Source organism: Isoptericola sp. AK164 (assembly GCF_029643425.1).
In the GTDB taxonomy this organism is placed as follows: Bacteria; Actinomycetota; Actinomycetes; order Actinomycetales; family Cellulomonadaceae; genus Isoptericola; species Isoptericola haloaureus.
This window is the reverse complement of the sequence record NZ_CP119106.1, coordinates 1,711,101-1,935,084: the sequence shown is the minus strand read 5'-3', so window position 1 is coordinate 1,935,084 and position 223,984 is coordinate 1,711,101. Positions and strand designations below refer to the sequence as shown.

231 protein-coding genes, 7 tRNA genes, 1 pseudogene and 2 riboswitches (1 of these 241 running past the window's edge) are annotated in these 223,984 nt (G+C 74.1%); of the genes and pseudogenes, 132 read left to right on the top strand and 107 right to left on the bottom strand.

Annotated features, from left to right (window positions below; translation table 11 throughout):
* Positions 1–67 precede the first annotated feature (67 nt).
* Positions 68–301, top strand: coding sequence for a hypothetical protein (locus tag PO879_RS09005; RefSeq protein ID WP_278234571.1), 234 nt, complete (start codon positions 68–70; stop codon positions 299–301).
* A 24-nt stretch (positions 302–325) separates the two neighbouring features.
* On the opposite strand, the gene PO879_RS09000 is transcribed toward PO879_RS09005, so the two are convergent.
* The 9 genes from PO879_RS09000 to PO879_RS08960 all read right to left on the bottom strand — a co-directional run bounded on the left by PO879_RS09000 (position 326) and on the right by PO879_RS08960 (position 4,108).
* The gene (locus tag PO879_RS09000; RefSeq protein WP_278234570.1) at positions 326–616 is read right to left on the bottom strand and encodes a hypothetical protein; all 291 of its coding nucleotides are present in this window, start codon (positions 614–616) and stop codon (positions 326–328) included.
* Between the two features lie 199 nt (positions 617–815).
* Positions 816–890, bottom strand: a tRNA-Val gene (locus tag PO879_RS08995).
* Between the two features lies 1 nt (position 891).
* Positions 892–967 (bottom strand) — tRNA-Gly (locus PO879_RS08990).
* A 125-nt stretch (positions 968–1,092) separates the two neighbouring features.
* Positions 1,093–1,815: a flavodoxin family protein gene (locus PO879_RS08985; protein WP_278234569.1), complete on the bottom strand. Its 723-nt coding sequence runs from the start codon at positions 1,813–1,815 to the stop codon at positions 1,093–1,095.
* A 31-nt stretch (positions 1,816–1,846) separates the two neighbouring features.
* A complete protein-coding gene (locus PO879_RS08980; protein ID WP_278234568.1) occupies positions 1,847–2,137 on the bottom strand; it encodes a DUF2277 family protein in 291 nt (96 codons plus the stop codon).
* A gap of 44 nt (positions 2,138–2,181) precedes the next feature.
* Positions 2,182–3,681: an MFS transporter gene (locus tag PO879_RS08975; protein WP_278234567.1), complete on the bottom strand. Its 1,500-nt coding sequence runs from the start codon at positions 3,679–3,681 to the stop codon at positions 2,182–2,184.
* Between the two features lie 150 nt (positions 3,682–3,831).
* A tRNA-Val gene (locus PO879_RS08970) sits at positions 3,832–3,906 on the bottom strand.
* A gap of 1 nt (position 3,907) precedes the next feature.
* Positions 3,908–3,978: transfer RNA gene (locus PO879_RS08965), tRNA-Cys, on the bottom strand.
* Between the two features lie 57 nt (positions 3,979–4,035).
* Positions 4,036–4,108 (bottom strand) — tRNA-Gly (locus tag PO879_RS08960).
* Positions 4,109–4,223: 115 nt separating this feature from the next.
* On the opposite strand from PO879_RS08960, the gene PO879_RS08955 reads away from it, so the two are divergent.
* The 7 genes from PO879_RS08955 to PO879_RS08925 all read left to right on the top strand — a co-directional run bounded on the left by PO879_RS08955 (position 4,224) and on the right by PO879_RS08925 (position 8,991).
* The gene (locus tag PO879_RS08955) at positions 4,224–5,354 is read left to right on the top strand and encodes a chorismate-binding protein (RefSeq protein ID WP_278234566.1); all 1,131 of its coding nucleotides are present in this window, start codon (positions 4,224–4,226) and stop codon (positions 5,352–5,354) included.
* A 30-nt stretch (positions 5,355–5,384) separates the two neighbouring features.
* The gene (locus tag PO879_RS08950) at positions 5,385–5,996 is read left to right on the top strand and encodes a dihydrofolate reductase family protein (RefSeq protein ID WP_278234565.1); all 612 of its coding nucleotides are present in this window, start codon (positions 5,385–5,387) and stop codon (positions 5,994–5,996) included.
* A gap of 5 nt (positions 5,997–6,001) precedes the next feature.
* On the top strand, positions 6,002–6,868 hold the full coding sequence (locus tag PO879_RS08945) for an aminotransferase class IV (RefSeq protein WP_278234564.1): 867 nt from the start codon (positions 6,002–6,004) through the stop codon (positions 6,866–6,868).
* A 90-nt stretch (positions 6,869–6,958) separates the two neighbouring features.
* A tRNA-Val gene (locus tag PO879_RS08940) sits at positions 6,959–7,030 on the top strand.
* 498 nt (positions 7,031–7,528) lie between these two features.
* The gene (locus PO879_RS08935; protein WP_278234563.1) at positions 7,529–8,050 is read left to right on the top strand and encodes an Imm26 family immunity protein; all 522 of its coding nucleotides are present in this window, start codon (positions 7,529–7,531) and stop codon (positions 8,048–8,050) included.
* Between the two features lie 288 nt (positions 8,051–8,338).
* Positions 8,339–8,680, top strand: coding sequence for a type II toxin-antitoxin system RelE/ParE family toxin (locus PO879_RS08930; RefSeq protein WP_347568625.1), 342 nt, complete (start codon positions 8,339–8,341; stop codon positions 8,678–8,680).
* Positions 8,680–8,991 carry a helix-turn-helix transcriptional regulator gene (locus PO879_RS08925; RefSeq protein ID WP_278234562.1) on the top strand — a complete coding sequence of 104 codons (312 nt, stop codon included), beginning with the start codon at positions 8,680–8,682 and terminating at the stop codon, positions 8,989–8,991. Before PO879_RS08930 ends, PO879_RS08925 begins: the two co-directional genes overlap by 1 nt.
* Before the next feature lie 394 nt (positions 8,992–9,385).
* On the opposite strand, the gene PO879_RS08920 is transcribed toward PO879_RS08925, so the two are convergent.
* The 8 genes from PO879_RS08920 to PO879_RS08885 form a co-directional block, all read right to left on the bottom strand.
* Entirely contained in the window at positions 9,386–9,781 is a 396-nt protein-coding gene (locus PO879_RS08920) for a VOC family protein (protein ID WP_278234561.1), read from the bottom strand.
* A 389-nt stretch (positions 9,782–10,170) separates the two neighbouring features.
* Complete coding sequence (locus PO879_RS08915; RefSeq protein WP_278234560.1) at positions 10,171–11,814, bottom strand: FAD-binding protein; 1,644 nt, start codon at positions 11,812–11,814, stop codon at positions 10,171–10,173.
* A 145-nt stretch (positions 11,815–11,959) separates the two neighbouring features.
* A complete protein-coding gene (locus tag PO879_RS08910) occupies positions 11,960–13,000 on the bottom strand; it encodes an NAD(P)-dependent alcohol dehydrogenase (protein WP_278234559.1) in 1,041 nt (346 codons plus the stop codon).
* A 143-nt stretch (positions 13,001–13,143) separates the two neighbouring features.
* Complete coding sequence (locus tag PO879_RS08905) at positions 13,144–13,908, bottom strand: anti-sigma factor (protein ID WP_278234558.1); 765 nt, start codon at positions 13,906–13,908, stop codon at positions 13,144–13,146.
* Positions 13,892–14,479 (bottom strand): sigma-70 family RNA polymerase sigma factor, encoded by a 588-nt coding sequence (locus tag PO879_RS08900; protein WP_278234557.1) that lies wholly within the window; start codon positions 14,477–14,479, stop codon positions 13,892–13,894. Before PO879_RS08900 ends, PO879_RS08905 begins: the two co-directional genes overlap by 17 nt.
* 73 nt (positions 14,480–14,552) lie before the next feature.
* Complete coding sequence (locus PO879_RS08895; protein WP_278234556.1) at positions 14,553–15,317, bottom strand: class F sortase; 765 nt, start codon at positions 15,315–15,317, stop codon at positions 14,553–14,555.
* On the bottom strand, positions 15,314–16,159 hold the full coding sequence (locus PO879_RS08890; protein WP_278234555.1) for a DUF4397 domain-containing protein: 846 nt from the start codon (positions 16,157–16,159) through the stop codon (positions 15,314–15,316). The genes PO879_RS08895 and PO879_RS08890 overlap by 4 nt, the downstream gene beginning before the upstream one ends.
* Before the next feature lie 127 nt (positions 16,160–16,286).
* Positions 16,287–16,499 carry a hypothetical protein gene (locus tag PO879_RS08885; RefSeq protein WP_278234554.1) on the bottom strand — a complete coding sequence of 71 codons (213 nt, stop codon included), beginning with the start codon at positions 16,497–16,499 and terminating at the stop codon, positions 16,287–16,289.
* Between the two features lie 238 nt (positions 16,500–16,737).
* On the opposite strand from PO879_RS08885, the gene PO879_RS08880 reads away from it, so the two are divergent.
* Genes PO879_RS08880 through PO879_RS08870 form a run of 3 tightly spaced genes read left to right on the top strand, consistent with a single transcriptional unit; the run spans position 16,738 to position 18,860 of the window.
* A complete protein-coding gene (locus PO879_RS08880) occupies positions 16,738–17,157 on the top strand; it encodes a DUF6325 family protein (protein WP_278234553.1) in 420 nt (139 codons plus the stop codon).
* 1 nt (position 17,158) lies between these two features.
* Positions 17,159–17,518, top strand: a complete 360-nt coding sequence (locus tag PO879_RS08875; RefSeq protein WP_278234552.1) for an SHOCT domain-containing protein — start codon at positions 17,159–17,161, stop codon at positions 17,516–17,518.
* Between the two features lie 7 nt (positions 17,519–17,525).
* Positions 17,526–18,860 (top strand): chloride channel protein, encoded by a 1,335-nt coding sequence (locus tag PO879_RS08870; RefSeq protein WP_278234551.1) that lies wholly within the window; start codon positions 17,526–17,528, stop codon positions 18,858–18,860.
* Positions 18,861–18,863: 3 nt separating this feature from the next.
* Here PO879_RS08870 and PO879_RS08865 read toward each other — a convergent pair whose 3' ends face one another.
* Positions 18,864–19,400: a DinB family protein gene (locus PO879_RS08865; RefSeq protein ID WP_278234550.1), complete on the bottom strand. Its 537-nt coding sequence runs from the start codon at positions 19,398–19,400 to the stop codon at positions 18,864–18,866.
* Between the two features lie 143 nt (positions 19,401–19,543).
* Between PO879_RS08865 and PO879_RS08860 the strand changes: the two genes are divergently transcribed.
* On the top strand, positions 19,544–20,035 hold the full coding sequence (locus tag PO879_RS08860; protein WP_278234549.1) for an OsmC family protein: 492 nt from the start codon (positions 19,544–19,546) through the stop codon (positions 20,033–20,035).
* Here the strand turns inward: PO879_RS08860 and PO879_RS08855 are convergent.
* Positions 19,968–20,774 carry a uracil-DNA glycosylase gene (locus PO879_RS08855; RefSeq protein ID WP_278234548.1) on the bottom strand — a complete coding sequence of 269 codons (807 nt, stop codon included), beginning with the start codon at positions 20,772–20,774 and terminating at the stop codon, positions 19,968–19,970. The two genes, PO879_RS08860 and PO879_RS08855, sit on opposite strands and share 68 nt — an antisense overlap.
* Before the next feature lie 91 nt (positions 20,775–20,865).
* Complete coding sequence (locus PO879_RS08850; protein WP_278234547.1) at positions 20,866–21,339, bottom strand: aromatic ring-opening dioxygenase LigA; 474 nt, start codon at positions 21,337–21,339, stop codon at positions 20,866–20,868.
* A 303-nt stretch (positions 21,340–21,642) separates the two neighbouring features.
* Between PO879_RS08850 and thrS the strand changes: the two genes are divergently transcribed.
* The 21 genes from thrS to PO879_RS08745 all read left to right on the top strand — a co-directional run bounded on the left by thrS (position 21,643) and on the right by PO879_RS08745 (position 44,352).
* Complete coding sequence (gene thrS / locus PO879_RS08845) at positions 21,643–23,658, top strand: threonine--tRNA ligase (protein WP_278234546.1); 2,016 nt, start codon at positions 21,643–21,645, stop codon at positions 23,656–23,658.
* Positions 23,659–23,725: 67 nt separating this feature from the next.
* Complete coding sequence (locus PO879_RS08840) at positions 23,726–24,223, top strand: HIT domain-containing protein (protein ID WP_278237495.1); 498 nt, start codon at positions 23,726–23,728, stop codon at positions 24,221–24,223.
* A gap of 66 nt (positions 24,224–24,289) precedes the next feature.
* Positions 24,290–24,928 (top strand): phosphatidylinositol phosphate synthase, encoded by a 639-nt coding sequence (gene pgsA / locus PO879_RS08835; RefSeq protein ID WP_278234545.1) that lies wholly within the window; start codon positions 24,290–24,292, stop codon positions 24,926–24,928.
* Complete coding sequence (locus PO879_RS08830) at positions 24,928–25,878, top strand: phosphatidylinositol mannoside acyltransferase (RefSeq protein WP_278234544.1); 951 nt, start codon at positions 24,928–24,930, stop codon at positions 25,876–25,878. The genes pgsA and PO879_RS08830 overlap by 1 nt, the downstream gene beginning before the upstream one ends.
* Before the next feature lie 8 nt (positions 25,879–25,886).
* The gene (locus PO879_RS08825; RefSeq protein WP_278237494.1) at positions 25,887–27,098 is read left to right on the top strand and encodes a glycosyltransferase family 4 protein; all 1,212 of its coding nucleotides are present in this window, start codon (positions 25,887–25,889) and stop codon (positions 27,096–27,098) included.
* The gene (locus PO879_RS08820) at positions 27,095–27,694 is read left to right on the top strand and encodes a hypothetical protein (protein WP_278234543.1); all 600 of its coding nucleotides are present in this window, start codon (positions 27,095–27,097) and stop codon (positions 27,692–27,694) included. The genes PO879_RS08825 and PO879_RS08820 overlap by 4 nt, the downstream gene beginning before the upstream one ends.
* A gap of 94 nt (positions 27,695–27,788) precedes the next feature.
* Complete coding sequence (gene pdxS / locus PO879_RS08815; RefSeq protein WP_278234542.1) at positions 27,789–28,712, top strand: pyridoxal 5'-phosphate synthase lyase subunit PdxS; 924 nt, start codon at positions 27,789–27,791, stop codon at positions 28,710–28,712.
* Positions 28,713–28,749: 37 nt separating this feature from the next.
* Entirely contained in the window at positions 28,750–31,296 is a 2,547-nt protein-coding gene (gene hrpB, locus PO879_RS08810) for an ATP-dependent helicase HrpB (protein ID WP_278234541.1), read from the top strand.
* A 26-nt stretch (positions 31,297–31,322) separates the two neighbouring features.
* The gene (locus PO879_RS08805; RefSeq protein WP_278234540.1) at positions 31,323–31,922 is read left to right on the top strand and encodes an NUDIX domain-containing protein; all 600 of its coding nucleotides are present in this window, start codon (positions 31,323–31,325) and stop codon (positions 31,920–31,922) included.
* Between the two features lie 78 nt (positions 31,923–32,000).
* On the top strand, positions 32,001–32,633 hold the full coding sequence (pdxT, locus tag PO879_RS08800) for a pyridoxal 5'-phosphate synthase glutaminase subunit PdxT (RefSeq protein WP_278234539.1): 633 nt from the start codon (positions 32,001–32,003) through the stop codon (positions 32,631–32,633).
* Between the two features lie 7 nt (positions 32,634–32,640).
* The gene (locus PO879_RS08795) at positions 32,641–33,402 is read left to right on the top strand and encodes a YebC/PmpR family DNA-binding transcriptional regulator (RefSeq protein WP_278234538.1); all 762 of its coding nucleotides are present in this window, start codon (positions 32,641–32,643) and stop codon (positions 33,400–33,402) included.
* A gap of 190 nt (positions 33,403–33,592) precedes the next feature.
* Positions 33,593–34,189, top strand: a complete 597-nt coding sequence (ruvC, locus tag PO879_RS08790) for a crossover junction endodeoxyribonuclease RuvC (protein WP_278234537.1) — start codon at positions 33,593–33,595, stop codon at positions 34,187–34,189.
* Positions 34,186–34,809, top strand: a complete 624-nt coding sequence (ruvA, locus tag PO879_RS08785; RefSeq protein ID WP_278234536.1) for a Holliday junction branch migration protein RuvA — start codon at positions 34,186–34,188, stop codon at positions 34,807–34,809. Before ruvC ends, ruvA begins: the two co-directional genes overlap by 4 nt.
* A complete protein-coding gene (gene ruvB / locus PO879_RS08780; protein WP_278234535.1) occupies positions 34,802–35,905 on the top strand; it encodes a Holliday junction branch migration DNA helicase RuvB in 1,104 nt (367 codons plus the stop codon). Before ruvA ends, ruvB begins: the two co-directional genes overlap by 8 nt.
* Before the next feature lie 65 nt (positions 35,906–35,970).
* Positions 35,971–36,402: a preprotein translocase subunit YajC gene (gene yajC / locus PO879_RS08775; protein WP_278234534.1), complete on the top strand. Its 432-nt coding sequence runs from the start codon at positions 35,971–35,973 to the stop codon at positions 36,400–36,402.
* A gap of 80 nt (positions 36,403–36,482) precedes the next feature.
* Entirely contained in the window at positions 36,483–38,426 is a 1,944-nt protein-coding gene (secD, locus tag PO879_RS08770; protein ID WP_347568594.1) for a protein translocase subunit SecD, read from the top strand.
* Complete coding sequence (gene secF, locus PO879_RS08765) at positions 38,426–39,526, top strand: protein translocase subunit SecF (RefSeq protein WP_278234533.1); 1,101 nt, start codon at positions 38,426–38,428, stop codon at positions 39,524–39,526. Before secD ends, secF begins: the two co-directional genes overlap by 1 nt.
* A gap of 8 nt (positions 39,527–39,534) precedes the next feature.
* Positions 39,535–40,110 carry an adenine phosphoribosyltransferase gene (locus tag PO879_RS08760; RefSeq protein WP_278234532.1) on the top strand — a complete coding sequence of 192 codons (576 nt, stop codon included), beginning with the start codon at positions 39,535–39,537 and terminating at the stop codon, positions 40,108–40,110.
* Positions 40,111–40,160: 50 nt separating this feature from the next.
* Complete coding sequence (locus tag PO879_RS08755; protein ID WP_278234531.1) at positions 40,161–42,512, top strand: bifunctional (p)ppGpp synthetase/guanosine-3',5'-bis(diphosphate) 3'-pyrophosphohydrolase; 2,352 nt, start codon at positions 40,161–40,163, stop codon at positions 42,510–42,512.
* Positions 42,513–42,594: 82 nt separating this feature from the next.
* The gene (locus PO879_RS08750; protein ID WP_278234530.1) at positions 42,595–43,764 is read left to right on the top strand and encodes an ATP-dependent DNA ligase; all 1,170 of its coding nucleotides are present in this window, start codon (positions 42,595–42,597) and stop codon (positions 43,762–43,764) included.
* A gap of 30 nt (positions 43,765–43,794) precedes the next feature.
* Complete coding sequence (locus PO879_RS08745; RefSeq protein ID WP_278234529.1) at positions 43,795–44,352, top strand: dihydrofolate reductase family protein; 558 nt, start codon at positions 43,795–43,797, stop codon at positions 44,350–44,352.
* Positions 44,353–44,379: 27 nt separating this feature from the next.
* Here the strand turns inward: PO879_RS08745 and PO879_RS08740 are convergent, their stop codons facing one another.
* The 4 genes from PO879_RS08740 to PO879_RS08725 all read right to left on the bottom strand — a co-directional run bounded on the left by PO879_RS08740 (position 44,380) and on the right by PO879_RS08725 (position 48,557).
* Entirely contained in the window at positions 44,380–45,462 is a 1,083-nt protein-coding gene (locus PO879_RS08740) for a DNA polymerase domain-containing protein (protein WP_278234528.1), read from the bottom strand.
* Positions 45,463–45,471: 9 nt separating this feature from the next.
* Positions 45,472–46,110, bottom strand: coding sequence for a hypothetical protein (locus PO879_RS08735; protein WP_278234527.1), 639 nt, complete (start codon positions 46,108–46,110; stop codon positions 45,472–45,474).
* A 120-nt stretch (positions 46,111–46,230) separates the two neighbouring features.
* Entirely contained in the window at positions 46,231–47,763 is a 1,533-nt protein-coding gene (locus PO879_RS08730) for a DUF349 domain-containing protein (protein ID WP_278234526.1), read from the bottom strand.
* Positions 47,760–48,557 carry a peptidylprolyl isomerase gene (locus PO879_RS08725; RefSeq protein WP_278234525.1) on the bottom strand — a complete coding sequence of 266 codons (798 nt, stop codon included), beginning with the start codon at positions 48,555–48,557 and terminating at the stop codon, positions 47,760–47,762. The genes PO879_RS08730 and PO879_RS08725 overlap by 4 nt, the downstream gene beginning before the upstream one ends.
* Positions 48,558–48,705: 148 nt before the next feature.
* Between PO879_RS08725 and PO879_RS08720 the strand changes: the two genes are divergently transcribed.
* From PO879_RS08720 to PO879_RS08710, 3 genes are all read left to right on the top strand, one after another.
* Positions 48,706–49,434, top strand: a complete 729-nt coding sequence (locus PO879_RS08720; RefSeq protein WP_278234524.1) for an MBL fold metallo-hydrolase — start codon at positions 48,706–48,708, stop codon at positions 49,432–49,434.
* 54 nt (positions 49,435–49,488) lie between these two features.
* Positions 49,489–50,859: a histidine--tRNA ligase gene (gene hisS / locus PO879_RS08715; RefSeq protein ID WP_278234523.1), complete on the top strand. Its 1,371-nt coding sequence runs from the start codon at positions 49,489–49,491 to the stop codon at positions 50,857–50,859.
* 107 nt (positions 50,860–50,966) lie between these two features.
* Positions 50,967–53,066, top strand: a complete 2,100-nt coding sequence (locus PO879_RS08710) for an intein-containing Rv2578c family radical SAM protein (protein ID WP_278237492.1) — start codon at positions 50,967–50,969, stop codon at positions 53,064–53,066.
* Positions 53,067–53,083: 17 nt separating this feature from the next.
* Here PO879_RS08710 and PO879_RS08705 read toward each other — a convergent pair whose 3' ends face one another.
* A complete protein-coding gene (locus PO879_RS08705) occupies positions 53,084–53,557 on the bottom strand; it encodes a PPOX class F420-dependent oxidoreductase (protein WP_278234522.1) in 474 nt (157 codons plus the stop codon).
* A gap of 119 nt (positions 53,558–53,676) precedes the next feature.
* On the opposite strand from PO879_RS08705, the gene aspS reads away from it, so the two are divergent.
* Positions 53,677–55,449, top strand: coding sequence for an aspartate--tRNA ligase (gene aspS / locus PO879_RS08700; RefSeq protein ID WP_278234521.1), 1,773 nt, complete (start codon positions 53,677–53,679; stop codon positions 55,447–55,449).
* Positions 55,450–55,470: 21 nt separating this feature from the next.
* Here the strand turns inward: aspS and PO879_RS08695 are convergent, their stop codons facing one another.
* Entirely contained in the window at positions 55,471–57,252 is a 1,782-nt protein-coding gene (locus tag PO879_RS08695; protein WP_278234520.1) for an SLC13 family permease, read from the bottom strand.
* A 206-nt stretch (positions 57,253–57,458) separates the two neighbouring features.
* Between PO879_RS08695 and PO879_RS08690 the strand changes: the two genes are divergently transcribed.
* The 12 genes from PO879_RS08690 to aroB all read left to right on the top strand — a co-directional run bounded on the left by PO879_RS08690 (position 57,459) and on the right by aroB (position 70,193).
* Positions 57,459–58,850 carry a replication-associated recombination protein A gene (locus tag PO879_RS08690; protein WP_278234519.1) on the top strand — a complete coding sequence of 464 codons (1,392 nt, stop codon included), beginning with the start codon at positions 57,459–57,461 and terminating at the stop codon, positions 58,848–58,850.
* A 244-nt stretch (positions 58,851–59,094) separates the two neighbouring features.
* Positions 59,095–60,108 (top strand): hypothetical protein, encoded by a 1,014-nt coding sequence (locus tag PO879_RS08685; protein ID WP_278234518.1) that lies wholly within the window; start codon positions 59,095–59,097, stop codon positions 60,106–60,108.
* Between the two features lie 310 nt (positions 60,109–60,418).
* The gene (rpsD, locus tag PO879_RS08680) at positions 60,419–61,045 is read left to right on the top strand and encodes a 30S ribosomal protein S4 (protein ID WP_278234517.1); all 627 of its coding nucleotides are present in this window, start codon (positions 60,419–60,421) and stop codon (positions 61,043–61,045) included.
* A gap of 103 nt (positions 61,046–61,148) precedes the next feature.
* Positions 61,149–61,532 (top strand): DUF948 domain-containing protein, encoded by a 384-nt coding sequence (locus PO879_RS08675; RefSeq protein ID WP_278234516.1) that lies wholly within the window; start codon positions 61,149–61,151, stop codon positions 61,530–61,532.
* Positions 61,529–61,873 carry a hypothetical protein gene (locus PO879_RS08670; RefSeq protein WP_278234515.1) on the top strand — a complete coding sequence of 115 codons (345 nt, stop codon included), beginning with the start codon at positions 61,529–61,531 and terminating at the stop codon, positions 61,871–61,873. The genes PO879_RS08675 and PO879_RS08670 overlap by 4 nt, the downstream gene beginning before the upstream one ends.
* A gap of 75 nt (positions 61,874–61,948) precedes the next feature.
* A complete protein-coding gene (gene alaS / locus PO879_RS08665; protein ID WP_278234514.1) occupies positions 61,949–64,645 on the top strand; it encodes an alanine--tRNA ligase in 2,697 nt (898 codons plus the stop codon).
* Positions 64,638–65,159 (top strand): Holliday junction resolvase RuvX, encoded by a 522-nt coding sequence (gene ruvX, locus PO879_RS08660; protein ID WP_278234513.1) that lies wholly within the window; start codon positions 64,638–64,640, stop codon positions 65,157–65,159. Before alaS ends, ruvX begins: the two co-directional genes overlap by 8 nt.
* Positions 65,160–65,186: 27 nt before the next feature.
* On the top strand, positions 65,187–66,344 hold the full coding sequence (mltG, locus tag PO879_RS08655) for an endolytic transglycosylase MltG (protein ID WP_278234512.1): 1,158 nt from the start codon (positions 65,187–65,189) through the stop codon (positions 66,342–66,344).
* Complete coding sequence (locus tag PO879_RS08650; protein ID WP_278234511.1) at positions 66,344–67,225, top strand: shikimate dehydrogenase; 882 nt, start codon at positions 66,344–66,346, stop codon at positions 67,223–67,225. Before mltG ends, PO879_RS08650 begins: the two co-directional genes overlap by 1 nt.
* Positions 67,226–67,312: 87 nt before the next feature.
* Entirely contained in the window at positions 67,313–68,530 is a 1,218-nt protein-coding gene (gene aroC / locus PO879_RS08645; protein WP_278234510.1) for a chorismate synthase, read from the top strand.
* Positions 68,527–69,054: a shikimate kinase gene (locus PO879_RS08640; protein WP_278234509.1), complete on the top strand. Its 528-nt coding sequence runs from the start codon at positions 68,527–68,529 to the stop codon at positions 69,052–69,054. Before aroC ends, PO879_RS08640 begins: the two co-directional genes overlap by 4 nt.
* A complete protein-coding gene (gene aroB / locus PO879_RS08635; protein WP_278234508.1) occupies positions 69,051–70,193 on the top strand; it encodes a 3-dehydroquinate synthase in 1,143 nt (380 codons plus the stop codon). Before PO879_RS08640 ends, aroB begins: the two co-directional genes overlap by 4 nt.
* Positions 70,194–70,284: 91 nt before the next feature.
* On the opposite strand, the gene PO879_RS08630 is transcribed toward aroB, so the two are convergent.
* Positions 70,285–71,091: a glycerophosphodiester phosphodiesterase family protein gene (locus PO879_RS08630; protein ID WP_278234507.1), complete on the bottom strand. Its 807-nt coding sequence runs from the start codon at positions 71,089–71,091 to the stop codon at positions 70,285–70,287.
* Entirely contained in the window at positions 71,088–72,047 is a 960-nt protein-coding gene (locus PO879_RS08625) for an alpha/beta hydrolase (RefSeq protein ID WP_278234506.1), read from the bottom strand. Before PO879_RS08625 ends, PO879_RS08630 begins: the two co-directional genes overlap by 4 nt.
* 47 nt (positions 72,048–72,094) lie before the next feature.
* Here PO879_RS08625 and PO879_RS08620 point away from each other — a divergent pair, with 47 nt between their 5' ends.
* The 23 genes from PO879_RS08620 (at position 72,095) to PO879_RS08510 (ending at position 94,104) form a co-directional block, all read left to right on the top strand.
* Complete coding sequence (locus PO879_RS08620) at positions 72,095–72,970, top strand: oxygenase MpaB family protein (RefSeq protein WP_278234505.1); 876 nt, start codon at positions 72,095–72,097, stop codon at positions 72,968–72,970.
* Between the two features lie 76 nt (positions 72,971–73,046).
* Positions 73,047–74,420: an MFS transporter gene (locus tag PO879_RS08615; protein WP_278234504.1), complete on the top strand. Its 1,374-nt coding sequence runs from the start codon at positions 73,047–73,049 to the stop codon at positions 74,418–74,420.
* Positions 74,421–74,472: 52 nt separating this feature from the next.
* Positions 74,473–74,847: a DUF1801 domain-containing protein gene (locus PO879_RS08610; RefSeq protein ID WP_278234503.1), complete on the top strand. Its 375-nt coding sequence runs from the start codon at positions 74,473–74,475 to the stop codon at positions 74,845–74,847.
* A gap of 2 nt (positions 74,848–74,849) precedes the next feature.
* A complete protein-coding gene (locus tag PO879_RS08605; RefSeq protein WP_278234502.1) occupies positions 74,850–75,284 on the top strand; it encodes a TIGR03668 family PPOX class F420-dependent oxidoreductase in 435 nt (144 codons plus the stop codon).
* A 37-nt stretch (positions 75,285–75,321) separates the two neighbouring features.
* A complete protein-coding gene (locus PO879_RS08600) occupies positions 75,322–75,777 on the top strand; it encodes a type II 3-dehydroquinate dehydratase (protein WP_278234501.1) in 456 nt (151 codons plus the stop codon).
* 60 nt (positions 75,778–75,837) lie between these two features.
* Positions 75,838–76,518: a hypothetical protein gene (locus tag PO879_RS08595; protein ID WP_278234500.1), complete on the top strand. Its 681-nt coding sequence runs from the start codon at positions 75,838–75,840 to the stop codon at positions 76,516–76,518.
* A gap of 4 nt (positions 76,519–76,522) precedes the next feature.
* Positions 76,523–76,897 (top strand): hypothetical protein, encoded by a 375-nt coding sequence (locus tag PO879_RS08590; RefSeq protein ID WP_278234499.1) that lies wholly within the window; start codon positions 76,523–76,525, stop codon positions 76,895–76,897.
* Positions 76,898–76,994: 97 nt separating this feature from the next.
* On the top strand, positions 76,995–77,558 hold the full coding sequence (gene efp / locus PO879_RS08585) for an elongation factor P (RefSeq protein WP_278234498.1): 564 nt from the start codon (positions 76,995–76,997) through the stop codon (positions 77,556–77,558).
* A 1-nt stretch (position 77,559) separates the two neighbouring features.
* Positions 77,560–77,976 carry a transcription antitermination factor NusB gene (nusB, locus tag PO879_RS08580; protein ID WP_278234497.1) on the top strand — a complete coding sequence of 139 codons (417 nt, stop codon included), beginning with the start codon at positions 77,560–77,562 and terminating at the stop codon, positions 77,974–77,976.
* Between the two features lie 130 nt (positions 77,977–78,106).
* Positions 78,107–78,712, top strand: coding sequence for a bifunctional pyr operon transcriptional regulator/uracil phosphoribosyltransferase PyrR (gene pyrR / locus PO879_RS08575; RefSeq protein WP_278234496.1), 606 nt, complete (start codon positions 78,107–78,109; stop codon positions 78,710–78,712).
* The gene (locus tag PO879_RS08570; RefSeq protein WP_278234495.1) at positions 78,709–79,698 is read left to right on the top strand and encodes an aspartate carbamoyltransferase catalytic subunit; all 990 of its coding nucleotides are present in this window, start codon (positions 78,709–78,711) and stop codon (positions 79,696–79,698) included. Before pyrR ends, PO879_RS08570 begins: the two co-directional genes overlap by 4 nt.
* Positions 79,695–81,032: a dihydroorotase gene (locus PO879_RS08565; RefSeq protein ID WP_278234494.1), complete on the top strand. Its 1,338-nt coding sequence runs from the start codon at positions 79,695–79,697 to the stop codon at positions 81,030–81,032. The genes PO879_RS08570 and PO879_RS08565 overlap by 4 nt, the downstream gene beginning before the upstream one ends.
* The gene (locus PO879_RS08560) at positions 81,029–81,583 is read left to right on the top strand and encodes a hypothetical protein (protein ID WP_278234493.1); all 555 of its coding nucleotides are present in this window, start codon (positions 81,029–81,031) and stop codon (positions 81,581–81,583) included. The genes PO879_RS08565 and PO879_RS08560 overlap by 4 nt, the downstream gene beginning before the upstream one ends.
* Positions 81,580–82,854 carry a glutamine-hydrolyzing carbamoyl-phosphate synthase small subunit gene (carA, locus tag PO879_RS08555; protein WP_278234492.1) on the top strand — a complete coding sequence of 425 codons (1,275 nt, stop codon included), beginning with the start codon at positions 81,580–81,582 and terminating at the stop codon, positions 82,852–82,854. The genes PO879_RS08560 and carA overlap by 4 nt, the downstream gene beginning before the upstream one ends.
* The gene (gene carB, locus PO879_RS08550; RefSeq protein WP_278234491.1) at positions 82,854–86,234 is read left to right on the top strand and encodes a carbamoyl-phosphate synthase large subunit; all 3,381 of its coding nucleotides are present in this window, start codon (positions 82,854–82,856) and stop codon (positions 86,232–86,234) included. The genes carA and carB overlap by 1 nt, the downstream gene beginning before the upstream one ends.
* Entirely contained in the window at positions 86,231–87,091 is an 861-nt protein-coding gene (pyrF, locus tag PO879_RS08545) for an orotidine-5'-phosphate decarboxylase (RefSeq protein ID WP_278234490.1), read from the top strand. Before carB ends, pyrF begins: the two co-directional genes overlap by 4 nt.
* Positions 87,092–87,263: 172 nt before the next feature.
* Entirely contained in the window at positions 87,264–87,575 is a 312-nt protein-coding gene (gene mihF / locus PO879_RS08540; protein ID WP_278234489.1) for an integration host factor, actinobacterial type, read from the top strand.
* 22 nt (positions 87,576–87,597) lie between these two features.
* Complete coding sequence (gene gmk, locus PO879_RS08535) at positions 87,598–88,254, top strand: guanylate kinase (protein WP_278234488.1); 657 nt, start codon at positions 87,598–87,600, stop codon at positions 88,252–88,254.
* Positions 88,255–88,329: 75 nt separating this feature from the next.
* Positions 88,330–88,668: a DNA-directed RNA polymerase subunit omega gene (gene rpoZ, locus PO879_RS08530; RefSeq protein ID WP_278234487.1), complete on the top strand. Its 339-nt coding sequence runs from the start codon at positions 88,330–88,332 to the stop codon at positions 88,666–88,668.
* Positions 88,669–88,690: 22 nt separating this feature from the next.
* A complete protein-coding gene (gene coaBC, locus PO879_RS08525; RefSeq protein ID WP_278234486.1) occupies positions 88,691–89,926 on the top strand; it encodes a bifunctional phosphopantothenoylcysteine decarboxylase/phosphopantothenate--cysteine ligase CoaBC in 1,236 nt (411 codons plus the stop codon).
* A 75-nt stretch (positions 89,927–90,001) separates the two neighbouring features.
* Complete coding sequence (gene metK / locus PO879_RS08520; RefSeq protein WP_278234485.1) at positions 90,002–91,207, top strand: methionine adenosyltransferase; 1,206 nt, start codon at positions 90,002–90,004, stop codon at positions 91,205–91,207.
* A 39-nt stretch (positions 91,208–91,246) separates the two neighbouring features.
* On the top strand, positions 91,247–93,475 hold the full coding sequence (locus PO879_RS08515; protein ID WP_278234484.1) for a primosomal protein N': 2,229 nt from the start codon (positions 91,247–91,249) through the stop codon (positions 93,473–93,475).
* Positions 93,475–94,104 (top strand): HAD family phosphatase, encoded by a 630-nt coding sequence (locus PO879_RS08510; protein WP_278234483.1) that lies wholly within the window; start codon positions 93,475–93,477, stop codon positions 94,102–94,104. Before PO879_RS08515 ends, PO879_RS08510 begins: the two co-directional genes overlap by 1 nt.
* 15 nt (positions 94,105–94,119) lie before the next feature.
* On the opposite strand, the gene PO879_RS08505 is transcribed toward PO879_RS08510, so the two are convergent.
* Positions 94,120–94,842 (bottom strand): hypothetical protein, encoded by a 723-nt coding sequence (locus PO879_RS08505; RefSeq protein WP_278234482.1) that lies wholly within the window; start codon positions 94,840–94,842, stop codon positions 94,120–94,122.
* A gap of 37 nt (positions 94,843–94,879) precedes the next feature.
* Here PO879_RS08505 and fmt point away from each other — a divergent pair, with 37 nt between their 5' ends.
* The 4 genes from fmt to PO879_RS08485 all read left to right on the top strand — a co-directional run bounded on the left by fmt (position 94,880) and on the right by PO879_RS08485 (position 98,996).
* Positions 94,880–95,842: a methionyl-tRNA formyltransferase gene (fmt, locus tag PO879_RS08500; protein WP_278234481.1), complete on the top strand. Its 963-nt coding sequence runs from the start codon at positions 94,880–94,882 to the stop codon at positions 95,840–95,842.
* Complete coding sequence (locus tag PO879_RS08495) at positions 95,839–97,386, top strand: transcription antitermination factor NusB (protein ID WP_278234480.1); 1,548 nt, start codon at positions 95,839–95,841, stop codon at positions 97,384–97,386. Before fmt ends, PO879_RS08495 begins: the two co-directional genes overlap by 4 nt.
* A 94-nt stretch (positions 97,387–97,480) precedes the next feature.
* On the top strand, positions 97,481–97,729 hold the full coding sequence (locus tag PO879_RS08490) for a helix-turn-helix transcriptional regulator (protein ID WP_278234479.1): 249 nt from the start codon (positions 97,481–97,483) through the stop codon (positions 97,727–97,729).
* Positions 97,716–98,996 carry a HipA domain-containing protein gene (locus tag PO879_RS08485; RefSeq protein WP_278234478.1) on the top strand — a complete coding sequence of 427 codons (1,281 nt, stop codon included), beginning with the start codon at positions 97,716–97,718 and terminating at the stop codon, positions 98,994–98,996. Before PO879_RS08490 ends, PO879_RS08485 begins: the two co-directional genes overlap by 14 nt.
* Positions 98,997–99,018: 22 nt before the next feature.
* Here the strand turns inward: PO879_RS08485 and PO879_RS08480 are convergent, their stop codons facing one another.
* Positions 99,019–99,564: a GNAT family N-acetyltransferase gene (locus PO879_RS08480; RefSeq protein ID WP_278234477.1), complete on the bottom strand. Its 546-nt coding sequence runs from the start codon at positions 99,562–99,564 to the stop codon at positions 99,019–99,021.
* A 38-nt stretch (positions 99,565–99,602) separates the two neighbouring features.
* On the opposite strand from PO879_RS08480, the gene rpe reads away from it, so the two are divergent.
* From rpe to PO879_RS08460, 4 genes are all read left to right on the top strand, one after another.
* Positions 99,603–100,265, top strand: coding sequence for a ribulose-phosphate 3-epimerase (gene rpe / locus PO879_RS08475; RefSeq protein ID WP_278234476.1), 663 nt, complete (start codon positions 99,603–99,605; stop codon positions 100,263–100,265).
* Between the two features lie 142 nt (positions 100,266–100,407).
* Complete coding sequence (locus PO879_RS08470; RefSeq protein WP_171245821.1) at positions 100,408–100,671, top strand: phosphoribosyl-ATP diphosphatase; 264 nt, start codon at positions 100,408–100,410, stop codon at positions 100,669–100,671.
* Between the two features lie 80 nt (positions 100,672–100,751).
* Positions 100,752–101,600: an ATP phosphoribosyltransferase gene (gene hisG, locus PO879_RS08465; protein WP_278234475.1), complete on the top strand. Its 849-nt coding sequence runs from the start codon at positions 100,752–100,754 to the stop codon at positions 101,598–101,600.
* A gap of 4 nt (positions 101,601–101,604) precedes the next feature.
* Positions 101,605–102,063: a PH domain-containing protein gene (locus PO879_RS08460; RefSeq protein WP_278234474.1), complete on the top strand. Its 459-nt coding sequence runs from the start codon at positions 101,605–101,607 to the stop codon at positions 102,061–102,063.
* Between the two features lie 17 nt (positions 102,064–102,080).
* Here the strand turns inward: PO879_RS08460 and PO879_RS08455 are convergent, their stop codons facing one another.
* Positions 102,081–103,892, bottom strand: coding sequence for a DEAD/DEAH box helicase (locus PO879_RS08455; RefSeq protein WP_278234473.1), 1,812 nt, complete (start codon positions 103,890–103,892; stop codon positions 102,081–102,083).
* 273 nt (positions 103,893–104,165) lie between these two features.
* On the opposite strand from PO879_RS08455, the gene PO879_RS08450 reads away from it, so the two are divergent.
* The 8 genes from PO879_RS08450 (at position 104,166) to PO879_RS08415 (ending at position 109,798) form a co-directional block, all read left to right on the top strand.
* Positions 104,166–104,768, top strand: a complete 603-nt coding sequence (locus tag PO879_RS08450) for a CDP-alcohol phosphatidyltransferase family protein (protein WP_278237491.1) — start codon at positions 104,166–104,168, stop codon at positions 104,766–104,768.
* Positions 104,765–105,619, top strand: coding sequence for a DUF881 domain-containing protein (locus PO879_RS08445; protein ID WP_278234472.1), 855 nt, complete (start codon positions 104,765–104,767; stop codon positions 105,617–105,619). Before PO879_RS08450 ends, PO879_RS08445 begins: the two co-directional genes overlap by 4 nt.
* Positions 105,616–105,948, top strand: a complete 333-nt coding sequence (locus tag PO879_RS08440) for a small basic family protein (RefSeq protein WP_278234471.1) — start codon at positions 105,616–105,618, stop codon at positions 105,946–105,948. Before PO879_RS08445 ends, PO879_RS08440 begins: the two co-directional genes overlap by 4 nt.
* A gap of 2 nt (positions 105,949–105,950) precedes the next feature.
* Positions 105,951–107,114: a DUF881 domain-containing protein gene (locus PO879_RS08435; protein WP_278234470.1), complete on the top strand. Its 1,164-nt coding sequence runs from the start codon at positions 105,951–105,953 to the stop codon at positions 107,112–107,114.
* Between the two features lie 105 nt (positions 107,115–107,219).
* The gene (locus PO879_RS08430; protein ID WP_278234469.1) at positions 107,220–107,696 is read left to right on the top strand and encodes an FHA domain-containing protein; all 477 of its coding nucleotides are present in this window, start codon (positions 107,220–107,222) and stop codon (positions 107,694–107,696) included.
* A gap of 80 nt (positions 107,697–107,776) precedes the next feature.
* On the top strand, positions 107,777–108,436 hold the full coding sequence (locus PO879_RS08425) for a MerR family transcriptional regulator (protein WP_278234468.1): 660 nt from the start codon (positions 107,777–107,779) through the stop codon (positions 108,434–108,436).
* Between the two features lie 91 nt (positions 108,437–108,527).
* Positions 108,528–109,028 (top strand): bifunctional nuclease family protein, encoded by a 501-nt coding sequence (locus PO879_RS08420; RefSeq protein ID WP_278237490.1) that lies wholly within the window; start codon positions 108,528–108,530, stop codon positions 109,026–109,028.
* 182 nt (positions 109,029–109,210) lie between these two features.
* The gene (locus PO879_RS08415) at positions 109,211–109,798 is read left to right on the top strand and encodes a MerR family transcriptional regulator (RefSeq protein ID WP_278234467.1); all 588 of its coding nucleotides are present in this window, start codon (positions 109,211–109,213) and stop codon (positions 109,796–109,798) included.
* A 70-nt stretch (positions 109,799–109,868) separates the two neighbouring features.
* Here the strand turns inward: PO879_RS08415 and PO879_RS08410 are convergent, their stop codons facing one another.
* Positions 109,869–111,149 (bottom strand): phospholipase D-like domain-containing protein, encoded by a 1,281-nt coding sequence (locus PO879_RS08410; RefSeq protein WP_278234466.1) that lies wholly within the window; start codon positions 111,147–111,149, stop codon positions 109,869–109,871.
* Positions 111,150–111,153: 4 nt separating this feature from the next.
* A complete protein-coding gene (locus PO879_RS08405; RefSeq protein WP_278234465.1) occupies positions 111,154–112,260 on the bottom strand; it encodes a tyrosine-type recombinase/integrase in 1,107 nt (368 codons plus the stop codon).
* 99 nt (positions 112,261–112,359) lie between these two features.
* Between PO879_RS08405 and PO879_RS08400 the strand changes: the two genes are divergently transcribed.
* The gene (locus PO879_RS08400) at positions 112,360–113,070 is read left to right on the top strand and encodes a hypothetical protein (RefSeq protein WP_278234464.1); all 711 of its coding nucleotides are present in this window, start codon (positions 112,360–112,362) and stop codon (positions 113,068–113,070) included.
* A gap of 176 nt (positions 113,071–113,246) precedes the next feature.
* Positions 113,247–113,313, top strand: a riboswitch (guanidine-III (ykkC-III) riboswitch).
* 12 nt (positions 113,314–113,325) lie between these two features.
* Positions 113,326–113,640, top strand: coding sequence for a multidrug efflux SMR transporter (locus tag PO879_RS08395; protein WP_278234463.1), 315 nt, complete (start codon positions 113,326–113,328; stop codon positions 113,638–113,640).
* A 4-nt stretch (positions 113,641–113,644) separates the two neighbouring features.
* On the opposite strand, the gene PO879_RS08390 is transcribed toward PO879_RS08395, so the two are convergent.
* Complete coding sequence (locus tag PO879_RS08390) at positions 113,645–114,250, bottom strand: GNAT family N-acetyltransferase (protein WP_278234462.1); 606 nt, start codon at positions 114,248–114,250, stop codon at positions 113,645–113,647.
* 595 nt (positions 114,251–114,845) lie between these two features.
* Between PO879_RS08390 and PO879_RS08385 the strand changes: the two genes are divergently transcribed.
* Entirely contained in the window at positions 114,846–116,264 is a 1,419-nt protein-coding gene (locus PO879_RS08385) for a choice-of-anchor B family protein (RefSeq protein WP_278234461.1), read from the top strand.
* 70 nt (positions 116,265–116,334) lie between these two features.
* On the opposite strand, the gene PO879_RS08380 is transcribed toward PO879_RS08385, so the two are convergent.
* The 3 genes from PO879_RS08380 to PO879_RS08370 all read right to left on the bottom strand — a co-directional run bounded on the left by PO879_RS08380 (position 116,335) and on the right by PO879_RS08370 (position 117,547).
* Positions 116,335–116,778 carry a hypothetical protein gene (locus PO879_RS08380; protein WP_278234460.1) on the bottom strand — a complete coding sequence of 148 codons (444 nt, stop codon included), beginning with the start codon at positions 116,776–116,778 and terminating at the stop codon, positions 116,335–116,337.
* 89 nt (positions 116,779–116,867) lie between these two features.
* A complete protein-coding gene (locus tag PO879_RS08375) occupies positions 116,868–117,257 on the bottom strand; it encodes a VOC family protein (protein ID WP_278234459.1) in 390 nt (129 codons plus the stop codon).
* Complete coding sequence (locus PO879_RS08370) at positions 117,254–117,547, bottom strand: metalloregulator ArsR/SmtB family transcription factor (RefSeq protein WP_278234458.1); 294 nt, start codon at positions 117,545–117,547, stop codon at positions 117,254–117,256. Before PO879_RS08370 ends, PO879_RS08375 begins: the two co-directional genes overlap by 4 nt.
* 143 nt (positions 117,548–117,690) lie before the next feature.
* Here PO879_RS08370 and PO879_RS08365 point away from each other — a divergent pair, with 143 nt between their 5' ends.
* Positions 117,691–118,062: a VOC family protein gene (locus PO879_RS08365; RefSeq protein WP_278234457.1), complete on the top strand. Its 372-nt coding sequence runs from the start codon at positions 117,691–117,693 to the stop codon at positions 118,060–118,062.
* A 9-nt stretch (positions 118,063–118,071) separates the two neighbouring features.
* Here the strand turns inward: PO879_RS08365 and PO879_RS08360 are convergent, their stop codons facing one another.
* The 7 genes from PO879_RS08360 to adhP all read right to left on the bottom strand — a co-directional run bounded on the left by PO879_RS08360 (position 118,072) and on the right by adhP (position 124,691).
* Positions 118,072–118,932 (bottom strand): phosphotransferase, encoded by an 861-nt coding sequence (locus tag PO879_RS08360; protein ID WP_278234456.1) that lies wholly within the window; start codon positions 118,930–118,932, stop codon positions 118,072–118,074.
* A gap of 4 nt (positions 118,933–118,936) precedes the next feature.
* Positions 118,937–119,437, bottom strand: coding sequence for a GNAT family N-acetyltransferase (locus tag PO879_RS08355; protein ID WP_278234455.1), 501 nt, complete (start codon positions 119,435–119,437; stop codon positions 118,937–118,939).
* 51 nt (positions 119,438–119,488) lie between these two features.
* Complete coding sequence (locus PO879_RS08350) at positions 119,489–121,885, bottom strand: excinuclease ABC subunit UvrA (protein ID WP_278234454.1); 2,397 nt, start codon at positions 121,883–121,885, stop codon at positions 119,489–119,491.
* Positions 121,886–121,889: 4 nt separating this feature from the next.
* On the bottom strand, positions 121,890–122,300 hold the full coding sequence (locus PO879_RS08345; protein ID WP_278234453.1) for a VOC family protein: 411 nt from the start codon (positions 122,298–122,300) through the stop codon (positions 121,890–121,892).
* A 10-nt stretch (positions 122,301–122,310) separates the two neighbouring features.
* On the bottom strand, positions 122,311–122,754 hold the full coding sequence (locus PO879_RS08340; protein ID WP_278234452.1) for a helix-turn-helix transcriptional regulator: 444 nt from the start codon (positions 122,752–122,754) through the stop codon (positions 122,311–122,313).
* 73 nt (positions 122,755–122,827) lie between these two features.
* Positions 122,828–123,466, bottom strand: coding sequence for a YitT family protein (locus PO879_RS08335; protein WP_278234451.1), 639 nt, complete (start codon positions 123,464–123,466; stop codon positions 122,828–122,830).
* Positions 123,467–123,662: 196 nt separating this feature from the next.
* A complete protein-coding gene (adhP, locus tag PO879_RS08330) occupies positions 123,663–124,691 on the bottom strand; it encodes an alcohol dehydrogenase AdhP (RefSeq protein WP_278234450.1) in 1,029 nt (342 codons plus the stop codon).
* Positions 124,692–124,859: 168 nt separating this feature from the next.
* Between adhP and PO879_RS08325 the strand changes: the two genes are divergently transcribed.
* Entirely contained in the window at positions 124,860–125,198 is a 339-nt protein-coding gene (locus PO879_RS08325) for a metalloregulator ArsR/SmtB family transcription factor (RefSeq protein WP_278234449.1), read from the top strand.
* Positions 125,195–125,620: an SRPBCC domain-containing protein gene (locus PO879_RS08320; RefSeq protein ID WP_278234448.1), complete on the top strand. Its 426-nt coding sequence runs from the start codon at positions 125,195–125,197 to the stop codon at positions 125,618–125,620. The genes PO879_RS08325 and PO879_RS08320 overlap by 4 nt, the downstream gene beginning before the upstream one ends.
* Here the strand turns inward: PO879_RS08320 and PO879_RS08315 are convergent.
* The gene (locus PO879_RS08315) at positions 125,569–126,537 is read right to left on the bottom strand and encodes a methylenetetrahydrofolate reductase (RefSeq protein WP_278234447.1); all 969 of its coding nucleotides are present in this window, start codon (positions 126,535–126,537) and stop codon (positions 125,569–125,571) included. The genes PO879_RS08320 and PO879_RS08315 overlap by 52 nt on opposite strands.
* 171 nt (positions 126,538–126,708) lie before the next feature.
* On the opposite strand from PO879_RS08315, the gene PO879_RS08310 reads away from it, so the two are divergent.
* On the top strand, positions 126,709–127,860 hold the full coding sequence (locus PO879_RS08310) for a ThuA domain-containing protein (protein WP_278234446.1): 1,152 nt from the start codon (positions 126,709–126,711) through the stop codon (positions 127,858–127,860).
* Positions 127,861–127,914: 54 nt separating this feature from the next.
* On the opposite strand, the gene PO879_RS08305 is transcribed toward PO879_RS08310, so the two are convergent.
* Positions 127,915–129,300, bottom strand: a complete 1,386-nt coding sequence (locus PO879_RS08305) for an NAD-dependent malic enzyme (RefSeq protein ID WP_278234445.1) — start codon at positions 129,298–129,300, stop codon at positions 127,915–127,917.
* 120 nt (positions 129,301–129,420) lie between these two features.
* Between PO879_RS08305 and PO879_RS08300 the strand changes: the two genes are divergently transcribed.
* Positions 129,421–130,323 carry an aminoglycoside phosphotransferase family protein gene (locus tag PO879_RS08300; protein WP_278234444.1) on the top strand — a complete coding sequence of 301 codons (903 nt, stop codon included), beginning with the start codon at positions 129,421–129,423 and terminating at the stop codon, positions 130,321–130,323.
* Here the strand turns inward: PO879_RS08300 and PO879_RS08295 are convergent.
* Positions 130,266–131,624: an MFS transporter gene (locus PO879_RS08295; RefSeq protein WP_278234443.1), complete on the bottom strand. Its 1,359-nt coding sequence runs from the start codon at positions 131,622–131,624 to the stop codon at positions 130,266–130,268. The two genes, PO879_RS08300 and PO879_RS08295, sit on opposite strands and share 58 nt — an antisense overlap.
* 71 nt (positions 131,625–131,695) lie before the next feature.
* Between PO879_RS08295 and PO879_RS08290 the strand changes: the two genes are divergently transcribed.
* Positions 131,696–132,724, top strand: coding sequence for a helix-turn-helix domain-containing protein (locus tag PO879_RS08290; protein ID WP_278234442.1), 1,029 nt, complete (start codon positions 131,696–131,698; stop codon positions 132,722–132,724).
* 3 nt (positions 132,725–132,727) lie between these two features.
* On the opposite strand, the gene PO879_RS08285 is transcribed toward PO879_RS08290, so the two are convergent.
* Positions 132,728–133,747 carry an LLM class flavin-dependent oxidoreductase gene (locus PO879_RS08285; protein ID WP_278237489.1) on the bottom strand — a complete coding sequence of 340 codons (1,020 nt, stop codon included), beginning with the start codon at positions 133,745–133,747 and terminating at the stop codon, positions 132,728–132,730.
* A gap of 77 nt (positions 133,748–133,824) precedes the next feature.
* On the opposite strand from PO879_RS08285, the gene PO879_RS08280 reads away from it, so the two are divergent.
* The 5 genes from PO879_RS08280 (at position 133,825) to PO879_RS08260 (ending at position 138,754) form a co-directional block, all read left to right on the top strand.
* Complete coding sequence (locus PO879_RS08280) at positions 133,825–134,616, top strand: alpha/beta hydrolase (RefSeq protein WP_278234441.1); 792 nt, start codon at positions 133,825–133,827, stop codon at positions 134,614–134,616.
* A 72-nt stretch (positions 134,617–134,688) separates the two neighbouring features.
* A complete protein-coding gene (locus tag PO879_RS08275) occupies positions 134,689–135,186 on the top strand; it encodes a GNAT family N-acetyltransferase (RefSeq protein ID WP_278234440.1) in 498 nt (165 codons plus the stop codon).
* A gap of 121 nt (positions 135,187–135,307) precedes the next feature.
* Positions 135,308–136,765, top strand: coding sequence for a tyrosine-type recombinase/integrase (locus PO879_RS08270; protein WP_278234439.1), 1,458 nt, complete (start codon positions 135,308–135,310; stop codon positions 136,763–136,765).
* A gap of 106 nt (positions 136,766–136,871) precedes the next feature.
* Entirely contained in the window at positions 136,872–137,897 is a 1,026-nt protein-coding gene (locus tag PO879_RS08265) for a DNA-binding protein (protein WP_278234438.1), read from the top strand.
* Positions 137,897–138,754 (top strand): alpha/beta hydrolase, encoded by an 858-nt coding sequence (locus PO879_RS08260; RefSeq protein ID WP_278234437.1) that lies wholly within the window; start codon positions 137,897–137,899, stop codon positions 138,752–138,754. The genes PO879_RS08265 and PO879_RS08260 overlap by 1 nt, the downstream gene beginning before the upstream one ends.
* 45 nt (positions 138,755–138,799) lie before the next feature.
* Here PO879_RS08260 and PO879_RS08255 read toward each other — a convergent pair whose 3' ends face one another.
* On the bottom strand, positions 138,800–139,357 hold the full coding sequence (locus PO879_RS08255; protein WP_278234436.1) for an Lrp/AsnC family transcriptional regulator: 558 nt from the start codon (positions 139,355–139,357) through the stop codon (positions 138,800–138,802).
* A gap of 131 nt (positions 139,358–139,488) precedes the next feature.
* On the opposite strand from PO879_RS08255, the gene ald reads away from it, so the two are divergent.
* Entirely contained in the window at positions 139,489–140,601 is a 1,113-nt protein-coding gene (ald, locus tag PO879_RS08250; protein ID WP_278234435.1) for an alanine dehydrogenase, read from the top strand.
* A gap of 28 nt (positions 140,602–140,629) precedes the next feature.
* Positions 140,630–141,070: a hypothetical protein gene (locus PO879_RS08245; RefSeq protein ID WP_278234434.1), complete on the top strand. Its 441-nt coding sequence runs from the start codon at positions 140,630–140,632 to the stop codon at positions 141,068–141,070.
* Between the two features lie 64 nt (positions 141,071–141,134).
* On the opposite strand, the gene galE is transcribed toward PO879_RS08245, so the two are convergent.
* Genes galE through PO879_RS08230 form a run of 3 tightly spaced genes read right to left on the bottom strand, consistent with a single transcriptional unit; the run spans position 141,135 to position 143,992 of the window.
* A complete protein-coding gene (gene galE, locus PO879_RS08240; protein ID WP_278234433.1) occupies positions 141,135–142,157 on the bottom strand; it encodes a UDP-glucose 4-epimerase GalE in 1,023 nt (340 codons plus the stop codon).
* Between the two features lie 60 nt (positions 142,158–142,217).
* Entirely contained in the window at positions 142,218–142,835 is a 618-nt protein-coding gene (locus PO879_RS08235; protein ID WP_278234432.1) for an FMN reductase, read from the bottom strand.
* Positions 142,832–143,992 carry an LLM class flavin-dependent oxidoreductase gene (locus PO879_RS08230; RefSeq protein WP_278234431.1) on the bottom strand — a complete coding sequence of 387 codons (1,161 nt, stop codon included), beginning with the start codon at positions 143,990–143,992 and terminating at the stop codon, positions 142,832–142,834. Before PO879_RS08230 ends, PO879_RS08235 begins: the two co-directional genes overlap by 4 nt.
* A 306-nt stretch (positions 143,993–144,298) precedes the next feature.
* Between PO879_RS08230 and PO879_RS08225 the strand changes: the two genes are divergently transcribed.
* A complete protein-coding gene (locus tag PO879_RS08225; RefSeq protein ID WP_278234430.1) occupies positions 144,299–144,643 on the top strand; it encodes an RNA polymerase-binding protein RbpA in 345 nt (114 codons plus the stop codon).
* Positions 144,644–144,792: 149 nt separating this feature from the next.
* Here the strand turns inward: PO879_RS08225 and PO879_RS08220 are convergent, their stop codons facing one another.
* From PO879_RS08220 to PO879_RS08175, 10 genes are all read right to left on the bottom strand, one after another.
* The gene (locus PO879_RS08220; protein WP_278234429.1) at positions 144,793–145,545 is read right to left on the bottom strand and encodes a polyprenol monophosphomannose synthase; all 753 of its coding nucleotides are present in this window, start codon (positions 145,543–145,545) and stop codon (positions 144,793–144,795) included.
* Positions 145,542–147,305 carry an apolipoprotein N-acyltransferase gene (lnt, locus tag PO879_RS08215; RefSeq protein ID WP_278237418.1) on the bottom strand — a complete coding sequence of 588 codons (1,764 nt, stop codon included), beginning with the start codon at positions 147,303–147,305 and terminating at the stop codon, positions 145,542–145,544. Before lnt ends, PO879_RS08220 begins: the two co-directional genes overlap by 4 nt.
* 4 nt (positions 147,306–147,309) lie before the next feature.
* Entirely contained in the window at positions 147,310–148,968 is a 1,659-nt protein-coding gene (locus tag PO879_RS08210) for an amidohydrolase family protein (protein ID WP_278237417.1), read from the bottom strand.
* A 52-nt stretch (positions 148,969–149,020) separates the two neighbouring features.
* Complete coding sequence (locus PO879_RS08205; RefSeq protein ID WP_278237416.1) at positions 149,021–151,870, bottom strand: DEAD/DEAH box helicase; 2,850 nt, start codon at positions 151,868–151,870, stop codon at positions 149,021–149,023.
* 16 nt (positions 151,871–151,886) lie between these two features.
* Entirely contained in the window at positions 151,887–152,879 is a 993-nt protein-coding gene (locus tag PO879_RS08200; protein WP_278237415.1) for a diacylglycerol kinase family protein, read from the bottom strand.
* Positions 152,876–153,649 (bottom strand): twin-arginine translocase subunit TatC, encoded by a 774-nt coding sequence (gene tatC / locus PO879_RS08195; protein ID WP_278237414.1) that lies wholly within the window; start codon positions 153,647–153,649, stop codon positions 152,876–152,878. Before tatC ends, PO879_RS08200 begins: the two co-directional genes overlap by 4 nt.
* A gap of 10 nt (positions 153,650–153,659) precedes the next feature.
* Positions 153,660–153,986 carry a Sec-independent protein translocase subunit TatA gene (gene tatA, locus PO879_RS08190; protein ID WP_278237413.1) on the bottom strand — a complete coding sequence of 109 codons (327 nt, stop codon included), beginning with the start codon at positions 153,984–153,986 and terminating at the stop codon, positions 153,660–153,662.
* Between the two features lie 102 nt (positions 153,987–154,088).
* Entirely contained in the window at positions 154,089–154,445 is a 357-nt protein-coding gene (locus tag PO879_RS08185; RefSeq protein WP_278237412.1) for a hypothetical protein, read from the bottom strand.
* Between the two features lie 10 nt (positions 154,446–154,455).
* Positions 154,456–155,430 carry a WYL domain-containing protein gene (locus PO879_RS08180; RefSeq protein ID WP_278237411.1) on the bottom strand — a complete coding sequence of 325 codons (975 nt, stop codon included), beginning with the start codon at positions 155,428–155,430 and terminating at the stop codon, positions 154,456–154,458.
* Positions 155,423–156,490 (bottom strand): WYL domain-containing protein, encoded by a 1,068-nt coding sequence (locus PO879_RS08175; protein WP_278237410.1) that lies wholly within the window; start codon positions 156,488–156,490, stop codon positions 155,423–155,425. The genes PO879_RS08180 and PO879_RS08175 overlap by 8 nt, the downstream gene beginning before the upstream one ends.
* A gap of 35 nt (positions 156,491–156,525) precedes the next feature.
* On the opposite strand from PO879_RS08175, the gene PO879_RS08170 reads away from it, so the two are divergent.
* Genes PO879_RS08170 through PO879_RS08140 form a run of 7 tightly spaced genes read left to right on the top strand, consistent with a single transcriptional unit; the run spans position 156,526 to position 162,531 of the window.
* Complete coding sequence (locus PO879_RS08170) at positions 156,526–157,722, top strand: DUF3866 family protein (RefSeq protein WP_278237409.1); 1,197 nt, start codon at positions 156,526–156,528, stop codon at positions 157,720–157,722.
* Positions 157,719–158,435, top strand: coding sequence for a DUF4129 domain-containing protein (locus tag PO879_RS08165; protein WP_278237408.1), 717 nt, complete (start codon positions 157,719–157,721; stop codon positions 158,433–158,435). Before PO879_RS08170 ends, PO879_RS08165 begins: the two co-directional genes overlap by 4 nt.
* Complete coding sequence (locus PO879_RS08160) at positions 158,432–158,914, top strand: hypothetical protein (RefSeq protein ID WP_278237407.1); 483 nt, start codon at positions 158,432–158,434, stop codon at positions 158,912–158,914. The genes PO879_RS08165 and PO879_RS08160 overlap by 4 nt, the downstream gene beginning before the upstream one ends.
* Positions 158,911–159,897 carry a MoxR family ATPase gene (locus tag PO879_RS08155; protein ID WP_278237406.1) on the top strand — a complete coding sequence of 329 codons (987 nt, stop codon included), beginning with the start codon at positions 158,911–158,913 and terminating at the stop codon, positions 159,895–159,897. The genes PO879_RS08160 and PO879_RS08155 overlap by 4 nt, the downstream gene beginning before the upstream one ends.
* Complete coding sequence (locus tag PO879_RS08150; protein ID WP_278237405.1) at positions 159,894–161,291, top strand: DUF58 domain-containing protein; 1,398 nt, start codon at positions 159,894–159,896, stop codon at positions 161,289–161,291. Before PO879_RS08155 ends, PO879_RS08150 begins: the two co-directional genes overlap by 4 nt.
* Complete coding sequence (locus PO879_RS08145; RefSeq protein ID WP_278237404.1) at positions 161,288–161,854, top strand: hypothetical protein; 567 nt, start codon at positions 161,288–161,290, stop codon at positions 161,852–161,854. The genes PO879_RS08150 and PO879_RS08145 overlap by 4 nt, the downstream gene beginning before the upstream one ends.
* Complete coding sequence (locus PO879_RS08140) at positions 161,851–162,531, top strand: GNAT family N-acetyltransferase (RefSeq protein ID WP_278237403.1); 681 nt, start codon at positions 161,851–161,853, stop codon at positions 162,529–162,531. Before PO879_RS08145 ends, PO879_RS08140 begins: the two co-directional genes overlap by 4 nt.
* Before the next feature lie 67 nt (positions 162,532–162,598).
* On the opposite strand, the gene PO879_RS08135 is transcribed toward PO879_RS08140, so the two are convergent.
* From PO879_RS08135 to PO879_RS08125, 3 genes are read right to left on the bottom strand one after another with little or no spacing between them, the layout of a single operon-like run.
* The gene (locus PO879_RS08135; RefSeq protein ID WP_278237402.1) at positions 162,599–163,249 is read right to left on the bottom strand and encodes a hypothetical protein; all 651 of its coding nucleotides are present in this window, start codon (positions 163,247–163,249) and stop codon (positions 162,599–162,601) included.
* A gap of 4 nt (positions 163,250–163,253) precedes the next feature.
* Entirely contained in the window at positions 163,254–164,525 is a 1,272-nt protein-coding gene (locus PO879_RS08130; RefSeq protein ID WP_278237401.1) for an MFS transporter, read from the bottom strand.
* Entirely contained in the window at positions 164,522–165,157 is a 636-nt protein-coding gene (locus PO879_RS08125) for a helix-turn-helix domain-containing protein (protein ID WP_278237400.1), read from the bottom strand. The genes PO879_RS08130 and PO879_RS08125 overlap by 4 nt, the downstream gene beginning before the upstream one ends.
* A gap of 50 nt (positions 165,158–165,207) precedes the next feature.
* On the opposite strand from PO879_RS08125, the gene PO879_RS08120 reads away from it, so the two are divergent.
* Complete coding sequence (locus PO879_RS08120) at positions 165,208–165,873, top strand: YigZ family protein (RefSeq protein WP_278237399.1); 666 nt, start codon at positions 165,208–165,210, stop codon at positions 165,871–165,873.
* A 22-nt stretch (positions 165,874–165,895) separates the two neighbouring features.
* On the opposite strand, the gene PO879_RS08115 is transcribed toward PO879_RS08120, so the two are convergent.
* Genes PO879_RS08115 through PO879_RS08105 form a run of 3 tightly spaced genes read right to left on the bottom strand, consistent with a single transcriptional unit; the run spans position 165,896 to position 168,985 of the window.
* Positions 165,896–167,305, bottom strand: coding sequence for a UTP--glucose-1-phosphate uridylyltransferase (locus PO879_RS08115; protein ID WP_278237398.1), 1,410 nt, complete (start codon positions 167,303–167,305; stop codon positions 165,896–165,898).
* A 54-nt stretch (positions 167,306–167,359) separates the two neighbouring features.
* The gene (locus PO879_RS08110) at positions 167,360–167,980 is read right to left on the bottom strand and encodes an L-threonylcarbamoyladenylate synthase (protein WP_278237397.1); all 621 of its coding nucleotides are present in this window, start codon (positions 167,978–167,980) and stop codon (positions 167,360–167,362) included.
* 9 nt (positions 167,981–167,989) lie between these two features.
* Positions 167,990–168,985 (bottom strand): pyridoxal-phosphate dependent enzyme, encoded by a 996-nt coding sequence (locus PO879_RS08105; RefSeq protein WP_278237396.1) that lies wholly within the window; start codon positions 168,983–168,985, stop codon positions 167,990–167,992.
* Between the two features lie 94 nt (positions 168,986–169,079).
* Between PO879_RS08105 and PO879_RS08100 the strand changes: the two genes are divergently transcribed.
* Positions 169,080–170,093, top strand: coding sequence for a LysR family transcriptional regulator (locus tag PO879_RS08100; RefSeq protein ID WP_278237395.1), 1,014 nt, complete (start codon positions 169,080–169,082; stop codon positions 170,091–170,093).
* 13 nt (positions 170,094–170,106) lie between these two features.
* Here the strand turns inward: PO879_RS08100 and PO879_RS08095 are convergent, their stop codons facing one another.
* Complete coding sequence (locus tag PO879_RS08095) at positions 170,107–171,933, bottom strand: ABC transporter ATP-binding protein (RefSeq protein ID WP_278237394.1); 1,827 nt, start codon at positions 171,931–171,933, stop codon at positions 170,107–170,109.
* Positions 171,930–173,792, bottom strand: coding sequence for an ABC transporter ATP-binding protein (locus PO879_RS08090; protein ID WP_278237393.1), 1,863 nt, complete (start codon positions 173,790–173,792; stop codon positions 171,930–171,932). Before PO879_RS08090 ends, PO879_RS08095 begins: the two co-directional genes overlap by 4 nt.
* A 71-nt stretch (positions 173,793–173,863) precedes the next feature.
* Here PO879_RS08090 and PO879_RS08085 point away from each other — a divergent pair, with 71 nt between their 5' ends.
* Complete coding sequence (locus tag PO879_RS08085; protein ID WP_278237392.1) at positions 173,864–174,496, top strand: class I SAM-dependent methyltransferase; 633 nt, start codon at positions 173,864–173,866, stop codon at positions 174,494–174,496.
* A gap of 2 nt (positions 174,497–174,498) precedes the next feature.
* Here PO879_RS08085 and thiD read toward each other — a convergent pair whose 3' ends face one another.
* From thiD to PO879_RS08055, 6 genes are all read right to left on the bottom strand, one after another.
* Positions 174,499–175,431 (bottom strand): bifunctional hydroxymethylpyrimidine kinase/phosphomethylpyrimidine kinase, encoded by a 933-nt coding sequence (gene thiD / locus PO879_RS08080; protein WP_278237391.1) that lies wholly within the window; start codon positions 175,429–175,431, stop codon positions 174,499–174,501.
* Positions 175,423–175,518: riboswitch (TPP riboswitch) on the bottom strand. It overlaps the preceding gene by 9 nt.
* A gap of 55 nt (positions 175,519–175,573) precedes the next feature.
* The gene (locus tag PO879_RS08075) at positions 175,574–176,578 is read right to left on the bottom strand and encodes a hemolysin family protein (RefSeq protein WP_278237390.1); all 1,005 of its coding nucleotides are present in this window, start codon (positions 176,576–176,578) and stop codon (positions 175,574–175,576) included.
* Positions 176,575–178,017, bottom strand: coding sequence for a hemolysin family protein (locus PO879_RS08070; protein ID WP_278237389.1), 1,443 nt, complete (start codon positions 178,015–178,017; stop codon positions 176,575–176,577). Before PO879_RS08070 ends, PO879_RS08075 begins: the two co-directional genes overlap by 4 nt.
* Positions 178,018–178,170: 153 nt before the next feature.
* Entirely contained in the window at positions 178,171–180,606 is a 2,436-nt protein-coding gene (locus tag PO879_RS08065; RefSeq protein WP_278237388.1) for a glycoside hydrolase family 3 N-terminal domain-containing protein, read from the bottom strand.
* Between the two features lie 124 nt (positions 180,607–180,730).
* Positions 180,731–181,159: an organic hydroperoxide resistance protein gene (locus PO879_RS08060; protein WP_278237387.1), complete on the bottom strand. Its 429-nt coding sequence runs from the start codon at positions 181,157–181,159 to the stop codon at positions 180,731–180,733.
* 37 nt (positions 181,160–181,196) lie between these two features.
* Positions 181,197–181,652, bottom strand: coding sequence for a MarR family transcriptional regulator (locus tag PO879_RS08055; protein WP_278237386.1), 456 nt, complete (start codon positions 181,650–181,652; stop codon positions 181,197–181,199).
* Positions 181,653–181,788: 136 nt separating this feature from the next.
* On the opposite strand from PO879_RS08055, the gene PO879_RS08050 reads away from it, so the two are divergent.
* Complete coding sequence (locus PO879_RS08050) at positions 181,789–182,058, top strand: acylphosphatase (RefSeq protein WP_278237385.1); 270 nt, start codon at positions 181,789–181,791, stop codon at positions 182,056–182,058.
* 19 nt (positions 182,059–182,077) lie between these two features.
* Here the strand turns inward: PO879_RS08050 and PO879_RS08045 are convergent, their stop codons facing one another.
* On the bottom strand, positions 182,078–183,415 hold the full coding sequence (locus PO879_RS08045; protein WP_278237384.1) for a M20 family metallopeptidase: 1,338 nt from the start codon (positions 183,413–183,415) through the stop codon (positions 182,078–182,080).
* 38 nt (positions 183,416–183,453) lie between these two features.
* Positions 183,454–185,241, bottom strand: coding sequence for an ABC transporter ATP-binding protein (locus PO879_RS08040; protein WP_278237383.1), 1,788 nt, complete (start codon positions 185,239–185,241; stop codon positions 183,454–183,456).
* A 94-nt stretch (positions 185,242–185,335) separates the two neighbouring features.
* Here PO879_RS08040 and PO879_RS08035 point away from each other — a divergent pair, with 94 nt between their 5' ends.
* A complete protein-coding gene (locus PO879_RS08035; RefSeq protein WP_278237382.1) occupies positions 185,336–186,184 on the top strand; it encodes an LLM class F420-dependent oxidoreductase in 849 nt (282 codons plus the stop codon).
* Positions 186,185–186,215: 31 nt separating this feature from the next.
* Here the strand turns inward: PO879_RS08035 and PO879_RS08030 are convergent, their stop codons facing one another.
* The 10 genes from PO879_RS08030 to PO879_RS07985 all read right to left on the bottom strand — a co-directional run bounded on the left by PO879_RS08030 (position 186,216) and on the right by PO879_RS07985 (position 196,342).
* Positions 186,216–187,718 (bottom strand): CopD family protein, encoded by a 1,503-nt coding sequence (locus tag PO879_RS08030; protein ID WP_278237381.1) that lies wholly within the window; start codon positions 187,716–187,718, stop codon positions 186,216–186,218.
* Between the two features lie 89 nt (positions 187,719–187,807).
* Complete coding sequence (locus PO879_RS08025) at positions 187,808–188,257, bottom strand: DUF2946 family protein (RefSeq protein WP_278237380.1); 450 nt, start codon at positions 188,255–188,257, stop codon at positions 187,808–187,810.
* 9 nt (positions 188,258–188,266) lie between these two features.
* Positions 188,267–189,667 carry a proton-conducting transporter membrane subunit gene (locus PO879_RS08020; protein ID WP_278237379.1) on the bottom strand — a complete coding sequence of 467 codons (1,401 nt, stop codon included), beginning with the start codon at positions 189,665–189,667 and terminating at the stop codon, positions 188,267–188,269.
* A gap of 7 nt (positions 189,668–189,674) precedes the next feature.
* On the bottom strand, positions 189,675–191,192 hold the full coding sequence (locus PO879_RS08015) for an NADH-quinone oxidoreductase subunit M (RefSeq protein WP_278237378.1): 1,518 nt from the start codon (positions 191,190–191,192) through the stop codon (positions 189,675–189,677).
* A 4-nt stretch (positions 191,193–191,196) separates the two neighbouring features.
* Entirely contained in the window at positions 191,197–193,146 is a 1,950-nt protein-coding gene (locus tag PO879_RS08010) for a proton-conducting transporter membrane subunit (protein WP_278237377.1), read from the bottom strand.
* Positions 193,143–193,457 (bottom strand): NADH-quinone oxidoreductase subunit K, encoded by a 315-nt coding sequence (locus PO879_RS08005; protein WP_278237376.1) that lies wholly within the window; start codon positions 193,455–193,457, stop codon positions 193,143–193,145. The genes PO879_RS08010 and PO879_RS08005 overlap by 4 nt, the downstream gene beginning before the upstream one ends.
* The gene (locus PO879_RS08000) at positions 193,454–194,017 is read right to left on the bottom strand and encodes an NADH-quinone oxidoreductase subunit J (protein ID WP_278237375.1); all 564 of its coding nucleotides are present in this window, start codon (positions 194,015–194,017) and stop codon (positions 193,454–193,456) included. Before PO879_RS08000 ends, PO879_RS08005 begins: the two co-directional genes overlap by 4 nt.
* Positions 194,014–194,961 (bottom strand): NADH-quinone oxidoreductase subunit H, encoded by a 948-nt coding sequence (locus PO879_RS07995; RefSeq protein WP_278237374.1) that lies wholly within the window; start codon positions 194,959–194,961, stop codon positions 194,014–194,016. The genes PO879_RS08000 and PO879_RS07995 overlap by 4 nt, the downstream gene beginning before the upstream one ends.
* On the bottom strand, positions 194,958–196,013 hold the full coding sequence (locus PO879_RS07990; protein WP_278237373.1) for a hypothetical protein: 1,056 nt from the start codon (positions 196,011–196,013) through the stop codon (positions 194,958–194,960). Before PO879_RS07990 ends, PO879_RS07995 begins: the two co-directional genes overlap by 4 nt.
* Positions 196,004–196,342, bottom strand: coding sequence for an NADH-quinone oxidoreductase subunit A (locus tag PO879_RS07985; RefSeq protein WP_278237372.1), 339 nt, complete (start codon positions 196,340–196,342; stop codon positions 196,004–196,006). The genes PO879_RS07990 and PO879_RS07985 overlap by 10 nt, the downstream gene beginning before the upstream one ends.
* Before the next feature lie 117 nt (positions 196,343–196,459).
* Here PO879_RS07985 and PO879_RS07980 point away from each other — a divergent pair, with 117 nt between their 5' ends.
* On the top strand, positions 196,460–197,191 hold the full coding sequence (locus tag PO879_RS07980) for an alpha/beta hydrolase (RefSeq protein WP_278237371.1): 732 nt from the start codon (positions 196,460–196,462) through the stop codon (positions 197,189–197,191).
* A gap of 7 nt (positions 197,192–197,198) precedes the next feature.
* Here PO879_RS07980 and PO879_RS07975 read toward each other — a convergent pair whose 3' ends face one another.
* Positions 197,199–198,146 carry an aldo/keto reductase gene (locus tag PO879_RS07975; RefSeq protein WP_278237370.1) on the bottom strand — a complete coding sequence of 316 codons (948 nt, stop codon included), beginning with the start codon at positions 198,144–198,146 and terminating at the stop codon, positions 197,199–197,201.
* A gap of 70 nt (positions 198,147–198,216) precedes the next feature.
* Between PO879_RS07975 and PO879_RS07970 the strand changes: the two genes are divergently transcribed.
* The gene (locus PO879_RS07970; RefSeq protein WP_278237369.1) at positions 198,217–199,566 is read left to right on the top strand and encodes a carboxylesterase family protein; all 1,350 of its coding nucleotides are present in this window, start codon (positions 198,217–198,219) and stop codon (positions 199,564–199,566) included.
* Between the two features lie 259 nt (positions 199,567–199,825).
* On the top strand, positions 199,826–200,890 hold the full coding sequence (locus PO879_RS07965; RefSeq protein WP_278237368.1) for an IS110 family transposase: 1,065 nt from the start codon (positions 199,826–199,828) through the stop codon (positions 200,888–200,890).
* Positions 200,891–200,909: 19 nt separating this feature from the next.
* On the opposite strand, the gene PO879_RS07960 is transcribed toward PO879_RS07965, so the two are convergent.
* The 3 genes from PO879_RS07960 to PO879_RS07950 are packed head-to-tail and all read right to left on the bottom strand — an operon-like array spanning position 200,910 to position 203,960.
* The gene (locus PO879_RS07960) at positions 200,910–201,728 is read right to left on the bottom strand and encodes a carbohydrate ABC transporter permease (protein ID WP_278237367.1); all 819 of its coding nucleotides are present in this window, start codon (positions 201,726–201,728) and stop codon (positions 200,910–200,912) included.
* Between the two features lie 8 nt (positions 201,729–201,736).
* Complete coding sequence (locus PO879_RS07955) at positions 201,737–202,696, bottom strand: sugar ABC transporter permease (RefSeq protein ID WP_278237366.1); 960 nt, start codon at positions 202,694–202,696, stop codon at positions 201,737–201,739.
* 52 nt (positions 202,697–202,748) lie between these two features.
* Positions 202,749–203,960, bottom strand: a complete 1,212-nt coding sequence (locus tag PO879_RS07950) for an extracellular solute-binding protein (RefSeq protein WP_278237365.1) — start codon at positions 203,958–203,960, stop codon at positions 202,749–202,751.
* Positions 203,961–204,139: 179 nt separating this feature from the next.
* On the opposite strand from PO879_RS07950, the gene PO879_RS07945 reads away from it, so the two are divergent.
* Genes PO879_RS07945 through PO879_RS07930 form a run of 4 tightly spaced genes read left to right on the top strand, consistent with a single transcriptional unit; the run spans position 204,140 to position 208,964 of the window.
* The gene (locus PO879_RS07945) at positions 204,140–205,141 is read left to right on the top strand and encodes a LacI family DNA-binding transcriptional regulator (protein ID WP_278237488.1); all 1,002 of its coding nucleotides are present in this window, start codon (positions 204,140–204,142) and stop codon (positions 205,139–205,141) included.
* A 43-nt stretch (positions 205,142–205,184) separates the two neighbouring features.
* On the top strand, positions 205,185–207,503 hold the full coding sequence (gene yicI / locus PO879_RS07940) for an alpha-xylosidase (protein WP_278237364.1): 2,319 nt from the start codon (positions 205,185–205,187) through the stop codon (positions 207,501–207,503).
* Positions 207,500–208,432: an NAD(P)-dependent oxidoreductase gene (locus PO879_RS07935; RefSeq protein ID WP_278237363.1), complete on the top strand. Its 933-nt coding sequence runs from the start codon at positions 207,500–207,502 to the stop codon at positions 208,430–208,432. The genes yicI and PO879_RS07935 overlap by 4 nt, the downstream gene beginning before the upstream one ends.
* A gap of 1 nt (position 208,433) precedes the next feature.
* Complete coding sequence (locus PO879_RS07930) at positions 208,434–208,964, top strand: gluconokinase (RefSeq protein ID WP_278237362.1); 531 nt, start codon at positions 208,434–208,436, stop codon at positions 208,962–208,964.
* Between the two features lie 16 nt (positions 208,965–208,980).
* Here the strand turns inward: PO879_RS07930 and PO879_RS07925 are convergent, their stop codons facing one another.
* The gene (locus PO879_RS07925) at positions 208,981–209,586 is read right to left on the bottom strand and encodes a DUF998 domain-containing protein (protein WP_278237361.1); all 606 of its coding nucleotides are present in this window, start codon (positions 209,584–209,586) and stop codon (positions 208,981–208,983) included.
* A gap of 185 nt (positions 209,587–209,771) precedes the next feature.
* Here PO879_RS07925 and PO879_RS07920 point away from each other — a divergent pair, with 185 nt between their 5' ends.
* The 3 genes from PO879_RS07920 to PO879_RS07910 all read left to right on the top strand — a co-directional run bounded on the left by PO879_RS07920 (position 209,772) and on the right by PO879_RS07910 (position 211,890).
* Positions 209,772–210,071: a hypothetical protein gene (locus tag PO879_RS07920; RefSeq protein ID WP_278237360.1), complete on the top strand. Its 300-nt coding sequence runs from the start codon at positions 209,772–209,774 to the stop codon at positions 210,069–210,071.
* Positions 210,072–210,168: 97 nt separating this feature from the next.
* Positions 210,169–210,597, top strand: a complete 429-nt coding sequence (locus tag PO879_RS07915) for a hypothetical protein (RefSeq protein WP_278237359.1) — start codon at positions 210,169–210,171, stop codon at positions 210,595–210,597.
* 141 nt (positions 210,598–210,738) lie between these two features.
* Positions 210,739–211,890 carry a hypothetical protein gene (locus PO879_RS07910; RefSeq protein WP_278237358.1) on the top strand — a complete coding sequence of 384 codons (1,152 nt, stop codon included), beginning with the start codon at positions 210,739–210,741 and terminating at the stop codon, positions 211,888–211,890.
* A gap of 10 nt (positions 211,891–211,900) precedes the next feature.
* Here the strand turns inward: PO879_RS07910 and PO879_RS07905 are convergent, their stop codons facing one another.
* From PO879_RS07905 to PO879_RS07890, 4 genes and pseudogenes are all read right to left on the bottom strand, one after another.
* Positions 211,901–212,416, bottom strand: a complete 516-nt coding sequence (locus PO879_RS07905) for an alpha/beta hydrolase (protein WP_278237357.1) — start codon at positions 212,414–212,416, stop codon at positions 211,901–211,903.
* Positions 212,417–212,859: 443 nt separating this feature from the next.
* Positions 212,860–212,991: pseudogene (locus PO879_RS07900) on the bottom strand (winged helix-turn-helix domain-containing protein); the annotation flags it as partial.
* 177 nt (positions 212,992–213,168) lie between these two features.
* Positions 213,169–213,537 (bottom strand): DUF2200 domain-containing protein, encoded by a 369-nt coding sequence (locus PO879_RS07895; RefSeq protein ID WP_278237356.1) that lies wholly within the window; start codon positions 213,535–213,537, stop codon positions 213,169–213,171.
* Positions 213,538–213,607: 70 nt separating this feature from the next.
* Positions 213,608–214,012 carry a hypothetical protein gene (locus PO879_RS07890; protein ID WP_278237355.1) on the bottom strand — a complete coding sequence of 135 codons (405 nt, stop codon included), beginning with the start codon at positions 214,010–214,012 and terminating at the stop codon, positions 213,608–213,610.
* A 302-nt stretch (positions 214,013–214,314) separates the two neighbouring features.
* Between PO879_RS07890 and PO879_RS07885 the strand changes: the two genes are divergently transcribed.
* Positions 214,315–215,157 (top strand): hypothetical protein, encoded by an 843-nt coding sequence (locus tag PO879_RS07885; RefSeq protein ID WP_278237354.1) that lies wholly within the window; start codon positions 214,315–214,317, stop codon positions 215,155–215,157.
* A gap of 18 nt (positions 215,158–215,175) precedes the next feature.
* Here PO879_RS07885 and PO879_RS07880 read toward each other — a convergent pair whose 3' ends face one another.
* The 4 genes from PO879_RS07880 to PO879_RS07865 all read right to left on the bottom strand — a co-directional run bounded on the left by PO879_RS07880 (position 215,176) and on the right by PO879_RS07865 (position 217,509).
* Positions 215,176–215,466, bottom strand: a complete 291-nt coding sequence (locus PO879_RS07880) for a DUF1905 domain-containing protein (RefSeq protein WP_278237353.1) — start codon at positions 215,464–215,466, stop codon at positions 215,176–215,178.
* A 78-nt stretch (positions 215,467–215,544) separates the two neighbouring features.
* Positions 215,545–216,219, bottom strand: coding sequence for an SDR family NAD(P)-dependent oxidoreductase (locus PO879_RS07875; RefSeq protein WP_278237352.1), 675 nt, complete (start codon positions 216,217–216,219; stop codon positions 215,545–215,547).
* Between the two features lie 91 nt (positions 216,220–216,310).
* A complete protein-coding gene (locus PO879_RS07870; protein ID WP_278237351.1) occupies positions 216,311–217,024 on the bottom strand; it encodes a BTAD domain-containing putative transcriptional regulator in 714 nt (237 codons plus the stop codon).
* A 137-nt stretch (positions 217,025–217,161) separates the two neighbouring features.
* Complete coding sequence (locus PO879_RS07865) at positions 217,162–217,509, bottom strand: YbaY family lipoprotein (RefSeq protein ID WP_278237350.1); 348 nt, start codon at positions 217,507–217,509, stop codon at positions 217,162–217,164.
* Positions 217,510–217,622: 113 nt separating this feature from the next.
* On the opposite strand from PO879_RS07865, the gene legP reads away from it, so the two are divergent.
* From legP to PO879_RS07845, 4 genes are all read left to right on the top strand, one after another.
* Positions 217,623–218,666, top strand: coding sequence for a Dot/Icm T4SS effector Zinc-dependent metalloprotease LegP (gene legP / locus PO879_RS07860; RefSeq protein ID WP_278237349.1), 1,044 nt, complete (start codon positions 217,623–217,625; stop codon positions 218,664–218,666).
* A gap of 37 nt (positions 218,667–218,703) precedes the next feature.
* Positions 218,704–218,916, top strand: a complete 213-nt coding sequence (locus PO879_RS07855; protein WP_278237348.1) for a hypothetical protein — start codon at positions 218,704–218,706, stop codon at positions 218,914–218,916.
* A gap of 13 nt (positions 218,917–218,929) precedes the next feature.
* Positions 218,930–219,229, top strand: coding sequence for a hypothetical protein (locus PO879_RS07850; RefSeq protein WP_278237347.1), 300 nt, complete (start codon positions 218,930–218,932; stop codon positions 219,227–219,229).
* Between the two features lie 207 nt (positions 219,230–219,436).
* Complete coding sequence (locus PO879_RS07845) at positions 219,437–219,838, top strand: hypothetical protein (RefSeq protein ID WP_278237346.1); 402 nt, start codon at positions 219,437–219,439, stop codon at positions 219,836–219,838.
* A gap of 254 nt (positions 219,839–220,092) precedes the next feature.
* Here PO879_RS07845 and PO879_RS07840 read toward each other — a convergent pair whose 3' ends face one another.
* From PO879_RS07840 to ribD, 6 genes are all read right to left on the bottom strand, one after another.
* Entirely contained in the window at positions 220,093–220,539 is a 447-nt protein-coding gene (locus PO879_RS07840) for a group I intron-associated PD-(D/E)XK endonuclease (RefSeq protein ID WP_278237345.1), read from the bottom strand.
* 367 nt (positions 220,540–220,906) lie between these two features.
* Positions 220,907–220,980 (bottom strand) — tRNA-Pro (locus PO879_RS07835).
* Between the two features lie 134 nt (positions 220,981–221,114).
* Positions 221,115–221,609: a 6,7-dimethyl-8-ribityllumazine synthase gene (gene ribH / locus PO879_RS07830; RefSeq protein ID WP_278237344.1), complete on the bottom strand. Its 495-nt coding sequence runs from the start codon at positions 221,607–221,609 to the stop codon at positions 221,115–221,117.
* Positions 221,606–222,940 (bottom strand): bifunctional 3,4-dihydroxy-2-butanone-4-phosphate synthase/GTP cyclohydrolase II, encoded by a 1,335-nt coding sequence (locus tag PO879_RS07825; protein WP_278237343.1) that lies wholly within the window; start codon positions 222,938–222,940, stop codon positions 221,606–221,608. Before PO879_RS07825 ends, ribH begins: the two co-directional genes overlap by 4 nt.
* A complete protein-coding gene (locus PO879_RS07820; protein ID WP_278237342.1) occupies positions 222,937–223,575 on the bottom strand; it encodes a riboflavin synthase in 639 nt (212 codons plus the stop codon). Before PO879_RS07820 ends, PO879_RS07825 begins: the two co-directional genes overlap by 4 nt.
* On the bottom strand, positions 223,575–223,984 hold the final stretch of the coding sequence (ribD, locus tag PO879_RS07815; RefSeq protein WP_278237341.1) for a bifunctional diaminohydroxyphosphoribosylaminopyrimidine deaminase/5-amino-6-(5-phosphoribosylamino)uracil reductase RibD. The gene runs 703 nt beyond the window's last position; only the last 410 of its 1,113 coding nucleotides appear in the window; the start codon falls outside the window, past its right edge; it ends in the stop codon at positions 223,575–223,577. Before ribD ends, PO879_RS07820 begins: the two co-directional genes overlap by 1 nt.

Below are 223,984 nucleotides of genomic sequence, written 5' to 3'. Positions count from 1 at the left end.
GGTTCCTGGTCAAAGAATAGTGTGCCAAGCGCGGGCGAAGACACCGTCCGGCTGGTACATCTGGACTATGAGCAAGGACACACGGGAGACCGACTCCGACCGAGTTCGGGTCCTCCTCGACGAGTCGATCGCCTCCCAGGCGCGGATCGCGCCCCGACAGCGGTCGGCCACGGACGAGCACGGAGATCCCCGCATCGGCGGTGACGCCACCAAGGCGCCGCTGTCGCTGTCGCAGAGCGAGCGACGCCCGATGGAGGGCGCCTCGAGCGGTCACAGCTGGGACGACCCCGACGAGCTCTGAGCCCCGCCGCCGGCCGCCGGCCGGTCAGCGGGGGAGACGGTCGGTGCCCACGGCGATGAGGCGGGGCATGCCGGCCGGCGCGACCTCGCTCAGCGCGAGGTACCGGGCCTCGGCCCGGTGCAGACGGATGTGCTCGTCGAGCGACCACTGCGGGCCGTTGCGCAGCACCATGCCGCACGAGCAGTCGATCTCGACGGTGCCGTCGTCCCCCAGCCGCGCGCGCCCCACGGTGACGTGAGACGCCCGTGCCCGGGTCTTGGCCCGGTGCATCGTCGCGGAGACGGCGGGCGGGCTGTCGGCGCTGGGGTCGTTCACGGCAGCGAGCCTACCGGGCGCCCCCCGCGTGCCGGGAGGTCGACCGGACGAAGGGCTTTTGCCGTGCGTCGTGGGTGAACGGGTACACGTTCCAGGCGACCGTGGTGGACAACCGCAAGAGCAACACGGAGCAGGTCGAGTCCTCGCGGGACGATGAACGGCCCCTGTGCTGCCGAGGCAGTACAGGGGCCGTTCGTGGTGGTGGGCGATACTGGGATCGAACCAGTGACCTCTTCCGTGTCAGGGAAGCGCGCTCCCGCTGCGCCAATCGCCCGTGGAGCGAACGACGAGACTCGAACTCGCGACATCCACCTTGGCAAGGTGGTGCTCTACCAACTGAGCTACGTTCGCACGGCCGGAGATCCAGGGGCGCTGCCCCCGTGTCCCGGTGCCTGAGGAACATTACTGGACCGCGGGTCCCAGGTCCAATTCGTCGGGTGTGACCTGGACCTCTGCCGGGGACGGCGGGTCCGGCCTCAGCGGTACTCCGGGTTCGGGTGGTCGAACCGGGCGCCGGCGTCCCAGGCGCTGCGCTGGTTGCCGTACGCGGGGAAGCCGCCGGCGGCCCGGAGCATCGCGGCCAGGTGCAGGAGGTTCCACGTCATGAACGTGGTGTTGCGCTGCGTGAACTCGTTCTGCGGGCCACCCGATCCCTCGTCCAGGTAGGACGGACCCGGCCCGGCCTCGCCGACCCACCCCGCGTCGGCCTGCGGCGGGATGGTGTAGCCGAGGTGCTGCAGGGAGTACAGGACGTTCATCGCCACGTGCTTGGCACCGTCCTCGTTCCCGGTGATCACGACGCCCGCGGTGCGGCCGTAGTACAGGTACTGTCCGGCGTCGTTCAGCCGCCCGGACAGCGAGTACAGCCGCTCGACGACGCGGGTGCAGACGCTGGACTTGTCGCCCAGCCAGATGGGCGTCCCCAGGACGAGGATGTCTGCGGCGAGGATCCGTTCGGCCAGTGCCGGCCAGTCGTCGTGGTCCCACCCGTGCTCGGTCATGTCCGGTTGCACCCCGGGGGCGAGGTCGTGGTCGACGGCGCGGATCTCGTCCACGGTCACGCCGTGCCGGCGCATGATCGCGGCGCTGACGTCCAGGAGGCCCTGGGTGTGGGAGACCTCCGGGGACGGTTTGAGGGTGCAGTTGACGAAGGCGGCGCGCAGCGGCGAGAAGTCGTGCTCCGGCTCGTTCACGTTCACTCCTGGATGTCGATCGCGCCGGACCCGGGCGTCATGCCGTGCGCGGCGCGCCGTCGCGGGCGGCGAGGCGCGCCTGCACCTCGGGTCGGCGCAACGGGGGAACCGTGGCCGGCGGCTGCCGGCGGGCCGGCAGCTCGTCCAGCAGCCGGGTGACGATCGCCGCGATCTCGGCCGAGGCGGCCTCGCACGGTTCCCGGGACGCGGGAGCGGCGTCGGCGGCGACGCCGGTCACCTTGCGGACGAACTGAGCGGCGGCGGCCTCGACCTCCTCCGCCGTGGCGGGCGGCTCGAGGCCACGCAGGATGGTGATGTTGCGGCACATACCGGCGACGCTACGCCGCGATGGCAGGGCACGCAGCGGCCTGTTCAGGAGTCCTCGGGCCGCGGGATGGTGTGCAGCGGCGCGGCGGCCGCGATCGCGACCTCCACCCCGTCCGGCGCGTGCCGCTCGCGGTAGCCGCGCACGAGGTACACGAGCAGGATCCCGGTCGCGGAGACGATCGCCAGGGCGACGGCGGCACCCTGGAAGCCCGCGATCTGCGCCTCGGCGGCCGATGCGCCCGCGGCTTGTCGGTTCTCGGGGATCCCGGCGTACAGCGCGGCGACGACCGCGGTCATGATCGCCGGCCCCACGTACCGGGCCATGTTCGACAGCCCCGAGGCCCCGCCGACCTCGGAGGGGTCGACCGACCCGGTGGCGACCGAGGAGCACGGGTTGTTGGACAGGCACAGGCCCAGGGCCACCACGACGATCGGGGTGAGGAACGCGAGATAGCCCCAGGAGATGCTCGCCAGCGCGAGTGCGGCGAACCCCCCGGTCATGATGATCAAACCGGCGCCGACGACGGCGAGCACCCCGAACCGGTGCGTGAGCCAGGGCACCGCCGGGGTGAGGGCCACCATCCCGACCGTCGCCGGAAGAGTCGCCAACCCCGCCTGGAGGGGGTCCATCCCGAGGAGGGCCGGATCCTGGAAGAACAGACTCAGCACGAACATCATGGAGTTGATCGCGGCGGCGCCGATGAGGATGCCGAGCGTCGCCCCGACCAGTCGTCGGTTGCGGAACAGGCGGAGGTCGAGCAGCGGGGCGGACACCCGGTTCTCGACGGCGACGAAGCCGACGGTGGAGGCGACCGACACCGCGAAGCAGAGCAGCGTGGGGAGCGCCAGCCATCCCCAGGTCGCGCCCTGGGTGACGCCGAGGATGAGCGGGGCGAGCGCGAGCGCGATGAGCGCGGTCCCGGCCCAGTCGATCGACCGGCTGCGCGTCGGGTCGAAGGACTCGGCCACGGAGCGCACGGTGACGGGCACCAGCAGGACGGCGATGGCCGCGTCCAGCCAGAACAGCCCCTGCCAGCCCACCGTGTTCACCAGCGCCCCGCCGAGCAGCGGACCCGCCGCGGCGCCGACCGCCGAGGCGGAGCCCCAGTAGGACACGGCACGCAGCTGGGCGGTGCCGGGAGGCGAGGCGATGGACAGGATGCTGAGCCCGCCGGCGACCAGCGTGGCACCGGCCGCGCCCTGGATGCAGCGCCCGACGATGACGGCCCACCCGCCGGGTGCGAGGGCGATGAGGACGCACGAGGCGATGAACAGCAGCAGACCGCCGACGAACACCTTGCGCCGGCCGAAGACGTCCCCGAGGCTGCCCGACGTGACGATGGTGGCTGCGCCGACCAGGAGATAGCCCGTCACGGCCCACTGCAGGGTCTCGGTGGACATGCCCACGTCGTCGCTGATCGCCGGAAGCAGGATCGCCACGGCCGAGGTGTTCGCGTTGACGATGAGCGTGGAGACGGTGGCGGCCGCCATGACGCCGCCCGGCGTCCGGGCGTCGCGCCGAGCGGGACGATCGGTCTCAGCCATGGGCCCTCCAGGTCGGTGCGCTGGCAACGTAGCACCGGGGCCGGGCACTCGCGTGGCGTCGCTGCACCCGGGTTCGGGGGGCGGCGTGCGGACCGGGGAGTGACGACGAACGGCCCCGGTCCTGTGTGTCAGGACCGGGGCCGTTCGTGGTGGTGGGCGATACTGGGATCGAACCAGTGACCTCTTCCGTGTCAGGGAAGCGCGCTACCGCTGCGCCAATCGCCCGAGGTGGGTACGGGATTCGAACCCGTGTATACGGCTTTGCAGGCCGCTGCCTCGCCTCTCGGCCAACCCACCTTGAGACTGTGCTCACCGGCTCGCTCGTCGCCGAGGTCGCAGGGGAGTGGGCCTCCGAGCGGATGACGAGACTCGAACTCGCGACATCCACCTTGGCAAGGTGGTGCTCTACCAACTGAGCTACATCCGCGCGACCGGACAGGTGCAGGGGCTGGCCCCCGCGTTCCGGCGCGAGGAAAACACTAGTGGACAGTGCACGAATGGTCCAATCGCCCCGCAGCGTGTCCCTGGCATACCGTGCAGCCGTGCGCGCACCCACCTCCTGGGCCTCCTTCGCAGGCCGCCTGGCGACCGACGTCGTCGAGTGCGTCGACCTCACCGAGGCGCCCGAGCGGCTCGCCGAGCCCGGGCCGTGGTTCGTCGTCGTCGACTTCGAGGCCTTCGGCCGCTCCGGGCGGGCGCGCGCCTGGCGGTTCGCCCACGTGACCGACGGCGCGCCCCCGGCGTACGACGACGGTGCGACGGACGGCTGGCGGGGCCCGGCGGCCCAGGACTGGAAGACGTCGATGTCCCAGGAGCGGTACGAGGCCGCGGTGAGTACGGTCCGGCACCACATCCGCGACGGCAGCGTCTACCAGGTCAACGTGTGCCGGGTGCTGAGCGCACCGCTGCCCGCGGACGACCCGCGCACGCCCGCCGGCGAGCCGGACGCGGCAGCGCTGTCCGCACGGCTGGCCGCCGGCAACCCCGCGCCGTACGCGGCCGCCGTCCATGTCCCCGGCGGTCTCGGCGTCGACCCCGTGTGGGTGGTGTCGGCCTCGCCCGAGCTCTACCTCTCCCTGCAGGACGACGGGCTCGCCTCCGGACCGATCAAGGGCACCGCGCCCACCGCCGCGGGCCTGACCGGTAAGGACCGCGCCGAGAACGTCATGATCACCGACCTCGTGCGCAACGACCTGCAGCGGGTGTGCCGACCCGGCACGGTCGCGGTCACGGAGCTGCTCGGCGTCGAGGAGCACCCCGGCCTCGTGCACCTGGTCTCCCGCGTCGAGGGTGTCCTGGCCCCGGGCGTCGCGTCCGCCGCGGACCGGTGGGCCCGGGTGCTGCGCGCCACCTTCCCGCCCGGCTCGGTCTCCGGGGCGCCCAAGTCGTCGGCCCTGTCGGTCATCGACGACCTCGAGCCCACGCCGCGCGGGCCCTACTGCGGCGCCGTCGGCTGGGTCGACGGGGACCGGGCCGAGCTCGCCGTGGGGATCCGCACCTTCTGGTGGGAGCGCCACGGGGCCGACGACGGCGTGCTGCGGTTCGGCACCGGCGCCGGCATCACGTGGGGTTCGGACCCCCGCGCGGAGTGGCGCGAGACCGAGCTGAAGGCCTCCCGGCTGGTCGGCCTCGCCTCGCACGGGGGAGGGGACGAACCCGTCGCCGACCGATGAGTCCGCGGCGCCGCCGTCGTCGGCACCGGCATGACGACCGTGACCTGCGACCTGTCCGTGTCCCTGGACGGCTTCGCCGCCGGCCCGCACCCGACCCGTGAGCGTCCCTTCGGCGACGTGATCGGCGCCGGAGAGGTGCTGCACACGTGGCTGCTCGAACACGCCGAGGACCACCCGCGGGAGGTCACCGGCATCCTGGAGGCCGACGCCTACGTCATGGGCCGCGGCATGTTCTCCCCGGACACCGGGCCCTGGGACCTCGCGTGGCGCGGCTGGTGGGGTGACGGGCCGCCGTACCACGCACCCGTGTTCGTGCTCACCCACCATCCGCGCGAGCCGCTGGAGATGGCCGGCGGCACGACCTTCCACTTCGTCGCGGACGGTGCCGACGAGGCGCTGCGCCGGGCCGTCGATGCGGCCGGCGACGGCGACGTCTCGATCGCCGGGGGAGTCTCGACGGTCAACACCTACCTCGCCGCCCGGGCGATCGACGAGCTGCGCCTGCACGTCGCGCCCGTCGTGCTGGACATCGCCGGTGCGACACGGCTGTTCGACGGTGTCGGCCGGCTGGACCTCGACGCTGTCTCGGCCCGGCACGCAGGGGAGGTGACGCATCTGGTGTACCGGCGTCGGGCAGACTGAGCACCATGAGTCTCGTGATCTGGGCCGAAGGTCGGTTGGTCGGAGCCGGGGAGGCCGCGCTGAGCGCGGTCGACCACGGCATCACGGTGGGTGACGGCGTCTTCGAGACGTGCACCGTGTTCGACGGGCAGGTGTTCGCGCTGACGCGGCACCTGGAGCGGCTGCGCCGCTCGGCGACCGGTCTCGGGCTGGAGGCGCCCGACGAGCAGAAGGTGCGCGAGGGCGTGGCCGCGGTGCTCGACGAGGCGGTGCGCCTCGACGGTCCGTTCGACGGCCGGCTGCGCATCACCGTCACCGCAGGCATCGGCCCGCTCGGCTCCATGCGGGTCCCCGGCGCGCAGAGCGTCGTCGTCGCCGTCCAGGACTCGGTGATGATGCCGGAGTCGCGCTCCGCACGCTCGCCATGGCCTCGCAACGAGCGGTCGCCCATCGCCGGGCTCAAGACGACGTCGTACGCCGAGAACGTGGTGGCGCTCGCGGATGCCAAGGCCAAGGGTGGCGACGAGTCGATCCTGCCCAACACGGTGGGCGAGCTCTGCGAGGGCACGGGATCGAACATCTTCGTCGAGCGCGGCGGAGAGCTCCTCACCCCGGCGCTGTCCACGGGGTGCCTGGCCGGGATCACCCGGGCGCTCGTGCTCGAGTGGGGCGCCGAGGCGGGGCTGCCCGTGCGCGAGGCCCGGGAGGGTGAGCTGCCGTTCTCCGTGCTCGACGAGGTCACCACGGGCGGCGTGCACCTGGCGCTGACGTCCTCAGGACGCAACGTTCAGCCCATCACCTGGCTCGACGGCGTCGACGTCGTCCCGGGGGAGATCACGCTGGCCGTGCGGGAGGTCTTCGAGAAGAACTGCCGGGAGCGCCTCGACCCGTGACCTGGGGCGTCGTCGCGTGGGTGTGGGCCACGCCGCACCGATCCGGTTTGGAGCAACCCCGGATCTGTGGCTAGTATCGACCACGCACTCGGGCGATTGGCGCAGTGGTAGCGCGCTTCGTTCACACCGAAGAGGTCACTGGTTCGAACCCAGTATCGCCCACCGAGAAAGGCCCCCTGACCGGCGGAAACGCTCGGTCGGAGGGCCTTTCGCCTTGCTGGTTGGAGCACTGCTGGTCTATCTGCTGGTCTACGACACTCGATCCGGGCAGGTGGGGGAGCGGGCCGTCGGGCTCGGCGCGGCCGCACGGTGTGAGGCCGCAGGCGCGGCTGTCACCGTTGCCGGGTCGCCGTGAGCTGGTTCTGACCTCGGTGAACGCCGCACGGCCGATGCGCATCGGCCGTCATATGCGGCTCCGGGCCGCTCGACCCGTGCGCGCGACGAGCTCCGGGAATCTGCACCGACCTCTTCGGTGTCTCCGCTCGGACTTGCTCCTGGTGGGAGCCCCCTTCACGGAGTTTCTTGTTCGGTTTCCGGACGTGATGGTCGCGGGGACGGGGTGGGTGCGCAGGTAGAGCACACGTCGAGGGTGGTGACGTCCTTCGGGTCCGTCGCGGCGATGAGCGATACGCGTTACCGTTCTAGTGGAGGAGCGCCACTGTGAAGAAACTCGAAATAGGCGACGTATTCGCGATCCCGATTGACGAACAAAGCTCGGGTGTGGGGCAGATTGTAGCCAAGTATGAAAAGAGTTCGTACTATCTGGCGATCTTCGATATTCGGGTCGAGAACGAAAGTTTGCCAGAGCAGGTCGGAAGGGCCCTGGAATCCCCAGTTCTATTGCTTGCGTTATCCCTCGATGCCAAGTTCTACGCAGGCCATTGGGCGATCCTATCAAACGAGCGTGTGGTGCAATCCGTTCAGCTTCCCGCTTACAAAGAAATCGTCATGGCGGGATCCGGTGCGCGAGTAGATGTAGTGGATCGTTCTGGAGAGCTTCGCAGGCCAGCGAGCCCTTTGGAATCTGAGACTTTGCCCAATAGGTCAACTTTCGCCCCGGTGCGTCTCGAGAAAGCTCTTCGCGCACACTATGGCATTGGCGAATGGAACCCGGATTGGAACAGGCTGGTTGCCGATTACATGCCGAAGGAGGTTGACCTATTTCCTGACCTTGCACAATAGTCCACCTCGAATTTAGCGTCTACTCTGATTCGCTCGGGACTTCTGTACGGATAGGTGGCAGCGGCTGTCAGGCGGCGAGTGGCCTCCCCTTCTCACCAGTGCTGCATGAGGGGCCGCTTCTCGTGCCCCTTGAGTGTCTCGGGCTCGAAGGTCTTGGTCGTCCTGGCGGTCGTCCTGCCATGTCCTCGCTGGGCACGCCAGTCCGAGATCGACCCCCCGCTTCTCGGGCGGATCCGCATTGCTTGCAGACCCTGCATGGTCTACGCTGCCACTGTGTAGCAAGTCGACATCGAGCTGATCGAGGGGTGGCTGCTGGCGCTCGACGAGGACTCCTACGCCCAGGTGGTTGCTGCGATCGAACTTTTGCAGCAGAGCGGCCCGAGCCTGGGCCGGCCCTTGGTCGACACGGTGAAGGCGTCGAGGCACAAGAACATGAAGGAGTTGCGGCCTGGCTCATCGGGTCGAAGTGAGTTGCGAGTGCTGTTCGCCTTCGATCCCGGCCGTCGGGCGATCATGCTGGTTGCCGGCGACAAGGCCGGGAACTGGAAGCGTTGGTACAAGAAGAGCATCCCCGAGGCAGACGACCTGCTCGACACCCACATCCGCCGGCTGAAGACTGAAGGAGAGTGATGGAGATGGCCCTGGATCTGGACGACGTCCTTGCGAAGCGACCCGTTGACCGGGAGCTCGTCGATGCTCACAAGGGGCGCATGCTCTCCGAGGTGCGTGCGTATCGGCTGCGCGAGTTGCGCGAGGCTCTCGGTCTGACCCAGCTCGAGCTGGCCCAGCGCATCGGGGTGGGGCAGCGTCAGGTCTCCAAGATCGAGCATGGCGACATCGACAACGCGAAGGTCGGGACCGTGCGCAAATACCTCGAAGCGGTAGGCGGAGACCTCGCTATCGAGTACGTCACGACGGACCGGCGAGTCCAGGTCGCCTGAGCCCAGCCGAGACCGCCCCAGCACCGTGCCGCGGGCGGTCGAGCGCGGACGTCCCCGAAGTGGTTTGACGGTCGGAACCCCTCGGCCGTACGGGTGTCTTGCGGGGAGCGCTGGACGGTTGCGACCTTCGTGCAGTGACTCGCGTTGCTGGCGCTACTGCTGGCTTAACTGCACGAACACTCCCGTACACAGGCGGACCCGAACGGGCGGAATCTCAACGATCTCAGCAGGCTTCCTTTGGTCAGAGTTTATTCACACCGAAGAGGTCACTGGTTCGAACCCAGTATCGCCCACCGACGAAAAACCCCGCCTGACCGGCAAAGTTCTAGGTCAGGCGGGGTTTTTGCATGTCAGGCTCCGTGTCACGGCAGGACACCGATCAGCCGGACCGAGCTCAGGTGAGCTCAGAGATCTCGACCAGATGGCCGTCAGGATCGCGGAAGAACGCGCGTGTCTCGCCGTCACGAACGTCGGGAGCGGCCACGAACTCTGCACCACGCTCCGACAGGAGCTCGTAGAGCCCAGCGCAGTCGTCGACGCGGAAGATGATCTGGGTGCTCGGGCGGTCGGGCTCGGCGGGCGGGGCCAGGGTCACGGTCGGCTTCCCTGCGTCAGGTCCTCCACCCGTCACGAGCAGGATCCAGCTCGCCAGCAGCTGGAGCACGACGGACGTCCCGCCGTACTCGCCGACCACCTGAGCATCGAGCACGCGGACGTACCAGTCGCGACTGCGTTCGACGTCTGTCACGACGAGCATGTGGGTCAGCGCCGACGCCTCGAACCGTTCCACGACCCCACGGTAGGTGAACGGGTGCGTCTGGCTCCGCACCGGCAGGGTGCCCAGGGGGCAGGGCGTCGCCGAGGAACTCGGCCACGTCGACCAAGGGCGGCGGCTCGTCCTGCCAGCGCGACCCGCTGCTGCTGACCGCTGGAAAGCCGGTCGGCGACCTCGGCGGGCAGGCCGACGAGGTCGAGCAACTCACGCACGCCGTGGTGCTGCCGACGCCGCGGCCACGGCAGCCCGAAGGCGTTGCTCCCGGCGACGTCGAGCCGCCCGTCGCCGGCTACGCCGCCGCGCTGAGCACGGTCGGCGAGCTGGACGGGCGACACGGGGACGGCGCGGAGGGGCTGGGGACGACCCGTGGGCGGGGATGGTGACCGGTCCCGCGTGCCGGGCTGCTACCGGGGGACGCGCCGCCCCATGTCGCGCGCGGCCCGCAGGCCGAAAACCGAGGCCGGGCCGATCGTGGAGCCGGGGCCCGGGTAGGTCCGGCCCATGACGGACGCCGAGGCGTTGCCCGCCGCGTAGAGACCTGCGATGACGGAGCCGTCCTCGCGCAGCGCGCGGCCCTCGGTGTCGGTGACGACGCCGCCCTTGGTCCCGAGGTCGCCGATCACGACCTCGTAGGCCACGTACGGGCCCTTCTCCAGCGGGCCGAGACAGGGGTTGGGCCGGACCGTCGGGTCGCCGTAGTACCGGTCGTAGGCCGAGTCCCCGCGACCGAAGTCCTGGTCCCGGCCGCTGCGGGCGAACCCGTTGAAGCGCTGCACGGTGGTGCGGAACACGTCGTGGTCGAAGCCCAGGGTGTCGGCCAGCTCGGCGAGGGTGTCCGCCTCGACGATGATGCCCTGCTCCTTCATGGCGCGCGTCGCGCGGGGGTCCATGGCGAAGGCCCGCAGGTAGCGGCGCACGAACCGCCGGTCGAGGACGAACCAGTAGGTGCCGTCGGTGTCGTGCTCGAGCATCCTGTGTCCGAGGTCGACGTAGGACTCCGCCTCGTTGGTGAACCGCCGGCCCTCGCTGTCGACGATGATCGAGTACGGCAGCGAGCGTTCGCCGACCAGGAAGGAGGCGGGGTGCCCCTCCGGCGGGCGGACCGACGCTCCCCACCAGGCGTCGTCCATGAGCTCGAACGCGGCGTCGACCTCCTCGGCCATCTCGTGCCCCTGCCCGAGGTTGCCGGGGTTGCCCGACGGGTGGCTCTCGACGCCGTGGTACTTGCGCCGCCACGGGGCGTTGTGGTCGAAGCCGCCGGTGGCGAGCACGACGCCTCGGCGGGCCCCGACCCGTACCGGGGAACCGTCGCGGAGCACTTCCACGCCCACGACGGCGCCGCCGTCGGTGAGCAGTCGCTGGGCGGGGGAGGACATCCACAGCGGGACGCCGTGATCGACGAAGACCGCGTGCCCGAGGGCGCCGGTCAGGGCTCCGCCGATGCCCATCTTCCGCTGCCCGGTCAGCAGGGCGCCGAGGGTGCGGAAGGTGAACCGCGCCCCGCGGAGGAACCCGTCGAACGTCGACCAGGCGCGCTGCAGCTGCCAGACGTCGTCGGTCATGGCCGGCAGGGGGAGCAGCGCGCGCTGGGTCCGGGCGAGGGTGCCGAGCCGGCGGGCGTTGAAGGGCTTGACCTCCACGGCGCGGCCGATCTTCCCGCCGGGGGTCTCGGGGTAGTAGTCCGGGTAGTTGCGTGCGCGGACGAACTCCACGCCGTACTTCTCCGCGGTCTCGACGTAGTCCTGGACCCCGTCGACGAACGCCTCCTTGCGGGCGCGCGACGTACTGGTGCCCTCGTCGCCCACGGTCCGCTCGAGGTAGTCCAGCGCCTCCGCCCGGGAGTCGCCGACCTCCTGGCGCCGCATCACCGGGTTGTCGGGCAGCCAGAGACCGCCGCCGGACATCGCCGTGCTGCCGCCCCACTTCTCGGTGCTCTCCACGACCAGCACGGTGAGCCCCTCGTCCACCGCGCCCAGCGCGGCCGTGAGTCCTGCGGCGCCCGACCCGACGACGACGACGTCGTAGGTGTCGTCGAAGCTGTTGTCCATCGACCTCTCCTCTCCACTCACCGGACATCCGTGTCCGGTTGTGATGAGGCCGACTCTACGCCCCGCACGCGGGGAACAGAAGACATCGACGACAAGTCACGGCGGTGACGGCGCAGGACGGACCGGCGCCGTCACCGCCGGCGGCTCAGAGCCGGACGACGGCGCGACCTCGCAGGGTCCCGTCCCAGAGCTTGTCGTAGGCGGCCGGTGCGTCGTCGATCGCGAACTCCTCGGTGTGGACGGTCAACCGTCCCTGCCGGGCCAGGCGCAGGACCTCGAACAGCTCGTCCCGGTAGCCCCAGTACGGCACCACGAACTCGGACTCGAACGGCACCTGGAAGAACCCGACCCGGGCGGCGGGACCGCCGCCGGCGATGCCGACCAGGCTGAACCGGCCGCCGACGCCGAGCATCTGCTGGCCGAGGTCGATGGTCGCCTGGGCGCCGGCGAAGTCCACGACGAGGTCGGCCCCGCGCCCTCCGGTGAGCTCCGAGACCTTCTGCGCGGCGTCCTCGTCGGACATGATCGCGTGGTCGGCGCCGACGTCGCGGGCGAGCTGCAGCTTGTCCTCGGTGACATCGAGAGCGACGACCTGGGCGCCGGAGAGCTCCTTGATCATCTGGATGCCGAGGTGGCCGAGACCGCCGACGCCGAGGACGACGGCCGTGGACCCCGGCACGAGTCGCGGCAGCGCGGGCTTGATGGCGTGGTACGGCGTGAGCCCGGCGTCGGTCAGTGCCGCGGCCTGCACCGGGTCGAGGTCGCCGATCGGCACCAGGTGCCGCGGGGAGTCGACGATCATGTACTCGGCCATCGAGCCGGGGGAACCGAGCCCGGGCGGGGCGATCCCCAGCTCGGTCGCGCGCTCGCAGTAGTTCTCCTCGCCCGCCGCGCAGCGGTAGCAGGTGCCGCAGCCCCACGGGCCGTAGACCGCGACGCCGGTCCCGACCAGGTCGGGGTCGACGCCCTCGCCCACCGCCTCGACCACGCCGGCGCCCTCGTGCCCCAGCGTGAGCGGCAGCCCGTAGGTGTAGGACTCCTCGGGCATCTCCATGACGAACACGTCCGAGTGGCACAGGCCGGACGCGGTGACCTTCAGCAGGACCTCGCCCGGACCAGGGTCCGGGCGGTCGATCTCGACGACCTCCGGTCGAGATCCGATGGCGCGGTACTGGACAGCCTTCATGACGAGCCTCCGTTCTCGACGGGAGGACCGTCGTCGTCCTCCCTGTCCTTCGAACGTAGCCCCGTGCTCGAGGGCGCAGCGCGCCGAGAAGTTGTGACGGTGCTCACGGTGCGGGCCACGATGTCGTGGCCCGCACCGGTGGCTCAGGCCTGCGTCAGGCCGCCGCGCACGATGGAGTCGCCCGAGTGCGTCGGGTCGCCGTCGAACGGCTCCTCCGAGACGTCCACCAGGGAGTAGCGCTCCAGGTCGAGGCCCTCGGGGACCGGGAACGTGCCGGAGTCGCCCTCGAGCACGCCGAGGCTGACCATGCCGCTCAGGTCGTCGGCGATGAGCCACACCTCGCGGTAGGCGTCCGCGGTGGACCCGTCGGCCCCCGCGACGGAGACGACGATCTCCCGCTCGCCGCCGGCGGCCTGTGCGACCGTGGCGCTGCCCGTGGAGCCGGGCCAGTCGGGCAACGCCTCGAGCTCGGCCTCCGCGACCGCGACGGGCGTGGGTGCCGGGGTCTCCTGCGGACCACGTGCGCGCTCCCAGGCGACACCGCCACCGACGCCCACCACCAGGGCCGCGCTCGCCGCGGCAGCGGCCCAGAGAGCCGCCGGGCGGCGGCGCGAGGCCAGGTCGACGACCTCGGCCTCGGCGGCCTCGACGTCGTGGGTCGTGGCGCCGGCGTCCGGAGCCTCAGGTTCCGCGATCTCGGCGCGGATCCGGTCCCACACGGCCGGCGGCGGCGCCACCAGCTCGTCGGGGCCGAGATCGCGCGCGGTCGTCGCCACCTGGGCGAGGCCGTCGTGGTCCGCCCGGCAGGTCGGGCACGCCTCGAGGTGGGCGCGCTCGTCGTCGGAGACCGCGTCCTGCTCCCCGAGCGCGAGGAGCGCGAGGAGCTCAGGGTCAACGTGCTGCACCATCCACCTCCAATCGTGTCCGCAGCCGGGTCAGACTTCGTCTGACATGGCTCTTGACGGTGCCGAGGGGCAGTGAGAGCTCCTCGGCGATCTGCGTGTGCGTCATGTCCCGGTAGAACGCGAGCCGCAGGATCGTACCGGCCGGGTCGCCGAGACGGTCCAGCTCGTCGGTGACGATCGCGCGGTCCACCACGGGAGAACCAACGGGATCGTTCTCTCCCACGGGGTTCGGCGTGAACGCCTCGGCGGCTTGGCGCTGCCGTCGGAGCTTCTCGCGCGAGGCGTGCACGTCGGCGATCTTGTGCCGCGCGATGCCGAGCAGCCACGTCGACAGCGTGGCCCGGCCGGGGTCGAACGAACCCCGGGCCTGCCAGGCGGCGACGAACACCTGCTGCGTGACGTCCTCGGCGTCCGACGCCTCGCCCAGTGACCGCAGCGCGACCGTGTGCACGAGGGCCGACCAGCGACGGTAGGCCGCCGCGAGGCCGTCCTCGGTCCCGGCCGCGAACGCGGCCTGGACGTCTGCGTCGGGGTCGGCGGCCGCCGGTGCGGCGCCTTCGGCCCCAGTGGTCACAGAACCTCCGTGTTCCCGCTCGTCCCGCTCGTCGGCGGCTGTGCATCGAACCTAGCGCCTCCGCCGTCGTGCGTCACGTCGCCACGGCCGTGACCACCAGGTTGTCCTCGTAGTGCCCGGCCTCGGCGTCCCAGCGGCCGCCGCAGGTGACCAGCACCAGTCGTCGCTCGCCCGAGCGGTCGAAGAACTGGTCCAGGGGCACCGCCTCCTTCGAGTAGCGCGTGATGTCCGTGACGGTGTACCGGTGCCGGGTCCCGTCGGCGTCGGTCACCGTGATGTCGTCGCCCGCCGAGGCCTCGGTGAGCCGGGCGAACTGCCCGACGCCGTCCTGGGTGTCGACGTGGGACGCGAGGACCGTCGCGCCCTCCGGGTCTCCCGGTGCAGGGCCGAAGCGGTACCAGCCCGCCACGTCGCCCGATTCCGGGAGCTCCATCGTGCCGTCGGGGTCCACGCCCACCGGGCGGACGGGTGTCTCCAGCAGTCCGTGGACCACCAGCCGGTCGGGTGGCGGCGCGGGAGCCGCCTCGGTCAGCGCGGCCGACGCGACGGGGACCTCCGGCAGGTCGAGCCCGCTGCGGTCCTGCGCCCTGTCCGCCCCGTCCTGCTGCGCGGGTTCGGGTGTCGCGGACGGCGCGGCCGGGGCCGCCGACGCCGGGGGAGTCGTGACCGTCGTCGCGTCGGCCCGCGGCACGTCGGCCCCGACCGTCGCCGTGTCGTCGCCGGTGACCAGCAGGACCCCGGCGAGCGTCGAGACGACGAGGGCGACCACCGATGCGACCGCGATGCGGCGGACCGGGCGCACGGCCCGGCCCGCCGCGGTGCGGTGCGTGCGTGTCACCGGCGTGCCCGGTGCGCCCGGACGCCCTCCCGGAGAGCGACCACGATGACGAAGCCGGCCAGCAGGCTCATGATCGCGCCGATGGTGAACGGCGTGAAGAACCCGTGGTGGTCGGTCGCGGCCGCGCCGGTGGTGCCGGCGTCCACGCCGTCCGGAGCGGAGTGCATGCCCTCGACCGTCTGCGTCGCGAGTGCCAGCGAGTCGTCCTCGAGCGAACCCCAGGCGTACACGATCGTGTTGACACCCTCGGCGACGTCGACGTCGGCCGGCCCGAGCACCGGGTCGGTGGTCCCGGCGGCGGCCACCGCGGCGGGCACCGTGCCGGCCGGCAGGTCCAGCACGGCCTCGTCCGGGTTCTCCAGGCCCTCGATGACCGGGTCCTCGCCGGCCAGGACGTCCACGGCCGGGGCCGCAGCCACGTGCCGGACGGTCAGGCGTCCCTCGCCGGCAGCGATCTCCGAGGTGTCGTTCGTGAACAGCGTCGCCGTCGGCGATCCCTCGGCGTCGAGGTGCGCGGCGGCCGTGTAGCTCATGCCGCCCTCGAGCGGGAGGTCGACCGGCCCGATGACCGGGTCGGAGTCGTCCTCGGCGTCCGCAGCGGTGATGGCCACCGTGTAGGTGTCCGGGTCGAGCTCGAGGGGGCCGGCCAGGTCGCCGGGCTCGAAGTCGTCCAGGGTGAGGTCACCGTTGACGTACACGTCCACGGTCGTGTCCGGCACGCCGTGCAGGACGGACAGCATCGCGGCATGTCCGTCGGCGGAGGCGGGCAGGGCGAAGGCGGTGCCGGCGACGGCGGCCAGCGCGGTGGCCCCGATCGCGGCCGTGGTTCGGGTCGTACGCATGTGTCCTCCTGGTGTCGGCCCCACCGCCATCGGCGGGGCGCTCGTCCTGTTGACACCCGGTGTTCGCGTCCCCGGACCGGTTTGGATGCACATGGATGAAAAAAGTTCGAACCCCGGCAGATCCCGCTCAGTCGCGGGCGTCGCTCGGGCGGTTCCGGCGCGACCGACGGGGCAGGCGGTCCGCGTCCTCGGTGGTGAACCGCACCTCGGTGGCCCGCGTCCGCGCCAGGGGGTCGCCGAGGGGATCACCGCCGAGCGCGCGCGCCACGTGCAGCAGCGGGCGCCCGGTCTCGAACTCGCGGGCGAGGGCGTCGTAGATGGGGGTGTCGTCGCGGGGCACCCCACCATGGTCCGTTGCCCGGGGCGGCGTGTCGGGACGACACGACGGCGTTCACAGCCGTCTCACCAAACGCGCCCGAACCGTCCCCGGGCGGTCGTCCTCACGCGGCCGGTGCTCGTGTTGCGCCGGGCCCACGGGCGCACCATGATCGTCGCGGGTGACCAGCGCGTTCGCCCACGGCGAGCGACTCTCGCCCGGGACGGCCGGTCGCCGCCCAGGACCGACGGAAAGGCAGGTCATGAAAGTCACCGCACCCGTGGAGCTCCTTCTGGTCGAGTTTCCGCACACCGAGTTCACCGGCGAGATCCTCGCCGAGCTGACCCGCCTGCAGGACGCCGGGACGATCAACGTCCTGGACGCCCTGGCGATCCGTCGGGACCTCGACGGCGACGTGGAGTGGCTCGAGGCCGTCGACGCCGGCTCCGAGCTCGGCGACCTCGTCGGCGAGCCCGCCGGCCTGCTCGCCGAGGACGACGTCGACGCCATCGCCGAGGACCTGGCACCGGGCAGCGCCGTCGGCATGCTGGTGTTCGAGCACACCTGGGCGACCGGGCTGGCCGGCGCCGTCCGCGACGCCGGCGGACGCCTGATCGACATGACGACCGTGCCCGCGGCCGCGATCGAGGAGCTCGCGGCCGCTCTGAGCGAGGAGGACTGAGATGGTCAGGAGAGTCGGCCGTCCGGGGCTGATCGGCACGATGGCGCGCACCGCCGTGATCGCCGGTACCGCGAACGCCGTGAGCCGGGGCATGAACAACCGTGCCGAAGCCCGGGGCGCCCAGCAGGCCTCGGCGGAGGCGTACAACGCCCAGCAGGCCCAGCTGGCCCAGCAGCAGCAGATGCAGCAGCTGCTCGCCCAGCAGGCCCAGCAGATGCAGCAGGCCCAGCCCGCGGCCCCGTCGCCGTCGGGCACCGGCAGCGACACGATGTCCCAGCTGCAGCAGCTCGGTGACATGCGCTCGGCCGGGTTGCTGACCGACGCCGAGTTCGCCGCCGCCAAGGCCAAGATCCTCGGCTGACGCGACGGTGACGACCGAGGACCAGGGAGCGCCGGCACCGCCGTCCGAGGAGACGCTGTCCGACGAGCAGCAGGCGGCCCGCACGCGCGGGTACGTCGGCGTGCTCCTGCTCGCCGCCGGGGTCGGCATCCCGGTGTCGCTCGTCGCCTTCGGCTTCCTGGCCCTCCTGCACGCCCTGGAGCACGCCGTCTGGGTCACCCTGCCCGAGGACCTGGGGTACGCCGACGTGCCCTGGTGGTGGGCCGTGCCGTGGCTCCTCCTCGGTGGCGTGCTGGTCGGCGTGGCGATCAAGTGGCTCCCGGGCAAGGGCGGCCACGTCCCCATCGACGGTCTGGGCATCGACCCGGTCGCCGCACGTGCCGTGCCGGGGATCCTCCTGGCCGCCCTCGGCGGCCTGCCGCTGGGTGTGGTCCTCGGCCCCGAGGCGCCGTTGCTCGCCCTCGGCTCCGCCTTCGCCCTCATCGTCGTGCGCCCGCTGGCCGCGCTCGAGGATCCGGCCGCCCGGGCGCTGATCACCCTCGCCGGTGCCGCGGCCGCGCTCGCCGCGATCTTCGGCAGCCCGCTGGTGGCCGCGATCTTCGTGCTGGAGGCCGCGGGGCTCGGCGGCCCCCGGCTGGCGCGGGTGGTGCTGCCCGCCCTGCTGTCCTCCGGCGTCGGCTTCCTCGTCTTCACCGGGATGGGGTCCTGGACGGGTCTGGAGATCGCCTCGCTGTCGCTCCCGCCGCTCGACGGCCCCGCCCGCCCGGACCTGGGCGACGTGCTGTGGACCGTGCCGTTCGCCGTCGCGACGGCCTTCGCCGTCCGGCAGGTGCACCACCTGGGGCGGTGGACCCGCACGCTCGCGTCGTCCCGTCCGATGGCGGCCGCGGTCGGCGCCGCGCTGGTCGTCGGCCTGAGCGCCGCCGCCTACTCGCTGCTCACCGGGCGCTCGCCCGAGGAGGTCACGCTCAGCGGCCAGGGCATGCTCGCCCCGCTGGCCTCCGACCCGGCCGCCTGGTCCGTCCCGGTGCTGATCGCGCTGATCGCGTTCAAGTCGCTCGGCTACGGGGTGTCGCTCGGGGCGCTGCGCGGCGGGGCGATCTTCCCCGCCGTGCTCCTCGGCGCGGCCGCGGGTGTGCTGGTGTCGGGCCTGCCCGGCTACGGGGCGATCCCCGCCATGGCGGCCGGCATGGCCGCCGCGACGGCCGCCGTGCTGCCGTACCCCGTGGCGTCCGCGGTGCTGGTGGTCATCCTGCTGGGCTCGAACGCCGCCGCGATGACGCCCGTGGTCCTCATCGCCGTCGTGGTGGCCTTCGTCTCCGAGCAGATCATCGCCACCCAGCGCGGCCGGCGCCCCGCCTGAGGCCTATTCCCCGGTCTGCCCGTCCAGCGCCTCGCGCAGCAGGTCGGCGTGACCGTTGTGCCCGGCGTACTCCTCGACGAGGTGCACCAGGATCCAGCGGAGGCTGAACGAGCCGCCGCCGTGCCGGTCCTCCCGCACGGAGAGCTGCTCGAGCCCGTCGGTGGCCAGGGCGGCGTCGAGCAGCCCGTCGACCGCGGCGACGGTGCGGTCGTACAGCGCGCGCAGCGCGTCGCCGGTGTCGTCGGCGGCGGAGTGCCAGTCCCAGTCGGGGTCGTCCGACCAGTCGACGGTGTCGAACGGGGGCAGGTGGTCCCCGCCGCGCAGTCGCACCGCGACCCAGACGCTCTCGACGTGGGCCAGGTGCTTGAGGAGTCCGCCGAGCGTCATCGTCGAGGGCGCCAGCGGGGTGCGCAGCTGGACGTCGGTGAGCCGGGACGTCTTCCGGCGCAGCGTGTCCCGGTGGTAGTCGAGGAACGCGCGCAGCGTCGTCGCCTCGTCGGCGCGGAGCGGTGGTTCGGCGCGATCGGGTGCGTGGGTCACGGCCCGACCCTAGCCGTGCGGCGTACGATCGGGGGCAGCGGAAGGAGCGTCGACGTGCGGACCACCATGCCCTGCTCCGGCGAGCGTCCGGGCCGGTGCTGCGCCGGCGCGACACGGGCGGCCGCGACCACGGGGTGCCCGTCGTGAGCACGCCGGCCGGCGGCTCGGGTGCCGCACCGCTCGTGTACCGGGTCTCGGCGCGATCCGTGGCCCGGGGCGACGCGGAGGTCGTCGCGGGCGGGACGGCCGTGCCGGTGGACGCGGCCTGGGCGTCGCCGTCGACCGGGGCGCCGGGTCCGGCGGACCTGCTCGGCGGGGCCTTCGCCGCCTGCCTGCTCAAGAACCTGGCGCGGTCCGGGGCGCTGCTGGACTTCGCCTACGACGCGGCCGCCGTCGACGTCGAGCTCCGGCGCCAGGACTCTCCGCCGCGGTTCGTGGCGATCCGCTACGACCTGCGGGTGGTCACCGAGGAGCCGGCCCGCCGGGTGGAGCTGGTGCACGCCAACCTGCGCAAGTTCGGCACGGTCTACAACACCCTGGCGGCGGTGTGCGAGGTCAGCGGCACCGTCACCGCGGTGGCTGCCGCACCGTCGGCGGGGCAGCCGGTGGAGCCGGGGGACGTCCCCGGCCGGTGAGCGCCGCCGCCCGGTCCAGCACGGCGTCGAGCATGGCGGGGGTCAGCCGACCCGTCGAGGTGTTGTGCGGGGACACGTGGTAGCTGCCGAGCACCGCGAGGCGTCCCGGTCCGCCGTCGTCCGGTGCGAGATCGATCGCGGCCCCGTGCCCGAACCGCGGTCGTGGCCGCGGCACCGCCCAGCCCTGGCCGGCCAGGGCGGCGAGCAGCGCGTTCCAGCCGAGGGCGCCGAGCGCGACCGCGACCTGCAGCGTCGGCGCGAGGAGCTCCAGCTCGCGGGCCAGGAAGGGTGCGCACCGGCGGCGTTCGTCAGGGGTGGGCCGGTTGTCGGGCGGGACGCACCGCACCGGCGCCACCAGGCGCACGCCGTCGAGGACCATGCCGTCGTCTCGCCCTGTCGCGTCGGGCCGGCTGGCGAACCCGGTGCGGTGCAGCGCGGCGAACAGGAAGTCGCCGCTGCGGTCGCCGGTGAACATGCGGCCCGTGCGGTTCGCGCCGTGGGCGGCGGGGGCGAGGCCCACGACGACGACGGCGGCGCGGGTGTCGCCGAAGCCCGGGACCGGGCGGGCCCAGTAGGTCTGGTCGCGGAACGCCGCGCGCTTCTCCCGGCCGACCTGCTCGCGCCAGGCGACGAGGCGAGGGCAGGCGCGGCACGAGACGACGAGCGCGTCGAGCTCGTCGAGGGTCGGTGCCGTCCGGGCCGCCGCGGGCGGGCCGCCGGATCCGTCGGAGGTCTCCACGGGGCCATCCTGCCGGGTCGGTCCGGGCACGGCGAGGGCCCGCCCCCCGTGGGGGAGCGGGCCCTGCGCGAGGCCGGTCAGGCCGTGGTGGTCAGGCGGTGGCGGCGGGCTTCGCGGCCGGCTCGGCGGCCAGCGAGCGCAGCGACCAGCCGAAGACCCCGACCACGACGCCGAGACCGATGACCAGCGCGCTCACGCCGTAGGCGACGACCGAGGTGAACAGCGACGCCCGCAGGAAGGAGGCGTTCATCGCGGTGTCGCGCAGCGGGTCCTCGCGGTCGAGCTCGGCGTAGGTGAGCCCGTCCGTCGCGGCCAGCGCGTGCTCGTCGATGATCTGCGCCTGGGCGTAGGCGGAGAACGGGCCGTCGACGACGTCCCCGCCGAGGAACGCGGCGTCCTCGGAGACGGTGATGTTCTGGGCGCTGAGCTGCGAGCTGACCGTGGCCCAGGTGACGGCGCCGGCGAGGATCATCACCAGCCCGGCGACGAGGCCGAGGATGCCGACGATGCGCACCGCGCGGTTGCCGGTGGTGCTGGTGGTCGTGGTGCGGTCGATGGTGGTCATGTTCCCCTCCGAGGTTCCGGGTCGCGTCCCTCGCGGCCGGTTTCTCGACGCCGATCCGGCGCCTGTCTCTATGGTAAGACCACAACTGCTGACCTGGGAAGACGGGAGCATGTGAATCCCTTCACAGGAATGCTCGGGGCGTCGGTCGCCCGACACGCCCCTCCGGGTGGACGCGCGCGGGACCGTGCACGTCGCTCCCGCGGGCGCCGGGTCGGTACGATCGAGGGGGCGTCGCCACCGGGCGGCGCCCCTCGGCGGTCCCCAGGGCCGCCACCCCCGACCACCAGCACAAGGAGCACCACCGTGTCCGACGTCGTCGCGAACCCCACCCGGCCCTCTGATGCGGTGACGGTGGAGACCACGACCACGGGCACCGAGCTCTTCGCCGACCGGCGCGAGGTGGTGGTGATGCGCGTCGACGGCGAGCTGCTGGACCTGTCCCGCGAGCTCGCGGCCGGCACCGTCGTCGAGCCCGTGACCGTCGACTCGCCGGACGGCCTGGCGGTGCTGCGCCACAGCGCGGCGCACGTGCTGGCCCAGGCGGTGCAGCAGGTGAACCCCGACGCGCGGCTCGGTATCGGCCCGCCGGTGACCGACGGCTTCTACTACGACTTCGACGTCGTCGAGCCGTTCACCCCCGAGGACCTCAAGAAGCTCGACAAGGCGATGGCCCGCATCGTCAAGGAGGGCCAGACCTTCCGCCGTCGCGTGGTGACCGAGGACGAGGCACGCGCCGAGCTGGCCGCCGAGCCGTACAAGCTCGAGCTCATCGGCCTCAAGGGAGGCTCCTCCGACGAGGACGGATCGTCGGTCGAGGTCGGCGGCGGCGAGCTGACCATCTACGACAACGTGCGCGGCGCCGGTCGCGACAGCGAGCAGGTCGTCTGGTCCGACCTGTGCCGGGGACCGCACCTGCCCTCGACGAAGCTCATCGGCAACGGCGTGCAGCTCATGCGCTCGGCGGCGGCCTACTGGCGCGGCAGCGAGAAGAACCCGCAGCTGCAGCGGGTCTACGGCACCGCCTGGCCGAGCAAGGACGAGCTCAAGGCCTACCTCGTGCGCCTCGCGGAGGCCGAGCGCCGCGACCACCGCCGCCTGGGCAGCGAGATGGACCTGTTCAGCTTCCCCGACGAGATCGGCTCCGGGCTGGCGGTGTTCCACCCCAAGGGCGGCATCGTGCGCACCGAGATGGAGGACTACTCCCGGCGCAAGCACGTCGAGGGCGGCTACTCGTTCGTGGCGAGCCCGCACATCACCAAGGGACGGCTGTTCGAGACCTCCGGGCACCTGGACTGGTACGCGGACGGGATGTACCCGCCGATGCACCTGGACGCCGAGCTCGACGACGACGGCACCGTGCGCAAGCCCGGCCAGGACTACTACCTCAAGCCGATGAACTGCCCGATGCACAACCTGATCTTCGACTCGCGCGGTCGCTCCTACCGCGAGCTGCCGCTGCGCCTGTTCGAGTTCGGGACCGTCTACCGGTACGAGAAGTCCGGCGTCGTGCACGGGCTGACCCGCGCCCGCGGCTTCACCCAGGACGACGCGCACATCTACTGCACCCGCGACCAGATGCGCGACGAGCTCGCCACCACGCTGACCTTCGTCCTGGACCTGCTCAAGGACTACGGCCTGGACGACTTCTACCTCGAGCTGTCCACCCGCGACCCGGAGAAGTCGGTCGGCCACGACGAGGCCTGGGAGGAGGCGACCCGCACCCTGGAGGAGGTCGCCACCGCCTCCGGCCTGGACCTCGTGCCGGACCCGGGCGGGGCCGCCTTCTACGGCCCGAAGATCTCGGTGCAGGCCAAGGACGCCATCGGCCGCACCTGGCAGATGTCGACGATCCAGCTCGACTTCAACCTGCCGGAGAAGTTCGACCTGGAGTACACCGCCGCGGACGGCACCCGGCAGCGCCCGGTGATGATCCACCGCGCGCTCTTCGGCTCCATCGAACGGTTCTTCGCCGTCCTGCTCGAGCACTACGCCGGGGCCTTCCCGGCCTGGCTCGCCCCCGTGCAGGTACTGGCCGTGCCCGTGGCCGAGGCCTTCGACGACTACCTGGGCGACGTGGTGGCCCGGCTGCGGGCCCAGGGCATCCGGGCCGAGCTCGACGTCTCCGACGACCGGTTCGGCAAGAAGATCCGCAACGCGGCCAAGCAGAAGGTGCCGTTCGTCCTCATCGCCGGGGGAGAGGACGCCGAGGCCGGCGCGGTCTCGTTCCGGTTCCGCGACGGGACCCAGGAGAACGGCGTGCCGGTGGACCAGGCCGTCGAGCGCATCGTCACCGCCGTCCGCGAGCGCGAGCAGGTCTGACGTGACGGACCCGGAGACCGGACCCGAGCTGGTGCCGGCGGACCGGTTCGGCCCGCCGGAGGACGACATGGCGCGGCTGTGGACGCCGCACCGCATGGTCTACATCGGTGGGCAGGACAAGCCGGCCGACTCCTCGGTGGCGCAGTGCCCGTTCTGCCGCATCCCGGCGGGCGACGACGTCGACGGCCTCCTCGTCGCCCGGGGGACGACGTGCTACGTGGTGCTGAACCTGTACCCGTACAACAGCGCACACCTGATGGTGCTGCCGTACCGGCACGTCTCGGACTACCCGGACCTGACGCCGGAGGAGACGCTCGAGCTGGCCGAGCTGACGCAGACGGCGATGCAGGTCGTGCGGCAGCTCTACGCCCCGGCCGGGTTCAACCTCGGGATGAACCAGGGCGAGGTCGCCGGGGCCGGCATCGCCGCGCACCTGCACCAGCACGTGGTGCCCCGCTGGCTCGGCGACGCGAACTTCCTGCCCGTGGTCGGGCGGACGAAGTCGCTGCCGGAGCTCCTCGCGGACACCCGCGAGCGCCTCGCCGCGGCGTGGCCCGCCGCCTGAGCCGACCGGACCGCTACCCTGGCGGCGCCGGTCGGCGCCGGCGTCACGAGAGACCGAGGAGCACCCATGTTCGGCCGCCTGCGGGCCACCATGCAGCGACTGTTCACCCCGCTGGCGCACCTGCTGCTCCGCCGGGGCGTGTCCCCGGACGCGGTGACCGTCGCCGGGACCGTCGTCGTGACCGTGCTCGCCCTGACCCTGCTGCCGACCGGTCACCTGCTGCTCGGCGGGATCCTCGTCGGGCTGTTCGCCCTGACCGACTCGCTCGACGGCGTGATGGCGCGCCTCAGCGGGCGGACCGGCCCGTGGGGTGCGTTCCTGGACTCGACGCTGGACCGGATCTCCGACGGCGCCGTCTTCGCGGGCATCACCCTGTGGTTCGTGCTGCACCCCGAGGTGCCGTACGCCACCTGGGGCACGACGGCCGCCCTGGCCTGCCTCGTGCTGGGCTCGGTGGTGCCGTACGCGCGGGCGCGCGCCGAGTCGGTGGGGGCGACGGCGGACGTCGGCATCGCCGCGCGCACCGACCGCCTGGTGATCGCCCTGGCGCCCACCGCGTTCGTGCAGGTCGGGCTGCCCGTCCTGGTGACCGTCGTGGTGCTGACCCTGCTGGCGGCGGCGAGCCTGGTCACCGTGGTGCAGCGCATCGCGACGGTCCGCCGCCAGATCCACCTGGGCGGTCGCCCGGACCTCGAGGAGGCCTGATGGACGTCGCCGCGCTGTACACGTTCGCCTGGCGGCACGCCCACCGGGTGCCCGAACCGGTGCTGCGGGCGGCCGCCACCCTGGCCGCGGACCTGACCTGGCTGCGCCACGGCGCCGGGGTGCGCCGGCTGGAGGCGAACTACGCCCGTATCCGGCCCGACCTGGACGCCCGGGCCGTACGCCGGCTGTCCCGCGAGGGCATGCGCCGCTACCTGCGCTACTTCCGCGAGGCGTTCACCCTCCAGGGCGCCGACGCCGACCAGCTCGCCGCCCGCGTGCGCGCCGAGGGCGAGGAGAACGTCCGGCCGGTGCTCGACGACGGCGGCTCGGTGGTGCTGGCACTGACGCACGCGGGCAACTGGGACCTCGCCGGCGCGTGGGCGACCCCGCACCTGGCGCCCGTGCTGACGGTGGCCGAACGGCTCGAGCCCGCCGCGCTGTTCACCGAGTTCGTCGCGTTCCGCCGCTCGATCGGCATCGACGTGCTGGCCCTGGGCGACGACGGGGTCTTCCGCGACCTCGTGCGCGGCGCCGAGGACGGCCCCCGGCTCGTCCCGCTGCTGGCCGACCGGGACCTGACGGCCCGGGGCGTCGAGGTCGACCTGCGCGGTCACCGCGCGCGCGTCGCGGCGGGCCCCGCCGCTCTCGCCCTGGCCGCCGGTGCACCGCTGGTCCCCGTGGGCGTCTTCCACGAGCGCCTGCACGGCGAGCGTCGTCGGCGGGCCGGGTCGGCCTGGGGGATCGTCGTCCGGTTCCTGCCGCCGGTCCCGGTGCCCGACGCCGGCGACCGCCGCACCCAGATCGCCCGGCTCACCCAGGGCTGGGTGGACGCCGTGGGGGAGTTCCTCGTCGAGCGCACGGCCGACTGGCACATGCTGCAGAAGGTCTTCGTCGACGACCTCGACCCCGAGCGCTACGCCCGGACCAGGGCGCGGGCGGGGGAGATCTGATGCGGCCCCTGCGCGTGGGCATCGTGTGCCCCTACTCCTTCGACGCCCCCGGCGGCGTGCAGTTCCACGTGCGCGACCTCGCCGAGGCGCTGCGCGACGGCGGCCACGAGGTCTCCGTCCTGGCCCCGGCCGACGAGGACACCGAGGTGCCCGACGTCGTCACCCCGGCCGGCCGCGCGGTCCCGGTGCGCTACAACGGCTCGGTCGCGCGCCTGGCCTTCGGGCCCCGCGCCGCCGCTCGCGTGCGGCGCTGGATCGACGCGGGGCGGTTCGACGTGCTGCACCTGCACGAACCCATGACCCCGTCGCTGTCCATGCTGGCCCTGTGGGTCGCCGACGGCCCCGTGGTGGCGACCTTCCACACCTCCCAGGTGCGGTCGCGCGCCCTGCAGATCGCGCACCCGCTGCTGCGCCAGTCGCTGGAGAAGATCTCGGCGCGCATCGCGGTGTCCGAGGACGCGCGCCGCACGCTGGTCGAGCACCTCGGCGGGGACGCCGTCGTGGTGCCCAACGGGGTGTACGTCGACGACTTCGACGTGCCGCCCGCGCCCCGCTGGCAGGGCACGCCGGAGGCGCCCACCGTGGCGTTCCTCGGCCGGCTCGACGAGCCGCGCAAGGGGCTGCAGGTCCTGGCCGCCGCCGCACCCCGCATCCTGGCCGAGGTGCCGGGCGCCCGCTTCCTCGTCGCCGGGCGCGGCGACGAGGGTCGTGCCGACGCCGAGGCCGCCCTGGGCGAGCACGCCGGCGCGTTCGAGTGGCTCGGCGGCGTCAGCGACGCCGACAAGGCCACGCTGCTGGCGTCCGCGGACCTCTACATCGCCCCGCAGACGGGCGGCGAGAGCTTCGGCATCGTCCTGGTCGAGGCGATGAGCGCCGGCGCCGGCGTCGTCGCCAGCGACCTGGGCGCGTTCCGCCGCGTGCTCGACGACGGTGCCGCCGGACGCCTGTTCCGCACCGGCGACCCGCAGGACCTGGCCGCCACGGTCCTGGCGGCGCTCGCGGACCCGGACGGGACCGAGGAGCGCCGACGGCGGGCCCACCGGTTCGTGCGCGGCTTCGACTGGTCGCAGGTCACCGCCCGGGTGCTGGCCGTGTACGAGATGGCCGTGGCCGCGTCCGAGGCGCTCGGCGACGGTGCGGTGCGCCAGGACCTGCTCGCCGGGCGGGCCACGTGGCTCCTGGGCCGCGGTCCGCGCCTGCGCGGAGGGGAGGACCGATGACCTGGAGCTGGTCCGAGACGGCGCTGCTCGTCGTCGTCCTCCTCGGGCTCGTGCTGTGGCTGGTCTGGCTCACGGCCTCGCGCCTGGACCGGCTGCACCGCAAGGTCGTCGCGTCCCGGCACGCGCTGCAGGCACAGCTCGACCGCCGCGGGCGGGTGTGCGTGGACCTGGCCTCCTCGGGGCTGCTGGACCCGGCCAGCGCGGTGCTGCTCGCCGACGCCGCCCTGGCCGCGCTCGACTCCCCGGACCGTCCCGCCGAGCCGCGACCGAGCGAGGCGTTCGCCCTGACGGGCCTCCCGGCGGAGCGCGAGCGCGCCGAGTCGGCCCTGTCGATGACGCTGCGCTCCGTGCTCGAGGACCCCGACGACGTCGCCGAGCTGCGGAGCACGGCCACCGGTGACGACCTGGTCGGCGACCTGTACTCGTCCTGGTACCGGGCCCAGCTCGCCCGGCGGTTCCACAACGAGGCGGTGGCCCAGGCACGGCGGGCCCGCCGTCCGCGCGCCGTGCGCTGGCTGCGCCTCGCGGGCAGGGCGCCGCTGCCGCGCACGGTGGAGCTCGACGACCAGATGCCGGCCGGGCTCGAGGGGGCCTGAACCCCCGTAGGATGGGACCTACGGCGTGGGACCACGCCGGCACGGGCGCGGCCGAGGTCGCCGCGCCGTGCTCGAAGAACTCTGTGAGGTTGCGTTGAGCGAGACCACCGGGACACCTGCCCCCTCCACGGGCGTCGGCGAGGTGGGCACGGCCCGCGTCAAGCGCGGGATGGCCGAGATGCTCACCGGGGGCGTCATCATGGACGTCGTCACCCCCGAGCAGGCGAAGATCGCCGAGGACGCCGGCGCCGTCGCGGTCATGGCGCTCGAGCGGGTCCCCGCGGACATCCGCGCCCAGGGCGGTCTGGCGCGGATGAGCGACCCGGACATGATCGAGGGCATCATCGACGCGGTGTCGGTGCCGGTCATGGCGAAGGCCCGCATCGGCCACTTCGTCGAGGCGCAGGTGCTGCAGTCGCTCGGCGTCGACTACGTCGACGAGTCCGAGGTGCTGTCGCCGGCCGACTACACCAACCACATCGACAAGTGGCAGTTCACCGTGCCGTTCGTGTGCGGGGCGACCAACCTGGGCGAGGCGCTGCGCCGCATCACCGAGGGTGCGGCGATGATCCGCTCCAAGGGCGAGGCCGGCACCGGAGACGTGTCCAACGCCACGACCCACATGCGGCAGATCCGTCAGGAGATCCGGCGGCTGACGTCGCTGCCCACCGACGAGCTGTTCGTCGCCGCCAAGGAGCTGCAGGCGCCCTACCAGCTGGTCGCCGAGGTGGCGCGGACGGGCAAGCTCCCCGTGGTGCTCTTCACCGCCGGCGGGATCGCCACCCCGGCCGACGCCGCGATGATGATGCAGCTCGGTGCCGAGGGTGTCTTCGTCGGGTCCGGGATCTTCAAGTCGGGCGACCCGGCCTCGCGTGCCAAGGCCATCGTGCAGGCCACCACCTTCCACGACGACCCGGACGTCATCGCCAAGGTCTCGCGAGGGCTGGGGGAGGCCATGGTCGGCATCAACGTCGAGGAGGACCCCGAGCCGGTGCGGCTCGCCGAGCGCGGCTGGTGATGCTCTCCTGACCCGGCGCAAGCCGGTCGGCGTCGCGGTGGTCGGCGACCGTCGGGGCGCGCTCCTGCCGGACGTGTCCGTGCCCGGTGCGGACCTGCCTGTCCGGGCGGTGCTTCCTGCCACGACCGAGGCGGTGCGCTCGCACGGCGCCGCCGTGCTGGTCGCACCCCCCGGATCGGGCAAGACCTCGCTGCTGCCGCTCGCGCTGGCCGACGCGCTCGAGGGGACGGTCGTCGTCGCCGAGCCGCGACGGATGGCGACCCGCGCGGCCGCGACGCGGTTGGCGGCACTGACGGGCGAACCTCTCGGGACGCGGGTCGGCTACGCGATGCGCGGTGAGCGCCGCGGCGGGAAGGACCTGCGCGTCGAGGTCGTGACCACCGGGCTCCTCGTGCGCCGTCTGCAGCAGGACCCGGAGCTGCCGGGCGTCGCGGCGATCGTGATCGACGAGTGCCACGAGAGACATCTCGACGCCGACCTGCTCCTCGCGTTCTGCGCCGACGTCCGGGAGAACCTGCGGGACGACCTGGTGATCGTCGCGACGTCGGCCACCGCGGACACGGTCCGGCTGAGCCGGGTCCTGGGCACGGACGCCCCGGCGCCCGTGATCACCGCGACCGCCACGGCGTTCGACGTCGAGGTCGAGTGGGCGCCCCCGCCGGTCGCGGCCCCGCTGCTCCCCGGCGGGCGGGTCGACCCGCGCCTGCTGGACCACGTGGCGGCCGTCGTCGAGCGTGCCCTGACCGATGACGACGGCGACGTCCTCGTGTTCGTCCCGGGGGAGGCGGAGATCGGTGGTGTGACCCGCCGGTTGGCGGGTCACGACGTCCTGCCCCTGTTCGGGCGCCAGTCACGGTCCGAGCAGGACCGCGCGCTGGCGCCGTCCGACGAGCGACGGGTCGTGGTCACGACGTCGGTCGCGGAGAGCTCGCTCACCGTGCCCGGCGTCAGGGTCGTCGTGGACTCCGGGCTCTCCCGGGAGCCGCGGACCGACCAGTCCCGTGGTCTCGGCGCGCTGGTCACCTGCCGGGTCTCGAGATCCTCGGCCGAGCAGCGGGCGGGTCGCGCGGGGCGGGAGGCGCCCGGCCGGGTCTACCGGTGCTGGTCGCGGACCGACCACGCGCGCCTCGAGGACCAGGCCGCGCCCGAGGTCGCGATCGCGGACCTGGCGGCCTTCGCCCTCGACCTGGCGGCCTGGGGCGCGCCCGGCGGTGACGGTCTGGCCCTGCTCGACGCGCCACCGACGCCGGCGATGTCCGCGGCCACCGCGCTGCTGCGCAGCTTCGGCGCGCTGGACGACGGCGGCCGGATCACCGAGCGGGGACGCCGGATGGCCCGGTTCGGGGTGCATCCACGCCTGGCGCGCGCGCTGCTCGACGGCACGCCGCGGGTCGGTGCCGCCCGGGCGCGCGAGGTCGTCGCCCTGCTGTCGGACGACGCCGGCGGCGGGGCCGGGGACGACCTGCCGGCGCGCTGGCGCGCCCTGCGCCGCGGCGAGGACCGCGGGGCCACCGACCGCTGGCGCCGCGAGGTCGAGCGCCTGGGCCGGGGAGCGCCCGACGACCTGGCGCGCGGCGGGCCGGCTCTCCACCGTGGGGACGGGGTGCCGGACGACCTCGCGGCGGGGATCGTCGTGGGGCTGGCGTACCCGGACCGGATCGCGCGGGCCCGGGGGACCGGGTCGGTGTCCTACCAGATGTCCGGGGGGACGGGCGCCGCGCTGGACGCGCGGTCGCCGTTGCGGCCGGCGACCTGGCTGGCCGTCGCCGTCGCCGACCGGGCGCCTGGTCGCGCGGACGCCAGGATCCGTTCCGCGGCACCGATCGACGAGGCGACCGCGCGCGAGGTCGCGGCCGACCTCGTGGAGACCTCGGACCGGATCCGCTGGGACGACGACCGGGTCGTGACCCGGCGGGTCGAGTCGCTCGGTGCGATCGTGCTGAACGACGTCCCGCTGGCACGGCCGGACCCGCTGCTCGTCCAGGCCGCCGCCCGCGACGGCCTGCGGCGCAGCGGCCTGTCCGTGCTGCGCTGGTCGCAGGGCGCGCTCGGTCTGCGGGAGCGCCTGGCGTTCTGCCACGCCCACCTCGGCGCCCCGTGGCCCGCGGTGGACGACGACGCGCTGCTGGCCGGGCTCGACGACTGGCTCGGTCCCGAGCTCGCCGGGGTGCGCGACGGGCGGGACCTGGCCCGCATCGACGTGCTGTCGGGGCTGCGGCGACTGCTGCCGTGGCCGGCGGCGACCCGGCTCGACGAGCTCGCGCCCGAGCGGCTCCGCGTCCCGTCGGGCTCTCAGGTGCGGCTGACCTACGACGGTGCCGAGCCGCCGGTCCTGGCGGTGAAGCTCCAGGAGGTGTTCGGCTGGACCGCCACGCCCGCCGTCGCGGACGGGAGGGTCCCCGTCGTGCTGCACCTGTTGTCGCCCGCGCGGCGCCCGGTCGCGATCACGAGCGACCTCACCTCCTTCTGGCAGCAGGGCTACTCCCAGGTCCGGGCCGACCTGCGGGGCCGCTACCCGCGCCATCCGTGGCCGGAGGACCCCCTCGCCGCCGCTCCGACCGCACGTCCGACGCGACGTCGGTGAGTCCCCGGAGGGATACGCTGACCGGCATGCACGAACGTGTCACGACGAGCGGTTCCGCGGTGCCCTCGGCGTCCGCGTCGCTGGGTCCCGACTGGGTCCCCGGCCCGGACGGCCTGCGACACCGGCGGGCGGCCCGCGTCATCCTCCTGGACGACGGGGGCCGGGTGCTGCTGGTGCGCGGGCACGACGCCGACGACCCGGACCGGTCCTGGTGGTTCACCGTCGGCGGCGGCATCGACGACGGTGAGACCGAGGTCGAGGCCGCGCTGCGGGAGCTGCACGAGGAGGCGGGGCTGACGCTGGCGGCCGAGGACCTGGTGGGCCCGGTGATGACCCGTGCCGGGATCTTCCGCTTCCTGGCCGAGACCTGCCGGCAGGACGAGGTGTTCTTCCTGGCGTGCGTGGACGGTGGCCACGAACCCAGCGACCACGGCTGGACCGACGGCGAACGCGACGTCCTCGACGAGATGCGTTGGCTCACCCCCGACGAGCTGCGCGGCGAGACGCGCGAGGTGTTCCCCCGCGTCCTGCCCGACCTCGTCGACCACCTGGTCCGGGGCTGGGACGGCGTGGTCCGGCACCTCGGCGAGGAGAACGACGACGAGCCGCTCGAGTCCGCCGACTGACGGTGGCCCGGCCGGTCCGGGCCGCACGGCCGACGAACGGTTCCGCGCCGGTCGCGCCCCGGTGCGTACACTGCCGCGGTGACCACGACGATCGGAGTACTCGCCCTGCAGGGTGACGTGCGCGAGCACACCCGGGCCCTCGAGGGCGCCGGTGCGCGCGTCGTCCGCGTCCGTCGCCGCTCCGAGCTGGAGGCGGTGGACGGGCTGGTCCTGCCCGGCGGGGAGTCGACCACGATGGACAAGCTGCTGCGGGTGTTCGAGCTGCGGGACCCGTTGCGGACCGCGATCGCCGAGGGGCTGCCCGTGTACGGCTCGTGCGCCGGCATGATCCTGCTCGCCGACCGGATCACCGGCGGCATCGAGGGCCAGCAGACCCTCGGCGGCATGGACGTCACCGTGCAGCGCAACGCATTCGGTCGTCAGGTCGACTCGTTCGAGGCGGACCTGGCGATGCGGGGGATCGAGGGCGGTCCGGTGCGCGCGGTGTTCATCCGCGCACCCTGGATCTCCACGGCGGGGCCCGACGTCGAGGTCCTCGCCCGCATCCCCGAGCGGTCGACCGACGGGACCGGCCTCGGCGAGGCCGCCGGTAAGATCGTGGCAGCCCGTTCGGGGCGACTGCTCGCGACCGCGTTCCATCCGGAGGTCACCGGGGACTGGCGGGTGCACGCGCAGTTCGTCCGTGAAGTCAACGCCACGCGAAGGAGTTAGTCAGGTCATGTCCGGTCACTCGAAGTGGGCCACGACCAAGCACAAGAAGGCGGCGATCGATGCCAAGCGCGGCAAGCTCTTCGCGAAGCTGATCAAGAACATCGAGGTCGCGGCACGCACCGGCGGCGGCGACCCGACGGGCAACCCGACGCTGTTCGACGCCATCCAGAAGGCCAAGAAGTCCTCGGTGCCGAACGACAACATCGACCGCGCGGTCAAGCGCGGCTCCGGTGAGGGCGCCGACGCCGTCGACTACCAGGTCATCATGTACGAGGGCTACGGCAACAACGGCATCGCAGTGCTCGTGGAGTGCCTCACCGACAACAAGAACCGTGCCGCGGCCGAGGTGCGCACCGCGTTCACCCGCAACGGCGGGTCGCTGGCCGACCCGGGCTCGGTGTCCTACCTGTTCTCCCGCAAGGGCCAGGTCGTGGTCCCCAAGGCCGAGGGCGTCACCGAGGACGACGTGATGCTGGCGGCACTGGACGCCGGGGCCGAGGAGGTCACCGACCAGGGCGACTACATCGAGGTGCTGTCCGAGGCGACCGACCTGGTCGACGTGCGCAGCGCGATCGTCGACGCCGGCATGGAGTACGACTCGGCGGACTCGATCTGGCACCCGTCGATGCAGGTGGAGGTCGACGTCGAGGGTGCGCGCAAGATCATGCGTCTCATCGACGCGCTCGAGGACAGCGACGACGTGCAGAACGTCTACGCGAACTTCGACGCGACCGACGAGGTCATGGCCGCCCTCGACTCCGACGACTGACGCGGAGGACCGACGCGGAGCGCACCGCAGGGTGCGGGTCGAGGGACGAGGCACGTGCCCGCAGGGGAGTGCAGCGACGGTCCGACCCGGTGGTGCGTGGGCCGACGCGGAGCGCACCGCAGGGTGCGGGCGTCGTCCCGTCCAGGCGCGCCTCGGCAGGCCTGTCACCGGTGCGTGAGACAGTGACGGCGTGCGAGTGCTGGGAGTGGATCCGGGGCTGACCCGGTGCGGTGTCGGGGTCGTGGACTCCCGGCGCGGGCGCCGGGCGGCCCTCGTGGGTGTGGGTGTGCTGACGTCGGCGCCGGCGACGAGCACGGACTTGCGCCTGCTCGAGATCGCCGACGGTCTCGAGGGCTGGATGGAGGAGCACACCCCGGACGTCGTGGCGGTCGAACGGGTCTTCGCCCAGAACAACCGCGGCACCGTCATGGGCACGGCCCAGGTCGCCGGGCTGGCGATGGTCGCGGCCGCCCGCCGCGGCGTGCCCGTGGCCATGCACACCCCGAGCGAGGTCAAGGCGGCCGTGACGGGGTCGGGCCGGGCGGAGAAGGCCCAGGTCCAGCGCATGGTGGCCTCCATCCTGCGGCTGGACACCGCGCCCAGCCCCGCCGACGCCGCCGACGCCCTCGCCCTGGCCATCACGCACCTGTGGCGCCCGGCGGGCGCCCTGCAGGGCGGCGACCGCCACGAGCTCACCCCGGCGCAGCGCGCCTGGGCCGCCGCCGAGCACCGTGCGCGGGGCGCCCAGCGCGGTCCGCGCACCCCACGGAAGGAGACCGTCCGATGATCGCCTCGCTGTCCGGCACCGTGGCCCAGGTCGCCCTGGACCGCGCCGTCGTCGACGTCGGTGGGGTGGGCTACCTGGTCCACGCGACCCCGGCGACCCTGGCCGGGCTGCGCGTCGGTGAGCAGGCGCTCCTGCACACCACCCTCGTGGTGCGGGAGGACTCGATGACGGTCTACGGCTTCGCGGACACCGAGGAGCGCGAGGTGTTCGAGACCGCGCAGTCCGTGTCCGGCGTCGGTCCGCGCATCGCGCTGGCGATGCTGGCCGTGCTCACCCCCTCCGCCCTGCGCCGCGCCGTCGACCAGGAGGACACCGCCGCGCTGCGGCGGGTCCCGGGCATCGGCGCCAAGAGCGCGCAGCGCATCGTGCTGGAGCTGTCCGGCCGTCTGGGAGCGCCCGGGCCCGACGACGGCGCCGCCTCCGGTGCGGCGACCTCCGCGGCCGGCGACGAGCGCGACCAGGTCGTCGAGGCGCTCGTCGGCCTGGGCTGGGCGGCCAAGGTGGCCGAGGGCGCGGTGGAGAAGGCGCTGGCGGAGGCGGGGACCGACCGCGTCGGCCCCACCGAGGTGCCGGCCACCCTGCGGGCCGCGCTGCGACAGCTGGGGCCGCGTCATGGCTGACGGCGCGATCGACCCCCAGGACCTCGGCGAGCGGCTCGTCGGCGCGGGCGCCGACGAGGTCGAGCGGGCCGCGGAGGCGGCGCTGCGGCCCAAGAAGCTCGACGACTTCGTCGGGCAGCGGGTCGTGCGCGACCAGCTCTCGCTGGTGCTGCAGGCCTCCATCGGCCGGGACACCGCCCCGGACCACGTGCTGCTGTCCGGTCCGCCGGGGCTGGGCAAGACCACGCTGGCGATGATCATCGCCGCCGAGCTCGGCACCTCGCTGCGGGTCACCAGCGGCCCCGCGATCCAGCACGCCGGCGACCTCGCCGCCGTGCTGTCCTCCCTGGAGGAGGGCGAGGTGCTGTTCATCGACGAGATCCACCGCCTCGCCCGCCCGGCCGAGGAGCTGCTCTACGTCGCCATGGAGGACTTCCGCGTCGACGTCGTCGTCGGCAAGGGGGCGGGCGCCAGCGCCATCCCCCTGACCCTGCCGCCGTTCACGGTCGTCGGCGCGACCACGCGGTCGGGGCTGCTGCCGGCACCGCTGCGCGACCGTTTCGGGTTCACCGGGCACCTCGACTTCTACGAGGCGGAGGAGCTGGAGCGCGTGATCCTGCGCTCGGCGGGGCTCCTCGGTGTGGACATCCGCCACGAGGCCGCGCACGAGATCGCCGGGCGCTCCCGCGGCACCCCCCGGATCGCCAACCGGCTGCTGCGCCGCGTGCGGGACTGGGCGCAGGTTCGGGGCGACGGCGTGCTCGACCTGCGCGCGGCCCGTGCCGCCCTGGAGGTCTACGAGGTCGACCCCATCGGCCTGGACCGGCTGGACCGCGCCGTCCTGACGGCGTTGTGCCGCCGGTTCGGCGGGGGACCGGTCGGCCTGACGACCCTGGCCATGACGGTCGGGGAGGAGTCGGACACCGTCGAGACGGTGGCCGAGCCCTACCTCGTCCGCGAGGGGCTCGTGGCGCGCACGCCGCGGGGCCGGGTCGCGACCGCGGCCGCCTGGGAGCATCTGGGCATCGAGCCGCCGGCCGGGACGTGGGCCGCGCCGGCCCCGACGACCGGTGGGGGAACCGGGACGACGTCGCGGACGTTGTTCGACGAGGCCTAGGGTGCCCGCGCGGCGCCCTAGACTGAGACGAACACTCGATCTTCCGATTGAAGGACTGAATCCCCGTGGATTTCTCGATCATCATCCTCTTCGCCGTGCTCGCGGCCCTCATGCTCTTCATGAGCTCGCGCACGCGCAAGCAGCAGAAGAAGCAGTCCGAGTTCCGGTCCTCGCTCGCCCCCGGCCAGGAGGTCATGACCGGATCCGGCCTCGTCGGCACCGTGATCGAGGTCGACGAGGAGTCGGACATCGTCACCCTCGAGTCCACCCCGGGCTCGCGCACCCGCTGGCTCCGCGCCGCCGTCGTGAAGCGGATGGACGAGCCGGTCGAGGAGGCCGAGGAGACCGAGGTGACCGAGGACACGTCGGAAACCGGTAGCATCGCCCCGGCAGACGGTCCCGTCGAGGTCCCGGACGACCTGTCGGAGCTGGACACCGCGGAGCGGAAGGTCCAGGAGGACAAGCGCCGGGAGCACGGCGAGACCGACGACAAGTGACCTCTGCGCCGGCCGGGTCCTGAACCCGGCCGGCGCCATCACGCTCCGCTCCGGCGGCGCGCACACGGGAAGAGAACCAAGTGGCCAACTCCAGCACGCGGCGTTCGCGTCCGGTACGCACGCTCGTGGTCTTCGCGCTCCTGTCGATGGTGGTGCCGTTCGTGGCACTCCTCGTCGGGACGTACCTGGACCCCAAGAGCGACGAGAACCCCGGCGGCGCCAGCCTGGCACCCGGACTCGCTCTCGACCTGCAGGGCGGGACCCAGATCATCCTGACGCCGACGTCCACGGATGGTTCGGAGCTGACCCCGGAGGCGATCGACGAGTCGATCAACGTCATCCGGCAGCGCATCGACTCCTCCGGCGTCGTCGAGGCCGAGATCGTCAACCAGGGCGGGGAGAACATCGTCGTCTCCATCCCCGGTGAGGTGGACCAGGCGACGATCGACCTCGTCTCCCAGCCCGCGCAGATGCGCTTCCGGCCGGTCCTGACCTACGAGCTCGGCCTTCCGGCCCAGGAGCCGACGGCCGAGGCCTCGGCCGACGCCGAAGGGTCCGCCGACGGCGACGCCGAGGGCGAGGCGACCGAGGACGAGGCTCCGCAGGGCGCCACGCAGGAGGAGCTCGCCGCGTTCGACGAGCAGATCGCCACCGAGGCCCAGGACGTCGACCCCACCGACGCCTCCGACCTCGCGCAGATCACGCCCGCCGTGGAGGAGAAGTTCGCCGCGCTCGACTGCACCGACCCGGCCAACCTGGTCGGCGGTGGCGGCGCGAACCCGGACCAGGTGCTCGTGACCTGCTCCAACGACGGCAGCCTGCTCAAGTACGTCCTCGGCCCGGTCGAGGTCGACGGCACGAGCCTGTCGAACGCCAGCTCCGGCCTGGTGCCGGGCCCGAACGGCTCGGTCACCAACGAGTGGGGCGTCTTCATCGAGTTCGACGACCAGGGCACCACGGAGTTCCGCACGGTCACCGAGCGCCTGCAGGGCCTGGAGTCGCCGCGCAACCAGTTCGCGATGGTGCTCGACGGTCTCGTGATCTCGGCACCCTCGCTGGACCCCGGCGTCATCATCACCGACGGCCAGGCGACGATCTCGGGCAACTTCACGCGTGACTCCGCGGCCACGCTGGCCAACCAGCTCAGCTTCGGCTCGCTGCCGATCGCCTACGAGGTGCAGAGCCAGGAGACGATCTCGGCGACGCTCGGCTCGGAGCAGCTGCGCAACGGTCTGATCGCCGGTCTGATCGGTATGGCCCTGGTCGTGGTGTACTCGCTGTTCCAGTACCGCACGCTGGGTCTGGTGACCGTGGGCTCGCTGCTCATCGCCGCCGCGATCACCTACGTGTCCATCGCGCTGCTGTCCTGGACGATCGACTACCGCCTGTCCCTGGCGGGTGTCGCCGGTCTGATCGTGGCCATCGGGTTCACGGCGGACTCGTTCATCGTGTACTTCGAACGTATCCGCGACGAGATGCGCGACGGGCGCTCGATGGCGATGGCGGTCGAGCGCGGGTGGCGCCGGGCCAAGCGCACGGTGCTGGCCGCGAAGTCGGTCACCCTCATCTCCGCGATCGTGCTGTACTTCCTCGCCGTCGGCGGGGTGCAGGGCTTCGCGTTCACCCTGGGTCTGACGACGATCATCGACATCGCCGTGGTGTTCTGGTTCACCCACCCGACGCTGCAGCTGCTGACCAAGGTGCCGTTCTTCCGCGACGGACACTCGCTGTCGGGGCTGTCGCCCGAGCGGCTGCGCAGCACCGGCGGCCCGCGGTACGTGGGCGCCGGCCGGGTGGCCCGCCCGACGCCCGAGCCCGAGACGGCCGAGGAGCCGGTCCCGGCCATGGCGGGCGCGGCGTCCTCCCCGGCACCGACGACGGACGACTCCGGTCGCCGGCTGACGATCGCCGAGCGTCGTGCGGCGCAGCGGCGTGCGGCCGCGGCCGACGGACCGCCGGACGACCCCGGGACCGACGACCGCAGCCACGACGCCGTCCCCGGCGAGAACGAGGAGAGCCGCTGATGGCCGGCAGCATGACCTTCGCCCAGTGGGGCAACGACCTGTACACGGGCCGTCGCTCCTACCCGATCGTCGCCAAGCGGCGCGTCTGGTTCTCGATCGTCGGCGTCCTCGGGATCGCCTCGATCATCATCCTGCTCACCAAGGGCCTGACCCTGGGCATCGACTTCCGCGGTGGCTCGGAGTTCACGGTCACCAGCACGACCACCACGGAGCAGTCCGTGGCCGTCGACGCCGTGCAGGAGGTCCTGCCCGAGGACGAGCCGCGCGTGGCGGTCGTGGGCGGCGAGGCCGTCCGCGTGCAGACCACGCAGGTCTCCGGCGCGGAGCAGACCGCCGTCATCGAGGCCCTCGCCGAGGGCTACGGGGTGGACCCCGCGGACGTCGACGCCTCGTTCGTGGGGCCGACCTGGGGCTCGGCGGTGTCCGAGCGCGCCCTGTGGGGCGTGGTCGTCTTCGTCCTGCTCGCCGCCGCCTTCATGGCCGTCTACTTCCGGGCATGGCGCATGTCGGTCGCCGGCATCCTCGCGATGCTCAGCGACCTGCTGATCTCCGCCGGCGTGTACGCGCTCATCGGCTGGGAGGTCACGCCCTCGACGATCATCGGCTTCCTGACGATCCTCGGCTTCTCGCTGTACGACAAGATGGTCGTGTTCGACAAGGTCCGGGAGAACACCACCGGTGTGCTGGACCAGTCCCGCAACACCTACGGCGAGCGGGCCAACCTGGCCGTCAACCAGACGCTGGTGCGGTCCATCAACACCTCCGTGGTGGCGCTGCTGCCGGTGGCGGGGATCCTCTTCCTCGGCGCGTTCGTGCTCGGTGCGGGCACGCTGCGGGACCTGTCCCTGTCGCTGTTCGTGGGGATCGCCGTCGGCGCGGCCTCGTCGATCTTCCTGGCCACCCCGCTGGACGTGTCCCTGCGCGAGCGGGAGCCGAAGATCCGTCAGCACACCGCCGAGGTCCTGGCCGAGCGCGAGCGTCTGGCCACGGAGGGCGGTCACGACGCCGAGCTCGCCGCGGTCGCGGCCGGCCGGTCCCAGCTCATCCCCGGTCACCACCAGGGTCACGGGTCCCAGCCCCGGCGCAAGCGCGGCCGGTGACGCGGCGCGTGACCGACGACATCTCGCTGGTCGCCCTGGCCGGGCTCGGCCCGGCCAGGGCGACCGAGATCCGGGACCTGATCCACGACGTCCCGGACTACCCGCACCCGCCGATCGTCTTCCGCGACATCACGCCGCTGCTGGCGGACGGTGCGGCGCTGGCCGACGTGACCGACGCCTTCGCGGCGCTGGTCGAGGCCGACGGCGGGGTCGACGTGGTCGCCGGGATGGAGGCGCGCGGGTTCCTGCTCGGTGCACCGCTGGCCACCCGGCTCGGCGTGGGCTTCGTGCCGCTGCGCAAGGCCGGCAAGCTGCCCCCGCCGGTCGAGCGCGAGGACTACGAGCTCGAGTACGGCCACGCGTCCATCGAGCTTCGCCGGGGAACACTGGCACCCGGTGCGCGTGTTCTGGTGGTCGACGACGTGCTGGCCACGGGCGGGACCGCACAGGCCGCGGCGCGGCTCGTCGAACGCAGCGGCGCCACCGTGGTGGCGCTGGCGTTCCTGCTCGAGCTGGCCGGTCTGGGTGGTCGTGAGCGGCTCGCCGACCACACGGTCGAGACCCTGCTGCGGGTGGAGACGTAGACTTGCCGTCCCGGAGGTCACCCCGGCGACGATGGGCGAAGGAGGTGCTCGTGAGCGACGACACGCAGGTCCGGTCCGCGGACGAGGCGCCACGGCCCGCGTCCAACGGCGCCGGCAGGGGCGTGCGCAACCGGCTCGTCCGCCTCGGCGTGCGCGGCGCGACGCCGTCGACTCCCGCCCTCGAACCGCTGCTGCAGGCGGTGCGCACCAACCACCCCAAGAGCGACCTGAGCGTCCTGGAGCGTGCCTACGGCATCGCGGAGAAGGCGCACCGCGGTCAGCAGCGCAAGTCGGGCGACCCCTACATCACCCACCCCGTCGCGGTCGCCACGATCCTGGCCGAGCTCGGGTTCGACGGCGCGACGCTGGCCGCCGCGCTGCTGCACGACACCGTCGAGGACACCGAGTACTCCCTCGACGACCTGACGCGCGACTTCGGCGGCGAGATCGCGATGCTCGTCGACGGCGTCACCAAGCTCGACAAGGTCACCTACGGCGACGCTGCCCAGGCCGAGACCGTGCGCAAGATGGTCGTGGCCATGGCCAAGGACATCCGCGTGCTGGTCATCAAGCTCGCCGACCGGCTGCACAACGCGCGCACCTGGAAGTACGTCTCGGGGTCGTCGGCGTCCCGCAAGGCGCGCGAGACGCTGGAGATCTACGCCCCGCTGGCGCACCGCCTGGGCATGAACACGATCAAGTGGGAGCTGGAGGACCTGTCCTTCCAGACCCTGTACCCCAAGGTGTACGACGAGATCGTGCACCTGGTCGCCGAGCGCGCGCCGGCCCGCGAGGAGTACCTCGGCGTGGTGCGCGAGCAGATCGCGGCGGACCTGCGCGGGGCGAAGATCCGGGCCACGGTGACCGGACGTCCGAAGCACTACTACTCGATCTACCAGAAGATGATCGTGCGCGGCCACGACTTCACGGAGATCTACGACCTGGTCGGTAGCCGCGTCCTGGTGGACTCGGTACGCGACTGCTACGCGGCGCTCGGTGCGCTGCACGCGCGGTGGAACCCGGTGCCCGGCCGGTTCAAGGACTACATCGCGATGCCGAAGTTCAACATGTACCAGTCGCTGCACACGACGGTCGTGGGCCCCGGCGGCAAGCCGGTCGAGATCCAGATCCGCACGCACGACATGCACCGCCGTGCCGAGTACGGCGTCGCCGCGCACTGGAAGTACAAGGAGACGGCCCGCGCCGGCAAGGGCGGGTCGGAGGACCCGCGGGCCAACGACATGACCTGGCTGCGCCAGCTCGTGGACTGGCAGCGCGAGACCGCCGACCCGGGGGAGTTCCTCGACTCGCTCCGCTACGAGATCGGCGCGGCCGAGGTCTACGTGTTCACGCCCAAGGGCGAGGTCATGGCGCTGCCGGCCGGGGCCACCCCCGTCGACTTCGCCTACTCGGTGCACACCGAGGTCGGACACCGCACCATGGGCGCGCGGGTCAACGGCCGGCTCGTCCCGCTCGACTCGCCGCTGCAGAACGGTGACGTCGTCGAGGTGCTCACCTCCAAGGCCGAGACCGCCGGCCCGTCGCACGACTGGCTGAACTTCGTGAAGTCCGGCCGGGCGCGCAACAAGATCCGGCAGTGGTTCACCAAGGAGCGCCGCGACGAGGCGATCGAGCGCGGCAAGGACGCGATCACGCGGGCGATGCGCAAGCAGAACCTGCCGATCCAGCGGCTGCTGAGCCACGAGGCGCTCGTGGGGCTGGCCAACGAGCTGCGCTACGACGACGTCTCCGCGCTGTACGCCGCGGTGGGGGAGAACAACGTCTCCGCCCAGCACGTCGTCGAGACGCTCGTGAAGTCCCTCGGTGGCGAGGACGGCACGGCCGAGGACACCGCCGAGGTCGCCCGGCCCGGCCAGGCCGTGCGGCGGTCGCGCTCCACCGGGGACCCCGGGGTGGCCGTCAAGGGCATGGACGACATCTGGGTCAAGCTCGCCAAGTGCTGCACGCCCGTGCCCGGCGACGACATCGTCGGGTTCGTCACCCGCGGGGCCGGTGTGAGCGTGCACCGGTCCGACTGCGCGAACCTCGCCCAGCTGCGCGAGCAGCCCGAGCGCATCGTGGACGTCTCCTGGACCACGGGGGCGAACACGATGTTCCTGGTCCAGATCCAGGTCGAGGCGCTGGACCGGTCGCGGCTGCTGTCGGACGTCACGCGGGTGCTGTCCGACCACCACGTCAACATCCTGTCGGCGACCGTGTCGACCTCGACCGACCGCATCGCCATCTCGCGGTTCGTCTTCGAGATGGCCGAGCCCGCGCACCTGCAGCAGGTGCTGGCCGCCGCCCGCAAGATCGACGGCGTCTTCGACGTCTACCGCATCACGGGCACGAAGGCCGACGAGGTCGGGTCCACCGCACCGGAGGCCCCGGTCGACGCCTGACCGGTCGCCGTCCGACCGGTCGACACGCGACCCGACCGGCCCGACCGGGCACGACGGCCCGTGTCGGCGTAGGTTCGCCAGCATGGATCTGCCGCTCAGCCCGCCGGTCCGGCCCATGCTGGCCCGGTCGGTCGCCTCGGTGCCCGACCAGCCCGACGACGGTGCCGGCTGGGTCTACGAACCCAAGTGGGACGGCTTCCGTGCGATCGTCTACCGCGACGGCGCCGAGGTCCGCATCGACTCGCGCAACGCCCGCCCGATGCAGCGCTACTTCCCCGAGCTCGTCGAGGCCGTGCTGGACGCCCTGCCGACCCGGTGCGTGGTCGACGCGGAGATCGTCGTGGCCCGTCCCCCGGACCGCGACCGCGACGCCGCCCACCTCGACTTCGACACGCTGAGCCAGCGCATCCACCCGGCGGCCTCGCGGGTCGAGATGCTCGCCGGCGAGGTGCCGGCCAGCCTCGTCGTCTTCGACCTGCTGGCGCTCGACGGCGAGGACCTGACCTCCCGACCGCTGACCGAGCGGCTGGCCCGGCTGGACGGGCTCGGCCTCTCCGGGCCCCAGGTGCACGCCACCCCGCGCACGGCCGACGCCGGGACCGCGCGCGAGTGGTTCGCCGCGTTCGAGGGCGCCGGCCTGGACGGTGTGGTGGCCAAGACCGCCGACGGGGTCTACGAGCCGAACAAGCGCGGCTGGCTCAAGATCAAGCACGCGCGCACGGCCGACATCGTCCTCGCCGGGCTGCGCGAGCACAAGACCTCGACCCCGGACCGCCCCCTGGTGGGGTCGCTGCTGCTCGGGCTGTACCGCGCGGCCGACGGTGACGACGTCGGCCCCTCGCTGCAGTTCGTCGGGGTCGCCGCCTCCTTCCCGGCGGCCCGGCGCGCCACGCTGTACGACGAGCTCGCCCCGCTGCAGGTCGTCCCCGGCAGCCCGGAGGCCGCGGCGCACCCCTGGGCCGACTGGCAGGACCCCGCGGTGGCGGACGGCAGCGCGGGGGAGCGGCGGCCCGGTGCGCAGTCGCGTTGGAGCGCGGGCAAGGACCTGTCGTTCACCCCGCTGCGCGTCGAGCGGGTCCTCGAGGTCGGCTACGACCACATGGAGGGCGCCCGGTTCCGCCACACGGCCCAGTTCAAGCGGTGGCGCCCCGACCGCGAGCCGGCGTCGTGCACCTACGACCAGCTCGTCGAACCGGTCGGCTACGACCTGGCGGAGATCCTGCCGGGCGCTCCCGGCGTCGAGGACCGATGAGTCCTGGCTCCCGGGAGGGTCCGTCCGTCCATGGGAACACTTCTGTACTCGACGACCTGCTCGATCGACGGGTTCGTGGCCGACGCCGACGGCAGCATCGACTGGACGGCCCCGAGCGACGAGCTGCACGCCTTCTTCAACGACCGGCTGCGTGACGTGGGCACCTACGTCATGGGCCGCCGCATGTTCGGCACGATGCGGGTGTGGGACACCTGGCCCGCCGGGCGGAGCGCGGTCGAGGACGACTACGCCGCGATCTGGGCCGCGGCGGACAAGATCGTCTGCTCCGACCGGCTGGCGGCCACGGGCGTCGACGCCCCCCGGACCACGGTGGAGCCCCGCCTGACGACCCGGCGGCTGGCCCAGATCGTCGCCGACGCCGACGGGACGGTCGAGGTCTCCGGGCCGACGACGGCCGCCGACGCGTTGCGGTCCGGCATGGTCGACGTGCTGCAGCTGTTCGTGGCGCCGCGCGCCCTGGGCGGCGGTCTGCGCGCCCTGCCCGCGGGCATGGACCTGGCCCTGGAGCTCGCCGAGACGCGCCGGTTCGACAACGGGACCGTGCTGCTGCGGTACGAGCGGGCCTGAGCGGCACCGGTCGCCCGGCGCGAGGGCTCAGCCGTCCGTCGCCCGGGGACGGTCGGTGTCCCGCGAGGGTTGGACCCGCTTGGGCTCACCGGGCTGCTTCGGGTACTCCGGCGGGTACGGCAGGTCGCCCAGCCCGTGCTCCTCCTCGTCGCGCCGGGCCAGGTCCAGCGCGGCCTGGAGCGAGCAGTCGAGATCCGGGTCGCGGTCGGCGCGCAGCGCCGCGTGCAGGTCGCCGCGCTCGGCGAACCGGTCCGGCACCGTGCGCAGCGTGAAGTCGTCCGGGTGCACCTCGGTCACCTCGTCCCAGTCCAGCGGCGTGGAGACCGTCGCGCGCGGGTTGGGTCGCAGGGAGTAGGCCGACGCCATCGTGCGGTCGCGTGCCATCTGGTTGTAGTCGACGAAGATCCGCTCGCCGCGCTCCTCCTTCCACCAGCGGGTGGTGACCGTCCCGGGCAGCCGACGCTCCAGCTCGCGGCCGATCGCGATGGTCGCCCGCCGCGCCTGGACGAAGCTCCACCGTGGTGCGACCGGGACGAACACGTGCAGGCCCCGTCCGCCGGAGGTCTTCGGGTAACCGACCAGGTCGAGCTCGCCGAGGACCTCGCGCAGCGTCAGCGACACCCGGGCCGCGTCGGCGTAGTCCGTGCCGGGCTGCGGGTCGAGGTCGATGCGCAGCTGGTCCACCTGCTCGACGTCGTCGCGGCGCACGGGCCAGGGGTGGAAGGTCAGCGTGCCCAGCTGGGCGGCCCAGGCGACCACGGCGAGCTCGCTCGGGGCGACCTCGTCCGCGCTGCGCCCCGACGGGAACGCGATCCGCGCCGTGCGCACGTAGTCGGGTGCTCCCTTCGGGACCCGCTTCTGGTAGAAGGCGTCGCCGTGGGAGTCCGTGCGGGTGGCCATCACGGCGTCGGGGGAGTAGCCCTTGGGCCAGCGTTCGAGCGTCGTGGGACGGTCCAGCAGGGCACCGAGGATGCCGTCGCCGACGGCGAGGAAGTACTCGACCACCTCCAGCTTCGTGACCCCCAGGTCGGCGAACACGACCCGGTCCGGGCTGGACACCCGCACGGAGCGCCCGGCGGCGTCGACCTCGACTGCTCGCGCGGAAGGCATGGGGTCAACCTACGCCGGGCAGTCCGCCGGTGCGCGGGCGCCGTCGGGGTCCAGGACCGCGGCGGCCGCGTCGAGCAGGTCGTGGGCGCGAGCGCGGGCGGCCACGCGGGTCCGGGCCGAGATGCTGCCGTGCGCCTCCTCGACCCGCGCGCCGGCCCGCAGCAGGGCGACGGCCAGGTCCACCGTCGCGGCGGGATCGGTGCCGTGCAGCACCAGCTCGACCAGCGTGCGCTGCGTCGTGGTCACGGGCACGCCGCCCACGTCGCGGACGTCCGGGCCCAGCAGGCGGGCCTGCCACAACCGGGCGCCGGGCGGCCGGTCGGGCCGGTGGCGGCCCGCCGGGTAGGTCAGGTCGAGGGGGTCCGGGCGGCCGCAGCCGGTGCGGACCCAGGTGGCCGTGCGGGCCGTGACCACGGCGCCGTGCGGGACGTCGGCGGCGAGCACCGCGCCGCGCAGCCCGGCGTCGACGACCCGGTCCGCGGGGCAGGCGGCCTCGCCGCGCAGCACCCGCAGCACGCCCTCGCGCACCAGGGTCTGCCAGGCGGCGGCGCCGCCCACGTCCGCCGGACGCACGACCGTGACGTCCCCGCCGGGACCGTGCAGCAGCTCGCGCAGCGGTCGCGCAGCCGTCGTGGCGGCAGCGGGCACCCGATCACCTCCGGCGTCGTGGGGACGTCCTCCGCCGGCGACCCTAGGAGCCGGCTGCCGCGCACGACGGTCCGGACGGCAGGGCCTGTGGACACCCGCGGGCGTCCACAGGCCGTGCCGTCAGCCGCGGGAGTCCTCCGCCGCCTTGACGACCTGCTCCAGCCACGCCCGGCGCGCCGCGATGGCGCCACGCAGCTCCTCGGCGGACCGCGTGTCGCCGGAGGACTCGGCGTCGGCGAGCTCGGACTCCATGGCCGTGATCGCCTCCTCGAGCTGGGCGGCCGCGCCCTCGGCACGCGCCTGCGTCTCGGGGTTCGTGCGGCGCCACTTGTCGTCCTCGGCGTCGCGGACCGCGCTCTCGACCGCACGCAGGCGCCCCTCGACGCGCGACAGGTCGCCCCGCGGCACCTTGCCGGCCTCCTCCCAACGGTCCTGGATCCCGCGCAGCGCCTCCTTGGCGGCGTCGATGTCCCGTACGGGCAGCAGCGCCTCCGCCTCGGCGAGGAGCGCCTCCTTGACCTGGAGGTTCTCGCCGTACTCCGCGTCGATCGCCGCGTTCGCCTCGTCCCGCGCGCCGAAGAACACGTCCTGCGCCGCCCGGAACCGCGCCCACAGGGCGTCGTCGTCCTTGCGGTGCGCCCGGCCCGCCGCCTTCCAGCGGTTCATCAGCTCGCGGTACTCCCGCGTCGTGGGCCCCCACTCCGTGGAGTGCTGCAGGGCCTCGGCCTCGGCGACGATCTTCTCCTTGGTGACCTTGGCCGCGGCGTTGCGCTGCTCCAGCTCGGCGAAGAAGTGCCGGCGCTCGCGGTCGAAGGCGGTGCGCGCCTGGCTGAACCGCTTCCAGAGGGCCTCCTCGGTCGGGCGGTCGACGCGCGGCCCGTTGCGCTGGGACTCCTTCCAGCGCTCGAGCAGGTGGCGCAGCTCCTCCCCGGCGGGACGCCACTGCATCTTGTCCGGGTCGGTGCCGGCGATCTTCTCCGCGGCCTCGACGATCTCGGTGCGGGCCTCGACCGCGCGCTCCTTGGCGGCGACGCGCTCGGCCTCGAGCGCGGCACGGCGCTCGGCCGCCCGGGTGCGCGCGTGCTCCACGCGGCGGCGCAGGGCGTCGAGGTCGCCGACGGCGGCCGGCTCGGTGGTCTCGTCGGCCAGCTTGCCCAGCGTCTGGTCGATCTCGCGGATCGACAGGTCCGCGCTGTCCAGGCGCGTCTCGAACAGGGCCACCTTCGCCACGAGGTCCAGGTAGCGCCGCACGTACAGGGTCAGCGCCTCCTCGGTGGACACGCCCGGGTACTGGCCCACGACGCGCTCGGTGTCGCCGTCGCGCACGTGCACGGTGCCGTCGTCGTCCACGCGGCCGAACTCGGCGGCCGCCGCGGACTCCGCCGCGTCGTGGACGGGCGGGACGGGCGCGGCCGGAGCCGTGGGCGTCGGCGCCGTGGCCGGCGTCGGCCGCTTGAGCGCCGAGGGCTTGGGCGCGCCCGGGCGCGGCGGGGCCGGCTTGGGGGCCGACGGCTTCGGCGCGGGCGCCGCCGGGGCGGGTGCGGGCGGCGGGGTCGCGGACTCCTCGGTCCCGGCGCCAGGAGTTTCGGCCTGTGCCTGCTCGGTGGCCTCGACGTCCTCGGGGCCGGTCGAGCCGGGGGTGCTCTCGCTCACTGGGTCTCCACTCCTTCGATGATGACGGGGCTCGCCGGGGAGCCGTCGCCGGCTCCGTCGGCCGTGCCCGCGTCAGCGACTGCCTGAATCGTGTCCAGGCCGGACGTCACGGTGCCGAACACCGTGTACCCGCCTGCTGCGTCGGACGGGATGGTCGAGTCCTCGTAGACGAGGAAGAACTGCGAGCCCATCGACGCGGCGTCGCCGCCCCGACGGGCCATGGCCAGCGTGCCGGCAGGGTAGACGTCGTCGGCGGGGGCGTTCTCCACCGGCCCGAACGAGTAGCCGGGGCCGCCGGTGCCGGTGGCGGTCGGGTCGCCGCACTGCAGGACGTGGATGCCCTGCGTGGTCAGCCGGTGGCACTGCGTGCCGTCGAAGTAGCCCTGCTGGGCCAGGGACACGAAGCTCGCCACCGCCTGCGGTGCCTCGGCGCCGACCAGCTCGAGCCCGACGGTCTCGGTGGCCCCGTCGACGCAGAGGTCGACCGACGCGGTCCAGGCGCGGTCCTCGGCCACCGCGGGGTCGGGCACCTCGCCGCCGTCGCGCGCCTCGGTCGCGCCGGGCGGGCACGCACCGGCGGCCGCCTGCTCGTCCTGCGCGCCGGACGCCGGCGCGGGGTCGTCGGAGGAGGTCAGGCCCGCGACGAGGGCGCCACCGGCGACGAGGCCGAAGATCGCCACGATCGCCACGATCACGCCGATCCGGCGGCGGCGCTCCTGCTTGGCGCGTCGCCGCTCGTCCCACTTGGCCTCGCGCTTGCGGGCGTACTCGCGCTCGCGCTTGCTGGGCGCCACCGTCGGTCGTCCTCCTCGGATCCTGGGCGCACGACACTCGTGCGCCTGCGACAGTCTAGGGCGCGAGACCGGTGTCATCCGCACGAACCCCGGCATCCGGGCACGTCGGGCCCGCCGCGGCCGGATCCGGACCACTACGGTGGGCGCCATGGACGTGCATGTGGTCGTCGCCCCGGTGTTCGGCACCAACTGCTGCGTGGTCGTGGCCGACACCGCGCACCCCGACGGCCGGCGCGACTGCGTCGTGGTCGACGCCGGGGCCGGGACCGCGGGCCCCGTCACGGAGCTGGTGGCCGAACGGTCCCTGCTGCCACGGGCCGTGCTGGCCACCCACGGGCACGTCGACCACACGTGGGACGCCGCCGAGCTGTGCCGCCGCTTCGACGTCCCGCTGCGCCTGCACGCCGCCGACGTCTACCGGATCGCCGACCCCTTCGGCACGATCGGCCGCGGCGGCGGCTCGGCCGCCGCGACCAGCGTCAGCGACGCGCTGGTGCAAGCGCTCGACGGTTTCGGGTGCACGCCGCGCGACTACGCCGCCCCCGAGCGGATCGAGCCGTTCGAGGGGCCCACGGCCGAGGTCGTCGCCGGTGACGTCACCCTGCACGCCCGGCACGCCCCGGGCCACACCGAGGGCTCGACCCTCTACCTCGTCGACGGGTCCGACGGCGGCGCCGGCGTCCTGCTCAGCGGGGACGTGCTCTTCGCCGGCGGGGTGGGGCGCACCGACCTGCCGGGCGCCGACGTCGAGGCGATGCTGACCACGTTGCGCCAGGTCGTGCGGCCGCTCGACCCGGCCCTCGGCGTCGTGCCGGGCCACGGCCCGACGACCACGGTCGGGCGCGAGCTCGCCACCAACCCGTTCCTGCCGGCCTGACCGGGGCCCGGACGGGTCCGCGCCCCGGTCCGGGGTCGTGGGAAGATCGTCCCCATGGCTCGCGTCACCCCTCTCTCCGGTTTCCCCGAATGGCTCCCCGACGGTCGCGTGGTGGAGCAGCACGTCCTGGACGTGCTGCGTCGCACCTTCGAGCTGCACGGGTTCGCCGGCATCGAGACGCGCGCGGTCGAGCCGCTCGACCAGCTGCTGCGCAAGGGCGAGACGTCCAAGGAGGTCTACGTCCTGCGGCGGCTGCAGGAGGAGGGTGACGACGCCGCGGCGGGCGACGGCGGCGCGCGCTCCGAGAAGCAGCTCGGGCTGCACTTCGACCTCACGGTGCCCTTCGCGCGGTACGTGCTGGAGAACGCCGGCCGTCTCGCGTTTCCGTTCAAGCGCTACCAGATCCAGAAGGTCTGGCGCGGCGAGCGGCCCCAGGAGGGCCGGTTCCGGGAGTTCGTCCAGGCCGACATCGACGTCGTCGGCGCCGGCGACCTGCCGTACCACTACGAGGTCGAGCTGCCGCTGGTCATGGCCGAGGCCCTGGGCGCGCTGCGCGAGGTGGGCCTGCCCGAGGTGCGCGTGCTGGTCAACAACCGCAAGGTCGCCGAGGGCTTCTACCGCGGGCTGGGCCTGACCGACGTCGAGGGCGTGCTGCGCCAGATCGACAAGCTCGACAAGATCGGCGTGGAGAAGGTCGCCGCGCTGCTCGTCGCCGAGCAGGGCGCCACGCCCGAGCAGGCCGCGGCCTGCCTCGACCTGGCCGCGATCCACGGCAGCGACACCACCGTGGTCGACGACGTGCGCAAGCTCGCCGCGCGCTACGACGCCGGCACGGACCTGCTCGAGACCGGCCTGGCGGAGCTCGGCGCGCTGATCGAGGCGGCGGGTGCCCGCGCACCCGGCGTCGTGGTCGCCGACCTCAAGATCGCCCGCGGGCTCGACTACTACACCGGCTCCGTCTACGAGACCGTCCTGGTCGGGCACGAGCAGCTCGGCTCGATCTGCTCCGGGGGCCGCTACGACACCCTCGCCTCGGACGGCAAGAACACCTATCCCGGCGTCGGGCTGTCCGTCGGCGTCTCGCGCCTGGTCTCGCGGGTGCTCTCAGCTGGCCTGATGACCGCGACCCGGGGTGTGCCGACCGCGGTGCTGGTCGCCGTCACCGACGAGGACTCGCGGGCCGCCTCGGACGCCGTCGCCGCCGCGCTGCGGTCCCGGGGCGTGCCGACGGACGTGGCACCCACCGCGGCGAAGTTCGGCAAGCAGATCAAGGTCGCCGACCGCCGCGGCATCCCGTTCGTGTGGTTCCCGGGCGAGGAGCACCAGGTCAAGGACATCCGCACCGGCGAGCAGTCGGCCGCGGACCCCGCGACCTGGTCGCCGTCCGCCGAGGACCTGCACCCCCGCGTCGTGCCGGGGGAGTGAGGTCCCGGCACGCCGCGTGACCCGACGCCCTTGACCCCTCATCGAACACGTGTTCGACTACGGGGGTGCGATGGGACGGGCAGGCGACGACCGCCGACGACGGCGCGCTGCCCGGTCTGGAGCGCCCGGGGCTGGCCCGGCTCGGCCTCGTGCGCAGCACGCGCACCCCGGAGTTCGCCGGCATCACCTTCCACGAGGTGATGGCCAAGAGCGCGTTGTCCAAGGTGCCGGCCGCCTCGCGCATGCCGTTCCGGTGGACGATCAACCCCTACCGTGGCTGCTCTCATGCCTGCGCCTACTGCGTCTCTCCGTCCACGCTGGTCCTGATGGCAGACGGCACGCAGAAACCGATCAGCCAGGTCTCGGTCGGTGACCGGATCGTCGGCACGCGCCGCCAGGGGACCTACCGACGGTTCGTCGGGACCACGGTCCTGGCTCGATGGACGTCGGTGAAGCCCGCCTACCGGGTGATCCTGCGCGACGGCACCGAGATCGTGGCGAGCGCCGAGCATCGGTTCCTGGCGCGTGGTCGCGGATGGAAGCACGTCGCGGCCGGGCCACCGGGCAAGCAGCGCCCGTACCTCACGACGAACGACTCGTTGATGGGGTTCGGTACCGGCCGCCCGGCGGCCGACACGGGGAGTACCGAGTCGCCCGACTACCGGCGCGGTTATCTCACCGGGATGATCCGGCGTGACGGGATGATCTTCGAGAAGACCTATCCGAGGACATCGCGGGGCGGTGCCCGCGTGTGCATGTTCCGCCTCGCCCTGGCCGACCGGGAAGGGCTCGACCGGACCGCTCGATACCTCGCCACCGAGGGGATCGTGACGAGGCGTCGTCCGTTCGTGGCCGCGTCGGAGACACGTCGCGCCATGAGTGCACTGCACACCGCACGGACGGCAGACGTCGATGCGATCAGAGGGCTGGTCGAGTGGCCGGCGGTGCCGAGTGCGGAGTGGACGAGGGGATTCCTGGCAGGGATCTTCGACGCCGAGGGCTCCTGCTCCCGGGGGATCTTGAGGATCTCCAACAAGGACGAGGAGATCCTGTCCCGGGTAGCCGATGCCCTCCGGCGGTTCGACCTGGACAACACGCTCGAGCCTCCACGACCGAACGGCGTGACGTGCGTGCGTGTGCGAGGCGGTCTCGCGGCGCGGGAGCGGTTCTTCCAACTCGTCCGTCCGGCGATCGTCCGTAAGCTCTCCGTGACAGGTATGGCGCTGAAGACCTCCGTCGACCTCGGTGTCGTGACGGTCGAAGCCTGTGGATTCGACGAGGAGATGGTCGACATCACGACGGGTACGGGCGACTTCGTCGCCAACGGTGTGGTCGCTCACAACTGCTTTGCGAGGCCGACGCACGAGTACCTCGACCTGGACGCGGGGGAGGACTTCGACTCCCAGGTCGTGGTCAAGACGAACGTCGACCAGGTGCTGCGCGCCGAGCTCGCCAGGCCCTCGTGGCGGCGCGAGCCCGTCGCGCTGGGCACCAACACCGACCCCTACCAGCGCGCCGAGGGTCGCTACCGGCTCATGCCGGGGATCATCACGGCGCTCGCGGACGCCCGCACGCCGTTCTCGATCCTCACCAAGGGCACGCTGCTGCGCCGCGACCTGCCGCTGATCGCCGACGCCGCCGACCGGGTCGAGGTCGGCCTCGGCGTGTCGCTGTCGTTCGCCGACGTCGAGCTCCAGCAGTCGGTCGAGCCAGGCACGCCGACGCCCAAGGCGCGCCTGGACCTGGTGCGCGCGATCCGGGCCGCGGGACTGCCGTGCGGGGTGATGGTCGCCCCGGTGCTGCCGTGGCTGACGGACTCCACGGACCACCTGACGCGGCTGCTGGACGCGATCGCCGACGCCGGAGCGACCGGGGTGACCGTCGTCCCGCTGCGGCTCAAGCCCGGGACCCGCGACTGGTACCTGCGCTGGCTCGCCCGGGAGCACCCCGAGCGGGTGGCGGGGTACCGCCGGGTCTTCGCCCGCGGCGCCGACGCGCACGACGGGTACCGGGACTGGCTGTGGCAGCGGGTGCGTCCCCTGCTGGAGGAACGGGGCTTCGCCGACTCCGGGCACCGGGCCGCCTCCGGGGCGACCGGCCGGTACGACGACGACCTGCGCCCGCACGGCGACGCCGACTACCCCGCCGGGTCGATGGTCGCCGCCGCGCCGGCGGGGGAGCCCGGGAGCGCCGCGACGCTCTTCTGACCGTCGCGGCGCGCCGGTCAGCCCTCCTCGACCAGCCGGGCCGGGAACCCGCCCGTCGCGATCGGGCCCCAGCGCTCGACGGTGATCCGGATCACGGACTTGTCCTGCTTCGCCATCGCCTCGCGGTACTCGTCCCAGTCCGGGTGCTCCTTGCCGGCGGCCGCCCGGAAGTACTCCACCAGCGGCTCCAGCGACTCGGGCATGTCCAGCACCTCCGCGGTGCCGTCGACCTGCACCCAGGCGTCGCCGAAGTCGTCGCCCTGGGCCATGAACGACACCTGCGGACGCTTGCGCAGGTTCACGGCCTTGGCCCGCTCGGGGTAGGTCGAGACGACGACCCGGCCGTCCGGGTCGACGCCGTAAGTCACGGGGCTGAGCTGGGGGCGCCCGTCGTCGCGGGTGGTCACCAGGACCCCGTTGTGGCGGCTGCGCAAGAACTCCGTGAGCTCGTCGCGCTCCACCGTGGTGTTCGTCGCAATCTGGCGGGCCATCAGTCTCTCCTCGCGGTGCGGTGGCGGTGCCCCAGTAGGATGTCACGGGCGTCGCGTGCGCCCGCGCCGGCGGCGGACCCGACGGCGTGATCCCCGACATCGTGCGAAAGGAACCTTCCGTGCTCCGCACCCACACGGCCGGCTCATTGCGGGCCGAGCACATCGGCCAGACCGTCACCCTCACGGGCTGGGTCGATCGTCGCCGGGACCACGGGGGAGTGGCCTTCATCGACCTGCGTGACGCCTCCGGCATCGCGCAGGTCGTCATCCGCGACGAGGAGGTCGCCCACCCGCTGCGCGCCGAGTTCGTGCTGCGCGTCACCGGTGAGGTCTCCCGCCGCCCCGAGGGCAACGCCAACGCGAACCTCGCCACCGGCGACATCGAGGTCATCGCCAGCGACGTCGAGGTGCTCAACACCTCCGAGGCGCTGCCCTTCCAGGTCTCCACCGCGATCGCGGACACCGAGACCATCGGCGAGGAGGCGCGTCTCAAGCACCGCTACCTGGACCTGCGCCGTCCCGCGCCCGCGCACGCCATGCGGCTGCGCGCGAAGGTCAACGCCGCGGCCCGGCGGGTGCTGGACTCCCACGAGTTCGTCGAGGTCGAGACCCCGACGCTGACCCGCTCCACCCCCGAGGGTGCGCGCGACTTCCTGGTGCCCGCGCGGCTGTCGCCCGGTTCCTGGTACGCCCTGCCGCAGTCGCCGCAGCTGTTCAAGCAGCTGCTCATGGTCGGCGGCCTGGAGCGCTACTACCAGATCGCGCGCTGCTACCGCGACGAGGACTTCCGCGCCGACCGGCAGCCGGAGTTCACCCAGCTGGACGTCGAGATGAGCTTCGTCGACCAGGACGACGTGCTCGCCCTGACCGAGGACCTGCTCGCCGAGATCTGGCAGCTCGTCGACGTCGAGCTCCCGCGGCCCTTCGAGCGCATCACCTTCGCGGACGCGATGCGCCTGTACGGCACGGACAAGCCGGACCTGCGCTACGGCAACCCGCTGGTCGAGCTCACCGAGTACTTCGCCGACACCACGTTCCGGGTCTTCCAGAACGAGTACGTCGGTGCGGTCGTCATGCCGGGCGGGGCCTCGCAGCCGCGGCGCCAGTTCGACGCCTGGCAGGACTGGGCCAAGCAGCGCGGCGCCAAGGGTCTGGCCTACGTCACGTTCGCCGAGGACGGCACGCTCGGCGGCCCGGTCGCCAAGAACCTGTCCGAGACCGAGCGCGAGGGCCTCGCGGAGGTCACCGGTGCCCAGCCCGGTGACGCGGTGTTCTTCGCCGCAGGGAAGACGACGGACTCGCGCGCCCTGCTCGGCGCGGCCCGCGTGGAGATCGCCCACCGCACCGGCCAGATCGACGAGGACGCCTGGTCCTTCGTCTGGGTCGTGGACGCCCCGCTGTTCAAGCCCGCCGGCGAGGACGACGACGTGGATCTCGGGACCTCGGCGTGGACCGCGCTGCACCACGCCTTCACGTCCCCGAAGCCGGAGTGGCTCGACTCCTTCGAGTCCGACCCGGGCAACGCGCTGGCCTACGCCTACGACATCGTCTGCAACGGCAACGAGATCGGCGGCGGCTCCATCCGTATCCACCGCCGCGACGTCCAGGAGCGCATCTTCGAGGTCATGGGCATCGGTCACGAGGAAGCGCAGGAGAAGTTCGGCTTCCTGCTCGACGCCTTCAAGTTCGGCGCTCCGCCGCACGGCGGCATCGCGTTCGGCTGGGACCGCATCGTCGCGCTGCTGACCAAGGCGCCGTCGATCCGCGACGTCATCGCGTTCCCCAAGTCCGGCGGCGGCTACGACCCGCTGACGGACGCGCCGGCGCCGATCACGGCCGAGCAGCGCCAGGAGGCCGGCGTGGACGCCGAGCCCGAGGGCGCCGAGGGCTGAGGCCTTCGCCCCGCGGCGACGTCAGGCTGGTGCCGGCCACAGGGTCGGCACCAGCAGGACGGTGGCCACGACCGTCACCAGCGTCAGGATCCATCCCAGCCGGGCGTAGTCGGTGAACCGGTAGCCGCCCGGGCCGTAGACCATCATGTTGGTCTGGTAGCCGATGGGGGACAGGAACGACGCCGACGCCGCCACGGCGACGGCGATCGCCGCGCCGCGCGGGTCGAGGCCTGCTGCCCCGGCGGTGCTGACCGCCACCGGCAGCATCAGCAGGGCGGCCGCGTTGTTGGTCACCAGCTCGGTGAGCAGCACCGTGGCCAGCACCAGCCCCAGCAGCACCCCGTAGGGTGCGAACCCGCCGAACAGGCCCACCATCCCGTCGGCCACCACCTGGGCGAGACCCGACGCCTCCATCGCCGCGGCCAGACCGAACGCCGAGGCGATGACGACGATCACCTCGACGTCGATCGCCCGGCGGGCCTCGAGCGGCGAGAGCACCTTCGTGGCCACCAGGGCGATCGCCGCCACGAGCGAGCCGTGCAGGATGGGCACCAGCCCCGTCGCGGCCAGGACGACCACGGCCGCCAACAGCCCCACGGGGACCCAGCCACGCGACGTCGCCGACGGCGGGCTGCCGTCGAGCTCGGCCACCAGCAGGAAGTCGGCCCGGTCGCGCCACCGCTCGCGGAAGTCGGGGTCGCTGACCAGGATGAGCGTGTCGCCCAGCCGGATGCGCTCGGTGCCCAGCCGGCTCTCGACGAGCTGGCCCGACCGGTGGATCGCGAGCACCGCCGCCTGGTAGGTGGCGCGGAAGCCCACGTCCTTCAGCGTGTGTCCCACCAGCGGGGAGCGGCTCCCGACGACCGCCTCGTAGTAGCGCACCGACGGCTCGGCGAGGTCGAGCACGTGCTCCATCTCCGCCGAGCGCAGCCCCCGCATCTCCTGCAGCTTGACCACCCGGTCCAGCGGGCCGACGAAGTGCAGGCGGTTGCCGCCGCGCAGCACGGTGTCGGGCCGCACCGGGGCGATCGTGGTGTCGCCGCGGTCCACGGACGCCAGGAACAGCCCGGACAGGTCGCGCAGGCGTGCCTGCTCGACGGTGCGCCCGTCGACCGGACCGCCGGGCTCGACGATCATCTCGAAGGAGAACCGACGGCCCTCCTGCTCCATCTCCGCCCGGGCCGAACGCCGGTCCGGCAGCAGCACGGGCGACAGGGCGATGAGCGCGACGAAGCCCACCAGCGCGATCGGCAGGCCCACCTTGCCGATCTCGAAGAACCCGATCGGCTCCAGGCCCAGCGTCGACATCTGGCCGGAGACCACCAGGTTCGTCGACGTGCCGATGACCGTCAGCAGCCCGCCGAGCACCGCCGCGAACGACACCGGCATGAGGATCTTGGACACGGCCAGCCGGCGACGGTTCGCCCAGGCGGTCACCTGCGGCACCAGCATCGCCACGATCGGCGTGTTGTTGAGGAACGCCGAGGCCGCCATCGTCGGCGCGAGCGTGCGGATCAGGGGACGTCGGTAGGAGCCGTTCTCACCCAGCGTGCTCTGCATCACCGGCGTCAGGGCGCCGGTCTTCTCGATCCCGGCCGCCAGCACGTACAGGGCCGCCACCGTGATCGGCGCCGGGTTCGAGAAGCCGGAGAAGGCGTCCTGCGCCGGCACCACGCCGAGGATCATGACCGCCACCGCGCCGGCGAACACGGTCACGGCGGGAGAGACCCGCCCGCGCACCAGGGTGGCCAGCACCCCGAGCACCACGGCCAGCGTCAGCCAAGCGTCCAGCGTCACGGTCACGCCCCTGTCTGTCGTCCCGGAGTGGGGAGGAAGGACCGGCACCCCCGAGCGGTCAACGCCGGCCGGGCACCGCCGCGACAGGCTAGCAGCGGCACCCGCCTGCGCGGCGTCGTGACCACGGGGACGCGCCGACGGCCGTGGCGCACGGGCCCGACCAGCGTCGAACAGGTGTGCGACGCCCCGCCGCGCGAACTAGGCTCGCCCGCATGGACCTGTTCAACGCCGCGACCACCCGTGAGCACGGCACGCCGGTGACCGCGCGCCGCGGGGCCGGCGCCCCGCTCGCCGTGCGCATGCGCCCGGCCTCGCTCGACGAGGTGACCGGCCAGGGGCACCTGCTCGTGCCCGGCTCCCCGCTGCGCCGGCTCGTCGAGCCCGCCGACGACGCCGCCCGCCGAGCCGCCCCCGGATCCGTGATCCTGTGGGGCCCGCCCGGCGTCGGCAAGACGACCCTGGCCTACCTCGTGGCCACCACCTCCGGGCGGCGGTTCGTCGAGCTGTCCGCCGTCACCGCCGGCGTCAAGGACGTCCGCCAGGTCATCGAGGACGCCCGCCGTCGCCTGGCCACCGGCGGCGAGGAGACCGTGCTGTTCATCGACGAGGTGCACCGGTTCTCCAAGACCCAGCAGGACGCCCTGCTGCCCAGCGTGGAGAACCGGTGGGTCACCCTCGTGGCGGCCACCACCGAGAATCCGTCGTTCTCCGTCAACTCCCCGCTGCTGTCCCGTTCGCTGCTGCTGACCCTGCGACCGCTCACGGGCGAGGACGTGCGCGGTCTCGTGCGCCGCGCCCTCGCCGACGCGCGCGGGCTCGACGGCGCCGTCACGCTCGCCGACGACGCCGAGGACCAGCTCGTGCGCATGGCCGGCGGCGACGCGCGCAAGGCCCTGACCGTGCTCGAGGCCGCCGCCGGGGCAGCCCTCAGCGACGCCCGCGACGAGGTCGCGCCCGAGGGGCCCGTCACCGTCGACCTCGACACCGTCGAACGGGCCGTCGACGTCGCCGCCGTGCGCTACGACCGCGACGGCGACCAGCACTACGACGTCGTCTCCGCCTTCATCAAGTCGATCCGCGGCTCCGACGTCGACGCCGCCCTGCACTACCTGGCCCGCATGGTGGCCGCGGGGGAGGACCCGCGGTTCATCGCGCGCCGCCTCGTGATCTCCGCCGCGGAGGACGTCGGCATGGCCGACCCGTCGGCGCTGCAGACCGCCGTGGCGGCCGCACAGGCCGTCCAGCTCATCGGGATGCCCGAGGGACGCATCGTGCTCGCCGAGGCCGTCGTCCACCTCGCCACGGCCCCGAAGTCCAACCGTGCCTATGCCGGGATCGGGGCGGCGCTCGCGGACGTCTCGGCCGGCCGGGTCGGGGTGGTGCCCGCCCATCTGCGCGACGCCCACTACGCCGGCGCGGAGAAGCTCGGTCACGGCACCGGGTACCGGTACGCCCACGACGAGCCGCACGGCGTCGCCGCGCAGCGGTACCTGCCCGAGGAGCTCGCGGGTCGGCGCTACTACGAGCCGAGCGACCGCGGGTTCGAGCGCCAGGTGTCCGAGCGGCTGGACCGCATCCGGCAGATCCTCGACTCCGCCGACTGACGGACTCCCGGGCTCCTGGTACCCCCGGGCTCCTGGTACCCCGAGATACCGCCCGGTCGCCGACGTACAGGCCGGTCGACGTGCCGGACGACGATGAGCCGGTATCTCGACGACGGACCGGTACCTCGACGGCGCGCGACAGGCTCTCGGACCTCGACGTCGCCCTGTGGACGCTCACGCGCCGTCCACAGGAACGGCGCGCAGGCCCTGGCACCCCTCGACGACCGGTCCAGGCTCGGTGGGCATGACGACTTCTGCACCGCCGGGGCGTCCCGGGAGCGATCGCCCGCGACGTCGAGACCTGCCGACCGTGTACCGCGCGACCCGCGAGCGCGAGACCGAGACACGTCGTCGACGACGCCGGGGTGACCTGGTGCGGGTCAGGCCCGGGATCTACGCGCCGCCGGACCTGTCGGCGACGGACTCGCCGGCCGTGCGGCGTGAGCACGCTCACCTGGTCCGGCTCGCGGCGGCGCTCGCGGGTCTGCGCACGCCGGTCTGGGCGAGCCACACCAGTGCGGCGCTGCTCTGGGGCTGCTGGACCTACCGCCTGGGCACGACGGCACATGTGACCCAGCTGGGCCCTCCCGACGTGCGCCGGGGCAGTGTCGGGCTGCGCCGGCACTGGACCGCCCTGTCTCCGCGGGACCGGACGACCCTCGACGGCGTTCCCGTGACGACGCTGGAGCGGACCGCGGTCGACTGCGCCCGCGCGCTGCCCGGCGAGCAGGCGGTCGTCGTCGTCGACTCCGCGATGCGCCTGGGTGCTGACCCGGACGTCGTGGGGACGCTCATGGCGGAGTCGGCCGGCACGCGGGGCATCCGCTCCGCGCGACGCGCCCTGGCGGTGGCCGACGGGCGCGTGGAGTCCCCTGGTGAGTCACGGTTGCGCTGGATCCTGGCCGACGAGGGGCTCGCGGCTCCCGAGGCGGCCGTTCCCGTGGCGACGTGGATGGGGACCCGGTGGGTCGATCTCGGGTGGCCGGAGCTGAAGGTGGGGTTCGAGTTCGACGGCAGGGGAAAGTACGCCGCGTCGGGCACGGTGCGTGCCGATCAGGCCGTCTACGACGAGAAGCGTCGGCACGACGCCCTGCGTGAGGCCGGGTGGCTCGTGCTGAGGGTCTCGTGGGCCGACCTGGAGGACCGCGAGGTCTTGCTCGAGCGTGTGCGACGGGTGCTGGTCCGGTCCGGCCACCCTGCGCCGAGATACCGACCCGTCGCCGACGTACCGGTGGATCGACGTGCCGGACGGCGATGAGTCGGTATCTCGACGACGGGCCGGTATGTCGACGACGGGTCGGTATCTCGGCGGGGGAGGGGGATGGCCGGAGAGGTGGGGATCGGGGGAGCGGGCCGGCGGCGCGGAGCGGCGGTCGGCATGCGGTAGCATGGTGGGGTTGCCCTCGCGGCGACCACCTGGGACCTCGGCCCTGCGAGACCCTCACCACGGCATCGGTCCGATGCTCCGGAGGGCTCCGTCGGCTGGTCCCGCACCCGACGAACCGGTCCCCGGACCCGTGCGCCTCGGGTGTGACCTCAGCATCCACGACAGGACAGGAAGAACCACTGTGACTGCAGTCCGCAAGTCGCGCCGCCAGGTGCGCCTGAGCCGCAAGCTCGGTCTGGCCCTCACCCCGAAGGCCGTCCGCCACTTCGAGAAGCGTCCGTACCCCCCGGGTGAGCACGGCCGCGCCCGCCGCCGCACCGAGTCCGACTACGCGGTGCGTCTGCGCGAGAAGCAGCGTCTGCGCGCCCAGTACGCGCTGCGCGAGAAGCAGCTCCTCAAGGTCTACGAGAACGCCCGCAAGCACCCGGGCCTGACCGGTGAGGTCATGGTCGAGGACCTGGAGACGCGCATCGACGCGCTGGTCCTGCGCGCCGGCTTCGCCCGCACGATCCTGCAGGCCCGCCAGGCCGTCACGCACCGCCACGTCATGGTGGACGGCAAGATCGTCGACCGCCCGTCGTTCCGCGTCAAGGCCGGCCAGACCCTGCAGATCAAGCCGAAGTCGCAGACCACGACGCCGTTCCAGGTCGCCGCCGCCGGTGCCCACCGCGACGTGCTGCCCGAGGTCCCGGGCTACCTGGACGTCAACCTGGAGAAGCTGTCGGCCACGCTGACCCGCGACCCCAAGCGCGCCGAGGTCCCCGTGACCTGCGACGTCCAGCTGGTCGTCGAGTACTACGCCCGCTGATCTGCGCCACCGCGCTCAGCAGGCACGACGCCCCGTCCCCGATCGGGGACGGGGCGTCGTCGTTTGGATAGGGTGGCGTCGCACCCGACCGAGGAGATGAGAGATGTCCGTGGGGGACGTGGCGGGACTGATCGCCGCCGTCGCATTCGTGCTGCTGGTCGGCCTGCTGGCCGTGCCGCTGGTCAAGCTCGGGCGCACGCTCGACGAGACCTCGCGCAGCATCCGTGAGCTCACGGAGCACTCCGTGCCGATCCTCGACGAGGCCGCGACCACGGTGTCCTCGACGAACGACCAGCTCGTCAAGGTCGACACCATCACCACCGCCGCGGCCCAGGTCAGCGAGAACGTCTCCGCCCTCTCGGGGCTGTACGCCTCGACCCTGGGTCGCCCCCTGGTGAAGGTCGCCGCGTTCTCCTACGGGGTCCGCCAGGGCCTGAGCAAGGCCTGGCGCCGCTCCTCCTCGCCCGAGGGCGGTGCGTCCCGGTGACCCGTCGGCTGTTCTGGGTCGGTGTCGGGGTGACGATCACCGTCGTGGTCATCCAGCGGGGGCGCCGGCTGGTCGCGCGGTACACCCCGGAGGCCGTCGCCGAGCGCGCGGGGGACCTGGGCCGTGACGTCTCCCGGCGCGCCGAGACCTTCCTGACCACGTTCCGGAGCGAGTTCGCCGCCGCCCGCGCCTCGCGCGAGGACGAGCTGGTCGCCGCGCTGCTCGCCGAGGGCCAGCCGCACCCGGACGACGTCGAGCGGACCCGCCGCGGCCGGCACGCCGCCGTCGACCCGGAGGCCGCCACCCGCGCCGACGAGGACGAGCTGGGCTACTCGTTCTGAGCCCGCCGCCGGCACCTGCCCGGCGCGGGACAATGGCCCCAGGGCCACCAGGCAACGACACTGACGAAGGACACCATGCGCACCGCCGACATCCGCCAGCGTTGGCTGGACTACTTCCGCTCGAAGGACCACGAGATCGTCCCGAGCGTCCCGCTGGTCTCGCCGGACCCGTCGATCCTGTTCACGATCGCCGGCATGGTGCCGTTCATCCCGTACATCCTGGGCACCGAGGCCGCGCCCTGGCCGCGCGCCGCCAGCGTGCAGAAGTGCATCCGCACCAACGACATCGAGAACGTCGGCCGCACCACCCGGCACGGCACGTTCTTCCAGATGAACGGCAACTTCTCGTTCGGCGACTACTTCAAGCGCGAGGCCATCGACTTCGCGTGGGAGCTGCTGACGTCCGAGCAGTCCGCCGGCGGTTACGGCTTCGACGGCGACCGCCTCTGGGTCACCATCTGGGAGCAGGACACCGAGGCCTTCGACGCGCTGACGAACGGCATCGGCCTCGACCCGAAGCACGTCGTGCGGCTGCCGCGCGAGGAGAACTTCTGGGACACGGGTCAGCCCGGCCCCGCGGGCCCCTGCGCGGAGTGGCACTACGACCGCGGCCCGGCCTACGGACCCGAGGCCGAGGGCGGCACCGTGGACCCCGGCGGCGACCGCTACCTGGAGATCTGGAACCTCGTCTTCGACGAGTTCGTCCGCGGCGAGGGCCAGGGCAAGAACTACCCGCTGCTCGGCGAGCTGGACCACAAGAGCATCGACACCGGGGCCGGCCTCGAGCGGATCGCCTACCTGCTCCAGGGCAAGGAGAACCTCTACGAGATCGACGAGGTGTACCCCGTCATCGCCACCGTGGAGGAGATGACCGGGAAGCGCTACGGCGCGAACCTCGAGGACGACGTGCGCATGCGCGTCGTCGCCGACCACGTGCGCTCGGCCCTGATGGTCATCGGGGACGGCGTCCGCCCGGCCAACGAGGGGCGCGGCTACGTGCTGCGCCGCCTGATCCGCCGCGCCGTGCGCGCCGTGCGGCTCCTCGGCGTGGACGAGGTCGCCCTGCCGGCGCTGCTGCCGGTGTCCAAGGAAGCCATGAAGGCGTCGTACCCGGAGCTGGAGACGGACTTCGGCCGCATCGCCGACGTCGCCTACGGCGAGGAGGACGCCTTCCGCCGCACGCTCGCCTCCGGGACCACGATCCTGGACACGGCGGTGCAGCGGGCGAAGAAGAGCTCCGACGGCGGGCCGGTGGTCCTCGGCGGCGACGAGGCCTTCCAGCTGCACGACACCTACGGCTTCCCGATCGACCTCACCCTCGAGATGGCCGCCGAGCAGGGCGTCCAGGTCGACGAGAAGGCCTTCCGCGACCTCATGGCCGAGCAGAAGCAGCGGGCCCGGGCCGACGCGCTGGCGAAGAAGACCGGGCACGGGGACCTGCGCGCCTACGAGACGCTGGCCCAGCAGCTCACGGCGCCGGTGGAGTTCCTCGGGTACGGCGACCACCAGGCCTCGGTGCACGTCGAGGGCCTGCTCGTCGACGGCGCGCCGGCCCCGGCGGCCACCGCCCCGGCCGACGTCGAGGTGGTCCTGGACCGCACGCCGTTCTACGCCGAGGCCGGCGGCCAGCTCGCCGACCAGGGCACCATCACCCTCGACTCCGGCGCCACGATCGAGGTCGACGACGTCCAGCGCCCGGTGGCGGGGCTGTCCGTGCACCGCGGTCGTCTCACCGAGGGCACGGTGGCGCTCGGGGACCCGGGCACGGCTGCGATCGACTCCGGCCGGCGGGTGGCGATCAGCCGAGCGCACTCGGCGACGCACATGATCCACAAGGCGCTGCACGAGATGGTCGGCGAGGACCGCACCCAGGCCGGGTCGGAGAACGCGCCGAGCCGGGTGCGGTTCGACTTCCGTTCGCCCACGGCCGTCTCGGCCGCCCAGCTCAGCGAGATCGAGGAGCGGGTCAACGAGCGGCTCACCGAGAACCTCGAGGTCACCGACGCGGTCATGTCGCTGTCGAAGGCCAAGGAGCTGGGCGCGATGGCGCTCTTCGGCGAGAAGTACGGCGAGAACGTCCGGGTCGTCTCCATCGGTGGGGAGTGGTCGCGCGAGCTGTGCGGCGGCACGCACGTCGGCGCGACCGGCGAGGTCGGTCGGGTGGCGCTGCTCGGCGAGTCCTCCATCGGTTCCGGGGTGCGCCGCGTGGACGCGCTGGTCGGCGCCGGCGCCTACGGCTTCCACGCCAAGGAGCACGCGCTGGTCGGTCAGCTCACCGGCATGCTCAACGCGCGTCCCGAGGAGCTCACGGACCGCGTCGGCTCGCTCATGAGCCGCCTGCGGGAGACCGAGAAGGAGCTCGCGACCCTGCGGCAGGGCCAGCTGCTGGCCCAGGCCGCCACGCTCGCCGCCGAGGCGCCCCGCGAGGGCGACGTGCGGGTCGTGGCGCACGACGCCGGCGAGGTCGGCTCGGCCGACGACCTGCGCACCCTCGCGCTCGACGTGCGGGGCCGGATGGGCGAGGGCGACGCCGCGGTCGTGGCCGTCGCCGGTGCGGCGAACGGCCGTCCGCTCGTCGTCGTCGCCACGAACTCCGCCGCCCGGGACGCCGGTCTGCGGGCCGGCGACTTCGTCAAGGCGGCGGCCCGGACCCTCGGTGGCGGGGGCGGCGGCAAGCCGGACCTCGCCCAGGGTGGCGGGTCGGACGTCGCGGCCGTGGCGGCCGCGCTCGAGGGCGTGCGCACCCAGGTGCGTGAGGCCGCCGGTGCCTGAGGCCCTTCCTCGGGGCGCCCGCCTCGGCGTGGACGTCGGCAAGGCCCGCATCGGGCTGGCCGGGTCCGACCCGGACGGGCTGGTCGCCACGCCCGTCGAGACGGTGCCGCGGGTGCTCGCCGTCCCCACGGACGACGGCGGGGCACCCGCGGTGACGGCCGACGTCGCGCGGATCGCCGCCGAGGTCGACGACCGGCTCGCGGCGGTCGTCTACGTCGGCCTGCCGCGCCACCTGTCGGGGCACGAGGGCGCCGCGACCGCGGACGCCCGGGCGTTCGCGGACCGCCTGGCCGCCCGGGTCGCCCCGGTGCCGGTCCGGCTCGTCGACGAACGGATGACGACGGTGACGGCCCACGCCCAGCTCCGCTCGGCGGGCAGGAAGACGGCGAAGCACCGGCCTGTCATCGACCAGGCTGCAGCCGTTATCATTCTGCAACACGCTCTCGAGGCGGAACGGGCCGCGGGGGACCGGGTCGGCGAACTCGTCGAGCGAGCGTGGCATCATGACCAGTGACCGCTTCTGGAGAAGGATGATTCCGGCGTGACGGAACTCTTCGAGCCCACCACCGCCCAGCGGCAGGCACCGCCGCCGTCGACGTCGCGGGCGCGCTCGGCGGCGAGCAAGCGGGCCGCGCGCAAGCGCCGACGGCAGCGCCAGCGCCGCACCGCGATCATCCTCGTCGTGCTGCTCGGCGTGCTCGGCGTCGGCGGCTACCTGCTGATCGACCGGGTCGGCGGCATGCTGTCCGGATTCGAGCTCTTCGACTCCGCGCCCGAGGACTACGCCGGGCCGGGGGTGGAGCCCGTGCAGATCGAGATCCCCGAGGGCGCGACCGGGTCGATGATGGGGTCGGTCCTCGAGGAGGCCGACGTCGTGGCGAGCGTGGGCGCCTTCAACCAGGCCTTCGAGTCCACGCCGGGCGCCTCGGGCATCCAGCCCGGCACCTACGAGCTGTACACCCAGATGAGCGCCGCGGACGCGGTGCAGTCGCTGGTCGCGAACGAGAAGGTCGAGACCAACGTGACCATCCCGGAGGGGTACACGGTCGAGCAGATCATCGACAAGGTCGCCTCGGTCACGCCGATCACGCGGGACGAGATGGAGGCCGCGCTGGGCACCCCGAAGAAGATCGGGCTGCCGGGCCAGGCCGACGGCGACGCCGAGGGCTGGCTGTTCCCGAAGACCTACGCGGTCCAGCCCGGCGACACGGCCGAGGACCTGCTGTCGACGATGATCGACCAGACCAAGGCCGAGCTCGACTCGCTCGGCGTGGACAACGGCGACCGTCAGGACGTCCTGATCAAGGCGTCCCTGGTCGAGCGCGAGGCGCGGGCGGCCGAGGACCGGCCGAGGATGGCCCGGGCCATCGAGAACCGGCTCGACGTCGACCAGCGCCTGCAGATCGACGCCGCCGTGGCCTACGGGCTGGGGATCCCCGGCACGGAGCTGACGCGGGACGACACCAACGACCCGAGCAACCCCTACAACACCTACCAGCACGCCGGCCTGCCGCCGGGGCCCATCGCCAACCCGGGAGCGGCCTCGGTCGAGGCGGTCGTCGACCCCGCAGACGGCGACTGGATCTTCTGGACGACGGTGAACCTCGACACCGGCGAGACCAAGTTCGCCGAGACGTTCGACGAGCACCAGCAGAACGTCGCCGAGCTGCGTGCCTGGCAGGAGGAGAACGGCTACTGATGCCCGCGACCCGTCGCGCGGCCGTCCTGGGGCACCCGGTCGCGCACTCGCTCTCGCCCACCCTGCACGGCGCCGCCTACGAGGCGCTCGGCCTGGACGGGTGGCGGTACACGGCGATCGACACCACCGTCGAGCAGCTGCCCGACCTCGTGCGCGGCCTGGACCTCTCCTGGGCGGGCCTGAGCGTGACGATGCCGCTCAAGCACGCGGTCATGGAGCTGGTCGACCACGTCGACCCGCTGGCCCGCGCCGTCGGTGCCGTGAACACGGTGCTCGTGTCGCCCGCGCAGTGCGGGGTGAGCCTGACGGGCACCAACACCGACGTGCACGGACTGGTCCAGGCGATCCGCGAGGGCCTCGCCGAGCGCCACGGCACCCTGGCGGCCCCGGTGCGGCGCGCCGTCGTGCTCGGCGGGGGAGCGACGGCCGCCTCGACGCTGGCCGCCCTCGGCGAGCTCGGCTGCACCGCGCCGCGCGTGCTCGCGCGCAACCTGGCCCGCACGGCCACGCTGCAGGAGGCGGCCGCGCGCATGGGCGTCACGCCCCGCTACGAGGTGCTCGACGCCGGCACGGCCCCCGAGGTGCTCGCCGGAGCGGACGTGGTGGTCTCGACCATGCCGGCCTACGCCGCCGACCCCGTGGCCGCGTCGCTGCGCTCCCAGGGCGTGCGCGCCGGCGGGGTGCTGCTCGACGCCGTCTACGACCCGCGGCCCACCGCGCTGTCCCAGGCCTGGGCCGCGGCCGGCGGCACCGTCGTCGGCGGCGAGCGGATGCTGCTGCACCAGGCCGTGGAGCAGGTGCGCCTGATGACCGGCCGACCCGGACCGGTGGACGCCATGGACGCGGCGCTGCAGCAGGCCCTCGGCGCCGAGGCGGCCTGAGCACCCGTCGGCGCGGGCCGCGGCGCGTGACGTCCGCCATCCGACCGTCGGCGCCGGAGGCCGGGCAGGCGTGACAGAATCGCGACCATGCTGCGCTGGTTGACCTCGGGAGAGTCGCACGGTCAGGCCCTGGTGGGCCTCATGGAGGGCCTGCCCGCCGGGGTGGAGATCGTCACCTCGGACATCCAGGACGCCCTGGCCCGGCGTCGTCTCGGCTACGGCCGCGGCGCCCGGATGAAGTTCGAGAAGGACGCGGTCCGCGTCCTGGGCGGGCTGCGCCACGGTGTGACCCAGGGCGGTCCGCTGTCGATCGAGATCGCGAACACCGAGTGGCCCAAGTGGGTCGACGTGATGTCCGCCGACCCGGTGCCCCGGGAGGCTCTGCTGCGCGACGCCGGCACCGGCGACGAGCGCGAGATCGCCCGCAACCGCCCGTTGACGCGGCCCCGTCCCGGGCACGCGGACCTGGTGGGCATGCGCAAGTACGGCTTCGACGACGCCCGGCCGGTCCTGGAGCGGGCCAGCGCCCGCGAGACCGCCACGCGCGTGGCGCTCGGCACCGCCGCGGCGAAGTTCCTCGAGCAGGCGCTCGGCATCCGGCTGGTCAGCCACGTCACCGCGATCGGCCCGGTCGAGGTCCCCGAGGACGCCGACCTGCCCACGCCCGACGACGTCGCCGCGCTGGACGCGGACCCGGTGCGGTGCTTCCACGGGCCCACCAGCGAGGCGATGGTGGCCGAGATCGACGCCTGCCGCAAGGACGGCGACACCCTCGGCGGGGTCGTGGAGGTGCTGGCCTACGACGTGCCGACCGGCCTGGGCACGTACACCCACTCCGACCGCCGGCTGGACGCCCGCCTCGCCGGTGCCCTCATGGGTATCCAGGCGATCAAGGGCGTCGGGGTCGGCGACGGCTTCCGCACCGCGCAGCGCCGGGGCTCGGCCGCGCACGACGAGATCGCGCGGGACGCCGAGGGCCGCATCGTGCGCCGCTCCAACCGGGCCGGCGGGATCGAGGGCGGCATGACCAACGGCGAGGTGCTGCGGGTCTCGGCCGCCATGAAGCCGATCTCCACCGTGCCGCGCGCCCTGGCGACCGTGGACGTCGCCACCGGCGAGGAGGTCACCGCCCACCACCAGCGCTCAGACGTGTGCGCGGTGCCGCCGGCCGCCGTCGTCGCCGAGGCGATGGTCGCCCTGGAGCTGGCGCAGGTCGTCCTGGAGAAGTTCGGCGGCGACTCGGTGGCCGAGGTGCGACGCAACGCCGAGTCCTACCTCGCGTCGATCCCCGAGCTGCTGCGATGACGGCGACACGACCGCGGGTGGTGCTCACGGGCCCGCCCGGCAGCGGCAAGACCACCGTCGGCACCCTGCTGGCGCAGCGCCTCGGCCTGGCGTTCCGGGACACCGACGCCGACGTCGAGGCGACCGCGGGCAAGCCGGTCGCCGACATCTTCGTCGACGACGGCGAGCCGCACTTCCGCGACCTGGAGCGCGAGGCCGTCACCACGGCGCTGGCCACCCACGACGGCGTGCTCGCCCTCGGCGGCGGCGCCGTCATGGACACCCACACCCAGAGCGCGCTGGCCGGGTACGCCGCTGACGGCGGCACGGTCGTCTTCCTCGACGTGTCCCTGGCCCAGGCCGCGCCCCGCGTCGGGTTCAACCGCTCCCGGCCGCTGCTGGTCGGCAACCCGCGCGCCCGGTGGGCCGAGCTGATGCAGGCCCGCCGCCCCACGTACGAACGGCTGGCCACCGTGGCGGTGCTGTCCGACGACCGCACCGCCGCCGAGGTCGCCGACGAGATCCTTCAGGAGGTCCGCTCATGACGGTCCGCGTGACCGTGTCCGGCGCCCAGCCCTACGACGTCGTCGTGGGCCGCCACCTGCTCGGGGAGATCCCCACGCTGCTCGGCGAGGGGGTGCGCCGCGTGCTGGTGATGCACCCGGCGTCGCTGCAGGCCACCGGCGAGACCGTGCGCGAGGACCTGGCCGCCCAGGGCTACGAGGCCTTCGCCGCCGAGCTGCCGGACGCCGAGGAGCAGAAGACCGCCCAGGTCGCGGCGTTCTGCTGGCAGGTCATGGGCCAGGCGGACTTCACGCGCTCCGACGCGATCGTGGCCGTCGGCGGCGGCGCGACGACGGACCTGGCCGGGTTCGTCGCGGCCACCTGGCTGCGCGGCATCAAGGTCGTGCACGTGCCCACCACGCTGCTGGCCATGGTCGACGCGGCCGTCGGCGGCAAGACCGGCATCAACACCGCCGAGGGCAAGAACCTCGTCGGCGCGTTCCACCCGCCGGCCGGGGTGCTGTGCGACCTCGCGGCGCTGGAGTCGCTGGAGCGATGGGACCTCGTGGCCGGCATGGCCGAGGTGATCAAGACGGGCTTCATCGCCGACGAGCGCATCCTCGAGCTGGTCGAGGAGCACGCCGAGGCCCTCCGCGAGTGGGCCGGCCCGGACGCCACCGAGGAGACCTGGGCGGTGCTGACCGAGCTCATCGAGCGGTCGGTGCGCGTCAAGGCGCGCGTCGTGGGCGAGGACCTCACCGAGCAGGGCCTGCGCGAGATCCTCAACTACGGTCACACCCTCGGGCACGCCGTCGAGCTCGTCGAGCGCTACCAGCTGCGGCACGGCGCGGCGGTGGCCGTGGGCATGGTCTTCGCCGCCGAGCTGGGGCGCCTCGGCGGCAAGCTCGACGACGCCGTCGTGGACCGCCACCGGGAGATCCTCACCGCCGTCGGGCTGCCGACCACGTACCGCGGGGACCGGTGGGACCAGCTGCTGGCCGCGATGCGCCGCGACAAGAAGGCACGCGGCGACCTGCTGCGCTTCGTCGTCCTGGACGACGTCGCCAAGCCGGTGCGGCTCGAGGGCCCGGACCCCACCGTGCTGGCCGCCGCCTACGCGGAGATCTCCAAGGAGCCGCCGTCGGGCAGCCCCGGGGTCACCGTCCAGCTCGGCGCCTGACCCGCCCGCCGGCTCGTTGTGGGCATGAAATCTGCAACCCGAACCCGTTCGGGGTTGCGAATTTCATGCCCACAACGGGCGGTATCGGTCGTCAGGGCCACAGGCCGCGCTCGCGCAGCACGTCGCGCAGCAGGTCGGCACGGTCGGTGACGATCCCGTCGACGTTGAGGTCGAGCAGCCGGCGCATCTCGTCCGGCTCGTCGATCGTCCACACGTGCACGTGCCGGCCCGCCCGGTGCGCCGCGGCGACGGTGGCGGCGTCCACGACCGTCACGCCGCCCTGGGCGGGCGGCACCTGGAGGGCGGCGACGTCGCGCAGCGCCCGCTGCACCAGGCCGGGGACGCGCAGTCGGGCTCCCGCGAGGAACCCGAGCACCTCGCTCGTGCCCGCGCTGGTGGCCACCGGCCGGGACATCCTGGCCAGGGTCCGCCGGCGTCGGCCCGGGGAGAACGAGGTGACGCACACCCGCTCGTGGCTCGCGGTGCGTTCGACCGCCTCGGCCACGGGCTCGATGCTCGAGTCGCCCTTGACGTCGATGTTGACGCGCAGGTCCGGCCAGGTGCCCAGCAGGTCGTCCAGCCGGGGGACCGGCTCCTCGCCACCGATCCGGGCCCGGGAGACCTGCTGCCAGGTCAGGTCGGCGACCTCGCCGGAGCTGTCCGTCGTGCGGTCGAGGGACGAGTCGTGCAGGGCCACCGCCACGCCGTCGCGGGTGCCGTGGGCGTCGGTCTCGACGTAGCCGTAGCCGAGGTCGACGGCGGCGGCGAACGCCGCCATCGAGTTCTCGAGGTTCTGCTGCTCGTGGGAGAAGCCCCGGTGCGCCAGCGCGACGACCCCCCGGCCGGGGGATCCGGGGTGCGGATCGAAGTACGGGTGCGTGGTGTGGCTGCGGGTCATGCCCCCGACCCTGCCACGACGTCGTCCATCCAGCCCATCAGACCGGTGAGGTAGCGCAGCCGGGGCTCCTCGCGGGACAGCAGGAGGTCGTGCACGCCGCCCGGCACCGTCAGCATGTCGACGCGGTCGCCCAGCCGCGGGGCCAGCCGGGCGATCTGGGCGACGTCCAGGACCGTGTCCTGGACGTCGAGGTCCGGGTTGGCCACGGAGTCCGGCCCCGACCGGTCCGAGCGGGCCACGAGCACCGGCACGTCGATCGCCAGCCCGCGTGCCACGCGGGCCTGACCGCGGCGCACCGCCCGCAGCCAGCCCGCCCGCACCGGCTCGCCGCCAGGCTTCTTCAGCCGGACGTCGAACTCCCACCGGCCGCCGTGCGCCGCGAGCTGGTGGGTGGCGTACACCGACGGCGTCGCCGACAGCACCGCCGTCGGCGACCACGGCCCGACGGCGTCGAGCACCCACGTGCCCAGGGTGCGCTGCAGCCACGAGGCGTGCAGGTCCAGGAACGGGCTGTCCAGCGCCAGCGCGTCGATCTCGCCGCGGCCGCGGTGCGCGTGCGCCCACAGCGCGGCCAGCAGCCCGCCGGTGGAGTGGGCGTGCAGCACCACCGGGGCGCCGCCGGCCAGCTCGCGCGCGGCGCCGACCGCCGCCGTCAGCGCGGGCCCCTGGTCGCGCAGGTCCGTCACGAAGTGCGGGACCCGGCCCTCGACGAGCGAGCGTCCCGCCCCCGGCAGGTCCACGGCCACCAGGGCGTGCCCGCGCTCCTCGATGGCGCGGGCGAGGTGGTCCTGGAAGAAGTAGTCGTTGTAGCCGTGCACGTGCAGCACCACCGCCCGCGGACGCGCCGGGGCGGACGCCGAGCGCACCAGCGTCGCGGCGCCGAGCGCCGTGCTCTCGAACGGCGCGCCCAGCAGGTCGTCGCGCCGCCAGGTCGTCGCCACGGTGTCCTCGCGCACACGGGCAACCTACCCGAGCATCGCCCGCGGGCACGCAGAATGGTGCCGTGCGATCTCCCCTGCGCAGCCTCCAGCGCCGAGCCGGCCGCCTGCTGTTCGAACAGGTCTCCGGCGGCAGCGCCGGCCGCGACGCGCGCGAACGCATCCACACCAGCCCCGGGCCACGCTGGTTCGCCGACGACTCCGCCGTCGCCCGCGTGCACGGCGACGCCTCGATGTTCGTCGGCGGGGTCCGCGCCCTGCTGCTGCAGTCCCTCCACCCCCTGGCCATGGCCGCCGTCGCCGACCACTCCGGCTACCGCGGCGACCCGTGGGGACGCCTCGGGCGCACCAGCACCTTCCTCGCCGAGACCACGTTCGCCACGGCCGACGACGCCCAGCAGGCCGTCGACGTCGTCCGCGCCGTGCACGCCCGCGTCCGCGGCGTCACCCCCGACGGCCGCCCCTACGCCGCCGACGACCCGTGGCTGCTGCGCTGGGTGCACGTCGCCGAGGTCGACAGTTTCCTCGCCGCCCACCAGCGCTACGGACGCCGCCCCCTCGACCGCGCCGGCTGCGACGCCTACCTCGCCCAGACCGCGACCGTCGCCGACCGGCTCGGCGCCGAGCGGCCGCCGCGCACCCTCGCCGCGCTGCGTGCCGCCCTCGGCGAGTACCGCGACGAGCTCGAGGCCACCGACGCCTCCCGCGACGTCGCCCGCTTCCTGCTGTCCGAGCCGCCCCTGCCGCGCCTCGCCCGCGCCCCCTACACCCTGCTCGGTGCCGCCTCGTACGCCTCGATGCCGCGCTGGGCGCAGGAGCTGACGCCCGCCCCCTGGCCGCTGCACGGCGAACCCGCCCTCGTGCGTGCCGGCGGGCACGTGGCCACCCGGGCGATCCGCTGGGCGCTCGCGGGCGACCCGCCGCCGCGCCGGTCGGCCTGACGCGCGGCGGCCGCGCCGTCCGGGCCTGCGTGGCGCGCTACCCGGTGTTCACCGCGATGCGGAAGACTCACCGACCATGAGCGACCCCACACCGGCGGCACCCTCGGGCCACGACGCCTCGGCCGCGTTCGCCGCGCTGCCCCCGACCGAGCGCCGCCGCCGGGTGGTGGCCTGGGCGCTGTGGGACTGGGCGACCCAGCCGTTCAACACGGTGATCGTCACCTTCGTGTTCACGGCCCTGTACCTGACCAGCGACGCCTTCCTGGAGCCCGACGCCGCGGCGCTGGCCGCCGACGACCCGGCCCGCGACAGCGCCCTGGCCACGCTGTCCAGCGGGCTGGGCGCCTGGATCACCGTCGGGGGAGTGCTGGTCGCGCTGCTCGCCCCGGTCCTCGGCCGTCGCGCGGACGTCACCGGGCGCCGCAAGGCCTGGCTCGCCGGCGGCACCGTGGTGCTCGTCGCGGCCATGTTCGGTCTCGGCTTCGTGCGGGCCGACCCGGCGTACTTCGCGCTCGGGGCCGCGCTGGTGTCGCTGGGCAGCGTGGCGGGGGAGATCGCCGGGGTGAACTACAACGCCATGCTCACCCAGGTCTCCACCCGCGACACGGTCGGTCGGGTCTCCGGGCTCGGCTGGGGACTGGGGTACGTGGGCGGCATCGTCGCGCTGGTGCTGGTCGTCGTGGCCGACGGCGCCGACTTCTTCGGCATGGACACCTCCGACGGCTGGGGCTACCGCGCCATCGCCCTCGGGTGCGGCCTGTGGGCCGTGGCCTTCGCCTGGCCGTTGTTCCGCCGCGTGCCGGAGGCGCCCGCCGCCGACCGGCCGCGGGTGGGGTTCTTCGCCGGGTACGTCGAGCTGTGGCGCGACGTCGTCGACCTGTGGCGGCACGCCCGCACCACCTTCTGGTTCCTGCTGGCCAGCGCCGTCTACCGCGACGGGCTCGCCGGGGTGTTCACGTTCGGCGCGATCGTCGCCGCCGTCTCCTACGGGTTCGACGACACCGAGGTCATCGTCTTCGGCATCGCCGCGAACCTCATCGCCGGGGTGAGCACCATCGTCGCCGGGCTGTTCGACGACCGGCTCGGGCCGCGGACCGTCATCCTGTGGTCGCTGGCGGCCCTGGTGCTGTGCGGCACCGTCATCGTGGCGCTCTACCCCCTGGGCACCGGCGTGTTCTGGGTCGCCGGCCTGGCGCTGACCGCGTTCGTCGGACCGGCCCAGTCCGCCTCCCGGTCCTTCCTGGCACGCGTCACCCCGGCGGGCCGCGAGTCCGAGGTGTTCGGCCTGTACGCCACCACCGGGCGCGCCGTCTCCTTCCTCACCCCGGCGCTGTGGACCGCCGTGATCGCCCTGACCGGCGCCACCCTCTGGGGCACGCTGGCGATCGTCGCCGTGCTCCTGGCCGGGCTCGTGCTCATGCTCGTGGTCACCGACCCCGCCGAGCGCTGAGCCGCGACCACGGGACCGCCCGCGCTGGCGAGCACGACCGGCACGGCCCAGCATGGACGCGGTGGGAGAGGTCAGCGCGTACGTGGAGTCGTTGGACGGCCCGGACCGGGAGGCGGTCGCCGACGTCCTGGACCGTGCCCGCCGGACGGTCCCGGAGGCCACCGAGGGCAGGAGCTACGGCATGCCCGCCCTGCGGTACCGCGACAGCCCGCTGCTCAGCGTCGTCGCCACGGCCCGGCACGTCGGGGTGTACCCGTTCAGCCCGGCGGTGGTCGCGGCGCTCGCGGACCGGCTGGAAGGCTTCCGGGTCACCAAGGGATCCGTCGGGTTCCGTCCCGGGCATCCGCTGCCCGACGACGTCGTGGAGCGCCTCGTGGTGCTGCGTCGCGAGGAGATCGACGCGATGCACGCCGGGCGACCGGGCTAGCCGTGCCGACCCTGGACACCGAGACCTGCCGGCGCCGGTTCGCGGCGGAGCGTCGCGCCGTCCTGGCCACGTCGGCCGGGGACGTCCCGCACCTGGTGCCGGTGACCTTCGCGCTCGCGCCCGGCCTCGACGCCGGTCCCGAGCGGGTCGACGTCGTCACCGCCGTGGACCACAAGCCGAAGCGGTCGACCGACCTGCGCCGGCTGCGCAACCTGCGGGCCAACCCGCGCGCGGCGCTGCTCGTCGACCGCTACGACGACGACTGGGACCGGCTGTGGTGGGTCCGGGTCGACGGTCTCGTGCGCCTGGACGGCGCCGGTCGCGAGGAGGCGCTCGACGCGCTGGCGCAGCGGTACGCCCCGTACCGCCGTCGGCGACCCGAGGGCACGGTGGTCCGGCTCGTGCCGACGCGGTGGAGCGGCTGGTCGGCACGGTGACACCGCCGGCGCCGCCCCCGCTGGCTAGGCTCGGGGCATGACTGACACGCCGCACGTGATGATCCTCAACGGCCCCAACCTCGGTCGGCTCGGCGTCCGCGAGCCGGAGATCTACGGCCACGCGTCGATGGCGGACCTGCGCGTCGAGTCCGACGGGTGGGGGACCCGGTTGGGCCTGGACGTCGAGGTGCGGCAGACCGACGACGAGGCGGAGCTCGTGCGGTGGCTGCACGAGGCGGTGGACACGCGGTCGCACGTGGTGCTGAACCCGGCGGCCTTCACGCACTACAGCTACGCGCTGCGCGACGCGGCGGCCCAGGTGACGACGTCGTCGCTGCTGCTGGTGGAGGTGCACCTGTCGAACCCGGCCGCCCGGGAGTCGTTCCGGCACTACTCCGTCGTCGCCGGGATCGCGACGGGCACGGTGGCGGGGTTCGGCTTCGACTCCTACCGGCTGGCCCTCGAGGCCGTGGCGCACAAGCTCTCACGCTAGACAAGCATCTATCAAGCACCGAGTCTTGATCGGCAATCATCAAGCCTCTATGCTTGAGGCATGATCGTCCTGACCGTCGACCAGCGCGGCAGCACCTCCCGCGGCGACCTGGTGCCGCAGGTGCTCGAGCTGCTCGGCGACCGCACGACCGACGGCGGCCGCCCGCGGGCCGGGGTCCGGGTCGCATTCGACCGCACGGTCGGCGACGAGGTCCAGGGGGTGCTCGACGGCGACGACGGGGCGGCCCTGGCGGTGGCCGTCGTCGCCGACCTGCTGCGCGAGGGGGGCTGGTCGGTCGGCGTCGGGGTCGGCGTCGTGCACGAACCGCTGCCCGCCGCGTCCCGTGCGGCCTCCGGCCCCGCCTTCGTCCGGGCGCGCGAGGCCGTCGAGGACGCCAAGCGTCGCGGGCACGTCGTCCCCGTCGCCGTCGTGGGGACGGCGGAGGAGCCGGGAGCCACCATCGCCGCGGACGCCCAGGCGCTGCTGCGGCTGCTGGGTGCGGTCGCGGCGCGTCGGTCCGCGGCCGGCTGGGAAGCCGTCGATACGCTCGGGCGGCACGAGGCGTCGGCGGCGCCGCAGCGGGAGACGGCGGAGGCGTTGGGCGTGAGCGAGCAGGCGGTCAGCCAGCGGTTGCGCACCGCCCTGTGGGCCGAGGAGCAGGCGGTCCGCCCGCTGGCGGCCCGGCTGCTGCGGGCGGCCGACGCGGCGGCGGGCGCCGCCGACGGCGCGGGGGAGGACTGAGGCGATGGACGTGTGGTGGACGGTCGGCATCTGGGTGGCCACGCTCGCCCTCAGTGTCGGGCTGGGTGCCTGGCTCGTCCCGCTCGTGCTGCGGCACGCCGAGTCGCGCACCGCGGCGCAGGCGCAGGCCGAGGCACTGGCGGTGCTGGGCAACGGGACCTGGATCGGGCTGCTGGAGCGGTTCGCGATCAGCGGCACGCTGCTGGCCGGCTACCCGGAGGGCGTCGCCGTCGTGGTGGCGGTCAAGGCGCTGGGCCGGCTGCCCGAGCTGCGCGAGCACCCCGTGGCCGGCGAGCGCTTCGTCGTGGGCAGCCTGGCGTCGCTGGTGTGGGCAGGGTCGCTCGGGATGGCGGGGCAGGCGCTGCTGGTGTCCCTGTAGACTGTCCCGGGCCGTTCTGCTGCCCGGGGTGCTGGCACCCCGCCGGGCCCTCCGGCTGACCATCCTTTCCCGAGACCTGTCGAGGACGAACAACACCGTGGCTACCTCCAACGACATCAAGAACGGCACCGTGCTGCGCATCGACGGCCAGCTCTGGTCCGTTCTCGAGTTCCAGCACGTCAAGCCGGGCAAGGGTGGCGCGTTCGTCCGCACCAAGCTCAAGAACGTGCTCTCGGGCAAGGTGGTCGACAAGACGTTCAACGCCGGCGCCAAGGTCGAGACGGCCAACGTCGACCGTCGCGACTACCAGTACCTGTACATGGACGGCGAGGACTTCGTCTTCATGGACACCGACACCTACGACCAGATCCCGGTCTCGACCACCGTCGTGGGCGGCGCCCAGGACTACATGCTCGAGGGCATGAGCGTCATGGTGGCCATGAACGAGGGCGTGCCGCTCTACGTCGAGCTGCCCCCGTCGGTCGTCCTGGAGATCACCTACACCGAGCCGGGCCTGCAGGGCGACCGCTCGACCGGTGGCACCAAGCCCGCCACGCTCGAGACCGGTGCCGAGGTCCAGGTCCCGCTGTTCCTCGACCAGGGCACCAAGGTCAAGGTCGACACCCGCGACGGGTCGTACCTGGGCCGCGTGAACGACTGACGTGGGAGCACGGACCAAGGCGCGCAAGCGCGCCGCCGACATCCTCTTCGAGTCCGAGCAGCGCCAGATCGACCCGCTGGTGCTCCTCGCGGACCGCGTGATCGAGCCGCACGCCGAGGCGAGCGTGCCGCAGTACACGGTCGAGCTCGTCGAGGGCGTCGTCGCTCACCGCGAGCGCATCGACGAGCTGCTCGAGACCTACTCGCGCGACTGGACGCTGGCGCGCATGCCGGCCGTGGACCGGTCGCTGCTGCGCGTGGGCGCCTACGAGCTGCTCTACAACGACGACGTGCCGGACGCCGTCGCCGTCGACGAGGCGGTGGACCTGGCCGGCCAGCTGTCCACGGACGACTCGCCGAGCTTCGTCAACGGCGTCCTGGGCCGGCTGATGGAGATCAAGCCGACGCTGCTGGACTGACCGTCCGGCCGGTGTGACGCACCGGACGTCCGTCCTGCGGGCGTCCGGTGCCGGACGCCGACGATCCGGGTTACGCTGACCCGGACAGACCCCCTTTAATGCCGTCCCGTGAGGCGGAGAAGGAGTCCCGTTGCGCCCTGGACCTGCCCTGCCCGCAGACCCGCACCCTGACGGCACCACCGTCCTCGGCGCGAGCGACGTCGCTCGCGCCCTGACCCGCATCGCCCACGAGATCGTCGAACGCGCCAAGGGCGCCGACGACGTGGTGCTCCTCGGCATCCCGACCCGCGGTGTGACGCTCGCCCACCGGCTCGCCGAGCGGCTGTCGGCCATCGAGCCCGCCTTCGACGCCGCCGCCAGCACCGGCGAGCTCGACGTGACGATGTACCGCGACGACCTGCGCCGCCAGCCCACGCGCGCCGTCGGCGTGACCCGCCTGCCGCAGGCCGGGATCGAGGGACGCACCGTCGTCCTCGTCGACGACGTGCTGTACTCCGGGCGGACCATCCGCGCCGCGCTGGACGCGATCGGCGACCTCGGCCGGCCGCGGGCCGTGCGCCTGGCCTGCCTGGTCGACCGCGGGCACCGCGAGCTGCCCATCCGCCCGGACTTCGTGGGCAAGAACCTGCCGACCTCCACCTCGGAGCGCGTGCGCGTCCTGCTGAGCGAGGTCGACGGCGTCGAGGACGCCGTGGTCATCTCCGGCCGCGAGGACACCGAGGGGGACGCGCGATGAAGCACCTGCTCTCGACCGCCGACCTGAGCAAGGACGAGGCGGTCCTGCTGCTGGACACCGCGGCGCAGATGGCCGCGACCCAGTCGCGCGAGATCAAGAAGCTGCCGACGCTGCGCGGCCGCACCGTGGTCAACCTGTTCTTCGAGGACTCCACCCGCACCCGCATCTCCTTCGAGACCGCGGCCAAGCGGCTGTCCGCCGACGTCATCAACTTCTCGGCCAAGGGCTCGAGCGTGTCCAAGGGCGAGTCGCTCAAGGACACGGCCCTGACGCTGCACGCGATGGGCGCCGATGCCGTGGTCGTGCGGCACTGGGCCTCCGGTGCCCCGTACCAGCTCGCGCACGCCGGCTGGCTCGACGCGGGCGTGCTGAACGCCGGCGACGGCACCCACCAGCACCCGACCCAGGCGCTGCTGGACGCCTACACGATCCGCCGTCACCTCGTGGGTCTCCGCGGCGGTGCCGGGGAGGGTGTCGGCGCGGACCTGGCCGGGCTGCGGGTCGCGATCGTCGGCGACGTGCTGCACTCCCGGGTCGCACGGGCGAACGTGGCGCTGCTGCACACCCTCGGCGCCGAGGTCACGCTCGTCGCCCCGCCCACGCTGGTGCCCGTCGGCGTGGAGACGTGGCCGTGCGCCGTGTCGTACCACCTCGACGAGACGCTGGCCGAGTTCCGGCCCGACGCCGTGATGATGCTGCGCGTCCAGCGCGAGCGCATGTCGGGCGGCGCCGGCGGGTTCTTCCCGAGCCCGCTGGAGTACACCCGCTACTACGGACTGGACGCCCGGCGCCTGGCGCGCCTGGCCGACCACGCGATCGTGCTGCACCCCGGCCCCATGAACCGCGGCCTGGAGATCTCCGCCGAGGCGGCGGACTCCGACCGCGCCGTCATCGTCGAACAGGTCGCCAACGGCGTCGCGGTGCGCATGGCGGCCCTCTACCTGCTGATGGCCGGGGAGGACTCGGCGGAAGGGAACGACCTGTGAGCCTGGAGTCCACCACCTACGTCCTGCGGGGGGCGCGCCCCCTGGGCGGCGACGCCGCCGACGTCGTGCTGCGCGACGGCGTGATCGCCGAGATCACCGCCGCGGGCACGGCCGACACCACCGGTGCCGAGGTCGTCGACGCCGCGGGGCAGGTCCTGCTGCCCGGTCTGGTCGACCTGCACACCCACCTGCGCGAACCCGGCCGCGAGGACGCCGAGACCGTGGCGTCGGGGACGCGCGCTGCCGCGGCCGGCGGGTTCACCGCCGTGCACGCGATGGCCAACACCTCCCCGGTGGCCGACACGGCCGGCGTCGTCGAGCAGGTCTACCGGCTGGGGCAGGAGGCCGGCTGGGCCGACGTCCACCCCGTCGGCGCCGTGACGGTCGGGCTCGACGGCGAACGGCTCGCCGAGCTGGGGGCCATGGCCGACTCGGCGGCGCACGTGCGCGTCTTCTCCGACGACGGCAGGTGCGTCGCCGACCCCGTGCTGATGCGCCGCGCCCTGGAGTACGTCAAGGCCTTCGACGGCGTCGTGGCCCAGCACGCGCAGGAGCCCCGGCTGACCGAGGGCGCCCAGATGAACGAGGGGATCGTCTCCGCCGAGATCGGCCTGACCGGCTGGCCCGCCGTCGCCGAGGAGGCGATCATCGCCCGCGACGTGCTGCTCGCCGAGCACGTCGGCTCGCGGCTGCACGTGTGCCACCTGTCCACCGCCGGCTCGGTGGAGATCGTGCGGTGGGCCAAGTCCCGCGGCATCGACGTCACCGCCGAGGTCACCCCGCACCACCTGATCCTCACCGACGACCTCGCCCGCAGCTACGACCCGACGTTCAAGGTCAACCCGCCGCTGCGCACCGCCGCCGACGTCGAGGCCGTGCGCGAGGGCCTGGCCGACGGCACCATCGACATCGTGGCCACCGACCACGCCCCGCACAGCCGCGAGGACAAGGACTGCGAGTGGGGCGCGGCCGCCTTCGGGATGACCGGGCTGGAGACGGCGCTGAGCGTCGTGCAGGAGACCATGGTCGACACCGGCCGCCTGACCTGGTCCGACGTCGCCCGCGTGCTGTCCGCCGCACCCGCCCGGATCGGCCGCGTCGACACGGGCCCCGCCGCGCAGGGACGACCCGTCGCGGTCGGCGAGCCCGCCAACCTGACCCTGGTCGACCCGGCCGCCCGCCGGACCGTCGACGGCGGCACGCAGGTCACCGCCAGCGGGAACACCCCGTTCCGGGGCCGCGAGCTGCCCGGTCAGGTCCGCGCGACGTTCCTGCGCGGCCGCGCGACCGTGCTGGACGGCACCCCGGTCGTGGCGGGGGAGGCGGTCCGATGAACCTGCCCCTGCCCGTCGCCGTCGCGATCTGGGTCGTCGTCGGCCTCGCGCTGCTCCTGCTCGTCCTGACCGGCCGCCGCCGGCTGGCCACCCGCACCCGCCATCTCGTGCCCGCCCCGCCGCAGCCGCCGCTGACCGAGGGCGAGCTCGGCGAGCTGGTCGTCGGCCCGGTCGAGGCCGTCTACGTCTCCAGCACGCTGCACGGCGACTGGCTGGCCCGCCTCGGCGCCCACGGCCTCGGCGACCGGTCGCACGCCGAGGTCGGCGTGTACGCCGGCGGCGTCGTCGTCGACCGGGACGGCGCCGAGCCGCTGCTGCTGCCCGCCGCGGCGCTGCGTGCCGCCGGCACGGCGCCCGGCATGGCCGGCAAGTACGTCGGCCGCGACGGCCTGGTCGTGCTGACGTGGCAGGTGCCGAGCGACGGCGCCGTCGAGGCCACGACCGTCGACACCGGCCTGCGCACGCGTCACCGCGCCGACAGCGACCGCCTCCTGGAGGCCGTGCGGCCCCTCATCATCCCGTCCGAGCCGAGCGCGAAGGATCACCCGTGAGCACCACCACCCGCAGCACCGAACCGGCGATCCTCGTCCTGGAGGACGGCACCGTCGCCCGTGGCACCGCCTACGGCGCCCGCGGCGCCACCGTCGGCGAGATCGTCTTCTCCACCGGCATGACCGGCTACCAGGAGACCCTCACCGACCCGTCCTACCACCGCCAGATCGTCGTGATGACCGCCCCGCACGTGGGCAACACCGGCATCAACACCGACGACCCCGAGTCGCACCGCATCTGGGTCGCCGGGTACGTCCTGCGCGACCCGGCGCGGCGCCCCTCGAACTGGCGCGCCACCGGCAGCCTCGACGACGACCTGGCCGCCCAGGACGTGGTGAGCATCGCCGGCGTCGACACCCGGTTCCTGACCCGGCACCTGCGCGAGCTCGGGGTCATGCGCGCCGGGATCTTCTCCGGCGAGGCGCTGGTGGAGGACGGCGTCGAGCGCGACGTCGCCGACCTCGTCGCCGAGGTCAAGGCCGCCCCGCCCATGGCCGGCGCCGACCTGGCCCGCGAGGTCTCCACGGCCGAGACCTACACCGTCGAGCCCGCCGGCGACTTCGCCGGCGCCGAGCCGGTGGCCACCGTCGTGGCCGTCGACCTCGGCATCAAGGCCATGACGCCCGCCCGGCTCGCCGAGCGCGGCGTGCGCGTGCACGTCGTGCCGCAGTCGGCCACCTTCGACGACGTCGCCGCGCTCCTGCCCGAGGACGCGCCCGGCGGCGTGTTCTTCTCCAACGGTCCCGGCGACCCGTCCGCCGCCACCGCGGAGATCGACCTGCTGCGCGAGGTGCTGGACCGCCGCATCCCGTTCTTCGGCATCTGCTTCGGCAACCAGCTCCTCGGCCGTGCCCTCGGCTACGGCACCTACAAGCTCGGCTACGGCCACCGCGGCATCAACCAGCCCGTCCTGGACCGCACGACCACCAAGGTCGAGGTCACCGCGCACAACCACGGCTTCGCCGTCGACGCCCCCGTCGAGACCGTCAGCACCGCGCCGCACGACGCCGAGCGGGACGACGACGTGCGCTACGGGCGCGTGATCGTCTCCCACGTCGGCCTCAACGACCGGGTCGTCGAGGGCCTGACCGCCCTGGACCTGCCTGCCTTCTCGGTGCAGTACCACCCCGAGGCGGCCGCCGGGCCGCACGACAGCGCCTACCTGTTCGACCGCTTCGTCGAGCTCATGACCACCCGCCAGCCCGTGGCCGTCCCCGACAGCGCGCTCGCCGCACTGGGCGGCGCCACCTCCGGCGAGAAGGAGAACTGATGCCCCGCCGTTCCGACCTCTCCTCCGTCCTGGTCATCGGGTCCGGCCCGATCGTCATCGGCCAGGCCTGCGAGTTCGACTACTCCGGCACCCAGGCCTGCCGCGTGCTGAAGGAGGAGGGCCTGCGCGTCGTCCTGGTCAACTCCAACCCGGCCACGATTATGACCGACCCGGAGTTCGCCGACGCCACCTACGTCGAGCCGATCACCCGCGAGGTGCTGACCTCGATCATCGCCAAGGAGCGTCCCGACGCCCTGCTGCCCACCCTCGGCGGCCAGACGGCTCTCAACGCCGCCATCGAGCTGCACGAGGCCGGCGTGCTGGACGAGTACGGCGTCGAGCTCATCGGCGCCAACATCCCCGCCATCCGCAAGGGCGAGGACCGCGAGGAGTTCAAGGAGGTCGTGGAGGTCTGCGGCGGCGAGTCCGCCCGCTCGCGCATCATCCACTCCATCGACGGCGCGCTCGAGGCCGCCGAGGACCTCGGCTACCCGATGGTCGTGCGCCCCTCGTTCACCATGGGCGGGCTCGGCTCGGGCCTGGCCTACGACGAGGCGGACCTGCGCCGCATCGTCGGCCAGGGCCTGCACTACTCGCCGGTCACCGAGGTGCTCCTCGAGGAGTCGATCCTCGGGTGGAAGGAGTACGAGCTGGAGCTGATGCGCGACAAGAACGACAACGTCGTGGTCGTGTGCTCCATCGAGAACGTCGACCCGGTGGGCGTGCACACCGGCGACTCGGTCACCGTCGCCCCGGCGATGACCCTCACCGACCGCGAGTACCAGACGCTGCGGGACATCGGCATCGCGGTCATCCGCGAGGTCGGCGTCGACACCGGCGGCTGCAACATCCAGTTCGCCGTCGAGCCGGACACCGGGCGCGTGGTGGTCATCGAGATGAACCCCCGCGTGTCGCGCTCCTCGGCGCTGGCCTCCAAGGCCACGGGCTTCCCGATCGCGAAGATCGCGGCCAAGCTCGCCGTCGGGTACACGCTGGACGAGATCCCCAACGACATCACCCAGGTCACCCCGGCCAGCTTCGAGCCGACGCTCGACTACGTCGTGGTGAAGGTGCCGCGGTTCGCCTTCGAGAAGTTCCCGGCGGCGGACGACACGCTGACCACCACGATGAAGTCGGTGGGCGAGGCGATGGCGCTGGGCCGCAACTTCACCGAGGCGCTCGGCAAGGCGCTGCGCAGCATCGACAAGGGCGGCGTCGACTTCCACTGGTCCGGCGAGGCGCCGGCCGGCGAGGAGCTGACGGCGCTGCTGGAGTCCCTGCGGCGACCCACCGAGCAGCGGCTCGTCGGGGTCCAGCAGGCGCTGCGCGCCGTCGAGGCGGGGCACGCGACCCTGGAGCAGGTCTTCGACGCGACGAAGATCGACCCGTGGTTCCTCGACCAGATCCTGCTGATCAACGAGGTCGCCGCCGAGGTGGCCGCCTCGGAGACGCTGACCGCCGACGTGCTGCGCACCGCCAAGCGGCACGGGATCTCCGACGTCCAGATCGCCGCGCTGCGCTCGATGGGGCCCGGGGGAGAGGCCGGCGTGCGCGAGACGCGCCACGCCCTGGGGGTGCGGCCGGTCTACAAGACGGTCGACACCTGCGCCGCGGAGTTCGCCGCGCGCACCCCGTACCACTACTCGTCCTACGACACCGAGACCGAGGTCTCCCCGCGCGAGCGCGAGGCCGTCATCATCCTGGGCTCGGGACCGAACCGCATCGGCCAGGGCATCGAGTTCGACTACTCGTGCGTGCACGCCGCCCTGACGCTCAAGGACGACTACGAGACCGTCATGGTCAACTGCAACCCGGAGACGGTCTCGACCGACTACGACACCTCCGACCGGCTGTACTTCGAGCCGCTGACGTTCGAGGACGTCCTGGAGGTCTACGAGGCCGAGCTCGCCGCGGGCCCGGTCAAGGGCATCATCGTCCAGCTCGGCGGCCAGACGCCGCTGTCGCTGGCGCAGCGGCTGTCCGACGCCGGGCTGCCGATCCTGGGCACCCCTCCCGAGGCGATCGACGCCGCCGAGGACCGCGGGCTGTTCGGCCAGGTGCTCGCCGAGGCGGGCCTGCCCGCCCCGGCGTTCGGCACCGCCCGCTCCCTGGGCGAGGCGCGCGACGTCGCCGACCGGATCGGCTACCCGGTGCTGGTGCGGCCGTCCTACGTGCTCGGCGGGCGGGGCATGGAGATCGTGTACTCGGCCGAGCAGCTCACCGGCTACGTCGAGCGGGCCCTGGAGGCGGCGGCCGCCCACGCGGTGTCCTCCCGCGCTCCCGGGGTGCTGCCGGCGCCGCTGCTCATCGACCGCTTCCTCGACGACGCGATGGAGATCGACGTCGACGCCCTGTTCGACGGCGACGAGCTGTTCCTCGGCGGCGTGATGGAGCACATCGAGGAGGCCGGCATCCACTCGGGCGACTCGGCCTGCGTGCTGCCGCCGGTGTCCCTGAGCCAGGCCGAGGTCGAGCGCATCCGCCGCTCGACCGAGGCGATCGCCCGGGGTGTGGGCGTGCGCGGTCTGCTCAACGTCCAGTACGCGCTCGTCTCGGACGTGCTCTACGTCCTGGAGGCCAACCCGCGCGCCTCGCGCACCGTGCCGTTCGTGTCCAAGGCCACGGGGGCGTCGCTGGCCAAGGCCGCCGCGCGCGTCATGGTCGGCGAGTCGATCGCGGACCTGCGCGCCGAGGGCGTCCTGCCGCCCACGGGCGACGGCGGCACCCTCGACCTGGGGGCGCCGCTGGCCGTCAAGGAGGCGGTGCTGCCGTTCAAGCGGTTCCGCACCGCCGAGGGGCACGTGGTGGACACGGTGCTCGGTCCGGAGATGCGCTCGACCGGCGAGGTCATGGGCTTCGACAAGGACTTCCCGCACGCGTTCGCCAAGTCCCAGGCGGCGGCCTACGGCGGGCTGCCGACGGCGGGCACCGTGTTCGTCTCCGTGGCCGACCGGGACAAGCGCTCGATCGTCTTCCCGGTCCAGCGCCTGGCGGACATCGGCTTCGAGGTGCTGGCCACGGCCGGCACCGCCCAGGTGCTGGCCCGCAACGGCATCACGGCCACCACGGTGCGCAAGTACTCCGAGGGGCCGGGCGCGGACGGCGAGCCGACCGTCGTCGACCTCATCGGCGAGGGCAAGGTCGACCTGGTCGTCAACTCCCCGTCCGGCCAGGGCGCCCGCGCCGACGGCTACGAGATCCGCGCGGCCACCACCGCCGCGGACCGGCCGATGGTCACCACCGTCGACCAGCTCGCCGCGGCGGTGCAGGGCATCGAGGCGGTGCGTGGGGGGCCGTTCGACGTCGCGAGCCTGCAGGAGCACACCGCGGCCACGGTGGCCCGCCGCGAGGCCGGCGGGTCCGTCGGGGTGGGCGCATGAGCGCACCGGCGCCGTTCGGCGCCCGCCTCGCGGCGGCCATGGACGACCACGGTCCGCTGTGCGTGGGCATCGACCCGCACGCGGCGCTGCTGGAGGCGTGGTCCCTGCCGGACGACGCCTCCGGCGTGCGCGAGTTCGGGCTGCGCGTCGTCGACGCCCTCGGGGGGCGGGTGGCGGCGCTCAAGCCGCAGGCGGCCTTCTTCGAGCGGCACGGCTCGCGCGGCCTGGCGGCCCTGGAGGACGTCCTGGCCGCCGCGCGGTCGGCGGGGACCCTGACGGTCGTGGACGCCAAGCGCGGCGACATCGGCTCGACGATGGCCGGCTACGCCGAGGCGTTCCTCGCGGACGCCTCGCCGCTGGCCGGCGACGCCGTCACGCTGACGCCGTACCTCGGGGTCGGGTCGCTGCGCCCGGCGCTCGACCTGGCCGCGGCCACGGGTCGCGGGGTGTTCGTGCTGTGCCTGACGTCCAACCCCGAGGGGGCGGCGGTCCAGCACGCCGTCGGCCCCGACGGGCGCAGCGTCGCCGCGTCCGTCGCGGCCCAGGCCGCGTCGCTCAACGCGGGGGCGCGGCCGCTGGGCTCGGTGGGTCTCGTGGTCGGCGCGACCGTGGGCGACGCGGCGCGCACCACGGGCACGGACCTGCCGGCGGTCAACGGCCCGCTGCTGGCGCCCGGCGTGGGCGCCCAGGGCGCGGGGGAGCGCGAGCTGGCGGCCGTGTTCGGCGCCGCGCGGGGCCAGGTGCTGGCCTCGTCCTCTCGCGGCGTGCTGGCCGCCGGGCCGGACGCGGCGGCGCTGCGCCGGGCGGCCGCGGCGGCGGCCGCCGAGGTGACCGCGGCGCTGCGTCCGGCGCGCTGACCGGCCCGGACGCCGTCGCGGCGCCCGGTTGCATCCGGTTCGGCCCGAATGTCGGGGCCGCGCGGCGGTGGGTTTTCCCACAGGCCCCGCCTGCGATTGCCGCTTCCGCAGGTCGTGGCTACTTTCGAGGGAGCAGTAACTCCCTGTCGGTCCGACTGAGTAGGTGACTTGCGTGGCCCTCCCTCCCCTCACCCCGGAACAGCGTGCGGCGGCTCTCGAGAAGGCGGCCGAGGCGCGTCGGGTGCGCGCCGAGATCAAGAACCGTCTGAAGTACTCCCAGGGGTCGCTCAAGGAGGTGATCGAGCAGGGTCAGACGGACGACGTCGTGGGCAAGCTCAAGGTCGTCTCCCTGCTCGAGTCCCTGCCCGGAGTCGGTAAGGTGAAGGCCCGGGCGATCATGGAAGAGATCGGGATCGCCGAGACCCGCCGGGTCCGTGGTCTCGGACCGCACCAGGCCCAGGCGCTGATCGAGAGGTTTGGCTGAGATTTCCGCACCATCCGCCGCCGTGCCGGCACCCCGCGACGCCGCCGAGACCGACGACCCGCGAGGCCCGGCACGGTTGACCGTGCTCGCCGGGCCCACGGCCGTGGGCAAGGGGACGGTCTCGGCCGACATCCGCGCCCGCTACCCCGAGGTCTGGCTGTCGGTGTCCGCGACCACCCGGCCCCCGCGCCCGGGCGAGGAGCACGGGGTGCACTACCTGTTCGTCTCGCCGGCGGAGTTCGACCGGATGGTCGCCGACGGCGAGATGCTCGAGTGGGCGGTCGTGCACGGCCGGCACCGGTACGGCACGCCGCGCGGGCCGGTGCAGGAGCACCTGGCCGCCGGGCGTCCGACGCTGCTCGAGATCGACCTGCAGGGGGCGCGACAGGTCCGTGAGGCGGTGCGCGACAGCGACCTGGACGCGCAGTTCGTGTTCCTGTCGCCCCCCAGCACCGAGGAGCTGGTGCGCCGCCTGGTGGGGCGTGGCACCGAGGACGCCGAGGAGCGCGCCCGCCGGCTGGCCACGGCCGAGGTCGAGATGGCCGCCGAGCCGGAGTTCGACGTGACCATCGTCAACGACGACGTCACGCGCGCCACCGACGAGCTGGCCGGGCTGCTCGGCGTGCCCGGGGCGCGGGGTGAGCGACGTCGCCCCGAGGCCTCGCACGGCGGGCGGTAGACTGACCTGCTGAACCCCAGACCTTTCCCCGGTGGCGCTCGCCACCGGCCCCGACCTCTGCTTGGAGTGAGACACATGGCAGGAACGACGCCGCAGCCGATCGGCATCACCGACCCGCCCATCGACGACCTGCTGCAGCACAGCGAGTCCAAGTACGGCCTCGTGCTGTACGCGGCCAAGCGTGCCCGCCAGATCAACGCCTACTACGCCCAGCTCAACGAGGGCCTGCTGGAGAACGTCGGCCCGCTGGTCGAGGCGCGTCACCAGGAGAAGCCGCTGTCGATCGCGATGCGCGAGATCAACGAGGGCCTGCTGACGGCCGAGCCGGCCCCGGAGCCGAGCGAACTCACCGCCGCCACGCCGGCCGACCCGACGGCGGAGTCCGAGCACGCCGCCGGCGACGAGATCGTCTGAGACACCCCTCGAGGCGTCGTCGATGAGGATTCTGCTCGGGGTCTCCGGCGGCATCGCCGCCTACAAGGCGGTGCTGCTGCTCCGCCTGCTGCGCGAGCAGGGCCACGCCGTGCGCGTGGTGCCGACGGCGGCCGCGCTGCGGTTCGTCGGCGCCCCGACCTTCGAGGCGCTCTCCGGGGAGCCGGTGAGCACCGAGGTGTTCGACGACGTCGAGAACGTCCAGCACGTGGCGCTCGGCCAGGGCGCCGACCTGGTGATCGTCGCCCCCGCGACGGCGGACCTGCTCGCCCGGGCCGCCGCCGGACGGGCGGACGACCTGCTCACCTCCAGCCTGCTCGTGGCGCGCTGCCCGGTGGTGATGGCCCCGGCGATGCACACCGAGATGTGGGAGCACCCGGCCACCCGCGCCAACGTCGCGACGCTGCGCGCCCGCGGGGTGCACGTGGTCGAGCCGGCCTCGGGCCGGCTGACCGGCACCGACACCGGCCCGGGCCGGCTGCCGGAGCCGGAGGAGATCGCCCGGGTCGCCCTGGCCGTGGCCGCCGACCCGGCCGAGCAGGTGCGGGTCCGGGACCTGGCGGGGCGTCGTGTGGTCGTCTCCGCGGGCGGCACCCGTGAGCCGATCGACCCCGTGCGGTTCATCGGCAACCGCTCCAGCGGCCGCCAGGGCGCGGCGCTGGCGGCCGCGGCCCGCGCGCGCGGCGCCGAGGTGACCCTGGTCGCGGCGCACGTGGACGCCCCGCTGACCGACCCGCTGGTGGCCGACGGCGTGGACGTGGTGGCCGTGTCCACCACGGCCGAGCTGCGCGACGCCGTGCGACGGGCGGCGGCCTCGGCCGACGCGGTCGTCATGGCGGCCGCGGTGGCGGACTTCCGGCCGCTGGCCGCACCGGAAGCGAAGATCAAGAAGGTCGCCGGGCAGTCGCCGCCGGCGATCGAGCTGGCCGAGAACCCGGACGTGCTGGCCGAGCTGGCCGCCGACCGGGTCCGTGCCGGGCAGGTCGTGGTCGGCTTCGCGGCCGAGACGGGCGACGAGACCGGCAGCGTGCTGGAGCACGGCCGGGCCAAGGCGCGCCGCAAGGGTGCCGACCTGCTGGCGGTCAACGCCGTCGGCCCGGACCGCGGGTTCGGCACGGAGGTCAACGAGGTCACGCTGCTGGACGAGCGCGGCGACACGGTGGCCAAGTCCGCCGGGTCCAAGCGGGAGGTCGCCGACGCCATCTGGGACGCCGTGGCGACCCGAATGACCGCATCGTGAGATAATCTCAGGATGTGAGCGACTTGACGGTGCTGATGACGTGCCCGACGCCGTGTGAACCGTAGGCTGGGCCCCATGACCGATGCGCTGCGCCTCTTCACGTCCGAGTCCGTGACCGAAGGCCACCCGGACAAGGTGTGCGACCAGATCTCGGACGCGATCCTGGACGCGCTGCTCGCCCAGGACCCGCGCTCGCGCGTCGCCGTGGAGACGATGGTCACCACCGGGCTGGTGCACGTGGCCGGGGAGGTCACCACCGAGGCCTACGTCGAGATCCCGCAGATCGTGCGCGAGGTGGTGCGCGGCATCGGCTACACCTCGTCCTCCATCGGGTTCGACGGCGACTCGTGTGGGGTGTCGGTCTCCATCGGTCAGCAGTCGCCCGACATCGCCCAGGGCGTGGACACGGCGCTGGAGCGGCGCACCAACGCCGCCGACGTCGACCCGTACGACGCCCAGGGCGCCGGCGACCAGGGCCTGATGTTCGGCTACGCCACCGACGAGACGCCGTCGCTGATGCCGCTGCCGATCTTCCTGGCCCACCGGCTCGCCGAGCGGCTGGCCGAGGTGCGCCGCACCGGCGAGGTCTCCGGCCTGCGCCCGGACGGCAAGACGCAGGTCACCGTCGGCTACGACGGCGACCGGCCGGTCAGCCTGGACACCGTGGTGCTGTCCACCCAGCACGACGCCGACCTGGAGCAGGACAAGCTCGCCCAGGAGATGCGCGCCCACGTCATCGACCCCGTGGTGGCCCAGGTCGCCTCGGCCTCCGGCATCACCACCGACGACGTGCGCGTCATCGTCAACCCCACCGGGCAGTTCGTCATCGGCGGCCCGCAGGGCGACGCCGGGCTGACCGGCCGCAAGATCATCGTGGACACCTACGGCGGCATGGCCCGTCACGGCGGCGGGGCGTTCTCCGGCAAGGACCCCTCGAAGGTGGACCGCTCGGCCGCGTACGCGATGCGGTGGGTCGCCAAGAACGTCGTCGCCGCGGGTCTGGCGCGCCGCTGCGAGGTGCAGGTCGCCTACGCGATCGGGAAGGCCCAGCCGGTGGGGCTCTACGTCGAGACGTTCGGCACCGAGACCGTCGACCCGGCACGGATCGAGGCCGCCATCCGCGAGGTCTTCGACCTGCGCCCGGCGGCGATCATCCACGACCTGGACCTGCTGCGCCCCGTCTACGCCGCCACGGCCGCCTACGGCCACTTCGGCCGCGAGCTGGAGGCGTTCACCTGGGAGCGCACCGACCGCGTCGAGGCGCTGCGCGCCGCGGTCTGAGGGCGGCGAGGTGTCGGTGTCGTGTGATGGCATAGCGCCGTGACCTCCCCCGACGAGCCCGAGCAGGGCGCCCTGCTCGGGCTCGACGACGTCCCGGCCGCCCCGCGCCGCGGCCGCGCACCCGGGCGCAAGCCGGGCCGAGAGCCCGCCGCCGTCGACCCGGTGGCCCGCGTGGTGCTCGACCTGGCCCCGGCCCACCTGGACCGCGAGTTCGACTACCTGGTGCCGGCGGCGCTGGCCGACGACGCGGTGCCCGGGGTGCGGGTGCGCACCCGGTTCGGCCCGCAGGACGTGGCCGGGTTCGTCGTCGCCCGGGCCGCGACCTCCGAGCACGAGGGCCGGCTGCAGCCGCTGCGCCGCGTCGTCTCGCCCGACCCGGTGCTGACCCCGGAGGTGCTCGACCTGGCCCGCCGGGTCGCCGCCCGCTACGCCGGCACCGTCGCCGACGTGCTGCGCCTGGCCGTGCCGCCGCGGCACGCCCGCGTCGAGGCCGAGGTGCTCGCCGACCTGGCCGAGCGGGCCGCGGCCCCCGACGAGGCGGCTGCCGTGGCGGACGAGACGGCCGACGCCGACGACGCCGACGACGCCGGGCAGGACGGGGCTGCCGCGTCGGCGACGGCCGGCGCACCCGTGGTGCCGCCGCCGTCGCCCCCCGGCGGCGAGGGCTGGCCGGACGTGTGGGCGCCCTACCGCACCGGGGAGGCCTTCTGCCGCCACCTGCTGGGCGGCCAGGCCCCCCGGGCGGTGTGGAGCCCGCTGCCGGGGCTGCAGGCGCCCGCCGGGCAGGAGGCCACGGCGCGCGTCCCGCACTGGGCCGCCGCGATCGCCGAGGCGGTGCGCGCCACCCTGGCCGGCGGACGGCGCGCCCTGGTCGTGGCGCCGGACGCCCGCGACGTCGAGCGCGTGTGCGCGGCGCTGGCGGCCGCCGGGGTCGACGCGGTGCGCCGGCTGCAGGCCGACGACGGTCCGGCACCGCGCTACCGCGCGTTCCTGCACGCCCGGCACGGCCTGGCGTCGGTGATCGTGGGTACCCGGGCGGCGATGTTCGCCCCCGTGCCGGACCTGGGGCTGGTCGTGCTGTGGGGCGACGGCGAGGAGACCCTCGACGAGCCGCACGCCCCCTACCCGGCGGCCCGCGAGGTCCTCGCGATGCGCTCCGAGGCCGAGGGTGCCGGGTTCCTGCTGGGTTCGCCCGGCCGGACCGTGCAGGCCCAGGCGATGCTGGCGCGCGGCTGGGCGGCCGAGATCGCCGCGACGCGCGACGTGGTGCGCTCGCGCGCCCCGCGCGGGCGGGCCCTGACGTCGGTCGAGCTCGCCGCCGAGGGGCCCGGCGCCGCCGCCCGGCTGCCCACGGCTGCCTGGCGCACCGCCCGGGCGGCCCTGGAGCGCGGTCCGGTGCTCGTCCAGGTGCCGCGTACCGGCTACCTGCCGGTGGTGGCGTGCGCCGCCTGCCGCACCGCCGCCCGCTGCACGCACTGCCACGGGCCGCTCGGCCTGCGCGGGGCGCGCGGCATCCCCCAGTGCACCTGGTGCGGACGCCTGGCGGGCGCCTGGCGCTGCGAGGAGTGCGGTCACGACCGGGTGCGCGCCGTGCGCGTGGGGTCCGAACGCACCGCCGAGGAGCTGGGCCGCGCATTCGCCGGTGTGCCCGTGCGGGTCTCGGCGTCCTCGGCCCCCGGAGGCATCCTGGCGAGCGTGGCCGCCGACCCCGCACTCGTGGTGGCCACCCCGGGCGCCGAACCCGTGGCCGAGGACGGGTACGCCGCCGCGCTGCTGCTCGACGCCGCGACCGCCACGGCCGGCACCGACCTGGCGATGGCCACCCGCGCCCTGCACCGCTGGATCGCCGCGGCCGCGCTCGTGCGCCCGGGACCGGACGGTCAGGTGCTGCTGGTCGGGGACGCCGCCCCCGCACCCACCGGCGCGCTGGTGCGGTTCGACCCGGCCGGCCTGGCCGAGCGCGAGCTCGACGAGCGCCGCGAGCTCGACCTGCCGCCCGCCGTGCGCATCGCCGCGGTGACCGGCGACGCCGACGCCGTGCGCGCCGTCGTCGACCGCGTCGAGCTCGCCACGCCCGAGACGGTGCTCGGACCCGTGGAGCTGCCCGTCGACGACCGTCTCGAGGCCCGCGTGCGCGTCGTGGTGCGCGTGCCCCCGGCCGCCGGTGCCGAGCTCGCCGCCCAGCTGCGCGCCTCGCTGGCCGTGCGCTCCGCCCGCCGCGAGGGCGGCACCGTCCGTGTCCAGGTCGACCCCCAGGAGATGCTCTGATGCCCGCTGCCGCCCGCCCCGCCGTGGACGCCGTGGTCTACGACCTCGGCAACGTGCTGGTCGGCTGGGACCCGTACGGTGCCTTCGCCGGTCTCGACCGGGTCGAGGTGGACCGGTGGATGGACGCCGTCGACTTCCCGGCCTTCAACCACGCCCAGGACGCCGGGCGCACCTGGGCCGAGGCCGTCGCCCACCTGGAGGCCACCCGGCCCGAGCTGGCCCCGATGGCGGCCCGGTACGCCCGCGACTACGCCGGCACCCTGGCGGCAGGGCCCGTGCCCGGGTCGGCCGAGCTCGTCGCCGAGCTGCACGCCACCGGGGTGCCGCTGTACGGGCTGACCAACTGGGCCGCCGACACCTTCGACGCCGCCGAGCCCGCCGCCCCCGCCATCGGGCTGCTGCGCGACGTGCTCGTCTCCGGACGCGTCGGACTGGCCAAACCCGACCCGGCGATCTTCCGCCTCGCCGCCGAGCGCTTCGACGTGGCCCCCGCCCGCACCGTCTTCGTCGACGACACGCTGCGCAACGTCCGTGCCGCCCGGGAGGTCGGCTTCCACGCCGTGCACTTCACCGGCACGCCCGCGCTGCGTCGGGCGCTCGCGGACCTCGGGCTGCCCGTGGCGGACTGAGAGCCGCCCGCCGGCTCAGGAGTCGCCGACGGCGATCGTCCGCGGGGCGGCCTCGGCGGCGCGACGCAACGCGTCCAGGTCGGCGACGTCGTCGCGCACATCGAGGTCCCCACCGGCGGCCTCGAGCACGGGCCAGGTGAGGTCGCCGTCGTCCAGGTCGCCGAGCAGGATCCCGCCCAGGCCGACCCACCACTCGTCCCGGTGCTCCCCGGGACCGTGGGCGACCAGGACGACGACGTCGCCGAGCCCGGCCAGCGCGTCGCCCGCGGCGTCGGCGTCCCCGCCCAGCGTGGCCACCACCTCGATCGTGTCCCCGGGCGCGACGTCGACGCCGTCCAGGTCGTCGTCCCCTGCCGCCACGACCTCGTCGACCTCCAGTGCCACGACGACCTCGCGGCTGTCGGCGTCGCCGGACCAGGCGACCTCGCGCCCGCCGTCCGTGGACCAGTCGGTGGCCCGCCCGCGCTGCCAACCGGTGATCTCGCCGGCCACGACGAGGTCCGAGAACGTCGTGGCGGACGAGCCGTCGCGGTAGGTCACCTGGGGGAGCGTGGCGGTGAGGGACGTCGGCGAGAACGCGACGTCGTCGAACAGGGCGTGCTCCGCCATCGGCTCGGCGAACGCCTCCTCGGGTCCGGAGCACGCACCCGCCACGAGCACGACGCCCACGAGCCCGACCGCCGCCGGCGTGATCCTCGTCCCGCTCGCCGCGCCCTCGCGGCGGTGCTCACGCGCCATGCCCTCTCCCTGTGCCGCCCCGCCCTAGACTTGCACGGTGCGTCTGCTGTTTGCCGGAACCCCCGAACCCGCCGTGCCCGCCCTGAAGGCACTGATCGACTCCGACCACGAGGTCGTCGCCGTGCTGACCCGCGCCGACGCCCGCGCCGGTCGCGGGCGCCGGCTCGTGCCGAGCCCGGTGCGCGTCGCCGCCGAGGAGGCCGGCATCGAGGTGATCACCGACGTCCCGCGCGGCGAGGACTTCGTGGCCCGGCTGCGCGACCTCGAGGTGGACGCCGCCCCCGTGGTCGCCTACGGCCACCTGCTGCGCCCCGACGTGCTCGCCGTGCCGCGCCTGGGCTGGGTCAACCTGCACTTCTCGGTGCTGCCCGCCTGGCGCGGCGCCGCCCCCGTCCAGCACGCGGTCCTCGCCGGCGACGAGGTCACCGGCGCCACCACGTTCCTGCTCGACGACGGCATGGACACCGGCCCGGTGCTGGGCACCTCCACCGAGACGATCCGGCCCCGCGACACCTCCGGCGACCTGCTCGACCGTCTCGCCACCTCCGGTGCCGGGCTGCTCGTGGCCACGCTGGACGCCCTGGAGGCCGGCACCCTGTCCCCGCAGCCCCAGAGCCCGGACGGCGCCTCCTACGCCCCGAAGATCACCGCTGAGGACGCCCTGGTGCGCTGGGACGCCCCGGCGCTCGCGGTCGACCGGCGCATCCGGGCGGTCACCCCGGCCCCGGGGGCGTGGACGACCCTGCCCGACGCCGACGACGGCACGCCGGGTGCGCGGCTCGGCCTCGGCCCGGTGCGCCCGCGCCCCGACGTGGCCGACCTGTCCCCGGGACAGGTCCGGGCCTCCAAGTCCGAGGTGCTGGTGGGCACCGCCACGCACGCCGTCGAGCTGGGTGAGGTACGCCCCGTGGGCAAGAAGCCCATGGCGGCGGCCGACTGGGCGCGCGGCGCCGGACGCGTCGTCGTCGAGGCCGACGCCCCGCTGGGAGGGGCCCGATGAGCGCCGACCGCCCGGGACGCGACCAGCCCCGGGACGACCGCCGCAACGACCGCGGCCGCCAGCGCGGCGCCGCTCGCAGCCGCGGGCAGGGCCACCGCAGCGGCCAGGCGCCCTCGCAGCGCCGCCGGTCCACCGACCCGGCCCGCACCGCCGCCTACGACGTGCTGCGCGAGGTGGACGGCTCGGACGCCTACGCCAACCTCGTGCTGCCCCCGCTGCTGCGCGAACGCGGTCTGAGCGGCCGCGACGCCGGGTTCGCCACCGAGCTCGCCTACGGCACCCTGCGACTGCGCGGCCGCTACGACGCGATCCTGGCGCGCTGCGTCAGCCGCGCCCTGGACCAGCTCGACCCCGAGGTGCTTGACGTGCTGCGCCTGGGCGCCCACCAGCTGCTCGGCATGCGGGTGCCCGCCCACGCGGCGGTGTCCGAGACCGTGGGGCTGTGCCGCGACCGCGTCGGGGCCGGACCGGCCCAGATGGTCAACGCCGTGCTGCGCGCCGTCGGACGCCGCCCGCTGGAGGAGTGGCTCGACGACCTGCGGGCCGACGCCCCCGACGCCGTGACCGGGCTCGCCCGGACCGGCTCGCACCCGGTGTGGATCACCCGCGCCCTGCGCGAGGCCCTGCACGGGCACGGCCGCGACGCGGGCGAGATCGCCGACCTGCTCGAGGCGGACAACACGCCCCCGCGGGTCACCCTCGTCGCCCGGCCCGGCCTCGTCGCAGCGGACGCGCTCGACGACGGCGCACCGGACGCGGTGCGCCTGGAGCCCGGTGCCTGGGCGCCCACCGCGCGCGTGCTCGCCGCCGGCACCGACCCCGCCGACCTGCCCGCCGTCGCCGACGGCCGCGCCGGTGTCCAGGACGAGGGCTCGCAGCTGGTCACCCTCGCCCTGGCCGCCGTGGCCCTGGACGGACCCGACGCGCGCTGGCTGGACCTGTGCGCCGGCCCCGGGGGCAAGGCCGCCCTCCTCGCGGCGCTCGCGGGCGAGCGGGACGCCCGGCTGGTGGCCAACGAGCTGCAGCCGCACCGCGCCCGCCTCGTGCGCCGCGGGTTGCGTGCCGCCCTCGAGGGGGTCGTGGAGCAGGTGCGCACCTCCGACGGGCGCGAGCTCGGCACGGAGGAGCCCGGCGGCTACGACCGGGTCCTGGTCGACGCCCCCTGCACGGGGCTGGGCGCGCTGCGGCGGCGACCCGAGTCCCGCTGGCGACGTACGCCCGCCGACCTCGGGGTGCTCACGCGCCTGCAGGGCGAGCTGCTCGGCTCCGCCCTGGACGCCGTCCGGCCCGGGGGAGTGGTCGCCTACGTCACCTGCTCGCCCCACCTGGCCGAGACCCGGCTCGTCGTCGACGACGTGCTGCGCCGCCGCGACGACGTCGAGCGGATCGACGCCCGGGCGGCCGTGCGCGACGTGCTCGTGCCCGGGGCGCAGATCGACCTCGGGGCCGACGACGGCGGCGCGGACGGCCTGGACGTCCAGCTCTGGCCGCACGTGCACGGCACGGACGCCATGCACCTGACGCTGCTGCGGCGAGCGGCCTGAGGATCGACGGGTGCCAGGAATTCCTTGCGCATGATGCGGTGTCGGGATAATCTGACAGCAACACCGGTCAGCAAAACCTGACAACGGAGGCGGTATGGACACCACCGACCGCTGGACCCACGCCCGCGGCCCCCGCGACCTCGGCCGCTTCGTCCAGCAAGCCCGCAAGCAGCACGGACTCAGCCAGGCGGCGCTCGCGGACGAGCTCGGCCTGACGCGCCAGTACGTCTCCGAGGTCGAGTCCGGCGTCGGAAACCTCTACATCACGCGGCTCTTCGAGATGTTCGACGAGCTGGGGATCGAGGTCCGTCTCGAGCAGCGGGGCAGCGATGACCGCGCCTGAGCTGGACGCGTGGCTCTACGGCACACGCATCGCCCGGTTCTCCGCGCGGGACACCGGTCGCGGCGCCCCGCGCGTGGAGCTGACGTGGGACCCGGGCGCCGTCGACCGCTGGGGGTACGGCTCGCGGGTCCTGTCCCACCTGCTGCCGATGGATCCCGACGGTGCGCCCGCGCCGGCGCGGGTGACCGCCTGGCTCGACGGGCTGATGCCCGAGGGGCGCGTCCGTGACCACATGGCCATGGACGCCGGCGTCGACCCGGACGACCCGGTGGGCTTCTTCGGCGCCTACGGCGGGGACACCGTCGGAGCACTCCGGTTCGTCGCCGTGGGGGTCGAACCGCGAGAACACGACCGTGAAGCGGTGCGCCTCGACGACGCCGGTGTCGCGGACCTGCTGCGCGCGAGCATCGCCCGCGCCGGGGGACAGGCGCGCAGCCAGCGCCTCACGAGCTCGTTGCCCGGGATGGAGCCGAAGATCGGGCTCGTGCGCGACGAGGGCGCCTGGTGGCGCGCCGCGCCCGACGAGGCGACCACGCACATCCTCAAGGTGGCCCGCGACGCCGACTCGCCGACGGCCGACCTCGTGGACACCGAGGCGGCCGCCCTCGACCTCGCACGACGCCTCGGGCTCACCACGATCCAGGCGCACGTCGAGACGTTCGAGGACGTGCGCTGCCTCGTGGTGTCCCGCTACGACCGCGTGCCCGACGACGACGCCCCCGGCGGGCTGCGCCGCATCCACCAGGAGGACGCCGCCCAGGCGCTCGGGATCAACACCCGTGACCCCGAGCGCAAGTTCCAGCACGGCCGGTCGATCCCCTCGTTGCAGGCGATCGCCCAGGTGCTGCGCGACGACGGCACCCGCCCGGACCGCCTGCTCGCCCTGACCACGCTGAACCTGGCCCTCGGCAACACCGACGCCCACGCCAAGAACGTCTCCATGCTGCGCCGGGCCGACGGCACGGTCTCGCTGGCGCCGGCGTACGACATCTCCATGCACCTGCACCACGACCACGCCTCGCGGATCTTCGCGATGGACATCGTCGGACGCCGGGACATGGACGCGATCACCGGCACCGACCTCGTGGACGAGGGCGTCTCGTGGGGCCTGCCGCGCCGCCGGGCGACGCGCGTCGTCACCACCACGCTCGACGACCTGCGCACGGCGCTGGCCGAGATCGACCGGGACGTGCACCCGGGTGTGGGAGCGGCGGCGTGGCGCACCGTGCAGGCGCGCACCGACGCGCTGCGCGGCGATCTGTCCTGACCCGGTCGGCCCTCGGCGACTGTCAGTGCAGCGTGCGCTGCATCAGCATCGTGCTGACGTCCCGGCCGTGCTTGCGCCCCACGTCGCGCAGCACGCCGACGACCTCGAACCCGAGCCGGCGGTGCAGCGGCACCGACCCGGCGGCCGCCGGGTCGTCGGCGACCACGGCGATCACCTGGCGCACGCCGGCGACCGTGCAGGCGTCCAGCAGCGCCGACAGCAGCCGCGTCCCGACGCCGCGGCCCTGCGCCGACGGGGTCAGGTAGATCGTGTCCTCGACCGTGTCGCGGTACGCGGCCTTCGGGCGCCACGGCGCGGCGTAGGCGTAGCCGACCACCCCGCCGTCGAGCTCGGCGACGAGGAAGGGCAGGCCGCGGGCGTCGGCCTCGGCCAGACGGCCGCGCCAGTCGGCGTCGGTCGGCGGCTGCTCGTCGAACGTGACGGCGGTGCGCGCCACGTACGGGGCGAGGACCGCGGCGACGGCGTCGAGATCGGCCGCCGTGGCGCGCCGCACGTGCGGGCGCATCACCGTCGTGGAGGCGTCGTCGGGGGAGGGGAGGGCAGCCACGGGGCGAGCGTAGACCGTGGGCGTCCTAGGCTGTGCCCATGCCTGCGCTGATCCACCCCAGCATCCTGTCGGCCGACTTCGCGAACCTCGAGCGCGACCTGCACGCCATCGCGACGGCGGACGCCGCGCACGTCGACGTCATGGACTACCACTTCGTGCCGAACCTGACGCTCGGCCTGCCGGTCTTCGAGCGGCTCGTGGAGGTCTCCCCGGTGCCGGTGGACGGCCACCTGATGATCGCCGACCCCGACCGCTGGGCGCCGGCGTACGCCGAGGCGGGTGCGGCGTCGGTGACCTTCCATGCCGAGGCGGCCCAGGCTCCGGTGCGCCTCGCCCGCGAGCTGCGCCGCCTGGGTGCGCGTGCCGGGGTGGCGCTGCGTCCGGCGACGCCCGTCGAGCCCTACCTCGACCTGCTCGCCGAGGTCGACATGATCCTCGTCATGACGGTCGAGCCCGGGTTCGGCGGCCAGTCGTTCATCGACGGCACGCTGCCCAAGATCCGCCGCGCCCGGGCGGCGATCAGCGAGCAGGACCTCGACGTGCACATCCAGGTCGACGGGGGAGTGTCCCGCTCCACGATCGAGCGGGCCGCCGAGGCCGGGGCGAACGTCTTCGTGGCCGGCTCCGCGGTCTACGGGGCGGACGACGTCCCGGCCGAGATCGAGACGCTGCGGGCGATGGCGGACCAGCACACCCACTGAGAGGCGTCGGGGCACCGACGCCTGTCGTCGGTGATCGCCGCATCCTGAAAAATAGTGTGCCAAGCACCCTGATGACGCACCTCACCGTCCACACGACGGAACGAGGCAAGGACGCCAGGGACCCGCCGTCTAGGCTGGGGGTGTGAAGACCTTCGACTCCCTGTTCGCCGAGCTGTCAGCCAAGGCCGAGTCCCGTCCCGCCGGGTCGGGGACCGTCGCGCAGCTGGACGCCGGCGTCCATGCGATCGGCAAGAAGATCGTGGAGGAGGCCGCCGAGGTCTGGATGGCGGCCGAGCACGAGTCCGACGAGGCGGCCGCCGAGGAGATCTCGCAGCTGCTCTACCACCTGCAGGTGCTGATGCTGGCCAAGGGGCTCACGCTGGAGGACGTCTACGACCATCTGTGAGCGCCCTCGGGTGCTCCCGCGCACCCGGGCAGCGCGCTCCGACGTCTTCCTGCCGCTCCGTCCCAGAACGAGGTAAACCGTTGCTCCGCATCGCCGTCCCCAACAAGGGTTCGCTGTCCACGCCCGCCACCGAGATGCTGCGCGAGGCGGGCTACCGCCAGCGCCGTGACAACCGTGAGCTGGTGCTCACCGACGTCGACAACGACGTCGAGTTCTTCTTCCTGCGTCCTCGCGACGTGGCCGTCTACGTCGGTGCCGGCACCGTCGACGTCGGGATCACCGGCCGCGACCTGCTGCTGGACTCCGGCGCCGAGGCGGTCGAGCACCTGCCGCTCGGGTTCGCCGGCTCCACCTTCCGCTTCGCCGCGCCGGCGGGCAGCGCGACCCAGGTCGAGGACATCGCCGGCAAGCGCGTCGCGTCGTCGTACACGACGCTCGTCGCGGGCTACCTGGCCCGTCAGGGCATCGAACCGTCGGCGATCGTCCACCTGGACGGTGCGGTGGAGAGCTCGGTCCGGCTCGGCGTCGCGGACGTCATCGCCGACGTCGTCGAGACGGGCAGCACGCTGCGTGCCGCGGGCATGGAGGTCTTCGGCGAGCCGATCCTGCGCTCCGAGGCGGTGATGATCCGGCACGCCCACCAGGACGAGCCCGTCGGCCTCGACGTCCTGACCCGCCGTCTGCAGGGCGTGATCACCGCCCGCGAGTACGTCCTGCTGGACTACGACGTGCCGATGGAGCTCGTCGACGCCGCGGTCGCCGTCACGCCGGGCTTCGAGTCGCCCACCGTGTCCCCGCTGCACAACGGCCACTCGGCCGCCGTGCGGTCCATGGTGCGTCGCGCCGACACCAACCGGGTGATGGACGCCCTCTACGAGGTGGGCGCCCGCGGGATCCTGGTGACCTCGATCCTCGCCTCGCGCCTCTGACCCGATGTCCGACGACGGCACCGGGCCCGCGTACCGCACGTTCCGTCCGTTCTGGGCGAGGGTGTCGGTGGCGATCACCGGTGCCGTCGCGGCCGGAGGCAGCCTGCTGGTCGGGCTCTTCGCACCGACGGGAGTCCTCCTGGGGGAGGGCACCCGGCTGACGTTCGTCCTCTTCGCCGTGTTCGTCGTCTGGCTGCTCTGGCGGCTGGGCGGCGTGCACGCCCGGCCCGACGACGACGGTCTGACCGTCCGCAACGTCGTGCGCACCCGGCGGGTCGCCTGGCCGGAGATCGTCGCCGTGCGCATGACTCCGAACGACCCGTGGGTCGTCCTGGACCTGGCCGACGGTGGCACGCTCGCCGTCATGGCGATCCAGCGCGCCGACGGTGAACGGGGCATGGCCGAGGCGCGTCGGCTGCAGTCCCTCGTGCAGCGGCTGGGCGAGGCGCCCGACGTCGACTGACGCCGGGCGCCTCGTCGTCAGGCCGTGTGCGCCGGGCGACGCTCGCTGCGCGGGGCGCGAGCCTGCGGCGCACCCTTGTCCGGAGCGATGCGCAGCTGGCGGCCGGCCACGTTGGCCCGGCCGATCTTGTTCATGGCCGCGTCGTCGAGCGGCTTGGTGATGTCGACCAGCGAGAAGCTGCCGAAGATGTCGATCTTGCCGATGTCGGCACCACGCAGGCCGCCCTCGTTCGTCAGCGCACCGACGATGCCGCGGGGCTGGGCGCCGTGGGCGTGGCCGACGGCGACCCGGTAGCGGGTGCCCTCGGCCGCACGGCGGATACCGCGGGGGCGGTCCCCGTCGCGGTCGGCGCGGGGGTGGCGCCGGGTGCGGTCGCCGTCGCGGTCCGAGCGCTCGGCGCGCTTCGTCTCACGGGTGCGACCGCCCTTGACCTCGGCGCGCTCCTTCTCGTGCTCGGCCTGGGCGGCGAGGTGCTGCGGACCGTCGTCGCCCACCGCGAGCGCCAGCAGGGCGGCCGCGACCTGGGTGGGGTCGGGCGTGGTGCCGTCCTCGCCGGGCGTCAGGTGCTCGGTGAGGAGCTGCGTGTACAGGTCGAGCCGGCCGGCCTCGAGGCGCGTGGGCACCGTGGACAGGATGGTGCGTGCCCGGTGGGCGGAGACGTCCCGGGGGGAGGGGATCTCGGCCTCGACGAGGCGGGTGCGGATGGTGCGCTCGATGTGCTTGAGCTTGCCGCGCTCGTGGGGGGTCACGAAGGACAGGGCCTTGCCGGTGCGGCCGGCGCGGCCGGTGCGGCCGATCCGGTGGACATAGGCCTCGGCCTCGCGGGGCAGGTCGAAGTTGACGACGAGACCGATGCGGTCGACGTCGAGACCGCGGGCGGCGACGTCGGTGGCGACCAGGACGTCGAGGGCGCCGCTGCGCAGCCGCTCGACGATCTTCTCGCGCTCCTTCTGGGCGACGTCGCCGGAGATGGTGGCGGCGGAGACGCCGCGCTCGACCAGGGCGACGCCGACCTCCTCGGCGGCCGCACGGGTGCGGGTGAAGACGATGGTGGCGTCGGCGTCGGAGGTGGCCAGGACGCGGACCAGGGAGCCGACCTTGTGGCGGAACGGCACCACGGCGTAGGTCTGCTCGACGGTGGTGACGGTGCTGGACTGCCGGCTGACGGCGATCTGCACGGGGTCGGTGAGGTGGGTGTCGGCGACCTGGCGGATGGCAGGCGGCATGGTGGCGGAGAACAGGGCCACCTGCCGCTCGGCGGGTGCCTGGCCGAAGATGGTCTCGACGTCCTCGGCGAAGCCCATGCGCAGCATCTCGTCGGCCTCGTCCAGGACGAGGAACTTCACGGTGTCGAGGTGGAGCGCGCCGCGGTCGAGGTGGTCCATGACGCGGCCGGGGGTGCCGACGACGACGTGGACGCCGTCGCGCAGGGCGCGCTGCTGCGGCTGGTAGGGGGCCCCGCCGTAGACGGGCAGGACCTGCACGCCGGGCAGGTGGGTGGCGAAGGACTCGACGGCCTCGGCGACCTGCATGGCGAGCTCGCGGGTGGGGGCGAGCACGAGCGCCTGCACGTGGCCGCGGGAGACGTCGGCGTCGGCGTCGAGGGCGGCCAGCAGGGGCAGGCCGAAGGCGGCGGTCTTGCCGGTGCCCGTCTGGGCGACACCGGTGATGTCGCGGCCGGCGAGGAGCGCGGGGACGGCCTCGGCCTGGATGGGCGAGGGCGTGGTGAAGCCCAGGTCGTCGACGGCGCTCTGCAGCGGCGCAGGCAGGCCGAGGTCGCGGAAGGTGGGCTGGGCGTCGGTGGGCAGCGTGGAGTCAGGGGTGCTCATGAGCGATGACCGTTCGTCGGGTGCGGGGGAGTCCTGCGTCGCCGTGACGGCGAGGCGGTCGCTCGGTCCCGGACACACACCTGCCCCGCCGCTGATGACGGGACCCTTGAACACGCGGGAAGACGACGAACTCCGAAGGATGTCCCTCCATGCTACGGGGAGGGGCTCGCCGTGGGCAGTGCCCGGTCCGGTGAGTTTGCCCACTACGTCGTGCGGTGGCCGCCGGTGCGTAGGATGTGCGGGGTAGCAGCCCGGTGGACGCAGGCGGTGAACGTGCAGGCAGGTCGGCAGGCCGACTCGGCGGTGTGGACGGTGCCGAACGTCGTCAGCATGCTCCGGCTGGCGCTGGTCCCGGTGTTCGCGGTCCTCATCGTCACGGGCGAGGACGTGTGGGCGCTGGTGGTGCTGGCCGTGTCCGGGGCGACGGACTGGCTCGACGGCGTACTGGCGCGTCGTCTGAACCAGGTGACGAAGCTGGGTCAGATGCTCGACCCGGCCGCCGACCGGCTGTTCATCCTGGTGACCCTGATCGGCCTGGCGTGGCGCGAGGTCATCCCGTGGTGGGTGCTGGCCGTCATCGTGTCGCGCGACGTCATGCTGGCCTTCCTGGTGCGGCCGCTGGCACGCCGGGGGTACGGTCCGGTGCCGGTGACCTTCGTCGGCAAGGCCGGCACGTTCGCCCTGCTGTACGCGTTCCCGCTGCTGCTGCTGGCCTCGATGCCCGGTGGCGTCGGTGCGGTGGCGCACGTGGTCGGCTGGGCCTTCGCCTGGTGGGGCATCGGCCTGTACTGGTGGGCAGGTCTGCAGTACGTGCGTCATGTGCGCCGGCTGGTGGACGACGACCGAGACGACGCGCAGACGGAGGGTGCGGCATGAGTGTTCCGACGCAGCGGCGCCCTGACGAGTCGATGACGCTGCTGGTCGAGGTGATGGAGCGCCCGCTGGACCCCGGGTACGCGCAGGCGGCCGAGCGCCGGGCGGCCGGCGAGCGCCCGAGCCGTGCGACCTGGCTCCTGCTCGGTCTGGTGGCGGTGCTGCTGGGGCTGATGACGGTCGCCGCCGCGCAGCAGCTGCGAGCGCCGGTGGAGGGTGTCTCCGCCCGCGAGGTGCTCGAGGAGGAGATCACCGAGCGCCAGGCGATCGCCGACGACCTGCGGGAGCGGTCGGCCTCGTTGTCGGCGGAGATCGCGACGCTGAACGAGGAGGCGCTGGCGGCGCAGGACGCCGAGCTGCTGGACCGGGTGCGGCTGGACGGGGTGACGACCGGGTCGGTGCCCGTCTCCGGGCCCGGGCTGGTGGTGACGCTCAGCGACGGCGCCGCGGGCACGACGCCGGACGGCACGGCGTCGTCGGCGCCGGTGCAGGCCGTGGACCTGCAGCGGGTGGTGAACGCGCTGTGGGCCTCGGGCGCCGAGGCCATCAGCGTCGGCGGCGAGCGCCTGACGTCGGTGTCGGCGATCCGGCACGCCGGTCAGGCGATCATGGTCGACCTGGTGCCGCTGCCGGGACCGAGCTACGAGGTGCGGGCGATCGGTGACCCCGAGGCGATGCAGACCGCGTACGCTCGGACCGACGCGCCGGCCTACACCCAGCTGCTGTCGTCCCAGTACGGCATCGCGTCGTCGGTCTCGACGGCGGACTCGTTGGACCTGCCCGGCGTGGGCAGCCAGTTGTTGCGGTACGCGGAGCCGGTGGGTCCGGACGCAGACCAGGAGGGGAACTCATGATCGCCGTCGTCGGGCTCGTGATCGGCGTGGTGGCCGGTCTGCTGCTGGAGCCGACCGTGCCGGTGGCTCTGCAGCCGTACCTGCCCATCGCGGTGGTGGCGGCGCTGGACGCGTTGTTCGGTGGTCTGCGCGCCAAGCTGGACGGGATGTTCGACGACAAGGTCTTCGTGGTCTCGTTCCTGTCCAACGTGCTGGTGGCGGCGTTCATCGTGTTCCTGGGCGACCAGCTCGGGGTTGGGTCGCAGCTGTCGACCGCGGTGGTGGTCGTGCTGGGTATCCGGATCTTCTCGAACGCGGCCGCGATCCGACGGCACCTGTTCAAGGCGTGAGGATGAACGACAAGGACGAGCGCGAGGAGCCGGTGGAGCCGCGCGAGGACACCCCGGAGGCGCCCGAGGTCGCGGACGGGCCGCAGCCGGCCGTGGACCCGCTGGACCGGTCGGTCCCCGTGGAGCGCCTGGAGGACCGCGCACCGGCGCAGGCCGCGGACGCCCCCGAGGCGCCTGCGGGGGACACCGACGGGGCCGACACCGGGATCTCCGAGCTCGAGGACACCCCGCCCGAGCACGCCTCGCCGGAGGACGCCGCCGCGAGCGCTCCCGAGGACGAGCAGCCCGAGGACGAGCGGCCGGAGGACGCCGCCGCGAGCGCTCCCGAGGACGAGCAGCCCGAGGACGAGCGGCCGGAGGACGAGCGGGGAGCGCCTGCTGAGCAGGACGCCCACGAGTCCGCGGACGCGGACGAGCCCGCCGACGCCGAGCAGGCAGCGACCCCGGCCACCGGGTGGCGTGCGCTCGGCGAGGCCATGCACCCGCGCGGCAACCGGTCCCAGCTGCTGGCGGCGGTGCTGTGCGCGGCCCTGGGCTTCGCGCTCGTGGTCCAGGTCCAGCAGTCCTCCCAGGACCCGTTGTCCTCGGCCCGCCAGGACGACCTGGTGCGTCTGCTGGACGAGGTGACGCAGCGCGCCGAGCAGCTCGGCGACGAGGTGGCCGACCTCACCCGGACGCGCGACGAGCTGGCCTCGGGCACCGGGCAGGCCCAGGCCGCCCTGGAGCTGGCCGAGAACCGCGCGACGTCGGAGGGCATCCTGTCGGGCCGGCTGCCCGCCGTCGGGCCGGGCCTGGAGATCCGCATCAGCGACCCGCAGCGCGTGCTGGCGGCGTCGAAGCTGTTCAACATGCTCGAGGAGCTGCGCAACGCCGGCGCGGAGGTCGTGGCCGTCAACGACGTGCGGCTGGTGACGTCCACGTGGTTCATGGACGGCGAGGGCGGCGTCATCGTCGACGGCCGGCTGATCGAGCCGCCCTACCGGTGGCAGGTCATCGGCGACCCGGCGACGTTGACTCCGGCGCTGGAGATCCCCGGCGGTGCGCTGGCCGCCGTGCGCAACGACGGGGCGGAGGCCACCACCGTGGAGCGCGACGAGGTCGAGATCTCCGCCGTGCGGGTACCGAGCGAACCGCAGTACGCGACGCCGCAGCGCCCCGAGGAGTAGAACCACCCCCGTCGGGCCGCAGGGCCGCTTCCGTCCGTGGGTGGTGAGAAGATAGGTTGAGCGGACGACGGTGCACGTCGACCGTGTGATCCAGCAGGAGGACGAATGACGGACCCGCGCTCCAAGCCGCCGCACGAGGCCGGCGTGGACACCACCGCGCACCTCGGCCGGATCGGTGGCTCGACGGAGGAGCAGACCCCGCGCGTCCCGCTGACCGCCGAGGAGTCGGCCGCCGTGTCCGCGCTGCCCCGGCACTCCGCGCTGCTGGTCGTGCAGTACGGGTCCGGCGCCGTGGGCGAACGCTTCCTGCTCGACACCGACCGCACCGTGGCGGGCCGCAGCGAGCACGCCGACATCTTCCTCGACGACGTCACCGTCTCCCGCAAGCACGCCGAGTTCGTCCGTGAGGGCGACCGCTTCGTCGTGCGCGACATCGGCTCGCTGAACGGCACCTACCTCAACCGGGACCGGATCGACGCGGCCGTGCTCACCACCGGTGACGAGGTCCAGATCGGCAAGTTCCGCATGTCCTTCCACGCCAGCCCGCAGGCGCCCCGGGACATCCAGGCGCCGGGGTCGTGACAGCCGGTTCCGGGGCTGCCTCGGCTCCGGAGCCCGACGCGCCCGAGCCGTGGCCGCGGGGCATCTCGCGGCACGCCGGCATGCGCATCTCCGACGTGCTGAACCACCTGCGCGGAGACTTCCCGCACGTGTCGCACTCCAAGCTGCGCTTCCTGGAGGACCAGGGGCTCATCACGCCGGTGCGCACCCCGGCCGGGTACCGGCAGTACAGCCCCGCCGACGTCGAGCGGCTGCGGTTCGTCCTGGCCGAGCAGCGCGACTCCTACCTGCCGCTGAAGGTCATCAAGGAACGTCTCGCCGCCATGGACGCCGGCGAGCCCGCGCCCGCACCCTCGCCGCGCCTGGCCGTCCCCGCCGGGGCGCCGGGGGAGTCGCGGCGGCGCTGGACCGTGGAGTCGGTCGCCGAGACGACCGGCACCAGCGCCGAGCTGGTGCGGTCCCTGGTCACCGCCGGCGTGCTGCACACCACCCCGGACGGGGCCCTGGACGGCTCGGCCGCCGAGGTGGTCCGCATCGTGCAGCGCCTGACCGAGCACGGCATCGAGCCGCGCCACCTGCGCCCGCTGCGCTCCTCGGCCGACCGCCACGTCGCGCTCGTCGACCAGGCCGTGGCCCCGTACCGCAGCCAGCAGCGCGGCAACGGTGCCGAGGCCGCCGCCGACCTGGCCGCCGAGCTCGGCGAGCTGCTGGCCCGCCTGCACACCACCTGGGTCCGCCAGGGCACCCAGGGCACGGACTGACCACCTCCTGACGCGCCGTCCGGCACGGCGGAGGGCGCCGCGTCGTCGTACCGTGGAGAAGGTGGACAGAGACGAGGGCGCGCAGGCGCCCATGGTGCCGGTCGAGGTGCTCGGGGTGCGCCAGCAGCAGAACGACCAGGAGATCGTCGTGCTGCTCCTGGACACCTCCGCCGAGCTCGCCGTCCCCATCGTCATCGGTGCCCGCGAGGCCTCGGCCATCGCCATGGCGCAGGCGGGCGTGGCCACCCCGCGACCCATGACCCACGACCTGCTGCGCGACCTGCTCACCGCCGTCGGTGTCGAGCTCGACCAGGTCGAGATCGTCGCCCTGGACGGTGGCATCTTCTTCGCCGAGCTCGTGCTGTCCAACGGCACCCGGCTCGACTCGCGCGCGTCGGACGCGATCGCCCTGGCGGTGCGCACCGGCAGCCCGGTGCTGTGCTCGGCCGAGGTCGTGGCCGCCGCCGGCGTGGAGGTCGTCGACCTTGCCCAGCAGCGCGAGGTCGAGAAGTTCCGCGACTTCCTCGACCACGTCAACCCCGAGGACTTCACGGCGCCGGAGGGGGAGGAGAGCCCCGACACGCCACCCTGACCCTGCGGCCGGCGACGACGGGACGCGCGTATCCTCGAAGCACACCCTCGGCCGATGCCGAGCGGCCGCACCGCAGGTCACGGCTCGGCATCAGCCCGCGACACGCCGCGTGCGCCGGAGGCGACGTCGTTGACGGCCCCCCGGGGCCGCCATAGCGTGGAAGCGACATCACGGGAGGCACAGTGGACAGCAGTGGCGAGGCCAGCGCCTCGGTCGACCCCACCCCGGCAGGCGCCCAGGGCCTCCTGTTCGGCGAGGACCTCACGGAGCAGGACGCCGGGACCGGCTACCGCGGGACCACGGCCTGCCGCGTCGTGGGCATCACCTACCGCCAGCTCGACTACTGGGCCCGCACCGGGCTGGTCGAGCCGTCCATCCGTGCCGCCACCGGGTCGGGGACCCACCGGCTGTACAGCTTCCGCGACGTGCTCGTGCTCAAGATCGTCAAGCGGCTGCTCGACACCGGCGTCTCGCTGCAGCAGATCCGCACCGCGGTGACCCACCTGCGCGAACGCGGCGTCGAGGACCTGGCGCAGATCACCCTGATGAGCGACGGCGCCTCGGTGTACGAGTGCACCTCTCCCGACGAGGTCGTCGACCTCGTCCAGGGAGGGCAGGGCGTCTTCGGCATCGCCGTCGGACGGGTGTGGCGCGAGATCGAGGGCACCCTGTCCCAGATGCCGACCGAGTCCCTCGAGCAGGACGACCCGGAGGCCGTGCAGGCCGGCGACGAGCTCGCCGCGCGGCGTCGCGCGCGCACCGCCGGCTGACCGTTCCGCCCGTCGACCGCCGCGGTCCCGCGTGGCGGCCCGCCCCGGCGGTACGCCGTGGACGGACCTGTCAGAGCAGGGGCTCGAGCGGTTCCAGCACGCGCTCGGCGACCTTGTTGACGAACGAGCGGCCCAGCCACTCCTCGTAGGTCAGCTCCCGCGAGTTCGACTCGTCCATGCGGAACACGTCCTCGAGCCGGGCGGCGAGCCCCCGGTCGACGATGTCGAGGTTGATCTCGTAGTTGCCGGTGAGGCTGAGCCGGTCGATGTTCGCCGTGCCGACCGTCGCCCACCGGCCGTCGATCGTGGCCGTCTTGGCGTGCACCATCGCGCCCTGGTACAGCATGATCCGCACCCCGCCGCGGAGCAGCTTCGTGTACCGGCCCCGGGCGAGCCAGTCCGCGAGCGCGTGGTTGGACCGCTCGGGCACCAGGACACGCACGTCGACGCCGCGAGCAGCCGCCGCCAGCAGGGCCTGCAGGATGTCCCGGTCGGGGATGAAGTAGGCCTGCGTGATGTAGATGTGGCTGGTGGCGCGGTCGATCGCGTCGAGGTAGATGCCCCGGATGGGGAACACGAGGTCGCTGGGGGCATTGCGCGCGGCGCGCAGGGCCGGCTGCCAGTGCTCGGCGCCCTTGTCCTGCAGGACCGGGTGGCGCGGACCGCGCCACCGGTTCCAGAAGTCGACGAAGGCGTTGCGCAGCTCCCACACGGCGGGGCCCTCGATGCGCAGGTGCGTGTCGCGCCACTGCGTGGCGTACAGGTCGCCGATGTTGTACCCGCCCACGAAGGCGACCCGGTCGTCGACGACGAGGATCTTGCGGTGGTCACGACCCGAGTGGCGGATGTTGAGCGTCATCAGCCCGGCACGGAACGCGGGGAAGCGCAGGACGTGCACCTGGGGCGGGAAGACGAAGAACGACGGCGGCACGACGAGGTTCGCGAACCCGTCGTAGACGACGTAGACCTGGACCCCGCGGGCGCAGGCGTCGGCGATGGCCTGCTTGAACCGTTCGCCCGTGCGGTCGCCCTTCCAGATGTAGGACTCGAGCATGACCGTGTCCTCGGCGGACTCGATCGCCTCGATCATGTCCTCGTACAGGTCGGCGCCGAAGGTGTAGAGCGTGGCGTCGGACCCCTCGACGTCGGTGGTCGACGGCGGTGCGGTGGGGAAGCGGGCGTCCAGCGGGTGGCGTTGGCCGCGCACCTTGTCGATCGCCATGACGGCGGCGCCGGCGGTCACCGGGATGGCGGCCGCGACGGCCGCGGCGCGGCCGGCGAGTCGCAGGACTCGGCGCCAGTCGACCTGGACGTCGATGGGAAGGGCGGAGCGGAAGGATCCATCGGGCACAGGCTCACCGTAGCGACGACTCGGAGGATCTGCCCGGCGAATCGGACAGGTCCACCCGCGGGGCGTCCTCCAAGGAGCGTGCCAGGGGGTGGGTGCGCAGCGCGGCGGCCAGCTCGCCGTCGATGCGGTCGAGGTAGACGTCGGTGGTCGCGATCGAGGAGTGCCCGAGCAGCTCGGCGACGACCTTGACGTCCCACCCGTCGGCGACCAGCAGCGTCGCGGTGGTGTGCCGCAGCGCGTGCGGCGTCGTGGGGCGACGGTACGGCTCGGGCATCCGGGCCACCGCCCGGGCGAGCAGCGACCGCACCGCCTGGGTGTCCAGGCGGCGGCCCCGCCAGGACAGCAGCAGCGCGTCCTGGGCGTCCGCGTCGTCGGGACGGCGCTCGGCCAGCCGTGGCCGCAGCGTGGACAGGTAGGTCTCCAGCGCCCCGGCCAGGGGTGCCGTCAGGGCGACGGTCCGCGTGCCGCCGCCCTTGCCGAGGATCCGCCAAGACGTCTGGTCCGGCTCGCGGCGGAAGTCGGCGACGTCGGCGCGCACGAGCTCCGAGACGCGGGGGCCGAGGACCATCAGCAGCGCGACCACGAGGCGGTCGCGGGCCGCGAGCGCCTGGTCGTGGCGGGTGCGTTGCGTGGGGTCGGTGGCCTCCTGCTGGACGGTGCCGAGCAGGGCCTGGGCGGCCGAGGCCGACAGGGCGGTGCGCTGGACCCGGACGCGTTCGCGGACCTTGGCCGGGGGAGCGGCCCACTGCATCGGGTCGGCCTGGACCCAGGCGTGGCGGGCGGCGTGGGAGAAGAAGCGGGTCACCGACTGGCGGAACCGGTTCACGGTGGCCGTGGAGCGGCCGGGGCCGGTCTTGCGGGCGGGGTCGGTGAAGCGGCCGTCGGGTCCGGCCTGGTAGCGCACGAGCGCGGCGTCGACGTCGTCGCCGGTGACGTCGTCGAGCACCCGGTCCGGCCCGAGCAGGTCGACGAGCTCGCGCACGTCGCGACGGTAGGAGCGTTCGGTGGCGGCGGAGAGCACGCCCCGGACGGTCTCGACACGGACCGCGGCGAGGTAGCGCTCGGCGGCGTCGACGACGGAGACCCGTTCGGGGCGGGGCGGTGCGACCATCGGGTGCCTCTTTCGTCGGCCGGCGGCGGGGCGGGCGCAGGCCGGTGACCTGCGACGTCGTCGCTCACGATAGGGCGCACCTCTGACAGGGTGACCGGGATGCCCCGTTCTCTCGGCGCTCTCGCCGCCCTGCTGGTCCTGTCCGTGACGCTCCTGTCGGGCTGCACGCCGCCGCCGTCCTACGGTGCGGCGCTGGCCGACGGGGCCGAGCTGGGCGACACCCAGCCGTGGCCGGACTCGGTGCGCGGCGCGATGCCCGGCGTGGGCTACCGGGACCCGTACGGCGGCGCCGCGCCGGTGGACGTCGCCGACGCCGTGATCGTCGGGACGTTCACGGGGTGGCGGTCCGCCGAGCCCCGGCGGCCGGTGCACTGGAGCGGCGACGCCGACGAGTGGGACGTCTACAGCAGGGGAGCGGTGCTCGACCTCGCCGTGGACGAGGTCGTCTCGACCGGGCCGGACGTGACGGTGGGCGACACCGCGCGGGTGCTGCTGGCCGACGGCTTCTTCGAGGATCGCGACCTCGCCGACGTGGCCGACGAGCTCGTCGCCGTCGACCGGGTCGCCGTGTTCCTGAACCGACCGCTGTTCACCGAGCGGACGGGCTGGGTCGTCAGCCTGGACTGGAGCCTGCTGGGGGAGGTGGCCGGGGACGGAACGGTGACGTGGCCGGTGCTGACCGCGGCGCGCGCGGCGGAGGAGGAGCGCCGCGACGGCGAGGCGCTACCGCCGCAGCGGCAGGGCAGGACGCCGGGCAGTCTTCCGGTCGACGTGGCCACGCTGGCCGAGCTCCGGGCCGAGGCCGAGTGAGGGCCACCCGGCCTCGCGACGCGCAGGACTGCTCAGACAACTGTGTTGCCCTATACACAATGGTATGAGGTGATTGTCCGTTTCAGGATAGCAAGGTGCGCGCCGTGGTGCGCGACGTCACCAGATCGGCCGTTCTGCGAGCGTCCTGGCGTCCAGGCCGCGTGCTAGCGTCCGGGACAGAGTCCACGACCAGGACTCCCGGACGAGGGGTGCCGTACCCGGAGCGCGACAAGACGGCATCGGGGAGTGGTGGTCATGTCCTGGGTTCTTCTCGTGCTCTCCGGCGTGCTGGAAGCCGTGTGGGCGACCGCGCTGGACCGGTCGGACGGATTCAGCCGACTCGTGCCGTCGATCGTCTTCGGCGTGGCGCTGGCGGCCAGCATGGCCGGCCTGGCGTACGCGCTCCGCGAGCTGCCGGTCGGCACGGCCTACGCCGTCTGGGTCGGTATCGGCGCGGCGCTGACGGCCGGCTACGCCATGGCGACGGGCGCCGAACCGGTCACCGTGGTGCGCATCGCGCTGATCCTGGGGATCGTGGCCTGCGTCGCCGGGCTGAAGATCACCACCTGAGCAGCTAGCGCGACGGCGCCACGCTGCGGCGCATCACCGTGTTCTTCATGCCCTTGGGCCGGATGAAGTCGAAGCCGGCGCGCTCGTAGACGGCCTTGGTCCCGTTGTACAGGAACGACGAGGAGAGGCGGCGCTCGCCGGGGATGTGCGGGTAGCCCTCGACGATCCCTCCGCCGTCCCGTGCGATCAGGTCGAGGGCGCCCTGCAGCGCCACGGTCACCAGGCCGTGCTGGCGGAACCGCTTGTCGACGAAGAGGCAGGTGATCCGGTAGTCCGGCTCGAGGTCCTGCTCGGCGAGGTACTGCTTGAGGTGGTGGAGGCGGGGCAGCTCCGCCGGTGTCCCGTACTCGGCCCAGGCGACCGCTTCCTCGCCGTCGTCGCCCTCACGGACCACGAGCGCCGCGTGGGCGACACCCTCGTCGACGAGGCGCTTCTTGAACGCCCGGTTGCCGTCGTAGCCCGGGCCACGGTCGTCCCGGTCGGGATGGAAGTTGGTGCACCAGCACCCGCCGAAGATGCCGTGGTGGCGTTCCACGGGCGCGGCGAACAGCGGCCAGGTGTCCGGGGTCAGGGCCTTGATCGTCGTCGAGCCGGGGTCCTGGTGCGGCATGGTTCGACTGTAGTGAGCGGTGACCCCGGCGACCAGGGGTCGACCCGGGGGACGTGGAGCAGGCGCTCGAGCAGGGGTCCTCATCCCGCAAAATGACATAATGTACATTATCGGCCTACTGGGGATCCGCAGGAATCCGGGCCTCAGACCCTCTCGAGCCGCTCGCCGGTCCGGATCGCCCGTATCCGCCTCCTGCGCGCTGCCTCGACATCGTGACCCGGATCCGTCGCGCGGCGTGCCGCGCGCGACGACGGGACGACGGTGACCCGGTCGAACGCCCGGCCCGGCACGACGTCCGGTCGGATGTCGCGACCGCGACCCGTTCCCCGGACGACCCGCGGGCGCCGCCCGAGACGCCGCGCGGGTGCAGGTACGTGCCGGACCTTGCGTCCCCTTGAACTCCGCACCTCTCCCCTGGCGTGCGAGCGAGATTGCTTGACCGCAGCATGAACGATGCATCTGGATACATCCTGGTGACATCCAGGAAGCATTGCGCTGGTAGTCATGACGTGCACGTCTGTTCGGAATGATCACTCGTCGGAGAGGTATCAACATGTCAGGCAGAAAGTCACTCAGGGCGGCTACCGCGGCCCTCATGGTGGGTGGGCTCCTTCTCGGAGGGGCCTCGGTCGCCGGGGCACACCCTGGCCACGACTTCAGCGGCGACAGCAAGCCGTTCAAGGAGCGCTACTTCGACAACGGCGTCGTCGGCGACGTCAGCCCTGGCGGCGTGCCGATGGAGGCGCTGTCGGGTGAGCGGTGCGAGGACGGCATGGCCGCGGACCTCTTCCCGTGCCACAAGGTCGACCTGGCCTCCTTCACTCCGCTGCAGGACCTGGACTCCACGTTCCTCAACGACCTGTGGGGTTGGGAGGACGAGGTCACCGGCATGCAGCTGGCGATCGTCGGCACCTACGAGGGCACCGCGTTCGTCGACGTCACCGACGGCGAGAACCCGGTCCTGCTCGGGACGCTGGGCGCGGTGGACCCCGGCGACTCGGGCAACACGTGGGGCGACGTCCGCGTCTTCGAGGACACCGCCTACATCGTCACCGAGTCGATCGACCTCAGCACCTATAACCCGGCCACCGGCTACCTCGAGGGCAACGGCGTCCAGATCGTCGACCTGACCCAGTTCCGCGGCGTGACCGAGGAGATCGAGGTCGTCGAGGAACCGCGCATCACCGACTTCACCCAGAGCCACAACGTCTCGATCAACACCGAGACGGGCCGGATGTACGTCGTCGGCGCGGTGTACTCGGTCAAGAACGAGTGCGCCGTCGCAGGGTCTGCGCCGGTGTTCAGCGGCTCCGGCGGCGCGATCGTCTACGACCTCAACGGCGACCCGGCCGCGCCCAGCCTCATCGGCTGCCTCAACGAGGACGGGTACACCCACGACATCCAGTGCGTGGTCTACGAGGGCCCGGACGAGGACTACCAGGGCCGCGAGATCTGCATCGGGTCCAACGAGGACACCGTCACGCTGTACGACGTCACGGACATCGACAACCCCGTGGTGCTGTCCCGGCTCGACTACGAGGCGGCTGCCTACACCCACCAGGGCTGGCTCAGCGAAGACCACCGGTTCTTCTTCCTCGGTGACGAGCTCGACGAGCTCTACGGCACCACCCCGGAGCGCACCACCTACATCTGGGACTTCGCCGACCTCGACGACGCCGAGCTCATCGGCATCCACGGCGACGGCAACTCGTCGATCGACCACAACATGTTCGTCAAGGACGGGCTGCTGTACCAGTCCAACTACACCTCCGGGCTGTGGATCTACGACACCTGGAAGGCCGACCAGGGTCGGGTGACGTCGCGCGGCTTCTTCGACGTCTTCCCGTCCGACGACCGGACGGAGTTCTTCGGCACCTGGGGCAACTACCCCTACTTCGGTGACGGGAAGGTCGTCGTGACCAGCAGCGACGAGGGCCTGTTCGTCCTGCAGTCGCGGGCCAAGAGCTCCTCGCAGAACAACGGCAAGGGAGTCTCGCCGGCGTCCGCGCTGTGACAGGCACCGGGCGATGAACGCCGCGGGGGTCGGGCCGTGTACGGTCCGGCCCCCGCGGCGTTCGTGCTGCTCAGTCCGTCCGTGCGAGGTCGAGCACGAAGTCGGTGCGCCACGTGGTGCCGCCGTCGTCCGACGCCTGCCAGCGACCCGTGATCCGGTCCGGCGCCACCTCGGCGACGAAACGCTGGAACATGTCGTCGTCCTCGCGGTTCAGCGTCCAGCGCCCGTCGCCGAAGTCCATGGCGAAGACGCGGCTCACGCCGCGCTCGTCGTGGTAGAGCGCCGTGTAGGCGTCGAGCACGTCGTGGTGCCCGAGGGCCAGGCTCATCGCGCTGCCGGCGGCGCCGTCACCCGGCGTCGTCCACCGGCAGAGCACGAAGGCGTCGTGCCACCACTCGATCGTCGTGGTCCCGACGACGGGCTGCTCGGCAGGTTCCAGGAACCACGCGTCGTGCATCGTGGTCCGCCAGGTCCCGGTCAGTGCGTCGAGGCGCTGCATGGGTCCGCTGCGCATCGATCCTCCTCCGCTCGTTCGTGGGCCCTCGTCCTCGTGGACGACGGCGGCGCCCCGGACTCATCGGCTCTCGGGCCCTGGGTGGAGGATCAGACGTCCATGGCGGCGATCTGGACCAGGTTGCCGCACGTGTCGTCCAGCACGGCGGTGGTCACCGGGCCCATCGACAGCGGCTCCTGGGTGAACCGCACGCCGAGGTCGCGCAGGCGCTCGTGCTCGGCGTGCACGTCGTCCACGGCGAACTGGGCCGCGGGGATCCCGTCGGCCACCAGGGCGGCCTTGAACGGCCCGACGGCGGGGTGGTCGGACGGCTCCAGGAGCAGCTCGGGGCCGTCGGGATCCTGCGGCGACGCCACGGTGAGCCAGCGGTTCTCCCCCGTCGGGACGTCGTGCCGGACGACGAAGCCGAGAGCTTCGGTGTAGAACCGGCGGGCGACCTCCTGGTCGTCGACGAAGATGCTCGTCAGGTGGATCCTCATGATGCGTCCTTCCGCTCGTCGGGCACGGGCCACCGCTCGACGATCTGTCGCAGCGGTGAGGTGTCGAGGTCGTGGAACTTGTACCGACCTTCGCGGCGCGTGGTGACGAGCCCCGCCGACTCGAGCACGGCCAGGTGTTGCGAGACCGCCTGGCGGGACATCGACAACCCGTGCTTCATGGTCAGCCGCGTGCAGATCTCGAACAGCGTCTGTCCGGACTGCTCGGCGAGCTCGTCCAGGATCGTGCGCCGCGTCGGGTCGGCCAGCGCCTTGTAGAGGTCCTCGGCCACGGATCGAGCATAGGCAAGTGCGCGCTTGCCTGTCTAGAGCAGCGAGACCACGCCGCCGCTCCCCTGCCTGGTTGCGAGACGGCGACCGTCACGGACGATGGGACCGGTCGACGTCACCGGACACCTCTCGACAGGAGCCAGCCATGGACCTCGGAGCCTTCTCCGTCAGCCTCGCCCTGCAGGACCTGGACGCGTCCCGGCACTTCTACGAGCGGCTCGGGTTCACCGTCTTCGGCGGCGACGCCGAGCAGAACTGGCTCATGCTGCGCAACGGGGACCACGTGATCGGGCTGTTCCAGGGCATGTTCGAGCGCAACATCCTCACGTTCAACCCCGGATGGGACCAGCAGGCGCGTCCCGTGGGCGAGTTCACCGACGTGCGCGAGCTGCAGCGCCAGGTGCGGGAGGCCGGGGCCGAGCTCGAGACCACGGCCGACGAGGCGACGACCGGGCCGGCGAGCTTCGTGCTCATCGACCCCGACGGCAATCCCGTGCTCGTCGACCAGCACGTCTGACGCCGCTGGTCACGCCCCGCTCCGGCGCAGCGCACGCTGCGCCCGCGCCACGGTCCGGGCGAGCTCGTCGTCCGGTCGGTCCTGGAGCAGGGCGAAGGCGACGACCTGCAACGGGAAGGTGCCGGCGAAGCTCCGGGCGCGGCGCACGGTGTCCGGGTCCGCGAGCGCCCCGGCCGCCGACCAGAGGTCGAAGGAGGCGGCCACCGTGGCGACGTCCTCGGCGGGGTCCTCGCGCGCGGTGAGGTCCCAGTCGAGCACCGCACCGTTCCGGTCGCCGTGCCACAGCACGTTGGTGCTGCCGAGGTCGCCGTGGTTCACCGTGCGGGGCGCGTGCTCGACGGCGGCGAGCGCGTCGATGCGTCGGACGGCATCGCCCTGCAGGTCGGCGTCGAGCAGGGGGACGACGCGGTCGCGGAGGGTCGCTTCCCAGTCCTCTCCCCCGCAGAACGCCCGACGCGGCGCGAGGTGCGGCTCGAGCGGGTCTGCGTCGATCTCGTGCACGGCGTCGAGCACCTCGCGCAGGGCGCCGGCGTCGGGGCGGGTGGTCGGCTGGGGGCTGCCGTGCAGGCGGTGGGTCGCGAGGGCGGTGTATCCGTCGATCTTGACGGGCGCGGCGAGTGACCGGGGCACGTCGAACGGCAGGTCGGGCAGGGCGTCCACGAGTCGTTGCGCCCGGAGCACTTCTCCCCCGGCCTGCTGTTGTCGTGCGATGCGGACCGCCGCGCGGTCGGTCAGCGCCACCAGGGTGTTGGACCCGTGCTCGACCCACTCGACGTCGCGCGCCGGCGGGCCGACGTCCGCGAGCGCCGCGGCGACGAGGGCGTCCAGCGTCGGCTGGTCGGGGCGCGGGTAGCGGGTCTCGTGCGCCACCGGGTCACGCCTCCGGGGTCCGCACCATGCGCAGGTCGGTGACGCCGTCGGCGACGGTGGTGGCGCCGTCCGGGGTGAAGCCGTGCTTGCGGTAGAAGGCCTGGGCGCGCGGGTTGGGCTCGGCGACCCAGAGTGCCGCGGACTCCTCCGGGCCGATCACGGCCTCCAGCAGCCCGGGGCCCGCTCCGGTGCCGTGGTGGGCGGCGTCGAGGTAGAGCACGAACAGCTGGCTCGACCAGGCGGCGTCGTCGTCCACGGGTGGGCCGGACATCGCGATGCCGACGATCTCGTCGTCGGCGGTCGCGACGGCCGTGCGGTGTCCGCGGTCGTCCTGGACCGCCAGCACGTGGGTCCACAGCCGTTCGCGGGCGTCGACGAACCCGGGGTCGTCGAGCACGTGGTCGGGCATCAGCCCGCGGTAGGTCTGCTGCCAGCAGCGCACGTGCACACGGGCCATCGCCGTGGCGTCGTCGGGGCGTGCGGGGCGGACCCGGGGCGAGCTCATGCGCCGACCGTACCGGCCGCCGGGCGCGCTGGGCCGCGCCCGGCGGTGGGGTCATCCGCCGGTGACGACGTAGTCGGCCAGGTGCCGACCGGTCAGGGTGGACCGGTCGGCGACGAGCTCGGCCGGGGTGCCCTCGAAGACGACGCGACCGCCGTCGTGCCCGGCGCCGGGGCCGAGGTCGACGAGGTGGTCGGCGTGGGCCATGACCGCCTGGTGGTGCTCGATGACGACGACCGTCTTGCCGGCGTCGACGAGCTGGTCGAGCAGCGCCAGGAGGTTCTCGACGTCGGCCAGGTGCAGTCCGGTGGTGGGTTCGTCGAGCACGTAGGTGCCGCCGGAGTCCCCCTTGTGCATGGCGAGCTTGAGCCGCTGGCGCTCTCCCCCGGACAGGGTGTTCAGCGGCTGGCCGAGGTGCAGGTAGCCGAGTCCGACGTCGCGCAGGTGGGTCAGGGTCGTCGCGACGGCCGGGACCCGGGCCTCGCCGGAGGAGAAGAACGCGTGGGCCTCGGTGACGGACAGGTCGAGGACGTCGGCGATGTTCTTGCCGCCCAGGGTGTGGTCGAGCACCTCGGCCATGAAGCGGCGCCCGCCGCAGTCCTCGCAGGGTGTCTCGACGGTCTCCATGAAGCCGAGCTCGGTGTAGATGCGCCCGTTGCCCTTGCAGGTGGGGCAGGCGCCCTCGGAGTTGGCGCTGAACAGGGCGGGCTTGACGCCGTTGGCCTTGGCGAAGGCCTTGCGGACCGGTTCGAGCAGGCCGGTGTAGGTGGCGGGGTTGGAGCGCCGCGAGCCCTTGATGGTGCCCTGGTCGACCACGACGACGCCGTCACGGCCCGCGAGGTTGCCGTGGATCAGCGAGCTCTTGCCCGACCCGGCGACGCCGGTGACGACGGTGAGCACCCCGGTGGGGATGTCCAGGTCGATCCCCTGCAGGTTGTTCTGCCTCGCCCCGCGGATCTCCAGGGCGCCGGTGGGCTCGCGCACGGTGTCCTTGAGGCGGGCGCGGTCGTCGAGGTGGCGGCCGGTGAGGGTGTCGCTGGCGCGCAGCCCGTCCACGGTGCCCTCGTAGCAGAGCGTGCCGCCGTCGGACCCGGCCCCGGGCCCGAGGTCGACGACGTGGTCGGCCACGGCGATGGCCTCGGGCTTGTGCTCGACGACGAGCACGGTGTTGCCCTTGTCGCGCAGGTCGACCAGCAGCTCGTTCATGCGGGCGATGTCGTGCGGGTGCAGGCCGATGGTGGGCTCGTCGAAGACGTAGGTGACGTCCGTCAGGGCCGAGCCGAGGTGGCGGATCATCTTGACGCGCTGCGCCTCTCCCCCGGACAGGGTGCCGGCAGGCCGGTCCAGCGAGAGGTAGCCGAGCCCGATCTGGACGACGGAGTCGAGCAGGGCCACCAGGTGGGCGACCAGAGGTGCGACCCCGGGCTCGTCGACGCCGCGCACCCAGTCGGCGGCGTCGGTGATCTGCATCCGGGCGACGTCGGCGATGGTGGCGCCGTGCACGGTGGCCGAGCGGGCTGCCTCGTTGAGTCGGGTGCCCCCACAGGCCGGGCAGGGGCCGAACACGGCGGCGCGCTCGACGAAGCGGCGCACGTGGGGCTGCAGCGAGGCGGGGTCGCGCGAGAACATCGACTCGCGCAGCTTCGGGATGAGGCCTTGATAGGTCATGTTCATGCCCAGGGCCTTGATCTTGCCCTTGTCCCGGTACAGGAAGTCGTGCCGCTCGGTGTCGCTGTAGTCGCGCACCGGCTTGTCGGGGTCGACGAAGCCGGACTCGGAGAAACCGCGCACCATCCAGCCGTCGGCCTTGTAGCCGGGCACGAGGATGGCGCCCTCGTTGAGCGACCTCGACTCGTCGACGATGACGGACAGGTCGAGGTCGGACACGGTGCCACGGCCCTCGCACCCGGGGCACATGCCGCCCAGGTAGACCTGGTCGCGGACCACGGTCTTTTCGGTCGTGCCGCCGGCCCGGTCGGTCGTCATCACGCCGCTGGCCCTCGAGGTGGGCACGTTGAAGCTGAACGCCGTCGGCGGGCCGACGTAGGGCTCGCCGAGACGGCTGAACAGGTGGCGCAGCATCGCGTGGGCGTCGGTCACGGTGCCCACGGTCGAGCGGGCGTTGGCCCCGAGCCGCTCCTGGTCCACCAGGATCGCGGTGGTGACGCCCGACAGGTCGTCGACGTCCGGACGCGGCAGCGACGGCATGAACCCCTGCAGGAACGTCGAGTAGGTCTCGTCGATCAGGCGCCGTGACTCGGCCGCGACGGTGGCGAACACCAGCGAGCTCTTGCCCGACCCGGACACGCCGGTGAACACCGTCAGACGGCGCTTGGGGATGTCGACGTCGATCTCGCGCAGGTTGTTCTCGCGGGCGCCGCGCACGCGGATGACGTCGTGGGCGTCGGCCGGGTGGACGCCGGCGGCGGTGGTCCCGGTGCGGGTCGCCATCGGCTCAGCCGACCTCGTCGATGCGCACCATGTTGCCCGCGGGGTCGCGGAAGGCGCAGTCGCGCACGCCCCACGGCTGCTCGGCCGGCTCCGAGACGACCTCGACCGCCGCGCCGGCGATCCGGGCGAAGGCGGCGTCGAGGTCCGAGGTGGCCAGGATGATCGACTGGTAGCTGCCCTTGGCCATCAGCTCGGTGATGGTGCGGCGCTCGTCGTCGCTGATGCCCGGGTCCGCGGCGGGCGGGGCGAGCACCAGGCGCACGTCGGGCTGGGACGGCGACACGAGCGTGAGCCAGCGCATCTCGCCGGAGCCGACGTCCTGGACCAGCTCGAAGCCCAGCAGGTCGCGGTAGAAGGCCAGCGACGCCTCGGGGCGGGTGTGTGGCAGGAACGTGGTGTGAATGCGGATGTCCATACCGGTCACGCTAGACATCCGGCGACGGCGGCGCTTCTCGATTCCTGATCGGCCGGTCCACCTGCCTGGTCACGCACGAGGGCAGCTCGCCGGCCGGCGCGGTGCGGGCCCGACGGCGGTACTCCCCCGGCGGCATGCCCACGAGCTCGCTGAAGCGGGTGGTGAAGGTGCCCGGCGAGGACGAGCCGACGGCGAAGCACACCTCGGTCACGCTCAGGTCGCCGCGGCGCAGCAGCGCCATCGCCCGCTCCACGCGCCGGGTCATCAGATAGCTGTAGGGCGACTCGCCGTAGGTCTCCTTGAACCGGCGCGACAGGTGCCCCGCCGACATGCCCACCCCGGCCGCGAGCGCCGGCACGTCCAGCGGCTGGGCGTGGTCGCGGTCGATGCGGTCGCGCACGCGGCGCAGCAGCGCGAGGTCGGCCAGGTGCTCCTCAGCGGCGCGGCGGGTCATGTCCCGATCCTGCCAGTGCCGGCGGCGCACGCGCGCACTGCCCGCGGGCGTCCGGGCGGGGCGCGTCAGGGGCTCAGTAGCCGGTGTAGCGCCCGGGACGGTGGTTCATGGCCAGCACGAGGTTGAGCAGCACGGCGCCGAGGGCGGACACCAGCACGGTGGTGGCCGGCACGACGGCGAAGGCGGCCAGCACGACGGCGGTGTCCAGGGCCATCTGGACGTACCCGGCGCGCCAGCCGAGGCGCTCCTGGGCGATGAGGGCGACGATGTTGAACCCGCCGAGGCTGGAGCGGTGCCGGAACAGGATGAGCAGGCCGACCCCGGCCAGGGCGTTGCCGGCCAGGACGCCGTACAGCGGTGGCAGGTCCACGGTGCCGAACACGGCCGGGTGCAGCACGGAGAAGCCGGAGACCAGGGCGATGGCGGCGCCGGTGCGCAGGGTGAAGCTCCAGCCCTTCTTGGTGATCGCCAGCAGGAAGAACGGCAGGTTCACCGCGGCGAACAGCACGGCGAAGGGCAGCGGGGCGACGTAGCTGACCAGCAGCGACAGTCCGGCGGTGCCGCCGGTGACGGCCGAGACGGACTCGAGCAGGAACAGTCCGAGGGAGACCACGAAGGTGCCGGTCAGGATGCCGAGGGCGTCCTCGAACGGGGTGTGCTTGACGGCGGTGGGGGCGGTCGGCTGGTCGGCGGGCGCGGGCGGCGTGGTCATCGGCGGGTCGGGTCCTCGTGGGTCCGTGGGCGGGCAGGGGCACGGGGTGGCCGTGCGCGTGCCATGGTGCCACGTGCCGTGGGCGCCACGTGCCGCGGCCAGGACGGCGTCCGGACCCGCCGCAGGGGTCGGCGGGTCCGGACGTCGGGTCCGGCCGGGCGCGGAGGGGAAGGTGCGCCCGGCGTGCTGCGCGGCCTCAGCCGCGCATGTCCATCACGACGCGGCCGTCGATGGCGCCGGCCAGCATCTCGTCGAAGATCTCGTTGATGTCGCCCAGGGGGCGCACCGTGTAGGTCGGGTCGACCTCGCCGCGGGCGAAGAAGTCCAGCGCCTCGGCCATGTCGGCGCGGGTGCCGACGATGGAGCCGCGCACGGTCAGGCCGAACAGCACGGTGGAGAAGATGTCCAGGCCGAACTCCTCCGGCGGCAGGCCCACCAGGGACACGGTGCCGCCGCGGCGCAGCCCGCCGACGGCCTGGCCGAAGGCGCGGCCGGCCACGGCGGTGACGAGACCGCCGTGCGCTCCCCCGCCGGTGACCTCCTGGATCCTGGCGGTGACGTCGGGCTCGGTGGCGGCGTTGACGGTGGCCTCGGCGCCGTGCCGGCGGGCCAGGGCGAGCTTGTCGTCGGCGACGTCGACGGCCACGACCCGCATGCCCATGGCGCGCGCGTACTGCACGGCGATGTGGCCCAGTCCGCCGATGCCGGAGACGAGGACCCACTGGCCGGGCCTGACCTCGGACTGCTTGAGGCCCTTGTACACCGTGACCCCGGCGCACAGGATCGGGGCGGCGGCGGCCAGGTCGACGCCGGCGGGGATGATCGGGGCGAAGCGCGCGTCGACCAGCATGTACTGGCCGAAGGAGCCGTCGACGCTGTAGCCGCCGTTGGTCTGGTGCGGGCACAGGGTCTCGCGGCCGGTCTCGCAGAACTCGCACTCGCCGCACGCGCTCCACAGCCAGGCGTTGCCGACGGTGTCGCCCACGGCCAGGCGGGTGACGTCGTCGGCCACGGCGACGACCTCGCCGACGCCCTCGTGGCCGGGCACGAACGGCGGGGCGGGCTTGACCGGCCAGTCGCCGTGGGCGGCGTGCAGGTCGGTGTGGCACACGCCGGAGTACAGGACCTTGACCAGCGCCTGGCCGGGACCGGGCTCCGGCAGGGCGACGTCGGTGATCTCCAACGGCGCGGCGAACTGGGTGACGACGGCTGCCTTCATGCTCATGGTGACCTCCTAGGGTCGCGCCGGGGCGATGTCTCGGGAGGTGCCCGCCGCTGCCGTGCGGCGGCTCCCCGGCTCCACGACGAGTCTATCGCTTGTGGTCAGACCATAGGCCCCGGAACGGTGTGGAATGCGCCACGTCTATCGGTTGCTGTAGAGTAACGGTTACTGATGAGCAACCTTGTGTCCGCCCACGCCGTGCTCGACGCCCTCGGAGACCCGACCCGTCGGCAGATCGTCGAGCGCCTGGGCCACGGCCCCCGTCCGGTGGGCGCGCTGGCCGACGCGCTGCCCGTGGGGCGGCCCGCCGTCAGCAAGCACCTGCGCGTGCTGACCGACGCCGGGCTGGTGCGGCACACCGCCGTGGGCACGCGACACCTGTACTCCCTGGCGCCGGCGGGCCGCGACGCCGTCCAGGCGTGGCTGACCGAGCAGTGGGGCGAGGTCCTGGGGGCCTTCGCCGAGCACGTCGAGACCCTCGAGCACGCCGACCAACGGAGGTCACCATGAATATCGAACCCGTCGTGCGCCAGGTCGTCGTGCCCTGCCCACCGGCACGGGCCCACCGCCTGTTCGTCGACGACATCGGCACCTGGTGGCCGCTGGGCGAGCACGGCGTCTTCGGCGCGGGCGGCACCGTGACCGTGACCGAGGGGCGCATCGTCGAGACCGGCCCGGACGGGCGCACCGCCGTGTGGGGCACGCTCACCGACGTCGCCGAGCCCGGCCTGCTGGCCTTCACCTGGCACCCCGGCGCCCCGCCCGAGGCCGCGACCCACGTCCGGGTCACCTTCGCCGACGACGGCGCCGGGGGCACCCGGGTCGAGCTCGTGCACACCGGATGGCCGGCGCACCGGGACCCCCGCGCCGCGCGGGAGGCCTACGACCGTGGCTGGCCCGGCGTGCTGGCGGCGCTGGCCGCCGCCGCCTGAGCCCCGTCCCCCGCGCCGAGGCGGTCGCGCAGGTGCGCGGCCAGGCGCACCGACGCCTCGATCTCGGCGCGTCGGATGGAGACCGACTCCACGTTGAACCCGAACGGGATCCGGTGCCGCGTGCAGAACTGGGCCAGGTCCTCGGCGATCGCCACGCACTGGTCGTAGCTGGTGGCCAGCGGGTCGTCGGTGTGCCGCAGGTCGTTGCGCATCCAGGTCGGCACGTGCACCCCCAGCCACTCCAGGAAGGCCAGGGTGCGCTCCGAGCCGCACACCGACAGCGTGAACACCACCGGCACCGTCGTGCTGCCCGCGTCGCCGCAGGCGTAGTGGTAGTCCGAGACCATCGACTTGGCCGCCCCGACGTCGTAGACGACCTGGGTGACGAAGAAGCTCGCCCCGGCCGCCTGCTTGGCGCGCATGCGCTCGTGCTCTCCCCCGCGCGAGGCGTGCCGCTCGGGGATCGCCACCCCGCCGGTGGCCAGGTCCGGCGCGTGCTCGCGGCGCAGCCGCCAGGCCTCGGGCAGCGTGGTGCGCACCGCGCTGTCCGAGGAGGAGGCCCCCACCAGCACCGTGCGCACGCGGCGGGCGTCCTGGGCGGCGAACCAGTCCGCCAGCGCCCGCGGGTCGTGCTTGCCGGCGCTGCGGTAGACGATCACCGGCCGGTCCCAGGAGCCCAGGTGCTCCTCGGCGAAGTCCCCCGGGTCGAGGGTGGGCAGGTAGGGGAAGGGCCGCTCGTGCGGGTTGCGGTCGGACTCGTCGTCGATGTCGTAGATCACCAGCGCGTCCAGGTCCAGGTCGCGCAGGCGCGCGCAGGTGCGCTCGGCGATGCGGCGGGCCTCGGCCGGCTCGGTGGACCGCCGCGGCGGGGTGACGGCGAACAGCAGCCACGGGCGGGACGGGGCGGCGTCGGACATGCGTCCACGCTAGCGGCGCCCGCCCGGCGGCGCCCGGTACCCCGCGGCCCGGCACGCTCGCGCGGCACTTTCGCTGCTGGTCGACAGACTTGTGACCGCTGCGGCTGACAAAGTCCGTCGACGCCGATAAGTTGAGCGGACGAGATCAATTCGTCTGCGCAAAGGAGCGTCATGACTTCCTCGACCCGTTCGCGCCGCCTCGTCGCGGCGTCCGCCACCGGCGCCGTCGCCGTGGGCCTGTGCGCCGCGGCCACCGCCCCGGCCGCCGCCGCCGAGCACGAGCTGGAGGAGATCCTCGTGGTCGGCAAGACCCTGGGGTTCCGGCACTCGCACATCGACGAGACCACCCACGCCCTGATCGACCTCGGCGCCGAGCACGGCTTCGACGTCGACGTGTGGGACCCGCCCAACGACTCCGGTGGCTGGTGGGGCCCCGGCTCGCCCGGTCAGCCCGACCTGACGATGGACACCACCCCGTTCACCACCGCCGCCGACCTCGAGCAGTACGACTCGATCGTGTTCGTCTCCCCGGTGGACAACACCAACAACCTCGACCCCGACCAGCCGCGACTGCTCGACGACGCCGAGCTCGCCGCGCTGCAGGGCTACGTCCACGACGGCGGCGGCGTGGTGGGCATCCACGCCGCCACCGACACGATGCACACCTCGAGCTGGTTCACCGACCTCATCGGCGGCGGGGCGCGGTTCGCCGGGCACCCCCAGCAGCAGACCGCCACCATGCGCGTGGAGAACCCGGCGCACCCGTCCATGCTCGACGTGCCCACCGCCTGGGAGCGCTGGGACGAGTGGTACAACTACACGCTCAACCCCCGCGGGGAGGTCCAGGTGCTGATGACCCTGGACGAGTCCACCTACGACGGCGGCAGCATGGGCGCCGACCACCCGATCGCCTGGTGCCAGAACTTCGAGGGCGGGCGCTCCTGGCACCAGGGCGCCGGGCACGTCGACGAGTCCTGGTCCGACCCGACCTTCCTGACCTCGGTGCTGCGCGGCATCCGGTGGACCGCCGGCACCGTCAGCGGCGGCGGGGACTGCGTCACCTTCGGCGAGGTCGACGCGCTGGTGGCCGAGCTGCCCGCCGACACGGCCCGCGACCGGGTCGCGCTGACCCAGCTCGAGCAGCGCCTGGACACCGCGCGCGAGCACGCCGAGGCCGGCGAGCACGACGACGCGGTGCGCACCCTGCGCCCCGCCCGCGCCCTGGCCGGCGCCCTGGTCGCCGACGACGCCGCGGCCGAGCACCTGGCCGGCAAGGTCGCCGACCTGATCACCTGGCAGCAGGCCGTGGCCACCACGTCCTGACCCCGCCCCTCGTCAGGCAGGGCCGGCGCCTCGCACCCGGCCGGGTGCGGGGCGTCAGTCCTGCCCGGTGACCGTGCGCACCGCCTCGGCCACCGCCTCGGCCACGCGGTGGTCGAACACGCCGGGGATGACGAACGCGCTGTTGAGCTCGTCGTCGGCCACCACCCCGGCGATCGCCAGCGCCGCGACCCGCATCAGCTCGTCGGTGATCTCGGTCGCCCCGGAGTCCAGCAGCCCGCGGAACAGCCCCGGGAAGGCCAGCACGTTGTTGATCTGGTTGGGGTGGTCGCTGCGGCCGGTGGCCACCACCGCCGCGTGCTCCGAGGCCTCGACGGGGTCCACCTCCGGGGTGGGGTTGGCCAGCGCGAACACGATCGCGTCGTCGGCCATGCGGGCCACGTCGGCCCCGGTGAGGATGTCGCCCGCCGAGACGCCGACGAACACGTCGGCGCCCACCAGGCCCTCGCGCAGCGTGCCGGTGAAGCCCTCGGGGTTGGTGTGCTCGGCGATCCAGGTGCGGTGCGGGTCGTCCTGCGGCGCGCCGGGGCGCAGCGCGCCGGAGCGGCCGAAGGCGACGATGTGCTCGGCGCCCTGGGCGCGCAGCAGCCGCACGATCGCGTTGCCGGCCGCGCCCACGCCGGAGACGACGATGCGCACCCGCGAGATGTCCTTGCCCACCACCTTCAGCGCGTTGACCAGGGCGGCCAGCACCACGATCGCGGTGCCGTGCTGGTCGTCGTGGAACACCGGGATGTCCAGCTCGGCGCGCAGGCGCGCCTCGATCTCGAAGCAGCGCGGGGCGGCGATGTCCTCGAGGTTGACTCCCCCGTACACCGGGGCGATCGCCTTGACGATCGCGACGATCTCGTCGGTGTCGGTGGTGTCCAGGCACACCGGCCAGGCATCGACCCCCGCGAACTGCTTGAACAGCGCCGCCTTGCCCTCCATCACCGGCAGCGCCGCGGCCGGGCCGATGTCGCCCAGGCCCAGCACCGCGGTGCCGTCGGTGACGACGGCGACCGTGTTGCGCTTGATCGTCAGCCGGCGCGCGTCGTCGGGGTTGTCCGCGATCGCGGTGCACACCCGCGCCACCCCGGGGGTGTAGGCCCGCGACAGGTCCCGGCGGGTCTTGATCGGCGACTTCAGCGCCACCTCGATCTTGCCGCCCAGGTGCAGCAGGAACGTCGAGTCCGACCACTTGAGCACGTGCACGCCCTCGATCTCCTCCAGCGCCGCCGCCACCCGCTCGCCGTGCTCGGCGTCGACGGTGTCGCAGGTGACGTCCACCACCAGCCCGTGCGAGGTCGAGTGGGCGATGTCCACGCCGGTGACCGCCGCACCGGTGTCGGCCACGGCCGCCACGACGGTGCTCGAGGCCCGCTGCGAGGCCGGGACCTGCACGCGCAGGGTGATGGTGTAGCTGGGGCTGGGCAGTGCCACGGTGCATCCTTCCGCGGCGGCGACGGTGCCGCCCGGTCGAGAACGGGTCGAGGGCCCCAGTATGGCGCGTCGACCAGCGCGGACGTCGCCCCCGCACCGGGCGGTGGTTATCGTGCCCCGGTGACACCCCAGCAGCAGGACCTCGACACCGTCGTGCACGAGCTCGTGGCCGCGTGGCTGGGGCCCGTCCGCGTCGTGGCGGAGCACTCCTCGGGCCTGCTCGGGACCCGCGTGTGGCAGGTCCGGGCCGACGACGGCACCCGGGCGGCCGTCAAGCGCTACGCCGGCGCCGACCGCCACTTCGAGCGCGAGCTGGCCGCGCACACCCAGGTCCTGGCCGACATGACTGACCAGGCCGCCCACGCCGACCAGGCCGACCAGGACCGCTTCCCGCGGCTGCTCGGCGCCGACCGCGACCACCGCCTGCTCGCGCTCGCCTGGCTCCCGGGCCGACTCGTCGAGCACCAGCCGGCCGAGGAGCTGCCCGAGACCTACCGGCAGGCCGGGACGCTGCTGGCCCGGCTGCACGCGGCCGGCTCGCGCGTGGACGGCGACTGGGAGGCGGCCGAGCACTCCCGCGCCCTGGGCCTGCTCGCGGCCGAGCACCGCATCGCCCCGGCGACCGTCGCCCGCCTGCGGGCGGCCCTGGCCCGGCACGAGCACCCGCCGGTCCGGGTGGTGCCCACCCACGGCGACTTCCACCCGCGCAACTGGGTCGTCGACGAGGACGGGACCGTGCGCCTCATCGACTTCGGGCGCCACGCCTGGCGTCCGCCCGTCACGGACCTGGCGCGCCTGGACGCCCAGCAGCTCGCCGGCCGGCCGGACCTGACCGCCGCGTTCGTCGAGGGCTACGGCACCGACCTCCGCCGCGGGCCCGGCTGGCGGCGCGTGCGCCTGCGCGAGGCGATCGCCGCGGCGGTCTGGTCCCACCGGGTCGGGGCGTCGTCGCTGGAGGCGCAGGGTCACCGGATGATCGCCGCGGCGCTCGCGGACGAGGAGGCGGCCGGGGCCATCGGCTGACGGCGGATCAGCGCGCTGGCGGCCGCCGCCAGGGCGCACAGGACCGCCACGGCGACGAACGCCGGGGCGTAGGAGCCCGTCAGGTCGCGCACGACGCCGGCGCCCAGCGCGGCCCCGGCGGCCCCGACCTGGTGGGCGCCGGTCAGCCAGGCGAACACCACGGCGCCGTCGAGGCCGAAGTACTCCCGGCACAGCGCGACCGTGGGCGGCACGGTGGCCAGGTCCAGCAGGCCGAAGGAGACGGCGAAGACCACCAGCGCGGGGGTGAGGTCCGGCCCGAGCAGCACGGGCAGCGCCGCCAGGCTCACCGCCCGCAGGGCGTAGGTGCCCGTGAGCAGCAGGCGCGGGTCCACCCGGTCGGTGCCCCACCCGGCCGCGACCGTGCCGGCCACGTTGACCGCCCCCATCACCGCCAGCAGCGTCGAGGCGAGCGCGGGGCCGAGCCCGACGTCGGCGGCCGCCGGCACGAAGTGGCTCATCATCACCCCGTTGGTCGAGGCCCCGCACACCGCGAAGGTGACCACCACGAGCCAGAACGGACCCGTGCGTGCCAGGCGCGCCAGCGCGGCCAGGCTGCGGCGCACGGCACCCGGGGCCGGGTCCGCCGCCCGGGGCGCCGACGCGGCCGCCGACGGCGCCCCCACCGAGGCGCGGCGATCGGGGCGGTCGGCTCCGGGCCGGTCGCGCAGCAGGCCGGCAGCGGCCAGCGCCACCGCCCCGGCCACGCCGGCCACGACCCAGGTCGCCGCCCGCCAGCCCGCCGTCGTGGTCAGCCCGGCCAGCACCGGCAGCAGCACCATGCCGCCGAACATCGTCCCCGACGTCAGCAGGCCGGTGACCAGCCCCCGGTGCCGGGTGAACCACCGCTCGGCCACCAGCGCGCCGAAGGCGGTGGCGATCGCGCCGCAGCCCAGGCCCACCAGCACGCCCCAGGCCAGCACGAGCTGCCACGGGGCGGTCACGGCCGTGGTCGTGACGGCGCCGCCGGCCACGAGCAGCAGGGCCGCCACGGCGACACGGCGCACGCCCAGGCGGTCCGTCGCCGCCGCGGCGAACGGCGCGGTGAGCCCGTACAGCACCGTGTTGACCGCGATCGCGACCGAGATCGTGCCGTAGGACCAGCCGAGCTCTTCGTGCAGCGGGCCCACGAGCAGGTTGGGCAGGCCGACGAACACCCCGGCGCAGACGATGACCACGAACGCGGTGGCGGCCACGACCACCGCGCGGGTCACCGGTGGGCCCGCCGTCGGCGGCGAGGTCACGGGGTGCGGTGCAGGACGGGAGCGTCGTCGGAGTGCCATGGCTCCACGGTGCGCGGCGGGCGACCTGCCCCACGAGTGGCCAGAAGGTCAGGTGATGAAAGAATCGGGCCATGTCCGTCCAGCCGGGATCCGGTCCCGCCCGCCGGGCCGACGCCGTCTCCCGGCCCCACCGCGTCGCCGTGCTGGTCCGTCCCGGAGTGATGCCGCTCGAGCTCGGCCTGTGCCACCAGCTGTTCGGCCGGGCCCGCGACGCGGACGGCCGCGCGCTGTACACCGTGACCACGTGCGCGCCCGCACCCGGTCCCGTGCCGACCGACGCCGACTTCACGGTGGACGTCGCCGCCGGGCCGGAGGCGCTGGCCGCGGCGGACACCGTCGTCGTGCTCGCCTCCCACGCCCCGGGCGAGACCGAGACCACCGGCACGCTGGGCCCCGACCTGGCCGCCGCCTGGGACCGGGTGCGACCCGGTGCGCGGCTGGCCTCGATCTGCACCGGCGCGTACGTGCTCGCCGCCGCCGGCGTCCTGGACGGCCGGCGCGCCACGACGCACTGGAACTCCGCCGCCGACCTGGCACGCCGCTTCCCCGCCGTGCAGGTCGACCCCGACGTGCTGTTCGTCGACACCGGCGACGTGCTCACCTCCGCCGGCGAGGCGGCCGGCATCGACCTGTGCCTGCACCTGATCCGGCGCGACCACGGCGCGGCGGTGGCCAACGACGTCGCCCGTGCCGCCGTCGTGCCGCCGTACCGCGAGGGCGGGCAGGCGCAGTACATCCCGCGCCCCGCCGCCTCCCCGCACGGGCCCGTGACGGCCTCGGCCCGCGCCTGGGCGCTGGACCGCCTCGACCAGGACCTCTCGCTGGCCTCCTGGGCCGCCGCCCAGGCGCTGAGCGTGCGCACCCTGACCCGCCGCCTCGCCCAGGAGACCGGGCTGTCGCCCTGGCAGTGGCTGACGGCCCAGCGCGTGGCCCGCGCCCGCGAGCTCCTCGAGAGCACCGACCTGTCCGTCGACCGGGTGGCCGCCCAGGTCGGGTTCGGCACGGCGGTGTCCCTGCGCACCCACCTGCACGAGCGCCTCGGCGTGACGCCGTCGGCCTACCGGGCCACGTTCCGCGGCCCGGCGGCCAAGTCGTCCTGACGGTCAGCGCCAGCCGAGCTGCGGGGCCACGTGCCGCACCACGTTGTCGATGACGTGAGCGTTGTAGTCCACCCCGAGCTGGTTCGGCACCGTCAGCAGCAGCGTGTCCGCCGCCGCGACGGCCGAGTCCTCGGCCAGGTCCGCCACGATCTGGTCGACCTCGCCGGCGTAGGTCTTGCCGAACCGGGCCCGGCCGCCGTCGAGCATCCCCACCTGGTCCGTCGACCCCGTCTGCATCCCGAAGTAGGCGCGGTCGCGGTCGTCGGTGATCGGGAAGACCGACCGGGACACCGACACCCGCGGGGTGTGCGCGTGACCGGCCGCCGCCCACGCGTCGCGGAACCGCTGGATCTGCTCGGCCTGCAGCTCGTGGAACGGCACCCCCGTGTCCTCGGTCAGCAGCGTCGAGCTCATGAGGTTCATCCCCTGGGTCGCGGCCCACTCGGCGGTCGCCCGCGACCCCGCACCCCACCAGATGCGCTCGCGCAGCCCCGGCGAGTGCGGCTCCAGGCGCAGCAGGCCCGGCGGGTTGGGGAACATCGGGCGCGGGTTCGGCTCGGCGAACCCCTCGCCCGTCAGCAGCTCCAGGAACCGCGCGGTGTGCCGGCGCGCCATGTCCGCGTCCGACTCCCCCGGGGCCGGGACGTGGTCGAAGTGCCGGTAGCCCTCGATCACCTGCTCCGGGCTGCCGCGCGAGATGCCGAGCTGCAGCCGCCCGCCGGCGATGAGGTCCGCCGCGCCGGCGTCCTCGGTCATGTAGGCCGGGTTCTCGTAGCGCATGTCGATCACGCCCGTGCCGATCTCGATCCGACGCGTGCGCGCACCGACTGCGGCCAGCAGCGGGAACGGACTGCCCAGCTGCCGGGCGAAGTGGTGCACCCGGAAGTACGCGCCGTCGGCCCCGAGCTCCTCGGCCGCCTCGGCCAGCTCGATCGACTGGTGCAGCACGTCCGCCGCGCTGCGGGTGGCCGAGGACGGGTGGTCGGTCCAGTGACCGAAGGACAGGAAACCGATGTGCTTCATGTCCATGACAACCGATGGACCGGCGCGACATTCCCGGCCCGGGTGCGACCGGCACCCCGTGCTCCTAGCGTGGGGGCATGCTGCTCGCCCACGACATCGCCGGCACCGGCCCGCACGTCGTCCTGCTGCACGCCGGCGTCGCCGACCGGAACATGTGGGACCCCGTCATGCACGGGCTGACCCAGGTCTTCCGCGTGCTGCGGCCCGACCTGCGGGGGTTCGGCGAGACTCCGCTGCCCGCCGAGGACTACGTCGACGCCGACGACGTCGCCGAGGTCATGGACGCCTGCGGCATGGACGACGCCGTCGTGGTCGGCAACAGCCTCGGCGGACGCGTCGCTCTCGAGCTCGCTACCCGCCACCCCGCCCGCGTGCGCGAGCTCGTGCTGCTCTCGCCGGCCTACCCCGACCTGCCGCCCAGCGACGCCCTGCACGACTTCATCGCCCGCGAGGAGACCCTGCTCGACGCCGGCGACCTCGAGGCCGCCGTCGCGCTCAACGTCGACACCTGGCTCGGGCCCGCCGCCGACGACGACACCCGGGCCGCGCTGGCACGCATGCAGCACCGTGCCTTCGACATCCAGCTCGCCGCCGAGGCGGACGCGGACGTCCGCGGCGCCGCCGTCGGCACCCCCCGACCCGTACCGATCGACCTCGACCAGATCCACGTGCCCACTCTGGTCGTCTCCGGTGCCCACGACCTCGACCACTTCCGCGCCGTCGCCGAGCGCCTCGTGGCCGCCCTGCCCAGCGCCGAGCACCTCGACCTCGACTGGGCGGGCCACCTGCCCACCCTGGAGAACCCCGACGCCATCGAGCCGCTCCTGCTCGACGTGCTGCGCGACGACCCCACCGTGCACGCACCGTGACGCCACCCCTCCCCCGCGCGGGTCGGTGTCCGCGGCAACCGGTGCGAAACACGGCTGGACGATGATGCCCGGATGAACATCGCCGTCGACTCCCCCGCCCGCGACGACGTCCGTGCCCTGCTGGACGAGCACCTGACCGAGATGCGCGCCACTTCGCCCGAGGAGTCCGTCCACGCCCTCGCCCCGGCGGCGCTCACGGCCCCCACCATCACGTTCCTCACCGCCCGCAGCGACGAGACCGGCGCCCTGCTGGGGTGCGGGGCCCTCAGCGAGCTCGCCCCGGGCCCGGGCGGGCACGGCGAGATCAAGTCGATGCGCACCGCCCGGAGCGCTCGAGGGCTCGGAGTCGCCACCCGGTTGCTGGGCGAGCTGCTCGCCCTGGCCGCCGAGCGCGGCTACGAACGGGTGAGCCTGGAGACCGGCTCGGAGCAGTTCTTCGCCCCGGCACGGCGGATCTACACCCGCCACGGGTTCGTCGAGTGCGAGCCGTTCGCCGACTACGTGCCCGATCCGAACAGCGTTTTCATGACGTTCGCCTTGCCTGTCCCGCCTCCTGAGGGCGATCGCTGAGCAGTCGTCGGGCCGCCATCACCGGGTTGCCCGCTGAAAGCGTCCGTGACACGCCGACATGGGTGACTCTGACCTGCGTCGGTGCAGGTCATCGCCGTGCCCGGACCAGTAGTCTCCCCCCATGGCCTACACGGAGAAGCGCACCGGAACCGGCGGCACGACGTCGTACGTGGGGCGCTTCCGGATCGACGGCCGCCTGCGCAGCACCCGGGCGTTCCGGGCCCGGCGCGACGCGCTGGCCGAGGCACGCCGGGCCGAGGAGGCAGGCAAGCGCGGCGACTGGGTCGACCCGAGGTCCGGCATGCTCACCGTGGCCGAGTGGTTCTCCGCGTGGCAGGCCGCCCGCGCGGACCGCGCCCCCCGCACCCTGGAGTCCGAGCGCGAACGGTTCCGCTCCCTGGTCGCCCCCACCTTCGGCGAGGAGCCGCTGCGCCGGGTGACGCACGACGACGTCGCCCGCTGGGCGGTCGAGATGCGCGGCCCCGGACGCACCGAGCCGGCCTCCTCCGCCCGGCGCCGTGACGCGGTGCGGTTGCTGGTGGCGCTGCTGGACGCGGCGGTGGACGCCCGCCGGCTGACGTCGAACCCGGCGCGCACCCCGTCCGGCCGGGTGCCGTCGCTGCCGCGCGCGCCCAAGACCAAGCCGCACCGGTACCTGTCCCACGAGCAGCTGCGCCGGGTGGCCGACGCGACCACGTCCGCCCAGGCGCGCCCGCTGGTGCTGCTGGCCGGGCTGACCGGGCTGCGCTGGGGCGAGGTCTCGGCGCTGCGCACCGGGGACGTGGACCTGCTGCGCCGTCGTGTCATGGTCGAGCGCGCCTACACCCGCCTGGACGACGGCACCCTGCTGCTCGGCAACACCAAGACCCACGCGCGCCGGGAGGTGCCGGTCCCTCGCGTGCTGGAGCCCGAGCTGGCCGACCGGCTCGGCGGCCGCCCGGGCACCGCGCTGCTGTTCACGGCGCGCGACGGCGGCCCGCTGCGCCGCGAGTCCTTCGACCGGCACGCCTTCCGTCCGGCCGTGCGCGCCGCCGGCGCTGCGGTGAGCACGCTGCAGGAGCTGCTCGGGCTGACCGCGACCGGGTTCTACGACACGACGGCCCTGACCGCAGTGCGCCGGGTCCAGGCCGAGCACGAGCTGCCGGTCACCGGGGTCGTGGACCCCGCGACCTGGGCGGTGCTGGTCGCGGCCGACCGCACCCGTCGCGACGGGATGACCCGTGGCGAGAAGATCGCGCGCACCCGTCGCCTCGACGTCGTGGCCCGGGTGACCCTGCGCGCCGGCGCCGAGGACTTCGCCCCGCTGACCCTGCACGACCTGCGGCACACGGCGGCCTCCCTGGCCATCGCCAGCGGCGCGAGCGTCAAGGCCGTCCAGCGCATGCTCGGCCACGAGTCCCCCGTGCTGACGCTGCGTACCTACGCCGGTCTGTTCGAGGACGACCTCGACCGCCTCGGCGAGTCGATGTCCGAGCAGTTCGCGGCGCACGACCCGGCAGACACCGCTCACGATGTGCTCACTGACGGTGCAGAAGCACCTTTTGGCCTGGTCGATCTGACCGCCCGCGTGGCGCGCTGACCTGCAGGAACGACCTCTCTGCGGCATTCCCGCGCATTCCTGCGCACCCGCTTTGGAAAAGCGGGTGTCGGTGTCTTAAGAGTAGTAGGAGGAGTAGTCTGGCATGATGACGCAGACTACTCCGCGGGATCCGGACGTCGAGCCCGAGGCCGCGCGATACTCCGCCGACCCGCCGTCGCCGGAGGCCTCCGGGCCGGCCGCTCCCCCGCCACCGGTCACCGCGCGCGACCGCGTGTTCGCCGCGGCCGACGCCCTGCTCGCCGACGACGAGCCCGTCACGGTCAGCACCGTGCGCGAACGGGCCGGCTGCTCCAACGCCACGGCCACCACCCACCTGCGCGCCTGGCGCGAGGCGCGGGCCGCCGCCGAGGCCGACGCGGCGCGGCTGCCCGAGCTGCCGCGGTCGGTGGAGCTGCTCGTCGAGCGGGGCGTGGCCGGGCTGTGGGGTGCGGCCGTGCGTGCGGCGCGCGAGGAGCACACCGCGCAGGCGACCCGGAAGGACGAGGACCTCGCCACCGCACGCGAGGACGCCGACCGGCTCGCCCGCGCGCTGGACACCGCCCGGGACGAGCGCGACGACGCCCGCGCCGCGCTGTCACGGCTGCGCGACCAGACCTCCGACCGGGTGCAGTCGTTGACCGAGCGGCTCGCGCAGGCCGACGACGAGCGCACGCGGGCCGCGGACGCCGCGCACCGGTCCGCGGGTCAGGTCGACGAGCTGCGCGAGACGCTGCAGCAGCTGCGCAGCCAGGCCGAGGAGCTGCGCAGGGACCTGGCCGCCGCCGTGGCGGCACGGACCGACGCGGCCGAGCAACGTGCCGAGGCGCGGGCCGCGGCCGAGGCCCGGCAGGACGCCCTGGACGAGGCGCGCTCGGCCCTGGAGTCGGTGCGGGCCGACCACCGGCGCGCCGAGGACGAACGGTCGAGCCTGGTCGCCGAGCTGGCGGCGGCCCGTGCCACGGCCGAACGGTCCGCGGCCGAGGTCGGCTCGCTGCGCGAGGAGCTCGCCGCGGCCCGGTCGCGTGCCGAGGAGGCGGTGCACGAGACAGCGGTGCAGACGGCGGCGCGGGCCCGCGCCGAGGGCGAGCTCGCCGGCGTGCGCGCGGCGTCCACCCCCGCGGAGGGGAGCTGATGGCCGCGACGCCGCCGCAGCTGGACCGGACCTTCACCTGGCGCGGGCGCGAGATCGCCTGGACGCGCCTCGGCGCGGGCCCGCCGCTGGTGTTCTGCCACGGGACGCCGTGGTCGTCCTGGCTCTGGGCGCCGTACGCGCAGGCCCTGGCCCACGAGTTCACGGTCTACCTGTGGGACATGCCCGGCTACGGGTCCTCGTCGCACCTCCCGGAGCACGACGTGCACCTCGGGGTGCAGGGCGAGGCCTTCGCGGCGCTGCTGGAGCACTGGGAGCAGGAGGCCGGCACCCGGACCGCCGGCCGGCGTCCGCACGTCGTCGCCCACGACTACGGCGGTGCGGTCGCTCTGCGCGCGGCGCTGCTGCACGGTGCCCGGTACCGCTCGCTGTGCCTGGTCGACGTCGTGGCGCTGCGCCCCTGGGGCTCGCCGTTCTTCACCCTCGTGGGTCGGCACGCGGACGTGTTCGCCGCGCTGCCGACGGCCGTGCACCGCGGTGCGCTGGAGGCCTACGTCCGCAGCGCGGCGTTCCGGCCGCTGGTCGCCGACGACCTGGAGGCGCTGGTCGCGCCGTGGCTCGACGAGGCCGGGCGAGCCGCCTTCTACCGGCAGATCGCCCAGGCCGACGAAGACTGGACGGCGGAGCTCGAGCCGCTGCTGGGGAACCTGGACCTGCCCGTGCACGTCGTGTGGGGCGCCGAGGACACCTGGATCCCGGTCGACCGGGCGCACCGGCTCACCGACGCGCTCGGCGGCGGCCGACCCACGGTGCTGCCCGGGGCCGGGCACCTGGTCCAGCTCGACGCACCGGTCGCGCTGGCGACCGAGCTGCACCGGTGGCTGACGACCGTGCGGTGAGGAGTCGCCAGCGCGACGGCGACACCGGTGGCGCCGGCGACGGCGTCAGTACCAGCCGCCCCGGGTGTGCTGGAAGATCAGGTTCGTCTCGGTCAGCGCCACGCCCGGGTTGGCCGAGAGGTTCTCGATGACGAAGTCGTTGAGCACGTCGGAGTCGGGCGCGGTGACGTGCACGAAGAAGTCGTGCGCCCCGCCGATGAGGTAGACGTCCAGCACGCCCGGCAACCGCGCGAGGTCGCGGGCGAAGGCCGGCAGGTGGGACCGGGCCGCTCCCTGCATGCGCACCGCGATGATCGCCTGCAGGGGCCGGCCGGCCAGCGCGGGGTCGACGTCGGCGTGGAACCCGCGGATCACCCCCTCGTCGCGCAGGCGGCGCACGCGGGTCAGGCAGGTCGACGGGGCGATCCCGACCCGGGCCGCCAGGGCGTTGTTCGGCATGCGGGCGTCCTCGGCCAGCGCCGCCAGCAGGCGGTGGTCGATCCCGTCCAGGCGCACGGTCGCGCGCGCACGACGCTCCAGGCCGGCGCCGCCGTCGACCCGGGACCGAAGATCCTGCGAACGAGGTCCCCCAGACATCCGCGCGGACGAAGATCCGGTGCTCATTCCTCGACCATACCGAAGGTTCCACCGATCCTGCCGTGCATGCCGAACGACGGGGTCACACTGGCAGTGAGCGCCGTCACATCCGGTCGGCGCGTCCGTGCTCGCGAACCGAGCCGACCGAGAGGGCCACGATGGACGTCGCCGTCCCGAAGGAAGTCAAGAACCACGAAGACCGCGTCGCCATCACCCCGGCCGGCGTGCACGAGCTCGCCACACGCGGTCACACCGTGCACGTCCAGGCCGGTGCCGGCCTGGGCGCGGGCATCACCGACGAGCAGTACGCCGCCGAAGGAGCCCGCATCGTCGAGGGCGCTGCCGCGACCTGGGACGCCGGCGAGATGGTGCTCAAGGTCAAGGAGCCCGTGGCCTCCGAGTACGAGCTGCTGCGCGAGGACCTGCTGCTGTTCACCTACCTGCACCTGGCCGCGGACAAGGCCCTGACCGAGGAGCTGCTCGCCCGTCGCGTCACCGCGGTGGCCTACGAGACCGTCCAGCACACCGACGGGTTCCTGCCTCTGCTGGCGCCGATGTCGGAGGTCGCGGGCCGGCTGGCCACGCAGGTCGGCGCCGCCACGCTGCAGAACGCGGCCGGCGGGCGCGGCGTGCTGCTCGGCGGGGTCCCGGGCGTCCCGGCCGCTCAGGTCGTGATCATCGGCGCCGGCACCTCGGGCATGAACGCCGCCCGCATCGCCGTCGGCATGGGCGCCCACGTCACCCTGCTGGACACCAACGTCGACGTGCTGCGCGCCGCGGACCGCGAGTTCGCCGGCCGCGTGCAGACGCTGACCTCCAACCGGCTCAGCCTGCGCCAGGCCGTGCTCGAGGCGGACCTGGTCATCGGCGCGGTCCTGCTGCCCGGGGCCAAGGCCCCCGTGCTCGTGCCGAACGAGCTCGTGGCGCAGATGCGACCCGGCGCGGTGCTCGTCGACATCGCCATCGACCAGGGTGGCTGCTTCGCCGACTCGCGGCCCACCACCCACGACCAGCCCACCTACCCGGTGCACGACACCGTGTTCTACTGCGTGGCCAACATGCCCGGCGCGGTCCCCCGGACCTCCACCTACGCCCTGACGAACGTCACCCTGCCCTACGCGGTGGCGCTCGCCGACTCCGGCTGGCGCGAGGCGCTCGGTGCCGACGCGGCACTGGCGCGCGGGCTGAACACCCACGACGGTCACGTCATGCACGCCGGCGTCGCCGAGGCGCACGGGCTGGACCACCGCGAGGTCGCGGGAGTGCTGTGACCGGGCACCGTCGGCCCGGACCGGTGTCATGAGCCGTCGCGGCACGGGACCCCCGCTGCTCACGCTGGTCGTCCTCGGCGTCCTGGCCGGGTGCCAGGCCACGGGAACCGATGAGCCGCCGGTCGCGGCGTCGTCCTCCGCGTCGGCCCCGGTGGACGATCAGCGCTTCCCCGACGTGCTGGAGGCCGTGGCCGAGTGCGCGGGCACGACCTGCGACCTCGAGGTCACGATCAGCTCGCCGTACGACACCCCGCAGCGGTACGCCGACGGCTGGCGCGTGCTGACCGAGGACGGCGTCGTGCTCGGGGTGCACACCCTGGCGCACGACCACGCGAGCGAGCAGCCGTTCACCCGCACCCAGCGTGGCGTCGAGATCCCGCGGGAGGTCGAGGCCGTCGTCGTCGAGGGGCGCGACCAGGAGCACGGCTTCGGCGGGCGGACCGTGACGGTGACGCTGCCGGACCGGTGAGCCCGCCGCGTACCAGGGGATCCGCCGCGGGCGTCAGCCCAGGGCGCGTCCGACGGCGCGGCGGTCAGGCGTCCGGGAAGCCCTGCGGGTTGGCCTGCTGCCAGCGCCAGGTGTCGGCGCACATGTCGTCGATCGACTTCTCGGCGCGCCAGCCCAGCTCGGTGTTCGCCCGGGTGGGGTCCGCCCAGAACGCCGGCAGGTCGCCGGCCCGCCGGGGCCCGACCTCGTAGGGCAGCTCGCGCCCGACGGCCCGCTCGAAGGCGTGCAGCATCGCCAGCACCGAGGTGCCGGTCCCGGTGCCGAGGTTGAAGGCGCGTACGGGCCCGGCCATGTCGTCGAGGTGCTCGAGCGCGGCGACGTGCCCGGCGGCGAGGTCCTCCACGTGCAGGTAGTCGCGCTCGCAGGTGCCGTCGGCGGTGGCGTAGTCGTCGCCGAACACGGTGAGCCTCTCGCGACGGCCCACGGCGACCTGGGCGATGAAGGGCATGAGGTTGTTGGGGATGCCCTGCGGGTCCTCCCCGATCTCGCCCGAGGGGTGCGCCCCGACCGGGTTGAAGTAGCGCAGCAGCGCCACGCGCAGTCCCTCGGTCGCGGCGGCGACGTCGGTCATGATGCGCTCGATCATGACCTTCGTCTGCCCGTACGGCGAGGAGGAGGACAGGTGCTCGTAGTCCTCGACGTACGGCACGGGAGCGTGCTCGCCGTAGACGGTCGCCGAGGAGGAGAACACGAGCCGGTGCACGTCGTGGCGGCGCATCGCCTCCAGCAGCGACAGCGTGGAGTCGATGTTGTTGCGGTAGTAGGCCAGCGGCTTGGCCACCGACTCCCCCACGGCCTTGAAGCCGGCGAAGTGGACCACGGCGTCGAAGCGCTCGTGGGCGAACAGACGCTCGGTCTTCTCGGCGTCCGTCAGGTCGATGGCGTGCACCGGCACGTGCTTGCCCGACAGGGCTTCGAGCCGGCCGATGACGCTGGGCTTGGCGTTGGAGAAGTCGTCGACCACGACGACGTCGTGACCGGAGGCCAGCAGGGACAGGACCGTGTGGGAGCCGATGTAGCCGGCACCGCCGGAGACGAGGACGCGCATGGGCCCGAGCCTACCCGGGCGGCCGGTGCCGCCCGGGTCCCGGCCCGGTGGGCGGACTGCTCAGGAGCCGCCGAGCAGCTGCGCGAAGTCCGGGGTGTCGCCGAAGGGGTCTTCCTGCCCGGTGGCCGCCGGGCGGACGGCCACCGCGTCGGCCAGCTCGCGCCCGGCCCGGCCGATGCGCCGCGCCAGGGCGTCGGAGCCGTCGCCGGCCCAGTCGTCGGTGGCCGCGAACACGGAGGTGGGCACGACCTGCGTGCGCAGGTAGGTCAGCAGCGGACGCATCGAGTAGTCCAGCGCCAGCGAGTGCCGGGACGTGCCGCCCGTGGCGCCGAGCAGCACCGGCTTGCCGGTCAGGGCGTCGGGGTCGATGACGTCGACGAAGGACTTGAACAGCCCGGAGTAGGTCGTGGTGAACAGCGGGCTGACCATGACCAGCCCGTCGGCACCGGTGACGGTGTCCAGCGCGGTGGCGAGCTCGCCCGAGGGGAACCGCGTCAGCATGGCGTCGACGATCGCGTGGGCGTGCTCGCGCAGCTCGACGACCTCGACGTCGGTCTCCTGGCCGGCCTCGAGCAGCCCGTCGGCCGTGGCGGTGGCCAGCCGGTCGGCGAGCAGCCGCGACGAGGACGGCTGGGACAGGCCCGCGGTGACGACGGCGAGGGTGCGGCGGGTGCTCATCGGACGGCCTCCTCGGCTCGGGTGCCGGTGACGGCGTCGCCGCCGTCGCCGACGTGGGTGGCGCCGGAGGCGCCCGCCGTGCGGGCGGCGGCGACGCGCTCGGCGTGCGTGGGCGGGTTCAGCGGCACGTCGTCGGCGGGCCGCTTGGCCTCGACGATCTTGCGCAGCTCGGGCACGATCTCCTCGGCCAGCAGGTCGATCTGCTCCAGCACGGTCTTCAGGGGCAGGCCGGCGTGGTCGATGAGGAACATCTGACGCTGGTAGTAGCCGACGTCCTCGACGAATGCGCCGTAGCGGTCGATGACCTGCTGGGGCGAGCCGACGGTCAGCGGCGTCTGGGCGGAGAAGTCCTCCAGGCTCGGGCCGTGGCCGTAGACCGGTGCGACGTCGAAGTAGGGGCGGAACTCGCGCACCGCGTCCTGGGAGTTCTTGCGCACGAAGACCTGTCCGCCCAGGCCGACGATCGCCTGGTCGGCGCGGCCGTGGCCGTGGTGCTCGTAGCGCTGGCGGTAGAACCGCACCATCTGCTTGGTGTGGTGCATGGGCCAGAAGATGTTGTTGTGCAGGAACCCGTCGCCGTAGTACGCGGCCTGCTCGGCGATCTCGGGCGAGCGGATCGAGCCGTGCCACACGAACGGCGGCACGCCGTCCAGCGGCCGCGGGGTCGCGGTGAAGCCCTGCAGCGGGGTGCGGAACTGCCCGCTCCAGTCGACGACGTCCTCGGTCCACAGCCGGCGCAGCAGCGCGTAGTTCTCGATCGCGAGCGGGATGCCGTTGCGGATGTCCTGGCCGAACCACGGGTAGACCGGCCCGGTGTTGCCGCGGCCCATCATCAGGTCCATGCGGCCGCCGGAGAGCACCTGGAGCATCGCGTACTCCTCGGCCAGGCGCACCGGGTCGTTGGTGGTGATCAGCGTGGTGGCCGTGGACAGGGTGATGTTCTCGGTCACGCCCGCCAGGTAGCCGAGCATCGTGGTGGGGCTCGAGGCGACGAACGGCGGGTTGTGGTGCTCGCCGGTGGCGAAGACGTCCAGCCCCGCCGCGTCGGCGTGCCGGGCGATCGTCAGCATCGACCGCACCCGTTCGGTGTCGTCCGGGGTGTGGCCGGTCGTGGGGTCCGTCGTCACGTCGGAGACGGAGAAGATGCCGAACTGCACGGTGCACTCCTGTCGATCATCTGCATGCGTTTGCATGCACCCGCCCCAACCGGGCGACCCGGTCGATTGTTCCCGACCCCGACGGCGCTCGCGGGACCGAGGTCGTGACGTCACCCACATCGTCGCACCGGACAAGGCTGTCAACTTGCGAGCAGGGCCGCTGGTCGCCACATTGGAGTCCGTCGCCGGGCCCCCACCCCAGGGAACCGGTACGCTTCACCGGACCTTCACGCCCGGGCGGAACAACCGCCGTCGACGGCGCGTTGGATCCCACGGCCCCCTGTACCCCGACCTGTGGAGGACGACATGCCCGACCGCTCCCTCCGTGGCATGAGCATCGGCAGCAAGAGCATGGAGTCCGACGAGGGCGTGGACTTCGCCCCGCGATTCCAGGCGCACTACGACTGCCCCAACGGCCACACCATCATCCTGCCGTTCTCCACCGACGCCGAGGTCCCCCCGATCTGGGAGTGCCAGTGCGGCGGCGAGGCGCTGCTGCGCGACGCCGAGCGTCCCGACGCCAAGCCGAGCAAGCCGCAGCGCACCCACTGGGACATGCTGCTCGAGCGCCGCACCGTCTCCGAGCTGGAGGAGCTCCTGGACGAGCGCCTCGAGCTGCTGCGCGCCGGCAAGCTGCGCCGCTCCGCCTGAGTCGCACTGCCCGCCCGCCCGACGGGCACCCCCCGGCACGTGCTGCTGTGGGCAGGAAGAATGCGGTTCTCCCCGAGGGGGAACCGCATTTTTCGTGCCCACAACGCTCGGGGGCGGGGCGGCCGACGGCGGCCGGCGCTCGGCGAGGATCAGCCGCCGTCGGCGCGCCGCAGCAACCCGCGCAGCTGCTCGCCGCGGTGGCGCAGCCCCCAGCGGGTCACCTTCGTCAGCGCCTCGACCACGATCGCGCGCGACATCTTCGACTCGCCGGCCGTGCGCTCGACGAACGTGATCGGCACCTCGGCCACCGATCCCCCGCCGCGCAGCACCCGCCAGGTCATGTCCACCTGGAAGCAGTAGCCGTGCGACTCCACCGCCGCCAGGTCCAGCGCCCGCAGCGTGTCCGCCCGGAAGGCGCGGTAACCGCCCGTGGCGTCGCGCACCGCGATGCCCAGCATCATCCGCACGTACGTGTTGCCCCCGCGCGAGAGCAGCTCACGGTGCCACGGCCAGTTCACGACCCGCCCGCCGGGCACCCAGCGCGAGCCGATCACCAGCGACGGGGCGTCCGCGGCGGCGGCGCGCTCCAGCAGCCGCTCGAGCTCCTCGGGCCGGTGCGAGCCGTCGGCGTCCATCTCGCACAGCACGTCGTAGCCGCGCTCGAGCCCCCAGCCGAACCCGGCCACGTAGGCGGCGCCGAGCCCGCCCTTGCCGGACCGGTGCAGCACGTGCAGACGCTCGTCGTGGGCGGCGGCCCGCTCGGCCCACCGCCCGGTGCCGTCCGGCGAGCCGTCGTCGACCACCAGCACGTCCGCGTCCGGCACGGCGGCGCGCAGCCGCTCCACCGTCACCGGCAACGACTCGCGCTCGTCGTACGTGGGGATGATCACCAGGGTGCTCACGAAGCTCCTCCCGCGCGGCGGCGGCTGATGATCGGGGACAGGGCACCGGCCACGACCAGCAGCATCGCGGCCGCCTCGACGACGGCACCCGGCCACTCGCCGGCGCGGACCGCCGGCGTCAGGGTGGTGCGCAGCGGCAGCGCCGCGACGATCTGGTCGGCGGTGAACAACCCGGTGCGCGCCACCAGCGTGCCGTCCGGCGCCACGACGCCCGAGACCCCCACCGTGGAGATCTGCACCGCCGCGCGTCCGGTGATCATCGCCTGCATGCGGGTCATCGCCAGCTGCTGCGTCGACTCGGCCGTGTACCCGAACGAGGCGTTGTTCGTCGGCACCACCAGCACCTGCGCACCACGCAGCACCGCGTCGCGCACGATCTCGTCGTAGGCGACCTCGAAGCAGATGGCCGTCGCCAGGCGTGCCGTCGACCCGTCGGCGCGCGGCAGGTCGATCACCGCCGGCTCCGTGCCGGGCAGCATGTCGTTGGTGACCCGGTCGACCTGGTCGGAGAAGATCCGCACGAAGCCGCGCAGCGGGATGTACTCCCCGAACGGCGCCGGGTGCTGCTTGGCGTAGCGGTCGGTCACCCCGACCCCCGGCTGCCACAGCAGCGAGACGTTGTAGCGGCCCCCCGTGGCGGGGAACTCCTGGGCACCCACCAGGATCGGGGCGCCCACCCGCGTCGCCGCGGCGTCGATCGCCCCGGCGACCTCGGTGACCTCCTGCGGGTCCAGGTCCGAGCCGTTCTCCGGCCAGAGCACCACGTCCAGGTCGTCGTCGCGGTCGGCCAGCACGTCGGTGCCGTCCAGGTGGTTGTTCAGCACCTCGGCACGGTTGGCGAACGAGCCCAGACCCGGCTCGGCGACGTTGCCCTGCACCGCCCCGGCCCGCAGCACCGGCCCGTCACCCTCGTGCGTCGCCGTGCCGGCGTCCACCACCACGGTGTCCAGGTCGGCCGTCGCCACCTGCGGCAGCGGGTCCGGCCCGGCCGGCAGCGGCAGCGCCGCCGGCGCCACGACCAGCACCGCGCCGCCGACCACCGCGGCACCCGCACCCAGCAGCGCCGGACGCACCGGTCGCGCGGCCCGGGCCGCGCGCACCGCCGCGACCAGCCGACCCGCCGCCACCGCGCCGAGCACACCGACCAGCGCCACCAGCAGCGACACCGCGACCGTGCCGCCCAGCCAGGCCGCCCGCCCCGTGGGGGCGTCCACCATCGTCCACGCCAGCCGGCCCCACGGGAACCCGCCGAAGGGCACCTGGGAACGGGCCTGCTCGACGGCCACGAACAGCACGGCGAACGCCGCGGCGTGCGCCAGGGTGCGGCCCACCGCCGGCCCCGGCCGGGCGCCCGATGCGGGCAGGGCCAGGACCGGCAGGCGTCGCGCGACGGTCCACGCCGCTCCGAGCAGCGCCCAGAACGCCGCCTGCAGCGTCGCCAGCGCCACCCACGGCACCGTGTCCGTGGCGAAGTTCGCCCACCAGATGTGCGGCAGCCAGAACGACCAGCCCGCCACCAGCCCCACCAGCGCGTTCCAGCCGGCCGCCCGCCGACCCGTGCGCCGCCAGGCCGCGAACAGCAGCCCCACCGCCACGAACGCCGCCGGCCAGAAGGCCACGTCCGGGAACGACGCCCACAGGCTCAACCCCGCCGCCACGCCCAGCAGCAGCGTCACCGGCCGGGACGTCGTCCACGACGACGGTGCGGCCGGGGCGCTCGCGGGCGTCGGGGCCACGGCGGGATCGGTCACGGTGCTCATCCGCTCAGCCGTCGAGCACGTCGTGCAGCACGACGCCGTCACGGACCGTACGCAGGCACTCGGGGTCGGGGACGCCGTCGGACAGGTCCGGCAGGAGCGGCTGGCCCGCGCGCGCCTCGGGGTTCCACTGCGACAGCCGGCCCGGGGCGGACTGCACGGCCAGGGACTCGGCGCGCCAGACGGCCAGGTGGGCGGGAGCACCGACGCGCAGCTCGCCGGCACCGGTGTGGTCCAGGCCCGCCAGCCGCCAGCCGCCGCGCGAGTGGGCGCGGAAGGCCGACCGGGCGCTGATGCGCTGGGACGGGTCGGCGTGGCCGATGGCCGCCCGCACCGCCTGCCACGGCGCCAGCGGTGTGACGGGGCTGTCCGAGCCGAACGCGATCGGCACGCCCGCCCCGGCCAGGTCGGCGAACGGCGACAGGTTCGCCGCCCGGGGCCCGCCCAGACGGCTGGTGTACATCCCGTCCGGGCCGCCCCACGTGGAGTCGTAGGCCGGCTGGATCGACAGCGCCACCCCGTACAGCAGCAGCGAGGCCAGCGCCGCGGCGTCGACGAACAGGGCGTGCTCGATGCGGTGGTGGCCACCGCGCAGGGTGCCGGCGTCGGCCCGCTGCACGGCGATCTCCAGCCCCTCGACGAGCTCGTCCATCGCCCGGTCGCCCACCACGTGCAGCCCGCCCTGGACCCCGGCGGCCGAGCAGGCCAGCAGGTGCGTGGCGATCTGCTCCGCCGACAGGTACAGCCGGCCGGTGCGCTCGCGGGCGTCGGGCTCCAGGTCGCTGTACGGCGCGGTCAGGGCGGCGGTGCGCGACCCGAGGGTGCCGTCGACGGTCAGGTCCCCGGCGATGCCGGTCAGGAACGGCAGCTCGGCCAGCAGCGCGGCCGCGTCGTCGGCGCCGGTGCACAGCTCGGCCCGGTAGGCGGTCACGTGCGGCAGCCGGGACGCTGGGTCCGCGGCCAGCCCCGTCAGCATCTGCAGGCCGGCACGGGTGTCCACGTGGGGGGTGCTCATCTCGTGCACGGCTACGATGCCGCGCGCGGCGGCCGAGCTCAGCGCCTGCCGGTACAGCGTCTCGCGCCGTGCCGCGTCCAGGTCGTGCACGACCGCGCGGGCACGGGCGTAGTCCGCCCCGGTGACCAGCCCGCTGCCGTCCCAGGAGGGCGTGCGGTCCAGGCCGGTGCGGTCGGCGAAGGAGGACGAGGCCAGCGCGGTGTGGCCGTCGACCCGCACGGCCAGCGTGGGGCGCCCCCCGGTGGCGGCGTCCAGCTCGCCCAGGAACGGGGCGCGGCGTTCGGGCCAGGCGCCCTCGTCCCAGCCGAAGGCGAGCAGGACCTGCTCGCCGCCGGGGTCGGCGGCCTCCAGGTCGCGTGCGGCGGCGGCCAGGCGGTCCAGCGCGGCGGCGAGGGTCCCGGCGCCCGCCGGGGACAGGTCGGTGCCCTCGGCGGTCAGCGCCGTCTCCAGGGTGTGCACGTGGGCGTCGACGAATCCGGGCGTGACCAGGGCTCCGTCGAGGTCGACGACCTCGTCGGCACGCGCGGCCAGGCCGGCGGCCGTGTCCTCGGCGCCGAGCCAGGCCACCACGCCGTCGTCGACGAGCAGGGCCTCGGCGAAGGGGTCCGCGGCGGAGTGGACGACACCGTTGCGGTACAGGGTGGAGGTCACGGCCGAAAGCCTAGGGCACCGACGGGGCGGGCCGTGGCCGCGCTCGCCCCGCTCACACCGTGGAGTGCGCCACCACACCCCGCAGCACGGCGTCCTGGGCACTGCGGGCACGCCCGCGCAGCGGCGGCTGCGCGGCCGCCGCGAGCTGGTCGAGCACGTCGATGACCTGCTTGCACCAGCGCACGAAATCACCCGCCGCGATGTCGGTGCCGCGCAGCACCGTGTCCAGGCTCGCGCCCGAGGCCCACTGGTGCACCGGGGCGGCCAGCGCGGTGTCCAGCGTGCCGGTGACGTCGAGCCGGTGCGCGGCCTCCAGGTCGCGCACCCGCGCCCACACGTCGAAGGTCGCGTCCACGGCGTCGGCCAGGCGGCGTCCCGGTACGCCCGCCAGCGTGGTCTCGGGCTCCTCGCGCCGGCCGGAGTACACCACCACCGACACCGCGGCGGCGAGCTCGGCCGGTCGCAGCTCGTCCCACACGCCCTGACGCAGGCACTCGGCCATCAGCAGATCGTCCTCGGCGTACAGCCTGCCCAGCCGGCGCCCGGACTCGGTCACGCGCAGCCCGTCGTGGTCGCGCTGCAGGTAGTCGAGCTCGGTCAGCACCTCGCAGATGCGGTCGAAGGTCCGCGCGATCGAGCCGGTGCGTCCCTCGATGCGCCGCACCAGCGCGTCCTGCTCGCGGGAGAGCTTCTCGGCCCGCTGGGCCCAGCGCGCGTGGTCCTCGCGCTCGGGGCACGAGTGGCACGGGTGGGCGCGCAGGTCGGCGCGCAGCCGCTGCAGCTCGCGGTCGGAGGCGACGTCGCCGCGGTCGCCGCGCGCGGCGCGCCCCGGGTCGTCCGCCCCGGGTGCCGACCGCTCCCCCAGCGCGTTGCGCAGGCTGGAGGCCAGGTCGCGGCGGTCGGCGGGGCGGCGGGAGTTGAAGCCCTTCGGGATGCGCACCCGCGTCACGGTGCGCACCCCGTCGGGGGTGTCGGCCACGGTGAGCTTCTTGACCTGCTTCTCCTGGGTCAGCACCGTGGGGCGCGGCCCGTCGAAGCCGCCCTCGTCGGCGCCCGGGTCGAGCACGACGACGAAGCCGCGCCGCCGTCCGGACGGCACCTCGGCCACGTCCCCGCGGCGCAGCCGCGTCAGGGAGTCGATGGCGTCGGCGCGCCGGGCACCCTTGGCCGCCTTGGACAGCTCCTTCTCGCGGGTGGTGATGGCGCGCCGGACCGCGAGATAGCCCTCGAAGTCGCCGCGCTCGCAGCGGGCGGCGCCGCGGTAGCCCTGCAGCGCCTCGGCGTGGGCCTGGGCCTGCTTGGCCAGGTCGACCACGCCGCGGTCGGCCTGGAACTGGGCGAAGCTGGTCTCCAGCACCTCGCGGGCGCGTTCGGCGCCGACCTGCCCGACGAGGTTGACGGCCATGTTGTAGGTCGGGCGGAAGCTGGAGCGCAGCGGGTACAGCCGGCGCGAGGCGAGCCCGGCCAGTGCCACGGGGTCCAGGCCCACGTGGTCGACGACCACGGCGTGCCCCTCGACGTCGATGCCGCGGCGGCCCGCGCGCCCGGTCAGCTGGGTGTACTCCCCCGGCGTGATCGGCTGGTGGGCGGTGCCGTCGAACTTGACGAGCTTCTCCAGCACGACCGAACGGGCGGGCATGTTGATCCCCAGCGCGAGGGTCTCGGTGGCGAACACGACCTTGACCAGACCGCGGGCGAACAGCTCCTCGACGGTCTCCTTGAACACCGGCAGCAGCCCGGCGTGGTGGGCGGCGACGCCGCGCGCCAGCGCGTGCTGCCACTGCCAGAAGCCGAGCACCTCGAGGTCCTCGGGCGGCACGGTCACGGTGCGCTCCTCGACGACCCGGCGGATCTCCGCCTCCTCCTCGGCGTTGGTCAGGCGCAGCCCGGCGCGCAGGCACTGCTCGACGGCGCCCTCGCAGCCGGCACGGGAGAAGATGAAGTAGATGGCGGGCAGCAGCGCGTCGTCGTCGAGCGCCTCGACGACGCCGTAGCGGCGCGGCACGCGGCGCTGCGGCACGGCCCCCTGGCCGCCGCCGCGCCCGCCGCGGCCCCGGTAGCCGCGGTCGCCCCGACCGCGGCGGCGGGCGCCGGGCGCGGACCCGGCCCGGCCGTGGGTGCGGAACAGCCGCGCCAGGTCGGGGTCGATCGGCGGGTTGGTGCCCGGGTCGGTGGGGTCGACGTGGCCGGCGTACAGGTCGAACAGGCGCGGGCGCCCGCGCGGCTCCTCGGGCGAGGTGATGACGTGCTGCCACAGCGGCACCGGGCGGTGCTCGCTGACCACGACGGCGGTGTCGCCGCGCACGGTCGCCAGCCAGTCGCCGAACTCCTCGGCGTTGGACACGGTCGCCGACAGCGACACGAGCTGGACGTGGTCGGGCAGGTGGATGATGACCTCCTCCCAGACCGGGCCGCGGAACCGGTCGGCGAGGTAGTGCACCTCGTCCATGACGACGTAGGCCAGGCCCTCCAGGGTGGTCGAGCCGGCGTAGAGCATGTTGCGCAGCACCTCGGTGGTCATCACGACCACGGGGGCGTCGCCGTTGATGGAGGTGTCGCCGGTCAGCAGCCCGACGGCGTCGACGCCGTGCCGCTCGACGAGGTCGTGGTACTTCTGGTTGCTCAGCGCCTTGATGGGCGTGGTGTAGAAGGTCTTGCCGCCGCGGGCCAGGGCCAGGTGCACGGCGAACTCGCCGACGACGGTCTTGCCGGCGCCGGTGGGGGCGGCCACCAGCACGCCGCGGCCGCGCTCGAGGGCCGCGCAGGCGTCGGCCTGGAAGTCGTCGAGCTCGAAGTCGATCAGGTCGCGGAACCGGCCGAGCTCTCCGGCGTCCGCCTGGGCGCGGGCCGTGCGGGCCCGGGCGGCGGCGTAGCGTTCGGCGGGGCTGGGTGCTGCCGTCATGGCGTCAGCCTACGGCTCAGGCGGAGGTCAGCACGTGCAGCGCCCCGGCGACGGCGCGGGCGGTCAGCGGCAGCGCCGCCAGCGCCTCGCCGTCCCCGTGCGCCACGGGTGGGCCGGCGCCGGCGGGCGTGCCGGGCGCGGGCCGGATCGTCACGGCCCGGGCGCGCAGCAGGTGCACGTCGCGGCGCCGGGTGTGGGCGCCGGCGTACATGGCGGGGAAGATGCTCGCCGCCGCCGCACGCGAGGTCACGGTGGCGACGAGCACGTCCAGCAGGCCGTCGTCGACCAGGGCGTGCGGGGCCACGCGGATGCCGCCGCCGATGCGGGTGATGTTGGCCGCGGTGACCATGGCGGCCCGGCCCTGCCAGGTCGCGCTCGCGTCGTCGTGGACCGTCAGGCCCGGCAGGCCGCCGTCGTCGACGAGGCCGGTGAGCTCCAGCGCGTAGTCCCAGGCGCGGAACCGGGCGATCTCGGCCAGTGCCGCCACGGTGTACCGGGCAGCACCGCGCGGGCGGCGCATCCCCAGCGCACGGGCGCTGACGGCGGCGTCCAGCCCGGCCGAGACCGCGCCGGCGACCCAGCGCGGCGGGTGGTGCGGGCCGGTGACCTCGATGGCGTCCACGGTGCGGGCGGTGCCGTCGCGCAGAGCCCGCACGACCCGGTCGACGGCCTCCAGCGGGTCGGCGGGCAGGCCCAGCACGGCGGCGAAGTCGTTGCCGGTGCCCACGGGCACGACGCCCAGCGGCGTGCCCGTGCCGGCGGTGGCGCCGGCACCGAGGTGCACCATGCCGTCGCCGCCGACGACGACCAGCGCCTCCAGGTCGTGACGGGCGGCCAGCCGCGCGGCGGTGGCGGCCCCGTCGGTGCCGGACAGGTCGGTGACGCGGTGCCCGGCCCGGCGCAGCCGGTCGTGCAGCACGGTCGCCACGACGCGGCCCCGGCCCGCCGCCGCGGTGGGGTTGACCGCCACGCCCACGTGCCGGGCGGCGGGCCCCGGGGCCGTCGTCACTCGACGGGGGCGACGCGCCGGCGGTCGACCCGCCGGTCGTGCACGAAGCAGATGCCGGTGGCCACGAAGTACAGCGCGGCGATCGGCACCGCGATGCCGAACATGCTCAGCACGTCCATCGTCGGGGTCACGATCGCGGCGAACAGGAAGGAGATGAGGATCGCCCAGCGCCACCCGGCCAGCCAGGTGCGCGCCCGCACGGTGCCCATGAGGTTGAGCACCACCATGAACACCGGCACCAGGAACGCGATGCCGCAGGCCAGGATCAGGCGCATCACGAAGCTCAGGTACAGCTGGGCGCCGATGAGGTTCGAGCCGCCCTCGGGCACGAAGTCGTTGAGGACCTCGACCACGAACGGCAGCACATACCAGGCCAGCAGCGACCCCGCCAGGAACATCGGCACCGCCGCGGCCAGGAACCCGAACACGTAGCGGCGCTCGGTGCGGGTCAGGCCGGGGGTCACGAACGCGAACACCTGGTACAGCCACCACGGGCTGGACACGATCACCGCGAGGAACAGCGAGACCTTGACCCGCATGTCGATCGCGGTGGCCACGCCGTCGAAGTTCAGCCCGATCAGCGCGCCGCGCCGGTCGGCGGCCTGCTGCAGCGGCTGCATCAGCGCGTCCAGCAGCGGGTCGTACAGGACCCAGCCGACCACCGCGCCGAGCAGCAGGCCGACGGCGATGCGCACGATGCGCCGTCGCGCCTCGACCAGGTGCTCGCGCAGCGGCATGCGCCCCTCGGGATCCCGGGGGGTGCGGACCATCAGCCGGCTCTCAGGACTGGTGCGGGTCGGTGCGACCCGGGACCTGCGCCGAGTCGTCCGACGACGCGCGCGGTGGTGTCGGCGACGACCCCTCCTGCGACGAGGCCGCGGTCGGCGTGCTGCCGTCCTGCGAGCTCGCGGCGTGGGTGCCCGACCCCTCGGGCCGCGACGTCGTGGTGTCGTCGTCGTCCTCGCCCAGGTCCTTGATCTCCTTCTTGAAGATCTTCAGCGACGAGCCGACGCTGCGCGCCACGTCCGGCAGACGCTTGGCACCGAACAGCAGCACGACCAGCAGGATCAGCGTGATGATCACTGCCGGGTTGCGGAAGATACCCACGGACTTCAACTCCCAGGACGATCGGACGTGCCGCGACCGGCACGCACTGCCAGTGTAGGCCGAGCGGTGTGTGGGACGGAACACATCCCGCCGCCGCGGTGCTCAGCCCCGGCGCTGCGCCTGCCGGCGCTCGAGCCAGGTGCTCCGCGACCAGGTGCGCCACACCTCGGCCTGCGCCCGCCGGCGCTGACCGCGACGCTCCCAGCGCGCCCGGCGCATCGCGTCCCGGCGCGCCCGCAGCACCGCGGGGTCGTCGTGCCACGTCGCCGTCACCCGCGGCGGGTCCGCCTGCGCCGCGGCGGCGGCCTGCCCGACACGCTCGGCCGCCTCGCCCGCGACACGTCCCGCCTGCCCGGCACCGCGCACCAGCGCGATGACGCTGCGCACCACGCGCCAGGCCAGCCACGCCAGGAACAGCACGGCGGCCACCGCCAGCGACGTCCAGATCCAACCCCACACGGCGACCACCCTAGTCCCGCCCGTAGCCGGCCAGTGCCGCGCGCGCCGCCGCGGCCACCTCCGCGGCCACCTGCGGCGGGTCCACCGCCAGCACGTCCACCGCGTGCGTCAGCAGCAGCCGGCGCAGCCACGCCGGGTTCGTCACCCGCAGCCGCACCTCGAACGACCCGTCGGGCAGGTCCGTGACCTCCTCGACCGGCACCTCCTCGGCCACCCAGCGTGCCGCCGACGCCCACCGCACCCGCACCTCGTCCACGGGGCCCGCGGCGTCGGCGACCACCTGGGCGGCCACGTCCACCTCCGCGTCGACGGGCACCGCCGAGACCGGCACGTCGGTCGGCTCGGCCGACAGCACCCGGTCCACCCGGAAGGTGCGCCGTCCGCCCGCACGGTGGCACCAGCCCACCAGGTACGTCGCCTCCGACTGCGTCAGCAGCCGCCACGGGTCCACCTCGCGCTCGCTGGTCACGTCCGCGGCGTCCACGTACCGCAGCCGGACGCGCCGGCCCGTCGCCAGTGCCCGCGACAGCACCTCCAGGGTCGCGACGTCCTCCGGACCGCCCAGCCGCACGTCCACGGCGCTCGCGGCCTCCCCGGTGGCGGCGGTGAGCTTGTCCAGCGCGGCGGCGACGACGGCGGCGCGCCCCGGGTCGGCCTGCACCGCCGGGGTGGTGCTCATGGCGCGCAGCGCGGCCACGAGGGCGACGGCCTCGCGGGTGCCCAGCCGCAGCGGGCGCGTCAGGCCGCGGGACTGGGTCAGGCTGACGAGGCCCTCCTCGAGGGAGAAGGCGTCGAAGTCGATCAGGTCGTCGGGCATGTAGCCGGGGGTGCCGGAGACCCACAGGGCGTCGATGTCCTCGCGCAGCCGGGCGGGGGTCACGCCGAACCGGTGGGCGAGCTCCTCGACGTCGACGGGTCCGGCGCCGTCGAGGTAGGCGACGATGCCGAGCAGGCGGACCAGGCGGTCGTTGGCGCGTTCAGCCACGGCGGGCCTCCTCGTCGGGGTCGGCGGCAGCTGCGGCACCGTCGGTGTCGGCGGCCAGGGCGGCCGCCGCGCGCAGCCGGCGCAGCACCTCGGCACGCAGCGCGGCGGGTTCGAGCACGACGACGGCGGCGCCGTAGCCGGCGACCTCGTCGGCGAACGCGGTCAGACTGCCGTAGGGCACGGTGACCAGGTCGCGGCCCGGGGGCGGTGCCGGGACCCCGGAGGTGCTGTCCCCGCCGGGGGTGGCCAGCGCCCGGGCGCGCAGCGCGGTGGCCCGTTCGGGCACGACGGCGAGGCGGGCGGTGCTGTCGTGGCGCACGCGGGCGCCCAGGGCGGCGTCGACGTCGACGCGGTCGGGCAGCTCGTAGGCGTGCGGCGTCGCGCCGAGACGGACGCGGCCCTCGATGCGCGAGAGGCGGAAGACGCGCTCGGCCGCGCGGTCGCGGTCGTGGCCGACCACGTACCAGCCGCCGCCGCGCGCGGCGATGCGCCACGGCTCCACGTGCCGGGTGCGCACCTCGCCGGTCGAGGCCGCCCGGTAGCGGAATGTGACCACCCGGCGCTCGGAGATCGCCTCCAGCAGCGGGCCGTAGGCGTCGCCCGCGGCCCGCACCCGCGGGGTCAGCCCGGCGACCGCGTCGCCGACGGCGTCCCCGGCCCCGGCGGCCGCGAGCTTGGTCATGGCCCGGGACATGTCGGTGCGCAGCGTCTTGTCCGACCACAGCTGGGCCGCCAGGGCGACCGCCCCGAGCTCGGCGGGGGTGAGGTCGACCGTGCCCAGGGCGTAGGCCTCGTTGTCGATGCGGTAGCCGACCTCGTCGCTGTGCCCGGTGCCCTCCACGGTGACGATCGGCACGCCCAGCGCGCGCAACGTGTCCTTGTCGCGCTCGAACATCCGCTCGAACGCCTCGGTCGAGGACGCGCCGTCGTAGCCGTGCACGCCGGCACGGATCTGCTGCTTGGTCATCGCCGCCGAGGTGTTCACCAGCGCGATGACGAGGTTCAGCAGCCGCTCGTCCGGACGTGTCGGCGTTCCGCCCGCCGCGTTCTCACCAGCCATCGGCCACCACGCTATCCCCCGGTACGCTCGGGCGGGTGACGACAGGGCCGACGCAGCACCGAACCGCCGCCGACCACGTGACCTGGCGCACCGGCGCCGTGACCGCCACCGGCCGGTCGTGGCACGGCGCCACCGAGCTGCGGGTGCGGCTGGACGCCCCGCTGCCCGCCGCACCGGACGGCACGGACCGGCCGACCGAGGTGCGGGCGCTGGCCTACACCGCGCTGGTCGGGACGCCCGCCGTCGGCGACCGCGTCGCGCTGAACGTCTCCGCCCTCGCCCGCGGCCTGGGCACCGGCGGCTACGCCCTGGTGGTCGCCCCCGCGGATCCGGCGGCGCTGCCGCCCGACCCCGCCCGCGGCCCCGGCCACCTGGTCAAGGCCCGCTACACCCCGCTGCAGGCCCTCGTCCTCGGCGTCGACGAGCAGGAGTCGCCCCACCACGACGCGCTGCGCGAGGCCGACGACCTGCACGGCATGCCCGTCGTCGTCGCCGACCTGCACTCGGCCCTGCCCGCGATCGTCGCCGGTGCCCGGCACGCCGCCGCGCAGGCCGGCCGGCCCGCCCCCCGCGTCGCCTACGTCATGACCGACGGCGGCGCCCTGCCGGCCGCGTTCTCCCGCGCCGTGGCCGCGCTGCGCGACGCCGACTGGCTCACCGCCACCATCACCGTCGGGCAGGCGTTCGGCGGTGACCACGAGGCCGTCACGGTGCACACCGGGCTGCTCGCCGCCCGCCACGTCGTCGACGCCGACCTCGCCGTCGTCGCCCAGGGACCCGGCAACCTCGGCACCGGCACCCGTTGGGGGTTCTCCGGCGTCGCCGCCGGCGACGCCGTCAACGCCGCCGCCACGCTCGGCGGACGCCCCGTCGCCTCCCTGCGCGTCTCCGGCGCCGACCCGCGCGACCGGCACCTGGGCGTGTCCCACCACTCCCTGACCGCCTACGGACGCGTCGCCCTCGCCCCCGCCGACGTCGTCGTGCCCCACCCCGACGACGCCCTGCAGGACAGACCCGCCTGGGGCGCCGACCTCACCCGCCGCATCCACGACCAGGCCGCCGGACTCGCCGACCGGCACCGCCTCAGCGACGTCCCCGTCGGCACCGACCTGCTCGAGACCCTCGAGCACACCCCCGCGCGCCTGTCCACCATGGGCCGCGGGCTGCACGACGACCCGGCCGCCTTCGTCGCCGTCGCCGCCGCCGGCCGGCACGCCCAGCAGACCGCATGACCCGCCGCTCCCCCGGCACCCGGCCGCTGCTGCTGACGGCGCTCGCCGCCGCGACGCTGCTCGGTGCCGCCGCGGCCACCCCCTGGCACCTCGAGATGCCCGCCTTCGTCGCCGGCTTCGGCGACATGGACCTGCCCGAGGGCCCCACCCCCAGCGTCAGCGCCAGCCCCGCCGCCGACGACCCCCTGCCCGAGGACCCCGGCGACTCGGTGCTCACCGTCCTGCTCCTGCTCGGCGCCGCCGTCGTCGTCCTCCTGCTCGCCCTGGTCGCCCGGCGGGTGCTGACCCTGCTGCGCGACACCCCGCCCGCCCCCGAAGAACCCGACCGGCCCGACGCCGGCACCGCCCTCGCCGGCACCGAGGCCCCCTCCGTACCGCTGCCCGACCTCGACGACGCCGTCACCCGCGCCCTCGGCCGCCTCGAGGCCGCCCGCACCCCCCACGACGCCGTCATCGCCGCCTGGGTCGCCCTCGAGGACGCCGCCGCCGAGCAGGGCGCCCCCCGCGACCCCGCCCAGACCCCCACCGAGTACACCGCGGACCTCCTGGCCCGCACCCCCGCACCCGCCGCCGACGTCACCACCCTGCGCCGCCTCTACCAGCAGGCACGCTTCGCCGACCACCCCACCACCGACGCCCAGGTCGCCGACGCCCGCACCGCCCTGACCCGCATCGCCCGGCACCTGCCCCGGACCACGGGCCCCACGCCATGACCCGCCGTCTGCTGCCCGGTGCCCTGGCCCTGACCACCGCCCTCCTGCTCACCCTCAGCGGCACCGTCGACCCCGTCCACGCCCTCCTGCTGCCCGCCGGCCTCCTCGCCCTCTGGCACGCCTGGACCTCCCTCGACGACGGCGACCACGCCGAGTGGCCCCAGCCCCCCACCGAGGAACGCCACGGCGCCCGCCGCGACCTCTCCGACCTCGGCTGGGCGGCCTTCACCCGCGACGGCCGCGTCTCACCCCGCGTCACCCGGCGCGTCCGGGCGCTCGCGGCCCGACGCCTCGCCGCCCACGGCGTCGACCTCACCGACCCCGACCAGCGCCCCGACGCCGCCCGGCTCCTCGGCGCGGACACCCTCGCCGGGCTCACCTCCGACGCCCCGCCCACCGCCCGCACCCTGCACCAGTGGCTCGACGCCCTCGACCGCCTCACCACCGACGCCCCGCCACCCGGAAGGCCCACCCGATGACCGACACCGCCCCCGCAGCCCTGCCCGTCCCCGACGTCGCCGCCCACGCACGCGCCGTCCTCGACGAGATCGGCACCGCCGTCGTCGGCATGCGCGAGGCCCTCGAGCTGGCGCTCGCGGCGGTGCTGGCCGGCGGCCACGTGCTGTTCGAGGACGTGCCCGGGCTCGGCAAGACCCTGGCGGCCCGCTCTCTCGCCACGGCGCTCGGCCTCGACTTCGCGCGGCTGCAGTGCACCCCCGACCTGCTGCCCAGCGACGTCACCGGCTCCAGCGTCTTCGACCCCGCCGACCGCGAGTTCGTGTTCCGGCCCGGCCCGGTCTTCACGGGCCTGTTCCTCGCCGACGAGATCAACCGCACGGCGCCCAAGACGCAGTCGGCGCTGCTCGAGGCGATGGCGGAACGCCAGGTCTCGGTCGAGGGCGTCACCCGCCCGCTGCCGGCGCCGTTCCACGTGGTCGCGACGTCCAACCCGGTCGAGTACGAGGGCACCTACCCGCTGCCCGAGGCCCAGCTCGACCGCTTCATGGTGCGCCTCGCCGTCGGCTACCCCGGGGCCGCGCAGGAGCGCGACGTCCTGCTGCGTCGCGTGGCGCGCCGTCAGGAGGCGGCCGAGGTCCGTCGCGTGGTGGACGCCGACCTGGTGCGGGCGATGCAGGCCGGCGTCGAGGCCGTGGCGGTCGACGACGACGTCGTCGACTACTGCGTGGCCCTGACGGCGGCGACCCGCGCCCACCCGGCCCTGGAGGTCGGCGCCTCCCCGCGCGGGTCGCAGAACCTGCTGCTCATGGCGCGCGCCGTGGCCGTGCTGGACGGTCGTGACTTCGCGCTGCCCGAGGACGTCAAGCGCGTCGCGGTGCCCGTCCTGGCGCACCGGCTCACGCTGACCCCGACCGCCTGGGCCGCCGCCACCCGGCCCGAGGACGTGGTGCACGAGCTGCTCGCGTCCGTGCCGGGCCCGGCGACCGTCGGGGCGACCCGGTGACGTACGGCACGAGCGTCCGGGACCGTGCGCGCGACCGCGGCCTGCGCGCCGCGGAGGACCCCGTCTGGCGCCGGACCCCGACCGCCGTGCTGAGCACCGTCTCCGGCGTCGTCGTGCTCGTCGTCGGACTGCTGGCGGGGCGGGCGGACGTCGGCGTCCTCGGCCTGCCCCTCCTGCTGACCGGCGTCTGGACCGGCCGGCCCGGGGCGCTCGGCGGAGCCTCCCCGCAGGCGCCCACCCGCGCGTCGTTGTCCTCCGAGGACGGCCCCACGGCACCCGGCGAGCTGTCGGGCACCCTCACCCTCGACCCGCCGCCCGGTGCCGAGCTCGTCGTGCTCCGGGCGGCCGCGCCGGGCCACGAGCCGAGCGACCTGGTCGTCGCGGCGGACCACCGCGAGCTCGCGGTGCGGTCGGCGACCGTGCGCACCGGGCCGCAGCCCACGTTCGTCGTGGACCTGCGCGGCTACGGCGCCGCGGGCACGACGGCGGAGGACCCGGTCCGTGCCGTCGGCCCGACCCGGCTCGTGCTGCCCACCGCCGTCCCCCTCGGCCGGGTCCCGCTGCCGCCACGGATGCGGGGGCTGACCGGACCCCACACCTCCCGGCGTCTCGGCGACGGGGAAGAGCTGCGCGACGTGCACCTGTTCACCCCGGGCGACCGGCTGCGACGGATCGACTGGCGCACCACCGCGCGGCGCTCGCCGGAGCTGGACGAGCTCTACGTGCGGCGCACCTACGCCACCGCCGAGGCCACCACGATGCTCGTCGTCGACTCCCGGGACGACGTCGGGCCGGACCTGCGGACCTGGCGCGGCCAGGGCGAGCAGCGGGTGGACGAGTCCACGTCGCTGGACCTCGCCCGGCACGCCGCGGCGTCGGTCGCCCACGCCGTCGTCGACGCCGGGGACCGGGTGGGGCTGCAGGACCTGGGCCGCCGCCGCCGTCCGCTCCCGCCCGCAGCCGGTCGCCGCCACCTGCGCCGGATCCTGCACGGGCTGGCGATGAGCAGCCCGTGGGGCAGCCCGACGCGGCGTCTGCGTCCGCCGCAGCTGCCGGCGGACGCCGTCGTGTTCGTGTTCTCCACGGTGCTGGACGACGAGCCGGTCGACCTGGCACGGACCTGGCGCGAGCAGGGGCACCGGGTCGTCGTCGTCGACACCCTTCCGGCGGTCCGCCCGGTCGTCGAGCCGCACATGCGGATCGCCTGGCGCGTGACCTCGATGGAGCGTGCGGACCGGTTGCGCCGGCTCGAGGCCGAGGGGACGCCGGTCGTGCCGTGGCGCGCCTCGGAGCGGGCGGGCGCCGCGGCTCGTCTCGAGGCGCTGGTCAAGGCCTCGGAACGTCACCACAGCGCCCACGTGCGACGCGCCCCGGTGGCGGGAGGTGCCCGATGACGCTGCGGGCCGAGGTGCAGGACTGGCGCCACCGGCGTCACGACCGGCCGCTGCCGTCGGTCCGTGTGGAGCACGGGCCCACCGTGGCGGGCGCCTGGTTGCGCGTGGCCGCCGGGGTGGTCGCCACCGCGCTGGTGCTGCTGGCGGCGAGCCGTACCCCGCTGCTGCTCGACCTCACCCTCGTCGGTGCGGGGGTGCTCGGGGCCTGGTCGGTGGCCCGGCCCGGGCGGGTGCCGGCGCACGTGACCGTCGTGACGTCGGCGCTGGTCCTGCTCGGCGCACGATCGGCACCGTTCGACCCGGCCGTGCTCTGGCTGGTGCCCGTGGCGCTGCTGACCGTGCGGCTGGGCTGGTGGGCCGAGCACGTCGGCTGGAGCGCACGGGTCGAGCTCGCGGCACTGCGGCGCACGGCAGGCCGGGACCTGTCGATCGTCGCCGTGTCGCTGGTGGCGGCGGCCGGTGCCTGGGCCGCCTCGGGCTGGGCGGTCGGTGGTCTGGTGGTCCTCGGGGCCGTCGCCGTCGTCGTGCTGGCGTGGTGGGCTCTGCCACGATGGGCGTCGTGACCAGCATCGAGATCCGTCCCTACCGCCCCTCCGACCGCTCCGCGCTGGCGGAGGTGTGCGTGCGGACGGCAGCCGGCGGGGGCGACGCCCGCGGGGTGTACTCCGACGACTCGCTGATGCCCGACGTCTACGCGCTCCCCTACGTCGAGCACGCACCCGACCTCGCGTTCGTCGTCGTCGACCACGACGCCGTCGCGCCGGGACCCGACCCGCTCGCCGTGGACGACGGACGGCTCATCGGCTACATCGTCGCCGCGCCGGACACCGCGGCGTTCGTCGCGTGGTGGCAGCGCGCGTGGACCCCGGGGTTCCTGGCCCGGCACCCCGCTCCCGGGCCCGCGACGACGGCGACCCCGGCGTACACCGAGGAGTCCCTCGTCCATGACGGCGCCGACCCCGGACGGATGGTGCGCGGTCTGGACCCGGACGAGCTCCGTACCCACCCGGCGCACCTGCACATCGACCTCGTCCCCGAGGCGCAGGGCCACGGGCTGGGCCGTCGACTCGTGCAGACGTTGTGCGACGCCCTCGCGGGTCGCGGCATCCCGGGGGTCCATCTCAGCTACGACCCGGCCAACACCGGCGCCCGCGCCTTCTACGACCGGCTGGGGTTCGTCGAGCTGCCGTCCTCGGCCGACCACCTCCCGCTGCTGGGGATCTCGACCGCCCGGGGCTGACCCCGGCTCGTCCAGGCAGGTCTGCCCGGTGCTGCCGTGCGTGGGCGCTGTTTCCGTGCTTGGCACACTATTTTTCCTGGAGAACCACACCGGGATCGGTGACGCCGGCCTCGACCCAGGCGCGCCGCACCTGCTCGAACCGGGTGGGCAGCGGAGGCCGGGTGGCCCCCTGGCGGGCGTTTGACCGCAGGACGAAGCGCCGCCAGGAGAGCACGAGGCCCTGTCGCGTGATGGGCAGACCGCTCGAGACCGTGGTGCCGTTGTCGTGCGTGTGGTGGACGGTGAGCAGCAGCGCCCGCGGCACCGACCCCTCGAGCTCGGCCGCCAGCTCGGTGCGCACCACGGACCAGTGCCGCAGCACGACGACGACGTCCCCCGGCACACGGTGCCGACGCGGCGTGCGGTGCTTGCCGTGCCGCACCAGGACCCTCCCCTCCCCCGTCGCTCGTGCGCCGGAGACACGGCCCCGCCCGGCCAGCTCGTCCGGGCCGAGGTCCAGGTCCTCCGCCCGGACGCGGAGCAGGTCGCCGTACCGCGCCCCGGTGCTGCGGGTCAGGCTGGCGACGACGGCCAGCCGCACGGTCTCGGGCTTGGCCTCCGGGCGCAACGCCTCGACCGCGAGCTCGCGCCAGACCCGCTCGGCCTCCTCCAGCGAGACCGGCGGGCGCGGGTAGCGGCCGGCGTGCGGGGCCGTCGTGGGGGTCTCGTCGGGTGCCATGCGCTCATTCTCCTGCTTGGCACACTTTTTTCTCGTCATGTGCCACGGCGTGTCCTCGACCGGCGCGGGGCCACCGGACCAGGGCCAGGGCACCGAGCGCCAGCACGGCACCGGCCGTCGCGAGACCCGTACCCCGGGAGGTCGCCGACACGAGCACCCCGAGCCCCACGGCGGCCGCCGCTCCCCCGGCCTGCAGCACCAGGGAGTTCACCGACAGCGCCGTGGCGCGCTCCCGGGACGAGACGGCACGGTGCGCGAGGTCGTCGAGCAACGGTCCGGCGATCCCGAGCAGCAGGTAGAGGGCCAGGAACCCGGTCACGGCCGCGCCGACCGTGGGCAGCCCGACGACACCCAGCGCGAGGGCTGCCAGCAGCGTCGACACCGCTGCCGCGCGCGACCCGGAACGAGCCACGCGTGCCGCACGGGCCGCCAGCGCCGACCCGACCGCCGAGGCGCAGAACCCGAGCGTCACCAGCACGGCGTACGGCGCGGCCGCGCGCTGCTCCCCGCCGGTCGCGTCGGCCACGGCGCCCGGCGCGAGCAGCTCGACCCCCGCCAGGGCGACGCCCGTGGCCCCCATGACCAGCGCGACACGGCGCAGCGGCGCCCGGGTGGCCGCCGTCGTGACGCCCCGGGCCACGGTGACCGGCACGTCCCGCAGGACGTCGCGCACCGACCCACGGACCGGGCGGGCGCCCTCGGTCACCCAGCGGCGCACCAGGACGAGGTGCACCACCCCGACGACGGCCGCGACGACGAAGGGCGCCGGCAGCGAGACGGCGGCGACGCCGCCCGCCAGCAGCGCTCCCGCACCCAGCCCGAGGGACTCCGCGGTGGCGGTGCGCCCCAGGGCGGGGCGCAGGTCGGTCCCGGCGTCGAGCGCCTGCACGTGGTCGACGTACCAGGCCTGCAGCGGGCCGGAGTCGAGCGCCCGCGCAGCACCGAGGAGGACCATGGCCGCGCCCAGCACCGGCAGGGACGTGCCCACGGCCAGCAGGACCGCGGCGAGGACGGACAGCGCCGACGCGACGGTCAGCACGGGTCGGCGCCCCACGACGTCGGCGACGCCGCCCGTCGGGAGCTCCAGGGCCACCGTCACCGCGCTGTGCAGCGCCACCAGCAGCCCGACCGCCGCCAGGTCCAGGCCGCGCTGCTGCAGGAGCAGCACCGTCACGGGCAGGGTCAGCCCCGTGGGGAACCAGCGCAGGAAGGACAGGGCCACGAGGCGACGACGGAGCGTGTCCGCGTCGAGGGTGGCCGGGACCCGGACGCTCACCGGTCCGACCGGCCCCCGGGAGCTCCCGGGTAGCCGTAGGCGAAGAACCGGACCGCCCGCGCCCCGGCCGGGCGCGCCGACGCGTCGGCGGCACGGTGCTCGTAGGGCGCGAACAGGTCGTACAGGCCCTGCGTCACGTGCTCGAGCTCGTCGGCCGTCAGCCACGCCACGACGTCGGTGGACAGCGCCGCACGGCGCCACTCCTCGGGCTCGGCGGACCGTCGGCGCCAGAACCGACGCCACGCGTCGAAGCGGAACGCGTCCACCGCCTCGTCGAGGGCGGCACGGGCGGCCTCGCCGGCCGGACCGGCGTCGTCCCAGGTGATGCCCTCCTCCCGGGCGCTCCAGGGGCGCTCCCGGCCGTGGCCGCCGCCGGCCGGGAAGACGTGACCGTACTTCGCGAGCTGTCGCAGGTGGTACGAGCAGTTCGCCGGGGTCTCCCCCAGCCGCTCCGCGCACTGCGTGGCCGTCAGGGGGCCTTCGGCGAGCAGGTCGAGCAGGGCGAACCGGACCGGGTGCGCCAGCGCGCGCAGCTCGCGGGGGTCGGAGACGGTGCGCACCGGGAACGGCGGGGTGGGCGGCCCGTCACGCCGCACGGGTCCGGACCCTGCCGGGACGGTGTCGTCTGCCATGCGATGAAAGTACTCTTTCGAAAGACTTGTTGCAATAGTAGGATGGCGTCGTGTCGTCACCCCTGCCCCGCACCCTGGCCACCGCCGTCGACCACGAGCTGGTCGTCAAGAAGTCACGGTTCCTGGCCCACCTCGCCCCCGCGACGACGGAGGCGGCGGCGGACGCCGTCGTCGCGGCCGTGCGCAAGCAGCACTGGGACGCGCGCCACCACTGCGTGGCGATGGTCCGCGGCACGCACGCCGACGCGCAGCGCTCCTCCGACGACGGCGAGCCCTCCGGCACCGCGGGCGTGCCGATGCTGGAGGTGCTGCGCCAGCAGCACCTCACCGACGTGGTCGCCGTCGTGACGCGCTACTTCGGCGGCGTCCTGCTCGGCGCGGGCGGCCTCGTGCGGGCCTACTCCGCGGCGGTCGCCGGCGCGCTCGAGGAGGCCGCCTCCCGGCACGTGATCCTCGAACGCCGCGCGGTGCGCGAGGTCTGGGTGGACGCCCCGCACGCCGACGCGGGCCGCGTCGACCACTCGCTGCGCGACTGGAGCGCGGCGCACGGTGCCGTCGTCGGCGACCCCGAGTACGCCGAGGTCGCCCGGCTGAGACTGCTGGTCCCGCCCACCGAGCTCGACCGGCTCGACGCCGACCTCGCCGCCGCCACCGCCGGGCGGCTGGCCGCGCAGGTCGGCGCCGAGCGGATCGTGGACGTGCCGCCGGCGGACTGAGGCGCCCGCGGGCGGCGACCCGTCAGGCCCGGACGCCCTCCGCGTCGACGGTCGCGCCGTCGGGGACCGCGCCGGCTCCGCCCTCGGGCTCGTCGAGCACGGCGTCGCCGACGACCGTGACGTCCGCGCCGAAGGTCCAGTCGCCGGCCACGGCCAGCCCCTCGGCCCCCCGCAGCGACGGCGGACCGGCGGCGAAGCGCTCGTCGAACGCGCCGATCGTCTTGTAGGTCTTCGACAGCTGCACCAGCGGCGCCGGCGCGGTGGCCCGCAGCCGGAAGTCGTCGGTCAGCTCGTACACGTCCGAGCGCAGCAGCAGCAGGTCGTTCGTCGTCTTCACCGGCAGGAACCGCTCACGGCCCACCTCGAGCGCCGTGGCCCCGTCGAACACCGCGACGGCCGCCCCCATCGCGGACTCGATCTGGACCACCTCGGGCGAGTCGCCGTCGGTCGGGTCGACCGTCTTGGAGTTGCGGATCAGGGGCAGCTCCAGCACTCCCCCCGTCCGGTCGAGCTCGGCCGCCAGCGCCTCCAGGTCGAACCACAGGTTGTTCGTGTGGAAGTACCGGTGCCGGGTCGGGTCCAGGGAGACGTCCATGTCGTCGGGATGCGTCTGCGCGGTCTCGCGCTGGATGATCCGCCCGTCCGCCTTGCGCACCACGAGCTGGCCGCCCTTGACGTCGGCCGGCGTCTTCAGGCACATCTCGGCCGCGTAGGGGGCGCCGCTGCGGGCGAACCACGCCGCGATCTCGCCGTCCGGCGTCGCGCCGAGGTTGTCGGAGTTCGAGACCGACGCGTAGCGGAAGCCCGCCTCAAGCAGGGCGTGCACGACCCCGCCGGCGTGCAGCGCCGGGTACAGGTCGCCGTGACCGGGCGGGCACCACTCGAGGGTGGGGGCGGCGGGCCACTCGACGGGCTCGAGCGTGTCGGCACGCAGCTTCGGCTCTCGGTTCTGCAGGAAGTCCAGCGGCAGCCCGTCGACGGCCAGGTCGCCGTAGGGAGCGAGCGCCGCCAGCGTGTCGTTCTGGGTGCGGAAGGAGTTCATCAGCACCAGCGGCAGCCGGGCCCCGGTCGACCTCCGGGCGGCGCGCACCTGGCCGACGATGACGTCGAGGAAGCTCAGCGACTCCCCCGCCTCGTCGCGCCGGACCTCGAGCAACGACTTGGCCTTGTCCATCCCCATCGAGGTGCCGAGGCCCCCGTTGAGCTTGATGATCGCGGTCCGGCCGAGCGCCTCGGCAGCCTCCTCGTCCGGGACGTCGAGGTCGGCGTGCCGCGTCAGCCCGGTCAGCGGTTCGACGTCGTCCTCCCGGACGAGCCCCGTCGCCCCCTCCTCCAGCAACCGGTAGAACCGGGTGAAGGTGTCGATCGCCGCGGTCGCCACGCCCGCGGCGCGCATCTTGTCCTGTGCCAGCTCGAGTCCACGATCGCTCATGCCTGGCACCCTAGCCGCCGCGGGTGTCCCGCGCGTGAACGGCCCGCGGCGCGGTCACAGGAACGGGTCGGGGTCCCCCGCGCCCTCGCGCACGACCTCCGGCGTCGGGCCGGAGAAGTCCACGACCGTCGTCGGCGCGGCCGTCACCACGCCGGACTCGACCACCAGGTCCACGTCGTTGTCCAGCTCCTCGGCGACCTGCCAGCCCTCGGTCATCGCCACGTCCTGGTCCGGCAGGATCAGCGTCGAGCTGAGCAGCGGATCGCCCAGCTCGCGCAGGATCGCCTGGACCAGGCGCGAGTCCGGGATCCGCACCCCGACCGTCTTCTTCTTCGGGTGGGCCAGCCGCCGGGGCACCTCCGCCGTGGCCGGCAGGACGAACGTGTACGGCCCCGGGGTGGCCGCCTTGATCGCGCGGAACTCGGCGTTGTCCAGCCGGACCAGCTGGCCCATCTGCGCGAAGTCGGCGCACACGAGCGTGAAGTGGTGCTTGGCGTCGAGCCGACGGATCCGCCGGATCCTCTCGGCGCCGTCGTGCTGGCCGACCCGGCAGCCGAGCGCGTAGCCCGAATCGGTCGGGTAGGCGACCAGGGCACCGGAGTCGAGGGCGTCCACGACCTGCCGGACCAGCCGCGGCTGCGGGTCCACGGGATGGATGTCGACGATGCGCGCCATGCCGCCAGGCTACGCCGCGGAACCGGCCGCGTCGCACGTCAACGCGCGCCGCAGCTCCTCCTCGCGGGCGTTGCCGCCGCTGCACACGACCGCCACGCGGCGCCCGGCGAAGCGCTCCGGGTGCGACATGACGGCCGCGAGCGCCGCGGCGCCGGCACCCTCGGCGACGGTCCGTGCCGCGGTGAGGTAGGCGTGCTGGGCGCGGGTGATGGCGTCGTCGTCCACGAGCAGGAAGTCGCGCAGGCGGTCGCGCAGCACCTGCTGGGTCAGGGCGAACCCGCGGCCGACGGCGAGCCCCTCGGCGCGGGTGCGGCTGGGCCGGGTGCGCAGCGCGCCGGCGCGCCAGGAGTCGTGCGCGGCGGGCGCGGCGGCGGACTGCACGCCGACGACCTCGACGTTGGGTGCGAGCGCGGCCGTGACCAGGCACGCGGCGGCCGCGCCGGAGCCGCCGCCGACGGGGACCACGAGGGTGTCCAGGTGCGGTTCCTGCTCCAGCAGCTCCAAGGTGGCGGTGGCGACTCCCGCGACGAGCTCGGGCTCGTCCCCGGCGCTGACCAGCCGGGCGCCGCGGCGCCGGGCGATCTCGTGGGCGTGGGTGGCGGCCTCGGCGAGGTCCGTGCCGTGCAGGACGACCTCGGCGCCGTGGTCGCGGACGGCTCGTTCCTTGACCGGGTTGGGGTGCCGCGGCATGACGATCGTGCACGGCAGGTCGGCGCGGGCGGCCGCGTAGGCCAGGGCCTGCGCGTGGTTGCCGGTGGAGTAGGCCACGATCCCGCGGGAGACGCCGCGGCCGCGCTGGACGAGGTGGAGGGCGCCGCGCACCTTGAAGGCGCCGGTGTGCTGGAGGTTCTCGTGCTTGACCACGACGGCGGCCCCGACGGCGCCCCGGGCGTGCACCAGCCGGTCGAGCGCGGGGTAGGCGCGGGCCGGGGTCCGCACGACGAGCCCGTCGAGGCGGTCGCGGGCGGCGGTGACGTCGTCGACGGTCGGGGGTGCTGATGCCATGGATCCATGCTGCGGCGGGGTCTTTCATCGGTCCAATGCCGGTCTTCGCGCACTTGGATCGCATCCGTCTATCAATGGCTCGTAGGCTGGAGGAATGACGGACGTCCCTCCTCCCCCGGCACAGCTCGACCTGACGCGGCTGCGGGTGCTGGCGGCCGTGGCGCGCACCGGGTCGGTGACGGCGGCCGCCCGCGACCTGCACTACGCGCAGCCCTCGGTCAGCCACCACCTGGCCCGCCTCGAGGCGGAGGCCGGCCTGCCGCTGCTGGAGCGCGTGGGCCGCGGTGTCCGGCTGACCGAGGCCGGCCAGCTGCTGGCCGACCGGGCCGAGGAGATCATCGCCCGGGTCGAGGGGGCGCAGCGCGAGCTGGACGCCCTGGCCGGGCTGCGGGCGGGCCGGGCGCGGCTGGCCGCCTTCCCCTCGGCGCTCGCCACGCTCGTGCCCGAGGCGGTGCACCGGCTGCGTGCGGCCCACCCCGCGCTGGGGGTCAGTCTTGTCGAGGCCGAGCCACCGGAGGCCATCGCGGCGCTGCGCGCGGGCGAGGTGGACGTGGCGCTGGTGTTCGACCACGTCGACGTCTCCGACCCGCGCGCGGTGCGCGACCCGTCGCCGTTCACCGCCACCGCCGTGCTCGACGACGAGGTGCACCTGGTCACGTGCCCGGACCGGCCCGCGGGAGCCTCCGGGGGCCCCGAGACCCCCGACGCTCCGGAGGCTGCAGGGACGCCCGAGCCGCCCGAGGCCTCCCTCGGGGCCGGGTCGACACCGGTGCTGCGCCGGTACGCCGACGCCGCCTGGATCGCGGGCTGCGAGCGGTGCCGTGCCGACCTGGTGGCCCGCTGCGCGGTGGCGGGGTACGCCCCGCGCATCGCCTTCGAGACCGACGACTACGTCGCGGTCCAGGCGCTGGTCGCGGCCGGTGCCGGCGTCAGCCTGCTGCCCGGTCTGGCGCTGCGGGCGCACCGCCACCCCGACGTGGCCACGTCGGTGCTGCCCGGCGCACGCCGGGCCGTGCGGGCGCTGACCGTGGGCGAGCCCTCGCCCCCCGTGCGGGCGCTGGTGGACCAGCTCGTCGCGATCGGCGCCGCCGACGCCGCGCCGGTCTGAGACGGGCCGGGGCTCAGGCCACCGAGTCCTGCCACGCGCGCTGCATCGCGGCGTACCGCCCGCCCGCAGCCACCAGTTCGTCCGGGGAGCCGTCCTCCAGGACGCGCCCGTGCTCGAGCACCAGGACACGGTCGGCGATGTCGACCGTCGACAGGCGGTGGGCGATGATGATCGCGGTGCGGTCCGCCAGCAGCGTCTGCAGACCGTGCTGCACCAGCCGCTCGCCCGGGACGTCCAGCGAGCTCGTCGCCTCGTCGAGCACGAGCACGGCCGGGTCGGCGAGGAAGGCCCGGGCGAAGCTCAGGAGCTGGCGCTGGCCCGCCGAGACCCGGCCGCCGCGCTTGTTGACGTCCGTGTCGTAGCCCTCGGGCAGGCTCTGGACGAACTCGTGCACGCCGACCGCGCGCGCGGCCGCCTCGATCTCCTCGTCGGTGGCGTCCGGGCGGCCCAGCGCGATGTTCTCCCGCACCGACCCGCTGAACAGGTACGCCTCCTGGGTCACCATCACCACCGCGCTCCGCAGGTCCTCGCCGGAGACGTCGCGCACGTCGACCCCGTCCAGCAGCACCCGCCCGGCGCTGGCGTCGTAGAACCGGGTGACCAGCTTGGCCAGCGTGGACTTGCCCGCCCCGGTCGAGCCGACCAGGGCGACGGTCTGGCCGGCCGGGATGGTCAGGTCCAGCTCGGGCAGCACCACCGGGCCGTCGCCGTAGCCGAAGGTGACCTCGTCGAGGCGGACCTCGCCGCGGGGCGCGGGCAGCGGCGTGGGGTCCTCCGGCTCGACGACGGTCGGTTCCTCGGCGAGCAGCCCCGAGACCTTCTCCAGCGCGGCGACGGCCGACTGCAGGGCGTTGTAGAACATCCCGAGCTGCTGGATCGGCTGGAAGAACCGCTTGACGTACAGCAGGACGGCCACCAGGGCCCCGACCTCGAGGGTCCCGTCCACGACCCGCCAGCCGCCGTAGGCCAGCGTCGCGGTGACGGTCAGGTTGCCGATGAGCACCAGTCCGGGCTGGTAGCGGCCGTTGACCCCGAAGATGCGCAGGTTCGCGTCCCGGTACTGCTCGCCGAGGCGGCCGTACTCGGCGTCGTCGGTGGCCTCACGGCGGAACGCCTGGACGGCGCGCATGCCGGTCATGGTCTCGACGAACTTCACGATCAGGCGCGCCGAGGCGGTGCGCTGCTCGCGGTAGGAGACCTGCGAGCTCCGCTGGAACCACCGGGTGAGCCACCACGCGGGCAGCAGGGCGACCAGCAGCACGAGCCCGGAGCGCCAGTCGACGTAGAACAGCGCCCCGGCGGTGAAGACCATGAGCATCAGCGACGACACGACGCCGGTCAGACCGCCGTCGAACAGCTCGCGCAGCGCCTCCAGGTCCGAGGTCTGACGGCTGATCACCCGCCCGGAGGTGTAGGACTCGTGGAACTCCAGGGACAGTCGCTGGGTGTGCCGGAAGACGCGACGCCGCAGCTCGAGCAGGACGCTCTGGGCCACCCGGGCGGCGGCGCGCACGTAGGCGCCGGCGCACAGGCCGCCGAGGACGGCCGCGAGCACGTACGCGCTGCCGACGGCGACGAGCCGGCCCGGGTCCCCGTCGCGCAGGGCGGGCAACGCGGTGTCGATCGCGGCCTGGACGAGCAGCGGTCCGGCCACCTGGGCGGCCGTGCTGACCACGACCAGGGCGCCGGCCACGGCGAGCGCGCCGGCCCGGGGACGCAGCAGCCGGCCGAGCAGGGCCAGGGAGCGGCGGCGCACGGCGTGCGAGGTGCCGCGGTCCAGGTCGGTGGCGTCGTCGGCGCGCGCGTCGGTGGGGCGCAGCCGTGCGGCCGGCGTGCTCATCGGACCTCCTCGGTGACGTCGGCGTCGTGCTCGTGGGCCGCCCAGTCCTCCTCCAGAGAGGCGACGACGTAGCGGTAGTGGGCGTCGCGGGCCAACAGCTCGCGGTGGGTGCCGACGGCGGTGACGCGCCCGTCGGCCAGCACGGCGACCCGGTCGGCCAGCGCCACCGTGGAGGGCCGGTGGGCGATGACCAGGCTGGTCGTGCCGGCCAGGACCTCGCGCAGCCCGCGCGTGACGGCCTCCTCGGTGCTCACGTCGAGGGCGGACAGCGGGTCGTCGAGCACGAGGACGCGGGGCCGCGCGGCGATGGCGCGCGCCAGGGCGAGGCGCTGGCGCTGCCCGCCGGACAGGGACAGCCCCTCCTCGCCGATGCGCGTGTCGACACCGTGGGGCAGGTCGTGGACGAACTCTGCCCGGGCGACCTCGAGCGCGTCGGCGAGCAGGCGGTCGCGCTCGGTGGCGGGCAGCGTGTCGTCGACGCCGAGCAGGACGTTCTCGCGCACCGTGGTGGAGAACAGCGTCGGGTCCTCGAAGGCGACGGCGACCGCGCGGCGCAGGTCGTGGCGGCGCAGGTCGCGCACGTCGACGCCGTCGAGGCGGACGGAGCCGCCGGTGACGTCGTGGATGCGGGGCAGCAGCATCGCCAGGGTCGACTTGCCCGAGCCGGTCAGGCCGACCAGGGCGGTGGTGGTCCCGGTGGGCAGGTCGAGGTCGACCCCGTCCAGGACGGGCGGCTCGTCGTCCTCGTAGCGGAACACCACGTCGCGCAGCGTCACGTCGCCACGAACCGTGCCGAGCTCGCGCGGCTCGGCCGGGTCGGTCAGCGGGTTGGGCGTCTCGACGACCTCGAAGAAGCGGTCGACGGCGGTGCGGGCGTTCAGGGTCATCGACAACGTCATGCCGAGGTCGACCACGGGGCCGTTGATGACGGCGGCGGTGAGGAAGAACGCGGCCAGCGCCCCGACGCTGATCTGCCCGTCGGCGGTCAGCCAGACGCCCAGGACGAGGCACACCGCGAGCGTCAGCTCGGGGATGAGCTGCAGGGCGGTGGTGACGGTGGCCTGGTTGCCGGCCTTGCGGATCTCGGTGCGTCGCAGCCGTTCGGCCTGGCCGGTGAACGAGGCCAGGGCGTCCCCGCCGCGGCCGAAGGCCTTGAGCACGCGGATGCCGTGCACGGACTCCTCGACGGTGGTGGCCAGGTCCCCGGACTGGTCCTGGGACAGCCGGGCGATGACACGGTAGCGGCGCGAGAACCGGTACGCGACGACCGTGACGGGCACGGCGCCGGCGAGGTAGACGAGCCCCAGCCACCCCGCGGTCGAGACGAGCACGCCGACGCCGACGACGATGGTGATGGTGCTGACCACGAGCTGCAGCAGCCCGAAGACGAGCCAGCGGCGCAGCAGGCCGAGGTCGGTCATCGAGCGGCTCAGCAGCTGGCCGCCGGCCCAGCGGTCGTGGAAGGAGGCGGGCAGCTGCAGCAGGTGGCGGAACAAGGTGGTGCGCAGCGCCGCCTCGACGCGGGTGCCCGGGTACATCACGAGGTTGCGGCGCAGCAGGATCAGCCCGGCCTCCAGCAGGCCGAGGGCGAGCACGGCCAGGGTGGGCCACACCAGCGCGCCGACGTCGCCGGCCGCCGCGCCGGAGGCCAGCGGCCCCTCGACCAGCTCCTGGAGGACGCGCGGGATCGCCAGCGCCGCCAGGCTGGCGCCCAGCGCGGCGACCAGCCCGGCCACCAGGCGGGGCAGGGCGGGCCGCACGTACGGCAGCAGCCGTCGCAGCGAGGCCGGCGTGCTCAGGTGCGAGCCGGCGGGGGCCGGCGTTCCGTCGGGTCGGTCGGGGGGCGCGGAGGAGGGCATCGAAACGATTCTCGCACCGGGCACCGACATCGTTGCCCCGGGCATGACCTCCGTCCGCCTAGGCTGGGGCCGTGGTCCGCTTCGACGACGAGCACTGGGACACGTACAACGCCGCCCAGGAGGGACGGACGCCCCGTCGTCTGTGCCGGCGCCTGCTCGACCGTGCCGGCCCGGGCGGCGGTCGCCGCGCCCTGGACCTGGGAGCCGGCGCCGGCGTCGAGACCGCCGCCCTGCTGCACCACGGCTGGCGCGTCCTCGCGATCGACCCCGCCCCGTCGACCGTGGAGCGGGTGACCGCCACGGTCGCGCCCGCGCACCGCCCCGCCCTGACTGTGCGCCGCCAGGGCGTCGCCGACGCGCTGCCCCTGCCCCCGCTCGACCTGGTGCACGCCGCGTTCACGCTGCCGTTCGTGCCGCCCGCGGACTTCCCCGCCGTGTGGGACGGGCTGCGCAGCGCCCTGCGTCCGGGCGGCTGGTGCGGCGTCACGCTGTTCGGCCCTCGCGACGCCTGGGCCGCCGACCCGGCCCTGGCCGGGCGGCTGTCCTTCCACGCCCGCGACGAGCTCGACGACCTGTGCTCCGGCTGGGACGTGGTCGAGGTCGTCGAGCAGGAGACCGACGGTGCCTCGTTCGGCGGACCGAAGCACTGGCACACCCTGGAGGTCGTGGCACGCAGTACCCCCGACGACACCGGGCCGCGCTGAGGTCAGCCGGGCACGCCCGCCCGGGCCCCCGCGTGCTGCCACCCGCCCCCGACCGGCGCCGTGCCGCCGTCCCGGACCGCGGTGCGCACGGCGGCGAGGTGGTCCACCGGTCCGCGGCCCTGCCCGACGCCGAGGTCGGACCCGCCCGCCAGCGCCGCCGTGAGCCAGGCCTTCGTGCCCACCAGGGCCCGGTACCAGTCGCCCTCGCGCACGAAGCGCGTGGCCAGCCCGGCCGACAGCGAGCAGCCGGTGCCGTGGGTGTGCGGCGTGTCGACCCGGCGGCCCTCGACCTCGCGCACCGTGCCCTCCGGGCCGACCAGCGCGTCCGGGACGCGGTCCCCGGGCAGGTGCCCGCCCTTGACGACCACGTGCAGCCGAGCGCGAGCGGCCAGCCGCGCGCCCTGGTCGACGGCGGCCGGCCAGTCCCGGGCCGGTGGCTCGCCGAGGAGGACTGCCAGCTCGGGCAGGTTGGGCGTGACGACGTCGCAGCGGGACAGCAGGCCGCGGACGGCCGTCTCCCCGGCCGCGTCCAGCAGCCGGTCACCCGAGGTCGCGATCATCACCGGGTCGAGGACCACGGGCACGGTGGCCGGGATCCGCCGCAGCCAGGCGTCGAGCACCGCGGCCACCTCGGCGGTGGCCAGCATGCCGATCTTCACGGCGTCGATCGCCACGTCGTCCGACAGCGCCTGGAGCTGCGCGTCCAGGAACTCCGGCGGCGGGACGTGGACGTCGCGCACACCGCAGGTGTTCTGCGCGGTCAGCGCCGTCAGCGCGGCCATGCCGTAGCCGTCGGCGGCGGCGATCGACTTTAGGTCCGCCTGGACGCCGGCACCGCCCGACGGGTCCGAGCCCGCCACCGCCAGCACGCGGGGCGGGGCACCCGGGCCCCTCGGCGGCGCGGTCGGCGGCAGGGCGGCGGCATGGGTCGTCATCGGCGACATCCCTTCGTCAGTGCGAGCTGCGTCAGGTTCGACGGGTGTGATCTCAGCGCCCTGGCGGGCGCACCCCGTGTCGAGTCCCCCACCGTAGCGTGCCGACCGGCGCCGCGGCCCGCGCCACCGGCCGGCCGACGCCTCAGGACCGCGGGACGACCTGGCCGAGCGCGTCCTCGAGCGAGACGACACCCACCAGCAGGTCGCCGTCCATCACGACGGCGAGCTGCACGCTGGCGCGCCGCATGCCGGACAGCGCCTCGTGGACCGGCATCTGGGGCCGCACGACGTACGCCGGACGGGCGAGCTCGCGCACGGGGCGCTCGGCGGGTTCGAGCAGCGTGTCGCGCACGTGCACGATGCCGGGCGGGCCGTCACCGGTGTCGACCAGGATGCGCAGGTGCCCGCTGCGCCGGGCGGCCTCCTGCACGGCGGCGACGTCGGCGTCCGCGTCGACGGCGGTCGGTGCGGCGTCCGCGCGGACGAAGGAGGACACCTCGCGGGTGGTCAGGTCGAGGGCGCCGGCCAGCGGGGCGCTGAGGGCGTCGTCGAGCGACCCCTTGCGCGCCGAGTGGTCCACCAGGTGGCGGATCGTCTCGGCGTCCTGGCCGCCGACGGCGGCGCGGTCGACGGGTTCGACGCCCACCGCGGCGACCAGCTTGTTCGCCATCCGGTTGATCCAGCCGAGCAGAGGCCGGAACACCCAGATGAAGGCGCGGGCCGGCGGCGCGATGAGCATGGCAGACCGTTCGGGGTGGGTGATGGCCCACGACTTCGGCGCCATCTCGCCCACCACCAGGTGCAGGAAGGTCACCAGGAGCAGCGACAGGACGAACGCGGCCGAGTCGGCGAGCCAGTACGGCGCACCGACGGACTCGATCCAGGGGCCCAGCCACCCGTCCACGGCAGGTTTGGTCACCGCACCGAGCGCGAAGGTGCAGGCGGTGATGCCGAGCTGCGCCCCGGCGAGCATCACGGTCAGCTCGTTGGTGGCGCGCAGCGCGGAGCGAGCGGCCCCGTGCGTCGGGGCCATCTCCTCCAGGCGGTGCCGGCGCGCGCCCAGGAGCGCGAACTCGATGATCACGAAGAAGCCGCTCGCCACGAGCAGCAGCGTGGTGACGGCGGTCACGATCCACGGGTTCGTCATCGCCGCTCCCCCTCGCTCTCGAGGTCCTCGTCGCTCGCCACGGGCGTCTCGTCCCCGGGATCGTCGTCCGGGTCCTCGGACTCCGCCGGCTCGATCTCGTGCAGCGTCACCCGGAGCCGGGACGGGACGTACCGGTCCACGGTGAGCACCTCGATGGTCAGCCGGCGCTGCACCTGCTCGTGCAGGGCGAGCTCGACGGGTTCGGTGGCCAGCTCGACCGTCACGGTCTCCCCCACCTGCGGCAGGTGGCCGTGCTCGGCGATCACCAGGCCGGACATCGTCTCGTAGTCCCCCCGGGGCAGCTCGTGCTCGAGGACGCGCTCGGCCTCGTCCAGGTGGACGTCACCGCCCATGCGCCAGGAGGTCTCGTCCTCGGGCTCGACGATCTCGGCCTGCTCGACGTCGTGCTCGTCGGTGATCTCCCCGGCCACCTCCTCGGCCAGGTCCTCGGCGGTGAGGATGCCGGCGAAGCCCCCGTACTCGTCGATGACGCAGGCCAGCTCGTCGCGTCGTGCCGTGAGCTCCGCGAGCGCGTCGGGCAGCAGCATCAGGGTCGGCACGACCGTGGCCGGACGCATGATGTCGCTGACCGGTGCCTCCTGGTCCTCGCCGGCGGCCAGCACGTCGAGCAGGTGCACCACCCCCACCGGTTCGTCATCGTCGGAGATCACCGGGTACCGGGTGTGCGCGGCGGCCATGGCGGCGCGCGCCTCGCCGACCGTGGCGTCCGGGGCCAGCGTGTCGACGCGGGCGCGCGGGACCATGGCGTGCTCGACGTCGCGCTGGGGGAAGTCGAGGATCCGGTCCAGCATCATGGACAGCTCGTCGGGCAGGTCCCCGCTCTGGCGCGAGTCGGCCACGATGTGCTCCAGGTCGCGCGCGGTGGCGCTGGAGTCGACGTCCTCGACGGGCTCGATGCGCACCAGCCGCAGCAGCCCGTTGGCGGCGTGGTCGAAGACCGTGATCAGCCAGCCGAAGGCGGCCAGGTAGATCCGGGTGGAGCGGGCGAGCCGGCGGGCCAGGGTGTCGGGCGCCGCGATGGCCAGGTTCTTGGGGAACAGCTCGCCGAAGATCATCTGCGCCACGGTGGAGATCGCGAGCGCTGCGACGGTGCCGACGGCCACGCTGACACCGGCCGGGACGCCGACGACGCCGAAGATCTCGCCGAGGGACTCGCCGACGAGGGGCTCGGCGACGTACCCGATGAGCAGACCGGTCACGGTGATGCCGAGCTGGGCGCCCGAGAGCATGAAGGAGGTCCGTCGGGTGATCGCCAGGGCGTTGGCGGCGGCCTTGTCGCCCGCCTCGGCCTGCGCCCCCAGCCGGGAGCGGTCCACCGACATGTAGGCGAACTCCTGGGCGACGAAGTAGCCGTTGAAGGCGATGACGACCGCGATGACCACGATCCCGAGCAGCAGGGTGGCGACGGTGATCAGCACCGGTCACCGCCGGACTGCTGCGACGCGCTGTGCCGTCGATGGTCTCCGTCTGCTGGATCAGCAGCCTTGTTCACGAGTTGTTCCACGCCTCCCAGCAGGTGTTGTCCCGGGATCCTATATCGGTCCGTGGCGGGCGGCCACGGCGCGCGGAGGTCAGGCGCCGCCGGTCACCCGGGGGCTGGTCAGGGCCAGGCGCAGCACGTTGCGGGCGGTGCGCTGCAGCTCGCCCCGCGTGAGGCCGTCGGGTGCGGCCAGCGAGGCCAGCAGGGAGCCGTCGCCGTGGCGGTCCTCGCGTCCCCACGCCCCGGGCATGTGAACGTCCACCTGCGCGCGCACCCGGTAGGCGTCGTTGGTGACCGCCGGGAAGTCGGGGTCGACGGCCTCGCGCATCCACCAGTCCGTCATGACGGCACCGTCGAAGCCCCACTCGCCCCGCAGCACGGTCGTGACCAGGTCGTGGTGGTAGTGGCCCCAGACGCCGTTGATCTTGTTGTAGGACGTCATGACGGTCCGCGGCGCGGACTCGGCGACGCAGATCTCGAAGCCGCGCAGGTAGATCTCCCGCAGCGCCCGCTCGGACACGCGCGAGTCGTGGTGCTCGCGGTTGTCCTCCTGGTTGTTGGCGGCGAAGTGCTTGGGGCAGGCCGCCAGGCCCCCGGACTGGATGCCGCGCACGGTGGCGGCGGCCATCCGCCCGGTGAGCAGCGGGTCCTCCGAGAAGTACTCGAAGTTGCGTCCGCACAGGGGGTCACGCTGGATGTTCATCCCGGGCGAGAGCAGGATGTCGGACCCCTTGGCCGCCATCTCGGCCGCCAGCAGGGTGTTGAGCTCGGTGACGAGCTCGAGGTTCCAGGTCGAGGCGAGCGCCGTCCCGCAGGGCAGCAGCGCGGTGTGCGTGGCCAGCCGGATCCCGGCGGGGCCGTCCGTGGTGGTCAGGGCGGGCACGCCCTTGGCGCGCAGGGACGGCACGGTGCCGGCCAGCGCGCCCGCGTTGCCCGCGGCGCCCAGGGCCGAGTCCATCGTGAAGTCCCCGCGCGAGAGCGCCTCGAGCTCGTCGTCGTCGAGCTGGGCCAGGAAGGTGTCGAGGTCGGCCCGCCCGGCGGCGACGTCGGCCAGGTCGACCCCGGCGTCCCCGGTCTGCGCGACGGCGGCGGGCAGCCCGGCGAGCACCCGGTCGCGGCGCGAGACGGTCGCCACGGGCACCGGGGCGTGCGCGACCAGCGGCGCGCCGTCGGGTCCGGTGCGGGCCACGACGCGGTCGAAGGCGTGCGCCGGCTCGACGGCGGCGGCCTCGGCCACCTGCCGCACGACGCGCAGGTCCTCGACGTCGACGCCGCCGCACGGCAGGGCGCTGCGCACGTCGGTGCCCAGCAGGACCTCGTAGCGGCCGGCCTCGAGCACGTAGGCGGACCGGTGCCCGGTCGCCCCGCCGTCGTCGTACGCGGCGAGGTCCTCGAGCCGGAAGCGCAGCTCGAGCGTCTGGGACGCGCCGGGGGCGAGCTCGCGGGTCTTGGCGAAGGCGGCCAGGTGCCGGGCCGGGCGGCCCAGGACGCCCTGGGGGGCGCGCACGTAGACCTGCACGACCTCGGTGCCGGGGTGGACGGCGTGGGTGTTGGTGACCTCGGCCCGCACCACGACCTCGCCGCCGTCGGCGCGCACGTCCTGGGCACGCACGTCGAAGGTCGCGTAGGTCAGTCCGAAGCCGAACGGGTACAGCACGTCCTGCGCCGCGAACGTCTCGAACCACCGGTAGCCGACGTAGACGTCCTCGACGTACTCGTTGTGCTCGTGCCCGCCGAAGTGTCCGGCGCTCGGGTAGCGGTCGTAGGCGGTGGCGATCGTGGCGGTGAGCTTGCCGCCGGCCGGGACGGCCCCGGTGAGCACGTCGGCCACGGCGCGTCCCGACTCCATCCCGCCCTGCCAGGCCAGCAGCACGGCGTCGAGGTCGTACTCCCGGGTCCAGGCGAGGTCGACCACGTTGCCGGTGTCGACCACGACGACGGTGCGCTCGAACGCGGTACTGACCTGCGACAGCAGCGTGCGCTCGTCGGCGGTGAGGTGGTAGCCGCCCTCGGTGAGCGACTGCTCGCGCGCCTCGCCCGCCGCACGGCCGAGGACGACGACGGCGGTCGGGGTGCGGGCGGCGACGGCCTCGACCTCCGCGGTGGTCAGCGGCATCTCCGGGTGGGAGCGGGGCCAGGTGCCCCAGGCGGGTTCGGGGTCGACGGGGTGCTCGTCGCACCAGGTCGCGTACCGCTCGGCGAGCGGGGCGTCCACCTGCAGGTCGGTGGCCGCCAGCGCGTCGACGAGGTTCCACGAGTACGGGGGGCGCACGTCACCGCCGGAGCCGTAGCCGACGGTGAAGTAGTCGCGCTGGACGCGGCCGAACACCGCGATGGGAGCGCTCCCAGACAGTGGCAGAGCCTCGTTCTCGTTCGTCAGCAGCACGATGCCCTCGGCGGCGGCCCGGCGACACGCCTGGCCCATGCCCTCCGGGATCCACGCGTCCTCGGACCGCAGCTGCACACGTCCCTGCGCGAGCCGGTCCGAGCTGTCGACCTGGCCGATACCTGCCGCTCGTTCGTTCACGTCGAGTACTGTACGCGCCGCGACGCACCCCGGGCATCCGCTCGACGCCCCGCCGGCACCGGCCCGGGGACGCCGACGGCGGGGCGCCCGACCGGCGTCGGGCGTCCCGCCGTCGACCGCCGCCTCAGCCCTCGACGACCGAGATGGTCAGGTCGATGTTCCCGCGCGTGGCGTTGGAGTACGGGCACACCTTCTCCGCGGTGTCCGCGAGCGCCTGGGCCTCGGCGGCCGGCAGGTCCGGCACGACGACCTCGAGCTCGACGGCCAGGCCGAAGCCGCCGTCGTCGTCGGCACCGATGTGCACCCGGGCCCCGACCGAGGTGTCGGTCAGCCGGATCTTCTGCTGCCTCGCCACGTTCTGCAGCGCCGAGTGGAAGCAGGCGGCGTAGCCGGCGGCGAAGAGCTGCTCGGGGTTCGACCCCTCGCCCGACCCGCCGAGGCCCTTCGGGACGGCCATGTCGAGGTCGACGCGCCCGTCGTCGGTGCGCACGTGGCCGTCGCGGCCGGCGCCGGTGGACAACGCGTCAGCGGTGTAGCCGATGTTCTGGAGCACGGAGCGGTTCCCTTCGTGGTGGACTCGCCACGCCCGGTCAGGCGTCGGCGTGCAGGGCCAGGTAGTCGTTCGCCTCGCGCAGCCGGGCCAGGAGGTCGGCCGCGGCGGCGTGGTCCGGCGGCAGCCGCTCGGCGAGGCACCGCTGGACGTCCGCCAGCTCGCCGTGCATCGCCCGCCCGGCCTCGGTCAGCACGACGGTCACGACGCGTTCGTCCTCGGGGGAACGCCCCCGGCGGACCAGGTCACGTGCCTCGAGGCGCTTGAGCAGCGGGGACAGCGTCCCCGAGTCGAGGTCGAGCAGGCGGCCGAGCTCGCCGACGGTCAGCGGCTGGCCCCGGTTCGCGCCGAGCATCTCGACGACGAGGTACTGGGTGTAGCTCAGCCGCCACGGCGCGAGCAGGTCGGCGTAGAGCCGCCCGATGCGGCGCTCCAACGAGTACACGGCGAAGCACAGCAGCGGGTCGAGGACCTTCGAGGCACCGACGTCTGGCATGGCAGAAGTATGGCACGCATTTCCATTTCGCGCAATCCAGTTGTGCGCAATGGAAGTGCGATGGCGTGCAGGTGGCGAATGCGCCACGCGGGTCCGACGACGCCTGGGGCGGCGCGTCGAGGTCTACCGTGGAGGGGTGACCACCCGCCTGCGCGCCGTCGTCCACGGACAGGTCCAGGGCGTCGGCTTCCGGTACGCCACCGCCCGGATCGCGGAGCGCGCCGGGGTGGCCGGCGAGGTCACCAACCTCCCCGACGGCACGGTCGCGGTCGAGCTCGAGGGCGACGAGCCGTCCGTCGCGGGTGTCGTGGAGTTCCTGCACCACGGGCCCCCGGCGGCGAGCGTCTCGCGCGTCGAGGTGACCACGGTCGAACCCCTGGGCGACACGGTCTTCCGGATCCGGTGAGACGCCGGCGGACCGCCGGTCAGTCGAAGTAGTGCGGGACGTCGATGGCGCCGCCCTGGGCGGCGAACTCCGCGTGCACGCTCGCGCGCAGGGCGTCGTCGGCCAGGTAGTCCAGCGCCGTGGCCGCCAGACCCGCCGCGCCGTCGACGGCGGCCCGCACCGCCGCGGGCCCACCGGCGGCCTCGGCGAACTCCACCGTGTGCAGGGCGACGTCCGGGCCGGCGACCTGGATCAGCGGGTGGATGCCCGGGATGCGGAAGCTGACGTTGCCGAAGTCCGTCGACGCCGCGAGCGTCTCGGAGACGACCCCGCCGGGCAGCACGTCGCGGCCACGCCGCTGCTGCGCCGCGACCCACCGCCGTGTGAGCGCCTGGTTGGTGCGCACGGGCAGCGACGGGTGCGCACCGTCGTCCCAGGCGATGTCGACCTCCGTGCCCGTCATGAGCGCCGCACCCCGGGCGACGTCGTCCAGGCGCCGTGACAGGTCGCGCAGCGTGTCCGGGTACTTCGAGCGGGCGTACAGCCGCATGACGGCCCGGTCGGGGATGATGCTGGGCCGGGTCCCGCCCTCGGTGATCGTCGCGTGCACGCGGTCGATGGGCGGCAGCTCCTGGCGCAGCAGTCCGATCCCCGTGTAGGCCAGGTTCGCGGCGTCGAGCGCGTTGCGCCCCATGAAGGGCTGCGCCGAGGCGTGCGCGCTGCGGCCGGTGAACGTCCAGGTCAGCAGCCGGCGGCCCAGCCACACCTGGTCGGCCACGTCGACGCCGTAGGGGTGCAGCATGATCGCGGCGTCCAGGTCCTCGAAGGCCCCGGCCCGGGCGAGCACCTCCTTGCCGCTGTGCCCCTCCTCGGCCGGGGTCCCCAGCAGGACCACGCGGCCGGCCGGCGCGCCTGGCGCCGACACGACCCGGCGCAGGGCCAGGAACGCGCCGACCGCGGAGGCGGCGATGACGTTGTGCCCGCACGCGTGCCCGATGCCGGGCAGGGCGTCGTACTCGGCCAGCACCGCGATCGTCGGCCCGTCGTCGGTGCCCGCCTCGGCACGGAACGCCGTCTCCACCCCGCCCACACCCGTGCGGGCCTCGACGCCGTGCCGGGCCAGGACCTCGACCAGCAGCCGTGCGCTGGCGTGCTCGACGAACGCGGTCTCCGGGTGGGCGTGCAGGGTCCGGACGATCGCGGCGAGCTCCGGCTCCAGGTCCGTCGCGGCGGCCTCGGCGGCGTCGGTCAGCGCCGCGGGCGCTCCCCCGCCCGCCGGCTCGGCGGGCTGGGCGGCCAGGGCCGCGTGGCGTCGGTCGTCGGTCTCGTCGGCGATGTGGTCCAGGTAGGCCGTGCTCGGCGGGTTCGGCGCTGGCATGCGGCCATCGTACGGAGGCCGCCGCCGGACGCGAGCCGCTACGCGCTGAGGCCGCCCTCCTGGGCGGCGTGCAGGGCGGCGTACCGCCCACCGCGCCCCAGCAGCTCGGTGTGCGGCCCGACCTCGACGATGCGCCCGTGGTCCAGCACGACGATGCGGTCGGCCTGGCGCACCGTGGACAGCCGGTGCGCCACCACCAGCGTGGTGCGGTCGGCCATCAGCCGGTCCAGCGCGTCGCGCACGGAGACCTCGGACTCCGGGTCGAGCGCGCTGGTGGCCTCGTCCAGGAAGAGGATGTTCGGGTTGCGCACGATCGCCCGGGCGATGGCCAGCCGCTGGCGCTGACCGCCGGAGATGCGGGCTCCGCGCTGGCCCACGACGGTGTCCCACCCCTGGGGCAACGCGTCGACGAACTCCAGGGCGTTGGCGTCGCGCAGCGCGGCGCGGATGCGTTCGTCGTCGGCCTCGTCGAGCCCGTAGGCGACGTTGTCGCGGATCGACCCCTCGAACAGGACCGACTCCTGGGGCACGACCGAGACGTGGCGGCGCACGGTGCGCAGGTCGAGCTCGGACATGTCCTGACCGTCCAGCCGGATGCGGCCGTCGGTGGGACGGACGAAGCCGAGCACGAGGTTCAGCAGGGTCGACTTGCCCGATCCGGAGGGCCCGACGAAGGCGACGGTCTCGCCCGGGCGGATCTCGAGGTCGATGCCGCTGAGCGCGTCGGTCTCGGCCTCGGGGTACCGGTGCGAGACGTGGTCGAGCTGCAGGAGGCCCTCCACCCGGTCGACCGGGCGGCGCCCCTCGTTCTCCTCCAGGTCGGGCTCGGCCAGCACCTCGGCGATGGAGCGCATGGACTCCACGCCGCGGGCCGTGACGGGCACGAGGTTGAGGACCTGGGTCAGTCCCTGGGTGAGCAGCGTGAAGTAGGTCGACAGCACGACGACCTCGCCGGGGGTGATGGGGATGACGCCCGACAGCGACACCGCGGCGGCCAGCACGAGGCAGAACACGCCGAGGAACTGCATGGACACCCACGACATGGACTGCATGCGCCCGTTGAGCAGGTCCAGGTTGAGCCCGGCGCGCCGCACGTAGTCCGCGCCCGTGGCCACCCGGGTGGCGGCCGTCTGCTCCAGCCCGTGGGCACGGGTCACCGGGATCAGGGAGGCCATCTCGCCCACGCGGGAGGCGAACCCCTCCATCTCGCGGCGGAACTGCTCGTTGCGGGCTTGGGAGCGGCGCGCCATGGTGCGCCGGATGAGCAGCGCGGTCGGGATGACCAGGGCGTAGACCGGCAGGAACTCGGGCACCCGGATCGCGGTCATCGAGACGGCACCGACGAGCACCATGAGCGCCGACAGCAGCGGGTGGGTGACCTGCTGCAGCATGATCTCGACGTTCTCCACGTCGCGCACGACCTTGGACTGGACCAGCGCGGCGCTCGAGCGTGCGTAGTACCCGATCGAGAGCACCTGGAGCCGCTGGACCAGCGCGTTGCGCAGCCGCACACCGGTGTCGCGCACCACGGTCATGAACTTGCGCGTGTACAGGATGTGGTGCGGATAGTTCTGCGCGAGCAGCACCACGGCGACGGCGAACCAGATCATCACCGAGCCGACGGGGCCGTCCTCGGCGACGATGTCGATGACGGCACCGGTGATGACCGGCAGGAACCAGAGCGGGATCTCCTTGAGCGTGAAGGCGTACAGCGCCAGCGCCAGCTTGCCCGGCTGGGCCGTCAGCAGGCGCAGGATCGAGCGGACCGGGTGGGCGCCGTCGATGCGCTCCAGGTCGGACGTGTGGGTAAGGGCTTTCCGTCGCACGCCTCGATCGTATCGATTCAATCGCGATCGTGTCGGCCCGTCCCACCGCCGGGACGGCGCTCCCCCGTGGTCCGCCGTGCTGCAGGATGGTGCCATGTCCCGTCGCATCGGACTCAAGCTCACCCAGGACGCACCGGTCGCCGACTTCGAGCAGGTGTGGCGCACCGCCGACGACGCCGGCTTCGACCACGTGTGGGTGATGGACCACCTCGCCTCCCTCGGACCCGACCCGGCGCGCCCCGTGTTCGACGCCTGGGCGATGCAGGCGGCCATGGCCGCCCTGACCACCCGGGTCCGCATCGGGTGCATGGTCTCCGGGAACTCCTACCGCCACCCCGGGATGCTCGCCAAGCTCGCCACCACGGTCGACCACCTCTCCGGGGGCCGGCTCGAGCTCGGCATCGGTGCCGGCTGGAACGAGCGCGAGCACTCGATGTACGGGCTCGACCTGGGCGACGTGCGCACCCGCATGGACCGTCTCGAGGAGGCGCTGGTCGTCCTGCGGTCGCTGTGGACGCAGCCGACCACCACCTTCCACGGCGAGCACTACCGGCTCACCGACGCCGTCGCCGAGCCGAAACCCGTGCAGCGCCCGCACCCGCCGATCTGGATCGGCGGCTCGGGGCCCCGCCGCACCCTGCGCATGGTCGCGCGGTACGCCGACGCCTGGAACGACACCTCCAGCAGCCCCGAGCGGATCCGCGAGCTCGGCGACGTCCTCGCCCGCCACTGCGAGGACGTCGGCCGCGACCCCGCCGAGATCCGCCGCACGGTCCAGCTCCGGCTGCGCGAGCACGATTTCGCCGACCTGCCCGCGCTCGTGGCGGCCTACGCCGGGGTCGGTGTGAGCGAGTTCGTCGTCGTGCTCCCCAGCGAGGGGGACGTCCGCCCGCACCTCGACGCCGTGGTCGGCGCGCTGCCCCGGCTCCGCGCCGCCGGCTGACCGTCCGGCCGTCCGGCCGTCCGGGCCACGCCTACTCGTGCACCGAGGCGGCGACCAGCCACGCGGTCAGCAGCACGACGACCACCATGAAGCCGGTCTCGTGGCCGGCGCCGCGCTGCAGGAGGCTGCCCGCCTTGTGCGCACGGCGGGCCCCGTGGCCAGGGGCCTGCAGGAGGGGCACCACCCGGAAGTGCTGGTGGGCGCCGATCGCCGCGACCACCGCGACCACCGCGACCTTGGCCAGCAGGAACAGGCCCCAGCTGGTCTCCCACAGCTGGGAGGGCCGGTCGAGGATCGCGACGGTCAGTCCGACGCCCGCGATCCCCACCACCACGACGGACGCGGTCGCCAGCACCGAGAAGCGGCTGCCCAGCAGGCCGGCGTCCAGGGGGCGCGCGTCGCGCCGGCGTCGGCGCAGCACGACGCCGACCATGACGACCCCGCCGACCCAGGCGGCGGCGGCGAGCAGGTGCGTGACGTCGGTGGTGACGACCAGCCAGTGCGGACCGACGCTGTTGCTGTGCCCGTCCAGCACGATGCCCGCGCCGAGCAGCAGCGTGCCGACGAGGGCGAGCCACGAGCCGGCCAGCGTCCGCCGGGCCCCGAGCAGCACCGCCAGGGCGCCGGCGGCCTGGAGCCCCAGGACCAGCCCCGTGTCCCCGGTCAGGGCGTCGGCGAGCGCGGACGGGCTGACCGCGGCGGCGACGTCACCCTGCGCCACGACGACCGACCGGGCGGCCAGCCGCAGCGGCACGCCGACGAGCGCGAGCACGCCGACCCAGCGCACAGCCGTGAGCACGGCGGGCACTTCCTCCCGGTCGCGTCCGCGCAGGACGAGCGCGGCGAACAGCAGCCCGCCGCCGGCCACCAGCGCGCCCCACAGGACCGCGGCGCCGGCGAGCCGGGCGACCACGGCGGCGAAGCCCGCGGCGTCCTCCTCGTCGGCCGCGACCTCCGGGTCGGCTGCCGCCTCGGCGTCCGGGGCCGCGGTCGGCGAGCCCTCCGCGTCGGGTGCGGCGTCCTCGCCCGCGTCGCCGTCGTCGGTCGACCCGCCGTCCGGCGCGGCGCCCGTGACGGTGAAGGCGACGGTGCCGTCCAGAGGATGGCCGTCCTCGGCCGCCACGCTCCAGTCGAGCGTGTAGTCGCCGTCGGTCAGCGGCTCCTCGGGGGTGGCGAGCAGGACCACGCCGTCCTGCTGCGGGGTGACCTGCACCGGTACGGCCCCCTCCGGACCGGTGACCTCCACGGCCTCGCCCAACGGGGTGACCGGCAGGGTGAACGTCAGGACGACCTCCTCGACCGGCCCGTCGGCGGTGGAGCCGTCGGCGGGCTCGACGGTGTCGAGGTCGGTGTGCGCCTGCGCGGGGACGGCCCCGGCCAGCAGGAGCATCAGACCGAGCAGCACGGCGCCGGCGGGAGCAAGGATCCGGCGGTGCGGGATCTCGGGGTGGTGGACGCGGCCGGGTCGGCCGTGCGGACGGACGGGCAGGGCGGGGGCGGCGCGGAGCGCCGCCCCGGTGCGACGGGCGGTCATGGGGTCCTTCGGCGGGGTCGTTCCGGGAGAGCCGGCGTGGCCGGCTGCTCTGGGCACAGGGGGGCGGGTCGTCGACGACGACCGCCCGCTCACGTGCGCGAGATCCCGAGCGCGAGGAGGTCCGGCGGGGCGACGCTGCGCGTGGTGGCGACCAGGGCGCCGACGAGGCGTCGACCCGCAGCCCGTGCGTCCTGGGCCGGCGAGGGCACGGCACGCGCCCGCAGCGCGACCAGCGCCAGCAGCGCGGCCGCGGCCAGCAGGGTGCAGACCACCAGGGTCCCGTGGTCGTGGTCCTCGGCGGGACTCTCGTGCGTGTGCGCCGTGCCGTCGCCGGGGACGGGCGCGGCGTGCTCGGGGGCCGCGTGGACCACGCCACCGGCGGACCCGTGCAGGTGTCCCGCGGACACCGAGGAGGCCGAGGGCTGGTGGGATACGACGAGCAGCACCAGGGCAGCGACGAGCAGGGCCACGCCCGCGCCCAGCAGCAGCGCGCGCAGCAGTGGCCGGCGATCCGCCGGGCCCGGTGCCGAGCTCGTCATCCTGCGATCCTACGCGCCACCGATCGTCGCGCCGAGGGCCACCCCCAGCACCAGGCTCGTCGCCGCCGCGACGTGCAGGGTCGCGGCCGCCGGCCGCCGCACGCCGGCCACGCGCGGGCGGGCGGAGGACACCGCCCGGAACGCCGGGGCGATCCAGCGCAGGTAGTAGAAGAGGCTGGCCACCGAGTTGGCGGCGGCCAGGACGACGAGCCAGGCGTACCCGCCGTCGGCCGCGGTCGTGAACGCCGCGACCTTGCCCACGAACACCGCGGTCGGCGGTGTGCCGACGAGGCCCAGCAGACACACCACCAGGCTGACCACCAGCCACGGTCGTCCCGCCACGCCGGCCGCCCACCCCGCCGGCGTGCTGCGCCGCGGCACCGCGGCCACCGCGGCGAACGCGCCGACGTTGGTGACGGCGTAGGCCGCGAGGTAGACCTGCAGCGCCGGGCCGGCCGGCTCCACCGTCCCGGCGACCGCGACGATCATCAGCAGGTACCCCACCTGGCTGATCGTGGAGTACGCCAGCAGGCGTTGCAGCGAGCTCTGCCAGAACGCCGCGAGGTTCCCCAGCGTCATGCTCACCGCCGCCACGAGCGCGACGGCGAGCGCCAGGCCCGCGGGCGCCTCGGCGAACGGCTCCGCGACGAGCCGGAACGCCGCGGCGAGCGCCCCGACCTTCGGCACGGTGGTGATCAGGGCGGCCACCGCCGGGCTCGCGCCGTCGACGGCGTCGGGCACCCAGAAGTGCGCGGGGACCGCGCCCGCCTTGAACAGCACCGCGGCGAGCAGGCCGAGCGTGGCCAGCGCGCCGAGCGCCGGGGCGGCGTCCGGCAGCCCCGCGCCCGCGGAGGCGTAGCCCGTCCGGCCCGTGGCGAGCACCAGGGCGGTCACGCCGACCAGCAGCACCACGCCGACCAGGGCGCTGAGCAGGTAGTACTTCAGCGCCGCCTCGGTGCCGCGGGCGTCCTGGCGGAAGGCGGTCAGCGCGTACGCGGGCACGCTGGCGAGCAGGTAGGCGGCCACCAGCAGCAGGGCGTCGCTCGCGGCGGCCAGGGCGTCGGCGCCCAGGGCGACCAGCAGCGCCAGGACGTACGCCTCCGTCTCGCGGGGGTGCCCGGCGAGCTCGGTGCGCAGCAGCACCACCACGCCGAGGGTCGCGGCAGCCACCGCCAGGCGGACGACGCCGGTGGTGGCGTCCACGGTCCAGGTCCCGGCGAACACCGTCCGCGCCGGCCCGGCCAGGGCTGCGGCGGCCGCCAGCGCGCTGGCCAGGCACCCCACGGCGGCGACGACGGCGACCCGGCGCTGGGCTGCCTGCGGCGTCCACAGCCCGAGCAGCAGTCCCCCGACGGCCGCGACGAGCAGCAGGCCCTCGGGCAGCAGTCCGGCCAGGTCGTCCCCCGTCATCGGCGCCTCACCGGGCCACCAGGGCGACCAGGCCGTCCGCGGCCGGCCCGACGACGTCGACCAGCAGCCAGGGCACCAGACCGACGGCGACGCTCAGGGCGAGCAGGGGGACGACGGCGACGCGCTCGGTGGTGGTCACGTCCCCCACCGCCGTCGCGTCGAGGCCCTCGGGCACCCGCAGGTCACCGGTGAGCAGCCGCTGCAGCGCCCGCAGGAACAGCCCGGCGGTCAGCAGGATGCCCACCACGGCGATCGCCACGGCCACGGGCACCGCGGCCAGCGACCCGGCGAACACCTGGAACTCGGCGACGAAGCCCGACAGACCGGGCAGCCCGAGCGACCCGAAGGCGGCCACGGACAGCAGCACCGCGAACCCGGGGACCACCCGGCCCAGGCCACCCCAGCGGGCGAACGCGTAGGTGCCTCCGCGGTTCCACAGCACGCCGGCGACGAGGAACAGCGCGCCGGTGAGCAGTCCGTGGCTGACCATCTGCACCACGGCCCCGGTCGCGGCCACCCCGGCCGCGCCCGCGGCGTCCGCGGCGTCGGTGCTCCCGCGGGCGAGCACGCCGACCGCCCCGAGCCCCAGCAGCACGTAGCCCATGTGGTTGACCGAGGTGTAGGCGATCATCCGCTTCAGGTCGTCCTGGGCCAGCGCCACCAGGGCGCCCCAGAGCACGCTGACGACACCGACGACGACGATCCAGGTGCCCCAGCGCTGCCACGCCTCGGGCAGCGTCGGCATGACGATCCGCACGAACCCGAAGGTGCCCAGCTTCAGCAGCACGCCCGCCAGCACCGCGGAGCCCTCGGCCGGGGCGTCGGTGTGCGCGGGCGGCAGCCAGGTGTGGAAGGGGAACAGCGGCGTCTTGACCGCCAGCCCGACGAAGAGGGCCAGCAGCACCCAGGAGGCGGTGGCGTCCTGCCCGGCCCACGGCGGGTCCTCGACGAGGCGCACGATGTCGAACGTGCGCGGCTCGCTGCCGAGGAACAGGCCGATGAAGCCGAGCAGCAGCGCGAGCGAACCGAGGAACGTGTACAGGAAGAAGGTCAGGGCGCTGCGCCGGCGGTCGCCGTGGCCCCAGCCGGCGATGACGAAGTACATCGCCACGATGGACAGGTCGAAGAAGAGGAAGAACAGGATCAGGTCCAGCGCGGCGAACGTGCCCAGGCAGGTGGTCTGCAGCAGCAGGAAGAGCGCCGCGTGGCTGCGGGGCCGCGGGGTGCCGCGCAGCGACCACACGGCGCAGCACCAGAACAGCACCGCGGTGAGCCCGAGCAGCGGCAGGGACAGGCCGTCGACGCCGACGTGGTAGGAGGCGTCGACGGTCGGGATCCAGCGCAGCTTGACGTCGTTCTGGACCCCGCCGCCGGCGTCGAAGCCCCACCAGATCCACGCCACGAGCGCGACGACGGCCGAGGACGTCGCCACCCACGCCCAGGACGCGACCCGGTCCGGGACGCGCGCCGCGACGAGCACGAGGCCGGCGAGCACCGGGAGCAGGACGACGACGGTCAGGAGCACGGGGTCACCTCACGAGGATCAGCAGGACGAGGAGCGCGCCGAGGCCGGCGGCCACCTGCGCGTAGTACTGGTGCAGCAGGCCGGTCTGGGGACGCCGGGCAGCCCGGCCGGCCCGACCGGCACCGGTGGCGACGTCGCGCACGACGCCGTCGACGCCGCGGTCGTCGGCCACCGCCGCGTGCCGGGCCCCGGTCACGGCGAGCCCGGCGACACCGTGCACACCCCGGTCGATCCCGCCGTCGGCCGTCCCGGCGCCCCGGGCCGCGGCCAGGGCCCCGGTCGGCACGGAACGCACGGCACGGTCCAGCCCGGCGTCGGCGCGGTCGACCGCACCGGCCAGCCGCACGGCCGCGCTCCCGGCGGCCGCGAGCAGCGCGGGCAGGGACCACCAGCCCTGCATCGGCGCACGCTCGGCGGCCCGGGCCAGGCCCGGGCGCCACAGCACGGCCGCGGCCACCAGCACGGCGAGCCCGCCGGAGATCGCCAGGGCCGACGGCGCCGGGGCGGCACCGGGCTCGACGTCCAGCACCCCGGCCACGGCGTCGCGCACGCCGGGCAGGGCCAGGCCACCCAGGCCGACGGCGGCCGCGGCCAGGGCCAGCGCGGCGGCGACGGCCGGTACCGGGGCCGGGGAGCCGCCGTCGCGCCCGGCGGTCGGGGCGAGCACGACCGCGACGACCTTGGCGGCGTAGGCGGCCGACAGGGCCCCGGCGACCAGGAGCACGACGTGCAGCACGGCCCCGCCGGGCAGGTGCGCCTGCTCGAGGCCGAGCAGGACCTCGTCCTTGGTCACCCACAGCGACAGCGGGGGGATCCCGGCCAGCGCGGCCGCCCCGGCGACGACGGCGGCCCCCACGAGCGGGTAGCGGCGGGCCGCGCCGCGCAGCTCGGCGAACGCCCGCGTGCCCAGCGCCCCCAGCCAGATGCCGGCCGCGACGAACAGGCCCGCCTTGACGACGGCGTGGGCGACCAGGTGCTCGGTCCCTGCGAGCAGGCCGGTCCCCGCCCCGGCGGCGTACGCCCCCGCGGCCGCCACGACGAACCCCGTCTGGGCCGCGGTGCTCGCCGCCAGGAGCTGCTTGAGGTCGGTCTGGGCCACGGCGGCCAGCCCGAGCACCAGGGCGGTGGCGGCCCCGGCCCAGACCGCGGCGGTCGCCCCGCCCGCCGTCAGGTCGGGTCCGACGCGCAGCAGCAGGTAGCCGCCGGCGGCCACCATGGTGGCCGAGTGCAGCAGGGCGGACACCGGGCTCGGCCCCTGCATGGCCGCGGACAGCCAGCCGGACAGGGGCAGCTGGGCCGACTTGCCCAGCGCCGCGACCACCACGCCGGTCGTGGCCACCGCGGCCCACGGGTCGGGCAGGCCGCCCAGCCCGGACAGGTGCAGGCCCCCGCTGCCCGCCAGCACGGCGCCGGCCGCGACGTACAGCCCGAGGTCGGCGGCCCGGGTCGTGAGCAGCGCCGTGGTGCCGGCCGCGGTCCGGCCCGCCAGCCGCCAGCGGAACCCGATGAGCGCGTAGGAGGTCGCCCCCATGACCTCCCAGCCGAGCAGGAGCACGGGGAAGGTCGCGGCGGTGACGGTGAGCTGCATGGCGGCGACGAACAGCAGCCAGTAGCCGAAGAACCGGGCCCGGGACGTGCGGGCCTCGTGGTCGACCGCGGCGGGCACCGTCACGGTCAGCGCGACCGCGGCGACGGTCACGGTCAGCACGGCCGACAGGCCGTCGACGGCCAGCGCGAGGTCCGCGCCGTCGGCGACCGCGGCGGCGCCGCGACCCAGGAACGGCACCGTGACGACGGGACGCCCGACGGCGGCCACGACCGCGAGCGCCAGCCCGACGGCACCGAGGCCGAGCGCCAGGGGCGCGCCGACGCGGTCCAGGCGGTGCCGTCCGAGCAGCAGGACCGCGCCGCCCGCGGCGGGCAGCAGCACGAGGAGCAGCAGGGCGGCGCTCATCCGGCGAGGTCCTCGGCGGCGTCGACGGTGTCGACCTGGCGGGCGCGGTAGATCGCCAGCGCGACGGCGAAGCCCATCGCCATCTCCACGGCCATCACGACGGTGGCCATCAGCACCAGCACCTGCGCGCCGGGCAGCTGCGGGGTGAGGAAGGCCCACGCGGCGCCCGCCGCCAGGAGCACGCCGTTGACCACGAGCTCGAGGCCCATCATGACCATGACGATCGACTGCTGGGACAGCGCCCCGAACAGCCCGGTGCCCACCAGGGCGGCGGCGACGGTCAGGACGACCTGCAGGGTCAGCTCGGTCATCGCGGCAGGCCTCCTCGGACGGGGTCGTCGGGCGCGCGGCGGTCGAGGTCGGGTCCGAACCGGTCGTAGCGTCCGCGGTGCGTGGCCAGCGCGATGCCGGCGACCATCGTGGCGAGCAGGACGACACCGACCAGGATCATGACGAGCATGTAGTCGCCCATGACCGCCTCGCCGACCTGGGCCGTCGCGTCGTCCGGCGGCGGGCCGGGCCGGTCGGGCCAGTCGGTCGTCCACACGCCGACGGTGAGCAGGACGAACGCCGCGGCACCCACGACGGCGGACCCGGTGGTGTTGTGCACCATCGTCATGGGCACGAGCCCGGCCGGGTTCATCATCAGCATGATCATGAACACCGCCATGATCGCCATCTCGATGGTCATCATCAGGATGGTCAGCAGGCCGAGGTAGGCCAGGTCCATGACCAGCAGGGCGGCACCGGTCGCCAGGAACGACGCGAGCAGCGAGAAGGTGGCGCGCGCCATGGAGTCCACCACGAACACCAGCACCCCGGTGCACACGGCGACGCCGCCCAGGGCGGCCAGGACCAGCAGCTCGGTCATCGGTAGAAACCTCCCAGCACCAGCACGGCGGCGACGGCGGACTGCAGGATGGTCGCGGGCAGCAGGACGACCCACGCGACGTCGGCGAAGCGCTCGGGCCGCACGACCGGCCAGCGCCGCCCCACCCCGACGAGCAGGGCCATCACGGCGAGGGTCTTGAGCGCGTACCAGACGGGGCCGGGCAGGACCGGACCGTCCTGGCCGCCGAGGAACCAGGCGGCGGCCGTGGCGGCCGCGACCCCGAGGAACACCGCCCGGCCGACCTGCACCAGGAGCCGGTCCACCCCCGAGACCTCGGCGAGCACTCCCCCGGCGAGATCGGCCCCCGCCGGGGCCCGGAACGGCCCCCAGAAGGCGAACGCCGCGGCCCCGAGCAGGAAGACCACGAAGGCCACCGGCATCGTCCACAGGAACCAGTTGCCGTCCGCCTGGGCGGCGACCACGTCGGTCGCGCGCAGCGAGCCGGCACCCACCCCGACCGTGATGATCGCGAACATCAGCGGGAGCTCGTAGGCGAGGCCCTGGGCCAGGAAGCGGTAGGCCCCGACCAGCGGGTGCACCGCGTTCGGCCCCCAGCCCAGCAGCCAGACAGCGGCCCACAGCAGCGCCTCGGCGGCGTTGAACCACACCAGGTCCGCCGAGGTCGAGACCACGCTGCGTCCGCCGAACGGCAGGACCGCGGCCGACAGCAGCGCGAGCACCGGGGTCGCGACCAGCGCCACCGTGCGCAGCAGCCGGTCGGGGGCGAGCGTGGTGCGGCGTCGTTCGAGCAGCAGGCGCGCCCCGGCCCGCAGCGGTGTCACGGCGCGCAGGACGGGGCGGCCGCCGGGCGCCGGCGCCCCGCGGACCAGGGCGTCGAGTGACGCGAGCACGAGACCGAGCAGCACCGCGACGCCCGCCACGGCGAGCCCGGCCCAGGGCGACGTCCAGGTGGTCTCCGTCATCGTGGCTCCCCCGGCCCGACGTCCACGCACGCGACGGCGAGGCGTGCCCCGGCGAGCTCGGACCCGTCGAGCGCGGCGGCCACCGTGGCGGGGTCGGCCGCCGCGGGCGGTGCGGCGCCGTCGAGCACGTCGCACCACGCGACCAGGCGGTCCAGCACGTCACCGCCCCCGGGCGCGGGGATCCCGCGCAGCGACCAGGCCAGCGTGCGCGAGCGGCGGAGGTCGCGTCCCAGCCGGACCGCCCCGTCCGCCCCGGAGGGTTGGTGCTGCACGACGGCGTCGCGCACCCGCCGGGCGCGCCCGAGCAGCCGTTCAGGGCCGGACAGGGTCAGGACGCGGCAGATCGCGTCCAGCGCCCGCACCGGCCTCTCGGGCAGCGGACCGGGACCGGTGTCCGCCCAGCGCACGTGCAGCTCGGTCAGGACGTCGCCCTGCATGGCGGCCTGCACCAGCAGCCCGTCGGGGGCGCCGGGCATCCAGGGGCCGAGCGTCAGGGACAGGGTCTCGAGCTCGAGGCCGTCGCGGTCCGGCGCCGAGGAGGCCATGGGCAGGCCCGCCACCAGCATGCTCCCGTGGCCGCCGTGGCCACCTTCATCATGCCCCTCGTGGCCCTCGTGGCCGCCCTCGTGGCCCTCGTGGCCGCCCTCGTGGCCCTCGTGGCCGCCGTGGCCCTCCTCGGGCTCCGGCCCGCGCCCGAGCCACGGGTCGCCGTCCGCCGCGCCGGCCCGGGTGCGCTGTGCGTCCCACGCCTGCAGCGCCTCCGCGGCGCCGTCCAGGGCGACGCCGACGTCGTCCCCTGCCGTGAGGCGGGCGGACGCCCGGGGAGCGGGAACCTGGGCCCAGAGCACCTCGACCGCGGCCGCGAGCTCGGGGCCGGGGGCGCCGGCGACGACGAGCAGGTCGGTGTCGGCCGGCGAGGTCGCCGGTGGCCAGCCGCGCCGCAGCAGCACGGACTCCACCTGCCGCGCGAGCGCCGCCCCGTCGGGGGCGACCACGAGCAGCACGCGCGGCTGCGCCAGGGCGAACCGGACCAGACGCCGTCTCAGACCCACCGCAGCGCTCCCTCGCGCCAGGCGTAGAGGACCCCCACCAGCAGCACCGCGAGGAACGCGAACATCTCGACCACCGAGGTCGCACCCGTCTGCGCGATCACGACGGCCCACGGGTACATGAAGATCATCTCCATGTCGAAGGCGAGGAAGAGCAGACTCACCGCGTACCAGCGGACGTGGAACCGCGACACGGCGTGCTGCGCGGGGAGCGTCCCGGACTCGAACGGCAGGCTGAGGACCGGCGTGCGAGCCACGGCCAGGGCGACGGCAGCACCACGCAGGCCCAGCACGAGCAGCGCGATCCCCAGCACGAGCCCGACCGCGGCCATCAGCGTCCGACCCTCCCGTCGTCCGGTGGTCCTGCCGTGGGCCCATGGTGACGAGGATCGGTGAGGTCAGCATCTCGGACGCCTCCCGGCCGGCGGCCGTGGACGTAGGCTCGGAGCATGGGCACGGCACCGACCCGGCTCGTCCTGCTGCCCGGCTGGGCCGAGACGGGCGGGGTGTTCGCACGACTCCTGCCCCGGCTGCCCGGGACGGTCGTGGCCGAGGTGGTCGAGCTGGCCGACCCGGCGATCACGGACTGGTCGGTGCGCGCCCTCGCGTCGCGGGTCGCCGAGACGCTGGACCGGCCCCGGCCGTCGGTGGCACGCACCGTCGTCCTGGGGACGTCCAGCGGTGGCTACGTGGCCCAGCAGCTCGCCGTCGACCGCCCGGACCTGCTCGACGGACTCGTCCTGGTCGGCTCACCCGTGGACCTGCGGAGCAGGCCGCCGTTCGCCGACGACGTCGAGCGGCTCACCGACCCCGTCGACCCGGCGTGGGTCCGCGCGTCGCTGGACTGGTTCGGCACGGGCGCCACGATCCCCGCGGACTTCCTCGCGGCGCGCTCCGCGGAGTCGGCCGCCCTGGGCGCTCGCGTCTGGCGCGACTCGCTGCGCGGCCTGGTCGACTCGAAACCGCCGCTGTCCACGGGGACGATCGAGGTGCCCACGCTGGTCGTCGGCGGGGCGCTGGACGAGCTCGTCGGCCCGAGCCACGAGCGACTCCTGGCGGCCCTCCCCCGCGCCCGCGGCACGGTGTACGCCCGCACGGGTCACCTCGTGCTCTGGGAGCGCCCGGAACGGGTCGCGGCCGACGTCGTCGCCTTCCTCGACGACGTCGGCCGCGACCGGTGAGCCGGGCTCAGGCGGAGGCGTCGGTGAGCCGGTCGACCTCGGCCGCGGAGAGCTCGAGCGTCATCGAGGTCAGCAGCGCGTCGAGCTGGTCGGTGCGGCGCGCGCTGGCGATCGGGGCCACGACGGTCGGCTGCGCGCGCAGCCAGGCGAGCGCCACGGACGCGAGGGGCGCGTCGTGCGCGGCGGCGACCTCGTCGAGGGCGTCCAGCACCCGGCGGCCGCGGTCGTCGAGGTAGCGCGCCGCGCCCTGCGCCCGCGGGCTGTCGGGTGCGACCCCGTCGCGGTAGCTGCCGGTGAGGAAGCCGGACGCCAGCGCGTAGTACGGCAGCACGCCCAGGCCGTGCCGCAGCGCGGCTCCCTGGACGGCTTCCTCGAAGCCCCGCTCGACGAGGTTGTAGTGCGGCTGCAGGGCGACCGGGCGGTGCAGCCCGTCGGCCTCGACCGCGGCGAACCACTCGTCGATCCGCTCGGCGCTGTAGTTCGAGATCCCGATCTCGCGGACCAGGCCGTCGTCGACGAGGCGGGAGAACGCGGCAGCGGTCTCCGCCACCGGGGTGTCGGCGTCGTCGAAGTGCGCGTAGTACAGGTCGATGCGGTCGGTGCCCAGACGCCGCAGGGACGCCTCGGCCGCGGCGCGGACGTTCGCCGCGGACAGCCCGGGGTACTCGGGGTGCTGGGAGACCTTGGTGGCGATCTGTACGTCGTCACGGCGCCCGCCGCGCGCGAGCCAGCGCCCGATGGTCGTCTCGCTCTCACCCCCGGAGTTTCCGGGGACCCAGGCCGAGTAGACGTCGGCGGAGTCGATCATCCGCCCGCCGGCCGCCACGAAGGCGTCCAGCACGGAGAAGGAGGCGTCGTCGTCGGCCGTCCAGCCGAAGACGTTCCCGCCGAGCGCCAGGGGCGCCGCGGACAGGTCGAGGGAACCGAGCTGTGCTGAGATCGTCGACTGCGTCATACGGGCGACAATCGAGACAGGGCCGTGGGAATTCCCGGCCCGGCGGCACCGGACGGGAGGCGAGGACGGGATGACCCAGGAGACCACGACGGCGTCCGGCGCGGGGCCACGCGACGGCGCGACACGCGTCGTGCAGGCGCCGGGGGGTCGGTTCGTGGCCCACGTCGGCCCCGACGTGCTGCGCGCCGGCGGGATCCGCTACGCCCGGGCCGCACGCTTCGACGCACCCGCGGACGAGCCACCGGCCGCGGGCCCCGTCGACGCGACCGGCTTCGCGCCGTCGTGCCCGCAGAATCACGACCCGGCCGGGCTCGACGTCTTCGGCCCGGGCTCCGCGCGACCGCTGCCGCCGTCCGAGGACTGCCTGCGGCTGACCGTCACCGCACCCGTCGACGTCGACCCGGGCGAGAACCTGCCCGTCGTGGTCTGGATCCACGGCGGGTCGTACGTGTCCGGCGCCGGGGACGCGATCAGCTACGACCCGACCCTGCTGGTGCGCGAGCAACGCGTCGTCGTGGTCGCCGTGACGTACCGGCTCGGCGTGCTGGGGTTCCTCGGCGACGCCGAGCGTCCGGCGAACCTCGGTCTGCTGGACATGCTGGCCGCGCTGCGCTGGGTGTCGCGCAACGTGGCCGCGTTCGGGGGCGACCCCGGGCGCGTGACGGCGATGGGCGAGTCCGCGGGCGCGGACGCGATCGCGCACCTGATGGTCGCCGACGGCGCGGCGGGGCTCTTCCGGCGGGCGATCGTGCAGAGCCCGCCGCTGGGGATCTCCCGCCACCGCGCGGCCATGGCGGCGACCCTGGCCGCGGAGGTGCGCACGGTCCGCGACGACGCACCCCTGGAGGACCTGCTCGCCGCCCAGCACCGCGCCGCGCGTCGCGTGCTGCCCCGCTACGGGCTGCGCGCGGCGATGCCGTTCGGCGCGCAGTACGGGTTCGCTCCCCTGCCGCCGGAGGACCACCTGGCCTCCGCCTGGTCGCGGGTCGCCCCGCAGGTCGAGGTCCTGGCGGGGACCAACGCCCGCGAGGCCGCGCTGTTCGTCGACGGGGCCCTGCCCCGGCCGCTCGTCCCGGGCCTGGGTCGCGGGCTGCGCGAGGCGGCGGTGCACGAGCTGACCCGCACGGTGTACGGCCGAGCGGTGGACCGGTTCGTCCAGCGCCACCGCCGCGCCGGGGGCAGGGCGGCGCGGTACACCTACCTCGGCGGCGACGCGCACCACCCGCTCCGGGCGGCGCACGCCACCGAGCTGCCGCTGCTGCTCGGCGACCCCGACGGCTGGCGCGGGGTGCCGGTGGTGGCGGGCCGCTCCGACGCGGAGCTCCTCGACACCGGGCGGACGCTGCGCGCCGCCTGGGCCGAGTTCGCCCGCTCGGGCCGTCCTCCCACCGACGTCCCCGCGCTGCTGCGCGTCGACTGACTGTGAGGATCGCGTTCGCAGCCTGATGGTGCTGGGCTGTGGATCGGTGGTCTTGAGCGTGACCCTTCGACTGACTGGTCTCGTGCCTTTCACACGACTTGTCCGCTCGAGGCTGCCGGCCCCGGCCCGGTCGGAGTGACTGGCCTGATCAGGAGCTTGACCGTCGGGCGTTCGCGGCGCCCGACGTGTCCCGTCACAGTCCTGCCGATTCTCCGTCCCGGACCGGACCCACGTCCCGTCCCGGCTAAGGAGAGAACGCATGACCAGTCTGACCGATCTACGCGAGGTGGTCGATGTCGTCATCGGCGTCGACACCCACGTCCTGACCCACAGTGCTGCCGCCATCGACGCCCGCACCGGTGGCGTCCTGGGCGAGGTGACGGTCGAGGCCACCGCCGAGGGATACGCCCGACTCATCGAGCTCGCCGACTCGGCCGGCATGCTGCGCGTGTGGGCCATCGAGGGCACCGGCGGCGGCCACGGCGCCGGCCTGACCCGCTACCTGGAACGGCGCCAAGAGGTCGTCGTCGAGCTCGACCGTCCCGAACGGGCACGACGCCGCAACGGTGCCAAGTCCGACCCCCTGGACGCGATCCGCGCGGCCCGCGAGGCACTGGCACGCACCCGCCTGGGCACGCCACGAGCCGCCGGGGACCGCCAGGCGCTGTCGGTACTGATGGCCGCCCGCCGTTCCGCGGTCGCGGCCGGCACCGACGCGCAACGGCAGGTGTTCAGCCTGGTCATCGCCGCGCCCGAACCACTGCGCGCCCGGCTGCGCGGCCAGAAGCCGCCTCAGATGCTCACCACCGCGGCCGCGCTACGGGTTCACGCGTCCTGGGACCGGGAGACCATCGCGACGGTGACCGTGCTGCGATCCCTGGCCCGCCGAGCCCGTGCACTGGCCGACGAGGCCGCCATCCACGAGAAAGCGATCCTGGCGATCGTCCGGTCCTGGCGCCCCGACCTCCTGGACCAGCCCGGCATCGGCCCGATCGTGGCAGCGACCGTGCTGTGTGCCTGGTCCCACCCAGGACGCATCCACTCCGAAGCCGCGTTCGCGATGCTCGCCGGCGTCGCCCCGATCCCCGCCACCAGCGGACGAGTCACCAACCGACACCGACTCAACCGCTACGGCGACCGACAGCTCAACCGCGCGTTGCACACCATCGCACTCTCGCGGCTGCGCTACGACGACCGCAGCCGCCAGTACGCCCAGCGCCGGACCTCCGAAGGCAAGACCCCCCGGGAGATCCGACGCTGCCTCAAGCGCTACATCGCCCGCGACCTCTACCGACTACTCGAAGCCGGACCCACCACCCCTTGACGAACCATAGGAGCGTCGACTACTTGACGGCCCCGCCCATCGCCCCGGCGGCGATGTACCGCTGGGCCAGCACGAGCAGCACGATCGCCGGGATCGACGACAGCACGGCGGTCGCCATGACGGGTCCCCAGCTCTGCACGTTGCCCTGCAGGTAGTCGTAGATGCCGAGGGTCACCGGCTTGATGTCCGCGCCCGTGGTCAGCGTCAGGCCGAACATGAAGTCGCTCCAGGCGAACAGGAAGCAGAACAGCCCGGCGGTGATGAGGGAGTTCTTGCTCACCGGCACGATGATCGACCAGAAGGCCCGGAAGTGGCTCGCACCGTCGACCCGGGCCGCCTCGGTCAGCGCCGGCGGGATCGACCGCATGAAGGCGCTCATGATGAGGATCGCGAACGGGATGCCGTGGGTGGCGTTGGCCAGGACGAGCCCCGCGTAGGAGTTCAGCAGGCCGAGGTCGTTGAACAGCGTGTACAGCGAGTTCGCGATGACGATGCCGGGGATCATCTGGGCCAGCAGCAGCGCGAACAGGAAGACCCCCAGACCGCGCAGCCGGAACCGGGACACGGCGTAGGCGGCCGGCGTGGCGACGGCCAGGGAGACCGCCACGGCGCCGAGCGCCACGACGATGCTGGTGAGCAGGTTGCCGGTCTGGTCCTCGATCGCGGTGCGGTAGCCGTCGAACGTGACGTCGGTGGGCAGGAACGTGCTGCTGGCCGCGGTGCTGCCGCCCTGCAGCGAGACGTTCACCATCCAGTAGACCGGGAACAGCATGAAGGCCAGGAGCACGATCCCCAGGATCGTGTGCGGCAGCGTGCGGGAGGTGGTCGTCGGCGACATCTCGAACCTCACTCATCCTCGGCGCGGCGGTTGGCGCGCAGGTAGACGACGGCGAACACCAGGGAGATCACGATGAGGACGTTGCTCACCGCGGCCCCGGTGCCGAAGGAGAACTCCTGGAACGAACGCCGGTAGGAGTCGGTGGCGAGCGTCTGCGTGGCGTTCGCCGGTCCCCCGCCCGTGAGTCCCAGGATGATGTCGAGCACCTTGAGCGTGTAGATCACGCCCAGCACGAGCACGACGTTGACGACGGGGCGCAGGCTCGGCCACGTGATGTGCCGGAAGGCCTTCCAGCCCGTGGCGCCGTCGAGGGCACCGGCTTCGTAGAGCTCGTCGGGGATGTTCTGCAGCCCGCTGTACAGCAGCGTCATGTTGAACGGGATGCCGACCCAGACGTTCACGAGGATCACCGCGACCAGCGCGATGTCCGGGCTGGTCAGCCAGCGCACGGGGTCGTCGATGATCCCGACGCCCTGCAGGGTCTGGTTGAGGATGCCGCCGTCCTGGTCGAGGATCCAGCGCCACACGGCGCTGCCGGCGATCATCGGCAGCAGCCACGGCAGGAGCAGCAGCGACCGCAGCACGTTGCTCAGCGGGAACCGGCGCTTGAAGAACAGCGCGAACAGCAGGCCGATGACGAACTGCCCGGCGATGGACCCCAGCGTGAACAGCACCGTGTTGACCACGGTGGTCTGGAAGATCCCGCTCGAGACGACCTCGGCGTAGTTCGCCAGACCGACCCAGGGCGCCTCGCCGGTGACGAACGTGCGCACCGAGTAGTCCTGGAACCCCATGACGAGGTTCTTGACGATCGGGTAGCCGAAGAAGACCAGCACGTAGGCGATCGCGGGCACGAGGAAGAGCCACTGGGCGGTGAGCTCGCGCCGTCGGGCGCGCCGGCGTGTCGGTGGGGCGGACCGCGGCGGCGCGCTGGCGCCCGTCGGTCCGGCGGCGAGGGTCGTGGTCATCGTCGTCCGTCCTCTCGATCGGTCGGGGTCGGCCCGGGGCGTGCGGGGCGCATCAGTCCTGCCCCGCGACGCGCTCGAGCGCTTCCGCCGGGGACTCGGTGTCGGTCAGGGCGAGCTGTTCGGCGGTGTAGATCTGGGTGGCGGCGCGCGGCCAGTCGGGGCCCAGCAGGGCCGTGCGGGCGCGGGCGGTCTGCACGGTGTCGACGAACGTGGCCACGGTCGGGTTCGTCCGTGCGGCCTCCGCCGCGACCGCGCTGTCGGCCGGCACGGCCCCGCGGCCGGTGGCCATCGTCAGCTGGTTCTCCCCGCCGACGACGCAGTCGACGAACTCACCGGCCCGGGCCATCTTGTCCGGGTCGCCGGTGTCGGGGACCGTGAAGGCCTCGCCGCCGAGGGGCGCCACGAGCGTGTCGCCGGGTGCGGGGACCGGCAGCGGGACCGAGTCGTACTCGAGCCCCTCGGCGGCCTCGAGGCTGGGCATGTTCCACGGGCCGTTGACCATCATCGCGGCGTTGCCGGCGAGGAACTGGTCGTTGACGTCGTTCTGCGACCAGTTGACGACGCTGGCGGACGCCGAGCCGTCGGCGACCAGCGCGTCGACGAGCTCGAGCGCCTGCACCGCCTCGGGCGAGTCCAGGTCGCCCTCGGTGGCGCCGTTGCTCCACAGGAACGGCAGGAGCTGCCAGGTGCCCTCGAACGAGTTGGTCGCGCTGAACGCGATGCCGTACCGGTCCTCGGTGGTCAGCTCGGCGGCGGCCGCACGCAGCTGCTCCCACGTCTGCGGGGGCTCGAGGCCGGCCTCGGTCAGGGCCTCGGCGTCGTAGAACAGTCCGATGCTGTTGACCACCGGGGCGATGCCGTACAGCGCACCGTCGTAGGTCCCGGCGTCGATCACGCCCTGCGGGAACCCGTCGCCGGTGATGCCGTAGTCGCCCAGCGGGCTCAGCGCGCCGGACGAGGCGATCTGCTGCACGTCCGGGTTGTCGAGCATGAGCACGTCGGGCAGCGTGCGCGAGGACGCCTGCTGGAGCACGGTGGCGATGAGCCCGGAGCCGGCCACGTGGTTGGCCCGGACCTGCATGCCCACCTCGGCGGCGCAGGCGTCGTAGATCTCCTCGTAGATGGGCGCGCTGGTCGCCGACATGGTGTCGGTCACGACCAGCGTGTCGGCGTCGGCCCGGCCCTGGTCGGCACAGGCCGACAGGCTCAGGACGACGGCGGCGGCGGCCGACGCCGCACCGACGGCGGTGTGGGTTCGTCGCACGGTCGAAGCTCCTTCGCTCGGTGTGGTGCTGGGGGCGGGTGACGACCCGCGTCGCATCAAAGCGCTTTACCGCCGACACCGTACCCCGGGTCAAAGCGCTTTACCAACCCCCGGTCGGTGTGTGATCATCGGATCGCACACCGCACCGACGACCTCCGGAGGAAGCCCACGTGGTGACCATGCAGGACGTGGCCGACCGGGCCGGCGTCTCCCTGACGACGGTCTCGTTCGTCGTCAACGGCACCAAGCCGGTCGCCGAGCGGACGCGGGCGCGGGTGCAGGCGGCCATGGCCGACCTCGGCTACCGTCGCAACGTCGTGGCCCGTGCGCTGGCGAGCCAGCGGACCCGGATCGTGGCGCTCGTGTTCCCGGCGCTCGAGCACGGCCTCGGCGGCGCGGCCCTGAGCATCGTCACCGCGGCGGCCTCGGCCGCCACCCGGCGGGGCTTCAACGTCGTGCTGTGGCCCGTCACGGGCGCCGACCAGCTCGAGGACTACGTCTCGGGGGGCCTCGCCGACGGCGTGCTCCTCATGGAGGTCACCGCGCAGGACCCGCGCGTGGAGGTGCTGCAGCGCCGCGCCGTCCCGTTCGGGCTCATCGGTCGCACCGAGGACGTCGAGGGTCTGTCGTACGTCGACATGGACTTCGACGCCATGCTCGCCACCGGTCTCGACCACCTCGTCGGACTCGGCCACGAGCGGGTCGCGCTCTTCGTCGGGGACCTCGGCCCCACGGCTCCGGCGGGCTACGGTCCGGTCGCCCGCACGGAGGCCGCCTACCTGCACGAGACCGCCGCGCGCGGGCTCGAGCCCGTCGTGGTCCGCGGCGCCCAGGACCCCCGCTCCGGTCACCGCACCGCCGACGAGCTGCTCGCCCGTCACCCCGAGGTCACGGCCGTGCTGGCCCTCAACGAGGCCGCGCTGTCAGGTTTCGTCAACGGGCTCGTGGCCGGTGGACGCTCGGTCCCCGACGACGTCTCCGTGCTCGGCGTCGCCACCTCCGCCGAGGCCGTCTCCACCGCCGACCCGCCGGTCTCGGCCGTCGTCGCCCCCGGGCACGACCTGGGCAGCCGCAGCGTCGACGCCCTGATCGACCGCCTCGCCGAGCCGACGGCGCCCCCGCTGCAGCTCCTGCTCGACGGCGAGCTCCAGCCGGCCGGCTCCACCGCCGCACCGCGCTGACGCGCTCGGCCCACCACCACGCACCACCACTGGGAAGGTCCCGATGAAGTTCACCGACGGTTTCTGGCACGCCCGCCGAGGGGTCGCCATCCACTACGCCCGCGAGGTCGACCGGATCACGGCCGCCGAGGGCGAGCTGCACGCCATCGCGCCGACGCGCGTCGTCCGAGACCGCGGCGACACCCTCAACACCCCGGTGCTCACGACGTCGGTGTCCGCCCCGATGGAGAACGTCATCCGGGTGCGCCACACCCACCACCGGGGTGCGGGCGAGCCGTTCCGCTTCGAGGTCGACGAGGTCGAGGGGGCAGGACGGGCCACCGTCGTCGACGGCGAGGGCACGCTCACCTCGGGCGAGCTCAGCGCCCGGCTCGCGGTCGGGAAGTCGTGGGAGCTCGACTTCCGTGCGGCGGGGCGCACGCTGACCCGCTCCGGCGGGAAGTCCGCCGCCTGGGTCGACGTCTCCCCCGACGCCGCGGTGGACCACGGCGCCGCGCAGCTCGAGCGCGAGGGCCGGACCAGCTACGTCTTCGACCAGCTCGACCTCGGCGTCGGCGAGCTCGTCTACGGTCTCGGCGAACGCTTCGGCCCGGTCGTCAAGAACGGCCAGACCGTCGACATCTGGAACGAGGACGGCGGGACGTCCAGCGAGCAGGCCTACAAGAACGTCCCGTTCTACCTCACCAACGCCGGCTACGGCGTCTTCGTCAACGACTCCGGGCACGTCTCCTACGAGGTGGGCTCCGAGGCCGTCGAGCGGGTGCAGTTCTCCGTGCCCGGCGAGACGCTGGAGTACTTCGTCATCTACGGCCCGGACCCGAAGACGATCCTCGAGCGGTACACGGCGCTCACCGGGCGCCCCGCCCGCGTCCCGGCATGGTCGTACGGCCTGTGGCTGTCGACGTCGTTCACCACCGACTACGACGAGGAGACCGTCGCCTCGTTCGTCGACGGCATGGCCGAGCGCGACATCCCGCTGAGCCTGTTCCACTTCGACTGCTTCTGGATGCGCGAGTTCACCTGGTGCGACTTCGAGTGGGACGAGCGGGTCTTCCCCGACCCCGACGGCATGCTGGCACGGCTGCACGACCGCGGGCTGCGGGTGTGCGTGTGGATCAACCCGTACATCGCCCAGCAGTCGCCGCTGTTCGACGAGGGCATGGCCGCCGGCTACCTGGTGCGGAACCGCGACGGCAGCGTCTGGCAGTGGGACCGCTGGCAGGCCGGCATGGCGCTGGTGGACTTCACCAACCCCGACGCCACGGCCTGGTACCAGGACAAGCTGCGCCGGCTCGTGCGGCAGGGCGTCGACGCCTTCAAGACCGACTTCGGCGAGCGCATCCCGACCCACGTGCAGTACTTCGACGGCTCCGACCCGGAGCGCATGCACAACTACTACACGCATCTGTACAACCAGGCGGTCCACGAGGTCCTCGCCGAGGAGCGCGGGGCCGACGACGCCGTGCTGTTCGCCCGCTCGGCCACCGCCGGCGGGCAGCAGTTCCCGGTGCACTGGGGCGGCGACAACACCGCCTCGTACGTCTCGATGGCCGAGTCCCTGCGCGGCGGGCTCTCCCTGGCCTGCAGCGGGTTCGGCTACTGGAGCCACGACATCGGCGGCTTCGAGATGACCCCGGACGCCGGCGTGTTCAAGCGCTGGGTGGCCTTCGGGCTGTTCTCCAGCCACTCGCGCCTGCACGGCAGCGGGTCCTACCGGGTGCCGTGGATGTTCGGCGAGGACGAGTCCGACCCGACCGGCGCCGTCGCCGTGACCCGGAAGTTCGCGCGGCTCAAGAACCGCCTGGCGCCCTACCTGGTCGCCACGGGCGAGGAGGCGCACCAGCGCGGGACGCCCATGATGCGACCGATGCTGCTGGAGTTCCCCGACGACCTCACGGTGGCGCACCTGGACCGGCAGTACATGCTCGGCGCCGACCTCCTCGTCGCCCCGGTCTTCAGCGCCGAGGGCCACGTGGACGTCTACCTGCCCGCGGGCGAGTGGGCCGGTCTGCTGACGGGCGAGCGCGTCCGCGGCGGCGGCTGGGTCCGCGAGCAGCACGACTTCGACTCCCTGCCGGTCTACCTGCGCCCCGGCGCCGTCGTCCCGCTCAGCCGGCACGAGGACCGCCCCGACGCCGACCACCTCGACGGGCTGACCCTGCTCGTCCACCCCGGCCCCGAGCCCGACTGGTCACGCACCGTCGAGGTCGCCGGACCGGACGGCGCGGCCGTGCCGTTCACCGTGGCCCGCGAGGGCGGCGTCGTGGTCGCCCGGTCGGCCCAGGACGCCTCCTGGTCGGTGCGAGTCGTCGGCGGCGAGACCGTCGGCGCCACCGGCGGGCGGGCGGAGGTGTCCGCATGAGCGCCCCGGGGACCGTGCCGGCCGTCAGCGCCGCCCCGGAGACGCCCGCGTGGGTCCCCGGTGCCGTCGCGGCGTCGGGCGCCCGCCTCGTCCCGCTCGGCACCGAGACCGAGGGCCTGCTCTGGTTCGGACCGCTCGGCGTCGACGGGTTGGGGCCGGCGTTGCGGTCCGCGCCCCGGGCACGCTGGGTGCAGCTCCCCTCCGCCGGCGTCGACGCCGCGCTCGACGCCGGGCTGATCGACGCCGACCGCACCTGGACCTCGGCCAAGGGATCGTTCGCCGAGCCCGTGGCCGAGCACGCCCTGGCCCTGACCCTCGCCGCGCTGCGGCGGCTGCCCGAACGCGCGCGGGCCCGGACCTGGGGCGTCGAGGCCGGGCTGTCGTTGTTCGACGCGCACGTGCTCGTCCTCGGCGCCGGCGGCATCGCCCGGACGTACCTGGAGCTGCTGGCACCGTTCCGGACCCGCAACGTCGTGGTCCGCCGGCGGCCCGACCCGGTACCGGGCGCCGACCGGGTCGTGACCGGCGAGGGCCTGATCGACGAGCTCGGACGGGCGGACGTCGTCGTGCTGGCCGCCGCGCTGACCGACCGGACCCGTGCGCTGCTCGGCGCCGACGAGCTGGCGGCGATGCGCCCCGGCGCGACGCTGGTCAACATCGCCCGCGGCGAGCTGGTCGACACCGACGCCCTCGTCGCGGCCCTGCGCTCCGGCCAGGTCGGGGCGGCCGCGCTCGACGTGACCGCTCCCGAGCCCTTGCCGGACGGACACCCCCTGTGGGAGCTGCCGACCGCTCTGGTGACCCCCCACACGGCCGACACGCCGGAGATGGTCGAGCCCCTGCTGCGCCGACGTGTCGAGGAGAACCTGCGGCGGTTCGTCGCCGGAGACACCCTCGAGGGCGTGGTCGACCCCACGACGGGGTACTGAGATGGTGCTCGGCCCTGTGCGCGGGGTCGTCGTCATGGGGGTGTCCGGCTGCGGCAAGTCGACCGTCGGTGCCCTGCTCGCGGCCCGGTGGAACGCACGGTTCGTGGACGCCGACGACCTGCACCCGGCGTCGAACGTCGCGAAGATGAGCGCCGGCGAGCCGCTGACCGACGCCGACCGTGCTCCGTGGCTCCGGCGGACCGGCGAGGTGATCGCCGAGGCGGCCGACGCCGGCCGGGCGGTCGTCGTAGCCTGCTCGGCGCTGCGCCGCACGTACCGCGACATGCTGCGCGACGGTGCGGGCGGCGACGTCGCGTTCGTCCACCTGACCGCGGACCGCGAGCTGATCGTGGAGCGGACGACCGCCCGGACCGACCACTTCATGCCCCCGGCGCTGCTCGACTCCCAGCTCGCCACCCTGGAGCCGCTCGCGTCCGACGAGACCGGCACGACCGTGGACGTCTCGTCCGCGCCGGAGACCGTGGTCGACCGGGTCGCGGCGTGGTCGGCACGGGTGCCCGGGGTCCGCTGAGGGTCGCGGCGGCTGGTCAGATCTCGCGGACGCGCCCCGGGGCGTCCGGGTGCGAGAGCCGCACCGCTTCGACGCCGTACCAGGTGAAGCCGATGACGAAGATCAGCCGCTCGGTGACTCCGGCACCCCCGGGCATCGTCTCCGCGGCCAGGGCGAGCACGGGCGCGCCGGCGAGCGCGACGACGTCCAGCACGGCGATCCGTCCGGGCCGGCGTCCTCGCTGGATGCGGACCCCGAGCACGCCCACGAAGAATGCCCCGACCGCGACGGTCGCGGCCCAGGTGTGCAGGGAGGCCTCGACGGTGTCCCCCGGCCCGCCGTACCAGGGGCTGGCCGAGAACACGGCGAGGCAGACCATGGCCGTGGCGTACACGGCGTGGGCGGCGCGGCCCACGGGCCCCCACGCCTCCCCCGCCCGTGCGGCCTCGACGAGCACCGCGAGACCGAGCAGCACGTACCCGGTGCGGGCGAGCCACGCCCCGGGCACGCCCTGGGCGCCGGCACGGCTCACCGGCTGCCGCAGCACCTCGTAGGAGTCGGGCAGCACGAGCGGTGCCAGTGCCAGGCACGTGGCGGCCACGGCGAGGAGCGCCAGCACGACGGCGGCAGTGGGTCGGCTCACGCCGACACGATCTCATCGTCCGTCCCGCCGGGCGCGTCGTCGCACCCCAGCGGGGTGCAGCCCCGGGGTGCCGCAGCCCGTCGACGAGCGTGCGACGGCGGACCTGCCTACCGTCGACGTGGCGGCGCGGGAGCGGGCTCGACGGCGAGGCCGCCCGGCCGCCACGACCCTCAGGGAGCTCTCCGATGAAGAAGATCGCTGTCGGTGCCGCCACGCTCGCCCTCCTCGCCGCCCCGCTGGCCGCCGCCCCGGCCGCCGCCGCCGGGCACGGGCCCCACCCGTCGTGCTGGGGCCAGGCCTCGGCCGTGTTCGCCCAGATGCAGATGATGGGCGAGCACTCGTCGAGCTTCCCGACCCCGCGGGTCGGGCTGCGCAACCTGGCCCGCGATCTCGCCGAGGTCGGTGCCATCGAGGACGACGGCATGGCCGACCTCGGTGTGTTCGTCGCCACGGAGCTCGGCCTCGAGATCGACGCCTGCCTGTGACTGACCTGCGGCGACGCCCGGGATCCGCCCGGAGACCGGGCGTCGCCGCGCTCCACGCACGACCGGTCGGCCCGGCGGGTGACCTACGCTCGGGACCATGGCCACCTTCTCCTCCGTCACGCGTACGCACGTGCTCTCGGCGATCGCCGAGCACGACGACCGGGGCGCCTCCGCGTTCCTGTCCGTCTACGGGTTCTCCCCGACGCCCGGCGTCACCCTGACGCACGACGGCGAGACCTACGACGCCACGGCGATCCTCGCCGTCGCGCACCGGTACGCCACCGGGCGGGCTGCCCTGCCCGAGGAGATGACCGGCGGCAAGGTCGCCGTCGGGACGCTGCTGGGCAAGCGCGGTTTCGACGTGGCCGGCGGGCGGCCGGCCGCGACGTCGGCGCGCCGCAGCACCACGAGGGCCCCGCGCGCCGCCACGCCTCGCAAGGCGCCCGAGCCGGAGAAGCCGACGCCCGTGTGCCCGTCGTGTTTCATGGCGCTGCCGGCCACCGGAGTCTGCGACAGCTGCGGCTGAGCTCCTCCCCTCAGGACCCCCTCAGCGCTCCCCCACCCGGTCACCAAGGAACGGGCCCCACGGCACTCCAGACTCGTGGACCGGCGACCCGCCCCACAGGTCCTGGTCGCCGTCCGACCGAACCTGACCCGAGGGAGCACCATGTCCGAGCCCAGCGCACGCGTCGACCGCCACCTGTTCGCGGTGCCGCGGGACTCACGGCCCGTCATGGATCTGCAGTACGCCGACGAGCACGTCGAGATCCTGGCCTGCCACCCCCTGTCCGACCTCGCCCAGGGCGACCATCTCGCCGTCGGCGTCGAGGCCTACGCCGTCGCCACCCGCAACCTGGTGGCCGAGCGCGACCCCGCCGGCTACTGGTGGGTCAACCAGATGGTGGAGGACGACGTCCGCCGGCTCGTCGAGGCCGGCGTCGAGCGGACCGTGCCGCTGTCCGGACCCCGGGACCGCGCCGCGCTCACCGCCCAGCACCCGGTGCTGGACCGGTGGTGGGGCGACTCCGCCGAGCCCGGGCGCGACGGCGCCGACTTCTGCTACATGCCGCGCTGGCGCGAGCACGTCCCGTCGGCACGGGCCCTGTGGCCGCTGCAGAACCCGGACGCTCCTCGGCTGTCCTTCGACCGCGGCGCTCTGCCCAGCGACGACGACTGGACCGTCTGGTCGCACGTGTCGGACGCCGTCGGGATCCGTTCGCGTGCCGCGGTCATGGCGGCGCTGCTCAGGACGCGGTTCGTGGGGCACGACTGGGCCTCGTGGGTCTCGCTGGCCGGCGGCGCCCTGCTGCCGGTGATGTCCTCGGCCGTGGCGTTGAGCGTCGCGGGCGTCGACGTGGACGTCGAGCTCTGGGACTCCGACCCGGAGGCGATGATGCTGGCCGAGACCCTGGCCGAGAAGCACGGGATGCTGGGGCACTTCGCGGTGCGGGGCGCGAACCTGTACGACCTGGCGGCCCTGGCTGACGGCGGACCCCGCTACGACATGGTCGACGTCCTCGGCTTCTTCGAGTACCTGCCCACCGAGGCCCTCCCGGGCCTGAGCGTGCCGACCGCCGGCGACTTCCTGTCCGCCGCGCTGTCCCTCGTCAAGCCCGGAGGCACCCTCGTGCTGGGCAACATGCTCAGCAGCCGTCCCCAGCTCGACTTCGTCACGCGCCTCGTGCAGTGGCCGTACATCCGTCCCCGCAGCCTCGACGAGCTGCTGGGCGTCATCCGTCGCGCCGGGGTCCACGACGACCAGATCACGCTGTACCTGCCCGACGACGGCGTGTACGCGGTCGCCACGATCGACGTCTGAGTCCGCGCGCCTACTCCGCCAGGAACGCGTCGATCCGGGCCAGGAAGTCCGGCCACGCCGGCTCCGCGGCACCGATCAGGTGGCTCGCGCTGTCCAGGAGGGCGAGCCGGCTGTCCGGGACGAGGGCGGCCAGCTCGCTCGCCTGCGAGGCGGGCACCCGCACGTCCCCGCGGGAGTGCAGGATCAGGGTCGGGCACCGCACCTGCGGCGCGCTGGCGGAGACGTCGAGGCTCCCGAACTCCTCGAGGAACCGCACCGCGTTGGCCGGTGACGTCGTCCGGCGCTGGAACTCGGTGAACTCGGCCCACTCCTCCGGCGTGCCGTCGGGCAGGAACTGCGAGGCGAAGACCCTCAGGAAGCTCGGGTCCTGACGGGCCCACCCCACACGAGCCAGGTCCAGGTCGAGGGCGGCCTCGGCGCGTTCGACCTCGTCGGCCGCCCGCACGCCGCGGCCGCGCGCGTAGGCGCCGGCCAGCACGAGGCGGCTGACCCGCTCGGGGTGCCGCGCGGCGTAGGCGATGGCCACGGCTCCGCCCTGGGACACGCCGAGCAGGGGGAAGCGCTCGAGGCCGCAGGCGTCGTCTCGAGGTCCCGGACCCACGCCTCGAGGCTGAAGTCGGGGACCTCCCAGTCCGAGAGTCCGCACCCCCGCTCGTCGTAGCGGATCAGGGTGCGGTTGCGGGCCAGCCCCTTGATCCAGTGCGACCACACGGGGGTGGACCACTCGAGGTCGAGATGGCTCATCCAGTTCGCCGCCTTGACCAGCGGCGCCCCGTCACCGATCGCGGCGTAGGCGATCCTCGTGCCGTCGCCGGCGCGGCAGCACCGGATCGACTGGTGCTCGGCTCCGACCGACGCCGCCGGCGTGGCCGGCTCCGCCCCGCCGTCCGGAACCCGGACTTCGCCGACGAACTGGTACCCGCGGCCGTGGGCCGTGCGGATCAGCCGCTGCTCGCCGCCGCTGTCACCGACGGCGGCGCGCGCGGCCCGCAGCGCCGTCGTCAGGGCGGCCTCGCTGACGAAGCGGCTGCCCCACACCGAGTCCAGCAGCTCGTGCTTGGCCACCACCCGCTCCCGGCGTGCGACGAGGTACAGCAGCACGTCGAAGACCCGGGGCTCGACGCGGACCGGCGCGCCGTCGCGGCGCAGCTCGTAGCGGGCGGCGTCGAGCTCGAACTCCTCGAACCGGTAGGTCTCGGCGGGCACGGCGTGATGCTAGCCGCGCGAGCGGAGCCGTGCCGGACCTGCGGCCCGGCCGACGGCGCGTCGCCGCGGGTTTCACCCGGTGGTGCGAGCCGGTTCGCGCAGGATCGACGACATCTTCTTGCCGCGTGCCACCTCGTCGACGAGCTTGTCCAGGTAGCGGATCTTCTGCATCAGCGGGTCGTCGATCTCCTCGACCCGGTGCCCGCAGATCACGCCCGTGATGAGCACGGCGTGCGGGTTCATCCGCGGCGCGCGGTCGAAGAACGTGGCCATGTCGGTCTCGTCGTCGAGCACCCGCTGCAGCCCGGCGTCGTCGTAGCCCGTCAGCCAGGTGATGACCTGGTGCAGCTCGGCGACGGTGTGCCCCTTGCGCTCGACCTTCGCCACGTAGTGGGGATAGATGCTCGCGAAGCTCATGGTGAAGATCCGGTGGCCGGTCATGGGGACCATGATGCCCGACGACGCCGTGCGGCCGGGGTCGCCACGGTTCACCCGCTCCGCCACACGGTCCTCAGACGCCCCCGGAGCGCTCCTCAGACCAGGTGTCGAGGCTGGTGAGGTCCGGGGGAACCGCTCCGGACGCGGACACCAGCGGCCATCCGCCGCGGAACGGGACACCTCCATGGCACGCACCACCCACGAAGCACCGGGAAGCACCGCGATCGTCGTCGGCGCCGGCATGGCCGGACTGCTGGCCGCGCGGGCGCTGAGCGAGCACGTCGACTCCGTCGTCGTGCTGGAGCGGGACGCCCTGTCCCCGACGCCGCGAGCGCGGCGCGGGGTCCCGCAGGGCCGCCACGCGCACGTGCTGCTCGCCGCCGGGCAGCAGGTGCTCGAGCGGTGGTTCCCCGGGCTCACCGGCGACCTCGTGGACCGGGGCGCGATCGCCGTCGACACCCGGGACCTCGTCTGGCACCAGGGCGGCGGGTACCGTGCTCGCTGCGACCTCGGTCGCCCCACGCTGACGATGACGCGTCCCCTGCTCGAGACGACGGTGCGGCAGCGCCTGCTCCGGCAGTGTCCCGGCGTCACGGTCGTCGACCGCACCCCGGTCGACGACCCGGTCGTCGAGGACGGCCGGGTGGTCGGCGTCGCGATCGGCTTCCGGGAGATGCGGGCCGACCTGGTGGTCGACTGCTCGGGCCGCAGCACCCAGATGCTCTCGGCGCTCGCCCGGGAGGTTTTCCGGAGCCCGACGTCTCGGCGATCCGGATCGACATGGCCTACCGCACCCGGGTGGTCGAACGGCACGACGGCACGATCGACGGCAGCGTCGCGGTCGCGATCGACGACCCCCGGCAGGGGCACCGGATGGGCGTGGCCCTGCCCGTCGAGCACGACCGGTGGATCGTCACCCTCGGGTCCTTCCACGGCGACCCCGCCCCGACGGACCCGGCGTCCTTCGAGGACGCCGCCCGCACGCTGCCCGCCCCGGAGCTCGCCGCGGTGCTCGCCTGCGGCGACGCGCAGGGCACCGTGCAGCGCTATCGCATGCCCACCAGCCGACGGCGGCACGTCGAGCGGGCCGGTCGTGTCGCGCCGGGCTTCGTCGTGCTCGGCGACGCCGTGTGCAGCGTCAACCCGGTCTACGGCCAGGGCATGACCTCGGCGGCACTCCAGGCCCTGGCGCTCGGCGAGTGCGTGGGCCGGTTCGGCCCGGCCTCGGACCGGCTGCCCGCGACGTTCTACCGCCGGGCCGCCCGGGTCGTCGACGTGCCGTGGCGCATCGCGGCGGGCGGCGACTTCGCCGACCCGCGCACCTCGGGGGCCAAGCCGGTCGGCACGGACCTGACGAACCGCTTCCTCGAGCGTGTCTTCCGCGCCTGCCACTCGTCGCCGGCGGTGGCCCGGCAGACCCAGCGCGTGCAGAACCTGCTCGACCCGCCGAGCTCGCTGCTGCGCCCGGACCGGCTGCTGCGGATCCTGCTGGCGGACCGGCGGGCGCGGGCGGCCGAGCGGCGGAGCGCCGTCGGCGCACTCTCGCGCGGGCCGGCGCTCGCCCCGCCGGAGTCGGTCGACCGCCACGCCGCCGAGCTGCACCGTCGGATGGTCCTGCGCTGACCTCCGGTCCGCGCGAGGTCAGCCGTGCCGCCGCGTCAGGCGCACCGTGACCGTGTCACCGACGTCCTTGCCGAGCCGCCGGCGCAGCCGCGCGTTCAGGGACAGCATCAGCTCGCCGCGACCGGTCGGCATGAGACCGATGTTCTCCAGCTCCACGTCGTCGACCGTGGCGTCGACCCGGACCGACCGTCCCGTCCCGAGGAGCTCGGCCGCACCCGCCAGCTCGACGCAGGGCCAGACGTCGCCGCGGACGTCCACCCCGATCGGCGCGGTGACGGTGTGGTCGAGGGCCGTGGGCGCTGTCGTCATGATTCCTCCGGTGCATCGGGGCGTCGTCGTGGTGACGGCTCCGCCCGGGAGAACTCATCGGTCCCATGGTCGGCGTGGCTACTCCCGTCCCTCCTCGAGCGGGATCAGCATCGTGCGGAACTCCCCCGGCGTGCTCGCGAGCTTCCAGACGCGCTCGGCCACGTCGTCGATGCCGTTCTCGAGCTGCAGCTTCGGGATCGCCCCCGGGATGACCAGCTGGGCGACGCGGATGCCCTCGTCGGCGAGCGCGTCGTGCAGCATCTCGCCGTACGCGCTCTCGGCGGGGAATGCCACGGAGGTCCCTGCGAACCCCGCCCGGGCCTTGACCGACGTGCCGCCGTTGATCAGCACGATGCTGCCCTCCCCCGCCCGGCGCATGCCGGGCAGGACGGCGCGGACCGCGCTGATGAGGCCGAGGGCAGAGAAGCTGAGCGCGTCGAGCGCCAGCTCCGGGGTGAGGTCCAGGACCGGCTTCAGGTACTCGCGCGCCGGCAGCGGGCTGTACTGCAGGGCGGTGATCTCGCCGAGGTCCTCGGCCGCGCGCCCGAGCGCCGCCTCGAGCGAGGCACCGTCGCGGACGTCGGCCGCGTAGCCCCGCGCCGTCACGCCCTCGGCGCCGAGCTCGGCCGCGAGCGCGTCGAGCTTCTGCTGGTCGCGCGAGACGAGGGCCACGGAGAACCCCTCCCGGCCGAAGCGCCGCGCCACGGCGGCTCCCAGGTTCGGACCTGCTCCGATGATGGCCATCGTCGGCATCGCGACCTCCTGAAGTGTCGGGGTGTTCCTCCGGGACCCTACTGCCGCCGACGAGGCAGGGCACGGTCAGCGGGCAGACCGGCACGACCCCTCAGACGGCGAGGAGCGTCGCCGTCTGCGGTGTCGGATCGACGCCGAGGGCGCGCTGCAGCGTGCGGCGGCACGCCGTGTAGGCGCGCCGCGCCTCGGCCACGTTGCCCTCGGCGAGGTGGATCGCGATGACGGTCCGGTGCGCGCTCTCGCGCAGGTCGTCGACGACCAGCGCCGCGAGCGCCGCCTCGATCGCCAGCCCGAACCGTCCGTGCCCGGCGAGGAGCGCGGCGCCGTTCTCCAGCAGGTGCAGCCGCACCTGCCGCAGTCGTTCACGCTCCTCGTCGAGCCACCGGTCCTCCCAGTCGGGCAGCAGCTCTCCCGCCGCGAGCGCGACCTCGGTCGCCGCGGCGACCCGCGCGGGTTCGTGGACCGAGTGCGCGGCGTCGGTCAGCCGGTGGACGTCGATCTCCGGGTCCAGCCCGAGGCCCACCGAGCACCCGGTGGTCTCGACCAGTCCCGGCAGGGCCTTGTTGGTCCGCCACAGGCAGGTGCGCAGGCTGGCCAGCGCGCGGTCCTCGGCGACGTCGCACCAGAGCCGGTCGGCCAGCCGGCGGCGACCGGTCCTGCCCTGCAGCGCCAGCACCGCGACCAGGCGCTGCGCCTGCACGGGCAGGTCGACGGGTCCGTCGGCGCACGTCACCGCGAACCCGCCGAGCAGCTGCACGCTGACCTCGCGCGAGCGGGACCCTGCCGGACGCGACGTCGTCTGCATCGCCTCTCACCACCCCGGGACGGACGGGCTCCGGAGCCGACGGCCCGGTGCCCTGTCAGAAGAGAGGTCCGCCGTCGCGCGGCTGATACGGCAGCAGGACGCGGAGCGTCGTGTCCCCAGCACCGGGTGGACGCGGGTCAGCCGGCGACCCGCCGCACCGGGACGTCCAGGGTCTGCTCGTCGGCGCCGAGGTCGAGGCCCACGTGCTGGACCGTCACCAGGTCACCGGGCGTGACGTCACCGGAGCCGTCGACGTCGACGTGCGCGGCCACGGCGCAGTCCGCGCGGGGATCGGGCGCGGTCAGGTCCAGGTCGACGACGACGCCGCCGTCGGGCCCGTCCACGGCGTCCACGTCCCGGGAGGTCTCGGCGAGGCGGACCGAGGACGCGTCGGCCCGGCTCACGTCGAGGACCCGCACCGTGACCGATGCACCCGGGGTCGGCACAGCACCGTCGGCGGCGAACACCCTGGCGTGGACCCTCATCGGCTGCCTCCGCTCCGGTGGTGACGACGGCGTGACGCCGCGGTGACGCCGCGTTCCTAGCGTACGAGCCAGTGGCACACGTCACAGGTGACGAGCGCGAAGGGAGACGGACCGTGACCGACGACAGCGCGGGGAGCGCGCAGCAGATGGAGGAGGACAACGTCGGACTCCTCGGCGGGGACGACGTCCGCACCGGCCTGGTGGTGCTGTCCAGCGGCGAGACCCGGGCCGTGCAGTACGCGGCGGTGGACGGCCTGGCCGTGTTCGAGGGCGACATCGTCCTCGGCACCGTCGACGAGATGGAGAGCGCCACGGCGCAGCTGTCCGGGCGCGCGCAGGCCGGCGACGACGTCGCCCACGGCGTGGTGCACCCCAGCCAGAGCCGACGCTGGCCGAACGCCCTGATGCCCTACGAGATCGACCCGGCGGTGACCAACGGCGAGGCACGGGTCGCGGCCGCGATCCAGCACTGGGAGCAGAACACCCACATGCGGTTCGTGCGCCGCACGTCGGCGAACGCCTCGCAGTATCCGAACTACGTGCGCGTGATCCGGGGGGACGGGTGCTGGTCCAAGGTCGGCATGCGCGGCGGAAAGCAGGAGCTCAGCCTGGCCGACGGCTGCGGCTTCGGAGCGGCGGTGCACGAGTTCGGCCACGCCTGGGGCATCTGGCACGAGCAGTCGCGGGAGGACCGCGACGGGTTCGTCACGATCCGCTGGGCGAACATCACCTCGGGCAAGGAGCACAACTTCAACCAGCACATCTCCGACGGCAACGACGTCGGGGCGTACGACTACGGCTCGATCATGCACTACGGCCGGTTCGCGTTCTCCAAGAACGGCCAGCCGACGATCACGCCCAAGCAGTCGGGCGTCACCATCGGGCAGCGCTCCGGGCTCTCGGCCGGGGACATCGCGACCGTGCACCACATGTACCGCGTGTGGCACACCCACATGAACGTGGCGCAGACCTACGCCACCAGCGGCAGCAAGAACGCCTGGGTCAACCTCGTCGGCATGGGCTGGCGACGCATCGACCCGAACGCGTCCGACGGCGTGACGGACGTGTTCGCCCAGGCGGTCTGGGCGCGCGCCGAGGGGCGCAAGCTCACCGTCTACGCCGACGGCCGGCACATCTACCGCGCCTACATGCTCTAGCGACCTCTAGCGAACTCTAGCGACAAGGAGAAGAACGATGTGGACCGTGATCAACCAGACCTACGCCACCAGCGGCAGCAAGAACGCGTGGGCCCACCTCAAGAAGAACAACACCGGGTGGCGCAGGATCAAGCCCAGCTCGTCCGACGGCGTGACGAACGTGTTCCTGATGCTGGTGGCGGCGAAGGCCAGCGGCAAGCAGGCCCACGTCGTCCAGGACGGGGACAAGATCACCAAGGCCTACTTCTGAGGAGTCGAGTGCGGTGAACGACGACATCACCATCACCATCACGGTCGGCCGGTCCGGCTCCTTCGGCGGCTCGACGACGGTCTCGACCCAGGACGCCGACGAGGCGGCGCCGCCCGAGGGGCTGGTCCTGGCCGACGACGGGACCTCCGACGCGCAGGACGACGCCCCGCCGGAGGACGTCGGCGTTCCCGACGACGCGCAGGCGAGCTCGGACGACGAGGCGCCTCCCGAGGATCTCGGGTCCGCCGGATCCGACGCCGCCATCGTGGCGGACGCCGACGCGCCGCCCGAGGACGTCGGCAGCCCGTCGTAGGTGCCGGACCCGTCCCGCGCCGGGGGCGGTCCCCCGCGTCCCGGGGGGCCGCCCCCGGCGTGCGGTCCGGAGGCGCACCGGGTGAACGTGCCCTCGGGCACACCTTGTCACCCGGTGCGCTGATGCGTTCTGCGACAGCGCGAGGACACAATGGCGGCGGATCGCCACGTCGCGATCTCGAGAGGTTCTCGACAAGGTCAACAGATCGTGGTGATAGAAGGATTCTGCCTGAAGATCCAGCGCACACTCGCGGGCGCCGCCGTCGCCACCCTCGCGACGCTGGGCGTCGCGGGTACCGCCCACGCCGCCGACGACAGCACCACCGTTCCCGGCCAGCAGGGACGCGACGGCACCGTCGACGGCGTCGACGAGCTCGACCCGGACACCGTGGTCACCTGCGACTACCAGGTGATCTACCGCGGCGACTTCGGCGACGACCCCAGCCTCGACGACGGATGGATCAAGAACAACATCCGCTGCGACGACGGAACGACGTACAACAGCACCTACGTCAGGTCCGAGGTCCCGCGCTACACCGGCGAGCACCCCATCTGGGGCAGCTGGGACATCGAGGTCAGCACCGTCTCCGGGACGGGCAACACCGTCTGACCGAGACCCGCGGCCGTCACGACACCGAGGCCGCCCACCGGACCATCGTCCGGCGGGCGGTCTCTCGCGGTCGGGCTGACGGTGTCCAGTCTCAGGACATCCCGGACACGCTGTCGCGGGTGTGATCCCGGACAACGCGGCCGGTGGTGGGGTGTCAACCGCCCTGGGGTTGATGGAGGCTCTGGTGTGCCCCGGCTGCCGCGGGCCCTGCCGGGCACGGTGGTGCGCACCTCCGCTCCCCCGTCGCACCATCGTCACGTCGCATCGGGCGCCGGGAGCTGCAGGAGCCGATGGTCCTCATAGGCGCTGAGATGGATGGCGTGCATGCCTCGGACAGCTTCGATCGGCACCAGGTAGTACCGCAGGTCGCCGTCGATGATGAAGAAGTCGTCGATCTCGTCGGGTGAGTAGACCTTCCGGTCGCTCCCGCCGGACGACAGGAAGACCTGCCACGTCGAGCCGCTCCGGGTGACTGTCGTCTTGACCTGGATGCGCCTGACGCGTCCGGCGACGTCGACGACGAGGTCGTAGCGACAGGGCTCCAGGGGCCAGCACACGTCCTTCCCGCACAGGGTGAACCATGCCGCGGCGAGCTGCGGTCCGGCGCGGTGCAGGTTCGCCACGTACCGGCGCAGCCGGCGGCGGCGCCGGTACGTGGCCCGGGAACGACGAGCCGACATCGAGGCCGAGGCGCGCCGCATGGCGCTTGACCACCGCGACACGGGAGCCTCCCCGTAGACCCAGCCGACGGGCAGCGTCCTCCCAGTCGGTGGCCCCGACGAGCGCTTGCTTCAGCTCGGCGTCGGTCCAGCGGCGAGACCCGGTGAAGTGGCCGTAGTCCAGCCCCAGACGATCGGCGTGCGCGCGGACCGAGCGGATCGCCGACGCCGACGTCGCGCTGAGGCCGAGGATGCGCAGCGTCCCGCGCCACGACGTCCCCGCCGAGACGGCGTGCTCGAGCTGCTCGTCCGAGTACCGCCGCTGAGCCGCCATGGGTGGAACGCTAGAAGGTGCCCCCGACGTACGACGAGGGCCTCGAGCACGTTGCTCGAGACCCTCGCGTGCATGTCGGGCTGACAGGATTCGAACCTGCGACCCCACGACCCCCAGTCGTGTGCGCTACCAAACTGCGCCACAGCCCGTCCGGCCCCCACCACCGCGACGATGCGCGGAAGGACGGCCGGTGCGGCCCCGCAGGGCCGACCGAAATACTACCCCAGACCGGGCACCGCTCGTCCACTCCGCGGGGCTGGTGTGTCCGGGGTCACCGCGGGGGTCAGCGGGCGGGCACCGACGCGGCCGTCCGCACGCCGCGCACCACGTGCGCCGTCGCGAGCGCTGCCGCCGCGGCCTCGTAGCCCTTGTCCTCGTGCGAGCCCTCGAGCCCGGCACGGTCGAGGGCCTGCGCCTCGTCGTCGCACGTGAGCAGACCGAACCCGACCGGCACCGTGTGGTCCAGCGCGACCCTGTTCAGCCCGTCGGTGGCCGCGGCGCACACGTAGTCGAAGTGCGGGGTGCCGCCCCGGATGACGACGCCGAGCGCCACGACGGCGTCGTAGCCGGCCGCGGCGCAGGCCTGGGCCGCCACCGGCAGCTCGAAGGACCCGGGCACGCGCAGCACGTCCGGCGCGACCGCGTGGTCGGCGCACGCGCGGCGGGCGCCGTCGAGCAACCCGTCCATGACGGTGTCGTGCCAGGAGGCGGCGATCACCGCCACCCGCAGGTCCGAGCTGTCCACGGCGTGCGTGGCGGGCGCCCCCGCCCCGCTCATCGCAGGACCTCGTGCGCCGTCGTCGTGCCGGTCATCGGTTCTCCTTGAGGTTCGAGTCGAGGGTGAGGGTCGATCCCGGGTCGAGGTTCGACCTCAGGTTCAAGGTTCGGCAGGTCGTGTCCCATCCGGTCGCGCTTGGTGCGCAGGTAGGCCACGTTGTCGGGGGCCGGGTGGATGGCCAGCGGCACCCGCTCGGCCACCGCGACTCCCCCGGCCCGCAGGCCGTCGACCTTGGCCGGGTTGTTCGTCAGCAGCCGGACGGACTCGACGTCCAGGTCGCGCAGCACGTGCGCGGCCGCCGTGTACTCCCGCGAGTCCACGGGCAGCCCCTGGGCCAGGTTCGCGTCGATCGTGTCGTGACCGCCGTCCTGCAGGCTGTACGCCGTCAGCTTGGCGACCAGACCGATGCCCCGGCCCTCGTGGCCCCGCAGGTAGACGACGACGCCCCGGCCGGCCTCCTGCACCGCACGCAGCGCGGAGTCCAGCTGCGGGCCGCAGTCGCAGCGCAGGGAGCCGAAGGCGTCCCCGGTCAGGCACTCCGAGTGCACGCGGGTCAGCACGGGCCCGGCCCCGTCGAGGTCGGCGAGTGCTCCGGCCACCAGGGCCACGTGCTCGTCGCCCGTGACGCGGTCGCGGTAGCCCACCGCCGTGAACTCCCCGTGCCGGGTGGGCAGCCGGGTCACGGCGAGCCGGTCCACGGTCGACTCCGTGGCGCGGCGGTAGGCGACGAGGTCGGCCACGCTGACCAGCGCCAGTCCGTGCTCGGCGGCGAACTCCCTCAGGGCCGGCCGGCGCATCATGGTGCCGTCGTCGTGGGTGACCTCGGCCAGCACGCCCGCGCTGCCGCGCCCGGCCAGCCGGGCGAGGTCGACGGCGGCCTCGGTGTGCCCCGTGCGTTCCAGGACGCCCCCGTCGCGGGCCCGCAGCGGCAGCACGTGCCCGGGCCGGGTCAGGTCGGCGGGCGTCGCCCCCGGGTCGGCCAGGACCCGGGCGGTGCGCGCCCGGTCCGCGCCGGAGATCCCGGTCGTGACGCCCTCGGCGGCGTCCACCGTGATCGTGTACGCGGTCCGGAAGGCGTCCCGGTTCTCGGTGACCATCAGCGGCAGGCGCAGCCGGTCCAGGGTCGCGCCGTCGGCGGCGACGCAGATCAGCCCGCTGGTGTGCCGCACCGTGAAGCCCATGAGCTCCGGCGTAGCGGCCTCCGCGGCGAAGATCAGGTCGCCCTCGTTCTCCCGGCTCTCGTCGTCGACGACGACGACCGCCTGTCCGGCACCCACCGCTGCCACGGCACGATCGACGCGCTCGCGCACGTCCGGGTCGACGACGCTCATCGGAGCACCTCCGCGATCTCGGCCGGCGGCACGGCCGGCCCGGCCAGGCGCCCGTCCAGCAGCCGTTCGACGTGCCGGGCGAGCACGTCCGTCTCGAGGTTGACCTGCTCGCCCACGGCACGAGATCCCAGGGTGGTGCGCGCGAGCGTCTCGGGGATCAGGCTGACCGTGAACCGGTCCGCACCGGCCTCCACGACGGTCAGGGACACGCCGTCGACCGCGATCGAGCCCTTGGCCACGACGTACCGCACCAGGTCGGCCGGCAGGGAGATCTCCACGACCTCCCACCGCTCGCCGGGCGTGCGCGCCAGGACGGTGCCGACGCCGTCGACATGGCCCTGCACGATGTGCCCGCCGAGCCGGTCGCCGACCGCGAGCGCCGGCTCCACGTCGACCCGGTCGCCGGCACGCCGGTGCCCGAGCGTGGTCATCTCGAGGGTCTCGGCCATGAGGTCGGCCGTCCAGGTGCTGTCGTCGTGGTCGGAGACCGTCAGGCAGCACCCGTCGACCGCGATCGAGTCGCCGGTGCGGACGCCGTCGAGCACGCCCGGCGAGCGCACGGTGAGGCGTGCGGCGTCCGCGGTCCTGGTCAGGGCCACCACGGTGCCGAGCTCGGACACGATGCCGGTGAACATCAGGACTCCTTCCGCGGCCGCAGGGTGAGCCGCAGGTTCGTGGCGGCCAGGCCGGAGGCGGGGCCGTCGGGGGTAGCGAGGTCGTCGGGCGCCGGTTCGACGACGCTGGCGTCGACGAGGTCGAACCGTGCGGCGTCGGTGATGGTCGTGATGCCGAGGTCTCCGACGGCGGCGGTGCCGGCGCCGAGCAGGGTCGGGGCCACGTAGGCGACGATCTCGTCGACGAGCCCGGCGCGCAGGAAGGCCGCCGCCAGCGTGGCGCCGCCCTCGAGCAGCACGTGACGGCGGTCGAGGTCCCAGAGCCGGGTGAGCGCCGCGCGAGGGTCGCGGGTGCGCAGGTGGCGGGCGGCGGCACCGTCCGGGCCTGGGCCGGCCAGCCGGGCGGTCGCGGGGATCTCGCGCAGGCCCA

Coding starts and splice junctions, on each gene's coding strand:
- PO879_RS08205 (WP_278237416.1), bottom strand. CDS start 151,870: ATGACGGCAGCACCCAGCCCCGCCGAACGCTACGCCGCCGCCCGGGCC.
- PO879_RS08590 (WP_278234499.1), top strand. CDS start 76,523: ATGGACGTGTGGTGGACGGTCGGCATCTGGGTGGCCACGCTCGCCCTC.
- PO879_RS08850 (WP_278234547.1), bottom strand. CDS start 21,339: ATGACCACCATCGACCGCACCACGACCACCAGCACCACCGGCAACCGC.
- PO879_RS08595 (WP_278234500.1), top strand. CDS start 75,838: ATGATCGTCCTGACCGTCGACCAGCGCGGCAGCACCTCCCGCGGCGAC.
- pgsA (WP_278234545.1), top strand. CDS start 24,290: ATGTTCGGCCGCCTGCGGGCCACCATGCAGCGACTGTTCACCCCGCTG.
- PO879_RS08285 (WP_278237489.1), bottom strand. CDS start 133,747: ATGAAGCACATCGGTTTCCTGTCCTTCGGTCACTGGACCGACCACCCG.
- PO879_RS08875 (WP_278234552.1), top strand. CDS start 17,159: ATGGTCAGGAGAGTCGGCCGTCCGGGGCTGATCGGCACGATGGCGCGC.
- PO879_RS08980 (WP_278234568.1), bottom strand. CDS start 2,137: ATGTGCCGCAACATCACCATCCTGCGTGGCCTCGAGCCGCCCGCCACG.
- PO879_RS08610 (WP_278234503.1), top strand. CDS start 74,473: ATGGACGCGGTGGGAGAGGTCAGCGCGTACGTGGAGTCGTTGGACGGC.
- adhP (WP_278234450.1), bottom strand. CDS start 124,691: ATGAGCATGAAGGCAGCCGTCGTCACCCAGTTCGCCGCGCCGTTGGAG.
- PO879_RS08890 (WP_278234555.1), bottom strand. CDS start 16,159: ATGCGTACGACCCGAACCACGGCCGCGATCGGGGCCACCGCGCTGGCC.
- PO879_RS08385 (WP_278234461.1), top strand. CDS start 114,846: ATGGTGGGTGGGCTCCTTCTCGGAGGGGCCTCGGTCGCCGGGGCACAC.
- PO879_RS07840 (WP_278237345.1), bottom strand. CDS start 220,539: ATGCGGCGCGCCTCGGCCTCGATGTCGGCTCGTCGTTCCCGGGCCACG.
- PO879_RS08055 (WP_278237386.1), bottom strand. CDS start 181,652: ATGCCAGACGTCGGTGCCTCGAAGGTCCTCGACCCGCTGCTGTGCTTC.
- PO879_RS08245 (WP_278234434.1), top strand. CDS start 140,630: ATGAGCCGTCGCGGCACGGGACCCCCGCTGCTCACGCTGGTCGTCCTC.
- PO879_RS08225 (WP_278234430.1), top strand. CDS start 144,299: ATGCCCGACCGCTCCCTCCGTGGCATGAGCATCGGCAGCAAGAGCATG.
- PO879_RS08440 (WP_278234471.1), top strand. CDS start 105,616: ATGATCGCCGTCGTCGGGCTCGTGATCGGCGTGGTGGCCGGTCTGCTG.
- PO879_RS08435 (WP_278234470.1), top strand. CDS start 105,951: ATGAACGACAAGGACGAGCGCGAGGAGCCGGTGGAGCCGCGCGAGGAC.
- PO879_RS08495 (WP_278234480.1), top strand. CDS start 95,839: ATGAGCGCCGACCGCCCGGGACGCGACCAGCCCCGGGACGACCGCCGC.
- PO879_RS08570 (WP_278234495.1), top strand. CDS start 78,709: ATGAAGCACCTGCTCTCGACCGCCGACCTGAGCAAGGACGAGGCGGTC.
- PO879_RS07870 (WP_278237351.1), bottom strand. CDS start 217,024: ATGCAGACGACGTCGCGTCCGGCAGGGTCCCGCTCGCGCGAGGTCAGC.
- PO879_RS07985 (WP_278237372.1), bottom strand. CDS start 196,342: ATGGCCGCGGTCGGGCTCGTGCTGGGGATCGCGCTGCTCGTGCTGGGC.
- PO879_RS08750 (WP_278234530.1), top strand. CDS start 42,595: ATGGATCTGCCGCTCAGCCCGCCGGTCCGGCCCATGCTGGCCCGGTCG.
- PO879_RS07820 (WP_278237342.1), bottom strand. CDS start 223,575: ATGTTCACCGGCATCGTGTCCGAGCTCGGCACCGTGGTGGCCCTGACC.
- PO879_RS07960 (WP_278237367.1), bottom strand. CDS start 201,728: ATGTCGCCGACGACCACCTCCCGCACGCTGCCGCACACGATCCTGGGG.
- PO879_RS08675 (WP_278234516.1), top strand. CDS start 61,149: ATGTCCGTGGGGGACGTGGCGGGACTGATCGCCGCCGTCGCATTCGTG.
- rpe (WP_278234476.1), top strand. CDS start 99,603: ATGCCTGCGCTGATCCACCCCAGCATCCTGTCGGCCGACTTCGCGAAC.
- PO879_RS08685 (WP_278234518.1), top strand. CDS start 59,095: ATGACGACTTCTGCACCGCCGGGGCGTCCCGGGAGCGATCGCCCGCGA.
- PO879_RS08830 (WP_278234544.1), top strand. CDS start 24,928: ATGGACGTCGCCGCGCTGTACACGTTCGCCTGGCGGCACGCCCACCGG.
- coaBC (WP_278234486.1), top strand. CDS start 88,691: ATGAGGATTCTGCTCGGGGTCTCCGGCGGCATCGCCGCCTACAAGGCG.
- PO879_RS07945 (WP_278237488.1), top strand. CDS start 204,140: ATGCAGGACGTGGCCGACCGGGCCGGCGTCTCCCTGACGACGGTCTCG.
- metK (WP_278234485.1), top strand. CDS start 90,002: ATGACCGATGCGCTGCGCCTCTTCACGTCCGAGTCCGTGACCGAAGGC.
- PO879_RS08010 (WP_278237377.1), bottom strand. CDS start 193,146: ATGAGCGCCGCCCTGCTGCTCCTCGTGCTGCTGCCCGCCGCGGGCGGC.
- PO879_RS08345 (WP_278234453.1), bottom strand. CDS start 122,300: ATGGACATCCGCATTCACACCACGTTCCTGCCACACACCCGCCCCGAG.
- PO879_RS08105 (WP_278237396.1), bottom strand. CDS start 168,985: ATGGCATCAGCACCCCCGACCGTCGACGACGTCACCGCCGCCCGCGAC.
- PO879_RS08155 (WP_278237406.1), top strand. CDS start 158,911: ATGACCGACACCGCCCCCGCAGCCCTGCCCGTCCCCGACGTCGCCGCC.
- PO879_RS08485 (WP_278234478.1), top strand. CDS start 97,716: ATGACCGCGCCTGAGCTGGACGCGTGGCTCTACGGCACACGCATCGCC.
- PO879_RS08915 (WP_278234560.1), bottom strand. CDS start 11,814: ATGGACAACAGCTTCGACGACACCTACGACGTCGTCGTCGTCGGGTCG.
- PO879_RS08460 (WP_278234474.1), top strand. CDS start 101,605: ATGTCCGACGACGGCACCGGGCCCGCGTACCGCACGTTCCGTCCGTTC.
- PO879_RS08740 (WP_278234528.1), bottom strand. CDS start 45,462: ATGCCTTCCGCGCGAGCAGTCGAGGTCGACGCCGCCGGGCGCTCCGTG.
- PO879_RS08355 (WP_278234455.1), bottom strand. CDS start 119,437: ATGAGCTCGCCCCGGGTCCGCCCCGCACGCCCCGACGACGCCACGGCG.
- PO879_RS08745 (WP_278234529.1), top strand. CDS start 43,795: ATGGGAACACTTCTGTACTCGACGACCTGCTCGATCGACGGGTTCGTG.
- galE (WP_278234433.1), bottom strand. CDS start 142,157: ATGCGCGTCCTCGTCTCCGGCGGTGCCGGCTACATCGGCTCCCACACG.
- PO879_RS08270 (WP_278234439.1), top strand. CDS start 135,308: ATGGCCTACACGGAGAAGCGCACCGGAACCGGCGGCACGACGTCGTAC.
- PO879_RS08600 (WP_278234501.1), top strand. CDS start 75,322: ATGACTGACACGCCGCACGTGATGATCCTCAACGGCCCCAACCTCGGT.
- PO879_RS08705 (WP_278234522.1), bottom strand. CDS start 53,557: ATGGCCCGCCAGATTGCGACGAACACCACGGTGGAGCGCGACGAGCTC.
- PO879_RS08165 (WP_278237408.1), top strand. CDS start 157,719: ATGACCCGCCGCTCCCCCGGCACCCGGCCGCTGCTGCTGACGGCGCTC.
- PO879_RS08090 (WP_278237393.1), bottom strand. CDS start 173,792: ATGCCCTCCTCCGCGCCCCCCGACCGACCCGACGGAACGCCGGCCCCC.
- PO879_RS08145 (WP_278237404.1), top strand. CDS start 161,288: ATGACGCTGCGGGCCGAGGTGCAGGACTGGCGCCACCGGCGTCACGAC.
- PO879_RS07920 (WP_278237360.1), top strand. CDS start 209,772: ATGAAGAAGATCGCTGTCGGTGCCGCCACGCTCGCCCTCCTCGCCGCC.
- PO879_RS08315 (WP_278234447.1), bottom strand. CDS start 126,537: ATGTCCGACGCCGCCCCGTCCCGCCCGTGGCTGCTGTTCGCCGTCACC.
- yicI (WP_278237364.1), top strand. CDS start 205,185: ATGAAGTTCACCGACGGTTTCTGGCACGCCCGCCGAGGGGTCGCCATC.
- PO879_RS08320 (WP_278234448.1), top strand. CDS start 125,195: ATGAATATCGAACCCGTCGTGCGCCAGGTCGTCGTGCCCTGCCCACCG.
- PO879_RS07895 (WP_278237356.1), bottom strand. CDS start 213,537: ATGACCGGCCACCGGATCTTCACCATGAGCTTCGCGAGCATCTATCCC.
- PO879_RS07880 (WP_278237353.1), bottom strand. CDS start 215,466: ATGACGACAGCGCCCACGGCCCTCGACCACACCGTCACCGCGCCGATC.
- PO879_RS07965 (WP_278237368.1), top strand. CDS start 199,826: ATGACCAGTCTGACCGATCTACGCGAGGTGGTCGATGTCGTCATCGGC.
- PO879_RS08280 (WP_278234441.1), top strand. CDS start 133,825: ATGCTGCTCGCCCACGACATCGCCGGCACCGGCCCGCACGTCGTCCTG.
- PO879_RS07825 (WP_278237343.1), bottom strand. CDS start 222,940: ATGAGCGTCGTCGACCCGGACGTGCGCGAGCGCGTCGATCGTGCCGTG.
- PO879_RS07935 (WP_278237363.1), top strand. CDS start 207,500: ATGAGCGCCCCGGGGACCGTGCCGGCCGTCAGCGCCGCCCCGGAGACG.
- PO879_RS08375 (WP_278234459.1), bottom strand. CDS start 117,257: ATGAGGATCCACCTGACGAGCATCTTCGTCGACGACCAGGAGGTCGCC.
- PO879_RS08650 (WP_278234511.1), top strand. CDS start 66,344: ATGCCCGCGACCCGTCGCGCGGCCGTCCTGGGGCACCCGGTCGCGCAC.
- PO879_RS08045 (WP_278237384.1), bottom strand. CDS start 183,415: ATGCCAGCGCCGAACCCGCCGAGCACGGCCTACCTGGACCACATCGCC.
- PO879_RS08405 (WP_278234465.1), bottom strand. CDS start 112,260: ATGGTCGCACCGCCCCGCCCCGAACGGGTCTCCGTCGTCGACGCCGCC.
- PO879_RS08365 (WP_278234457.1), top strand. CDS start 117,691: ATGGACCTCGGAGCCTTCTCCGTCAGCCTCGCCCTGCAGGACCTGGAC.
- ruvA (WP_278234536.1), top strand. CDS start 34,186: ATGATCGCCTCGCTGTCCGGCACCGTGGCCCAGGTCGCCCTGGACCGC.
- PO879_RS08390 (WP_278234462.1), bottom strand. CDS start 114,250: ATGCCGCACCAGGACCCCGGCTCGACGACGATCAAGGCCCTGACCCCG.
- PO879_RS08425 (WP_278234468.1), top strand. CDS start 107,777: ATGCGCATCTCCGACGTGCTGAACCACCTGCGCGGAGACTTCCCGCAC.
- PO879_RS07930 (WP_278237362.1), top strand. CDS start 208,434: ATGGTGCTCGGCCCTGTGCGCGGGGTCGTCGTCATGGGGGTGTCCGGC.
- PO879_RS09005 (WP_278234571.1), top strand. CDS start 68: ATGAGCAAGGACACACGGGAGACCGACTCCGACCGAGTTCGGGTCCTC.
- PO879_RS08490 (WP_278234479.1), top strand. CDS start 97,481: ATGGACACCACCGACCGCTGGACCCACGCCCGCGGCCCCCGCGACCTC.
- carB (WP_278234491.1), top strand. CDS start 82,854: ATGCCCCGCCGTTCCGACCTCTCCTCCGTCCTGGTCATCGGGTCCGGC.
- PO879_RS08005 (WP_278237376.1), bottom strand. CDS start 193,457: ATGACCGAGCTGACCCTGCAGGTCGTCCTGACCGTCGCCGCCGCCCTG.
- PO879_RS08945 (WP_278234564.1), top strand. CDS start 6,002: ATGAGTCTCGTGATCTGGGCCGAAGGTCGGTTGGTCGGAGCCGGGGAG.
- PO879_RS08265 (WP_278234438.1), top strand. CDS start 136,872: ATGACGCAGACTACTCCGCGGGATCCGGACGTCGAGCCCGAGGCCGCG.
- PO879_RS08430 (WP_278234469.1), top strand. CDS start 107,220: ATGACGGACCCGCGCTCCAAGCCGCCGCACGAGGCCGGCGTGGACACC.
- PO879_RS08510 (WP_278234483.1), top strand. CDS start 93,475: ATGCCCGCTGCCGCCCGCCCCGCCGTGGACGCCGTGGTCTACGACCTC.
- PO879_RS08310 (WP_278234446.1), top strand. CDS start 126,709: ATGACTTCCTCGACCCGTTCGCGCCGCCTCGTCGCGGCGTCCGCCACC.
- PO879_RS08235 (WP_278234432.1), bottom strand. CDS start 142,835: ATGAGCACCCGCCGCACCCTCGCCGTCGTCACCGCGGGCCTGTCCCAG.
- PO879_RS08025 (WP_278237380.1), bottom strand. CDS start 188,257: ATGACGAGCTCGGCACCGGGCCCGGCGGATCGCCGGCCACTGCTGCGC.
- PO879_RS08335 (WP_278234451.1), bottom strand. CDS start 123,466: ATGACCACGCCGCCCGCGCCCGCCGACCAGCCGACCGCCCCCACCGCC.
- PO879_RS07855 (WP_278237348.1), top strand. CDS start 218,704: ATGTGGACCGTGATCAACCAGACCTACGCCACCAGCGGCAGCAAGAAC.
- PO879_RS08100 (WP_278237395.1), top strand. CDS start 169,080: ATGACGGACGTCCCTCCTCCCCCGGCACAGCTCGACCTGACGCGGCTG.
- lnt (WP_278237418.1), bottom strand. CDS start 147,305: ATGAGCACCGTGACCGATCCCGCCGTGGCCCCGACGCCCGCGAGCGCC.
- PO879_RS08910 (WP_278234559.1), bottom strand. CDS start 13,000: ATGAAGGCTGTCCAGTACCGCGCCATCGGATCTCGACCGGAGGTCGTC.
- PO879_RS07975 (WP_278237370.1), bottom strand. CDS start 198,146: ATGACGCAGTCGACGATCTCAGCACAGCTCGGTTCCCTCGACCTGTCC.
- aroB (WP_278234508.1), top strand. CDS start 69,051: ATGACGGTCCGCGTGACCGTGTCCGGCGCCCAGCCCTACGACGTCGTC.
- PO879_RS07995 (WP_278237374.1), bottom strand. CDS start 194,961: ATGACGGAGACCACCTGGACGTCGCCCTGGGCCGGGCTCGCCGTGGCG.
- PO879_RS08325 (WP_278234449.1), top strand. CDS start 124,860: ATGAGCAACCTTGTGTCCGCCCACGCCGTGCTCGACGCCCTCGGAGAC.
- PO879_RS08690 (WP_278234519.1), top strand. CDS start 57,459: ATGGACCTGTTCAACGCCGCGACCACCCGTGAGCACGGCACGCCGGTG.
- PO879_RS08380 (WP_278234460.1), bottom strand. CDS start 116,778: ATGCGCAGCGGACCCATGCAGCGCCTCGACGCACTGACCGGGACCTGG.
- PO879_RS07885 (WP_278237354.1), top strand. CDS start 214,315: ATGGCCTACCGCACCCGGGTGGTCGAACGGCACGACGGCACGATCGAC.
- secF (WP_278234533.1), top strand. CDS start 38,426: ATGGCCGGCAGCATGACCTTCGCCCAGTGGGGCAACGACCTGTACACG.
- rpoZ (WP_278234487.1), top strand. CDS start 88,330: ATGGCAGGAACGACGCCGCAGCCGATCGGCATCACCGACCCGCCCATC.
- thiD (WP_278237391.1), bottom strand. CDS start 175,431: ATGACGACCCATGCCGCCGCCCTGCCGCCGACCGCGCCGCCGAGGGGC.
- PO879_RS08615 (WP_278234504.1), top strand. CDS start 73,047: ATGAGCGACCCCACACCGGCGGCACCCTCGGGCCACGACGCCTCGGCC.
- PO879_RS08350 (WP_278234454.1), bottom strand. CDS start 121,885: ATGGCGACCCGCACCGGGACCACCGCCGCCGGCGTCCACCCGGCCGAC.
- ald (WP_278234435.1), top strand. CDS start 139,489: ATGGACGTCGCCGTCCCGAAGGAAGTCAAGAACCACGAAGACCGCGTC.
- PO879_RS08340 (WP_278234452.1), bottom strand. CDS start 122,754: ATGACCCGCCGCGCCGCTGAGGAGCACCTGGCCGACCTCGCGCTGCTG.
- PO879_RS08795 (WP_278234538.1), top strand. CDS start 32,641: ATGTCCGGTCACTCGAAGTGGGCCACGACCAAGCACAAGAAGGCGGCG.
- PO879_RS08505 (WP_278234482.1), bottom strand. CDS start 94,842: ATGGCGCGTGAGCACCGCCGCGAGGGCGCGGCGAGCGGGACGAGGATC.
- PO879_RS08035 (WP_278237382.1), top strand. CDS start 185,336: ATGTCCCGTCGCATCGGACTCAAGCTCACCCAGGACGCACCGGTCGCC.
- PO879_RS08840 (WP_278237495.1), top strand. CDS start 23,726: ATGGCGCGGCTGTGGACGCCGCACCGCATGGTCTACATCGGTGGGCAG.
- PO879_RS07980 (WP_278237371.1), top strand. CDS start 196,460: ATGGGCACGGCACCGACCCGGCTCGTCCTGCTGCCCGGCTGGGCCGAG.
- alaS (WP_278234514.1), top strand. CDS start 61,949: ATGCGCACCGCCGACATCCGCCAGCGTTGGCTGGACTACTTCCGCTCG.
- PO879_RS08255 (WP_278234436.1), bottom strand. CDS start 139,357: ATGAGCACCGGATCTTCGTCCGCGCGGATGTCTGGGGGACCTCGTTCG.
- PO879_RS07915 (WP_278237359.1), top strand. CDS start 210,169: ATGGCCACCTTCTCCTCCGTCACGCGTACGCACGTGCTCTCGGCGATC.
- PO879_RS08905 (WP_278234558.1), bottom strand. CDS start 13,908: ATGGTGCAGCACGTTGACCCTGAGCTCCTCGCGCTCCTCGCGCTCGGG.
- tatC (WP_278237414.1), bottom strand. CDS start 153,649: ATGGTCCGCACCCCCCGGGATCCCGAGGGGCGCATGCCGCTGCGCGAG.
- PO879_RS07910 (WP_278237358.1), top strand. CDS start 210,739: ATGTCCGAGCCCAGCGCACGCGTCGACCGCCACCTGTTCGCGGTGCCG.
- PO879_RS08095 (WP_278237394.1), bottom strand. CDS start 171,933: ATGAGCACGCCGGCCGCACGGCTGCGCCCCACCGACGCGCGCGCCGAC.
- PO879_RS08000 (WP_278237375.1), bottom strand. CDS start 194,017: ATGACCGAGCTGCTGGTCCTGGCCGCCCTGGGCGGCGTCGCCGTGTGC.
- PO879_RS08110 (WP_278237397.1), bottom strand. CDS start 167,980: ATGGCGCGCATCGTCGACATCCATCCCGTGGACCCGCAGCCGCGGCTG.
- PO879_RS08125 (WP_278237400.1), bottom strand. CDS start 165,157: ATGGCAGACGACACCGTCCCGGCAGGGTCCGGACCCGTGCGGCGTGAC.
- PO879_RS08030 (WP_278237381.1), bottom strand. CDS start 187,718: ATGACCGCCCGTCGCACCGGGGCGGCGCTCCGCGCCGCCCCCGCCCTG.
- PO879_RS07970 (WP_278237369.1), top strand. CDS start 198,217: ATGACCCAGGAGACCACGACGGCGTCCGGCGCGGGGCCACGCGACGGC.
- ribH (WP_278237344.1), bottom strand. CDS start 221,609: ATGAGCGGGGCGGGGGCGCCCGCCACGCACGCCGTGGACAGCTCGGAC.
- PO879_RS08820 (WP_278234543.1), top strand. CDS start 27,095: ATGACCTGGAGCTGGTCCGAGACGGCGCTGCTCGTCGTCGTCCTCCTC.
- ruvB (WP_278234535.1), top strand. CDS start 34,802: ATGGCTGACGGCGCGATCGACCCCCAGGACCTCGGCGAGCGGCTCGTC.
- PO879_RS08175 (WP_278237410.1), bottom strand. CDS start 156,490: ATGGCTGGTGAGAACGCGGCGGGCGGAACGCCGACACGTCCGGACGAG.
- PO879_RS08560 (WP_278234493.1), top strand. CDS start 81,029: ATGAACCTGCCCCTGCCCGTCGCCGTCGCGATCTGGGTCGTCGTCGGC.
- PO879_RS07865 (WP_278237350.1), bottom strand. CDS start 217,509: ATGAGGGTCCACGCCAGGGTGTTCGCCGCCGACGGTGCTGTGCCGACC.
- PO879_RS08420 (WP_278237490.1), top strand. CDS start 108,528: ATGGTGCCGGTCGAGGTGCTCGGGGTGCGCCAGCAGCAGAACGACCAG.
- PO879_RS08400 (WP_278234464.1), top strand. CDS start 112,360: ATGCCCCGTTCTCTCGGCGCTCTCGCCGCCCTGCTGGTCCTGTCCGTG.
- PO879_RS08880 (WP_278234553.1), top strand. CDS start 16,738: ATGAAAGTCACCGCACCCGTGGAGCTCCTTCTGGTCGAGTTTCCGCAC.
- PO879_RS08630 (WP_278234507.1), bottom strand. CDS start 71,091: ATGACCCGCAGCCACACCACGCACCCGTACTTCGATCCGCACCCCGGA.
- PO879_RS08455 (WP_278234473.1), bottom strand. CDS start 103,892: ATGAGCACCCCTGACTCCACGCTGCCCACCGACGCCCAGCCCACCTTC.
- PO879_RS08950 (WP_278234565.1), top strand. CDS start 5,385: ATGACGACCGTGACCTGCGACCTGTCCGTGTCCCTGGACGGCTTCGCC.
- PO879_RS08445 (WP_278234472.1), top strand. CDS start 104,765: ATGAGTGTTCCGACGCAGCGGCGCCCTGACGAGTCGATGACGCTGCTG.
- PO879_RS08925 (WP_278234562.1), top strand. CDS start 8,680: ATGGAGATGGCCCTGGATCTGGACGACGTCCTTGCGAAGCGACCCGTT.
- aroC (WP_278234510.1), top strand. CDS start 67,313: ATGCTGCGCTGGTTGACCTCGGGAGAGTCGCACGGTCAGGCCCTGGTG.
- PO879_RS08720 (WP_278234524.1), top strand. CDS start 48,706: ATGGACGTGCATGTGGTCGTCGCCCCGGTGTTCGGCACCAACTGCTGC.
- PO879_RS08290 (WP_278234442.1), top strand. CDS start 131,696: ATGTCCGTCCAGCCGGGATCCGGTCCCGCCCGCCGGGCCGACGCCGTC.
- PO879_RS08020 (WP_278237379.1), bottom strand. CDS start 189,667: ATGACGGGGGACGACCTGGCCGGACTGCTGCCCGAGGGCCTGCTGCTC.
- pyrF (WP_278234490.1), top strand. CDS start 86,231: ATGAGCGCACCGGCGCCGTTCGGCGCCCGCCTCGCGGCGGCCATGGAC.
- PO879_RS08160 (WP_278237407.1), top strand. CDS start 158,432: ATGACCCGCCGTCTGCTGCCCGGTGCCCTGGCCCTGACCACCGCCCTC.
- PO879_RS08135 (WP_278237402.1), bottom strand. CDS start 163,249: ATGGCACCCGACGAGACCCCCACGACGGCCCCGCACGCCGGCCGCTAC.
- PO879_RS08075 (WP_278237390.1), bottom strand. CDS start 176,578: ATGACGAACCCGTGGATCGTGACCGCCGTCACCACGCTGCTGCTCGTG.
- PO879_RS08805 (WP_278234540.1), top strand. CDS start 31,323: ATGCACGAACGTGTCACGACGAGCGGTTCCGCGGTGCCCTCGGCGTCC.
- PO879_RS08260 (WP_278234437.1), top strand. CDS start 137,897: ATGGCCGCGACGCCGCCGCAGCTGGACCGGACCTTCACCTGGCGCGGG.
- PO879_RS08640 (WP_278234509.1), top strand. CDS start 68,527: ATGACGGCGACACGACCGCGGGTGGTGCTCACGGGCCCGCCCGGCAGC.
- PO879_RS08295 (WP_278234443.1), bottom strand. CDS start 131,624: ATGGCACTCCGACGACGCTCCCGTCCTGCACCGCACCCCGTGACCTCG.
- PO879_RS07875 (WP_278237352.1), bottom strand. CDS start 216,219: ATGCCGACGATGGCCATCATCGGAGCAGGTCCGAACCTGGGAGCCGCC.
- PO879_RS08115 (WP_278237398.1), bottom strand. CDS start 167,305: ATGAGCGATCGTGGACTCGAGCTGGCACAGGACAAGATGCGCGCCGCG.
- PO879_RS08395 (WP_278234463.1), top strand. CDS start 113,326: ATGTCCTGGGTTCTTCTCGTGCTCTCCGGCGTGCTGGAAGCCGTGTGG.
- PO879_RS07955 (WP_278237366.1), bottom strand. CDS start 202,696: ATGACCACGACCCTCGCCGCCGGACCGACGGGCGCCAGCGCGCCGCCG.
- hisS (WP_278234523.1), top strand. CDS start 49,489: ATGGCTCGCGTCACCCCTCTCTCCGGTTTCCCCGAATGGCTCCCCGAC.
- PO879_RS08275 (WP_278234440.1), top strand. CDS start 134,689: ATGAACATCGCCGTCGACTCCCCCGCCCGCGACGACGTCCGTGCCCTG.
- PO879_RS08975 (WP_278234567.1), bottom strand. CDS start 3,681: ATGGCTGAGACCGATCGTCCCGCTCGGCGCGACGCCCGGACGCCGGGC.